Raw genomic sequence first — 230,686 nt, 5'->3', positions numbered from 1 at the left:
GATGATACGATTTTAGTAACAATTATGTATGGGAATAATGAAGTCGGTACGATTCAGCCTATTGCTGAAATTGGTGAGCTATTGCAAGGGCATCAAGCTACTTTCCATACAGATGCAGTTCAGGCATATGGTTTAGAACAAATTGATGTGGGTCAATTAAAGGTAGATTTATTGAGTGTATCAGCTCATAAAATTAATGGGCCTAAAGGAATTGGGTTCCTTTTCCAAAAGGCTGGAACACCTTTAGCTAATTATGCCTTAGGTGGTGCACAAGAGAAAAAACGTCGTGCAGGAACTGAAAATATACCAGCAATTATTGGCTTTGCGACAGCTGTGCAAGTTGCAAATCAGTTGCGTGAAGAAAAGCGTTCACTATACAATCACTTTAAGCAAATTATGCTTGATGTATTTTCACAGGAAAATTTAGCGTTCCATATTAATGGTGATGAAGAGCAGTCATTGCCACATGTTTTAAATATTAGCTTTGAGGGCATGGAAGTAGAATCATTTTTAGTAAATCTTGATATGGCAGGAATCTGTGTATCTAGTGGTTCTGCATGTACCGCTGGGTCGATTGATCCATCACATGTGTTAGTAGCCATGTTTGGACAAGGTACAGAGGAATTACGAAACTCTATACGATTTAGCTTTGGTCAGGATTTAACAGAAAAAGATATACGTGACGCAGCTGAAAAAACAGCACAAATAGTGAAAAGACTAGCAAAAAGATAATTTGTGAAGAACATGTTAGGTTTCTACAATTGATGAAGCATTAACTGTAAATAGATAAAAGAAAAGGTGACCACAATGAAAGAAACACGTGACCCCTCTCAAATTCGCGTTGTTGTCGGCATGTCTGGTGGGGTAGATTCGTCGGTGGCTGCGTACTTGTTAAAACAACAAGGTTACGAAGTAATCGGGATCTTTATGAAAAACTGGGATGATACTGACGAAAATGGTGTTTGTACAGCAACAGAAGATTATGATGATGTCATAAAAGTATGTAATCAAATCGGCATTCCCTATTATGCTGTAAATTTTGAGAAACAGTACTGGGATAAAGTTTTCACATATTTTTTAGAAGAATATAAAGCAGGACGTACACCAAATCCAGATGTCATGTGCAACAAAGAAATTAAATTTAAAGCATTTTTAGAGCATGCGATGAGCCTGGGCGCTGATTATTTAGCGACAGGTCACTATGCACGTATCGATCGTAGTGGTGACGGAGAAGTAAAAATGTTACGTGGTGTGGATAATAATAAAGATCAAACATACTTTTTAAATCAACTATCACAGGAGCAATTGGCCCATGTAATGTTCCCAATTGGCGATATTGAGAAAAAAGAAGTGCGTAAAATTGCTGAAGAAGCAGGATTGGCAACAGCGAAGAAAAAAGATTCAACGGGGATTTGTTTCATAGGAGAACGTAATTTTAAAGAATTTTTAAGTCAATTTTTACCAGCCCAACCTGGTAATATGGAGACGATGGATGGCGTTGTCATGGGAAAACATGACGGTTTAATGTATTATACACTTGGGCAACGACATGGTCTTGGTATTGGTGGAGACGGTGAACCTTGGTTTGTGTTAGGGAAAGATTTAGAGCGTAATGTTCTTCTTGTTGGACAGGGTTTTGACAATGAGCATCTATATTCTACTTCATTATCTGCTGTAAAAATGAACTATACTTCGACAAAAAAATTGCCTGGGAAATTTTCTTGTACAGCGAAATTCCGCTATCGTCAAACTGATACACCAGTAGAAGTTGAACTATTAGCAGATGGCCGTACTCATATTACATTTGCAGAGCCTGTTCGTGCTATCACTCCAGGACAAGCGGTGGTTCTTTATGATGGAGAAGAATGTATTGGCGGCGGAACAATTGATGAAGTCTTTAAAAGTAATGAAAAACTAACATATGTTGGATAACTTGCGCTAAGACTGCTTTTATTGCCATGTGGCTTCATGTAAGCAGTCTTTCGCTACATAGAGGTGGACAAATAATGAATTATAATGAACAGGGCATTCAAGCGTTTCAAGATAAACGTTATGAAGAGGCTGCACAACTATTTACAAAGGCGATAGAAGCGGAACCTGAAAATGCTATTGGTTATGTAAACTTTGGCAATTTATTAGCAGTCTTAGAGGATACAGAACGTGCAGAGCGTTTTTTCCAAAAGGCTATTACCGTGGATGAGACAGCGGCTACAGCTTATTATGGCTTAGCAAACCTCTATTATAATGCAGAACGCTATGCAGAGGCTGTAAAACTTTATGAACAAGCACTTAAGCATCATATTGAAGGCGCAGATGTGTATTATATGATGGGGAAATGCTTTGAGCGTATGGAAAATTCAAAATTAGCATTGCCTTATTTACAAAGAGCCGTGGAAATTGCTCCCGAAGACACACAGATTCGTTTAGCCTATGCAATCGTGCTATGCGCACTAGAAATGTTTGAGCAAGGGAAGAAGGAACTGGATCTTTTAATTGAACAGGACTGGAATAATGCAGATGCTCACTATAATTTAGGGGTATTGTATGCAGTGTCTACAGAGCAAACAGAAGATGCCATGTATCATTTAAAACAGGCCTTTACCTTACAGCCGGAATACGATCAAGCACGTTATATTTATGATATGATTGCTCAGCGATTTAACTAATAGATAAAAGCAGCAAGTGTGATTGGATGAACTTGCTGCTTTTTTATGTAGTTTATAGTGGGGTGTTGATAGAAAGAATGTGGATCAAATTCTTATGATTACTCAATATTTTTTGTAAAATGTATCCCATCCTCTTTTATTTTAAGGTTAAATTTGTTAGTGTATGTCATGCAGGAAAGGAATGGATGACACGATGAATAAAGTATTTATAGCACTATTACTTGTAACAGCGCTTGCGGCAATTGAAGGGACGATTGTTAGTACAGCTATTCCAAGTATAACGGCAGATTTATTAGGCGTAGACTTAATAAGCTGGATTTATTCCGCTTACTTATTAGCATCTGCTATCGCTGCGATTATTTTTGGTAAGCTAGCTGATTTATTTGGGCGCAAACGGATGATTATTACGGGAATCATTATATTTTTAATGGGTTCCATGTTATGTGGGTTAGCACAATCAATGGAACAATTAATTGTCTTTCGTGCAATCCAAGGGATAGGTGCAGGCTCAATTTTACCAATTACATTAACAATGGTTGGTGAGCTATTTACGACTGAAAAGGCACGTGCTAAAGGACAAAGCTATTTAAGCATGGTATGGGGCGTATCAGGCGTGGTTGGTCCACTATTTGGAGGTTTTATTGTTGACCAAGTATCATGGCACTTTATATTTTTCATTAATGTACCATTTGGGTTAGCTTCTATTTATCTAATTGTTAAACACTATAAAGAACAGCTAGAGGCAGTGAAGCGGAAAATTGATTATTTAGGTGCTGGCCTATTTACGATCGGAATGGTTTCGTTATTATATGTAATTATCGAAAATAGTAAAACACAAGCGTGGTTATCGAATCAATCGCTCATCATGTATGCTGTTGCAGCTATATTTTTAGGCGTGTTTGTATGGGTGGAGCTACGTGCAGAGGAGCCGATTATTCCGTTAACATTGTTTAAAAATGGTCGCCTTATGGTGATTAATTCACTAACGTTAAGTACTATGTCGATCGTTATTGGTGTGACAGTCTATATTCCGATATATGCGCAAAGTGTTCTTGGTAAAAATGCCACACAAGCTGGTCTTCTTCTAACACCCATGTCTATTTTTTGGACGATGAATTCTATTGCAGCAGGCTATTTAATCGGACGTTTAACAAATAAACGAATTATCCAAATGGGGACGATTTTATTAGTTATAGGAACCATTATGCTTGCTAGATTATCTTCAGGCTCTAGTGATATAAGTGTATATCTTGGCTCTTCATTAATCGGGCTTGGTATGGGCTTTATCATGCCGATGTTAATGATTTCTATTCAAAAGGTCGCTCATCCTAAGCAACTGGGTATTTCAATTGGCCTCAATTCCTTCACCAATACATTTAGTCAAGCGGTTGGTGCAGCCCTATTTGGGATGATCTTTAACCTTGCGACAAATGAGAAAATGGCCTCATTAGGTAAAGGGGAAATTCAGCTAAATGGTGAATTTGCAAAAGGTGGCTTTAGTTTAGAAGAAATAAGCTTTTTAAAGGGAACCATTGCTAATGGTGTAAGCTATGTATATATAACAACCTTAGTTTTTGCCATTTGTGCTCTTATTTTATCTTTCTTTATTGTGACGAAATTAAAAGACAAGGCTTAAAAATGAACGAAAATCCACTTCACTTTCAGGCAGACACGTTTGTAGTCTATGCTAGAAGATAGGTGGATTTTTTTGTTCAATAAAATCTGAATGTGTTTAATTATTATTAATATTATTAAGGTTGGGAAGTTGCGCAAAATATTTAGCTAGCTGCGATATAGGCGTACTATCTAATAAAGTGGGCTCGGCCTCATTTTCCTTTAATATATTGATCTCCTTATTTAACCGCTCCATTTTTCGATCTAGCTCTGCAGCTTGTAGTGCGGCTTCTTTTAATTCAATACGAATATGCTCTGGTACTTCTTTATTATATTTATAATAAATTTTATGTTCCAAACTGGCCCAGAAGTCCATCGCAATGGTCCTGATTTGTATTTCTGTATATACCTTCTCCATATGGTCTGACATGAAAATAGGGATTTTTATAATAAGGTGTAAGCTTTGATAGCCATTGTCTTTAGGACTAGCAATATAATCCTTCACCTCTACAACCTCAATGTCGTGCTGTGCCTGCAACATGGCACTGACTTTATAAATATCTTCGACAAATGAACAAGTAATACGAGCACCTGCAATATCACGAATGTTTTCGCGTACGTCTTCCATCGTTGGAGGAAGTTCCTTTTTTAACATCTTTGTTAAAATACTTTTCGGTGATTTTACTCGTGTGGAGATATGTTCGATGGGATTATATTCATGAATAAGCTTAAATTCTTCTTGCAAAATATTAATTTTCGTTTCCACTTCCTGTAAAGCAAATTTATAGGCTAAAAAGAAGCGTGTTAACTCAGTTTGAAATGATTTTAAAGAGCTTACTTCGAGTTCGGTTTTCATATTTTAATAATCCTTTCCTCTATGATGTGTCCACTTTTTTATGTTCTACTTCTTATTCTATGTAGAATTGTCATTCATCTCAATAAAATAGCAGCCAATTATTGGTGAGGTTTAAATGTTAGATAGTTTTTCATAAGGATAAAACATTTCTACCTCATATATAACTTACATAAGAGGTAAAAGGTTTCAAAAAGGCTAAAATGAATTGATAAAGGTGAAGGAAAGGTGAGGTGTTACAAACAAAGGGGAGAAAACTCTCCCTTTGTGTTAACTAATAATTTCAGCATTTAAGTTATACCGTTTATTAAACTCATCCACAAATATTTGTAGATCAATATATGTCCCTATATAAGGCTCTGTTTCTTGATCGCGTAGGAGACCACAAGTTGCCTTTAATGATTTTGAAAACTCAAGCAGCATTTGTTCATTATCTAGTTGAACATGGATAGCAAGAGAATGATCCTTTTTATTTACTTTGAAATATTTGCCATCAATGATACGTTCTAAATTTGTTTCTTGAAATGGAAAAATATAATCTTTATAAATGAGATTCACATGATCCCGCCCTTTTACAATATTTCACTACATCTGTATAGGGTAGCTCTCCTCCAAAAAGAGAGAGGGCACTCCCAATTGTGATATGAAGCTTTCCATTGGCTAATTGGTTAAATTTTTCTAAGTCTTTTATTGAACGAATGCCACCTGCATAAGTGGTTGGAATCGAGGTCCAGGCAGCAAGATCTCGTACTAATCTTTCCTGCATCCCCCCTTTTTTTCCTTCCACATCGACTGCGTGAATTAACAGTTCATCACAATAATTCTCGATAGCTTGAATAGTTTCAGCATTGACTTCGAAGTGACTAAATCTTGTCCATTTATCAGTTACGACATACCACTTACCATCTCGCATTTTGCAGCTGAGATCAATGACAAGATGCTCTTTACCGATTAATTTGTTTAAATGTTGTAAACGTTCTAAATCCAGCCTTCCATCATGGAAGATATAGGAAGTGACAATCACGTGTGAGGCACCAGCATCAATATATTTTTGGGCATTTGCAGCAGTAATGCCACCACCAACTTGTAACCCTTGTGGAAATGCAGCTAAAGCAGCTAGAGCAGCATCTTCATTTCCCTGACCAAGCATGATGACGTGTCCACCTGTTAAGTGATCCTGTGCAAACATTTGTGCATAGTAGCTAGAATCATAACTAGAAATAAAATTCTCAACGACTGTTTGATTGGTATAACCTAAAGTACTTCCAACAATTTGTTTTACTTTGCCTTCATGTAAATCGATGCAGGGTCTAAATTCCAAGAACTTCACGATCCTTCCGTGCCATTAATTCTTATTTATCATAGCATGGAAATATGGATAAAAGCAGAGAATTATCATTTGTCGAAATAATGTAAAAATAATGAATGGGAAATATTTTTATCAACGATATTTTGAGATGTCTATGGTAAAATAAAAAGATTGAAAACAATTAGAAAGGGCGGACCGAACATGACAGATCATCTCGATTTATTTGAACTCAATAAATTTTTTATTCTCGGACGTCCGATCGTCTCTATTTTTCATAACACCCAAAATATGTATTCCATTATTCGAGTGAAAATTCAAGAGACAAACTTACAATATGAAGATAAAGAAATTATTGTTGTTGGCTATTTTCCACCGTTACAAATGGATGAGCAATACCGCTTTACAGGTATATTAAAACAGCATCCTAAATATGGTGCACAATTTCAAATCGAGACATTTACAAAAGAGGTACCCGCTACTGAACAAGGAATTATTCATTATTTATCCAGTGACCTATTTGTGGGAATTGGGAGAAAAACAGCTGAAACCATTGTTGAAAAACTGGGTGCTAATGCATTACGCCTTATTTTAGAAGATCCGAGTGCACTGGATGTTGTTCCACGTTTATCATCTGAAAAAAAAGAAGTGATTCATCGGACGATTGAGCAAAACCTTGGTTTAGAACGGGTAATGATACAGTTGAATGAATGGGGCTTTGGTCCACAGCTGGGAATGAAGATCTATCAAACCTATCGAACGGAGGCTGTTGAATTACTAACAGAAAATCCATATCGCTTGATAGAAGATGTGGAAGGTGTTGGGTTCTTTCGAGCAGATGAGCTTGGTGCAAAGCTAGGGATTACCGGTAAACATCCTGATCGTGTCAAAGCAGCGATTTTACATATTTTAAATACGGCTGCATTATCTGACGGGCATGTATATTTAGACGCGGAGCATGTACTACCACTTGTAAAGGAAATGCTTGAACAAAGTCAACGTCAGGAAATTCCGTTTGAAGACATCTCAAAAGCATGTATTGAGCTACGGGAAGATGGAAAAGTTTGCGGAGAAGAAACAAGGTTATATTTGCCTTCACTTTATTTTTCTGAGGTAGGAATTGCCTCCAAAATATTGACGCTTGTTGAACGAAATAGCAAGACTGAACATTTTAGCAAAGATGAGATTCGTAAAGCGATTGGTGAAACTGAGGAACTACTCCAGGTGACATATGCTGAAACACAAGCAAATGCTATTGAACAGGCTTTAAATTCAGCTGTAATGATTTTAACAGGTGGACCTGGTACGGGTAAAACGACTGTTGTACGTGGGGTTGTTGAAGTGTATGCGAAGCTTCATGGTTTATCATTGAATCCAAAAGAATATGCTCAAAAAGAGGAGCCTTTTCCCATTATCCTTTGTGCACCCACTGGGCGAGCTGCCAAGCGCTTAGCTGAATCGACTGAACTACCAGCTATGACCATTCATCGTTTACTCGGCTTTACAGGTCAAGAAAAAGAAGAAGAGACTGAACGGGAGGTAACAGGTAAGCTTATTATTGTAGATGAAATGTCCATGGTGGATACTTGGCTTGCTCATCAGTTATTAAAAGCTTTACATGAGGATGTACAGGTTGTCTTTGTAGGGGACCAGGACCAATTACCGCCTGTAGGACCAGGACAGGTATTAAAGGATTTATTAGCATCCAAGCAACTCCCAACGGTGGAATTGACAGATGTTTACCGACAAGCAGAGGGTTCTACCATTATTGAATTAGCCCATCAAATAAAAAAAGGAACCATCCCGCAAGATTTAACATCGAAAACTACTGATCGCTCGTTTATTAAATCTTCCGTCGATCAGGTTGGAAATGTTGTGACACAGGTAGTAAAAAGTGCCGTTGCTAAAGGGCAAGAAATTCGTAATATTCAGGTGTTAGCACCGATGTATAAAGGTCCCGCTGGCATTGATAATTTAAATAAGATGATTCAAGAGCTTATTAATCCTAATGATACAGGGACACGAAAGGAACTTGTCTTTGGGGACGTAACGTATCGGATAAAGGATAAAGTTCTGCAGCTAGTCAATCAGCCTGAAAGTAATGTTTTTAATGGGGATATGGGAGAGGTCATTAGTATTATTAAGGCAAAGGAGACAGTAGAAAAACAAGATTTACTAATTGTATCCTTTGATGGCATTGAAGTGACCTATCAACGCAGTGACCTCAATCAATTGACACTTGCTTATTGCTGCTCCATTCATAAATCTCAAGGTTCAGAGTTTCAAACCGTCATTATGCCTGTTGTCAAAGGGTATTCGAAAATGCTGCGGCGGAATCTTTTATACACAGGTATTACAAGAGCGAAAAACTTTTTAATTTTATGTGGGGAACCAGACGTTCTAGCAGATGGCTTGCAGCGGACAGATGATTTACAGCGTTTTACTTCGTTGCGTGCTCGATTAAATCCAATGGATGTCGACGAAGTAATGGTTGAGGTTGAGGCAGTTCCAGTAAAACAAGAGGCTGTGCAAGAAATAGCTATCGAGGACCATAAATTAACAGTTGAAACAGCTCCTTATATTCATCCAATGATTGGGATGGATGATGTCTCCCCCTATGATTTTTTGGAGATGTAAAGATTGTACCCGATTAGATTCTCGCTAATCGGGTTTTTCTACTGTGCTGTCGTCACCTAATATTTGGACATTTCATATACTACATAAGTACAAAAACATAGGAAATGTTTAGGAGTGACAACATGCCAATAATGACAGGACAGCAGTATATTGAACGTATCGATGCTTTAAACACGTATATTTCAATTGATGGGGAAGTGGTGACGGGCAAGGTGTCAGAACATCCTGCCTTTAAGGGAATCATGCAAAGTCAGGCAAAGCTTTTTGATTTACAGCATCAAGAATCATACCTTGAAAAAATGACATATGAATCGCCAACTAGCAAACAGAGAGTCGGCATGTCTTTCCTTCAAGTATTGAGTCCCGAGGATCTCGTAAAAAGACGTATGGCCGCAAGAGAATGGGCTTTACAAACAAACGGTTTGATGGGAAGAAGTCCTGACTACATGAATACGACATTGATGGCTTTGGCATCAGCATCGAACTTTTTGAAAGATAAGCCAAATTGTTTTCCAGACCATTTGCAGAAGTTTTATGAATATGCCCGTGAGAATGATATTTCCATGACACATACGTTTATAGAGCCGCAAGTAAACCGTAAACGTTATTACTATGAGGATGAAGAAGTAACAATAGCTGCCAAAATTGTTGCAAAAACGGGCGAAGGCTTAGTCATTAAAGGAGCTAGGTTACTAGCCACTCAGGGAGGAATAACGGATGAACTTCTTGTTCTATCCACAAATGGCTTTGATGAAGGAAAAGGTTTTGGCTTTTCTATACCGAGTAACACAAAGGGCTTAAAGTTTTTATGTCGGCAATCTTTTGTCGGAGGAGATTCTAGGTTTGATCATCCTTTAAGTGCACGCTTTGAAGAAATGGATGCGATTGTTGTTTTTGATGATGTAGTGGTTCCGTGGGAGCGTGTATTTTATTATGAAAATGTTGAAGTAGCCAATCAATTTATGAATGTTAGTGGCTTCCAAGCGTATACATTGCATCATGTGCTGTCACGTCAAATTGCTAAGACCGAGTTCATCCTAGGGGTTGTACAAACGATTGTAGATACCATAAATATCGGGGATTATCAGCATGTCCATCAAAAAGTGGTAGATGTCATCGTAGCATTAGAAACGATGAAAGCACTGCAATTAAAATCAGAAATTGAGGCACAAAGGGATTCCTTTGGCTTTATAAGACCAGACCTATATACATTACAGGTTGCTATTCATGTTTTCCCGAAAGTATATCCTACCTTTACAGATATCATCCAGCTACTTGGAGCAAGTGGATTAATGTCCATCCCGAGTGCAAAAGCTTTTGCAACAGATGATGGAGATCTTGATCATTATCTGCAATCATTTCAAGATAAAGGGGAGGAACGAGTGAAAAAGTTCCGTTTAGCTTGGGATTTAACGATGAGCAGTTTTGGCACAAGGCAAACGCTGTATGAACGATTTTTCTTTGGCGATCCTGTTCGTCTGTCAAGCCTACTCTATCAATCGTATAAGCGCGATCATTTAGTACAAAGAGTAGAAGACTTTTTGAAAAATGATTGATTAAAAGTTTGACAGTTGTGAAACTATCCGTTATTATGTACAGGAATAAAAAAATAAGACTCCCTTCGTTAGGTGAGGCTCCTATGTGGAGATACGCTACTACCCAAAAATGTCGAGAGACGCCAATGGGTCAACAGAAATCATCGAAATAAGGTGTTTTTTAACGTAGCTGGATAATTTCCTATGCCGCATAGTGCTAAAACTCAACGTTTGAAGGTTACAAATAGGCAAAGTTTTTTTGCTATTTTTTGATATGTGTATTCAACACGCCTTCATTCGTAGAAGGCGTGTTTTTGTTATGAAAGGAAGGTGATGAGAAATGGATAGTAGTCCTGAACCGAGTAAGCATGAGGTAGGTAGTCAGCATTTATGGAGACAGCCGTCGTTTCTTATCGCCGGCACGGACAGAAGGTTTTAAACAATGACCTTTTGTTACTTTTTATAATAAAACACGAGGTGAAGTAACATGATTAAAATTCACTATTTCAATCACAATAGCAAAACAGTTCAACACGATTTCAATATGAATGATTTACGACTTCCCATTCATAGCGAGGATTTACTATGGGTAGATTTATATGCGTATAGTCATAATGAATTAAATAATATAGCAGATGTATTTGGTTTTCATCCACTAGCAGTGGAAGATTGCTTACATGAAGGCTCACGCCCAAAAATGGATAGTTATGGGGATTATAAATTTTTCGTTTTCCATGCACCTATCTATAATGAAAAAAGTAACAATGAAATTTCAACGGTCGAGTTGAATATTTTTATGGGACCAAATTATATTGTTACAGTCCATAAACAAAAATTACAATGGCTAGGCCAGATAGAAAAAGTTTGTTTAAATAGTCCTAAATATTTGGAAAAAGGCACTGACTTTTTATTGCATACCATCATTGATGGAATAACAGATGAGTATTTCCCTGTATTAGAACGAATTCGAGCACGGATTGATGAGCTAGAACAAGAGGTTTATGATTATCAACCGAAAGTAGTAACAGAGGAATTCCTTTCATTAAAACGAACAATTATTTTAATTCGTCAGGCCATCATGCCACAGCGAAGAATTTTTTCTACCATTAATGGTCAATGGAAATTTGATGTACAAGAGGAAAATATCCCCTTCTATAAGGATTTAAATGATCATCTTGAACGGATTGTCGACTCCACTGAAACGTATAGAGATTTAGTCAACAGCACGCTAGATACGTATTACTCCATTATTAGCGGCAAGTCTATTGAAAAGCTGAACCTGTTAACCGTTATTTCCACAATTATGCTACCGTTAACTGTTATTACTAGCTTCTTTGGCATGAATGTACCTTTACCTTATCAGGATTCACCTATTACAACAATTGCACTCAGTGCCTTTTTAGTGTTATTTACATGGGGAATGTGGGCATACTTCAGAAAAATGATTGCCTAGTTATAATTAGTCATACGAGTGCTAATTGACAGGTGAATATATTTTTCTTATAATTTTCGTTAGAAAAAGTAAACACGATGATGGAAAAAGTACGTAATTGCACGTGTAGTAGAAAGGGATTTCTAGGCTGGAAAAATCCTCACAGTGCAAATGCCGAAAGCTACTCCGGAGTGCAGTTAATCCCTGCCGTTCACTGACGTTACAAGTGCTAAAGAGGTAAGTAAGAGCTTTTACTTACAACTAGGGTGGTACCGCGAGACAGCTGATAAGTCCTCGTCCCTTTTTGGGATGAGGGCTTTTTTATTTTCATTTAGTAAAAGAAACCCATTTATAGTGGTTGATGCCAAATGTTGCTGGCAGGGAATAGATGGGTCGTCAAGGTTTGATTCATATCGTGATTTTACAATATAAACTAGGAGGAATTTATCCAATGAAAGCAGTAGATATTCGTCAAATGTATTTGGAATTTTTTAAAGAAAAGGGGCATCACCATGAACCTTCTGCACCTCTAGTGCCAATCAATGATCCATCCCTACTTTGGATTAATTCAGGTGTTGCTACACTTAAACCGTATTTTGACGGTCGTGTTATTCCTGACAACCCTCGAATTACAAATGCACAAAAATCAATTCGTACCAACGATATTGAAAACGTAGGGAAAACAGCGCGTCACCATACTTTTTTTGAAATGTTAGGGAACTTCTCTATTGGTGATTACTTTAAAAAAGAAGCTATTCACTATGCTTGGGAATTTTTAACGGATAAAAAGTGGATGGGCTTTGATCCTGAATTACTATCAATCACAATCCATCCTGAAGATCAGGAAGCATATGATGTTTGGCATCAAGAAATTGGTATTCCTGAAGAACGTTTAATTCGTTTAGAAGGGAACTTTTGGGATATTGGTGAAGGTCCATCTGGTCCAAACTCAGAGATTTTCTATGACCGGGGCGTAGAATACGGCTCAGACGAAAATGACCCAGAAATGTACCCAGGTGGGGAAAATGAGCGTTATTTAGAAATTTGGAACCTAGTGTTCTCTCAATTCAACCATAATCCTGATGGGACGTATACACCGCTACCAAAGCAAAATATTGATACTGGTATGGGGCTGGAGCGTATTGTCTCAGTTGTTCAAAATGTACCAACAAATTTTGATACGGATTTATTTATGCCTATCATTGAAAAAATTGAGGAATTTGCCAACCGTAAATACAAACGACCAAGTGAAGTGGATTTAAATGAAATTTTTGGCTCAGAAGAAGATATTAATACGCCATTTAAAGTTATTGCAGACCACATTCGTACTGTAGCGTTTGCTATTGGTGACGGCGCACTTCCTTCAAACGAAGGGCGTGGCTATGTATTACGTCGCTTACTTCGTCGTGCTGTACGTTATGCAAAACAAATTGGCATTGAGAAACCATTTATGTTTGAACTGGTCCCAACAGTGGGTAAAATTATGGAAGACTTCTATCCAGAGGTAACGGAAAAATGTGAATTTATCCAACGCGTGATTAAGAATGAAGAAATTCGTTTCCATGAAACATTAGATGGTGGTCTTGCAATCTTTAATGAAGTGGCAGAATCACAAAAAGCCGCTGGTCATGATTTTATCCCAGGAGCAGATGCTTTCCGTTTATATGATACTTACGGTTTCCCAATCGAGTTAACGGAAGAATATGCAGAAGAAGTAGGAATGAAAGTCGATCATGAAGGCTTCGAAACAGCAATGGAGGAACAACGTGAACGTGCGCGTGCGGCTCGTCAAGATGTTGACTCTATGCAAGTACAAAATGAAGTATTAGCAAACTTAACAGTTGCCAGCGAATTTGTTGGCTTTGATACATTAGTAGCCAATACTGAAATTGCTGCAATGATTGTGAATGGTCAAGTAGAAAAAGTAGCATCTGAAGGCCAAGAAGCTTTAGTTATTTTAGCTAAAACACCATTCTATGCTGAAATGGGTGGTCAAATTGCCGATAGCGGTATCATTTCTAATGATAGCTTCACTGCTGTGGTAAAGGATGTTCAAAAAGCACCAAATGGTCAACCGCTCCACACAGTAATTGTTGAATCTGGTGAAATGCATGTGGAAGATGCTGTCCAAGCAATCGTTCATCGTGATGATCGCAATCTAATTATTAAAAACCATACAGCGACACATATTATGCAGCGTGCGTTAAAAGATGTATTAGGTGATCATGTCAACCAAGCAGGATCATATGTAGGTCCTGATCGTTTACGCTTTGACTTCTCTCACTTTGGTCAAGTGACTAAAGAGGAATTACAGCAAATTGAACGTATTGTAAATGAAAAAGTGTGGGATGATATAGAGGTCGTTATTGAAGAAATGGCCATCGATCAAGCGAAAGCAAAGGGTGCTATGGCATTATTCGGCGAAAAATATGGCGACGTTGTCCGTGTTGTTTCAATCGGAGACTATTCCATCGAGCTATGTGGTGGTATCCATGTAAAACGCTCTTCTGAAATAGGTTTCTTTAAAATTGTTTCAGAAGGCGGAATTGGTGCGGGTACTCGTCGTATTGAAGCTGTTACAGGTAAAGTGGCTTATGAAGTCGTAAAAGAAGAAGAAGCACTTTTAAATGATGCAGCAGCATTGTTAAAAGCAAATCCTAAAGATATCGTAACAAAAGTACAAGCATTACAGGGTGACTACAAAGAATTACAACGTGACAATGAAGCATTATCTCAAAAAATTGCCAATGCTCAAGCTGGGGCAATTGTAGATGCAGCACAAACAATTGGAGATGTCACAGTTCTTTCTACAAAAGTAGAAGCAAAAGACAATAACCAACTGCGTCAGATGATGGATGATTTAAAGGCAAAAATGCCAAAGGCTGTCATCGTCCTAGGAGCCGTGGATGGTGATAAAGTGATGCTATGTGCAGGGGTATCAAAAGAATTAGTTGGTGGCAATTACCATGCTGGAAATATCGTGAAAATGGTGGCAGAAGCTTGTGGTGGTAAAGGTGGCGGTCGCCCAGATATGGCAATGGCAGGAGCAAAGGATGCTTCAAAACTTGATGAAGCACTACTTTCTGTGTATGATTATGTTAAATCCATTTAATTAATTCACCAAAACATGTTATAATAAAGAGAAATTGGAGATGAGCTTGTTCGCACATCTCCTTATTTCTGAAAGCGAGGTGCTGGTCATGAGTTCATTTGATCAAACGATGAAATTTAATTTTCCAGAAGAATCAATGGAACAGGAAGTCAAGCAGGTAATGTTGAAAGTTCATTCTTCGTTAGAGGAAAAGGGATATAACCCTATCAATCAGATTGTTGGTTACTTACTTTCTGGTGATCCGGCGTATATTCCTCGCCATCAGGATGCTCGTAATTTAATTCGCAAGCTTGAGCGTGACGAAATTCTAGAAGAGCTTGTTAAATTTTATATCAAAAAGAATAACGAGGACTAGAAATGAGAATTATGGGATTAGACGTTGGGTCGAAAACCGTTGGAGTGGCTGTCAGTGATGCACTCGGTTGGACTGCCCAAGGTATTGAAACCGTAAAAATTGATGAGGCTAACGGCGAGTTCGGCATTGACCGTATCGCTGAGCTAGTAAAGGAATATGCAATAACACAATTTGTTGTAGGATTTCCGAAAAACATGAATAATACGGTTGGACCGCGTGGAGAGGCTTCTGAAAACTATAAAAAGTTATTGGAAGAAACGTTCTCACTACCGGTTACATTATGGGATGAACGTTTAACAACGATGGCAGCAGAACGTATGCTAATCGAAGCAGATGTGAGTCGCAAAAAGCGCAAGCAAGTCATTGATAAAATGGCGGCTGTGATGATTTTACAAGGCTATTTGGATAGCAAAAATTAATTGATGAGGTGACTATACATGGCAAACGAGCATAACCATGAAGAAGAATTACACGTTCAACACATTACAGTGATTGATGAAAACGGAAATGAACAGCTTTGTGAAGTGATTCACGTACATGAATCTCCAGAGTTTGGAAAATCATACGTATTTTACTCAATGGTAGGCGCAGAAGAAGATGAAGATGGCTCAGTTGAAATTTTCGTTTCTTCATTCGTACCATCTGATAACGGTGAAGATGGGGAACTAACACCTATCGAAACTGAAGCAGAATGGGATATGGTAGAAGACGTATTAAACGCTTTAGAAGATGAATACGAAGACTAATCTTCTTTCTTAAAGCTTGGAACAAGGATCGCAGCTTGCAGTCCTTGTTCCTTTTTTATTGAAAGTATTTATAGAGGCAACAAATTTCTAGAAAAATGATTATACAGTGGTTAAAGGAACTTTTTGGTAAATAACAAAAAACTGTCAGAAGGAGCAATTCGAATGAATGAGGAAACGCAAGAATTTATGATGATCGATGAAAATGGGAAGGAACAACATTGTCATGTAGTCTTTACATTTGATGCAGCGGATAAATCCTATGTGCTATTCTCCATGCTAGATGCTAATGGTGAAGAAATTCCAGGTGATCTTTCAGCCATGACTTTCGATTATGACGATAACAATGGCGAGATGACAAATCTCCAGCCTGTTAAAACGGATGCAGAATGGGAAATGATTAATGAGGTGGTATTAACACTCCTAGATGAATTTGAAGAAGAACCACAGCTTATTACCGTGATAAATGAAGATGGAACGGATCAAGTTTGTGAGGTGATTCATACTTTTACATCTGAGCAATTTGGTAAATCGTATGTATTATATGTGCCTGCGACAGATGAACCAATGGATGAACGTGAAATTTTCGCATCTCAATACCTGGCTGGCAATGACGGTTCTATCGAAGAATTATTACCCATTGAAACAGATGAGGAATGGGTGTACGTTGAAGATATATTAAACGAACTGTAAGAACTCTGAGTGGTTAGGGGCCACTCGGAGTTTTTTTGTTTTAGATAGAGAAGGAACTATTACAGTCTGTTATTATTGCAAAATGTTTATATTTATGCGATCCAAAAGCCTATAAGATACTAGCGAATTAGAAACAAACGATAGGAAGATACTGAAGCGTAAAGATTTTTAGCGAGCCAATCAGCCAGCAAAAATAGCTGGTTGATTTTTTATATATGCAAATTCTCCTGAATTGTCGATTTCTGTTTGTCGTGATAGTTGATTTCTAGTATGATATTGGATAGTGATAGGGGGGAAACCCGTGAATAACGGTACTAAAAAACAAGAAATGTTTTCAAAAATGCAGGAAAAAAAATCAGAGGTAAAAATCGTGAGAAAAATCGTTGCTATTGTGGCAATTGTTTTTGTCCTCGTAATAGGGATTGTCGGTTTATTTGGGTACAATTATGTTAAAGGTGCTTTAAAACCATTGGATCCTGATGCGACAAAAACAATTGCAGTAGAAGTACCAATCGGCTCTAGCTTGAGTTCAATTTCAACATTATTAGAGAAAAAAGGTGTTATTAAAGATGCGCGTGTTTTTAAATACTATGCAAAATTTAAAAACGAATCTCAATTCCAAGCAGGTAATTACGATTTAACGCAAGCAATGACATTTGATGAACTCATCGAAAGCTTAAAAACAGGGAAGGTATACCGAAAACCTGTCTTTACGATGACGATCCCCGAAGGCTTAACCATTGAGCAAATTGGGAAAGTGATTGAAAAGAAAACGCCATATTCACAAAAAGAATTTATGGATTTAGTAACGAGTGACACATTTGTTCAACAAATGATGGCTAACTATCCTGAACTAGTAACAGATGCAGTGTTAGCTGAAAATATTCGCTATGATTTAGAAGGCTATTTATATCCAGCTACTTACTCGTACTATGAGGAAAAGCCATCTCTAGAAGCAATTGTTGAAGAGATGATCGCGGCTATGAACAAAGTGGTGAAAAATTATAGTGATGTTTTAGTGGAAAAACAAATGTCCGTTCACCAGCTGTTAACATTTGCCTCATTATTAGAAGAAGAAGCTACGGCTCAAACAGATCGAGAAACAATAGCAAGTGTCTTCTATAATCGTATTGATGAAGGGATGCCACTACAAACAGACCCAACTGTTTTATATGCACTTGGCGATCATAAAGATCGTGTGCTGTATGAAGACTTAGAAGTAGATAATGCCTATAATACTTACAAAAATAAAGGTTTACCACCAGGCCCAATTGCAGGTGCTGGAAAGACTTCTATTGAGGCGACATTGAACCCTAGTCAAACAGATTATTTCTATTTCTTAGCAGATAAAGAGGGTGTCAACCACTTCTCGAAAACATATGATGAACATTTACAGAAAATAGCGAAATATTTACAAAAAGAAGAATAGACGTATGTGAAGAGAAAATTGCATAGAACAAACATAGAAAGTAGAAGGAAAGAAAAATAGCTTTCCTTCTATTTTCATGCTATTATAAAGTGTGATTTTTGATCAATCCGTTATTCGGGACAAATATGCGTGGTGGCAATTGTTTTGAGCATGTAAAAAACAATTGCTCATTTTTGTATGGCAAAGTACCAAGACATCACGTTTGGTCTTTTTCTTTTTGTTGATAAATGATGAAGTACGGACAACGTCTACATGCACGTTGCCATTTAATTGAGGGTGGAACAATGGAATTATCAGATGCATATATACAATCATTTATACAGCCACGTAATGAATTGCTTTTAGAAATGGAAGCCTATGCGGAGGAGAATCATGTACCGATTATGCAGCTTGCAGGTATTGATGCATTAAATCAATTGTTGCGCATTCAAAATCCGCAAAAAATTTTAGAAATTGGCACGGCAATTGGATATTCTGCTATTCGGATGGCAGAAGCTTTACCAAATGTCCAGATCGTTACGATTGAACGCGATATAGAGCGTGTGACAAAAGCAAAGGCCTATATTGAACGGTCAACCGTATCTAATCGAATTAAGGTCATTGAAGGCGACGCTTTAGAGGTAGACGATAAGGCCATTGACACAGAGTTTGATGCAGTATTTATCGATGCCGCAAAGGGACAATATCAGCGCTTCTTTGAAAAGTACGCTCCCCTCGTGAAATCAGGTGGAGTCTTGTATATCGACAATATGTATATGCATGGCTTGTCAGATTTAGATTTGAAGGATGTTCCACGTCGTAAACGTACAATGATCCGCAATTTAAAAAACTTCACAGAATGGATAATGCAGCACCCGGATTATACCAGTGCTTTTTTACCAGTAGGTGACGGTTTATTACTATGTTTGAAGAGGTGACTACTATGAAAAAACCAGAATTGCTTGTGACACCACAATCATTAGAACATATTAAAGCACTTTTAGAAGCTGGAGCAGATGCTTTTGTTATTGGTGAACAACAATTTGGTCTACGTCTAGCAGGAGAATTCTCAGTAGATGAAGTGGAAGAGGCAACGAAGCTCATTCACGCAGCTGGTAAAAAAGTTTATGTTGCAGTGAATGCTCTTTTCCATAATGAAAAGCTGGAGGCACTTGCCGACTATTTAAAAGACATGCAACGTATTGGTGTGGATCGTTTAATTTATGGCGACCCAGCAGTATTAATTATTCGTCGTGAGCAAGGCGTAACGATTCCATTGCATTGGAATCCGGAGACGACTGCAACAAACTGGTTTACGGCTAATTACTGGGGAAAACGCGGTGCAACTCGTGCAGTGTTAGCACGTGAGCTTTCTCTTGATGAGGTATTAGAAATTAAAGAAAGTGCGGAATTAGAAATTGAAGTACAAGTACATGGTATGACATGTATGTTCCAATCAAAACGCCCGCTACTTGGCCATTATTTCTTATATCAAGATAAAGTGATGGAAATTGAAAATCGTAAAGATAATCGAAACATGTTCCTACATGATGATGAGCGCAATAATAAATATCCAATTTATGAAGATGTAAACGGTACGCATATTTTTAGTCCTAATGACATGTGTGTTATTGATGAGCTTGGCGAATTATTCGAAGGCGGCATCGATGCCCTAAAAATTGAGGGTGTGCTACAAACCCCAGAGTATGTCGTAACTGTGACGGAGGCCTATCGCAAGGCCATCGATGCATATTTTGACGAATCCGAAGAAGCATATGATGACATAAAAGATGAATTATTAGCAAAAATTGAAGATATTCAACCAGCCATTAGACCATTAGATACAGGCTTTATCTTCAAGGAAACGGTTTACTAAGAGGGGGGCAATAACATGGCATTAGCGTTAGAACAAAATGACAAAATCCGTGACATTGTCGACGGTAAACGTGTCATTACAAAAAAACCAGAGCTACTTGCCCCAGCGGGTAGCTTAGAAAAATTAAAAGTAGCTGTGCATTACGGTGCAGATGCTGTATTTATTGGTGGACAAGAGTTTGGTCTACGTTCCAATGCAGATAATTTCTCTATTGAAGAAATGCGTGAGGGTGTAGAGTTTGCTAATCGATATGGTGCGAAAATTTATGTAACAACAAATATATTTGCACATAATGAAAATATGGAAGGCTTGGAGCGATATTTAAAAGATATTGAGTCGGCAGGTGTTACAGGTATCATCGTAGCAGATCCACTAATTATTGAAACATGCCGCACAGCGGCTCCTAAGCTTGAAATTCACCTTTCTACACAGCAGTCATTGTCCAACTGGAAGGCAGTGCAGTACTGGAAGGAAGAAGGCTTACATCGTGTTGTGTTAGCACGTGAAGTAGGCGGAGAAGAAATGAAATTGATGAAGGAAAAAGTCGATATTGAAATCGAGGCCTTTGTTCATGGCGCTATGTGTATTGCTTATTCGGGCCGTTGCGTATTATCTAACCATATGACTGCTCGTGACTCTAACCGTGGTGGTTGTTGCCAATCTTGTCGTTGGGATTACGATTTATATGAATTAGAAGATGGGGAAGAAAAAGCACTGTTTGATGATACTCATGCACCTTTTGCTATGAGCCCAAAAGATTTGAAGTTAATTGAAGCGATTCCACATATGATCGAGCTCGGTATTGATTCTTTAAAAGTGGAAGGTCGTATGAAATCGATTCACTATGTAGCAACAGTTGTATCCGTATACCGCAAAGTTATCGATGCTTATTGCGCAGATCCAGATAATTTTAAAATTAAACGTGAATGGCTAGAGGAGCTAGATAAATGTGCAAACCGTGATACGGCTGAAGCATTCTTCCATGATGCACCTGGCTCAGAGGAGCAAATGTTTGGTATACATGGCCGAAAAACTACATTTGAATTTGCTGGTTTAATTTTAGAACATGATCCAGAAACAAAAATGGTCACTATGCAGCAACGAAATTATTTTAAACCTGGTGACGAAGTAGAGTTCTTTGGCCCAGAAATTGAGAATTTCCGTCTGACAATGGGAGAAATTTGGGATGAAGATGGCAATAGCCTAGATGCAGCACGTCATCCATTACAAATTGTTAAATTTAAATGTGACACACCATTAATGCCGCATAACATGATGCGAAAGGAGAATAACTAATGGAAGTGAAGCGTCCTGTTGTTATCGGTATAGCAGGTGGCTCATGCTCAGGAAAAACGAGTGTGACGCGCGCCATCTATGATGTTTTCCGAGAGCATTCAGTTGTTGTGATTGAACAAGACTTTTATTATAAAGATCAAAGTCATTTAACATTTGAAGAGCGATTAGGAACAAACTATGATCATCCGTTAGCATTCGATAATGATTTATTAATACAGCACATAAAAAAACTTTTAGTACGTCAACCAATCGAAAAACCGGTTTATGATTACGTGCAGCATACTAGAGCAGCAGAAGTAATCCATGTTGAACCGGTAGATGTTATTATTCTAGAAGGGATTCTCGTGCTAGAGGATGCTGATTTACGTGATTTAATGGATATTAAATTATTTGTAGATACCGATTCTGATTTACGAATCATTCGTCGTATCATGCGTGATATTAAAGAACGCGGACGTACTACAGATTCAGTCATTGATCAGTACTTATCAGCGGTTCGACCAATGCATAATTTATTCATTGAACCTACAAAACGTTATGCTGATATCATTATTCCTGAAGGTGGAGATAATGAGGTTGCCATCGATTTAATGGTAACGAAAATTAAAACTATTCTTGAAACCGACAACGTATTGTAATAAGATAGAGTGGTATTGACAATATTTACATGCATATTTTAAAAAGGCATGCATACTATTAGGTCAAAGCGTATTTGAAAAACGTTTAAAAATAATAAAATTCGATTAAATGCACCTTGCAAGCATTTAATCGAGTTTTATGTTTTTATATTGAAGAAACAAGGAGTGAAGGACTTTGGCAAATGAAAAACAGTACCCTATGACAGCTGAGGGAAAACGTAAATTAGAAGAAGAATTAGTGAAATTAGAAACAGAAACACGTAAAGAAATCGTGGAACGTATAAAAATAGCTCGTGATTTTGGTGATCTTTCTGAGAACGCTGAATACGATTCAGCAAAAGAAGAACAAGCCTTTTTAGAAGGGCGTATTTCAACTTTAAAATCAATGATCCGTAATGCAGTGATTATTTCTGAGGATGAAACTGATAACAGCGTTGTATCACTTGGGAAAACGGTTACATTTGTAGAAATTATTAATGGGAAACCATCAACTGAAGAAGAATCTTATACAATTGTAGGTTCGGCTGAAGCAGATCCAATGGAATTCCGTATTTCCAACGAATCACCAATTGCCAAGGGCTTACTTGGCCGTGCTGAAGGCGAAGAAGTAGCCGTTCAAACTCCTGGTGGTGAAATGAAAGTTAAGATTGTTTCAATTAAATAAAATGTAAGTGGACAAGCAGTTGGTCTTTCTAATTTAGAGAGGCTAGCTGCTTTTATTTTTCGAGCTGAAGTGCCACGAAGTAAATTAATGAGTATAATTATTTTGCAAGTACTGCCGAACTTGATAGAATATTTGCTAGAGAGGGGGAGGAAATATGAGTGAACGACAAACTCGTAGTAGTCGTCATTTGCAGCCATCTCGTAATAAAAAGCTAGATAAACTATTGAATGTTTTAATTGGTGTAGTGGTTGTACTAATTATTATCACAGCAACTTATGTGTTTAAATGGCAAGATGATGCAGAACAAACAGTGAAAGATGAACCAGCTCAAGAGGAAAAAGACGACAACAAAGAAGTAGATAAAGAGCCTGTGAAAGAGGATGAAAAGGATTTGGCTGTAGAGGAAGATAAAGCTTCAGAGGAAGAGGATGTATCAGAGCCTGAAGAAATGCAGCAGGATCAAGGTACACCAGAAGAATCCACTTCAGATAATCCAAACGTAGAGAAAGTTATAACAAATAAAAATTGGCAGCCAACAGCTACTACTCAAACAGGCCAACATGTGTCTTCCTACGATTCTTCATCAGTAGACTGGTCTGAAAAGGTAGCAACTGTTACTGGTGTAACGGGTATCGACCAAGACAATATGATTATTTGGCGTATGCAAAATAATGGTGGTCCTAATTCTTCAATAGCCACAGTGTCAACAAAAGATAAATCACAGATGTACCGTGTAAGTATGGAATGGGTGGACAATGAAGGATGGTTACCTGTAAAGCTTGAGCAGCTGAATACTTTAGAAGGTGCCTATTGACGAAAATCACACTTTTGATTATTTTTAATAGAGTTGATAAAGAAGGGAAGTAACATTACATGAAAATTGCAGTAATTGGGGCAATGGAAGAGGAAGTAGAATTACTACGAGCATCTTTAAACAATGCACAACGTACAACAATAGCAGGCAGTGAATATACAACAGGAACCTATGAAGGCAAAGAAGTTGTGTTATTAAAAAGTGGTATTGGTAAAGTCAATGCAGCTATGTCCACTACCATTCTTTTGCATGAGTTTAAGCCGGATGTTGTTATTAATACAGGCTCTGCTGGTGGTTATGATGAAGCCCTTGAGGTGGGAGCTGTAGTCATTTCCGATGAAGTTCGTCACCATGATGTGGATGTCACAATTTTTGGTTATGAAATTGGACAAATGGCTGGTATGCCAGCAGCTTATAAATCAGATGAACGATTAATGAAAGTAGCGGAGGAAGCTGTTAAGGCAGTTGGAGAGCATCAATATGGGATTGGTTTAATTTGCTCTGGGGATGCATTTATGAATGATCCTGAGCGTGTAGAAGCTGTTCGTCATCATTTCCCTCAAATGAAGGCGGTAGAAATGGAAGCGGCTGCGGTTGCACAAGTTTGTTATCAATTTGCCACACCTTTTGTAGTAATTCGTGCTTTATCAGATATAGCAGGAAAAGAGTCGAATATTAGCTTTGATGAGTTTTTACCAGTTGCTGCAAAACATTCGACACAAGTTGTCTTAAAAGCAATTGCCTCACTTTAATACACAAAACGGTCAAAATGTGTTATTGCTTATGTGAGAAAAATCACAGTGAATGAATGGTATAAATGCTACACTAGCTGTAATAAATCTCTTCATAATAGAATGGGAGGCATTCATGATGCTCGTATTAACAGTTGGTGTAGTGATTATCACTACTTTAATAGGTACATTGATTACGGCAGAACTTTCAGAATCAGCACATTCATAGAGTTTAAAAAGTTCCTTTGCGACATTAGCTATATCGCAAAGGAACTTTTTTATGCCATAGAATCGGCACATTCTCCGGCAAACATGCATTGAATTTTTCTAGTGAACATTTTACAATATATTACTCAATTGACTTTTGGTCTCGTTTGTATAATTGATAGAGTTTAATGAGTGCCCGTTTTTCAATCCGAGATACATAGCTTCGAGAAATATTTAGCCGAGCTGCAATTTCCTTTTGCGTAAGGGCATCTTGTTGATTTAATCCATAGCGAAGCGTCACAATTTCTAGTTCGCGTTCATCAAGCATATGCAAATAATGATATAGCTGTGCCACATGTTCTTTATGTTCGATTTTCTCGGTTGCACTTTCTTCATCACATTGGAGTAAATCTCGAATTTGAAGCGCATTGCCATCTTTATCTGTTCCGATCGGCTCAAATAAGGAAACGTCTTTCTGCACTTTTTTCTGTGTGCGTAGATGCATTAAAATTTCATTTTCAATACATCGAGCTGCATATGTGGCAAGTCTTGTTTTTTTGTCCGGGGTATAGCTTTCTACCGCCTTCATTAGCCCGATTGTCCCAATGGAAATATAATCATCAAGTTGTTCATGTTTTGGATGGAATTTTTTTACGACGTGCGCGACGAGCCTCATATTGCGTTCTATTAGGTCCAGGCGTGCTTGCTCATCGCCACCTAAAAATCGTTCAATACAAGCAGCTTCCTCTTCTTTTGAAAAGGGTTTATGGAATGTTTGCCCCTTTAAGTAGCCAAGTAACGCTGGGATCTCAAGCCATAACTGCAACATTGATGTAAAAATTCCGCTCATTGAATGATTTCATCCTTTCCCCATTTTTCGACAGTATATGTTTCAAAGCTGTGGGAAATGAAAAAAGTGCAACAGCAATTGTGCTGTTACACTTTTTTTAACGTAAATGTACTAATCATGAGTAAAGCTAAAATTGGGAAAAGGAAAAGATAAAAGGCCGGATGGAACGTAGTGGCTACAAAATACGTTAAAGTTAAGAACGTACCAGCAGCTGTAATAGGTAAACCTGTGAAATAGCCATTTGCTTCACTAATATTAAAGCGGGCTAATCGCATCGCACCACAAACGATAAACAGGACGGCCATCATCATGCCGGCAAAACCAAAATCAACTAGAACAACTTCGTACATTAATAATGCAGGCGCCACGCCAAATGATATAATATCACTCATAGAATCTAATTGTTTACCTAACTCAGACACTTGTCCGAGTGCTCTAGCTACCTTACCATCATAGCGATCAAGAAGAGCTGCAATAAAGATAAACAAGACACTATAGCTATAGTATTCATGTAAAGTGGCCATAATAGCCGCGCCTCCAAAGGACATATTACTAATTGTAATGAAGTTAGCTGCGTGCGATTTCATTTTCTTAACCGTGGTATCCACCAACTTGTGATAAAAAAACAAGGGGGATCACTCCTTTGCACTTAAGATATTGTACCATTATACTTCGAATGCGAAAAAATTGACAGTCTAAATTAATGGATAGGGGTTTTACTGATGAAAGAAAAACTATATCAACGCTTGATAGAACTAACGAATGGTAAGCAGTCCTCTCACCTTTTGCAAGCTATTGCGAAAGCCAAGTGGAGTAAACGTATAATTCCAAGCTACATGAAGTTATACGATATAAACCTTGAAGAAGTTTCAAAAAAACAACAACAATTTGCAAGTTTACACGATTTTTTTACAAGAGAGCTTTTACAAGATGCACGCCCGATTGAAAAAAATCCGATGGTGTATGTAAGTCCTGTAGATGCCAAGGTAGAATCCTTTGGAAGAATTGAATGGGATATGACATTTCTTGTAAAGGGTAAGCCCTATGCACTAGAAGATTTACTTGGTAATTCGGAGCGAGCTGCCAACTATGCAGACGGCCATTTTATTGTTTTTTATTTAAGCCCTGCTGATTATCATCGTATTCACAGTCCAATTGATGGAGAAGTACTAAGACAGTATACGCTTGGTCAGAAATCTTATCCTGTGAATCAAATAGGCCTTACATACGGTAAAAAGCCAATTTCCCACAATTACCGTTTAGTAACAGAGTTGAAAACAGCCCATAATCAGCAAGTGGCGTTTATAAAAGTGGGGGCGACCTTCGTAAATTCAATAGTGCTCACAAACAGGACAATAGACTGGTATAAAGGGCAGGAAGTTGGCTATTTCTCCTTTGGTTCGACAGTGGTAATGCTGTTTGAAAAGGATGCGATTGAGTTTACGGAAAATGTTGTACAGGGCAACCCAATTCGAATGGGTGAAGCCTTTGCAAATATGCTATAATGGTCGAATAATACGTTAAGATTAGGGGTCGCTATTTTGTATAATTTTTTATTACCAAACGAATTTGTGACGAATATTTTCGAAATTACACCTGAAAAACTTCAAGAATTAGGGATAAGAGGGATCATTACCGATCTAGATAATACCCTTGTGGAATGGGATCGTGAGGATGCAACAGAAGAACTAATCATTTGGCTGCGCATCATGAAGGAATCCGGTATTCGTGTTATTATTGCGTCGAATAACAAGGAGGCACGTGTTAAACGTTTCGCAGAGCCTTTAGGTATTCCATACATTCATAAGGCAAAAAAACCATTGCGAAATGCTTTTTATAATGCCCTTATTCAATTAGGCTTACGCCCTAATGAAGTAGTAATGGTAGGGGATCAGCTCCTTACAGATGTAATGGGTGCGAACCGCTTAGGCTTGCATACCGTGCTAGTCAAACCTGTCGCACAATCTGATGGGTTAGTAACAAAATTGAATCGATTCATTGAACGTCGAGTGTTTAATGATTTGAAACGAAAAGGAATTATAACTTGGGAGGAACAAGAATGATTGAAATGCCAAATTGTATTGGCTGTGGTACAACAATTCAAACAGAAGATAAAACAGCAGTTGGGTATGCACCCCCATCATCACTAGAAAAGGATGTGGTCATTTGCCAACGTTGCTTCCGTTTGAAAAATTACAATGAAATTCAACCAGTGTCATTAACAGATGACGACTTTTTACGTATTTTAAATGGCCTTGGTACACAGCAAGGCTTAATCGTGAAAATTGTTGATATTTTTGATTTTAATGGAAGCTGGCTACCTGGCCTACACCGTTTTGTAGGGAAGAATCCTGTGCTGTTGATAGCTAATAAAGCTGATTTATTACCGAAATCGGTGAAACCGAAAAAAGTTATTAATTGGTTAAAACGTGAAGCAAAAGCGTTGGGACTTCAGCCTGTTGATGTGTTGTTAGTAAGTGCACATAAAGGTAAGGGAATGGCTGAAGCAATGGAAGCCATTGATGAATATCGCCAAGGACAAAATGTCTATGTGGTAGGCTGTACCAATGTCGGAAAATCCACATTCATCAACCGCATTATTAAGCAGGCAACAGGGGAAGGTGAAGTTATTACTACATCCCATTTCCCAGGTACTACTTTAGATATGATTGAAATTCCTTTGGATGATGGAAGTGCATTATTTGATACGCCTGGTATTATTAATCATCACCAAATGGCCCATCATATTGATTCAAGTGAATTAAAATATATTATGCCAAAAAAAGAAATCAAGCCGAAGGTCTACCAACAAAATGCGGGACAAACCTTGTTTATTGGGGCATTGGCAAGATTTGATTTTATTCAAGGGGACCGTTCTGCCTTTACAATCCATGTGGCAAATGACTTACCAATTCACCGAACTAAGCTTGAGAAGGCAGATACGCTGTATACAGAACATAAGGGAGACCTTTTGGCACCGCCAACTGCGGAGTTTATTGACCAACTTCCGCCTTTAGTTCGTCATGAGTTCTCCATTAAAGAAGCTAAAACTGATGTTGTATTTTCTGGACTAGGCTGGATTACTGTACAGCATGCCAATGTCGTAGTAGCAGCATACGCGCCTAAAGGTGTACAAGTTTCGATACGTCCATCACTTATATAGAGGGTGAAGGATGGAGAAGAGAAGAGGGACTAGGAAATGAAGAAGTGGTTTGCAGTTATTGGTGATCCAATTGAACATTCAAAATCACCAGCCATGCACAATGCTTGGTTTGAGGAAATGTCCGTAGAGGCAACATATATTCCGCTACATGTGTCTTCTGAGCAATTGGGAGCAGCAGTTGCTGGCTTAAAAACTTTAGGGGCAAGTGGCTGGAATGTAACAATTCCTCATAAAACAGCAATCATTCCCTATTTAGATGAGCTAGATGAGTTGGCGCAAAAAATGGGAGCAGTGAACACAGTAGTACGAACTACAGAAGGAAAGCTGATAGGCTATAATACAGATGGTGTTGGCTTTGTGCGTTCACTAGAAGAAGCAGTAGGTTCGTCTCATAAAGACAAGCCTGTGTTACTTGTTGGCGCAGGTGGCGCTGCCCGAGGTATAGCCTTTGCCATGCAGCAGCAAGGCTACAGTGATTTGACCATGACCAATCGTACCGTAGCCAATGCCCAAGCAATTGTGGATGAAATGGGGATTGGCCGTGCAATTTCATTAAAGGAAGCGGAAGAAACATTAGCTCATTTCAGCATTATAGTGCAAATGACTTCGGCAGGCCTTGCTACAGGCAATTTTTCAATGCCATTTTCCTTAAATCGTCTTGCCAAAGGAGCAATTGTTGCGGATATTGTGTATAATCCATTAATGACGCCTTTTTTACAAGCGGCTGAAGAAAAAGGGGCAACAATTGTGACAGGCTTAGGGATGTTTGTGCATCAAGGAGCCATTGCTTTTGAGCACTGGTTAGGCGACTATCCAAATACAAATTCAATGATTGTGCAGCTAAATGCGCAATTAGGAGGAAACTAATTTTTATGTTAACAGGTAAACAAAAACGTTTTTTACGTGCTGAAGCACACCATTTATCACCAATATTCCAAGTGGGAAAAGGTGGCGTAAATGATGAAATGACTAAACAAATTCGTGAGGCATTAGAAGTACGTGAACTAATTAAAGTCCGTATTTTAGATAATTGTGAGGAGGACAAACATGAAGTGGCAGAGGCACTTGCAAAAGGTGCACATGCAGAGCTTGTCCAATTAATCGGCCTGACAGTTGTTTTATATAAAGAATCACGCAATCAAAAAAAGATTGTATTACCAAAAGCAACGAAATAAGGTGAGACGATGAAAAGGGTCGGTTTACTTGGAGGCACGTTTAATCCTCCTCATATGGGGCATTTATTAATGGCGAATGAGGTATTTCATGCATTGCAACTCGATGAAATACGCTTTATGCCGAATGCCATACCACCACATAAGCATGCACGATTTGATGCTAGTAATGTGGAACGACTTGAAATGGTGAAGCGTGCCATTCGCCCGTTCCCTTATTTTTCAGTGGAGTCGTATGAGGTAGACAAGGGTGGCGTATCCTATTCCTATGAGACACTTTCTGCATTATGTAGGAAGGAACCTACTGTCAAATTTTACTTTATCATCGGTGGCGATATGATTGATTCGCTACATACATGGCATTGTATAGATGACCTAGTAGAACTTGTCCAATTTGTTGGTGTGAAACGTCCAGGAACAGCAGCCATTACAGAGTACCCTATATGCATGGTGGAGGTGCCTCAAATCGATTTATCGTCCACACTGATTCGTGAACGCCTGGCGACTGGAGGAACGGTGACACTTTTACTACCAGAAGCGGTAGAGACGTTCATACGAGAGGAAGGTCTTTATGGAACGCGAACAGTATTTAGCGGCGATTAAGCCCAGAATGCCGGAAAAACGTTATATTCATACAATCGGTGTTATGGAAACGGCCATCAATCTAGCACGAAAGTACGGCGAGGATGAGAAAAAGGCTGAAATAGCTGCAATCCTTCATGATATAGCAAAATATGCAGATATAGAGTGGATGGAGAACATCGTCAGAACGGAAAAGTTAGATGCACGACTCATTGGCTGGGGCAGTGAACTACTTCATGGCCCAGTCGGTGCATATATTGCAGAAAGTGAATTCGGGATCAAAGATGATGAGCTTTTGAATGCTATTCGTTTTCATACAACAGGGCGACCTAATATGAGTCGTTTAGAAAAAATCATTTTTGTCGCAGATATGATTGAACCGAATCGTCAATTTGATGGTGTGGAACGTCTGCGCAAAAAAGCGCAAAAAAATTTGGATAAGGCCATGAGTGCATGTGTCCGTCATACATTGGCATTTTTAATCGACACAAAGCAGCCTATTTATCCGTTATCAATAGAATGTTATAACGATATGATGAACAGAGAGGATAGTGAAGGATGACTTCAACTTTATTACAAGCAGCTTACAAAGCGATTGACGACAAACATGGTGAGGATATTGTCGTTTTAAATATGCAAGGAATTTCCCTTTTAGCAGATTACTTTATCATTGCACATGGTAACTCAGATCGTCAGGTGCAAGCCATTGCACGCGAATTGCAGGATGTAGCTGAAAAAGATGGCTATGAAATTCGCCGTGTCGAAGGTTTTGATGGTGCTCGTTGGGTTCTAGTAGACTTAGGAGATGTAGTAGCACACGTATTCCATAAAGATGAGCGTGCTTATTATAATTTAGAGCGTCTATGGGGCGATGCACCACAATTAGACATGCCAGAGGCCTAAGTGAGTAGTTATGAACGCTTCGCCCATGTCTATGATGAGTTACAAACGGATATTCCTTACAATCTTTATGTAGATTGGATTGTACAGCATGCACCTAGCAACCAATACAAAAAACTATTAGATATTGGGTGTGGCACAGGTGTACTTAGCTTGTTATTTGCACAGGCTGGCTACAAAGTCAGCGGTGTTGATTTATCAGAAGAAATGCTTTCCATTGCGACTGAACGTTTTACTGGTGCAGGATACGAGGCTCCGTTTTATTGTATGTCCATGGACGAACTAGATGGCTTTGAGGCAGTAGATGTGGTCACAATTGCCATAGATTCTCTGAATTATGTTGTAGAGGAGCAAGCAGTCTTTACAACATTAGAACGGATTTATCATGCATTACGTGATGGAGGCCAACTTTTTTTTGATGTCCATTCACTATTTAAAATGACGGAAATCTTTTTGGATGGTCCATTTACGTATGACAATGGTGATATTAGTTATGTATGGCATACAGAGCCAGGAGAATTCGAGCATTCCATTATTCATCAAATGACCTTTTATGTGCGTGATACAAAGAGTGATTTATATGAACGGTTTGATGAGGAGCATATTCAACGTACGTATCCTATCGAACAATATATGAATTGGCTTCGCGCTATCGGCTTTAGTGATGTGGTAGTAACAGCAGATTTTACAAACGAAGCACCAGAATATGAAAGTGAACGCATTTTTATCCGTGCGGTAAAATAAATATGGCAAGCACCACACTGCTGATTGGCAGTGTGGATTTTTTTGAGGCCGCGGAATGGTGGATAAATAGTGCAGTCAAATTAACCGATTACTTGGGAGCTTTTCGTTCCCGCTTTCAGGTTTGCAATCTATGGATGTTAGTGTATGATGAATGTACCTCCATATGATGACCTTTTGCATTGAAAGGATGGTACTATGTTGCAATCTTTATGGCAAAAGTACAAAAAGAGTATGCTAATCCCCGGCGTACTAATAATCAGTGGACTATTTTTTTACTTCTCTTTATCGAGTTCTGACTCTTCACGACTCCAAGAAGAGCTCATCGAAACCATCCAACCTATTGAAGAAACGATTCCCATGGAATCTACTGCTGAGGAAGCGGTTCAACAGCAGGTATTTGTTGATATAAAGGGTGCTGTTATGTATCCGGGCGTTTATGAGCTTCAACCAGACAAGCGTATTTTCGATGCTATTCAGCTTGCAGGTGGTTATATTGAGAATGCGGATACGCAACTTGTTAATCATGCGCAAAAAGTTCAGGATGAAATGGTGATTTATATTCCCATCAAGGGAGAACAGCTTGAAGATATATCTAGTAATCTACTTATGTTACCTTTGGAAAGCCAGAATAAGAGTCAGAAGATTAATGTCAATACCGCTGATGCGGAGACTCTTGCAACATTACCAGGAATCGGCCCTTCAAAAGCTCATAGTATTCTTAGTTATCGGGAGGAAAAAGGACGCTTTCAAACCATAGATGATGTAAGAAATATTAATGGTATAGGTGATAAAACATTTGAAAAAATAAAGGATTCTATTACCGTTAAGTAAAGCTAATAGCTTATGAGATATTGACGCCGCTTTTCCAAAAGAGCTACACTATAGTAGAAAAGCAACAAGATCGAAAACTTGTAAGGCAAAATTTTGGAGGTAGTCATATGGAGCGAATTACTTGGGATCAATTTTTTATGGCACAAAGCCATTTACTCGCATTGCGTAGTACTTGTACAAGACTAGCAGTAGGAGCAACTGTTGTTCGTGATAAGAGGATCATAGCAGGGGGCTATAATGGGTCTATTACTGGTGATGAGCATTGTATCGAAAATGGCTGCTATGTGGTGGATAACCATTGTGTCCGTACAGTGCATGCTGAAATGAATGCTTTACTACAGTGTGCTAAATACGGTACACCAACAAAAGGTGCTGATTTATACGTGACACACTTCCCATGTCTCCCTTGTACCAAATCTATTATTCAAGCAGGCATTGAGCGAGTTTATTATGCAACTGACTATAAAAATAATCCATATGCTCAGGAATTATTTGAAAAAGCAGGCGTGACAGTCGTTCATGTACCATTTGATGAACGAAAAATCGATTTTCTACGAGATGAAAAGCTAGCCTTATATACAGAGATGCTTCATGAGCTTCGCGAGAACGGACTGCCATCCGAAAAATTGCTTCCGTATGAACAGAAGGTGAGTGCACTATTCGGTATAAAGCTTTAAGGCAAAAATGGATTTTTCTAGCGCTTGCTGTACTTGTCGCTTCCTTAGCAGCTCACAAGTCGGCTTGGCTACTCCTATTAGTACTTCTTTTAGCTCTGTGGCTCATCGTAAAGGGTGAGTCACGGTTCTTAGCAATGATAGTATTAACGATTGGCTTATTATCGTATATATTTTTTGCTACAATTCAACTGGTTCAACCTTCCCCACTACCATCCTCTTTCCCTTTAACTTGGTCAAACGATTATAAAATAAGCGGTCAAAAGCTCCGTGGTTTTGCTATAACTACAAACGGTCAAAAGTTATATGTAGTGTATACATTTTCCTCTGAACAAGAAAAAATTAATTATGAACATACATCTATGGCAGGAATGACGTATCTTGCGAAAGGTGAGCTTGTGAGCCCTTCTCCATCAGCCCATGATTACGCCTTTTCCATGTCCAATTATTTAACGAGTAAGGGAGCAACCGGTATTGTTGAAATCACTAGTTGGACCTTTATAGAGAAGCGTAATTCCCCCATCATATTTCTCGCTAAGCTAAGACAACAAATGAAAAAGCATATAGAAATGACATTTCCCCAACCATTAGTAGCGGAGGCTCAAGCCCTTCTCATTGGAGAGCAGGATCAAATGGATAATGAGCTACAACGAGCCTATCAAAAGCTAGGGATCACTCATTTATTTGCGATCTCTGGTCTACATGTAGCACTGGTGTCATGGTTATTTATTGAAGGTCTACTACGCATAGGTATTCGCAAAGAGATGGCTACTATTGCCTTGGTCATCTTACTCCCTATCTACGGAGTCATTGCAGGGGGGGCACCATCTGTATGGCGAGCCGTTTCAGTAGTGGAATTAATGATGTTGCTTCGTTATTTGAAATGGACGCTGTCAATCGATGATGCACTTGCTATTAGCTTTGCAGGCTTTGTTTTACTTGAACCGGGAGTAATCTTTCAAATTGGTTTCCAACTGTCTTATTTAGCAGCGGCTAGTCTTGTTTATTCTAGTTATATTTTTACACAGACGAGCAACTGGTTATCCCGTTCTTTTTTCGTCACATTCGTCTGTCAGCTACTTGTCTATCCTTTATTACTTCATCATTTCTATGAACTTTCCATTTCCTCGTTTTTTGTCAATATTATCTTCGTTCCTTTGTTTTCATTCGTTATTTTACCTTTTAATATTGTGGCCTTAGCTCTAACCTATATTTCCTTACCATTAGCCAACCTGTTATTTGCAGGCTACGAGCCTCTGCGAAATGGGCTAACGAATGTAATATATCTAATACAAGCTCTACCATTTCAATTATGGTCCCCAGGTAAACCATCCGTTTGGCTTTGTTGTTTAGCAATGCTAAGCGTTCTCACGTGTTTCTATTTCTTAGAAACAAAACGATTTAAGAATGCGATTTTGGTTTTACTCTTCCCGGCCATCTGTATTCATCTTTCCCCAATGCTTTATAGCGACACAAAGATAACGTTTTTAAATGTAGGACAGGGTGATTGCACTGTGATTGAATTGCCATTTAGGGAGGCTGTATACGTCATTGATGCGGGTGGACTGTTGCGCTTTGAACAAGAGCAATGGAAGAAGGCAAATAAAGACTATGAGGTGGGGAAACAAATTGTGGTTCCGTTTCTAAAAGGGAAGGGAATACGAACCATCGATATTTTTATTGTTACGCATGCGGACGCGGATCATGTAGAAGGCGCTGAGGAAATTTTACAGGAGATTGGGATGAAAGAAATTCACGTGACACCTGGATCGTTGAAACAGCCTATTATGAGGGACTTACTAAGGGAAGCCCAAAAACATAACGTCCCTATAAAAGAAAAGATGAAGGGCACTATATGGCAGAAGGGTGAGTCAAGCTTTTATTATTTATGGCCGCAGGATACCCATTATGAAGGCAATGATGACTCGCTTGTTTTATACATGCAACAGAAGGCATTTAAAGCGCTATTTACAGGTGATTTAGAGAAATATGGCGAACAACAGCTAATGATGTATTATGGACCTCTAATAGCTAATCTAACCCTTCTGAAGGCTGGTCATCATGGCAGTAAAACATCTAGTATCGAATCATTTGTAGAGCTCGTACGACCCCAATTCACCGTTTTTAGTGCTGGGCTTCAAAATCGTTATGGTCATCCACATGAAGAGGTAGTTGAGCGATTTGCCAATCGGAATTTAGCTACTTGGACAACAGGGGTGGATGGCACGATCGAAATACGTATTCAGGGCAATCGTTTGACAGTTAAAGCAAAAGAAAAAGACCTTGTCCAATGAGCAAGGTCTTTTTCCTTCGTATTTTAGTCTGATTACTGTGATACGAACTCTACTATTGTCGCGATAATAAACATTAGTGTGAAAACGCCAAATGATACACCGAAACCAACACCTGAATCGATTGCATCGTTACGTCGACATTGTATGTTTTTTCCTTCAAATGGATTCATTGTTATCCCTCCAATTCTGTTATTTATTATAAGACAACATGTACATAAAAGCTATATCCAAAAGGAGAATTCCCCGTCTGGCAAGGAATCGACACATTTCGGTCAAACTCACTACAGGACAACTAAAATGGCTTGGATATTGCTCGACAGAAATTAAATCTTGGATTGACCTACCAAATGAATGCCATATAAGCATGGCATCTATCGAGGTTGGAGCCTGCTCAATCCAGACAAAATCATGTATACTTATAGTATTGCTAGATGGAGGGAAAATTATGATTTCAACGGTTTGGAAAACAATAAAAAAAGGTGAGCTAGCACCAGTATATCTACTTGTTGGTGAAGAAAGCTATTTTATAGATGAAACCATTAAGCGTATAAAAGAAGCAATGGGGCCAGAAGAAGAGCTGGAAATGAACACATTTGATTTAGATGAAGTGCCTGTGGACGCTGTTATGGATGAAGCAGATACCATTCCCTTTTTCTCTGAACAAAAGCTTATTATTGCCAAAAATGCTTCGTTTTTAAAGGCAGCTGAGAAAGGAAAAGAAAAGATCGACCATGATGTGAAGCGACTTGAGGCATGGTTGTCCAATCCTTCTGATTTTTCCGTAACCGTTTTTATTGCTCCTTATGAAAAGCTAGATGAGCGTAAAAAAGTGACAAAAATGATGAAAGAGCATGCATTACTTATCGAAGCAGCAACACCTAAAGAGCAGGATTTAGCCGTTTGGATCCAAAGTATTGTTAAGGGACAGGGCAATAGCATCACACAGGATGCTATCGAACTTCTTGTGACGATGGTTGGGGCGAACATGCTTCAATTACAAATGGAAATAGACAAGCTTACCCTTTATCTTGGTGAAGGTGGAGAAATTACGGTATCGCTAGTGGAGGATTTAGTGGCAAAAACATTGGAGCAGGACGCCTTTAAAATGCTCAACGCCTATTTGGCCAATGATTCGGTCAGCGCTTTGTCCATTTATCATGATTTATTGCGACAAAAGCAAGAGCCTATTATGCTTGTTGGACTACTTGCATCCAATGTTCGTACGATGTCGAATGTTTTTTATTTGTTGAAGAAAGGGTACCATCCGCAGCAAATCGCCAAAAACTTAAAAATTCATCCGTATCGTGTCAAATTAATGACTGAGCAACGTAATCGTCCATCAGAAGAAAGCTTATTGAGAGCATTATATCAACTAGCAGAGGTGGATTTACAGTTGAAATCCACAGGTGGCAATCGAGAACGATATTTGGAGCTCTTTTTACTTCGTCAACTTTAACACAAAAGCTGTCCGTTATAGGACAGCTCAGACTGTAGACAAACTCAAAAAATTTGAGAGATTACCTACAGTCTTTTTTCTTTTACAATGAAATAAAGTAAAGTCGTTGATTTTCACTACGGGCGGACGCTTTCCGCGGGCGGGGTCGAGCTGCTTCCCTCGCCTCGCTCAGTCCAGGATCTCGACTTTCCCGCTTATCCCGCAGGAGTCGCCGCCCATCGTTCCTATCAACTTCTACATAAAGTACTTACTTTATCTACATAGAGTGTTGAAAAGTAAATTTTTGAGGTGATAAACGATGATGACGAAGAATCCATCCAATGAACGAGAACAATTAGAAATGTTAACGATTGATCAATTAGTTCCCAACAATCATTTAGTGCGAAAACTAGAGGCTGCTATTGATTTTTCATTTATCTATCCTTTAGTCGAACAGCTCTATTCACCTAATGGGCGTCCTAGTATTGATCCTGTTGTTCTCTTTAAAATGACGTTTATTCAGTACGTTTTTGGTATTCGGTCCATGCGTCAAACCATCAAAGAAATTGAAACGAATATGGCGTATCGGTGGTTTTTAGGATTTGGCTTCCATACAGAAGTCCCGCATTTCTCTACCTTCGGTAAAAATTATGTCCGTCGCTTTCAAGACACCGATATATTTGAGCAGATATTCTATCGTATTTTAAAAGAGATTATGCATCAAGGACTCCTCCATGCAGACCATTTATTTATCGATTCCACGCATGTTAAAGAAACTAGCTACTTGGACATGGCAGACAGCTTAAGAGAGCATCTATGCTCTAAGAGGATGTTGGATACAGCAATGATGTCCAAATAATGAATATGAAAGAGAAAGAAAAATGACAAAAGCCATCGAGAATGAACTTCTCGACAGCTTTTGTATTTCTATAAAAATTAAAAAGATCAGCTACTCTTAATAGAGCATCTGATCCTTTAAACAATTACGCTTTTTTAGCAAGGCGAGACTTTTTACGAGCCGCCGCGTTTTTGTGGATAAGTCCTTTTGAAGCTGCTTTATCTAAAGATTTGAAAGCTGCTTGTAAAAGTTCTTGTTTGTTTTCAGCATTTTCAGCAACAGCGTTTTCAGCTTTTTTCACTGTAGTACGCATAGCAGATTTCGCTTGAGAATTAGCAATGTTTGCTTTTTCGTTAACTTTTACGCGTTTAATCGCAGATTTAATGTTTGGCATATATTTCACCTCCTAAATTAGGTACGAGATGATATCTTCTCATTGATTTCTTGTGTTAATACAACAAAAATCATTTTAACAAACGCTAGGCTAAATTGCAATAGATAAATGCAAAGAATATTTACTTGACAGTTTGAACAAACTACTGCTTGAGGTGATTTGTATGCAAAATTTAAACTGGTATCGAACAGATTTAATCGATGAATCTGAAGAGGTAGTTGTCCATCAGACGAAAGAGCAAAAAGAAAAGCTTAAACAATCGAGTGGCGTTCAAATTGAAGATCGAACAGCCGGTCGCGTGAAAATTACGGATGTGCTAGTAGATAGAGAAGGTGAGAAACAAATTGGCAAAAAAGAAGGCCAATATATTACACTTTCTGTTCCGACACTGACATTAGAAGATCAGGACGGATTTGAACAGCTGGAGCAAGAATTGCTTGTGAATTTTAAAAAATTGCATGAATCGCTCTCCTGGCAAGAGAACGACAAAATTTTAATAATTGGGTTGGGCAATCGTACTATTACACCTGATGCGATTGGTCCGTATCTGATTGATCATTTGCATAGTTTAGATGTCATTGATGATAAGTTTGTTATGTATGCCCCAGGCGTTACTGGACAAACGGGCTATGAAACAGGAGAGTTTGTAGCTGCTATTGCAGAGCGACTCAAGCCAAAATTAGTCATTGTCGTGGATGCCCTTGCTACAAGAGCTAGTAATCGACTTTGTAAAACCATTCAATTAACGAATACAGGCATACATCCAGGGTCAGGTGTAGGGAATCAAAGGCAAGAAATTTCCTACGAAATGCTTGGTATCCCTGTAACAGCCATTGGTATACCGACAGTGGTAGATGCGCCTGTATTAATTGCTGATGCGGTAGAAGTCATGCTGCGATCAATAGCGGCTCGTGTAGCTGAACGTAGTAATCCTTCATCGAAGCTATCCTTATCCTCATGGCAGCCAAATATAGACAAGGAGCTTGACATGTCCTTAGTTGAACCAATTTTCGGTGAATGGGCGACATGGACAAGAGAAGAGCGTCAACAATTGTTTGAAGAAACCTTTGCAGCCTCACATAGACAATTGATGGTAACGCCTAAAGAAGCGGACTACTGGATAGATCGCTACGCCAATTTAGTTGCTTCAATGCTGATGAACTGGGCAAGCGATTTATAAAAAATAAGCTAGCTATATGCATAAATCGAGAAAAATTTTTACGTTCTAAATGACACCCCCCCTCCATACGATATGGGGAGGAGGGTGTGACTTTGCTAAAAAAACTACAATGGTCATTTGGTATATTATTGTTTTTTTTCGTATTACCTGTCATTGCTGGGCAACTTCCGTTCAACAAGCAAGCATCGACTCCGATTAAACAACCTGAAGATAAACAAGTCGTGTTTGCCGCTACTAATTTAGAAGAACAGAATGTACTTGAACAAACGAAAGAGCCCGAACCAGATTTAGATCCGTTTAAGGTGTTAGTATTATTTACGCATACCCATGAAGCATACGAACCGATGGTGAAAGCTGTGAGTGGTAAGGTAGCGACTTCTCATGAAACGGTTAACATTATGAGTTTGAAGGATAAGATTGTGAATCATTTTAATGTAAATGGTTTAAAGACTGATGTTCTTGATGTAGATACGATGAAGGAATTACAAGCACAGGGAAAGGGCTATCATCAATCCTATGATGTAATAAGACCTTTTCTTAGTAAACATTTAGAAACCAATAATTATGATTTAATACTAGATTTACATCGTGATTCCTTAAAACATGATCTTACAACGATCTCATATAATGGGGAAAACTATGCGAAAATTGCTATCGTTGTTGGGGCAGAGCATCCTAATTATCGCTGGAACACAGCCTATGCAGAAAGTTTATCATCGACATTGAATGCCATCGTTCCGAAAATATCAAAAGGTGTTATTTCCAAAAGTGGAGATGGTGTCGATGGAAGATATAATCAAGATTTAGCAAAACAAATGATGATTATTGAAATCGGTGGGATTGGCAATACAGAAGATGAGGTAAATAGAACGATTGCGGTAATCGGGAAAGCCATATCAAAGGCATTTGTTAATGATTCAAAAAAATAAACATATTATTCAAAAAGTGAGTCTCATATTGGCTCACTTTTTGATATTCTCTAATAATAAAAATTTCCAGAAAAAAATCTAATTATTGGGCTTTCCATTGCTCCATTCTTGCCTTATAATTTTCAAGTTGGCTCACGATTTTATAATGAATGAAGGCATATGGTAACAGGGCAAAATAGCTTTTGTAGTATTTGCCATTTATGGTAATGCCTTTTTAAAAATACATATGTAGAGAATGAATTTTATAAGAGACTAGAAAAGTAATGACACTCCCTATTTCTCTAAAACTTTTATCGTTTCTCAAACGTCAAACATATAAGTGAACAAACTAATCATTTGAGAGGGGATGGTTTTCAATCAAGGTTTCTTATTACTTGACAATAGGTTTTATAGATTATTGAAGGAAGGAATAGTATGTCAGGCAAGTCATTAAATCATCGTTACATTCCTGGACTAGACGGGATTCGAGCATTAGCCGTATTAGCAGTTATTGCTTATCATTTTAACTTCAGTTGGGCTAGAGGTGGCTTTTTAGGAGTTGATATCTTTTTTGTACTATCAGGCTATTTAATCACCTCAACCATTTTACCTTTAACGGGCAACCAATTAACAGTCAGTCTAAAGAAATTTTGGATTGGACGATTTAGACGGTTACTACCGGCTGCCTACGTTATGATTATTACATCATTTGTTTGGGCAATGCTCTTTCATAAAGAGCTCCTTCATACATTACGTGGAGATGCGCTGTCTTCTATTTTCTATTCAAGTAATTGGTGGTTCATCTTTCATAAACTCTCTTATTTTGATAGTTTCGGTTCTCCATCACCCATAAAAAATTTATGGTCATTAGCCATTGAAGAACAATTCTATGTGATTTGGCCATTGCTTTTAATGATAGGGCTGTATGTTGTAAAAAAGCAAAGTAAGTTAGCAAAGGTTGTTTTTATTGGGGCAATTTGCTCGGCCTTATTAATGGCGATACTTTACCAGCCAGGTGCCGATCCAAGTCGGGTTTACTATGGAACGGACACGCGCTGTTTTGAATTATTAATTGGCTGCTGGTTAGCGCTTGTTTGGCCAATGAAAAGACTATCATCACAAAAATTATCAACAAGCCATATGAACAAATTAAATGCTATTAGCTTTATTACGTTTACTATTTTTCTTGTCTGCATTATGTATGTGGATGAATTTCAAACATTCCTTTATAGAGGCGGAATGTTCCTGTTTTGCTTGAATGCAGCCGTATTAATTGCTTGTATTTGTCATCCCGTTAGTATCTTAGGAAGAATACTTGCGTGGAAACCCCTATGTTGGATTGGCTCCCGATCCTACGGAATTTATCTTTGGCATTACCCAGTCATGGTATTAGGCACACCTATACATGAGATTGGAAACCCCTCCTATTGGCGAATAGTGCTTCAGATAATACTGATTGTGATAATTGCAGAATGTTCCTATCGCTTCATTGAGATGCCAATCCGAAAAGATGGGTTCTGGGCATATTATCGGAACTATTTCGTATTCAATAAAAAGAAATGGGAAAGCCTCACATTTTTAAGAAAAGTTTCTACTGTCATCGTTCCACTTTTCCTTCTTGTATTTTTCACAGGGATTACAGGGGTCGTGGGAGAAGGCCAGCAAACTTCTAAGGATTTATATCCAACTGCCGTTAAAATTAATGGTGATGAACCTACTGCTAATCAAATAAAGCAACCAGACAAGACGGCTGACAATCCTTCGCCTAGTAAGGAAGAAGTAGTTGAAGTGCCAAATATAGAAACACCAAAGCCAGAAGAAAACGAAACAAATGCTGTGCCCAAGAAAGATGATACTTATCAAAACATACTAGCAATTGGTGATTCCGTTATGATCGATATAGCAACGAGCTTACATAAGGTTTTTCCAAACATCACAATTGATGGAAAGATAGGTCGTCAAGTTTCACAAGCTGTTAAACTAGCACCAAATTATGCGAGTTTTAACCAAACTAATAATGCGATAATTATCCAATTGGGGACAAATGGCTATTTTACCAATGACCAAATAGATACACTTCTCGCTGCATTTGCCAATGCTGATATTTATTTAGTGAATACACGTGTGCCTCGTCCATGGGAAGGGAAAGTGAATGCAGCTTTACTTGAAAAGGCAGAGGAACATGAAAATATTACACTAATTGACTGGCATGCGGAAGCGCTTAATCATCCAGAATACTTCGCTCCAGACGGTGTTCATTTAGAGAAAAAAGGTGTAGAAGTTTTAACAAATCTTATTCAGCAATCTATCAACAATTAAACTAATGAAAAAAGTCGGGACATACAGCTTCGGTCTGTGTAACTGACTTTTTTTATTTTGTAGAATAAAATAAATTTTTTCATCCATACTTTATGAGGCGTCCAATCCTACTGTATTTATATACTTAAAACTATGAAATTTAATAACAGGCGTAAACATTGAAAGTATTGATATTATAGGCTTTCTAGTCTAGTTGCTGTTGTACTTTGCATAGCGTTCATAGTATAATTCATTATAGTTTAATTAGGAGTGGAAAAGATGAACCGAGAAGCACGTTTAAAACGACAAGAGAATATACGAAATTTCTCTATTATTGCACATATTGACCACGGGAAATCAACGCTTGCTGACCGTATTTTAGAGCAAACAAAATCATTAACATCCCGTGAAATGAAAGCACAGCTCCTCGACTCAATGGATTTAGAGCGTGAGCGAGGCATTACGATTAAATTAAATGCAGTTCAATTAAAGTACGAAGCGAAAAACGGTGAAGTATATACATTTCATTTAATCGACACACCAGGACATGTCGATTTCACATATGAGGTTTCCCGTAGTTTAGCTGCTTGTGAGGGCGCCATTTTAGTTGTGGATGCTGCACAAGGTATTGAAGCGCAAACACTTGCAAATGTTTATTTAGCTCTTGATAATGATCTAGAAATTTTACCCGTTATTAATAAAATTGATTTACCAGCAGCAGATCCTGAACGCGTACGTCAAGAGGTTGAGGATGTAATCGGGTTAGATGCATCTGAAGCAGTATTAGCTTCTGCTAAAGCAGGAATTGGGATTGAGGATATTTTAGAGCAAATCGTTGAAAAGGTACCAGCACCAACTGGTGATCCAGATGCACCTCTACAAGCCTTAATCTTTGACTCAATTTATGATGCCTATAAAGGCGTTATCATCTCCATTCGTGTTATCAACGGGACTGTAAAGCCTGGAGATAAAATTCGCATGATGGCAACAGGAGCGGAATTCGAAGTGATAGAAGTTGGGGTACATACACCAAAAGTTGTGCCACAAACTGAATTAACAGTTGGGGATGTAGGCTATTTAACAGCATCTATTAAAAATGTAGGGGACACACGCGTAGGGGATACAGTAACCTTTGCAAATCGTCCTGCTACTGAGCCGCTAGCAGGTTACCGCCGCTTAAACCCAATGGTTTACTGTGGTTTATATCCAATTGATACAGCCAAATACAATGATTTACGTGAGGCTTTAGAAAAATTAGAGTTAAATGACTCGGCTCTCCAGTATGAGCCTGAGACATCTCAAGCACTTGGTTTTGGTTTCCGTTGTGGATTCTTAGGATTACTACATATGGAGATTATACAGGAGCGAATTGAGCGTGAATTCAATATTGACCTAATTACAACAGCGCCTTCGGTAATTTACGAAGTTCATATGACAGATGGTTCTTCCATCAAAGTAGATAATCCTTCCTTTATGCCAGATCCACAAAAAATTGATCGAGTAGAGGAGCCATATGTAAAAGCTACAATTATGGTACCAAATGATTATGTAGGAGCGGTCATGGAGCTTTGTCAAATGAAGCGTGGTAATTTCATGACAATGGATTATATTGATACTACTCGTGTAAGTATTATTTATGAAATGCCTTTATCAGAAATCGTATATGATTTCTTTGATTATTTGAAATCAAATACAAAAGGCTATGCATCATTTGACTATGAATTAATCGGTTACCAGCAATCAAAATTAGTGAAAATGGATATTTTACTAAATGGTGAGCAAGTCGATGCACTAAGCTTTATCGTACACCGTGACTTTGCCTATGATCGTGGTAAAATTATCGTTGAAAAATTAAAAGAATTAATCCCACGTCAACAATTTGAAGTTCCAATTCAAGCAGCAGTTGGACAAAAAATTGTGGCACGTTCAACTATTAAAGCTATCCGTAAAAACGTGTTAGCAAAATGTTACGGTGGGGATATCTCACGTAAACGAAAGCTTCTTGATAAACAAAAAGAAGGTAAAAAACGTATGAAACAAGTAGGGTCAGTCGAGGTCCCTCAAGAGGCATTCATGGCTGTACTGAAGATGGATGATACGAAGTAAGGTTGATGTAACAGCGTTTATAGGGGTTTAATTAAATAGTTTTGTATCAGTTTGGTGGAGATTGCCACCGAATTGCCAGTAATTTATAAATCCTCAGCGATGGAATCAAATATATCGGCAGCATCTCTTGCCATCTTCTGTGTTAAATGGACATAGCAGACCTCAGTAATTGCTGATCTGCTGTGTCCTAATCTTTTTTGAACAGTTTTTATTGGTTGTCCACTTTCAATTAACATCGTTGCATGGGTATGTCGTAAAGAATGATCATTGAAATCGATATTACCTAACTTTTTCTGATTAAAGCTCTTTTTTGATACTTTATAACAGCAGGGGTGTAATGTTCTCCGTTTTCTTTTTACAAACAAAATCATGATCAGGGTCTTGAAGATAAAATTCTCCATACTTTAATCGATTTTCAAATTGTTTCTTTTTGGCTTTCTTTAATATCTCCATTAAAATTCTGCCAACTGGAATAGTACTATATCCAGTTTTAGATTTTGGAGTAGCAACAACCCATTTAAAGTATTCAATTCCATTTTCATCTGTAATCTTTTTATTATGAATTGTTGTTCAATTGCTACTGTCATTTCATCGAAGTTTATATACTTCCATTCAAGTCCACATATTTCCCCGACTCGAACTCCACAATGAAATCCTATATGAAATTATAAATATAGAAATCAACTGGAAATTACGCCTTCAACATAAGCAATTTTGGATGTCATAAATCGCATTACTACTAGTGCTCGCTAATCAAACAGCGGGCATTTTTAATTATTAGAGTCTTAGCAATGAATTAGCTTTGCAAGCTGAAAAGAAAAAAGAGTACATGAATGAGTATTAGAGAATGCTATTTGATTTCATAAACTCACTACCATTAGCAGATAATTTAATAGATGAATTGCACAAGGTTGTATTAGGTACTCATGTTCAAAGTGCAAAGGAATTTGTAAAAGCTAAAAACGTGCTATTTAAAATTGCTATGGATATTAAAGAGGGTACTTTAACAGTAGCAAGTACATTAAGAGCGGAATTTGTGCGAGCTTATAGTAGGGCTGTAGAGCGATTAAGTAAAATGGTTATCTATAGAAGAAACTCCATCTAAAGAACGTCCTGTACCTTTCTGTTATTGGTTAGAGGAAAGGGGATTTGTGTTTAAACAATATTAATTGCTGCACTTGCTTTGCCAAGAATATCAGCAATTCCAAAAGTATCTGTTGCCGACGAAATATAAAATACCATTAATAAACGGTCATCTACAGTTACTGGTACCGGTGGAATATTAGCTGAAGCAAAAGCTATTTGTCCAAATGGAAAAGGATCTGTTATAGGTGGAGCTAAATCAACGCTAGCACTTGTGCCAGTAAAAATATTACTACCTTTAGGTGCAAGGAAAATTTGCGCTCGAATCGTAATAGAGCCTTCAAAAATAAACTCATCAAATGGAAAAAATGACGCTGAAATCGCTGTGATTTTACCATCACATGGAACTGGAAAGGCTTCATTGAAAAGGTTAGTTAAATCAATTGTATTATTTTTCATCAACATTAAGAGAGTTGCGGTCCCGAACCCTAACAAGCTTACCCCTCTATTCCCAAATTTATCGGTAATTCTAGATAGTGAGATTCCAGAGGAAAAAGGAATTATTGAGCTATCAGCAGGAATGGGAGGGTTTATACAGTTTACATCATTAGCTGTAAATGTTCCGAGCCTATTGCATTTAAATGTCGATGATTCATTATTACATCCACAGTTATTCATAGGATTATCTCCTTTTTGTCTTTATCCTATGTAGTAAATGGAAGGGGAACAAAGGCTAAACCACATTTACTGATATTAAACCTAAACATGGTAATCGAAATAATAACGGCTAATGAGCGTGATAGCCTCCCACAATCAATAGTGCAAGGTGAACCATCGTTAGAGAACTGGCTTGAATGGTAATTTATTCAGTACCCACGGAAAAGGGGGTACCTGAACACAATATGTAGGTACTTGTAAATTGCAGGTACCGTCATATTGATGGCATCTATATAACTAAGTCATCGTATTCCAACTATGGACAGATTGTCAGTGGTTGAAATTTAACTGACCTGAATTTTCAAGAACAAAAAGGAGATTGACTCATTTTGAATACATGGAGCGGCAGGAATAATTAACCATTTTGGAGTTTCTGAACAATACCTAACGTATATTTTAAGTGTTTCATTTGTAGGACTTTATTTGTAGTTAGGTTATTTTGATTAGGTAATTTTAGGTTAAAATGTAAATAATTATCCATATTCTGATTTAGTATGTTATGATAATAATTGGGAAATACAATTTCTAATATTTACAATAATAAGGAGCGATTTTATGAGTAAAATTTTCACTAAATTATCTTCACTAGCTTTAGCTACGGCTGTTGTAGGTAGCGGATTTAGCGTTAATGCAAGCGCTGCTGAATTAGAATCGCAGGCACTAGATTCTAATAAATTTAAGAATGAAGTAGTCTATGAAACACAAGAAAATGTAGGTGTAAATGATATAGGATCAGGCGTAGGTGAACCAAATCAAATTGTACCTTATGGTACTTCAAAGCCAACTTCTACTTGGAATCTTTCTAAAAAGGGTAGATACTCTTTTAACGGAAGCTCTAACAGTTCTACTTTATACACAGATTATTTATTAACTGGGAAAAGTTCAGTTAAAATTTATGTAAGAAATAATGATCATCAATATTCATTGAAATTTAAAGTAAAACGTAAGGACCTTGTTTTCGATAACACGGTAGAATCATACGAACTAGCATTAGGTAAAGATACTACTATTAATTTGACATTGGATAAGTCTTCTAACTATTACATTGAATTTACTGGACCAAATACGTTTTCTGGATATATTGAATAATTTCACCGATATGGTTGCAACTTCGTTGAAAGTGAATACAAATAATTTCTATGTTGATTGCTATTGAGCAATTTATAAAAAGCATTCTTGATAAGAAAAGGGGAAATCGATTGTATTCGATTTCTCTTTTTTTAGGAAAAATAGCTAATAATCGTTACCTCCTTATATACTTGATTGTTACTAGCAAGGTTAAAGGCGTAATTTATATTAATAAAAGACCACTCCGTGATGGGTGGTCTTGATGTTTTTTGCCACCTCCATGCCACCGTGTTCAGAGAGTAAACGTGACACATTAGGAGATAAAGAAAAATATAATATGGTATAAAGAAACCGACAAACCATTGAAAAATAAAGGTTTGTCGGATATGAAAAGATATAAAAAAACCTAAAGGCAATTTTATCATTTACAATATATTCTGTTACTTTTTATAAGGAGATATAGCTTCTTGAAAATCTGTGTTTTCTATTATAGCTGTAATAATCGCTTGCCCTTCAAACAATTTTCATTGACTAAACCTTTTGTCCTAGCCTCCTATATATTACTCTTGAATAGTAGTTAAAATTCCATCTTCAAAATACAAATATTTATAATCATAATAAATCCATTGCTCACTTACACCATATGTAGTAGTTGTTTTGTTAATATCTATTGGTCTGCCCCATCCTTCTGCCAAAACTTCTTCTTTTGTCATTCCAATATAAACTGCTTTAGGATACATAGTTCTCTCATTAATTTTAGATTTAAGATTAGACTCAGCTACACTTTTTTCATATTCTGCTTTGCTTATTGCTTTATTTTCTTCTATTTTCTCACTCCACTCTTCCTCTTTATCCTTTGCTACAATTTTTAATTCATTAACTTTTTCTTTAATCTCATCTGGTATATATTTTATCTCCTCAAGTCTCTCAACTACGTAAACGTATTTTAGTTGAGTCGCTGTTGTGAATACACTCGGTAGGTCTTCATCTATACCATTGAATTTTTCATATGCTAATGCAAGATTGTTATAGTCTTGTTGTACTTCGTTTGCTTTTTCTTCTGTTTTAGTAATTAAAGTATCGAAATCGTCATTCATTACTAATTGAATATATTCTTTTTCTTCTGATGTAATTTCACGACTATAGGCTCCTACTATTTCACTATCTTGTTTTTCTTCACCACATGCAGCTAAACCTAAACTTAAAACTAACACTGTACTAAATACTAGTTGTTTCATTAGTAAATAACCCCTCTCTATATTTCCATTTTAGGGAATTATGTACTAAAAGTACATACAAAAAAACAGACAACCTTTTTTAGTTATCTGTCCTGTAATCAGAGTTGGTTTGTTTGCCTGTTCAATGAGTTCCTCAAAAGCTGTTTTAATTTCTTCTATCGAATAACCGGCTCCTAACAAATCCTTGGTTGTTTGCTCTAATTTATTCATTTAGATTTCCTCTTTTTCGTCATCCATAATCTTAAATAATTCGTACATATCATTAATGTTGAAAACATTTACTAGTTGATCAATAAGAGTGTCGAAGACCACATGGCTAGTCACTATTACAACTTAACAGAATCAGAACGAGCTATCGTATTTAAACTTGCATCACACAGCTTAGAACACACAGGTGTATGCCACTTGAAAGCGAGTACTATAGCTACCTCATTGGAAATCAGCACAAAAGCTGTTTATCGAGGCGTTCTGACAGTTACTAGTACAGTACATTAAAAGCCGTATTTGTAGGGGCGTATAGAATGGATGTAGAGCTTTCTAATAGAAAGTTGAATAAATCGTCTTATATAGAAGAAACCCCATATAAAGAACGTCCAGTACCTTTCTATAACTGGTTAAAGGAACGTGATAGCCTCCCATAATCGATAAGCAGTAGACCAAGTAATTTAGGGAAATGGCTTGAAGGATAAATGGAAATATTTGTTCAAAATAATTTTTTATGAGGTATAATATTTGTAAAAATCATAGAGAGGAGAGTTTATTTTAAATGAGAAAAGTGTACCTGTTATTTGCGATTATTGGCACAGTATTTCCGTATTATTTTTTAGTGAAATTTTTGAACGAAAACGGATTTGATTTAGGGTTATTAATAGATTTATTATTTATAAACTCAATATCGACCTTCTTCGCTGTTGACTTTTTTATTTCATGCTTTGTTTTTATAATCTTTATGTTCAATGAGTCAAGAAAGTATAACATTAAAGAAAAGTGGATATGTCTATTAACTTTGTTTACAGTTGGTTTATCATTGGCATTACCGTTATTTTTGTTTTTCAGACATCCATACATAAAGAAATAAGTGTTGTTAAACTTCAATGAAAGAACGTAAAAATCTTACATATTATGTGGTGTAGTGTTGATTTTGCGTTACATGGATGGCAAGCAAACAAAGGCTTTAGTTGAATAAACCATAAAAGACCACTCCGTGATGGGTGGTCTTGATGTTTTTTGCCACCTCCATGCCACCGTGTTCAGAGAGTAAACGTGACACATTAGGAGATAAAGAAAAATATAATATGGTATAAAGAAACCGACAAACCCTTGAAAAATAAAGGTTTGTCGGATATGAAAAGATATAAAAAAACGTATTTTAATACTGCCATACTTCAAGAGGCATTCATGGATGTACTGAAGATGGATGATACGAAGTAATATTGGTATGACAGCCTTTATAGGGGTTTTAAACAATTGATTTTATATCAAATTGGTGGGGTTTCCCACCAAAGAGAGGGCGTTCTAACCATAGTGAACATGTAAAATCTGTGGTAAGTGCAATAGTGGCATTAGTGGATTGGAAATTTAATTTAAGATGATAATGCGAAAAGTTTCTCAGTTAAAAACACTAGGGGATTAGGATTTTATTAAGCTAAATTATTTAGCGTAAATATAACCTTTGTATACAGCATAATAGACATTAAATTCGCCCTCTTTAGCATAATTAAATAAACTTAAGTCTCCTCCATATAGGAAACTACCTCTCATCTCACTATGATAAATAGTTCCTGGCGGAAATGAACTAAACGTTTTATTAACTGTGACATAATAAGAACTTGGGTTAGAAGCAAATTGATCTATAGTTGGAATAGGGTTGTGAATTGTAAGTTCTGCAGCCGAAGCGTTACCTGATGGATAGATGAATAAAGCAAGAAGTAAAGCTGTTAGTAAACTAATACCAATATTACTTTTAATCTTTTTTAACATTATTTTTTCCTCCATTCTAGTAATATCCCCTAGTAGTTTTAGTTTTAACATAATTGGCATTTAATTTCAATAAATAGAAAATATTCCTATGTAAATTATTGGGTTGTTAATGGTGGTAAATTCATATCTGCCATGTAAATAAGAGAAATAAATAAAATTTCAGTAAAAAAGGTAGGTGCTGACTATGCATTACAAGTGGTTAGTAAACTATCAAAAATTAGAGGATGAAATTGCAGACATCAAATTTAATTTAGAACGTTGTAAAAAAATTGAAACGTTTGGTGGAGGGCGATTTAACAAAAGTAAAATTAACTTCAGAAAGCCATGGAGCTCAATTAGAAGAAATTATTGAGGCTGCTGAACGTGAGTGAGCACATAAAATAAATGACTTAAAATCTAATTAATACACGTTTGCTAGTACGTGTATGTCGGAAACAAGCAATTGAGACTACTAAATTGATAGTCTTTTTTTATGATAATCTATCCCTTTTAAACTATAATATAGGATATATTATTCGGAAATGAGGTATTGGATTATGAGCTTTGAAGAATTCAAATCAACAATAGTAAACTCTAGACCGCAGAATTGGCTCTATGATGATGAGTTCGGTAAATATATTTACTTAAATGACATCAGTATTTCCATTACAGCAGATAGACGTGAGGAAAGCTTTAACGAAGAGTTTTACGAATCGTGGGTGACTAATTACTCTGATAAAAAAGCAACAAAACAAATTTTCTTCTTAAACTACAATGGAGACATGATTGAACCATTCTTCACAGCTTCTGTAGATGGAGGGAGAAGCTACATTCCGTTTCCGGATAGAAAAGATATGACGATTACTAGTGAACAGTATTCCATTGGGAAAATCGTGAATATACTTTTAAATGAAATAGGCTTTAATTTTGATAGTTACCTATCGGAAGCTGGAATTACAGTTAAATAAAACTATATGTCACATCTAACAAGGTGTGGCTTTTTAATATTGGCTGTTTTCGAAAAGATTGTTGCTATGCAACTAATGGGGTAGTTTAGTTGAACAACGATATGGGTTTTTTAAATAATAGAAGATAAGTATATCTTCATCTTTCCGGGAAAGTGGAATGGGTTTAGTTAGGAGGTAGAGGTTTTGGCTATTTATGGTGTTTTGATTTTGGTAGTTGCAATATTTTTATTTTGGTCGGCTGGATTACCTAATATTAAAAGTGAAAAATTAACATTTGTTATGATTAGTTTGGGATTGAATATAATCGCAACCCCATTGGCTTTCTTTATAGGTGGAATGGCAACAGCTTCACCGACCAGTACTATGAATGATTTTTGGACAGGATTTCTTATCGTCCAGGGAATGCCACTTTTAATACTAATAATTGTAATCTTAAAATGGATTATCATTGATAGAAGAAAAAATAAATAAGCATATAAGTAGTAATAATTAATTAGGTTTTAAAAAGACAAGTTTGTGAAGAAACCTCAAATGATTCTAAATCACGCTTACAATGAATTCCAGAAATGGCAGTTCAATCATTGCGACGTAATTTCTCAGTAATTGAAAATTTGAAAATAAGTAAAGTTTATTTACCAATCCTTGATAAGTTATTAAATGCCATCAGGCAAGATTATTACAATTCAAAAATGCTTTTGGCAAAAGATCATATAGCTAGGTAGAAAAATTATTAATCAGTTACCAAAATAAACACCAGGCGCTCAATTGATAGTGAGTACCTGGTCATTATTTGTTTAATATTCTCTAATTTCAAATGAAGCAATTTTATCATGTATAATATATTCTGTTACTTTTTTATAAGGAGATATTGTTTTAGAAAATTTAAATGTTGAAGTTCCTTTTGCACTATCAAACCAATTTAAGTAGTTGTTTAAAACGGTATTTGTAACATCATATTCTTTTGTTATACCGTTTACTAATGTAATGCTTAAAATAGCATTTGAAAATTCATTGTTTGGTTTTTTAACAATCACTGTACTTGTGGCTGCAATATCAGTACCTTCAATTTTGGCAGTAATTATTGCTTGACCTTCGTGAAGGGCTGTGACATTACCATCCTGATCTACTGTAGCAATTGATTCATCACTTGATGACCAGATTACTTTTGCAGTATCAGATGTAGTTGTTGCTATTAGCTTATCTTGGCTACCTTCAAGTAATTCTAGATTATTTTTGTCTAAAGCTATGGAATCAATATTCGGAACATCATTTTCTGATATTAAAAATCCATCCACATCAATAGCATCTAGAGCAAAAGTATCGTTGTTTACATTATTTGTTATGTTTATCTCTACTTTGTGTTTACCATAAGGTAAATCTACTTTTTTATAGTATATAGACTGACTTTTTATACCATAACCTTTTGCCGAAGCTGCTTCAGAAACGCCGTCAATAGTCACTGTGAAATCCGCCCTATTATAAGCAATGTAATCTAATAACATAAATTTAGTTCCCACAAAATAGAAGGTTAAACTCATATCTTTATCATAACCTTGTACTCGACTTTTTTTGTACAAATCATCGTGCGCAAATCGATACATGTTTGTATAATTTATTAATGGGTTTGAATCATCATATCGCTTCCATCCTTTTTCAGGTTTAAGTAACTGATCTCCGATTACCGCACTATTTTCAGGTGTATTATTTAAATTAGTTACCCCTTCTTCATAATCTACAACTTCTGCTGCATATGCATTCTCAATACTTATACTAACCAGTGCTACTAATATAAATGCTAGATAAATAAAACCTTTTTTCAATAACTTACTCACTTATGTATCCTCCTTTATAATTATAAATAGGATTTTCTAAAAAAAACCTACGAAAACAACTTTAAACAATAAAAGACTTATTTACCATAATAAAAATCGTTTATTTTTGATAATAAAAAAGCCATTTGTTTGAGTGACTAATTTTTGAATTTTAAACTTCCCAAATTCGGCTCTTTCATATCGCCATTCATTTGTATTAAAAATAGCCCCTTTGCATGTGTGTGAACACGCGATTTTAGATGAAATCAATAATGGGATTAATAGATTTGCATTTAAAATTAAGAGGTGAATTTGAAGGTGCATATAGTCTAGTAATAAAGCTTTCAGTTGAATATTCATCCTACGATCTGTATTTTGCATTAATTTCTTATGCTGCCTCATTCCTTGCTTTCACATCTTTTTTGACATGGAGGATACAATCTATGAGTAGTTCACCAAGAAATTTAGAATATTGATGGGAATGCTAAATAGTCAATAATATCCATATGAATGTAAAAAGAGGTATAATAAAACTAAACAAAACAGATTAGAAGAAGAATGACTTGATAGGGGGAGTAGGAAACGTTTATTAATAGGTATAGCAGTAATTTGGTTGATTTTATGAGCTATGTGGTTTTTACTTTCAGGGTAACCAAGGTAGAGTGTTATCAGGTTATTAAACTAACAGAGCAGGATTTGTAAGGGGAGATTTGAAATGGCTGATTTATTTTTCTATTATTATTTTTTACCGTTGTTATTTTCTTTACTATGGTTTATCAATTTAGTTCAGTTAATGGAAAAACTAAAAAAAGATAGAGATATCAAAAATCAAAAAATACTAGGTTCGTTATGGAGTATCGGCTTTACATTTTCAGTTCTTTTATCGATATCTCTATTATTTTAGAGGATACATAAGAAAGGACGCTCCGATATGGGGGGTCTTTCTGTTTATATATTCCCACCATTTAATAAATAAAAATATCCATGAATAAATTAAAAGCACTCATATTAATTAAGTGCTTTTATATCTGTTAGGAACGTATATCACTAAAAAATTTTAGCCATTCTTTTATATCATATGGGAATATGTCAAAGGTATTTGTAACATTTTTAAGCATTTTATCAGTAAAATGGGCATAGTGATTCTGTTGCGGCAGCTTGCTATGCCTTATTCTTTGTTTTCAAAAGTGTATCAGTTGTTGGCTTCATTAATCTTTAGCATTAATGAATAGGTTCCTTTATCTGATTAGTAAAGCTCTATACGAATGTGAAAAAGACCACTTTGAATGAGCGGTCTGAATAGGTAAAACGTTAAATAGTCTTAGATTATAATGAAGTGGACTTTCCTTTTTTCTCATTAATAATAAGGTCTTCTTTATCCGGGTGAGGGGGCTCAGTATATCCTTTACCCCTAGTAGATTCTTTCATGTTGCCTGGTTCTGCACCAGTAGAAAATGTTTGTTTTGTTGGCTCATCTGTTGCGAATTCTGTATCTTTTTTATCTCTTTTCATTTTGTCACCTCCTCCAAATATTATTTAACGTATTCCAATTAAATATCCCTCGTTTATTTCAAATTTTTTCAACAGCTTTTTAAAACATATTTAGCAATTATTTGTTACACACTTAAAAACTTACTTCGAACATAGTGAGTATCATTAAAGGCTGTATCTTGATAGGCAGTTTGTCGTGAAGGATAAATACTTTTGGTTATAAAAATAGAAATTATTTGTAAAAAATATGATGGAGGCAGTTAGCATGGCCTAACTGTATGAGGAATATACTAGCTTTAATGAAAAGTAGAACAAAGGGGATGGGGAATATTGGATTATTAAATATTATCATGAGCGCTTTTGGGATTACTATGATTACTTTATTTATTTTTCTTTGGTCTCTTGATGAAGGGAAATGGAGTTTAATAGGTATTTCCTCTTACGCAATTCCTGTAGTTTTAGTTTATTTTGTTGTTTTTGTGTATGTGTAGAAGTTTAATAATTCTAGTAATATGAACTTCATATAGATCTGGTGGATGGCTTGCTCTATAACAAAACAAAAAAGGAATCACCATACAATGGGTGATTCCTTTTAGCATTTTTTTCGCGTGAAATATTTATTGAAACAATAGGAAAAATTTAGCCAATAAAAAGATAGGGACCCCTACAATTATTACGCCTGCCAAGAAATAACAAAATAGCATAAATACATCGAAAATCGCACCGGCTAAATCATCAATGAATTTTAACATTTCATTTCCCTCCAAACATAATAAGTATAGGCACTTACAAATTGCGAAAGAGAAAAGCCTCAACGTTACTGTTGAAGCTATTAAAATCTTACATATTTTTAACTATCTCACTATTTAAAACTAAATCTGTATAAACAATACTAACATTCATCTAGATGTATAACAAATATTTAGGACTGCTCACATAGATGGAAGGCAATGATTTAGAGCTTCACTCATCATCAAAGATTTAATCACGGCTTGCATCATCCATATCATATTGTAAAGTCTTTTTTAAATAATAATGCTTAAAGTCTCTTCCTACTTGATCGAGGGTCCCAAAAATTTCATAATCATGATTTTCATAAAATGTTAATGCTTGAAAGCTTAAGGTGTCAACCTTAATGAAATCGCATTTATTCTCTAATGCAATTTGCTCAATGGCTGCTAACAGTTTAGAACCATATCCTTGACCACGAAATTTTTCATCGACCATTAACGTGTGTATTTCTAACCAGTTCCAGCAAACTTCCCCTAATATACCACCAAAAATTTGATTGTCTTGGTCTGTTAGGAATAAATTAATTTCCTTATAGCGCCCTTGTAGGTCTTTTGGAAAGTGTTCTACATTATATTCATAAAGCATGTGATTAACATAAGATTTATTTTTTGCATCTAATTGTTGTGTAATTTGTAAGGACATCTTTTACTCCTTTAGTTGAAATGGTAAATTGCGTTTCCAAATCATATGGTGATTATTTGTTCCCCAAAAATGTTCAAGAACATAGTTTGGCTGTCCAAATTTTTTCTGCCAAACCAGTTGTGCTTGTTTATAGCCACTGTCTAAACAAAAGCTAGGGACGTTTTTCATTTCTAACGTTGTTAGCATTTTGTTTACTAGCATCGTTCCAATCCCACGACCTTGGTAGCTTGGATGAACATAAACAGTCCCAATTTCGGGACAATTCGACAGGTCTTCCTTTATCATTTTTTGAATGAATTCATTGGACTCCCCATACTCGATGGTGCCCACAATTTCTTTTGTATCTGCATCCTCAACCAGCCAGAAAAACCTTTTTTGGCCCTGACTGTCAAAGTCAGCAGCTAAGTATTGTTTTTTCGTCGCCCATTCATGTTGTTGATCGTCCACCAGCTCTGCAAGTCCTTCTTTAGCAAAAGTATCCTGAATAACATGTAAAAAGAATTGGTGTAACGCAGGAGTATCTGTTTGCTCAGGGCGTCTGATGAATATTTTTCTCAAAAAAGAATTCCCCTTTTTATGTTTTAATCAAAATCTAGTCTTATCAATCAGTGGCAAGTTATAGCCACTAAATGTAGTTACGGCTTGGATAAAAGTTTTAAGATTACAGACGAATTTATGAAATAATTATGGCTGTGCACTTTAAAATTATAACATGTTCTCCTGCATTGGGTAATGATAGGGTATGATAAAATGCAAAGCAGTAAGGAGGGAACTACAAATGAAAGAAGTACTTAGGGACATAGATGAAGTAATAGAGAACATGCGTAGTTTTATTGCAGAGATTCAAAAACAAGATCCTTCATTTTACGCTGTATACCCAATGGTTTTTCACGATCCAATAGAAGATGAGAGTAGTCGATTGTTGGAGAGCCATTGGCAATTACCTGAAGAATATATTTACTTTTTGAAACATTATGTGGTGGAAGGAATTACATGGAATACAGGTGACTATTTAAACCTACAAATTTTTGGGGCTACGGATTTAGTGCGAGGACAGGATGGGTACAATTATAATCCTGTCACAGAAGAAGTCATTTCAGATTGGCCCCAACATTATTTAGTCATTGCTACGGATGAGGGAGATCCATATTGTATAGATTTATCGAGAGGAGATACGGCTATTTTTACCGCCTATCATGGTGCAGGAAGGTGGGATTTTGAAATGGCCTATGATCATCTCGTAGCGTTTCTTCAGAGTGTTCTAGTACCATCGCATTTAGAGGAGGAGCAGCTGGAGGAGCATTCTTACAATTACTATGAAGTGTATATTACCGGCAATGGGAAGGATAAGCTTAAAACTTTATTACTACTTAAAAAAATAATGTCCTGTGATTATTCAATAGCCAGAAAGTCTTTAGAACAGACGCCGATATTAATTTATAGGGGTGTGGAAGCGGGGGTGCTTCAATTAGAAAAAGAACTACAAGCGATTAGCGCAGATTATCAAAAAAAGAAAATAAGCTTAGCAGAATTTTTAACATGAGAAATTCAGCAAATTCATTAAATTTCTTATGATATACCTGAAAGGATGAGTAACGATGAAAGTAAATAAAGCAATAGCTGAATTAATCGAAACAGGAAGGGATTGAAATTCCAGCGAATCAGCCACACCAGATACGAAATGATTCGCAGGAGAATGTAGAGTTTTTGTTTTTTTCTCAGCCTACTGGCAGAAGTGGTTTGTAAGTTATCTAGATAAAACTTCATTCTTTTGTACGAAGTAAACGCCTTGTCTGACTAGTATAGTAGGGTTAACTAAAACGCAAGGGGTGGATTTTATGAAAATTTCGAGGGTTAAACTAGTTGTTCATGATGTACAAAAAATGCAGCAATTTTATTGTGAGCAAATGGGATTTGCATTGGTCAAAGGTACAGAGGATTATTTTACAATAGCTGTTGGGGAGAGTGAGATGACTTTCGAGAAGGTCTCTTCTCAAATACAAAAACAATATCATTTTGCTTTAAACATTCCAAGTAATTTATTTCAACAAGCAAAGGATTGGGCGAATGAACGAGTCGGCCTACTTTTTTCGGAAGGTCAGGATGAAGTTTATTTTCAATTTTTAAAAGCCTATTCATGTTATTTTTATGATCCTGAGGGCAATATAGTGGAGTTTATTTCTAGACAGGAAGTGAATCCAAAGCTCAATACAACGACTTTTTCAATCGATCAAGTGTTACATATTGGTGAAATTAATTTAACAACAGATGATATTTTAGCAGTAGCAGGAGAGTTAAATGAATATGGTATAAAGCCTATTAATAACAAAAATATTCAACAAGATTCCCTGAATTTTCTAGGCAACTATGAAGATGGAGCCAATATTTTAGTAGGACCTAGTGCTCGTCTGTGGTATTTTTCAGATAAGATTGCGCAGGTCAGCCCCATATGTATAGAAATAAATGACACTCTCCAATTAATAATGGATGAAATAGGTCATCTAACTGTCGTCAAATTATAGTACCTTAAATTTTGATTAAATATGTATAAATTGTATGTTCATTCTGATAGCTAGGGCGGGTTATTATTTGTATGTGATCAGTGATGTGATGGTGCACTCGGATTTTCAGTTAAATCATTGTCAGCAGGAAAAGAATGTGACGAACGAGCCACTGGAATGACGCTGTTTAATAGATAATCCATAAAGGAGCTAGTAATAGTGAAAGTAAAATCTCTTAAAATATATGAATATGGAAATCCTAAAGAGGTAATACGAGTTGAAAATAAAACCATTACACTTCCTACTCAACAGGAAATTCTTGTGCGTATGCTAGCAAGGCCGATCAATCCTTCTGATCTAATACCAATATGGGGGAAATATGCTCATCGAATCACTTTACCAACTGTTCCTGGCTATGAGGGCGTTGGAATTGTAGAGGCTGTCGGACCGCTTGTTACACCCAAGCTTCTTGGTCAGCGAGTGCTGCCTTTACGTGGAGAGGGAACTTGGCAAGAAATGGTGAAAACACAAGCTGCGTTTGCTGTAGCTATTCCTACTGAGATGGATAATTTTACTGCGGCACAAATGTATATTAATCCCCTTACAGCACTTGTAACTTGTACAGAGGTTTTAAAATTACGATCAAGTGATGTTTTATTAGTGAACGCTTGTGGCTCTGCTATTGGACATCTTTATGCGCAATTCGCGAAAGTATTAGGTTTCCAATTAATTGCGGTTACAAGAACTGGTCTGCATACAAATGCCTTACAGCAACTTGGCGCCAACTATGTCATTGATACGTCTCATATGCCACTTTATGAGACCGTGATGGCATTAACGAATGGAAAAGGTGCGGATGCTGCCATCGATTCCATAGGAGGAGACGCTGGCAATCAACTTGCATTTTGTGTGAAACCTGGTGGGAATTTTTTAGCCATTGGTCTTTTATCAGGAGTACAGGTAAATTGGGCAACCATTGTGAATGAAGCAAAGGTTCAGGCTAGGATGTTTCATTTACGCCACTGGCAACATCAGTCGACCCCAGAGAAATGGCAACAATTCATGCAACGGCTGATAAACCTCGTACATAATGGGGTATTAGCAATGATGAGCGTAAATACCTGCTTTCCATTATTGGACATTCACAAGGCCATAGATGCTGTTGAATCTTCCCATACTAATAAAGGAAAGGTTTTTTTAACAACTTAATAAAAGAAGAACACATTAACAAACAGCAGCATGTTAAGCTAATTTTGTTAGTGTGTTTTTTATTGGTGAGGATTTATTATGCAAGAAAATGGCTCGATACAAAAATATCCTATTTAAAAATGAATGAATCAAGAATTGTTTTGAAGAAACACTTTTTGTTCCGTCATATAAAGTTAATAACCAGAAGTGCTGTATTTAGAAAAGGGGAACAAACTGAAAGAGGTTATAAATCGGTTGAGTGAAGCAGATGCAAAGTCCATGCTCTTTTTGTCTTTATTGTACGAATCTGCAAATCTTATTAGGGAAATTAAAAGGAATGCTCCATTAGTAAGTAAAGTTATTTGATTAAAGTGTTCAGGCTGGTTTTATGGTATAATTTTGTGGACTATAAAGGCTTAAAGGAGTGAGAACATTGTTAAAAACTGAGGTATTTGAACAATTAAAAACGGCAATGAAAGAAAAAGATATTTTAGCAAAGGGTGTATTATCTCTATTAAAATCAGCTTTAGATTTGGCTGAAAAAGAAAAAGGAGAGCCTTTAACTGCAGATGAAGAAATGGCCATTGTAAATCGAGAGGTCAAACAAACAAATCAGGCTTTAGAGGGTGCTCAAAAAGCTGAGCGAGCAGATTTAATCGAGAAAGAGGAAGCTAAATTAGTACTTTTGAAATCTTTCTTACCAAAGCAACTATCGGAAGAAGAGATTGCTGAAAAATTAGTAGCCGCTGGTGTTGAAAAAGGAATGAATATGGGAGAAGCTATGAAAATTGCTAAACCATTACTTTCTGGTCAAGCTGAGGGTGCAGTGATTTCAAAAGTTGTAAAAAGTATTATTGCTTAATCTTCTACCATCTTGGTAGGAGATTTTTTTGTCCTCTAAAAAAACCGCTATGCCTTTTTGAGCACAGCGGTTTTGTTTATTTATAATTTAAATTTCTGGATGATATGGCGAAGTTCCTGTGCCATTTCAGCTAGGTTATTTGAGGATGCAGTAATTTCTTCAATACTTGCAGATTGCTCCTCGGAAGCAGCTGCCACGTTTTGAATATTGCCTGATGATTGGACAGCTACGACTCCCACTTGTTCAACAGAAACAGCAATACTGCTAACTCCTTCGTTGATATTGGACATAATATTATTCACATGATCCATTTCCTTCGTCAGGTCTGTGATGTGGGCGTAAATATCAGCAAATGCTTCGCCTGAGGCATTGAAGGTTGTGGAGCTTTCCGCGAGATTGCTACTGCTAATCGCCATTGATTTCACGGCTTGCGCAGATTCCTCTTTAATCGTTTCAATGCGTGTACGAATACTATTTGTTGCATCTAATGATTGATCTGCTAGTTTACGTACTTCCTCTGCAACAACTGCAAAGCCCTTCCCATGTTCGCCTGCACGAGCTGCCTCAATCGAAGCATTTAAAGCAAGTAAATTGGTTTGATCCGTAATCTGTGTAATTAATGTTACAATATCTCCAATCTCATTTGTGTATGTGCTTAAGCGCTCCACAACTGTTGCGGATTCTTGAATAGCTTGAGAGGTAACGGCCATTTTTTCAGTGGCATCTTTAATGGTCGTATTGCCTTTTTCTGAAATCGCTGACGCATCAAATGCCTTTTCCGTCACATCCGTAACGCTTGTCACAACTTCAGACATTTTGCCCGAGATAGATGTAATATGACTCTCGACTTCCTCAATTGAATGGGTTTGTTTTTCTGAACCGGCTGCAACTTCTTGCATAGAAGAAGTAATTTGCTGTATGGATGCACTTGTTTGTTCAGAGCTTGCCGTTAATTCCTCAGACATGGCTGCCACTTGCTCAGCATTTTGAGCAATTTGCTGAATCAAAATGCGTAAATCCTCTGTCATATTTTCAATGCCTGATGAAAGTTGAGCAATTTCATTGGAACCCTTTATTTTAAGAGGTTCAACCGCTAATTCTCCCTGTGCGACTTGTCCTACATATTGCGTCATTTTTTTGATTGGCTTCGTAATGCCTACGCTAATAAAGTAAGCAACAATGATACCTAAAATCACAAAAATAACCGTCATAATAATACAAATCCAAAGTGTTTCTGCTTGAAGTTTAGAAATGAAGGAAGCGTCCATATCTAAACCAAAAATAATATCTGTATCTTTAAATGGAATAAATATGGATTTATGGATACCATACTCATCTTTATAAATATCACTAGTTTGGATCGTTCCTGTGTTTATAGCTTCACGCATTTCTTCACTAAATTCATAATCTTGTTGATGATTGTCAGTATCACTTAAAGCGACGATATGCTCTTTACCATTTGCATTAGAAAGCACATAGGCATTTTCAATATCGTATTTTTTAACTGTTGCGTTCAATTGATCTAATAATTTTTTATATTTATCAGGACTACCATTATCCGCAGCCTTTACATCATTTTTCTCGATATCTTCAAATATAGTGCTCGATGTTATTTCTAATGTCGATTCAAATTGTTTAATAACAAAATTGTCGATAATACGATACGAAACAGCAAACAATACAATACTAAATATTAATGAAATAATTGCTATCGGAATAGTAAAGCTAGCAATATATTTATAGAGTAAAGAACTCTTAAATTTATTGACGATACGCAATTTGAGACGCCTCCAATACTTGAAGCTTTTTCTGTAAGAACTGAATCATATTAGGGATATGCTCAATTTCTGTATAGGGTGAAATGGAGAAGAACTTTGCCGCAGCCACTGGGACATGTTGTGTTGTATCATTTGTACGTACTGTGCAAACTCGAGTTGTATCACCAAAAAATACTTCGTCTCGACCTTCTCCGATAATCTCAAATAAAGAAGCATTGATAGCATTAATACGTTCAATTTGATCTTGTGAATAGTGACCAGCTTGTTCTGCTTGCCAGCTCAAACCATCTGGGTATAAACGGAAGGCAGTGACTGGCCCAATATTCATTTCATTGACAACCTGTAGGCTTGGTATTTTTGCAGCTAACTGTGAACGGAATGCTAAATTCACGCGTACATAATTGGCTAGTATTTGTTGATAGCCTTCCTTCCCAAATGCCTGCAAAGCAGCCAAAATGGCAATAGAGCTACCCATGCGAGAACATTCTAACGTGTAACCTGTATGATAGGAGCCGTAGCCACGATTACCAACATATGGTGTATCAAAGTCCTCTATATCTAATAGCTGTAAGCTTTTACCGTCTTTAATTAAGAATAAGCTTGTTAAATAAGGTGTTTGTCCAAGCTTTTGGAAATCAAAGCATAGGCTATCGGCAATTGCTAGATGCTGCATACGTTCATGGATCTGTGACAGACCTTGTAAAACATCCTCTTCAAATTGTAGCGGGTTTTTCTTGAAATCATAATCATTGAAGAATGCATAAAAACCACCTAAAGCTGAGTCCGCGTGAATATGTACTGGTTGTAGATTGTACTTTTGCTCAAGGCTAGTTGTGACTTCTTTTACCGCCTTTACATCATCAATGCCAAATTGATCTGTTGCACCTGTTGTTGCTACGACATAGACAGGAATACCGCCTTTTTCAATGACCTCAGTCATACGTGCGCGTAAGTCTTCCACATCCATTGCGTGATCTTTGCCTGCTTTTACGCGTACTAAATGTTTACTACCAATACCTACTGCTTCAATAGATTTTAAAAGACTATAATGTGCGTTTTCTGAAGCAAAGCAATATAAATTATTAGGAATACCATCTTCTTTAGCGTGTGGGAATTGCTTTGCAATAGCTAGACGTAATCCGCTGAAAACAGCCCCTTGACCGCCCCATGTAGTATAGCCAAAGCTTTTCGTGTAATCATAGCCTACTAATTTAGACATCATGGCCACTACTTTTACTTCGCATTCAGCGGCAGCCGGTCCATAAACGTCCCATAAGTTATTGCCATTCAGAAGGGCATTTGTAAACTGGCCTAATACGCCAGGAATGCTGGCCATAGGTAAAACATTAGTGACAAAGTTACGCGTATGATAAGGATGCCCTTGCATTAATTGTGTTAATTCTTCTACCACTTGATCGAGCCCAACACCAGTAGTTGGCACTTGATGATCCTGCATCAGCTCTTGATAAAAATTAGCAGAGCGGTCTTTCATTGGACCTAGTGTAGTTTTATTTGGATCCTTTAACTTATCTAATGAAGAAACAATTTTCTCTAATAAGGATAAAAAATTCTCTCTTTGTTGAACATTTCCATCTTCGCTCTGGAATAATTGTTGGATATTTTGCATCATCATCATCCTTCGTAGTTCATATTTCCTCTATTTTCAATTAAGTGAAAATAGGTCCTTATACTAAAAGTATAATAGCATATTTTAGCAGAGATGGTGATTATATTTTACTGAAAAAATATATATTAACATTTCTGAAAAATCCAACATTGAGGAATTTTGTTGTTTAACTTTGTAATAAGGGAATATAGGCTGTGTAAAATTTGTGAAGGTGGAATGGTAGGAGAGTAAATAATATAAAATGCTATAATGTTAATATTATAGTAGATGTCCATAATATTGCTGCTTCATGGCTATTATTGACTAAGGAATCTGTCCTATAGTAGGCACAGATTCCTTAGTGTTTTTTTATTAATCGTTTTTGATGGTTAAAAGTTCATCAATTGTTACAAATGTATAACCCTCATCCTTCAATGTCTGTAAAATCTCCTTTATGGCCTGTAATTCATTATCTGTAGCATCATACATAGGATGCATTAAAATAATGGAACCCGGTTGGATGTTTTCCTTTACATACCTCACTTTTTCATCAGCCTGAGTGAAAAACGTATCAGGTTCTAAGTTCCATGTAATCGTCTCTCGCTGGTGTTTATTTAAGTAATAGGGAAGTCCAATTAGTTTTTTGCCGTATGGAGGTCTTACTAAGATTGATTTCGTATAGCCAATATCAGCAATTAAATCATCGGTTTTTTCGATTTCATGTTTGATAAAGGAAGGACTTTTCAATACCATACGTTTGTGTGAATACGTATGATTACCAATTTGATGACCTGCCTCAGCAATTTTTCTTGCCTCCTCAGGCTGATCCTCGATATCCTTTCCGATTAGAAAAAAAGTTGCTTTCACTTGATACTCGTCTAGTAACGATAAAATAGCATCCGAATTTTTTGTGGGCCCATCATCAAAAGTCAACGCAACAACTTTGTTGTTTGTTTCAACATGAGAGGTTAGGTTTCCAAATAATTGATAATTGCGGGCGTTCATTAGTTTATAGGAGGAAAATGCTAAAGTGAGTATTATTAAAGTGACAATTCCACAATAGACGAGCTTACGTTCCATGAAAAATATCTCCTTCTAATATGAATTTGTGTATCTGAAGTAAATGTATGTCATCACGTATTCTTTTTCAATGACATTTTTTGTTTGAATAACAAAAAAGTAACCATACTATATCGGAGGTGAAGATATGTATAAATTACTATCACATAACGATTTAGATGGTGTAGGTTGTGGGATTCTAGCTAAGCTAGCGTTTAGCGATCAGGTGAAAATACGGTATAACTCTGTTACGGCACTTGACCGCGAGATTGAGTTCTTTTTGGACCATGAACAGTCAAAAACTTTTTTATTTATTACAGATCTTTCTCCGAATGAGGGGAACGAAAAAAGAATTGATGATTACTTTCAGGCTACTGGGAACGTGCAGCTTTTAGACCATCATCAAACAGCCCTCCACCTCAATCAGTACGAGTGGGGTAAGGTTATAATGGAAGATGAGCATGGCCTTTTAACGTCTGCCACATCATTATTTTATCAATATCTTGTCATGCATGGACTGTTAGAAAAAACAGATGTTCTTACAGAGTTTGTAGAGTTAGTGAGACAATATGATACATGGGAATGGGAAAAGAATGGAAATTATCAGGCTCAACGATTGAATGCACTCTTTTTTTTAGTGTCTATAGAGGAATTCGAAGAAAAAATGCTGGATCGTTTAAAAAGTCAGTCTCATTTCGACTTTGATGAATTCGAAAAGAAAATTTTAAGCATGGAAGAGGAGAAAATAGAACGTTATATTCGCCGAAAAAAACGTGAGCTTATACAAACTAATTTAGGTGACTTCTATGGTGGAGTGGTTTATGCAGAATCCTATCATTCTGAGCTTGGCAATGAATTAGGAAAAGAAAATATACATCTTGATTATATTGCAATGATTAATATGGGAAGTAAAAGAGTTTCCTTCCGTACGATACATGATCATATTAATGTGGCTTCCATCGCAACCTTGTTTGGTGGAGGAGGGCATCAAAAAGCAGCAGGGTGCTCATTAACAGTGGAGGCATATAAGCAATTTGTGTTAGAAACATTCCACCTAGAGCCAATTCCTGAGGACGCAAAAAGAAATCGCTATAACCTTAAGGGCGCCACCTTTGGAACCCTCTATAAAAATCGCCATGATGAATTCTTTCTTCTTTATTCAAATAATGAAATGAATTGGATCATTGAAATAAATAAAAATCGACTTGAGCAAACCTATAGGAGCTTTGAGGATGCCGAATGGTATGTAAAGCGATTTTACCAGGCTTGGCTAGTAAGAGATGATCTATTCGTGGACTATTTAATGGAAGAAGTAAATAAGGTGCGTCAACTAAAAAAAGGGATTGAATGATTCCTTTTATACATATTGAATTTGTCCAACTATGCTTTCTATTCAGGTTATATAATGACTCTTTACTAACTACAATAAAACATAACTATTTAAAAAAAAGAGGTGTACTTGTTGTCCGATGATATCTTTCGAGTTGTAGATTTAAATAAGGAAAATCGAGGACGCAAAAAGTGGAGAATTGTTGTTGTATTCTTATTAGTCTTAGTAGTTAGTAGTTCCTCTTTGCTGTATTGGCTGCGGGATAGGGGGGTGGATTTTGAAGCTTATAAAACAGAGGTAGGGGAAACAGCTAACAATAGTTTAGGGCGTTTAACATTAAATGAAGTAATCATGGATGACAATCAAATTTTACTGAATGCAACCTTCAAACCAACCAAAGAGTTTAAGCCAGATCATCAGGTGTTTTTCTTTCCTCAAATACTTGTGAATGGTAAGGATTATATGGTTCGTAATGGAGGGCAGTCTATTGCCAAATCTGCAAATGTTTATACCATCTACAATAGCATCAAAATGGATGATTTCCCGACAGATGAACATGTGGAATTGGACATTCGTTATAAAGATTGGAATGTAGAAACACGCATTGAAAAGCCGTGGGAATTTCAAGTAGAGGCATCACAAGAGCAATTACAAGAAGATCGACACATTTTTTCAATCGAAAAAAAAGTAAAACATATTGATCAGCAGGAATTAATGATTGATCGTGTTGTTTCCACACCTATCTCAACTACAATTTATTTTTCTACGGAGAAGAGTATTGTCAACGATGCTTTACACTTTAAAATTCAATCTAAAGGAGGGCAATCATGGACTTTTGAAACACCCTATCCTTTAAATAAAGAAGGAACAAAATGGGGAAGCCGTGTGGATGGACTATACTTATCTGAGAAAAATTATACGTTAACCCCTGTCGATAAGGATGGCAGTAAACTTGATACCACCATTAAAATAAAAAAAGATTAGCAATGAATGAAAATTTACAAACTCTTAATCTGAAAAAATCTATTTTCCATGTATGATGGATAAAAAGCTATGGAAAGTAGTGGAGAGTTTGCGAACGCTATGGGAGATTTTTTATGTTTCATTAAAATTAGGCTGTACCTCGTTTGGGGGACCAACAGCTCATTTAGGTTATTTTCAACAAGAATATGTGCAAAAGCGTAAATGGCTATCAGCCCAGGATTATAGCCAGCTTGTCATATTGAGTCAATTTTTACCAGGACCTGCATCTAGTCAGGTAGGTATGGGAATTGGCTTATTAAGGGGTGGTTTATTAGGAAGTGTACTCTCCTTTTTGGGCTTTACGCTACCTTCTGTGTTGTTATTGATGGTATTTGCCTATTTTTCCATGTATACAGAAATAAAAATGGATTGGATTCATGGCTTGAAGTTAGTGGCTGTTGCGATTGTGGCAAATGCAATATTTGATATGAGCAAAAAATTACTGTCAACAAAATTACATTGGTTAATGGCTATAATGGCGCTCATCATCGTGCTAGTATGGATCCATCCGTTGGCACAAATAGCAGCGATAGTACTAGCTGCTTGTATCGGTTTTCAACAAATAAAAAAAAGTAAAGAAGATGCCCCTTTAGTGATTCAAGTACCTATTTCTAAATCCACGGGTATTGTTTTATTAAGCTTTTTTTTAATACTGCTCTTTGGCTTACCGATGATAAGTGCTTTATGGAATGATGAATGGGTAACAATGTTTGAGAAGTTTTATCTAGCAGGTGCATTGGTATTTGGTGGGGGCCATGTGGTCTTACCTTTATTAGAGACACAGTTTGTTCAAAGTGGACAAATGAGTACAGCAGACTTTTTAGCAGGCTACGGTATGACACAGGCAGTTCCAGGGCCTTTATTTACATTTGCAGCTTATATCGGCATGGCTATTGCAGGTGTACCAGGAGCAATGATAGCCACTTTGGCAATTTTTCTGCCGGCATTTTTGTTAGTAATAGGCGCCCTTCCTTTTTGGTTCAGCTTAAGTCGTCATACCCGACTGAAGGGGGCAATGGCAGGAGCCAATGCGGCAGTTGTTGGTATTTTGACCGCCGCCTTTATCCATCCGATTGTGACACAGACTATTCAAAACGGTTTAGATATTATCTTTGTCGCGGTCTTTTTATGGGGGTTAATTCGATGGAAAATGCAACCTTATTTATTGGTGCTTTTAGGCATAGTAGTCGGAATCGTTTGTTATTCATGAATTACATTTTTTCTAGTGCTCGATTCATGCTTTACTTAGGAAATTAGCTAATTTTTTTGCTTCTTTTTCGCATTTCTCCATTAAAGCAGCAATTGTTACTGTAGGTATTTTTATAACATCATAGAATCATTTGTTCACTAGTAGGCTAGAGGAATATCTTTGGCTACTAGTTTTTAGTTTGTAAAAAAATAATGGGGGAAAATATTTGTGTAAACCCACTAGATGGTTTCATAGCGTTCCTTCTATTGATTCGTTATAATGTAGAAATGGAAAAGACTTAACGAGAAAGAAGGGATAGCTATGGCACGAGGTGTTTACATTCATATTCCTTTCTGTCATCAAATCTGTAATTATTGTGATTTCAATAAATTTTACTTTAAAAATCAACCAGTGGATGAATATATAGAAGCTCTTGGAAAGGAAATGGCGCTTGCAACGCAAAAAAATCCCGAAGGCTTTCGTCATATCGAAACAATTTTCTTAGGTGGGGGAACACCCACAGCATTATCACCACAGCAATTGGACAAACTTCTAACATTAATTCATACGTATATTCCAATGAATAGTGTGACAGAATTTACATCAGAGGCTAATCCAGATGAATTGTCTGCGGAGAAATTGCAAGTTTTGTTTGATGGCGGTGTCAACCGACTAAGCATGGGCGTGCAATCCTTCAATCAAGAACTGTTACAAAAAATCGGACGCACACATAGTAATGAGCATGTGTATAAAACAACAGCTTTAGCTAAAAAAATCGGCTTCCAAAATATTAGTATTGATTTAATGTATGGATTGCCAGGACAAACGATGGCCCAATGGAAGGACTCATTAGAAAAAGCATTGGTCCTTGATTTGCCTCATTTTTCTGCGTATTCCCTTATTGTGGAGCCAAAAACGATTTTTTATAATCAGTACGCAAAAGGAAAGCTCCTTTTACCAACAGAAGATTTAGAAGCAGATATGTACGATGTTTTAATGCAGCAAATGGAATTGCATGGTCTCCAACAATACGAAATTAGTAATTTTGCGAAGCCTGGTTATCATTCAGAACATAACAAGATTTACTGGGATAATGACGAATATGCTGGCTTTGGTGCTGGTGCTCATGGATATCTAGCAGGTGTACGCTACTCCAATCATGGACCATTAAAAAAATATATGGAAACTGTTTTGGCGGGGGAGCTTCCAATTGTCCATGAGCATGAGGTATCGCAGGCTGAAAAAAGAGAAGAACAAATGTTTTTAGGACTGCGTAAAACAGATGGAGTTAAGCACAGAATATATGAAGAAAAGTTGAAAACACCAATCGTAGCTCATTATGATTCTGTTCTGAAAGAGCTAGTATCAAAAGGACTTTTAGAACATGATGATATAGGTGTTCGACTCACAAGAAAAGGACGTTTTGTGGGGAATGAAGTATTTCAACAATTTTTGCTAGAAGAATGAGCGATATCGTTGACATAAATTGTGGGATTTGATAATTTAATAATAGTATTAGCACTCCTCTTGGTTGAGTGCTAACAGAGGTGATAATCATGCTAACAAATCGGCAGTTACAGATTTTGCAAGTAATTATAGATGACTTTATTTTATCTGCACAGCCGGTAGGTTCTCGCCAAATCTCCAAAAAACAAGGGATTACATTTAGTCCAGCCACAATTCGAAATGAAATGGCGGATTTAGAGGAATTAGGCTATTTAGAAAAAACACACACTTCCTCTGGTCGAGTGCCTTCGGAAAAGGGTTACAGATTTTATGTAGATCATTTGTTGAGTCCTCAAGGTATTAATTCGAGAGACATTCAACAGATCCAATCGATTTTCAATGATCGACTTGTAGAAGTAGAGCATATTATCCGAAAGTCAGCCAATATTCTATCAGAGCTGACATCTTATACTTCCATACTATTAGGGCCTGATGTTCAAAGACATCGTGTCAAAAGATTTTCGATTGTACCACTGTCTAGTGATACAGCAGTAGCGATTATCGTGACGAATAATGGACATGTTGAAAATCGCTTATTTAATTTACCACCTGATTTTACCGCTTCGGATTTAGAAAAAATGGTCAATATCTTGAATGATCGCTTAATAGGTGTGTCATTAGAAGAGCTCCATAAAAGCCTTGAAGCTGAAGTGTTGGCAGTATTACAGCAACATGTACAATCAGCGGATGATTTTATCCACGCACTCGTAACAGCGACAATGCATAATTCAGAAAGTAAAATTTTCTATGGTGGTAAAACGAATATGTTTAACCAACCTGAGTTTCATGATTTAAATAAAGTCCGTATGATATTGGACTTAATGGAAACGACCAGCCAAGTGCAGTCACTATTCCATCCAAATGAATCAGGAATTCATATTCGAATAGGCTCAGAAAATAAACAGCTAGAAATGGAAAATTGCAGTGTCATTACCACTACTTATTCTATTGGTGATGATCAACAGGGGGCCATTGCTATTATTGGTCCAACACGCATGGATTATAAGCGTGTGGTGGCATTATTAGACGTAATACGCTTGGACTTAACACAAGCATTTACGAAGAATCGTAGTGAATGATAATGAGGAGGATTCAAGTGACGGAAACAACTGAAAACAAAGATTTAGTACAAGGGGATGTACAAGCAGAAACGGCAACAGAGGAAGTAGAACGTTCAGAGGTTCAAGAGGAAATTGAATTATCAGTGGAAGAGCAATATGAGGCGAAGCTTGCTGAATTACAAGCAAAGCTAGATGACGAGGAAAACCGACATTTACGCCTACGTGCAGATTTCGATAATATGCGTCGTCGTCAACAACTAGATCGTGAGGCTGCTGAAAAGTACCGAGCGCAAAGCTTATTATCTGATTTATTGCCAGTCCTTGATAATTTTGAGCGTGCATTACAGGTGGAGACAACTTCTGAAGAAACTGCATCTATTATTAAAGGAATTGAAATGGTGTATCGCTCATTGCTAGAAGCTACAGAAAAAGAAGGCCTGCAAGTGATAAAAGCAGAAGGCGAGCAATTTGATCCAAATATCCACCAAGCTGTTATGCAGGAACAGGATAGTGAAAAAGAAACGGGTGTAGTCTTACGCGAGCTACAAAAAGGATATATCTTAAAAGATCGTGTGTTACGCCCAACAATGGTATCTGTGAACGAATAGTCTTAGCACTATTTAGTCAATTAAAATTAGTGAAAAAACGCATCCCGTGCGTCGAATTAATAGGAGGAAATTTTAATGAGCAAAATTATTGGTATTGACTTAGGAACAACAAACTCTTGCGTTTCTGTACTTGAAGGTGGCGAACCAAAAGTAATTCCAAATCCAGAAGGTAATCGTACTACACCATCTGTTGTTGCATTTAAAAATGGCGAACGTCAAGTTGGTGAAGTAGCAAAACGTCAATCAGTAACAAACCCAAACACAATCATTTCTATTAAATCAAAAATGGGTACAGCTGAAAAAGTGACGGTGGAAGACAAAGATTACACTCCACAAGAAGTATCAGCTATGATTCTTCAATATTTAAAGGGTTATGCAGAAGATTACCTAGGTGAAAAAGTGACGAAAGCAGTAATTACAGTTCCTGCTTACTTTAACGATGCACAGCGCCAAGCAACAAAAGATGCTGGTAAAATCGCTGGTCTAGAAGTAGAGCGTATCATCAATGAACCAACGGCTGCAGCGCTAGCTTATGGCTTAGATAAACAAGATCAAGATCAAAAAGTGTTAGTATTTGACCTTGGTGGTGGTACGTTTGACGTATCGATCCTTGAGTTAGGTGATGGTGTCTTTGAAGTATTAGCAACAGCTGGTGATAACAAACTAGGTGGGGATGATTTCGATGACGCGATTATCGAATATCTAGTAGCAGAATTCAAAAAAGAAAATGGCATTGATTTATCAAAAGATAAAATGGCGATGCAACGTTTAAAAGATGCTGCTGAAAAAGCGAAAAAAGATTTATCTGGTGTAACATCCACTCAAATCTCTTTACCGTTCATTACTGCTGGTGAAGCAGGTCCTTTACACTTAGAAATCTCTTTAACTCGTGCAAAATTTGATGAAATTACATTACCATTAGTAAATCGTACAGTTGGTCCAGTACGACAAGCATTATCTGATGCAGGTCTTTCAACTTCTGAAATTGATCAAGTTATTTTAGTTGGTGGTTCTACTCGTATTCCTGCAGTACAAGAAGCAGTACGTAAAGAAACTAACAAAGAACCTCACCGTGGTGTAAACCCAGACGAGGTTGTAGCAATGGGTGCTGCAGTACAAGGTGGCGTATTAACAGGTGATGTGAAAGACGTTGTATTACTTGACGTAACACCACTTTCACTTGGTATTGAAACAATGGGTGGCGTGTTCACAAAATTAATTGACCGTAACACGACAATCCCAACTTCTAAATCACAAGTATTCTCTACAGCGGCTGACAACCAACCAGCAGTAGATATTCACGTACTTCAAGGTGAACGCTCAATGGCGGCAGACAACAAAACATTAGGTCGCTTCCAATTAGCTGATATTCCACCAGCACCACGTGGTGTACCTCAAATCGAAGTAACTTTCGATATTGATAAAAATGGTATCGTATCGGTAAAAGCGAAAGACCTAGGTACAAACAAAGAACAAACAATTGTAATTCAATCTGATTCAGGTTTATCAGAGGCAGAAATTGAACGTATGGTAAAAGACGCAGAGGCTAATGCTGATGCAGATGCTAAACGTAAAGAAGAGGCAGATCTTCGCAACGAAGCTGACCAATTAGTATTCCAAGTGGATAAAACAATTACTGACCTAGGTGAACAAATTACAGAAGACGAGAAAAAATCTGTAGAAGATGCTCGTGATGAATTGAAAAAGGCACTTGAAGCTGGCGAATTAGAAGGCATTAAAGCAGCTAAAGAAAAATTAGAAGGTGTTTTACAGCCATTAGTTATGAAAGTTTATGAACAAGCGGCAGCAGCTGCTCAAGCAGCACAAGGCGGAGAAGCAGACGCTGGTGCTGGTAAAAAAGATGATGGTGTTGTAGACGCTGATTTCGAAGAAGTAAAAGACGATAAATAAGAATTAAAAGCACAGTAAAGTGAAAAAGCCAAAGACCGCTTGCGGCTTTGGCTTTTGTCATGAAGTAAGGTTATGGAACTAGTAAAGGTACCAATTAAGGAATACTTGCATACGTTAACACTGCTAGGAAGTAGTAAAAACCTCAAATTTATAGAGCGATTACTCGAAAAAATAAGGCAGTTTTATCGACTGCATGTTACAATAGATTTTATGCAAACAGAGCGGAGTGTGAATCATGGAGAAACGCGATTATTACGAGGTGCTTGGCCTAACAAAATCGGCAACAAAAGATGAAATCAAAAAAGCATACCGTAAATTATCAAAGCAATATCACCCTGACCTTAATAAAGAGCCGGGTGCAGATGAAAAATTCAAAGAAATCGCTGAAGCATATGAAGTATTAAGTGATGATCAGAAAAAAGCACGCTACGACCAATTTGGTCATGAGGACCCAAATGCTGGCTTTGGTGGTGGCTTTGGAGGCGGCGGCTTTGGCGGCTTCGAGGATATTTTCAGTTCATTCTTTGGCGGAGGTGGACGTCGTCAGGACCCAAATGCGCCACGCAAAGGTGACGACCTGCAATATCGCATGAATATTAAATTTGAAGAAGCTATTTTTGGGAAAGAAACAGAAATTGAAATTCCTAAAGATGAAACTTGCGAGACTTGTCATGGCTCAGGAGCAAAGCCTGGTACGCAACCTGAAACATGTTCGACATGTAATGGCGCTGGCCAAATCAACCAAGCAGTGGATACACCATTTGGTCGTATGATGAACCGTCGTTCTTGTACAACTTGTCATGGTACAGGGAAGATCATTAAAGAAAAATGTTCAACTTGTCGTGGAGAAGGAAAAGTTCAAAAACGCAAAAAAATTAAAGTGTCAATTCCAGCTGGTGTCGATGATGGTCAACAAATTCGTGTATCTGGTCAAGGTGAGCCAGGTATAAACGGTGGACCAGCAGGGGATTTATATATTATGTTCCGTGTTCAAGGTCATAATGATTTCGAACGTGATGGGGATGATATTTATTTCGAGTTGAAATTGACATTCCCGCAAGCTGCACTTGGAGATGAAATTGAAGTACCAACTGTTCACGGTAAAGTAAAACTACGCATTCCAGCCGGAACACAGTCAGGAGCTCAATTCCGATTAAAAGACAAAGGTGTAAAAAATGTTCATGGCTATGGCATGGGCAACCAGTATGTTACCGTGAAGGTGATGACACCAGAGAAGTTAACGGAAAAACAAAAGCAATTATTACGAGAATTTGCAGAAATTAGTGGCGATATCCCTGAAGAGCAAGGAAGTTCACTATTCGATAAAATTAAGAAAAAATTCCAAGGTGAATAATTAGAGGAGCTGAAGAGCTACGTGAAGTGGTCAGAATTATCCATTCATACAAAAAATGAAGCGGTAGAAGCAATTTCGAATATTTTGCATGAAGCAGGAGCAAGTGGTGTTGTTATTGAAGATTCTGCAGAGTTTGCGAAGCCCCGTGAAGATCAATATGGTGAAATTTATGCACTAAATGAAGAGGATTTCCCGAAGGATGGCGTCATTGTTAAAGCTTATTTATCAGAGTCTAGTTTCTTAAATGAAACGGTCGAGGAGATTAAAGCAGCTATTACGAATCTAACGAACTTTAACATTGATATCGGTGAAAATGTAGTATCCATTGTTGAGGTCAACGAAGAGGATTGGGCAACTGCATGGAAGCAATACTACCATCCAGTTAAAATTTCTGAACGCTTTACCATTGTCCCTACATGGGAGCAATATACGCCTGTTTCTACAGATGAATTAATTATAGAATTAGATCCAGGGATGGCATTTGGTACAGGAACACACCCAACTACAGTCATGTGTCTACAAGGACTTGAAAAGGTCATTAAAGAAGGGGATACAGTTGTTGATATTGGAACAGGGTCTGGCGTATTGTCTATTGGAGCGGCATTACTTGGGGCTAAAAATGTGCATGCCCTTGATTTAGATGAGGTAGCAGTTCGCTCAGCACAAGAAAATGTTGCCTTAAATAAAGTAGAAGACAAAGTAGCTGTTTTCCATGGAAATTTATTAGACACTGTTAAAGAACCAGCAGATGTGGTTGTCGCAAATATTTTGGCAGAAATTATTATGTCCTTCACTGACGATGCATTTACCATTGTGAAACCAGGTGGATTATATGTCACTTCAGGCATTATCGGTGCCAAACGCGATGATGTTAAAGTAGCTCTTGAGGCTTCAGGCTTTATGATTGAAGAAGTATTATTAATGGAAGATTGGGTAGCGATCATTGCCCGTCGTCCACTATAACTTGACGGAGGAAGCGCCAAATCGTAAGCCATGTGCTGGTGATTTGGTGCTTTATTTCTTGCTAGAAAGGACTGTGGAGCATGCAACGTTATTTTATTGAAACAGCCATAGAGAATGCACGTATTAGCGGAGAAGATGCACGGCATATTGAACGAGTGATGCGCATGAAACAAGGCGATCAGATCATTGTTGTTGCACAAAATATTGCTCATATTTGTAAGATTACAGGCTTTGAAGGTGATGAGGTAGCGATTGACGCTACGGGCGAAACAATCCCTTCTTCTGAGCTACCTATTCAAATAACAGTAGCTTGTGGCTTACCAAAGGGTGATAAGCTAGAGCTGATTACACAAAAAGCGACAGAGCTTGGCATGTTTGCCTTACTGCCATTCGAAGCTGAACGCTCAATTGTGAAATGGGACAAGAAAAAAGGGGCTAAAAAGCAAGAAAGATTGCAAAAAATTGCAAAAGAGGCGGCTGAACAAGCCCATCGTACACATATTCCAGCGGTGTATGAACCTGTTACATTTAAACAATTGTTACAAGATATAGACCAATTTGATGCCGTTTTTATTGCAGACGAAGAGGATGCAAAGGCTGAGAAACGCACCAGATTTGCGGACAAGCTTAAACTTGTGCATGAGAAAAAATTAACATCAATCCTTATTATATTTGGTCCAGAGGGTGGCATTTCTCGTAAAGAGGCAGAGGCCTTGTTACAAGCAGGTGCTCAAACCATGTCTTTAGGACCAAGAATTTTACGAGCAGAAACAGCACCACTGTATGCGTTGTCTGCCATCTCATATGAATTTGAATAATACTGAGTCATATATAAATTCTTTCATGAGGAGCAATAAGAAGGCCACCTAATATTAATTTAGGTGGTTTTTTTATGGGTTTCCCACTACGGTAAAAGGAGTGGAATCAAATTCATAAAAAATTTAGGCGCAAAAATTCCAAATAAAATATGTAAGAGAACAAGTTCAATGTCCATATATAGTTTTTATTGCTACATATTCTAGCGATAGGAGAGCTCACTAAAACTATAAATTGAAAAGAGGTAATTTTTTTGAGTGAACAATTTGATAGTCAGATTCAACCTTGTCCAGTAACATCAACAGAACAAATTCCATTGACGAATGATTTTACGCCACTGGTTGCTACTCCAGTAACAGCGCCAACTATTAAAATTCCAGTTGTACTGGCAGAGCCAACTTTACAAATCGTTGTAGAGTCAGATATTACACTTACTCCGGCAGCAACTGAAATCAAAAGAGTCAAAAAACATGTCTTTCTAAATCAAGTGAAGCTAGTACCAGTTAGCTTTGCACGAATTGCTGGCACAGACTTCTTTAGAGTAACAAGAGCTAAATTATTTGTAGCAGGACATATTCGTAAAAATATCGAATATGCTGCAGCAGCATGTAATGGGGCACTTCGAGATAGAATTGCAGATGTTCCGTTTTCAGGATTTACAGATCTTACTTTCCCACAAACGATTGGAGGCTCAACACCCATTTTAGGAATTTCCGAGTTTGCGGAAGCGAACTTCCTGAATGAAGCTACTCAAATGGATGCTCGTCTAGATAAGGCTTTCTTCCAAAATCTTGTGAAATACAATGAACAACCATTTGGGGAATTAGTAGCAGCGAACTTCTTTGAGCTTGATTTTTCACCAATTATGGCAGCGCCAGAAGGTACTTTCAGCACATTACGTGAAAAAATCGTATTAGAATTAACTGTGAAAGTATTACAAGTTCAACAAATTCGTTTGGGAGCTGGAAGTAGCGTAGTAACGCCTGTTCTTCCAGGACTTACACCACCAGCTTCACCAATAGTTAATCCTACGCCTCCTTCAGAATTTTGTTAATCTCAAATATTGAATAGAGTCATAACAGGGCACTAATAAAAATTCATTATTTTAGCTGGCAGTTGAAAGTTCGGATGTACTCGAACTTTTAACTGCCTTTTACATCTAAAAAAGGAATAAAGCCATAAACATATGACCCCGAGGATACTGTGACAAAAGGGAAAATCAAGCATACTATAAATTGTAATGAGAATGGTAATCTTTACATTAATAACGTTGTTCATAGTGTTGTAAATGTACTTAATATTGTTTAGGAGTGAATAAATGAATACTCCATGGATTAACTTTAGAGAAATGAGAGAAGTATCCACTAAGCTAAATAAATACTCTGATTGGGCGTATCAAACAATAGATGATGAATCTCCAGCTAATCAAGAAGAAAGCAATACGCTGCTTAGGGATATAAAAGATGAGATTAGGCTTGGAGAGGAATCACCAGATCCTGTAGCCTCCAATCAGGACATACCTAGTTCCGTAGAAACGTTTGTTGAGGTAGATAACAAGCTCCAGCTTTGTAGCAATGAGAATCCTTTGGAGGACCATGTACTATCCGATCTAGACTTAGCAATACCTAAAGAGGAATTTCAAAATAGTGAACAGCACCTTGATAAGGAAATAGCTTTAACAGACCTATCAGATGCCAATGAAGACCTATCCATTTCAACCATTGAGGGAGAAATCGAACCCTCCCCAGACATGAAAGAGGGGACTGTAGAGGAATCGATTGTAACAGAGATTGTACCCGAACCTACAGAAACGACGGTTGAGGACATTGATGAATTTCCTTCTGACCGTGATGAATCCCAAGTGGAAAAACAAGATTTAGCAATTCACTCAGATGTTGAATCCACAGTTGAACATAAATGGCATTTTGAGAGGACAGGGAATTCGGAGAAAAACAATCCTACTTCTAAATCGTTGGATGGGGAGATATACTCCATCACCCAAAAATGCTTGTTTTCTACGTATGTAGAAATTCATGATTTTCTCCATGCTCCTATTTATGGCGAACATGTTCAAAATACTACATTTGAATTTCTAAACGTAAAAGATCCCTTAACTCCACAGCTTGAAACAAAGCTTATCCAAACGACAACAGATTACCCTGAACATCCTGAATGTCGTTTAGTTCGTTCAGACATCAATCAATTGATTTCAATCATGCAAACTGATAAGAATGATAAAAATAATGGGCAGCATCAATCCTTTCAATCAGTGGTCACTCCCTTACATCATTCACCATCAATTAAAAAAGGGGAAGCCACCTTAAACGAATCTGATTTAATACATATTCGAGTACCTGTTATAGTTGGGGAATATAAAATTGAAATATGTCTAGAAGAGATTATGGCATTTGAAAAAGGGATTGTAGGGGTGAAAGAGATCTCGAATGAAGTAGTACTCACCAATTGTAGATTTATACCTATTCGTTTATCCCAATCATTTGGAAATGGAACATGTACAGCGAAATATGGAAAATTATTGATAGAAGGCTATATACAGCAGAGTATTGAATATACAGCTTTAGATACACAAAATGCCTCAACAACTTATGCCAATCAATTATGTCAAAATATAGTATTAGATTTAACGATTCATATGATACAAGTACAAAAAATTCGGGTTCTATATGACAGTCTGTACTCTGGACAATAAAAGAATTTCATTCAGTATAAAAGTTCGTTTTCTAATATATACGTCCATGTATAGATTTAATTGCTACATATTCTAGCGATAGGAGAGCTCTCTAATACTAAAAATGAAAAGAGGAAATTTTTTTGAGTGAACAATTTGAAAATCAAAATCTACCTTGTCCTGTAGCATCAACGGAGCAAATACCATTAACAAATGAAATTACACCAGTCATTACTACACCGGTTTTGGCACCCACTATAAAAGTTCCAGTTGTGCTGGCAGAACCAACATTGCAAATCGTTGTAGAGTCAGATATTACACTTACTCCGGCAGCAACTGAAATCAAAAGAGTGAAAAAAAATGTATTCCTAAATCAAGTGAAGCTAGTACCAGTTAGCTTTGCGCGTATTGATGGTACAGACTTCTTTAGAGTAACAAGAGCTAAATTATTTGTAGCAGGACATATTCGTAAAAATATCGAATATGCTTCATCAGCATGTAATGGAGCACTTCGAGATAGAATTGCTGACGTCCCATTTTCTGGTTTTACAGATCTTACTTTCCCACAAATAATTGGAGGCTCAACACCCATTTTAGGAATTTCTGAGTTTGCAGAAGCGAATTTCCTGAATGAAGCTACTCAAATGGATGCTCGTCTAGATAAGGCTTTCTTCCAAAATCTTGTGAAATACAATGAACAACCATTTGGGGAATTAGTAGCAGCGAACTTCTTTGAGCTTGATTTTTCACCAATTATGGCTGCGCCAGAATGTACGTTTAGCACATTGCGTGAAAAAATTGTATTAGAATTAACTGTGAAAGTATTGCAAGTTCAACAAATCCGTTTAGGCGTAGGAAGTAGTGTTATAACACCAGTACTATTCGGACTCACACCTCCTACTAGCCCTTGATCATTGCTAGTTAAAAATGATAAAGACAAATAAACCAATAAAAGGGGTTGCCCATATTCCAGGCAACCCATTTATTGTTCATTATTTAACTGTCTCTAAAACACGTACAAATTGTCCTTGTGAATGTGGGTAGCCTGCTTGTGTAATTTTCACCTTTACAAGCTGTCCGATGAGACTTTCAGGACCCTCAAACACTACTTTTAAGTAATTATCTGTATAGCCCGTTAAAAGGCCTTCCTCTTCACTACCATCATGAACAAATTCTTCGGGAATAACTTCTAACACCTGATCTTCAAAGCGAGAAGCATACTCTTTAGCTAGCTGATCATTTAGTGAGATGAGTCGGTGTACACGCTCATTTTTAATGTCTTCATCAATTTGATCCTCCATACGTGCAGCAGGAGTTCCTGTACGTGGAGAGAATGGGAAAACATGTAATTCGGAGAATTTATGATCACGAATAAAGTTGTACGTATCCATAAATTCTTCTTCAGTCTCACCAGGGAAACCGACAATTACATCAGACGTGACAGCTAAATCAGGTAAAGCCTCATGTAATTTTGTTAAACGTTCGCCGAAAAATTCCATAGTATATTTACGACGCATACGTTTTAACACAGTATCCGATCCAGATTGAATAGGAATGTGTAAGTGATTTACGACAATTTTAGATTCACGTAATACGTCAATGACTTCATCAGTCAATTGGCTAGCTTCAATGGACGAAATACGGAGACGCTTTAATCCTGTAACATTGGCTTCTAAATCACGTAATAATTGGGCAAGGTTATAATCCTTTAAATCTTGTCCATAGCCACCAGTATGAATACCTGTCAGGACTATTTCAAGATAGCCTGCATCTACTAATTGCTGTGCTTGATGTAATACTTCTTGTGGATCGCGAGAACGCATTAAGCCGCGTGCCCACGGAATAATACAAAACGTACAGAAGTTATTACAGCCCTCTTGTATTTTTAAGGAAGCACGTGTGCGGTCTGTAAATGCAGGTACATCTAACTCCTCATACACACGATTTTTCATAATATTACGTACAGCATTTATTGGCTGACGCTCAGCACGATATTGGTCAATATAACCAAGTAATTTTGTACGGTCCTGCGTACCAACAACAATATCGACTCCAGGAATCGCCATAATTTCTGCTGGCGAAGTTTGTGCATAGCAGCCTGTTACACATATAACTGCATCTGGGTTTTGGCGGATTGCTCGACGAATCACCTGACGTGACTTCTTATCCCCAGTGTTAGTAACTGTACATGTATTAATGACATAAACATCCGCCTGCTGATCAAATTCAGTGCGATCATAGCCTTCATCTTTAAATAGTTGCCAAATGGCTTCTGTTTCGTAGTGGTTCACTTTACAACCTAACGTATATAGAGATACGGTTTTCGTAAGCTCGTAACTCATGATTTAATTCATCCTTTCAATTGCACTTTGTACCTGTGCTAAATAGCTTTTGAGTATATTCGATACTTGAATTATGATAACATAAACTGTTTAAAATCAATACATTAAAGAACCTTTAAACTCGTCCCGAAGATTAAAAAACAACAAAAAAGAAGGACAGAATTTATTATTCTGTCCTTCTCATTGCTATTTATATAATCAATCTAATTATTCTGTTTATCGTTATAATGATAACGTGTAGCTGTAGATTGTCCTGTCTTTACAATAATCTCACGTTCAATTAGTTCACTTAGTAAAGTGAAGATACCATCACGAGTTATGTTAGTAGCCTTTTGCAAATCCGAACGTGAAGCGGGTCCGTTTTCTTTGAGATATTCTATTACAGGACCTTCGTAATTTTTGTATTGTTTTTTAGTTGGTGCAGAAGATTTGCTTTGCAAAAGTGATTTATACGCAAATGTATGGGTAATACCATTTTTAAAAGTAATGGATTGGACACGTTTATCAATAACAACAATATTATCAATGATCGTTTGCATAAAATCTGATAAGGCTTCTCGACCTACTATTTTGGATAATTCGCGGTAATCAACTTGTCGGGCTTGCTGCATTTCTTTAGTTATTAAAAAGTGTTGAGCGTAGTCGATGAATACATCGCTGGTTTTATCATCGTTTTTTTGTTTCAATATATTGATTTCATCATCAAGTTCTTCTAATCGTTCTTGAAGATCACGTTTCTTAAAAATATATTCCTTTTGGCTAATAGCATCTTCTTCTTCACCGAAATAGTATAAATCCTCTAAGCGTTTGAGTGCTCTTACAAATTTAGTTTTTTCTCTTTGCAAACGTTCAATTTCAATATTAGGTATTTCAATCTCATCTTTAGTATTGAGCGAGTATTCTTGTCCAGACATATTTCCAGTTAGGGCGAAGTGGGTTTCTTTCAAAGATTCATTATCGACACCAACTACATCAATAAAAGAATTACCACGTAGTAGGGCTCTTTCCATGTCTCGTAAAGAGTGTTTAGGTGTTATGCGTTCTTGTAGTCTAATTAAGTTAGAGACATAGTTAAAAATAAATGGTCCAATAATTATGTCACTAACGTAATTGCTGCATCGTTTTGCACCGCCTGATGTAACGCATGTATAACGAGAGGGACGATAGCCATCTTTACGAGCTGCATCTAATCCAGCGGTAAGTAGTGAGTTACATTTTCCGCAATACAACATCTTAGAAAAAATATGTTTATGAATATCTGCACGTTGGACATCAGTTAATCCTCTATAATTGTCAGATAGCAATTTGTTTACGCGCTCGAATTGTTCCTTTTCAATAATGCCAGGGTGGTTATTTTCAACTACAACCCATTCTTCTTTGTTTTTAAGCCTTCTGCTACCTCCACTTTCCCGCATGTTATAGCGGTATGTACCGATATAGAAAGGGTTGCGTAAAATGTCGCGGACAGTCTTGGCTGTCCACTGACCATTACGTTTTGTAGCTATTTTTTCCTCGTGCAAACGGTATGCAACTTTTAATGTGGACCGTAATGATTCGTATGAATTATATATATATTGAATAATTTTTGATTCATCAGGATCAATAACTGGAAACTTTTCTTCCTCTGACCATACATATCCAAAGGGGACTGTTGCTCCATTCCACAGTCCTTTTTCGGCACGCGATAACATAATTGAAAATACGCGTTCAGCAGTCAGTTTCCTTTCTAATTCAGCAAAAACGAGGATGATTTTTAACATAGCTTCGCCCATTGCTGTTGATGTATCAAATTGTTCGTTTTTTGAAACGAAAGTAACTTTGCAATCTTTCAATTCCTCATACATTTCCGAAAAATCTTTGAGGTTCCGTGATATTCTATCAATCTTCCATACGAGTAAGTGTGTAAATTCTCCACTTCTTATACGCTTCATCATTTCTTGATATTTGGGACGATCAGTATTTTTTGCTGAATATCCTGCATCTTCGAAAATTACCACTTCTTCAATATTCAAAGCGTATTTAGCATAATTCTCTAACTCTTGTCGCTGGAAGGGTAAAGAGTCTTTATCAATTTGATGCAATGTACTTACCCGTACATATAATGCTGCCTTTTTCAATGACATAGCTCCTTTCATTTAAAGACAAGAGCAAGAAAACTAGTAAGCTCTTTCATATAGTATATTAATCATGGAATGAACAAGATTTCAATAGTATTGTGGTTAAATCCTTATTTATATTAAAAAATAGAAAATCTTTGAAAAAGAGGAAAAATGACAGTAATTACATTGTGTCAAAAAACTACAAAATACGACATGAATCAGTATATCTTAAACGGAGGAAATGTATATTGAGGAAAATATTTCTTCATATGTCGAAGGTAGTCGTACAAAAGGATTAGGAATTTTAGGTATTTGGATATAAAATATTATTAATCCAATAATGTCGAATATTGTCATTATTGAATGTTTTTAGATACATAATTTATGATTGGATAAGAACGTATGTTCTTGTATAATGAAGTAAAAGGTGGTTAAAAAGCATAGAGAGAAAATGACTGTTGTACATAAGTGGTAGGAATTAAGCAAAATAACAATAGAGGTGATTGTATGCCGGTAAAAGATGAGTTACGACAAAGATTTATAATAATGACAGAGAATTATCAGGGGAATAAAATGAAGGAACATTCTGACATCATCGAAAAGGTATTACAAATTGACAATGAAAAAGCATTAGGGCTATTAAATAATTTATCAGATAAGTTTGTAAAAAAAGCAACTCACGATTGAGTTGCTTTTATTTGTTTTTATTAATAGTTTTTAATAATTGGAGAATTAGTTCGGATTCATGATCTTCTAATTTTGAGATTTCTTTAAGTATATTCAATGTTTGTTCAGTACCAGTTACTAATAAATTTCCTAACGATTCATGTAACTCATCTTCATATGATTTTTGATAAAACATATCACCTTTTCCAGAACGAAGCCATTCTTCATTTACATTGAATTCGATGCAGATCAATTTATACATGGTTTCAGTAATACTATAAGTATTTAATTCCATTTTACTAACAGCGGTTTTAGTTATTCCTAACCTTTTACCAAATACCTCTTGGTTTAAATTAAGAGATGTCCTTAGTTCTCTAATTCTCTGATTCAATTAATTTTCTCCTAGATTTTAGCCTCAGTAATCTATAAAACTCTGCTATTTTTCTTCAACCATGGTTTCCAAAAATCTTAAAAAAGCTTGTAATTGGTTCTCGTTTAATTTATTTGCCATAATAATCAGTTCTTTAATTTTTTCATTTCCATTTAAGGTAGCTTCCGCAAGTATCTCTGCAAATTGGTCGTCAACTGTAGGTTCTAAAAACATAATCCCTTCACCTGAACGAAGCCACTCTTCATTTACATTAAATTCTCTACATAAATGCTTAATAAAAAGCTCTGTTGGTTCAACTCTAGCTAACTCGTAAGAAGCTATAACATTTCTGGTAACTGAGAGTCTACTACCGAAATCCTCTTGTGAAAGTTTGGTATACTTCCTTACTATTTTAATTCTTTCACTAATCATTTTAACACCCCTTTCATTCTAACCATTGAGACTAGTTTACCTTATTATGTTTGTGTCAACAAGCACACTTTTAAAATATTTTGTGTTTACAAACAAAAATATAGATGTTATATTGTGTTTATAGACACAGAAATGTTTGGTGAATCTTCTAAAATGATGAAGAAGATTAAGAAAGGAGAGATTTATATGAAAAAAATAAAAGATAGCAAAAAAGAAGAGGCAATGAAACGTGTGTTTCAACTAATGCTCCAACTGAATGAAAATCAGTTAACCATGACAGAAGGTGTCATGACAGGAATGATGCTAGAACATAGTTTAAAAAAACCAGATAAAGTTTCGTAGTTTCCTAGAGGGCAATCTATTGAAAAAATGTACAAAAGCAAAAGGCATTTGCGAGTACATAACTCGCTCATGTCAAACAGCTTGTAAAAGAAAGCTTAATTAGTAGTCTTTATCATTTTTTACAAGCTGCTTGATGTGATTCATCATACATAAAAATTAATGCGCTGTTATACCGAGCCAATGACGGTGTAAATAAATAGAATTTATAGCTTATAAGACGGTAGCAACGTCAAATCATTTTCAGGAGGTAAAAAATGAAAGTTATAGAGAACACTCGACTAGAAAAAATCAAAAAGGCATTAGAAAAATACGGAATTTACAGTGAGGAACAGTTGAAAGAAGCGATTAAAAATATGAAACCTTTAAATATAGGATGTATGGTTTCACCTGTTCCGCCAAAGAAAGTATTGGAGGGACAAGAATGTTAGAACAATTACAACATGCTTATGGACATGCATTGAAAAATCTAGTGTTTGTGGATTTTGTGAATAAGAAAATAATAGGTGGATTTGAAGTTCTGGAGCTGGAGTTAGCAAAAGAAAATGCTTGCTGTAAGGACTTGATGACAGCTATTAATTACCATTTTCACAAAGGCCACTTTGATTTAGCAAAGGAACGGATCAATGCTCTGACAAAAAGAGTTGAGTATATCCAACGGTTAGAAATGCAGGTTATAACACATCGAAGAAATAAAATGTTTGAGATTGCTAGTCATTTACGCAAACAAGGTAAATCGGCAGATGTGGTGAGCTATGATGCAAAACCTAATTAAAGGCATAAAAAAACTGCTTAATCGTTGGAGCGATTAAACAGCATGTAAAACCTGTAAATTAACTGATTTCAATTACTAACTACTGGACATAGTTAGTAAACTTAAAACCTTTGCCGTACTTATGAAGGGTACGGCTTTATTTGACTATTGCCAAACACCTTACTGCTAGTATAGCAACTTTCATGGCAAACAGTCAATTAGCGTCCTTGTAATGGATATTAGATTTATGACGAAATCCAAAAAATAACAAGGATACTAGATTACTAATACATCGGGAGAGAGTAGCCATGAAGAATAAACAGCATAAGGTCAAACATGTTTTAGCAGCATATGAAGATGCATTTGTTGAGACAGAATTAACAAAAATGCATGAAGATAGCTTACTAGATAGGGCTATTGCGGGATACCGTGTGAAAAGTATTTGGTGTGGATCAGTTTTAGAGGTGGAGGCATACCCGTATTGGGAGATACCTCAAAAGAAACGTGTAAAAACGGATAAAAACAGTAGTAAGGCACAAGAAAAGTTAAATGAAAAAAACAGACAAAAACATGTAGTGAGATTACTGAATACAAATTTTCGGCCATTTCACGATTTATACATGACATACACGTATTCGGACAAGCATGTACCTAAAGACTATGAGCAAGCCAAAAAAGATATGTCAAATCTAATAAAGCGTATGAAGTATTGGCTGAAGAAACAGGAGAAGTATGCAGATTTTGAATTGAAATATTTATACACAACAGAACATACACGAAACGGCCAAAAAGTCCGAGCGCATCATCATATGGTCACAAACTTTCCAGATAGAGAAGTAGCCGAAGAACTATGGAATAGTGGGCGAGCTAGATCAGAACGTTTAGTAGATGATGATTTAGGTTTTAAAAAGCTAGGGGAGTACCTAGTTAAAGAAAAGGGAGAAAAGACAAGAAAAGGATATACACCTTCGCGCAATTTAGATAAGCATACTAAAGTGACGGTATCAGACACGAAATTAACTCGTAGACGCGCTGCTAAAATTGCAACAGAAGAAATTGGAGCGCAAGAAATCTTTGAAAAAATGTATAAAAATTATCAATTCAAACAAATGAATGTGTCATTTTCTGATTACGTAAGTGGTGCATATTTATATGTGCAAATGAAGCGGATTGATAGGTCTGTCAAAAGAAAAGTAAATAGCGGAGGAGATAAGGATGGAGAAGAAGGATCATCACATTGAAATGATTCAGGAAGGGCAAATGAATATTTTTGAAGCGGATTACCAGAAGAAGGAACAGGAGGAGTTAAAAATGGTTGAACAAGCGATGGCGAAATTAAGTGCAGAACTTAGAGTGGAAAGAGTGAATCCATACGTAGCGGCAGTGGGGAATTTTCTAATGGATTTTTTGGAGGACAATCCATCTTCTGCTGAAAAGTTTTTGGCTGAAGGTAAAACAATTATTGGCAGTATGAAGGAAGTGCGTAATGAAGCTCAAAAGGTGCAAGTGAATAATTGTGGAGTATTAACAAGTGAGCAAGGTTTTCACATTGTACTTAAATACTTTGGTATTAAACCAACAGGTAGCGTGGCAACTGATAAAAGTACTTCAAATCATACACCAAAAGAATCAGTTGCTACTTCAAGACCTGCACAGCGGTTTGAAGCATCACTGGATGAATTTTTATAAGGGGTGACATCCATGGAAAACAATGAAGAATTTATTAAATCATTACTTGCGCATTTTCCGGCCGAAGTACCTGAACATGTGCAGTTTGAAGCAGATGAAAAGGCGTTGTTATTAAGCAGGTATATTTTTGTTAGTAGCGGAAAGAACCGGACAGGCTACTGTACACATTGTCGAAATACTTTCCCTATTGAGAATCCAATCAAACAAAACGGCAAGGGGGAATGCCCTGCATGTTTTTCGAAATGTAGGTACAAAAAAGCTTGGCTTGGGAGAAAGGCTTTAATCGACACAGCTTGTATATTACATTGCCAAAAATCTGTATTAAATCCATCTGTAGTAACAGTGGAATGGCTATATGCTTCCAGGGATTATAGAGAGAGTTTCGAAAATGTGAGTACAGAGTATGCAGCTGTTGCGCGGTATGTGTTCGACTATGACCGCAAAGTGTGCCAAAAAATTGAGGGTGGTTCCGGTTGTCGATGGTGGACGGAAAGCGGATTTAGTACACCAAGTTTCTTACAAAATAGATCGTTTATGTCCAGAAATATCATGCATGGAACCTTTGAGGATGGTATATCCGGAACGCCATTCCAATACAGCGGATGGCAAAGATACGATTATGAAGATGTATTAAAATACCTGCCACTTGTAGCTAAATATCCGAGTGTGGAAATTCTAACTAAAGCTGGTTTAGATAGTTTCGTAAAAGCAAAAATATACGGTTATAAAACTTATAGCGCAGTAAATTGGTCGAAATCAAAACTGCATCACATTTTCAAGATGTCAAAGCAAGATCTCCAAATGTTAAGAGAGAAAAACTTTGTAAGTTCAGTGTATTACGTAGGAGATTTTCTTTTTAATGCCTGGGTAGTTCAGCAATGGCGTAAAGAAAAATCGAAAATGAATATAGATGAACTTCAAAAAAATATGCAAATCTTCAGTGTAAAAGATGACTTGAAAACATTTAAGTTTATTAGACGGTTCACTTCTCTTCACCGACTGTTTAATTACGCAAATAAGCAATTTGAAAAGGATGAGAAACATTTCATTAGGCGCCATCAAGTATTGATTACCTGGAGTGACTATTTAAATGATTGCCAAAAGTTAAAGATTCATATAGATGAGGCAATCATTTTCCCAAAAAACTTACGTAAGGCCCATGAAGAAACAATCAAACGTGTGAAACACTATGAAGATGAGCTAATGCGTAAAAAGGCGAAAGAAAGATATGAAAAAATTAAACATTACGAGTTTGAACTTGGTCAGTTGAAAATAGTAGTTCCGTATACACCTAAAGAAATTATCGATGAGGGCAATAAATTATCACATTGTGTTGGAGGATATGCGGAACGACACGCAGATGGCCAGACAACAATATTGTTCGTTCGCAATATCAAAGAACCTGATGAATCGTTTTACACAGTAGAAGTTAAAAATGAGAAAGTATTGCAGGTGCGTGGAATCAAGAATAAACCTGCAACAGAAGATGTACAAACATTTATTGACGAATTTAAAAAGCAAAAGCTCACTAAGAAAGCGAGGAAAGCAGTATGACACAATTAATTACAGAACGATCCACTGATGTTATTGCAGCTGAGATAAATGCGATTAAATTTCAAACACAAACAATGATGTTACAGGCATCGGCTGAAATAGGAAAGAGACTGATTGAGGCAAAAGAGCAATTACCTCATGGCGAGTGGGGCAATTGGTTAAAAGAGAACGTAGAGTACAGTCAATCAACAGCAAATAACTTAATGCAAATTCATATGGAGTATAGTTCAAATTCCCAAGCGTTTGGGAATTTGAGTTATTCAAAAGCGGTGGCTTTATTAGGTATTGATTCTGAAGATCGAGAAGCATTTTTACAAGAAAATGATGTTGACGAAATGTCTACAAGAGAGCTTCAAAAAATTATTAAGGAGAAACAGAAACTTGAAAAGGAAATGGCCAAGCGTGAAGTGGATGCCACAAAAGCAAAGAGTTTATTAGAAAAGGATATTCAGGACCTTAAAAAACAGTTAGAAAATGCTCGAGAACAATCTGTTGAGAATGATGTTTCCGAAAAAGAGATTAATAGGTTAACGCAAGAGTTGGCTGTTGCTGAATCGAGGGCGAAAAAACTAGAAGAACACCTAAAAACAAGACCTATTGAAGCGGCAACTGTGGAGGTAATTCCTGAATCAGTACAAAAAGAGCTAGACCAACTTCGTAGCAAAATGAATGAGTCAATGGATCCTGCAGAGATAAAATTCAAAATGCGTTTTGAGTCATTAGTGAACGAATTTGATTTAACGTTGCGTTCACTTGATGGGATTGGAGATAGCGAAACTAAGACCAAGTATACCAACGCTGTTCATAAATTGATGGATAAGATGCGGGCTACTTTAGAAGGAGAGGTGTCATAATGACAGGTCTTTACTGGAGTTCTACACATGGCGGATATATCAAGTGTCCTGTTGAGGGTTGTAACCATATTGGTAACGTAATTACTGCAGCCCACTGTCGAATTGAACATGGTTTAACACGCGAGGAAGTAATGAAGAAATATGGCGAACCTAAAAATATTCCGAAGCCTAAAGATATGGGAAGGGGCATTGATGATGGGTATTGAAAAAGTGAAAATTTATCTTTGTAAAGAAAATGAAGAACTTTTTTCAGAGAAAGATACCTGGCATGAAAAGGAGTGTAATTGTAAAACGGTACATTATGCTACAGCAGAAGTCGGGAAGGAATTGAAATGGTCGAATGGGGCTGAATGGGGCAAAATCCATCACCCCCATTTAGGGGAAGTAATGACTTACTGGAACCCTGAAAGACCTTGTTATGACACATGGACTGCTCCTGTAATCAATGAAGATGGAGAAATCATTTGTTATAGATTTGACCAAGACGAGGGACATTGGGCTTTAGATGAAGGTTGTGAGAACTTAGGTTTGTATAACGGAATTGATACTTGTAAATTCAGCTAATTGCAACGGTGTCCGAAGCGGATAGTAATTAGTTTCATGAAAGATTTTGTTTAGAATCGAAAGGGGTTGAGCATGTGAAAGAATCCGATTTATTTGAACCGTTAAAGATGTTCTTGCGCCAAGAAATGGGATGTCAGCAAGTATATGCTGAGGTCAACGATATAGATGCCGTAGGTAAACATGGAAATGTTTTTATTGGAGTAGAAATGAAAACTTCGCTAAATTTCAAAGTGATAGAACAGGCAATAAGTCGCAAATGTCTAGTCGATTATGTATTTATTCTTGTACCAGAGCCTAAAAGTCAACATCGAAAATTTGTATTGGATTGGATAAAAGGATTAGGTATCGGGTTAATGTATTATAATGCAAATCCAAGAACCATAACAGAAACTAACGGTGTGAAAATAGTTCATTGGGGAAAGAGACAGCGACGTTCAAAGTATTTCCACATTGCTGATCGTATCAATGATGAAATTCATTTAGTGAATATCGGTGGTTCTAAGGGTGGGGAAACAATAACGGAATATAAGCTCACAATTGAAAAAATAAAAGAGTGCTTATATTTTCACCGTACAGGGGTGACTATTGATGAGCTGTTGGATAAAGTACAAACTCATTACGCTAACCCTAAACCGTCAACAATGGCAACGTTAAGAGCCAAATGGAATGAAGATTGGTTAGAAATTTTCACAGAGGATAAAAAACTGAAATATCGTATGAAGGAATCTTATCGCGAAGAATACTGGGGAGTTCATAAAGTGCGACGTGCAGAGATGCGAGCAAAGAATCGTTAGCTTACTACCCAATATGAGGAATTAGGGTAGCTTTTAGAAAGCATAAAAAAGAGTAGCAGTCACCTACTACTCAACCAAACTATACTTTTTAAGTATATCATATCTATCAGCATAATTGAGGTGATCTTTTGGGAGCATTTATTTCAAAACAACCAAACGGCTTGTTTTGTCGGTTTTCTTCAATTCTATTGTCCTACGCATTGGAATATGACAGAAGATGAATATATAAATAATGTTACTGGAACAGTTAGAAATAAAGAAGAAGCTTTTAATATATTGGTGAATCATCTAAAACCGTTTTCGGAAGTTATTGATAGATTTGTACCCAACAATATGACAGAAAATGAATTTAGAGAAGTTGTAAGAGAAATGGGGAGTATTTATGAATGAAAAAATGGAAGATGGCGTCTATATTGTACAAGAAGGTGAAATAACTAAACTTGAACCGAAAACACATGGTCAAGACGTGATTTATTGGAAAAATGAACAAGTGCTAGATGTAGAAAGAACACAGCGTATACGGATTAAAAGAACTAAATAATGGTCCTTACGGAAGAACCGACGGGCAACAAACAACAGTGCAAAATTTGGCATTGTGTTTGTTGCTTTTTTAATTGAGGGGAGAGGGATAAACAATGATTGAATTAGACAAAGGCATGAAGGATACAGCAATTGTTTTTGGACAAGAAACAGCAATGCATGCTGAAAGAGTAGCAGCTGCATTAATGCAAATTGCTGAAGCTTGGGGTGCAAGTGTAGAACAGTTACAGGAAGCTATGATGATGTTTGCAGGAAATGTAGGGATTTTTACCTCTATGACAGCTGAAGAAGTAGCTACAGCCCTAGAAAGTATAGAGCCACGCAGACAAGTAATGAAACAAATTCATAAATTGTGTTTGAAGCGTCCACGTATTGTTCACCAGGTATTCAATCGAAAGCCAAGAAATCGAGTAAACAAAATCATTCGATAGCATAAATGAAAGGGTGGCCACAACCTATGAAAGATCTTTTACAAAACATTGACGGACAAGCAACTCAACAAGCAATAGAAGCCACGCTCAGACAGTACCGAACATTCTCGTTAACAACACCGGACGAATTTATGCCAGCGATTACCGCTAAATACACGCTTGAAATGCCAACATTCTCGAACATCAAACAATCCAGTGTCGAAACAGCAGCCATTATAAGTGTTGATCACTTCCGAGAGTGTGAACGCTTTTTCACCTGGTTTAATTGTGGGTTAAGCAAACTAACGGTGATGGAACGGAAACTCATCACATTAGCGTATTTAGATATAGAGCCTATGTACAATTATGAAATATGCTTGGAGTTAAGTGTATCAGAACGCAAGTTTTACCGTGTGCGAACACAGGCCCTGTATAAACTGGCGCTAGCATTGGGGAAAATAGTGTATCAAGCGCATGAGGTGGTGGGGCCATGAATTTTGTACAACCGATACGCGACATAGATAAAGTAGTAGACGTGCAAGAATATCTGGCCAGTAAGAATAAACGAGATGAATTATTATTTTGTTTTGGTATTTATACAGGGCTACGGATTAGCGACATACTACGCGTGAAGAAGAATGATGTATACAATAAAGATGTCTTTTATATCACCGAAATGAAAACCAAAAAGACTAGGAAGAAAAATAAAAAAGTAATGAGTAAAACGCGAATTGTTCTTGTACCTGAACTGAAAAAAATGATCAGTGCCTATGGCCAAGAATTAAAGGATGATGAGTATCTATTCAAATCAAGGCAAGGGAAGAATAAACCGATCACACGGGTAAGAGCATATGACATTCTAAGAGAGGCAGCCTTTGCTTGTGGATTAAGTGAAATCGGTACGCATACTTTACGAAAGACATTCGGCTATCATATTTACATGGATTCCAAAGATGTAGCGTTATTACAAGATATATTCGGACATAGTTCTGAATACATAACATTACGCTACATAGGGGTTAACCAGGAGGCCAAGGATAATGCGCGTAGAAAATTACGCTACAAACGATGAGAGCAATCTATGAAAAATGGATTGCTTTTTATTTTGCCCAATAACGGAAAGATGAAAAGATTTGTCACTATTCAATACATTAGAAGACGAAAGACATTGCTTCAATATAACCATGTAAAGCTCATAAAAGGAAGTTGCGATGAAGCCATGCTGTGATTGCGTTTAAAGGGGCTACAGGAGCTTAACAGAATATATGTTATGTTAATGTGAGGAATATAAGAAAAAGGCTGTAAATGGCTTGTATTGCCTTTAGGAAAGAATGTTGGATGTCACAAACATGGCAGGATTTTGGCAGACTATTGGCAGAGATTCTAATTTTAGCTGTGCTAGTATGTTAGTATGCAGTACATGGATAAGGACAGTAACAATACAAATATAAGGGGGAATACTCACGTTGGAACAAAGTAAAGTAGATAAAATGAACGAGGCTGTTGCAGACCTCATCACTAGAAGAGTTAAGGTATTAGATCCAGTGATGGCAACACATGATGAGCTATCAACACTTGCGAGATTAGTAAAAGCTGTGAATGGTGCACCTTCGTTTTTATCAATGATTAGTGAACCAATTAAACCGTACAAACAAGAGTGATGCAGACACGTTCTGTATCGCTTTTTTATTTTTTTAGGTTCTCCTGGCGATATATAGAAAGCCTGCGGGTCTCGCGAGCCCCAAAAACAGTCTAGATATATGGGGGAAATAAGCGTTCCTTCCATCCTTTCAGAAAAGGAGGTGAGAATTTGAGTGAAACAGCAAAAACGAAGCTGGATGAAAAAACAGTCGTAAATACCAAGTCGATTGCCAAAATGTTCAATATGACAGAACGTAATGTTCGTTACTTGGTTGAGGAAGGTGTCATTTCTCGTGTTACGCATGGTCGTTATGATCTTATAGACACAGTGAGCCGATATATTACTTTTCTTAAAATGTCCTTTGATGGGATAGATGAAAGTAAGGTAATGGAATCACTAGACTATGAGAAATGGCTACATGAAAAGGCGAAACGAGAAAAGGCAGAGATTGAACTAGCTCATATAAAAAAAGAAATGCACAAAGCTGATGAGGTGGAGAAGGTTCAGAATCATATGGTGATGGCATTTCGTTCGAAGATGTTGTCTCTCCCATCCAAGGTAGCATTACAGTTGGTCAATAAAAATGATCCTAAATTGATTGAAGCCATTTTGGAAAGGGATATACATGAAGCTTTGTCAGAGTTGGCTAAGTATAATCCAACGCAATATTTCATTGAGGATGATGTAGAAGTAGAAATGGTAGGTGATGATGATGGTTCGGAAACAAACGATGAACCTGTTCAATAAGATAGCAAGCTTGGTAGCACCACCACCTAAATTAACCGTATCACAATGGGCAGATAAACATAGGGTGTTGTCTAAAGAAGCCTCTGCAGAACATGGTCGATGGAATACAGATCGTGCACCTTATCAACGTGAAATAATGGATGCTGTAAATGATCCTGATGTGGATCAAATTGTTGTAATGTCCTCTGCCCAGGTTGGAAAGTCGGAAATCATTAATAATATTATTGGCTATCATATTGATTATGATCCAGCACCAATGCTATTAATGCAGCCGACACTTGAAATGGCCGAAGCTTATTCAAAAGATCGTATAGCATCGATGATACGTGATACGCCAGCTTTGTCTAAGAAAGTTAACAGTCCTAAAGCAAAAGATGGTAACAATACACTTCTTCAAAAGAAGTTTGCAGGTGGTCATTTAACGCTTGTAGGAGCAAATTCGCCTGCAAGTTTAGCTTCACGTCCAGTTCGAATAGTACTGGCTGATGAGGTAGATAGATTTCCACCGTCTGCAGGAGCAGAGGGAGATCCGTTAGCACTTGCGCAAAAGAGAACTAAAACGTTCTGGAACAACAAGTGGGTGTCAGTGTCAACGCCAACTATCAAAGGAGCGTCCAGAATTGAAGCGGAATACGAAGAAAGCACGAAAGAACAATGGTGTGTTGCGTGCCCAAGTTGTGGATATTTTCAACCGTATAGCTGGCCACAAATTAGGTTTGAAACAGTTACGATGGAGTGTGTAGAATGTAAAACAGAACACACGGAAGTTGAATGGAAATCACGCCCTGGTCGATGGATTGCTAGGAACCCTGAAGCTTTAAAACGAGGTTTTCATCTGAATGCACTTGCTTCGCCTTGGGAAAAGTGGTCCAAGATTATTGCAGAGTTTAAGGAAGCTAAAAGAAAAGGTATGGAAACGCTGAAAACTTGGAAAAACACAACTTTAGGGGAATCGTGGGAAGAGCATAGTAGCGAACAGGATCACGCGAGGTTAGTGGCGAGACGAAAACCTTATAATTGTGATATTCCGGAGGGCGTTTTGGTCTTAACTGCAGGAGTCGATGTCCAAGATGATCGTTTGGAGGTTGAAATAGTAGGTTGGGGAATCAGCGAAACTAGTTGGGGTATATCTTATAAGATATTTTATGGTGATCCAGGACAGAAAACGGTTTGGGACCAACTGGATACGTTCTTGTTAAACGAATGGGTTTGTAATGATGGTGCTAGGTTATCGATTTCAGCTACATGTGTGGACAGCGGAGGGCATTATACAAGTGAAGTATATGATTTCTGTAAGGAAAGAGAGCATAGACGTGTATTTGCAATAAAGGGCCGAGGCGGAAGCGGTGTTCCATTTATCAATAAACCTTCTAAGGTTGGTCGCCAAAACGTGCATCTATTTTCAATTGGTGTTGATGAAGGAAAAGATTTAATTACATCGCGTTTGAAAATTGAATTTGAAGATAAACCAGGTTATTGTCATTTCCCTACAGAAGCTGAAAAGGGATATGATGAGGCCTTTTTTGTTGGTCTTACATCAGAGTATAAGAAAACACTTTGGGTTGGTGGTGTTCCCAAACAAAAATGGGTAAAACGAACATCCGGAATAAGGAATGAACCATTAGATTTGAGGAACTATGCCACTGCAGCATTAAGAATTTTGAACCCTGATTTGCAGTATTTAAAGGACCATAAACTAAATGGTAGTGTGTATACCCAAACGGTAAGGCGTAAAAAAAAAGAAGAACTATTTCGAAAGGTTTGTAGCATATGGCATTTTCTGTTCAAGAGATAAATAAACGACTACAAATGTGGCTAGATGCAGAAGAAGCAATTGCAAATGGCCAAAGTTATTCAATAGATAACAGGCGATTAGAGCGTGCTAACTTGGCACAAGTTCGAGAACAAATAAAGTTTTGGAAAAAAGAACTATTTCAAGCAGAGGAAAAATTAAGTGGTCGTAGTAAAAGACGCGTCATGAGAGTAGTGCCGCGTGATTTGTAAGGAGGTGTAACATTCATGAATCTTGTAGACAAGGCTATAGCGATGGTATCTCCTGAAAGAGCCCTAAAACGTGTTGGGGCACGGAAAAGATTAAATATTATGAATACAGGTTACTCAAACAGTGGTGCCAGTAGGCGAAAGAAATCAATGCTTGGTTGGCTGTTTAAAGGCGGTAGTACAAAAGAGGATATTGATGAAAATTTAGATACTCTTCGCCAACGTTCTAGGGATTTGTACATGAATACACCTTTAGCAACTGGGGCATTAAAAAATATACGTACTAATGTTGTTGGTGGTGGATTGGTGTTAAATGCCCGAATAGACCATGAATTTTTAGGTTTGACAGAGGAAGAAGCCGATGTATGGGAGACAACTGTAGAACGAGAATTTGCTTTATGGTCTGAATCAATATTATGTGATGCTCTACAAATGCATGATTTTTATGAATTACAACAGTTGTCCTTCTTATCTTTTTTAATGTCAGGTGAAGTATTTGTATTATTGCCATACCGACACCATGGGCATCATTTATATAGTTTGAGAGTACAGCTTATTGAAGCGGATCGCACTTCTTCTCCACCTGGTAACAATCCAAACATTATAAATGGTGTAGAGCTTGGTAAATACGGTGAAGTAGTTGCTTATCATATTTCTAAGCATCATCCGTTAACAACTTCTACAGGTAAAAAAGAGTGGCAGAGAGTTGAGAAGTTTGGAAAAAAATCGAACAGACAAAACATATTGCATTTAATGGAATCAGAGCGTCCAGAACAACGAAGAGGTGTTCCTATTTTAGCACCTGTTATTGAATCACTGAAACAATTGGATCGGTATACTGAAGCGGAATTAACAGCAGCGTTAGTATCATCTTTGTTCACAGTTTTTATTGAAACGAAAGGTGATGAAGGTAACACTGGTCCCGTTTTTGGTGAAGCCATTGACGAATCAGAACAAGTAGATAAGGACGATGAGTTGAGTTATGAGTTAGGAGCAGGTGCAATTATTGCTTTAGAGGAAGGTGAAAAGGCGAGTACATCCAATCCAGCGCGAAATAATGCATCTTTTGATCCCTTTGTTGTGGCTGTTTGTCGTCAGATGGGTTCAGCATTAGAACTACCATACGAAGTGTTACTTAAACATTTTACAAGTTCATATTCTGCCTCACGAGCAGCACTTATTGAAGCGTGGAAAATGTTTAGAATGAGACGGAAATTCGTTGCAACTAAGTTTTGTCAGCCTGTATATGAAGAGTTTTTAACTGAGGCTGTTTTACTTGGTCGTATACATGCTCCTGGTTTTTTGAATGATCCACTTGTTAGAAAAGCTTATTGTGGCGCTGAGTGGAATGGTCCAAGTCAAGGGCAACTTGATCCGCTGAAAGAAGTTAATGCTGCTGTAATTAGAGTGGAGAACGGATTTAGTACACGAGAAAAAGAAACAGCCGAACTTACAGGCACAAACTATTGGAACAATCATTCACAGCGTATTCGAGAGGAAAAAGCACGTAGAGATGCAGGTTTAGATGCCACCTATATAGAGCTTATGAAAAGTGCTCTTCAACAAAAGGAGGTGAAAGAAGATGGCGAGGATTGATATTCGAGGTGCTATTGTACCCGATGGTGAACAATGGATTTATGATTGGTATGGAATACCAGCAGTAAGTCCAAAGCGTATTATGCAACAAATTGACAGGGCTATAAATAATCAGGAAAAAGAGCTAGTTGTCAATATTAATAGTCCTGGTGGTTCGGTGTATGCAGCATCTGAAATTTGGACGCATATAAAAAAATACCCTGGTAACTCTGTATCAGAAATATCAGGTGTTTGTGCAAGTGCTGCATCGATAATTGCATTGGCAAGTAAAAAGGTTGTAATAGCTCCTGTGGGTGCGCTAATGATACACAATGCATCAGTAATAGCAGAAGGTGATTATCGTGAAATGGAATCGATGAAACAACTTCTCATTCAAACAAATGATGCAATTATGCAGACATATAAAGAAAAAACAAAAAAATCAGATGAAGAATTGAAACAAATGATGGATGCCGAAACGTGGATGAATGCTCAACAAGCTGTGGAAAATGGTTTTGTTGATGAAATTATGTTTGCAGAAGAAATGAAAATTGTTGCATCAGCTCAAACAGACGTGGGTGCAAATGGGTTATTACCTAAAGCGGTAATTGACAAGATGTTTAATTTACGTGCAACAGATCCAAATATTGTAGTAAAAAACAGTGTTTCGACAGGCAGTCCAGTAACACAGCCGGAAGCAGAAGGAGACGATCAAAAAATGGACTTACAAGAATTACAAAACAAGCATCCTGAATTAGTAGAACAAATTCGTAATACAGCCAAAAAAGAAGCTGTTGTTGAAGAGCGTAAACGTATTCAGGATATTGAAAACTTTGCTCAACCAGGTATGGAGAATATCGTTAATAAGGCGAAATTCGAAACTGGTATTTCAGCAGCTGAAACAGCAGTGGAAATTTTGAATGCTCAAAAAGAACAAAACAAAGTGCAAATGAAAAACCGTATTGAAGATGCAGTTGAATTAAATAATATTGCAGCTGAAGAAGCTCCAAAAAACAATAATGAAAATGAACTTGAAGCATTAGTTAATAAAGTAATGGGAACAGGAGTGAAATAAATGCCAATTTTAGAATTTGAAAACTTACTTGCGGGATTCCAGTCGAATGTAGTGACAGAACCTATCATTGTAGCACCAGATCAAGAGCTTTCAGTAGGCCAAATATTTGCACTTAATACAAGTGGACAAGCAGTTGCTATGAAAATAGATAGTGTTGCAACAGACGTTTATGGCATTATGGCTGATGCAGTAGCTACGGCTAGTGATGAAACAAAGGCAGCGGTAGGCTATAAACGTGGAGAATTTAATGCACGTAAAATCATTTTTCCGGATGGTATTGATAATGTAGCCTACAAAAAAGCTTTGAGTAATATTGGAATCACTTTACGAAATACAGTACCTGCAGATCCACAAGGGGAGGAATAATCAATGGCAGTAAATTTATTTGAAACTCGTTCAATGTTGAAATTCGTGGAGCGTATGCCTCCAGTTCAAACGTTTTTAAAAGATACATTATTTAAAGACGATGAGCTATTTCCTACAAAAAAAGTAGATATAGATATTAAAAAAGGTCGTGCTAAGATTGCGCCATATGTAAGTGAAAAAATAGGTGGAAAAGTTGTTGAAAATAGCGGCTACCGTACAGAGACATTTGAACCTCCTTTAGTTGCTCCAACAACAATTACAACTGCAGCAGATATTCAAAATCGTTCAATGGGTGAGAATTTATATTCTGGTCGAACTCCAGATGAACGAGCAGCTGAGAAGTTAGTGAAAGATTTAAAAGAGTTAGACGTTATGATTACACGACGTGAAGAAGTTATGTGTGCCCAAGCTATTTTTGATGGTGAAATTACTGTAAAAGGTGAGGGTGTTGATCATGTCATTTCATTTAACCATACAAATCGTGAAACTTTGTCAGGTGCTAATTTATGGAGTGTTTCAACTTCAGATAAGTATGCAGATTTGAAACGTTGGGTTCGAAAAGTACAAGCTACTGGTTTTGTTAACACCGATGTTGTCATTATAGCCCCAGACGTAACAGATGTACTTTTAAAGGATCAGCAAATTTTAAAGCTGTTGGATATTAGAAATGTTAACATTGGAGAGTTCAAACCTGAAAATCTTCCTAATGGAGCAACCTATATTGGAAGTATTGCAGGTGTAGGGAAAATCTACGAGTATTCAGCAACTTATTACGATGATTTAGATGATAAAGTTAAACCGATGGTACCAGGAGGCACGATTGCGCTAGCATCTTCTGAAGTTGACTTTTCAATGGCATATGCTGCTGTTACTATTGCAAAAGATGAGGATTTGGTAACCTATGAAGCGAAGCGAGTTCCTGATACTTGGACAGAGAAACGTCCAGCAAGTAAAATCCTACAATTAAGTGCCAAACCTTTACCGATTCCAAAAGAAGTAAATAGCTGGTTTGTAGCTAAAGTTCTATAAGGGGGATATTTATGTTAAGAGCAAAACATACTATTCGACATAATAATGTTGAATACAAAAAAGGTGCTATTCTCGATGGCTTAAAGGAATCGGAGGCGGAACGCTTAGTACGGTTAAAGTCTGCTGAATACGTCATTTCTCCTGAGGAAGAAATGAAGAAGCAACGAGTGGCCGAAGATGTAAAAATAATTCCACCGGATGAATTTGAAGAATTACGTTCTGCATTGGATGAATTATACAACGCAGAAGAACTAAAACGTGTTGCTAAGGAAGTAGGCGTGGATTTAACAGGATTGACAAAGAAAGAGCCTATTATTGAGGCGATTATAAAACAAGGTAAAGCCGATTTGCTATTAGAGGATGATTCTAATGAATAAAACGTTTAAAGACTTCATTACGGAGGATTTGGACGTTTTTTTTAATGTCGATGAGATGGCTGATAAACATGAGTTAGAGGGACAGGAGTTAGATTTAATCGTTGTAGACAGTAGTTTAGAAGATTTAAAAGGCTTTGGACGTGATCAATTAAATGTAGCCCAAGAAGTGTTTAAGATTTTCAAAACTGTTTACGTGAAAAGTAGTGACTTCTATATCCCTAAAGTCGATAGTGAATTGGTTTTAGATGGCGAAAGCTATTATGTGGAAGAAGCAAAAGATCAAAACGGGGTTATTAAAATTGTTCTGTCAGCCAACGAAAGTTAGGGGGTAGATTTAATGATCCAAATTCGACTTGAAAATATCGAAAGAATCGAACAGCTATTTGAAAACACCCCACGAGAAGCGAAAACGGTATTGTGGCGTGCTATTAATCGTTCTGCTACAGCTGTGAAAACACGTACTAGTGTAACAATTCGTAAGCATTACATTGTCAAAGCTGAGGATGTCAAGAAACGAATTAAAATTCGAAAAGCATCGCTCAATAATCTATCAGCTCAAATAAGAGCAAGTGGACCAGTAACACCCATCATGAAATTCGATGTAAGACCTACTTCACCAAAAAGTAGTCAAGTTACAGCGCGTGTTTTAAAACGAGGTTCTCGAAAAAAAATAGACAGTGGATTCATTGCCAGGACAGGAAATGGACATGTAAATGTATTTACCCGTGTGGGAAGTAGTCGTTTTCCTATTCAAGGGAGATATGGTCCTTCTATTGCACAAATGATGGGTAAAGATGTACTGATAGAAGATATTACTGAACGTGGTCAAACTGTTCTAAATGAACGATTAAACCACGACTTAAATCGATTATTACAAGGTGGGGTTTGATGTTAAATACAACTCTAATTGATGATCTTGTTAGCTTTATAAACGAGACATTAAAAGAAATGAGATTACCTACCAAAGATGAAGATGTTGAAAGAGCTCCAACTGCATATGATGGGTATTTGCCACCCAAAAAGAACCCTTCTAAAAGAAGAGATGATTCAGATACAGAACAAGAAGATTTTCCATATGTGATTGTGCGGTACTTAGGGGAAGAAGATACTCAATATAAAGAAAATGTAGTTACGCTTAGAGTAGTGATTGGCACCTTCAGCAAAGATGAACAGCATGGTTGGCGTGACACGTTGAATGTCATGAATAGGATAAAAATTGCATTAGGAAAAAAACAAACAATAGGAGCAGCCTCTTTAACAGGAACAATAAGCATGGCATTGTTTGAGGATCACCCAAAACCTATGTGGCATGGTGTTATGGAAGTGCAGTTCAATTTACCACAAGTTGTTTGGGAAAGGAGTGTGTTAGATGACTATTAAAGTATCTGAAAATGCATCACCAGAGAAGGTAGGAGATGCTATTAAAAAGACAAAAGAACAGCAAGAACAATTAATTTACGTTGGCCCACCAGTGAAAGGGGTACAACGTTTTTCTGTTTTTAAAGGGGGCTACCCTAAGAATTTAGAGGAACATTTAGAAAAATGTACGGCATTTAAACAATTGTTTGTGCCTATTCAAGAATTGACTACGGTTCAAATGCGTTTAAATGATTCGAGTACAGTAGAATCAATGTTTTATAACAAAGTAATCGAATATTTTAAGGGAGTGAAGTAATATGCCACATGGCTCACGCGTGTATGAGATGCCGACAAGCCCCGGTACACCAACTGTAGTATCAAGTATTGTGCCTGTTGTGTTCGGTACAGCACCTATAAATTTAACAGAGGGCATAGATAATGTGAATAGACCTATCAAATGTACCTCTTTAATTGATTTTAAAAAGAATCTTGGCTACTCAAAAAACTGGGAAAACTATGATTTATGCGAAGTAGCAGACGCAGCATTTGTGGAATATGGCTTGGGGCCTTTCGTCTTTATAAACGTATTGGATCCTGCAGTCCACAAAAAGAGCATTACACAAGAAACTGTAACGATTGAAAATCAAAAGGGTACGTTGAAAAATGAAGGGATCCTAAAAAAATCGTTAAAGTTGATTGCGGATAGTACCACTTTAAAAGAAGATGAAGATTATATTGCTACTTTTAATGAAGATGGACTATTAATGATTGCATTTTTAACAGCTCAAACATCTGTGATAGCTGAATATGATATGTTAGATCCTTCACTTGTTACGAAAGAGTATTTAATTGGTGGGTATGATGTTGCAACAGGTAAAGCATCTGGCTTGGAATGTGTTAATAAAGTATTTCCACGTTTACGTTCAGTACCTAGTCTATTACTTGCACCTAAATTTTCATCAGATCCAGATGTTGCTGCAGTTATGAGAGCAAAAGCAACTTCGATAAATACGTACTTCAAATCAGTAGCCCTAACAGATGTTGATACAACGCAAACTGCAGTGTTCACAGATGTATTCGAATGGAAAAATGACAATGGCTACACAGGTAAAAACGAAGCAGTTTGTTGGCCACTGGGTATGAGAAAGGACAAGGTGTATCACCTATCAACTTTATTTGCTTGTAACGTCTTAAAAGTTTGCTTGATAAATAACAACTATCCCTATGAATCTGCATCAAATAAACCTATTCCAATTGATAAAATTGTTATCAAAAAAGGCAATAAATATGAAGAGGTTGAACTAGAACCAAATCAGGCAGAGATTTTAAATGATCAAGGGATTGTAACAGCATTAAATTTCGTGAATGGATTTGTAACCTGGGGAAATTACACAGCGGCTTACCCAGATGTAACTGACGTGAAAGACAAATTCCACGCAACACGTATAATGCATAATTTCATTGGTAACTCGATTGTGTTGAAAACTTGGGAGAAAGTAGATGGCCCAATCCGCAGACGCTTGATTGATGAGATTGTAGACGAAATGAACATGTGGATGAATGGTTTACAAGGTGATGGAGCAATTATTGGTGGAAGAGTAGAAGCCCGCGCAGAAGATAATCCAAATGACCAATTACTAAATGGTAAAGTGGTTTTCCGATATTTTGTTGCTGAGCCAACACCAGCGCAAGAAATCGAAAATATTTTACAAGTGGATACGTCATACTATGAAACTATTTTTAACTAAGAAAGGGGCATAATTTAATGTCAAAAATCCCTGAGAAATTAAATGATTTTAGAGCATACGCGAATGGCAGCCCTGAATTAAAGGGAGTAGCTGATTTACAATTACCATCATTTAACCCAAAAACAGAAACTGTAAGTGGAGGCGGAGTAATGGGGGAATATGATTCTCCCAACTTTAGCCACTTGGAATCGATGAAAGCCACTATAAACTGGCGAATGATTAATAATGAATTATTAGAATTCCTAAAACCGAAGGCGATTAAGCTGGATTTCCGATTAGCGAACCAAGAATATGATGGAGCTAAAGGTGAGCATGAATTCAGTGTTAACCGTATTGTTATGCGTGGGTTGCCAATAAATAACGATCTAGGAAAAGCAGCAAAGGGTTCTCCATATGAGGGATCATCAGAAATTGAGATTTTATATATAAAAATGGAGTACAACGGAAAAACGTTGGTTGAGATTGATAAATTAAATTACATCTACCGTGTGGGAGAAGTTGACTACATGGAAAAATTACGTGCAGCATTAGGAATGTAAAAAAGATATTGATAGGGGAGATTAATAATGAAAATCGAAAAGCAAAATGCTGAAGAACAAACACTTAATCAAAATCAGGAAAAAGAAATTGTAAACGAGGTACTTGTTCAAGTTGGAGAAAATGAAACTGAAAACAAGAATCCAGAAATTATCATTGTGCCTATTAAGCGTCCTATCGATTTCGATGGGACGTTTTTAAATGAGGTGAAACTTGATTTCACCCAAATGACAGGTACACAAATTTTAAAAATTGATGCTGAATTACGAGCTATGGGCACAGGCTTTGATGACTTATGGAATCAAACTGTTATTTTGAAATTGATGTCTAGAGCATCAGGGCTCCTAGAGGAGGATTTAAAAAGATTACATGGTGCTGATTACTTAGAGGTGGCCTTCCGAACAAGAAATTTTTTCATTCAGTGGTAGGCAGCAATGTCGCTAAGGAATATAGAAAACTCTTTATACAATTAGGTAGAAGTGTTCCTGGCAGCATGGAGTATTGGGAGAAACAAAGTGTAGGTGATTTGAATGCTTGGTTAGAAGCATTTGAAGAATTGGAAGGAGCTGATAAGTAGTGTCGAGAACATTTGAAACAACTGTTCAAATAAACGGTGCTATCGGCAGCTCTTTGACTTCATCTTTCAGGGGTGCTACTTCAAGATTAAACGATTTAAGTAGTAGAGCGAGAGCTATACAACAAGAAATGAATCGTTTAGGTCGTGATTTTAGGCAAGGTACTATTCACCAATCACAGTATGCTGAGAGTACAGCTAGGTTGTCTCGCGAATTAAGGCAACTCGAAAATAGCCAAAGACGAATCACTGCTTTAAAGAGCACGTTTAACAATGGGATGAATACAACAAAAACAGTGGCAAGTGTAGCGGCAGTTGGAGTAGCAGCAACTGCTACAGGTATAGCAATGTCGTCACTTAATACAGCGGGGAATTTCCAACAGCAAATGTCTAAAGTTTCTGCTATATCTGGTGCAACAGGTACTGATTTGACAAGACTCGATGACACGGCACAAAACCTTGGTAAATCAACAGTATTTTCTGCTACTCAAGCTGCAGAGGGTATGGAATATCTAGCATTAGCTGGTTGGAAAACAGATGCAATCATTTCGGCAATGCCTGGTATGCTAAATCTTGCGGCAGCAGGTGCTATGGACTTAGGTCGAGCAGCAGATATAACGAGTGATACGATGCAAGCGTTTAGTATGGGCGCGGATAAAGCAGGACATGCTGCAGACGTATTTGCATATGCTCAAGCTAACGCTAATACAAATGTTGAGATGATTGGCGAAGCTATGAAATATGCAGCTCCTACCGCAAATCAATTTAAATGGTCCCTTGAAGAAACTTCTGCAGCAATGATGGCACTTGCTAACCAAGGTTTGAAGGGTTCAGTTGCAGGTCAAGCATTTGCTAGCTCAATGGGTCGATTAGCCGAGGACAAAGGTAAAATAGCGGAAAAAACAAAAAAATTAGGCATGGAGTTTTTTGATGCTCAAGGAAAAATGAAGTCACTTCCTTCTCTGATAAAAGAGATAGAAAAAGGTACAGCAGGGATGAGTGATAAGCAGCGAGTTAGTACGCTACAAACACTCTTCGGTGCAGAAGCATTTAAACATTGGGCTATTCTACTTTCAACTGGGTCAGATGAACTTCAAAAAATGACAACGGCATTAGAGAAGTCAGATGGAACTGCAGCAAAAATGTCTGCAACTATGGTAGATAACTATGCGGGTTCCCTTCAACTTTTAAAAAGTAGTATCGAGGGTGCCCAAATCAAATTTATGAAACCAGTCTTGCCGGTATTTCAAAAGTTTTTCGATGGAATAACGGGAAATCTTGATCAGAACATGGGCAGTATTGAAAAAGCAGGTAAAGCTACAGCAAAGATTCTAAGTGATATTACTGCACCATTTAGTACATCAAAACCAATTAAACCCAAAATAGAACCAAACATGGACCCACAAGATGCTCAAAAGGCGATTAACCAATATAATAAAGAGCTTCAAAAGTATGAATTATTTAGCAATATGGATGTGGGCGAAAAAGTAGAATACATGTTAAATACAGCCATTAAAAAAGTAGAAACTTGGTTATCTGGTTCAGGTGGCGAAGCAATGGGACGGATTTTTACGCAATTGGGAACAATCGCGGGTAAGGCGTGGATTGCGGGGCTAACTGGAGCAGCAAGTGGGGCAGTTTCCAGTGCTCTTGATGGTAATTTTAGCGGAGCACTAGGGCTAGGTGCGGCAGCTTGGATGATGGGTGGAGGCACACTAGTTAAGGGAGCTATTGGGGCAGGTAGATGGGGCAAAGATTTGTATAAATCTAGACGTTCAGCAAATCAAACGCCTCCTACAACTACAGCGACATCTAGTCCGGCACCTTCCAATTCAGGAAGTAACGGTGGCAGTATGGGTCCAAGTCAAACGGGCACAATTACGTCCTATGGCGGTGGAAACAGACCAACCACGGCAACAGCGAGTCCAGCACCATCTAATAATAGTAGTATGGGTCCGAGTCAAACAGGTACAGTTACACCATATGGCGGTGGAAATAGACAAACTACGGCAACAACAAGTCCAGCACCGTCCCGAACAGGCTCAGTGACACCACCTAGATCAACACCTACTACGCCAGCACCTGTTGCAACTACTCCCCCTCGGACAGGTGGCATGTGGAGTAAGATAAGTAAGGCAGGTGGTAGAGCCATGTTGCCACTGAGCCTTGCTATGGATGCATATAGCATTTATAAATCAAATGACAAAGTGAAGGCGACAGGGGAAACGGCTGGTGGTCTGGCTGGCGGTTTAGGTGGTGCGAAATTAGGTGCTGCCATTGGTACAGCCATCGCACCAGGTATTGGCACTGCTGTTGGCGGACTGTTAGGCGGAGCAGTTGGATATGTAGGCGGTAGATGGTTTGGAGGAAAAGCCGTAGATACAGTGAGAGGTAGTAGTGAACCTAAAACTGCAGCTGTAAGTAAATCTGAACCTACACCTAGTAAGGCACCAAGTACAAGTGCTGATGCTAAAAAAGGTCTTGATACCACGGCTTTAAATACATCTGCTACTAAATTAGCGACTACCTTTGAAACTACAAGTACAGCCATAACAGCCATGTCTACCAATGCAAAACTAGTCGACACAAATATGATGCAGTTAGCAACAGGGGTAGGACTAGCTAGCACAACGGTAGGTACTTCTTTTATGTCTATACAAAATAGTGCAAGTATTACAGCTGCTAATATGGGTAATTTGACAATGTATACTGGCCAAGTCAGTACTTCGTTTGTGACATCATTTTATTCATTGAAAATGGCTACTGATCAATCCACGTCGAATATGTCCACATTAGCTGCAGTCATTGCAAATGCGACTAGCCTGTTTAATAGTATGCAAGGTATTCAAACTGCTACGCAAAATGTGATTGCTGAGTTAAATAATTTAGCATCGCGCGTTAAAAATGCATCAGTACCTGGTGGCACACCATCTAGGAGGACGCAATATGAATAGTTACCGAACTACCCAAGGCGAAACGTGGGACTTAATAGCATACAAATTGTGGGGAAGCGAATACTTGCTTCCTCTTTTATTTGACGCAAATCCTCAATGCAAAGACACTTTAATCTTTAGTGGTGGGGTTATATTAAATGTTCCAGATATTTTGCTTGAAGATGTGACAGAACGCCCTGAGTGGTTAGGGGAGGATGAAGAACTATGAGTACAACAAAGATTGCAAAAAGTACACGGCTCAATATTCTGTACAACCATCAAAATATAAATGAAACGTTAAGTAAACATTTAATTTCTTGGACATATACAGATCACTTATCTGGGGAAATTGATGATTTGAATATTGAGTTAGAGGATTCAGAAGCCTTATGGTTGGGGGCATGGTTTCCGTCTAAAGGATCTCTTATACAAGCAGATATTGAGAAATTGAACTGGGAAGGTGATTCTTTCAAACAAAAGATAGGGAAATTTGAAGTGGATACAATCAGTGGGAATGAATCAACCATAACCATTATGGCCCTGGCAACATCCGAGAAGTCGAGTTTGCGTGGGGAACATAAGAGTAAAGCTTGGGAAAAAGTAAAGTTAAAAAGTGTGTTTAGTGAAATTGCAAAGAGGAACGGCATGAAACTTGTATGGCAATCGTCAGAAAACCCTACAAAAGATCGAATTGAACAAGACAACGAAACTGATTTAGCTTTTATTTATCGTCTATGTAAAGATGAAGGGCTTTGCTTAAAAATCGCTAATAACAGCATTGTGGTCCTAAATGAAGAAGATTATGAAAAACAAGAAGCTAAGTATTACATCAGACGTAAAAGCAAAGAAACGGATGTAATAAAAGTAATCGAACGAAGCTTTACAAATACATTACACGACACATACAAGGCTTGCAAAGTGACACATACGTTAAAAAAGAAAACCATTTCGGCTACTTTCACGCCTAAAAATCCACCTAAAACAGGTCGAGTTTTAAATGTGAAACAACAGGTGTCATCACAAGCAGAAGCATTACGAATAGCCAAGAAAAAACTTAGAGAAAAAAACAGAGAGGCTACTACTGTCACTTTAAAAGTATATTCATTGGTGCCTTTATACGCAGGAATGACATTCAATTTAGTAGAGTTTGGGAAACTAAATGGAAAGTACATTGCTTCACAGGTGATTCAAAATGATTCCTCCACTACCCTATATTTACGAAGATGCCTGGAGGGATATTGATGTTAGAGGAATGCCAAGTTGTAAATGTTGATGCTGCAGCAAGAACTATTCGTGTGAAACGCTTAGAAAGTAATGATATGGTTTCAGGAGAAATACAAGTTTTTAAAGGTACGACGTTACCAGAAATAGATGCGACTGTTGTCTGCTCTTTCTCTAATGGCAAAAGCTATATGTTAGGGGAATTAGAATAGAGGTGATTTTATGGGCATAATCGGAACCTTTGGGGATTTGGTATTTGAAGTTTCGCGAGATAAAATCCATACATTCGATAATTTAAATCGGACTACAGAAGCCAGGTACACTAAACATGCAATTAAACATCAAAAACCGATCATGGAGTTTGATGGACCAGAAGTTGATCCAATTACATTTGATATGGTCTTACGTGCAGATTTGGGCGTAAACCCCATTAAAGAGTTGGATAAATGGCGTGACTATGTACGAAAAGGAAAAAGGGCTGTACTGATTATAGGGAATCGTCCTTTTTCTAATAACGCATTTGTGATAACCAAAATTAACGAAACGTATAAAAACATTGATAACCGAGGGAATGTCCTTAGTATCGAAGTGACAGTGGACATGATGGAATACCCCATCACCATTAAAACAACTAAAAAGACGACTCAAAATACTGCTAAAAAGGCAACAGCAAGTAACAGTAGCAACACATCGAAGAAAAAGAGTGGAACCATTACCATAACTGTTCAGTCGGTTAATATTCGAAATGGACCAGGTACAAGTTATAAAATCCTTGGCATTGCATCAAAGAACAATACATTAACAGTGTATGAGAAAAAGGGTGATTGGTATCATCTTGGCAGTGGAAAGTATATAACAGCCAGTACAAAATATTCAACGTTCAAGGGAGTGAGTTAATTGTATGAAGTAGAAGCCATGAAAGAAATAGATTACGGAGCGACAGGCGTACAAGAGGTACTGCAGAATGTCGCTTTTATTATGTCTACTGTTGCAATGGACTGCCCTTTGGACCGTGGGTTTGGCATAGAATTAGTTGTTGATAGACCCCTCCCAATCCTTAAAGCCATGTATAGTGCAAGGGTAGTGGGGGCTGTTAACCAATTTGAGCCAAGAGCTGTTATAGAAGCAATTGAAATTACAGGGGATGCCGAACAAGGTATTTTCAAGGCGAAAGTGCAGGTGTCTGTGAATGGCGAATAGATTTAATTTACCTGATATATCGTTTTTCGAGAAGTCTCCTGAATCCATTGTCAGTGAAATGTTGCAGCATATAAACGATAAGACAGGACAAGAGTTTCAGCGTGCTGATCCAAGGCGAAAGCTTGTTGAATCGTTGGCCGTCTTTGTAACATTTGAACGAAATCGAGCTGAACATGCATTGAAGCAAATGCTGTTGGCGTATGCATCAGACGATATGCTTGATTTAAAAGGTGACGAATTAGACACACCAAGACTAGAAGAAAGAGCAGCTACTACCGTAATAGGATTCAATTTAGAGACTGCTAGGGGTGTGGCTTTGCCAATACCACAAGGAACAAGGGTAAAAATTGCAGATGTTTATTTCCAGACTACCAGAATTGCGGTAGTACCTATTGATACTAATTACATTGAACTGCCAGTAACTTGCACAGAAGTAGGTGAAATCGGCAACGATTATTTACCTGGTGAGACAGTTACACTAGTTGATCCTTTACCCTATGTTAAATCGGTTGTTAACACGGTTGTATCGAGTGGTGGGGCAGAAATAGAAGAAGATGATCCATATGCAGAACGTATTCGCTTGGCTCCTGAGAAGTTTTCAGTAGCTGGTCCTGATTTAGCTTATAAATATTATGCATTAACATCTAGTCAAGACATTGTGGATGTAGAGGTAGACAGTCCTTCACCAGGTGTAACGCGCATTGTGGCCTTACTTAAAAATGGTGAGATTCCTACACAACAACATCTAGATAAAATCTTGGCCATTTGTTCTGCAGAGAACATTAGACCACTCACTGACAATGTCATAGCAACTATTCCTGACGTACAAAATTTTGATTTAGAAGTACAGTATTGGCTACCAAACAGCAAAGCAACGGTAGCAGATGAGCTCATGCAGAAAATCGACACTGAGTATCAAACATATTTGGTTTGGCAACGGTCCAAGCTTGGTCGTGATGTCAATCCAAGTGAAGTGGTGAAAAGGTTGAAAAGTACAAAATCTGAAAAATTGGCAGAGCGTGTGGAGGTAATCGGGGTGAACTATACAGAAATTGAAAAGACAAAAATTGCTGTTGCGAACGAACCAAAATTAACGTTTATGGGGTTCATTGATGACTGATTTAACAAAGCTGTTACCCTATTCATTACAAAACGATCCCTTCACAGTTGCTTTAACAGAAGCTTTTGAAATTCAAATTACACAGTTGTATGACGAGTTCCGAGCTATTTCAAATCTATATTTATTAAAAGATGCACCAAGTCTGTTAGTCGATTTTTTAGCTTTTGAGAAACATGTGGATTTTTACGAAGGACTTACACTAGAAGAAAAGAAAAACGTTGTAAGAAATGCTTTACATGTGCATCGAAAGAAAGGGACAAAATTTGCGTTGTTACGTGTATTTGAATTACTGAATTTGGATGGAAAAATAGAAGAGTGGTACGAATACGATGGAGATCCTTATTATTTCAAGGCAAGTATAGATGTATCTGATAGAGGTGTTGACAATGCTACAATCCAACTTCTGGAGCGTTTAATTAAAACATACAAAAACAATCGGTCATGGCTTGAAGTACTCGATATTAATTTAACTTCAAGGCAAAACAATATTTATGTAGGTTCTGCAACACTTACTGCAGAAGAAATTGTGGTGTATCCATATATAGCTACAGACTTGTCATCGAACTCAAAAATTAAAATAGCAGCTGCTAATACAGTAAGCTCTGAAAATCTAACCGTATATCCGAGAGGGGGAAATTGAATTGAGCGAAAAATTTGACACAATACTTACAAACGCTGGCTTAGCAGCTGTGGCAAATGCCACAATTACTCAAAAACAAGTAAATTTCGCGAAATTAGGTGTAGGTGATAGTAATGGTGCCTATTACACACCAACAAAAGAAGCTACAGCGCTACGCAATCAAAAGTGGATTGGTAATGCATCATCTGTTACAACCGATCCGGACAATCCTAATTGGATTGTTGTTAAAGCCGTCATACCAGGAACGGTTGGAGGTTTTGAAATTCGAGAACTTGGTATTTTTGATGAGAATAATGTTTTGTTAGCAATTGGTAAATTACCACAGACATACAAGCCTACTTTTTCAGAAGGTAGTATCAAAGAGCTCACTGTTAAAACTGTCTTTGAAGTGACTAATACAAGCGCTGTCACATTGAAAATCGATCCTTCTGTTATTTATGCAAGTGAAAAATATGTAGATGATAAAGTTGCCACTGTTGTTTCAGGACTTGAAAATTTACAACAACAGCTTAATCAACATATTACAGATCCATCAAACATTAAATGGATAGAAAAAGTAGAGGGTACAGCAAACACTTTAACCGCAACACATGAAGCTATACCAAGCTATAAAAACGGTTTGGGTGTGTCGTTTCCTGTTAAATTAAACAGCACTGCAGCAATGTCATTAAACATAAATGGATTAGGTGCTATCCCTATCAAGAAAGCGAATGGTACACCGTTTAGTAATGGTATTGTTAACGGTGTTTATACTGTTCGCTACCGTGACGGGGCTTTTATCTTACAGGGTGAAAGCGAGGTGGAAATAGGAAAGCAGATTATTATACCAGGAACCACGAATAAAGCGATATTAAAAGGTGTCCATGATGGAACTGGATATGTTGAGGGGAGCCCACACTTATTAGCTTCTAACATCAAAAAAGGAGTAAATATATTTGGAGTAGTTGGGACAGCACCGTCAGAATACGATATTTCAATAGTTACTCACAACTTTACAGATTGGCGTGATAGACAACCGACTTATACGGTAACGTGGAATTTCCCGGCCGGTTTTAAACCTGTTGGATGGGCGGCCGGATTGACATGGGATCAATATGTAAATACGGCGGCTTCACGAAAGGCGGCGCACGGTAACGGAGCAGCAAACGCTACTTCTGGTAGCTTTACTACCTATGGTTCTAATAGATATATAATCATGAATATAGATACAACTTACGATTCTGCTGCAAAAGTATATGTAGCAAGATATACCATAAGAGGCGGCCCGACTGATTATTTAGATATGAACGATGGAAACATATATTGTCAAATTTATTGGACATGCGTAATCATTTAAAAATGGAGGGGTAATATTATGTTAGGTCATAAACTTTATTACGAAAAATTAACCGGGAACGTAGTTTTAACTATTCCCGAAAATCCAAACGCTAACGCAGTACCAACAACCAAAGAACAGGACTTTGCAATGTATTCAGTATTGCAAGCAAGGAATCCAGAAATTATTGACTTTATCCAACTAGATTTCGGACAGTTTCAGTCAGATTTTCAAACAGCTAGGTCATGGCAAATGGACGTGAAAACTCGTCAAGTTCTTTTTGAGTATCCGAGTTTCAGCACGCCATTATCAACAATGGTTGAGCGGTTACTGCAAGAAAAAGAAGAACTAAAAGTTGAAAATAATGAATTGAAATTAGCGTTAGCTGAATCAGCAGAGGCACAGCAACAAGACAAAATAGAAAATCAAGTAGCTATTGCAGAATTGGCGGAATTAATAACAACTAAGGAGGTTTTATAATGGCAAAACTATATTGGGATTTAATTAAAATGAATTTACGAACAGTTGACCAAGTGCCGTTGTTATGGCGAGAAGCTGTACAAGCATTACTCGAAAACGAAACCAAGTAGACGCAGCATAAGCTAGCGTTATTTTTTATGCCTAAAATCCCAAACGCTTGGGAATTTGAATATTAAATAACGTAAAAAAGAGGCTCACATATAGGAGCCTCTCATCACAGAATAAGAACAAGTGTTCCTATCCGATATTCATTATTACATATCGGAGGGGAAAAAGCTATGCAATTTTTAGATTTTTTTGCAGGTATTGGCGGTTTCAGGCTAGGCATGGAACAAGCTGGACATACCTGTGCAGGTTATGTCGAGTGGGATAAATTTGCACGCAAGTCATATGAAGCTATACACAACACAGAAGGAGAGTGGACTGCACATGACATTACAACAGTTTCAGACGAAGAATTCAGCAAATTTAGAGGGACAGTCGATATTATCTGCGGAGGATTTCCATGCCAAGCATTCAGCGTTGCTGGAAAGCGACAAGGATTTGAAGATACTAGAGGAACATTGTTCTTTGAAGTTGCACGGGCAGCTAAACAAATCCAACCACGGTATTTATTCCTTGAAAACGTTAAAGGGCTATTATCTCACGACAAAGGGAAAACGTTCGGAATTATCCTCGATACGCTGGATGAGCTTGGGTATGACGTTGAATGGCAAGTGCTTAACACTAAAGACTTCTCAACTAAAGAACGTCCAACACCACAAAATCGAGAACGAATTTTCATTGTCGGACATCTTAGAGGAACAAGTACCAGAGAAGTATTTCCTATCGGACGAGAAAGTGAAGGCTCTAATAGCAAATCAAAAATAAAAATCTTTGGTAGCACTCAAAAGAACATTAATACAACACTTAGTCAAAGGGAGTTAGTTTACGACTCTGATGGCGTTGTAGGATCATTGATGGCTACAGATGCTAAAAACCCTAAGCAAGTTGTTATTCGAACTGTAGGGAAGTTACCTGGTAAACACGAACAAACAAATCGTGTGTATCATGTCAAAGGTCTTAGCCCTACATTAACTCAACCACCTGTGCCTAAAATTTGTTTACCAGTTCTTACACCTGACCGTATAGAAAAAAGACAAAATGGTAGACGTATCAAAGGACCAGATGAACCTATGTTTACAATTACAGCACAGAATCGTCATGGTGTGGCTATTAAAGAGGCTACTACAAAAGGCTACGATGTGGCTTATCCAGGTGACAGTGTGAACTTTAGCGTCCCTAACTCAACAACTCGTAGAGGACGTGTAGGAAAAGGGATTGCTAACACTTTGGACACTGGATGCCAACAAGGTGTGTTAACAGATGAATTTCGTATTAGACGACTTACGCCTTTAGAATGTTGGAGGCTACAAGGTTTTCCAGACGAAGCATTTAAAAAGGCTACAGACGTAAATTCAGATTCACAATTGTATAAACAAGCTGGCAATTCTGTGAGTGTGCCAGTGATATATGAAATAGCGAAACGACTTTAAGCACCCCTGAAATGAGGGTGCTTTTTAATTTGACGAAAAAGGATGGAATTATATGGACATTACACAAATTATTCAACACCCTATTTTAGTATTAGTACCAAAGCCAATTTACTACATGTTTGCTGCTTACTTTTTATTTAAGATGCTCGACTTTACAACAGGGTTGCTAAAAACTTGGAAAGGAGTAGTGAATTATAAATCAGCAATAATGCGTGATGGTATTATTCGCTGGATAAGTGAGTTAGTAGCAATTGTCTTTGTATTTGCTTTAGATATGATGTTTGGACTTGAGTTTTATTTAACAGGCTTCACGCTTGCACTGTTCTTATATAAAGAAGGTGGAAGTATTGCGGAAAATCTGCAAATGTTAGGTGTAGATATGCCAGGGATAGTTGATGAAACAATCGAAAAGTTTAATAAAAAAGAAGGTGATCGCAAATGACATATAAAATCGAGAAACGTCTAATGACTGGACTACCTAACTATAATTTAACTGCTATTAAGTATGTTATTGCTCATGAATCAGGAAATTCAAAGAATTGTGGTCCTAATGCTTTAGAAAATGAAATTGCTTATATGAACCGTAATAAAGCTAATGCGTTTACGTCTCACTGGGTAGGGGGCGGAGGTAAAATTGTACAAGTTGCGCCAGTTGGCAAGTTACAGTATGGTTGTGGTTCAAAAGGAAATCCACTTAGTTACGCACAAGTAGAGCTTGCTCGTACAAATGACAAAGGTCAATTTAAAAAGGATTACGCAGCTTATATTTGGCTGTTAAGAGAGCTTGCAAAAGAGGCTTGCATACCTGTTGTGTTAGATGGGACAGGCAACGGTATTAAGTCACACCGTTGGATTACGGACAATTTAAAAGGCACGACACACAGAGATCCTTATTCATATTTAGCGAGCATGGGGATTACAGAGGAACAATTCAAATTAGACATTAAGAATGGTTTAGAAGAAGTAAAAGAGGTACAGGAAGCTAAAGTCATGCTTAATGATGCTAAGACAATCCCTGCTGTGATTATTGATGGTAGGACACACGTTCAAGTTCGTGATTTAGCTGAGCTATTAGGATTGAAACTTGTTTATAATAATGAGAGTAAAATAACAAAATTGTATGAAGTAAAATAATATAAGTGCATATGCAACTCAAAGGCCTGTTACCTTTATTGGTAATGGGCCGTTTTTTATTTCCAAAATTTTCACTTGATAAAACACAAACATTTGTTCTAAAATAATACAAACGAACGTTCTCAATGAGAGGTGTGAAATGATGAAAGAACAACTAATTAAATCAATGCAACGTGACCAATTATTAAATATGATGTACATGGCCAAAGATGGGACAGTGTCAAAAAGACGTATCAAGATTATTAAAATTGTTGGTAATTCGTTTCAAGCATATTGTTTTACAAGGCAAGCAAAACGAACATTTATGATTGATAGTGTGTTGGCGGTTGTTCCGGTCATTCACAAGGATCGTTCTGTTGTATGTTGAAACCTGAACAACGGAAACTTTTTCATAAATTTTTAATTCTAGAAATGGCAGTACAATCATTGCAACGCGACTTCCCTGTAATTGAAAATTTGAAAATGAGTAAAGTTTATTTATCAATCCTTGATAAGCTATTAAAAGACATAACACAGGATTACTACAATTCAAAAAGGTTGTTAGCAAAAGACAAAATAAGATTAGTAAAGGTAGAAAAGATAGATGAGTATTTTAGCGATGTGCATATAGCTACAGCTGGTAATGATGTTGTACTGCGCTACGCTAATATGGCTTTGAAAACTCAGGTAGAAAAATTATTAATTAGTCAGTTAGAGTGACCAGGTATGAGTATGAGTATCTGGTCTATAGTTTATAAAGTATTGGTACATTAAGTAAATTAAAGTATACTTTATAAATAAATACATATTAGGAGCGATGAAGCGATGGTTAAAGCCCTAAACTGCCCAAACTGTGCTGCAACTTTTAATCCTAAAGACTCTATATGTGAGTACTGTGGCAGTTACATCATCACATCAGAAGCAAAACAGTTAACATATGATTTAAATGAATTTAAACCAACCTATAAAAAAATCTTTTTCCATGAAATTGAGATGTGTGCAAATGAGTTGCCAATACGGTCAGGTATGGCGAATTTCTATTATAGTGCAACAAAATCAGATGGTGGCCGTTTGCTGTTAACAAATCAACGTCTTATTTTTTGTGCACATGCACTAAACATTAACCCTAATTTATATAGGGAAATTAGTTTGAAGGATGTAGATCGAGCTGAACTTGGCTTAAATCTTTTTATTTCGCAAAGAATTAAGGTTTTTGATGTGAAAGGTAATGAAACAACGTTTGTTGTTTATGGCGGGAAAACGTGGCTAGAAGAAATAGGACGTTGTTTAAATTAAAAGAGATGACCAGGTTCTCAATATCATTTGAGCACCTGGTCTTTTTTTGTACTTGCAAATTTATTCCCACAACATACAAAAAAACAGACAACCTTATTTAGTTATCTGCTACTTAATCTCAAACATTTCGTTCATATCTTTAATTTCAAGGGCTTGTAAAACTTTGGTGATGTGTTCACGATTTATTGAAGTTCTTCTATTAGTTGCAAGTTCGCTGATTACTGTACGTGTTAATCCTGTCTTTTCTGCTAACTCCACTTGTGACATTCCTCGTTCATTTAACACTTCTTTTAATTTAACTTTTAGTTCCATGATTTCACCTCTTTAATTATATTCTCCTTAAATCCCATTATACACAAATCCATAAATTTAATAAATAATTTTTATTAAATACTTGAATTATTAAATTTAATAATCTATACTCAAATCAATAAATAATGAAATTTAATAATTTTATTTATGCATGGAAATGAGGTGAAATACAATTGGCATTCGAATACCTAGCACAATACATAACATTCGATTCAGTAGCAAATATGGATAAGAGTGTGGAGGACCATATTGCGGTTCACTATTACAACTTAACAGAGTCAGAGCGAGCAATCGTATTTAAACTTGCATCACACAGCTTAGAATACACAGGTGTATGCCACTTAAAAGCGAGTACCATTGCTTCATCATTGGAAATCAGCACAAAGACAGTTTATCGATCAATGAAGAAATTAGCAGAGTTAGGCATCATTGAAAAAGTGCCAAGCACTAAATTAAACGGCATTAAAGGGGCTAGTATTTATCGCATTTTACCTTATGTCCCATCGAGCATGTCCCAACGAGAGACAGTCGGTGAAACTAGTAATGACGTGGTTTGTCCTCCACAATTTGAAAATCAAGCATCTAAATCTTTTAATCTTTTAAGTTCTAAACAAGCAAATAATATTATGAGTCTTGGCAATGAATTGGCTATGCAAGCTGAAAAGAAAAAGGAATACATGAATGAATATCAGATGATGCTATTTGATTTCATGAATAGCGTGCCTCTAGCAGATAACTTGAAAGATGAATTGCACAAAGTTGTATTAGCTGCACAGGTTCAAAATGCACCTGACTTTATAAAAGCTAAGAACGTGCTATTTAAAATTGCTATGGACATTAAAGAAGGTACTTTAACTGTAGCAAGTACATTAAGAGCCGTATTTGTAGGAGCGTATAACAAGGCTGTAGGACGTTCGAAAGTGAAGCCTGAAAATTCTTCATCTATAGAAGAAACACCTGTTAAAGAACGTCCAGTACCTTTCTACAATTGGTTAGAAGAACGTAGCAACTACCCACAAAATGTGGGTAGTTCACCAAGTAATTTAGAAAACTGGCTTGAATGGTGATTGTTTTGCACCCATGGAAAGAGGGGTACCTGAACAAATCGTGTAGGTACTTGTAAATTGCAGGTACCTTATATTTAACGACACATATATAACAAAGTCATAAAGTTTCAACTAGGGACAAATTGTCCTTCATCTAAATTTAGTCGCAATGAATTTTTAGAACCTATAGAGCCTCGTATGAGAGTGTATATTGTGAGTTGATTTTTATGCCCACTTGTATACCCGATATTGTGCCTGATTGAATGCCATGCGAGTATTGAAGTGGGCATAGATGAAATGTTGTTGTATCAATGGTTTGCACTTCATTTTAGACTGCTCATTACATGCGATTCTTACTATGTAAGAGAACCGTGACGCTGATTAAAAAAGAAAGGGTGAAAGTGTGCTGTTTGAAATATTAACAACTGGATTGATGGGTGGAATTGCATTAAAAGCTTTCTCAAAGAGTAGGGGTATGTCCTCTAATGATAGTGGGAAAATCCAGAGGATAATGTCACTCGCTGGATTAAACGTTCGTGATGGCAAGGATACATTAACTACGCAGCTTGTTAAGAAGAAACAGTTTGAATGGGGATGGGAATACAAATTCAGGATCCCCCTTGGACGTTCGTTCACTGATTATGAAGCCAAGCAACATGTCTTTGAGGATGGACTAAACAATCGCAGAAAAAATATTACCTTTAATGATTTACGACAACTGGATTTAAACAAAGACATTCTACTGCAACTTCAACAATTGTGGAAGGCAAAGCTGACGGAGCAAAAGGAAATTGAATTGACTTATGATGGTCTATTAATCGTGCGAGTGTACGATAAGCCATTAGAAAAAACAGTCCGATTCGCACCAGGTAATGGATGGAGAGTACCTGTAGGCGTTACTAGGGCTTTGAATGAGTTTAAGTATCATGACTTTGAAATGGTGCCACATGTAGTGTTAGGCGGTGCCACACGTTATGGGAAGAGTAACTTCATCAATTCAACTATCTGCAGTCTAGTGCAGTGTGAACCAGAGCACACAAACCTTTTTCTAATTGATTTAAAAGGTGGAGTGGAACTGTGCGACTATGAAAATATTAAACAAACGATTTCGATTGCTTACGAGCCTTACGAGGCCCTCCACACTTTACAAATGGCCTATGAAAAGATGAGAGATATACAACGAGAATTAAAGCACAGAGGAAAGAAGAATGTACAAGAGGCAGGCATAAAGGAACGTTACTTTGTAGTCATTGATGAGGTAGGCGAATTGAATGCAACAGAAGCAGTGAGGAAAGAAGAGAAACGTTTAAAGCTAGAATGCCAGACGATTATGAGCCAAATTGCAAGGCTAGGTGCCGGCTTAGGTTTTAGACTGGTTGTGGCCACTCAATATCCAACAACTGACGTCATCCCTAGACAGGTTAAACAAAATGCTGATGCAAAGTTATGCTTCAGAGTGCAATCAGGAGTTGCTTCAAGGGTTGTACTGGATGCAGAGGGAGCAGAGGCATTACCAATGATTAAGGGTAGAGCTATTTACCAAACAGCAGATAAACGAGAAATACTTCAAACACCACTCATCACACCACAAATTATCCACGATACTATCCAACCTCATATTGTTACGAAAGGGGAGCGCGTTGAAGAAACAGCTATCCAACCGAGACGAACAGATACTGTTACTTTTGAAGAAGTTTGATTTTATGACGCGCGATCAACTTAGTCGATATTTTAACCTTGGAAAAAAGCGTAATACAAATAGGGTCCTCCACAATTTATCTATTTACTTATCAGCTATTCGTGCTAGTTACGAAACAATTTATTACCTTAACAATTTAGGGCGACTGTATGTTGACTGTGACAAGATTCGCAGGAAAAACGCTCATGTCCAACATACAATCATGCGAAACGAATTCTGGCTATTTTATAAATGTCCACATGACTGGAAGAATGAAGTCAAAATATCGGATACCACTACTAGTATCGTTGTGGATAGCATGTTCTCACGAAATGGATTTCAACATTTTTTAGAGGTTGATAATATTCAAACGATGAAGGAAAATCGCGAGAAGATTAAGTGCTATAAGGAGCTCATGCCAAGCGTTGTAAAACAATTAGGTTATTACCCAACACTTGTATGGCTAACGACAACAGAATTGCGTAGACAGCAACTAGAAGCATCCTGTAGAGGGCTAAAGTGCAAGGTATACACAATCAATGAAATAAGAGGAGGAATATAGATGTTTAAAAAGCGTATTAGAACTGAGGTTGTACCTGCTAATGAATATACAGATTATAGTGATCGTTTCGAAGGTGATGAAAAGTATGCAACTTTAAGAGATGTAGCTTTGGCTGCATCAGTTCCTACATTAACAGCCATTGGCACAGGATTATTCATGTTCAACAAATTCAATAACACTTATTCCTCCACAGCTATACCTGTAAGTGCACCAGTACAACAAACAGTAGAACCAATTACTGCACAAATACCATCCACACTATCCACAATCCCTGTTAATACAATACCTCAACATACTGGAATCATTGCTGATAAGTCGTTAGAAATACTGGCAACTGCTTTAGATCCTGTTGTTCAAATATTAGTAGCGATTAGTTTTCCTATAGCATCGGTGATCATGGTAGGTGCATGTTTCTTCTTCATGCTTGGAAATTCTGAAAAAGCGTGGTCAATGATTATGAATGCTGGTTTAGGTTATGTATTGATAAACCTAAGTCCATTGTTTTTAGAAATCTTAAAGACAATAGGAGAGGCGATTTAACATAAAAAGTAGTGAATTAGAGGGAAAAATCCAAGGGGGTGAGACGTTGATATTAATAGGTTCCTACGCAATCATATTATTGTTTACTACTCCACAACCTAGAGTATGGAAACTCACGATTTTTGATCGCTCGTTACTCATAATGTATATCATCCTTTCAACTTCACATTACCTTGTGTTTCTTCTCATTTTAAATTATTTTGTAGTGTACTTATTTTAGATACGTGATTTATGATAACATAAACCTTTTAAAATCAATACTTTAAAGATTTTTTTATGCTTGTTTTTGTCCTCTTTTTTTAAAGGACTAATTGTTTCACTAGGGGGTAAACTATACTTATGTAAAAGTTGTTCAAGGATTCTATTACTTGAATGGACACTCATTATAGCTAATAATTAAGAGCTACATTCACAAGGACAACACCAACAATCTTTTTAAATAGAAAGAAATTAGACGACAACGTGAAAAAATGGTATGATTCGAAGAGGTACGTACATCTTGATTGAAGAAGGAGCGTTAAAAAATGGAACAAAATTTTGCGCGTATGATCGATCATACATTATTAAAGGCTGAGGCAACAAAAGAACAAATTGAAAAACTATGTGCAGAAGCGAAGCAATTTAATTTTGCCTCTGTATGTGTAAATCCGACTTGGGTGAAACACAGTAGCGAATTATTACAAGGATCAGACGTGTTAGTTTGTACGGTAATTGGATTCCCTCTTGGTGCCAATACACCAGCTGTGAAAGCATTTGAAGTAAAAGATGCAATTGCGAACGGTGCAAATGAGGTAGATATGGTCATTAATATTGGCGCATTGAAAGATAAAAATTATGACCTTGTACAAGCTGACATCGCTGCAGTTGTGCAAGCAGCTAAAGGCAGCGCACTTGTAAAAGTCATCATTGAATCATGTTTATTAACAGATGAAGAAAAAGTAAAAGCATGTGAGCTTGCTGTGGCAGCTGGTGCTGATTATGTAAAAACATCTACTGGTTTTTCAACTGGTGGCGCAACAGCAGCAGATATTGCCCTAATGCGTAAAACAGTAGGTCCTGAACTTGGTGTTAAAGCCTCAGGCGGTGTTCGTAGCTTAGAGGATATGAAAAGCATGGTGGAAGCAGGAGCAACTCGTATTGGTGCAAGCTCTGGCGTAGCCATCATGAATGGTTTAATAGCAGATTCTAATTATTAATAATTTCTTTATGGATATTAAGCTACTAGCTCTGTAAGAAGCTAGTGGCTTTTTTGCATGTAGAATAATGCCTACTACCATCACATATACTCCACTGATGATTTTGAATATAGAAAGGAGGATGTCATGTTTACGCAGTATAAGTATTGGAAGCCCTATATTAGTCCCTTTGATCCCTGCAAGCCCATCGAAGTAAAGTATTATGCTACGCCACCACAATTATATATGGGCTTTCAACCACCTGGACTCCCCCAATTCCAAACCCCGAGAGAGACACTTAGGGCGGGAACACTATGGCCACAATTATTTAGCCCCTATCCATTTCTGATGAAAAGGAGGGAGAAAGCATGACTAAAAAGATGTCGCCCGAATTTTATACCTTACTTGAAGAAATACAGGCAATTGATTTCGTCATCGTTGAGTTAAATCTCTATTTAGATACACATCCACATGACTATACTGCTATTCAACAATTTAATGAAAACACCGAAAAAAGTATGAAGCTCAAAGTAAATTTTGAACAAAAGTTTGGTCCATTAATGAATTTTGGACGAAGTTATTCAGATTATCCTTTTAATTGGGTTGATACCCCATGGCCGTGGCAAGTATAACAAATCATTAGGAGGAATTTATTCTTGTGGTATTATGAAAAAAAACTTCAATACCCGGTAAAGGTTAGTACTTGTAACCCTATGCTTGCTAAGTTTTTAATTGAGCAATATGGAGGAGCTGACGGGGAATTAGCAGCAGCCCTTCGTTATATGAATCAACGCTATACGATTCCTGATAAAGTGGTTGGATTATTAACAGATATAGCGACTGAAGAGTTTTCCCATTTAGAAATGATTGCTACGATGATTTACAAGCTTACAAAAGATGCTACGCCAGAAATGCTAAAAGAAGCGGGATTAGGGGACCATTATGTAAATCATGACAGAGCTTTATTCTATCAAAATGCTTCTGGTGTGCCATTTACAGCAACTTATATTCAGGCAAAGGGGGACCCAATAGCAGATTTATATGAAGATATTGCGGCTGAGGAAAAGGCGCGTGCCACCTATCAATGGATTATTGATTTATCTGATGATACCGATTTAAATGACAGTTTGAAGTTTTTACGTGAACGTGAAATTGTCCATTCTCAACGTTTTAGAGAGGCAGTAGAAATTTTAAAAGATGATAGGGATCAACAGAAGATTTTCTAAGAAAAAGTGGCTGGCTGTATCAAGGGGTCTTGAAACAGCCTTTTTTGTTATTGTATGTTTGAAAAAAAAGCGAGATCTTTTCGATGACCAATCATCACTAAAATATCTTCCTGTTCCAAGTTTTGCTCAGGGGAAGGGGAAATAATGATGTCTCCTACTCGAACAATGGCAATAACACTAACGTTATATTTCGCACGCAAATCTAAATCTCGCAGATTTTGCCCAGCCATTTTTGAAGGGATCATAATTTCTTCTATACTATATTCCTTAGACAATTCGATATAATTCAGCATATTCGGAGACAATAGCTGATTTGCCACGCGCTCTCCCATATCTCGCTCGGGATAAATAATCCAATCAGCACCTACTTTATCCAAAACCTGCCCATGTCTTTTACCAAGGGCCTTAGCAATAATTTTTTTTATCCCTAGTTCTTTTAATAGAGATACCGTTAAAATACTTGACTGCATATCGTTACCTATAGCCACTATAACGCAATCAAAATTTCCTATACCAATAGAGGTTAAAGCTTTTTCTTCAGTTGTATCAGCTACTACAGCGTGGGTAACATAGGGTTCTGCATCCTCCACTCTTTCTTCGTTAATATCAATTCCTAAAATTTCCTGTCCAGCTTCGTGGAGCCTGCGGGCAACGCTTGTTCCGAATCTTCCTAGGCCAATAACTGCATATTGTTTAATAGCCATAGCTATAGCACACTCCTCTAATTTTGTTATCCAATCATAATATTACCTTTAGGATGTCGAAAGGCTTCTGTTTTTCGTCGTTTTGTAATAGCGAAAGCAATGGTTAATGGACCTAGTCTTCCAGCAAACATCGTTAAAATAATGAGAATTCTACCAGTAGGGGATAACTCAGGTGTCAACCCCATCGAAAGACCGACAGTACCAAATGCAGAGGTTGCTTCAAATAAATACATCATGAAACTATGACGTTGTTCAGTAATGCTAAGAATGATTGTCACCACAACAACGATAAGTACGCCACACATTGTGACAGTCAAAGCCTTTAAGATAGTCTCAGTGACAATTCTACGTTTAAATAAAACAACATCTTCTTTTCCACGGATTTGTGACCACATTGTAGCAACTAATACTGCGAAAGTTGTTATTTTTATACCACCTGCAGTGGAACCAGATCCAGCTCCAATAAACATTAAGAGAATTATTAAAAATAATGTAGAATGTGTTAAGTCACCGATAGCCAGTGTATTGGAACCTGCTGTTCTTGGTGTAACAGCTTGGTAAAAAGAACCTAATACTTTGCCCCATTCAGTTAAAGGACCAAGTGTTTTATCATTTCCAAATTCAAACAAAAATATCAAAATTGTAGCGCTTACCGTTAAAATAATTGTAGACGCTAAAACAATTTTTGTATGAACGGAAAGTCTTTTAGTAACTCGATATTCATATAGTTCATTCATGACAATAAACCCCAAGCCTCCAATTGTAATGAGCACGCAAATTGTTAAAACGACGAATGGGTCATCTACATAAGCTGTCATTCCATTAAATCCGCCCATTAAATCAAAACCTGCATTATTGAAATTAGAAATTGCATGAAAAAAGCCAAAATACACAGCTTTTCCTATAGGCATATCAAAAGAAAAACGAATCGATAAAATAAGACCACCAATTATTTCAATCAATGCTGTAAAGAGCAGTATTCTCTTTACTAATTTAACAAGGCCAGCAATGGAAATATTATTAAATGCTTCCTTAAGCAAAAGTCTTTCTTTTAAAGATATTTTTTTCCCGAGTAGTAAAAATAACAATGTTGCAAATGTCATGAATCCTAAACCACCAATTTGGATTAGGCATAAAATGACTACTTCTCCGAAAACTGAAAAAGTATCACCTGTATCGACAACAATTAATCCCGTTACACAAGTTGCTGATGTAGCGGTGAATAATGCATCTAAAAACGAAAGTCCTTTTCCATCTTCTGTAGAAAGAGGCATCGTTAAAAGAAAAGTCCCGATGATAATAATAAGTGCAAAGCCAAGTACAAGAATTTTGGGAGGATTTAATGTGTTTCTAAAAGTGTTCATCTTGTTCTCCTCTATAGATGTTAAATTACTTGATTTTAAATATGCATAAAAAAAGACCAACTAAAAAAGCATGTAAAGAATAGGAGAAAACATGCTAATAGGTGGTCGAATAGGACCTCCTTCGCTTTAGCCGACGAAGTTAGCTGACGGGTAGGATGGCGAAAGAGTTTCTCATCCTTTCTGCATGTGCAGAATTAACCCCAATATATTGGGTCCTCCGTTCTCAATGTTTGAGATTTGGCCAGTATTAAATTGAATGTGATTATTCTACGCCCATATTCTATTTTTTGTAAACCCCTATATGAATAGAAAAATACAATTATTTTTTTATTGGGAGCCAAATTTGCTCTTCGAATTCCAATTAGAAATAAAACCAAAAATTCACTTGATATTTTCGCACACTTTCTATTGACCATTATTAGACAATACGATATAATTTTTTAGTACACAACAGAAGGTGATTTGCCTAAATTGTGTATTGACGTGTGTTCGGAGGGAGGGAAAGAGAGATGTCAAAAACTGTCGTTCGCAAAAACGAATCGCTTGAAGATGCTCTTCGCCGCTTCAAACGTACTGTATCAAAAAGTGGTACAATTCAAGAAGTTAGAAAGCGCGAGTTCTACGAAAAACCTAGCGTAAAACGTAAAAAGAAATCAGAAGCTGCACGTAAACGTAAGTGGTAATTTAATTTCCCATTAAAAATCCCTACGTTCATAACACGCAATCGTATGATTCACTGAGCAGACAAAGATATACCTGGAATTAATTACAGATGTAATTAATTTCAGGTATTTTACATTGCTCGATTTACGTACATATGAAAAAGCCGGATGGATATCAACTAGATTCATTCGGCTTTTTTGTGTAATACTAAGTTGTAAGCAACATGTACAAATAGTCGAAATAATTTTTCAGATATGTGAAACTTTTTACATGTTTGACCGTATATACAGAGGAGAAGCATGTTAGAAGGGAGGGAAAAAGGTGCGAAAACGGAGAATCCTTAGCTATTTACTAGTAATATGGATGACTTTTTTGTTAGCGTTTCCATTAACTTCGGCGTTTGCAAGCAGTAAGGTCTACCACGTTCCTATTCATAATGAAGTAGAGCGAGGGCTTCACGCATTTTTAGAACGAGCTTTTAATGAGGCTAAAGAAAACAATGCGAAAGCGATTATCTTAGATATACATACGCCTGGCGGATTTGTAAATGCAGCAAGTGATATCGCCATGCTTATGGATGCAACGGATATATGGACAATTGCTTTTATTAATAAGGATGCCCATTCAGCAGGAGCTTTTTTAGCCTTACATGCGGATGAAATCTACATGGTGCCCAATGGAACAATCGGTGCTGCAGCGGTTATCGATTCAGCGGGTAATACAGCTGATTTGAAAGCAAATAGTGCGTGGCTTGCTCAAATGTCAGCAGCAGCAGAGACATCTGGTCGAGATCCAAAGTATGCTTTAGCAATGGCTGATTCCAATTATGAATTGCCAGAGTATCGTGCGGAGGGAAAAAATTTATTAACGCTTTCAGCATCGGAGGCATTAAAGGTCAAATACTCAGAGGGTACCGTGAAAAATTTTCAGGAACTTTTAGAGAAAAAAGACTTACAAGATCGTGATGTCGTTTCAATCGAACCAACATTCTCTGAGAAATTAGCTCGGTTTATTACAAATCCAATTATTGTTCCAATTTTATTATCCATTGCAAGTCTAGGTCTTGTCATGGAGCTCTATTCGCCAGGATTTGGCGTTCCGGGTATAATGGGATTATCAGCGCTTGGTTTATTTTTCTTTGGACATATGGTTGCGGGCTTTGCTGGCTATGAATCCTTATTGTTATTGATTATTGGTTTAGCACTTGTAGTGGCAGAGTTTTTTGTTCCTGGTGGAATTGTCGGTATTTTAGGTGGTGTGCTCATAATACTAAGTTTATTACTGGCAGGTGCAAATATTATGCAAATGATAATAGCAATTCTCATTGCGCTTGTAATAGCGATTATAGGAATGGTGATTCTGATGAAATTTTTCGGGAAAAAACTGCATGTCTTAAACAGGCTGGTGTTAATGGATGCAACTACGACAGAAGAGGGCTATGTCTCCAACGTCAATCGCACAGAATTGTTAGGAAAAGTAGGGACTACACTTACTCCTTTACGTCCAGCGGGTACAATGGTTCTTGACAGTGAACGCATTGATGTTGTATCAGAGGGTGGCTATGTCGATGCAAATAAACATGTAGAAATTATTAAAGTTGAAGGCTCACGTATTGTCGTGAGACAAACAAAAAAAGAGATGGAGGAATAGGAAATGGGTTTTGATTTAGCATTAATTGGTCCTATAGCTGGACTGGTTATTTTATTTATTGTACTAGCGGTATTCTTTACCTTTGTACCAGTAGCACTATGGATTTCTGCACTGGCTGCAGGCGTCCGTGTTAGTATTTTCACATTAATTGGGATGCGCTTACGTCGTGTAATTCCGTCTCGAATTGTAAATCCGTTGATTAAAGCACATAAAGCAGGTTTACCTGTAACGATAAACCAGCTTGAAAGCCACTATTTAGCTGGTGGTAATGTAGACCGAGTTGTCAATGCATTAATTGCTGCACACCGTGCGAATATTGAATTATCCTTTGAGCGCTGTGCTGCAATTGATTTAGCTGGGCGAGATGTACTTGAAGCAGTTCAAATGTCTGTAAACCCAAAAGTGATTGAAACACCATTTATTTCAGGTGTAGCAATGAACGGGATTGAGGTAAAGGCTAAAGCGCGTATTACCGTACGTGCCAACATTGAGCGTTTAGTTGGTGGTGCTGGTGAAGAAACTGTTATTGCCCGTGTAGGGGAAGGGATTGTTTCTACAATTGGTTCAGCAACTAGCCATACGGAAGTATTAGAAAATCCGGATATGATTTCACAAACCGTTTTATCAAAAGGTTTGGATTCTGGAACAGCCTTTGAAATCTTATCCATTGATATTGCTGATGTAGATATCGGTAAAAACATTGGGGCAGAATTACAAATTGAACAAGCGCAAGCAGATAAAAACATTGCTCAAGCAAAGGCTGAGGAACGTCGTGCAATGGCTGTAGCTAATGAGCAAGAGATGATTGCCCGCGTCCAAGAGATGAAAGCGAAAGTAGTAGAAGCAGAAGCAGAAGTACCTCAAGCGATGGCAGAAGCATTACGCTCAGGTAATCTTGGCATAATGGATTATATGAACTATCGTAATATTCAAGCTGATACGGCTATGCGTGATTCCATTTCAAAAGTAAGTAACGATAAACCAGAAACAAACGAACCAAATGTTTAAAAACGGAAAGGAGCAGAACTAACATATGGAACAATTAATTATTTTTGCAATAATTGCCATAGTCAGCTCTATTTTCGGAAAATCAAAAAATAAAAAACCACAAAAATCAATGCCTCCTTTTAATAATAAGGACACACGTGTAGAGTCACCTGTGCTTGAAGAAACTCCACAGCATCATCAAAAACCACAAAGTTTTGAAGATTTTGCTCGAGAATTTATAGGGGATTGGATTCCGGAAAATGAAAAGGTTCAAGAGACTAAGAAATTGGTTGAGGAACAAGTGACGAAGGAAGTCCCAAGCTATGTTGCGCCACCTGTCATTCCAGCGGATGTGCCAAAGCGCTCGTTTATCCGAGAGCAAAAAGGACGATTAGCAGCTGGGAAAGAAGAAGTGAAAGTAACTGGGACACATTCTCCTTTTCAAGTCCCGCAATCTAAAAATGCTCTCATGCAGGCTGTGGTAATGGCTGAAATATTAGGCCCTCCAAAAGCAAAAAGAAAATAACTAGCATGTCCTCCTTTTTCGATGCATATATTGCCGAAGAAGGAGGCATTTTTTTATGAAAAAATTATTTCAATTAACGCCACTACTTGAATTGTCAGAATATGAATCATTAAAAATTATTGGACCTTACCGTTTTATTCATGCAGATGCAACGACCTGTTCGTTTGCTTATGCAGATTATCATATTACTGTTACGGCTGATTTGGTGAAAATTCATGCACTAAAAGAAGAAATGCTTCATCTCTCTGTTGAAAACTTACAAGAGATTCATATGAAAATGACAAAGAATATGGGTGTGAGTTAAAATGTGGAATAATCGGCCAATCATTATACGTATAAAGCGCCATGAAAATGTTCATCCTTTTATTCAAGCATTGCACGCACAACATGTTCCTTTAAAGCGTGTCGTCTTTAGAGAACAAGAGGTTTCGTTTGAAACAACGATGCATCATTTACCTAAAATTCGTCGTATACGAAGAGGCTTTCGCTTGAAAATGGCTGTATTTTACGCCGATGAGCAGCAAGTTTTTCGAGCTCAGGTTTGGACTTTGCTTGGTCTGGCTTTAATGATTGCCATTCCAATACTTGGTGCGCAGGTGATTTGGAAGGTAGACATTGAAGCAGCAACACCAGAACTGGAGCAGCGCCTAGGTAAAACGTTTCATGATACCTTTCAAATAGAAACACCGCTTTCTAAAAAAAATTTACCGTCTAATACGGTTATTCGCCAAAAGCTGTTAGAACAGCATCGAGAGCTCTCGTGGGTGCATATTGAAAAAAATGGAGGGCGAGTTGTACTAAGGCCACAGGAATCTCCTAAACAAACGAAGCAGGCAAATGAAAAATTAGCGTCGCAATTAGTAGCAACCAAAAGTGGTATTATTACTCACTTTGATATCCAAAATGGCGAGCGGAAAATTTCAGTGAATGATACAGCCTATGAGGGGGATGTTCTTGTTAGTGGCGTGATTGAAAGTGGAGCGGATTATGTTTTTGTCGGCGCAAAGGGCGAGGTTTTTGCAGATTATTGGCTTGAATGTACCTTTAAAATTCCTACAAAAATTACAATGGAAACATTGCAACAAAAGCAATGGCGCGTTTTGGTGAAAGGTATTCATCAAGAAAAGGTTGATTATGTGCAAAAAAAGGATTTACCGAATTGGCTAGACCCTTATGTTTCAATTGTAGAGGAGCAGCAAACGAAAACGATGCAGGTGGAGCTTGATGAATCGAAAATCGAGTCTTTACTTATCCCGCTTCTTCATGAAAAAGTAATACGTTCGTTACCTGCCAAATCAATCATCAAAAAAGAAAACCTTTTACAGGCAAAGTGGGGTAATGGTACAGTTGAAGGGAAAGTTCTATTTTTAGTCAATGAAAACATTGCAAGTCCAATACATGGCCTACAAGGAGAATGATTATGTCAGAACAGTTAACTGTATTACAAGTGGATAATCCAAACGAAGCGGTTATGCTACTCGGAATTTCCGATGCAAATATGAAGCTAGTTGAGGAAGCACTTAATGTTCATATCATTACCCGTGGTGAACAAATTCAACTTGCGGGTGAAGAAAGTGCTAAGGAACAGGCAACATTTCTGCTGCATGCATTATTGAAGGTCATTCGCAAAGGAATTAATATTGATCAACGTGATGTAACGACAGCTATTGAAATGACTCAAAAAGGTACCATTGAATATTTCGCAGAGCTTTATGATGAAGAAATAGCACGCACGACCAAAGGTAAACCCATTCGTGCAAAAACAATTGGTCAACGAGAATACATACAAGCAATCCGTCATAAAGACGTTGTTTTTGGTATTGGTCCAGCCGGTACTGGGAAAACGTATTTAGCGGTAGTCATGGCAACGCAGGCACTTAAAAATGGGCATGTCAAGCGTATTATTTTAACTCGTCCTGCTGTTGAAGCAGGAGAGTCTCTAGGGTTCCTGCCAGGTGATTTAAAGGAAAAGGTAGATCCTTATTTAAGACCTCTCTATGATGCCTTAAATGATATCTACGGGGCTGAACAGACGCAACGATTAATTGAGCGCGGGACCATTGAAATTGCACCATTGGCTTACATGCGTGGCCGTACACTAGATGATGCTTTTGTTATATTAGATGAAGCACAAAATACAACTCATCAACAAATGAAAATGTTCTTAACACGACTAGGCTTTGGTTCGAAAATGGTCATCACAGGTGATAAAACACAAATCGATTTGCCTAAAAATACGGAGTCTGGCTTAATCGTGGCAGAACGCACATTAAAATATGTAAAATCGATTCATTTCCAAGTGTTAGAACAAGGTGATGTCGTCCGCCACCCAATAGTAGCCAAAATCATCCAAGCCTACGAAGAACAGCAACTTTAGAATGGCAAAGCCATTCTAAAGTCTGCCCCGAAAGCGAAGCGACAGGGGCACCGTGTTTAAAAAAAGTCTGCCCCATGACTGTGATTTAAGAAAATGATCAAAATATGGAAAAAAATGTGACAGCTATACGAATTTGTATAGCTGTTTTTTGCTTTCTTATACATTTTTCGAGAAAAATGTATGTTGAATTGGTATGATAGTAGGTAGATAGAGGAGGTGCCAGATGGAGAAACAACTTCGAAAATTTACTGAGCTTATCGGTTTTCGCTATTTTATTATCATCATTCTCATTTTAACAGGATGCCTACAATTTGGCTTGATGTATGGCAATGTTAAAGGAGTTACATATGATTTCAAACCTTTACAGCTAGCGCCTGAAACCGTACGATCTACTAAAACAATAGAAGATACCTACAAGACACAACAAGAGCGGGAAAAAGCCGCAAATGCAGTAGGCCCGGTCTATCAATTTTCGGAGGATGTCGCCAAGCAGCGAGCAGCGATTGTCACATCGTTATTTGATTATGTACTAGAGGTAAAAAAGGATGTGGCCAATAGCAAGGAACCAATTGCAATTGCCGATCAAGTAGGGCAGCTTCGCAAAAAATTTGAATCGCTCGATGAAGATCAAATGCCACTCATCTTTACGGATTCACAGCTAGAAGGACTATTAGTGCAAAGCGATGAGGATTTAAATAGAACAAGTATCCAATTATCCAAAACAGTAGAGGAATACTTACAAAAATCCATTCGACCTGAAAATGTCTTTGTCGCTCAAAATGACTTTGAGACGAAGATTAGAGGACAAAGAGGGTATCCCGATAAAATATTCAATACGGTTGTTTTAATTGGTCGTACAAGTATCATTGAAAATGAAACCGTTAACGAAGAGCAAACAAAAATAAGAAGAGAGCAAGCGAAGGAAAGCGTTGAGCCTACAAGAATTTTACAAGGTCAGATTATTGTGCAGGAAGGCCAGATTATTGATAAAGAGGCATTTCGACAATTAGAGCTTTTAGGGATGATTAGTAATCAAGCTTCCTTAAAACCGATTGCAGGACTCATAATTTTAACACTGCTCCAAATGGTGTTTATGTATATTTTATTCGAGCGCTGGGAGGCTAACGAACGGAAAAAACGTAATGCATTGTTGGTAACAGTGATTGTTTATAGTTTGTCCATCGTGCTAATGAAATTCATTAGTTTAGTTTCTGGCGGGTTTGATGTGACCATTGCCTTTCTTTTCCCAACAGCATTGGCTACAATGCTTGTGCGCCTGCTGGCAGATGATAAAGCCGCAGTGCTTGTTACAGTCATGACTGCTGCTTCAGCTGGCGTTATTTTTCAAGAAGGCTATTCATCCGTTATGCAAATGGAAATTACGCTTTATATCATTTTTGGAGGGTTTGCAAGTTTATTCTTTTTACGTAGTGTTGAAAAGCGCTCACATATTTTACAGGCAGTTGCGGTTATCTCCCTTGTGAATATGGCGTTTATCGCCTTTTATTTATTAATGACACAATCATCCTATGGTTTACCAGAATTAGTGTTTTACTTTGTTGCAGCCATGTTATCTGCATTGCTTTCTGGAGCGTTGACAATGGGGCTCTTACCATTCTTTGAGTCAGCATTTAGTTTATTATCGTCATTACGTTTAATTGAGCTATCGAATCCGAATCATCCATTACTAAAAAAATTACTAATGGAAGCACCAGGAACATATCATCATAGTGTAATGGTCGCAAACTTAGCTGAAGCTGCCTGCGAAGAAATAGGAGCAGATGGTTTACTAGCACGTGTAGGGTGTTACTATCATGATATCGGAAAAACGAAGAGACCCGCTTTTTTCATTGAAAATCAGATGTCAGGTATTAATCCGCACGATTCATTGCCTCCTGAAACAAGTGCAGAAATTATCATTGCCCATACAACTGACGGTGCTGACATGTTAAGACGCTATAAAATGCCTCAGGAAATTATTGATATTGCGCTGCAGCATCATGGGACAAGTCTGTTAAAGTTTTTCTTGTTTAAAGCGAAAGAACAAGGGAAATCCATTGAAGAAGCTACTTTCAGATATCCTGGTCCTAAACCGCAAACAAAGGAAGCGGCCGTAATAAGTGTGGCAGATAGTGTAGAGGCAGCAGTGCGTTCAATGAAAGAGCCAAATTCTGAGAAAATTCATAAGCTAGTAAGAGCTATCATTGACGATCGAGTACAAGATAACCAGTTTGATGAATGCGATATTTCAATAAAAGAGTTAAAATGTATAGAGAGAGTACTTTGCGAAACATTGAACGGAATTTTCCATTCACGTATTGAGTATCCTAAGGCAGATAAGTAGGAGGATCTATGATTTTAACAATTGATTTTACTGATGAAACAAATGAAGTTGCAGCACAGCATACAGAGCTTGTAGAAAAGCTTTTGCAACATGCAGCGAGTGTAGAAAGCATTGAACCAGAAACAGAGGTTTCTGTAACGTTTGTCACAAATGACACGATTCAAGATATAAACCGCGAGTATCGTGGGAAAGATCAACCAACCGATGTCATTTCCTTTGCATTGGAGGAACTAGGTGAAGGTGAAATGGCAGTAACTTTTGAAGGAATGCCCCGTGTACTAGGCGATATTATTATTTCTACAGATCGTGCAAAAGAGCAGGCCGAGGAATACAATCACTCCTTTGAAAGAGAGTTAGGTTTTTTAGCGGTCCATGGCTTCTTACATTTACTCGGTTATGACCATATGGAGCCTGAAGAGGAAAAAGTAATGTTTACAAAACAAGATGAAATATTACAAACTTTTGGTTTAGGACGAGATTAAATGAATTTGCGTAAATACTTGCGATCATTTGGCTATGCGTTTGAAGGCATTATAACTGCAAGTACAGAACAAAATTTTAAATCACATATTGTGAGTGCAGTCATTGTCATACTGGCTGGTTATTTTACAGGTTTGTCTCGAACGGAATGGTATATTGTGCTACTATTAATAGCACTTATGTTTGCATTGGAAATGATCAATACAGCTATTGAGAGGGTTGTGGATTTGGCTTCGCCGAACTTCCATCCACTCGCCAAGCAGGCAAAAGATATCGCAGCAGGTGCTGTGCTTGTATTTGCGCTATTCAGTGCTATAATCGGATTACTTATCTTCCTACCCAAATGGTTGTAATCGAAGTGAGTATCTGATATGAAAAAAGAACTGTATTATACTAACGTGAGGGAGAAATATGATAGATGACAATTGATATGCATGCATTACTAGAGGAATCTAAAAAAGCGCGTGAAAAAGCATATGTTCCATACTCAAAATTTAAAGTAGGAGCAGCTCTTTTAACGAAGGCCGGAGAAGTTATTCACGGTTGTAATATTGAAAATGCAGGCTATAGTATGACGAATTGTGCTGAACGTACAGCATTTTTTAAGGCTGTGTCAGAAGGTACTTATGAATTCGAGGCTATTGCCATTGTTGCAGATACAGAAGGCCCATGCGCACCTTGTGGAGCATGTCGTCAGGTGATGATGGAATTTTGCGCACCGACGATGCCTGTTTATTTAACGAATTTAAAAGGTGATGTTACGGTAACGTCAGTGGGCGAATTATTACCGTTTGCATTTACAACGGAGGATTTAGAGAATGCTGGAAACTAGAAGTGGCTATAAGTCAGGCTTTATCTCTATTATTGGTCGCCCGAATGTTGGCAAATCGACATTTTTGAATCGTGTCATTGGCCAGAAAATTGCGATCATGAGTGATAAACCACAAACAACACGAAATAAAGTACAAGGTGTACTGACAACAACTGATAGCCAAATGATTTTTATTGATACACCAGGTATCCATAAGCCCAAACATAAACTTGGCGATTTTATGTTGAAAGTTGCCAAAAATACATTGCGTGAAGTGGACGTGATTATGTTCATGGTTAATGCTGAGCAGAAGCTTGGCAAAGGCGATGAATTTATTCTTGAAATGTTGGCGGGAAATTCGACGCCGGTATTCCTTGTTATTAATAAAATCGATCAGATTCATCCAGATGAATTACTTGGAATTATAGAGAGCTATAAGGAACGCTATGAATTTGCTGAAATTATTCCTATTTCAGCGTTACAAGGCAATAACGTAGAAAGCTTATTGGACACATTGCCGAAGTATTTACCAGAGGGGCCTCAATATTACCCTGCAGATCAAGTGACGGACCATCCAGAGCGTTTCATCATTTCTGAGCTTATTCGTGAAAAAGTGTTACATTTAACACGCGAAGAAATTCCACATTCTATTGCGGTTGTTATTGATAAAATCCGTCGAGATGAGGAGAACAATGATAAAATTCATGTAGCAGCCACGATAATGGTTGAACGTGATTCACAAAAAGGTATTGTCATTGGTAAGCGTGGAGCCCTATTAAAAGAAGTAGGGACACGTGCACGAAAGGATATCGAAATGCTTTTAGGTTCTAAAGTCTATTTAGAACTATGGGTCAAGGTCCAAAAAGATTGGCGTAATAAATCAACACATTTACGTGATTTCGGCTTCCGAGATGATGAGTATTAACAGGCTTTGCTGACATAGGTAGGGAAACACCGTCAAAAAATAAGCTTATGGCATTGGCGGTGTGAATACCCTCCCAAATGGTGAGAGATTTCTCTATACCTAGACAAAATTGATAGTTTTTACTTTGAGCTGTCCAAAACATTTTGGAGAGCTCTATTTTCATGGACAGTTTACGGGAAAGGAGGGGGACTATGCTTCATAAATGGGAAGGAATTGTGTTAAAAGTACGCGCTTATGGTGAGTCCAATAAAATCGTTACGTTGCTCACACGAGAGGCAGGAAAGGTAGCTACTATGGCGAGAGGTGCTAAAAAGCCTTCTAGTAGATTAGCTTCGGTCACACAACCATTTACATATGGCATGTTTATGGTACAACACCATACTGGTATGGGCACATTACAGCAAGGGGAGCATTTGAATTCAATGCGCCATATTCGAGAGGATATTATGGCTACTGCCTATGCTAGCTATATTATGGAACTTGTGGAGCGAGTCGTAGAAGAAGGAAAACCAGAGCCTTTCGCCTTTGATGTTCTGCTGCAAGCACTACAAGCGATAGAGGATGGCTATGACCCTGAATCCATCACACTCTTTGCAGAATGGAAGATGCTACCCTATACAGGAGTCCAACCTATATTACATGCCTGTGCTGCATGCGGTGCTGTAGATGGGGAATTTGCTTTTTCCTTTGCACAAGGAGGTTTTTTATGTCATCGCTGTTATCAGCATGATCCCTATATTATTCGTTTAACGCCAACGCAGCTTAAGCTTATCCGTATGTTTTATACCGTTCCCATCGATCAAATTGGGAAAATAGAATTAAAAAAGGAAACGAAATATTTTATCAAAAAAATTATAACAACTATCTATGAGGAACAAACCGGAATTCGTTTTAAAACGAGAAAATTCATCGAGCAACTGGAAAGAACCCCTGAATTACAAATACGCCCTACAAACGAAGAAATGCCAGAGGAACCTTAACATTCCTCTGGCATTTTATGTGATTTAAAATTCTCCATCTGACATTAGGTTATATAGTAATGCCCATTGACCTGCGAATTTTTTAGTTTCAATATAAAGGTACTCCGTTTCTCCATTTTTACCTGTTAAATGGAGAACAGCTGAGCCTTCCGCTTTAGGTGTAATAAGAAGTTGTCCTTTAACAATTGTAGCTTTTACAGAGGCGGGTTCAAAACCTAAATCCTCTAGAGCCACACTAGCTGGTTCAAAAGACAATGCTTGTGTCGTCAAAGTTAATTCATCTGTAAAATGGTACAAATCAATATAGCGAACTAAATCAAGCGAGTATACATCAGCAGCCATCTTTTGTTGATGCTCACCATCTGAAAAGGTAACAATGAACTCTCCATTTTGCAAAATAGACAAAGTTTGATCAGTTGTATTGAAATTATATAAATTAGAAGCAAGTGCCTGCCCATTCGCATTTTGCACAGTGACCTGTGTTGGGACAAATGATAGTTTGCTCTCAGATAAATCCAGTGGTAAATTTTCTGTATAATCCCCTTCTTGTACTTGTTCAAGAGTTACCTTCAATTTGCCATTTACATTTTTAACATGTACTAAATAAAAGATATCTATAAAATCCTCTGAATCATCGGAAAATCCAGTTATCACTAATTTTCCTGTACCTTCTTTTAGAGGCTTCATCGTAATAGCTTCCGACATATCCTCATTTTCATCCCATGTGAAAATAGCCTCTGCAGGTTCGATACCACCATATACAGCCATGATATATTCTTGGTTAAATTGGCTAGCATAAACAGTTGCATTTCCAAGCATCTTTTCAGCACGAACTACAAAAGCGGCTAACTGGGAACGCTTCACATTGCTTTTTGGTCCGTAGGTTGTTGGTGATGTTCCTTTTGTTATGCCATTGTCAAACAAAGCTTGAATATAAGGCTCAAATTCAGTTCCCCTCTTTACATCCGTAAAGGGTAGCTTTGCGCTAGTTGAACTTGTCAGGCCAAAACCTTTTGCAATCATTTTTGACATTTGTTCACGTGTAATATTTTGATTTGGGTAGAAATAACCATTTGCACCATTAATAATACCCGCATTTGCCAAGGCCGCAATGGCTCCGTAGTTTTCCGATCCCGGCTTAATATCCTTGAATTGAGGGTTTTTGACATGAATCGTATCTAGCTTCAATATACCTGCTAAAATTTTAGCCGCTTGTGTTCGTGTGATTGGATTAGCTGGCTTAAATGTACCATCCATATAGCCAGAAATAATGCCACGTCCGGCTAATTCCATAATAGCCTTTCCTTCTTCTGTTGCTGGATTGACATCAGGGAAAAATGTTGCTGCATGTGCTGTTGGTGTAATGACAATCGCACTTGTTGCAAGTGCTGATGCCATCGCTAGTTGAAATAAACGCTGAGACTTCAAAAGTATTCCTCCAAATGGTAATATTAAAAATTTTATAGTATGAATGTTGCGGACCTTCCTATGTATCAGTTCAGACTTCCGGACGAATGAATGTGGAAAGGGTGGTATAGTTTTAGCTTGTTAATTATTCAATATTTAACAGCTAAAACTAACTATAATACCTTATTTATACCAAAATTTTGGAGCGGCGAATAGAGGAAATTATATCCTTTGTATTATGTAATTGGTCATGAATCGTCAAAATCCTAAACCAACAGTTCCTATTAAGCTATGTTATAAATGAATAAAATTTCAATTTTTACAAAATAAAATTTTTACATAATTTTAGTTTTTTTTATTAAATAATAAATTTACATATTTATTTTGTGAGTCTAAATATCGTGTTATTCCATTTTATTCTTTATCTAAGAATATAATATTGTGAAAATAGTCATGTGTTTTTATGCGGTTTTCAATATATAAATAGTAGAAACTAATCACTCAAGTCCCATATACTAGTTGAAAAGGTATTTTAACCTATGATATTGTAATTGGTATAGATATTCTTATTTATATTTTTTTAAAATAACTTAGTCGTTTAATCCCCTGTCGAAATAAATGTACTTAATATAGATCTGACATGCCTATGAAATAGAAAACAAGCCTCTATCAGCAAAGCGTATTTTTATACGTTTATCAGAATAACGCAGTCCTATGGAAGAAGGAGGGAGTCACATAGTGCTTAGTACATTGCGTATGTGGCAGAAAATATGCTACGAAAAGTAACCTTAAGTATTCGTGAAGTTGAAGCGAATGATATTTTAGCGGAAGATATTTTTTCGGATTATCGTTTATTGGCTAAAAAGGATTTAGTGTTAACGGAGCGAATTATTGCTTTACTTAAACTTCGAAAAGTGGATGAATTATCTGTCTATCTACCATCGGATTCGATTCGAATTGTTCATGATTTAAGTGCTCAGCGAACGAGAGAATACGAAGATTTATTTTCACCACTAATGGAGGAAAAAGACCCAATCGATGACTATAAAGAAACTGTCCATCAACTTTTTATGACAACCCTAGAAAATGTTGTCCATGAATTGCGTTATGGTCAAATACTAAAAAGCATACAAGACACTGCTTATGTTCGCGGGGTTTTTGAAAAGATTTTAGAAGAGAAACATCGCTATGAGTTACTTATGCGTTTAAAGGAATGGGATGAATATTCTTTTGTCCATTCATTTGATGTATTTGTATTAGGAACCATTTTTGCTCGTTATTTAGGTTTGACAGATATCGAAACATTAGCAAGAGGTTATTTGTTCCATGATATTGGAAAGGTCTTTATCCCCCAAGAAATTTTAAATTTAAAACGAAAACTCTCAGAAGATGAGTTTGAAATTGTTAAAACACATACAACTAAGGGCTATGAGTTACTTTTAGAAAATAACGAGGAAGAAATCGCCTATTTAGCACGAGATCATCATGAACGCTTTGCTGGGAAAGGCTATCCTAATCAGCTCTGTGCAGATGATATGAGTGAAGGGGTACAGTTGCTACAAATCATTGATGTGTATTCAGCGATGACGTCTAAGCGAGTCTATCACGATGGTTATGGAGCAACGGATGCGCTAGCTGTTTTATACAAGGACCGACATTTGTATAACGAAAAATTTATGCATAAATTTGTAGAATGTTTAGGCATCTACCCTGTCAACTCCGTTGTAATGCTTTCAGATAATCGTAGTGCACAAGTCGAGCTTGTTTATGATTTATTTCCTACCTTGCCCAAAGTGAAATTATTGGATGAGCAAAAATCCATGAACCTGCCCTTGAATTATAGTGTTAGAATCGCAAAAATGATTGATTATCGTGCAAATAGCTTTGAAGAGATTTTCAACCTATTCGTGGAACAATTAATCAGGTGTGACGAGCCTAATTTAAGAATGCATTTTAGTAAATTAATTGATCATTTACACCCGAAAGAAATTGTCCTAAAAATTTTCTTACCAGCTTTTCGCATATTACGTCTGTTAACAAGAGAAATACAAACGGATATGACGAAATATAGAAATTCTATTTCTATTTTAAAGAAACTATTAGAAGAGCAATTAAACGTTTTGTATATGGACTATCAGCATGAAAAAACGACCATTCTAGTTGTGGAAACAACCCTTCGTGAAAATTTCTTCATTAAGCTTGTGCAAAGTATTCTGTATATTGATAAAATTGTACCTTTCTTCATAAATCCAGGTGATGATCAACGTATTACTCAGCTAATGGGGCATTGTGATGTTAATGTTGCTTATTTTATTGAGGATGAACAAACTGTTGAAAAGCGAGTTCGTCCGATGCGAGAAGGAGCCTTTCTATATTATTCATTAGCGGATATAGAGGAATTACTTGTTAGCTTGATTGGTATGAGCGTGAAAAAGTTTTCGTTTGAGGAAAAAATGCAAGAGCGTTTATTTTCAACCTATAAAGCATAAGAAGAGGGAGTTGCCTACAATGGCGACCCCCTCCTTATTATTTAAAACGATTAGAATTGAAGATGTTTTTCAATATATGCTTTCACTTCTGAAATTGGCATACGTTCTTGTGTCATAGAATCGCGGTGACGTACTGTTACTTGACCATCTTCTTTTGAGTCAAAATCATATGTGATACAGAATGGTGTACCGATCTCATCTTGGCGACGGTAACGTTTACCGATTGATTGTGATTCATCAAAATCAACTGGGAAGGCTTTGCGAAGTTCAGCCCAAACGTCTGTAGCTTCATCAGATAATTTTTTAGAAAGAGGTAGGACAGCAGCTTTAAATGGTGCAATTGCTGGGTGGAAACGTAAAACAGTACGTTTATCGTCACCCTCCAACTCCTCTTCATCATATGCATCGCATAGGAATGCCAATGTCACACGGTCAGCCCCTAAAGATGGTTCGATACAATATGGAATATAACGGTCATTTGAAACAGGATCAATATAAGTGAAATCTTCACCTGAATGCTCCATATGTTGTTTCAAATCATAATCTGTACGGTCAGCGATACCCCACAGCTCTCCCCAACCGAATGGGAATTTAAATTCGATATCTGTTGTCGCGTTAGAGTAGTGAGACAGTTCATCGTCCTCGTGGTCACGAAGACGCATAGAATCTTCTTTCATGCCTAGATTTAATAACCAATTTTTACAGAATTCTTTCCAATAAGAGTGCCATTCAAGATCTTCGCCTGGTTTGCAGAAGAATTCAAGTTCCATTTGTTCGAATTCACGTGTACGGAAAGTAAAATTACCTGGTGTGATTTCATTTCGGAAGGATTTACCAATTTGTGCAATACCAAATGGAGTGCGTTTACGCATAGAACGTTGAACATTTTTAAAGTTTACGAAAATGCCTTGTGCTGTTTCTGGACGTAAGAAAATTTCGTTTGTAGAAGACTCCGTTACACCTTGGAATGTTTTAAACATTAGGTTGAATTGACGAATATCTGTGAAATCCGCTTTTCCGCAATCAGGGCATACTACATCGTATTTAATCATTGTTTCTTTCATTTGATCGAATGTCATACCATCAACAATGATTTCATCGCCTTTTGCTAACGCTGCGTCTTCAATGATTTTATCAGCGCGATGACGTGCCTTACATGATTTACAGTCGATCATCGGGTCATTAAAGTTTCCAACGTGACCAGAAGCCACCCAAGCTTTTGGGTTCATTAGGATGGCAGCATCGATACCAACATTGTGCTCTGATTCCTGAACGAATTTTTGCCACCAAGCTTTTTTAATATTGTTTTTTAATTCAACACCAAGTGGACCATAATCCCAAGTGTTTGCTAGACCACCGTAGATTTCTGAGCCTGGAAAGACAAAGCCTCGGTGTTTTGCTAATGATACAATTGTTTCCATTGATTTGTTAGCCATAAAATAGCCTCCTTTAAAATTTTGTTAGCGGTAAAACGCTAAAGATATTCATTCAGTGTAGACTAAATGAAAATAGCACCCGTCTCCGGGCACAATGTATGCCCAGGGACGAGTGCTAATACCCGCGGTTCCACCCTGATTGTTTTAAACAAAACGTTTAAAACCTCTTTTCAAAAAGTTAGCTCAGGGAGTGCCTTTTCTCTGTTACTATGTAGACTTTCACCATCTTCTACTCGCTCTTGAATGGAACAGATACTTTTTTCCCATCATCGCCTGTATAACGCAATTTGCTCGAATATAAAGATAGAGCAAGCGTATGTGTCAACATTGTAGCATGTAGTTCTTTGATTCGCAATCATTATTAAAAACCAGTATTTTTATTATCATGGTCGAAGATGTTGGTTTTTAACCGACTAGGACAGCAGCCTTCATAGCAAAAATCAAATAAAAAAAATGAAAGGAATTAGCCTTAATCTAAAATCCTGTACACATATCAGCTATAATTCACCACAGATTACTGCTATTTTATACAGACTGTTGTATAATTGAACTATTGCTTTAATCATACAAAGCATTATTATAACACCTTTTATATAGAATTAGTGTAATACTTTGCATACCTATCATTCTATAGTATATAATAATTGAGCATAAGTATAACACTATTAGATTTGAGGCGGTGAGTCCAATCGAACTCAATAAACGTCAGGAAAACATTTTACAAATTGTGAAAGAAAACGGTCCTATCACTGGGGAACATATTGCAGAACGTCTCAATCTGACTAGAGCGACTTTAAGACCAGATTTAGCGATCCTTACGATGGCGGGATTTTTAGATGCAAGACCACGAGTTGGTTATTTCTATTCAGGGAAAAAGGCATCCGTTACATTGATGGATAGTATTCACAATTTAAAAGTAAAGGATTTTCATTCAGGCCCTGTAGTTGTCCCAGAAACAATGACGGTTTATGATGCAATTTGCTTTATGTTTTCAGAAGATGTTGGTACACTCTTTGTCGTAGATAAGAATGAGTTTTTGACAGGCGTCCTATCTCGCAAAGATTTACTGCGTACAAGTATTGGCACGCAGGATTTAAATAAAATTCCTGTACATATAATTATGACACGTATGCCTAATATTTCGTACTGTGAAAGATCAGATTCTTTGGTTGTTGCCGCGAACAAGCTCATTGAACGAGAAGTTGATTCGCTACCAGTAGTCGAACCACAAGAGGGTGGTTTGACGATTATAGGCCGTCTTACAAAAACAACGATTACACGAGCTTTCTTATCTCTTGCGCAAAATGACTAAATTTGAAGGAGAGCTGCATGAAAAGACTACGCGTATTTGTTGTATCTGACTCTGTTGGTGAAACTGGCGACCAAGTTGCGAAGGCAGTGATTAGCCAGTTTCGGCCCGGTCTAGAGAATACTGTTATCCGACGATTTCCACATATTCAATCGGAGGAGCTTATTCGTAAGATTGTTTTCCTTGCAGCACAACAACAAGCATTTATTGTTTACACACTTGTTCGTCAAGAAATGCGAAAGCTATTACGTGATTTATGTGAACAGGAAAAGATACATGCTGTCGATATAATAGGTCCTGCATTACAATCAATGGCAACCTTTATGGAAGAAAATCCATTGGAGACACCTGGGATTGTTCATATGCTTGACGATGATTATTTTAAAAAAATTGAAGCAATAGAATTTGCAGTTAAATACGATGATGGTCGAGATCCCCGTGGATTATTACAGGCCGATATCGTGTTGGTAGGCGTATCCCGAACATCTAAAACGCCCCTCTCACAATATTTAGCACATAAAAAATATAAGGTGGCGAATGTCCCTTTAGTTCCTGAAGTAGAACCACCCGAAGAGCTATTACAGTTGGACCCTAAAAAATGTTTCGGATTAATCATTTCTCCTGAGAAGTTAAATTCTATAAGGAAAGAAAGATTAATGTCTCTTGGATTAAATGATGATGCCATCTATGCACAACATAATCGCATTTTAGAAGAGATTCAACATTTTGAAAAAATTGTCGGCAAGATAGGCTGTCGAGTAATTGATGTGACTAATAAAGCTGTGGAAGAGACTGCCAATACCATCATTGAACATATTTTGACTTGTAAATAAATTGTACGAAAATAAACCACCTCGGTTCGTAGAGGCGGTTTTTTTGAGTGGATTTTGAAATTAGTATAGATAAAAACTAATTTTTGTTTTATAATAATAAAATTGTGGTAAAAATATTTATAAGAGAAAAATCCTAATTTTTTGTCGAGAAATAAAGGAATTTTAAAACGAATAGCGAATTGTGTTTCTAGAACGTAATTATTAAAGATGGTGATGGATTTGGCAGGGAAGATTCCAGAGGAAGTAATTGAACAGATTCGTACACAATCGGATATCGTTGATGTTATTAGTGAATACATGCAGCTGACCAAGCGTGGGCGAAATTGGTTTGGCCTCTGTCCATTCCATGGAGAACAAACACCGTCTTTTTCTGTATCATCGGACAAGCAAATTTTTCATTGCTTTGGTTGTGGTGCAGGGGGTAATGCCATTACTTTTGTAATGGACATTGAAGGCATATCTTTTCCTGATGCAGTTGTGAAACTTGGAGAACGAGCTGGCATACATTTAGATGTTGAGCCAACTTTTCCTGGAGGAACAAAAAAGATTTCTAAAGCGGAAGAAAGGATGAAAGAAGCACACGCTTTTACAGCAGATTTTTTCCATCATCTACTGTTAAATACAGAGGATGGCGAAGAACCTTTAAATTATTTGCTAGAAAGAGGATTTACAAGGGAGCTTATAGAATCTAATAACATTGGTTGGTCTCTCCCCAGCTTTGACGCATTAACAATATTGCTTGAAAGAAAAGGTTATAACTTACAAGAAATGGCGGAAAGTGGGTTAATTATTAAGCGAGAGGGAGAAGAACGTTATTTTGATCGTTTTAGAGGAAGGATCATGTTCCCGATTCGAGATGAGAATGGTAAAATTATTGCCTTCTCAGGACGAATACTTTCATCAACGGGTGAGGAAGCGAAATATTTAAATAGCCCAGAATCACCAATATTTCAAAAAAGTGAAGTGCTCTATAACCTAGATAAAGCACGAACTTCTATCAGAAAAAATCGTCAAGTAGTATTGATGGAAGGTTTTATGGATGTATTAGCAGCTAACTCTGTAGGTGTTATGAATGCCGTAGCAACAATGGGTACTTCCCTAACAAATCAGCATATCACAAAGCTAAAGCGCTTAGTTGAGCAAGTTACGATTTGCTATGATGGTGATAATGCTGGATTTGATGCAGCGAAAAGAGCGGCACAGCTTTTGCATACGGAGCGCATGAAAGTAGATATTGCTGTGTTACCAGAAAAGTTGGACCCTGATGAATATATTCGCACGTTAGGCGGACAAGCATTTAAGGAACAAATTTTGGAAAACCCTCATGCGTATATTGCTTTTATGATGATGCATGCTAGACGAAATAAGAACTTTCAATTTGAAAATGATACGCTTCAATATATACAAGAAGTCCTTGAACAGCTCACAGGTAGATCTTCGCCAGTTGAACGAGATTTGTATATACGACAGCTATCAAATGAAACAAATATCTCGGAAGAAGCCATTTATGCCCAATTCCGAAAGCTGGAGGCTAATCAGGTACGTTCTGCAAAACCAGAAATGCCGACACAAATGCCTTCAATGCCAGTCACGCAACAACAAAAGCCTATGGATGCAGCTGAACGTGCCGAACGTTTATTACTGGCCCATATGCTTCATAATATAGATGTAGTGGACAGGGTATTACGGAGTGAGCAAAAAGAGCCATTTGTACGAGATGCTTATATGGCTGTTTTTGTTCGCTTAGTAGGATTTTATGAGGAATATGGTCATCCTGATTATCAACGCTTTATGGAGATTTTGGATGACGCTGAATTACGGAAGATTGTTATGGAAGCGGCTTTAGTCGAGCGAGATCCTGATCAAGCAGAGGCAGAGGTTGTGGACTCAATCCGTCAGCTTCAAAAATATAGAATTGAGCAAGAAATTTATCAAAAGATGCATGAGTCAAAGGAAGCGGAGAAGATGCATGAGTATGCACGTGCACTTGAAATCGCCCAACAGATTATTCATTTAAGAAAATCGTTATCGGCGATTTAACCCGATTCGGTTGTTTAGAAGGAGGAAGGTTTATGGCGGACAAGTCAGAACGTTCAAAAGAGATAGAAGTAGAAATTACATTAGATGATGCAAAAAAATTCCTACAAGAAAAGGCAAAAACAGAGGGTGAAATTTCTATGAAAGAAATTTCAGAGAAACTAACACCTTATGAATTGGAAAACGAAGAAATTTTCCATTTTGCTGAGGATCTTGAAAAGCATAAAGACATTCAAATTATTGGAAAAGAAGAATTTGAAGAAGAAAGTCTAATGAAAGAAGAAGCAAACGAAGAGACTTTCGACTTAAATGATTTGAGTGTACCACCGGGTGTTAAAATCAATGACCCTGTACGGATGTATTTAAAAGAAATCGGTCGAGTTGATTTACTATCTGCAGAGCAAGAAATCAAACTTGCTGAGCGTATTGAACAAGGTGATGAAGAAGCACGTAAACGTCTTGCAGAAGCAAACTTACGTCTGGTAGTATCTATCGCTAAACGTTATGTAGGTCGTGGAATGCTATTCCTTGATTTAATTCAAGAAGGGAATATGGGGCTGATTAAGGCCGTTGAAAAATTTGATTACCGCAAAGGTTTTAAATTCTCTACTTACGCTACATGGTGGATTCGTCAGGCTATTACGCGTGCGATTGCAGACCAAGCACGTACCATTCGTATTCCGGTTCATATGGTCGAAACCATTAATAAATTAATCCGTGTACAACGTCAACTTTTACAAGATCTTGGCCGTGAACCTTCGCCAGAAGAAATTGGTGAAGAAATGGATCTAACACCAGAAAAAGTACGCGAAATTTTAAAAATTGCTCAAGAACCAGTATCTCTTGAAACACCGATAGGAGAAGAAGATGATTCTCATTTAGGAGACTTTATTGAGGATTCTGAAGCACAATCTCCATCTGACCATGCAGCATATGAATTGTTAAAAGAACAGCTAGAAGATGTCCTAGATACTTTAACAGACCGTGAAGAAAACGTACTTCGTTTACGTTTTGGTTTAGATGATGGTCGTACACGAACTTTAGAAGAGGTAGGTAAGGTTTTTGGCGTAACACGTGAACGTATTCGTCAAATTGAAGCGAAAGCTTTAAGAAAATTACGCCACCCTTCTCGTAGTAAACGTCTAAAAGACTTCTTAGAATAATTTAAATAGATGGAGCTATCCAACTAGTGTAAAAATACCTAGTTGGATAGCTCCTTTTTTATACCATTGAAAAGGTAATTAGCCTCGATATTCCGCAAACTTGTTTTCGCTAATAATAGATAATTAGAATGAAGGAAATGAGAGATTTGCTACTTTATACAGATGTATTTCCCAAAAGTGTGAGATAAAATTGTAATACAACCATTATTAAGCAATGTTTGGAGCTAACATTATGACGAATCCCCGGAAAAAAATTATTCTCAATGAAATTCTGTTTTGGAAGCAAAATAAACTATTACCAGAGCACTATTGTGACTTCTTAGCAGCTCTTTATACAGAGGGGGCTGATATAGAGGAGTTAGAACCTGTGCAAGATCCTAAACAAGCGATTTTACCATCTGAAAAAAGAAAAATGATACTTCTGATAGCAAGTCTATGTATCGCCATAATAGCTGTTTTGGCAATCTATTTTACAATAAAATCATTCACATTGATTTTAACCGTTGTCATAGGTATTAGTGCATGTATATTATTTATCGTTGCGTTTCAAATGGCGCAAAAGAAACATCTACTAGCTCCTATATATCATTTACTTGCCGCTATCCTATTATTTAGTATGTCTATACGTTTGTGTACTACATATTTTAGTGGAGATAATATCGTTTTATTTTGCTTGATTGCCGCCAACTGTCTTATTTGGCTTTGGTCAGGTATTAAAATGAAGCTCCTTTATTTCACGGTCTCCGGTGTTTTAGGATTACTAGCACTGATTGGCTACTATATCATAAATTTATAGTAATTTTTTGCACTTATAAATGATTGACATTTGCACACTACTTCCATGGTGTGCAGATTTTTTTATTTTTTTAGTATATGAATGTATGCAACGGGTATGATAACAGTATGAAAAAAAAGCTATGAAATTGACCAAAATTTGGTGTTTGCAAGACATATTTTATCCAATAGATACAGAAATGTCGAATTTGTTACAAACAAAGGAAAACTTAGCGAATAGGGCTTTTCGTTTCTTTGTTAATGAAGTACAATATTAGATGTTGACTGATTCTATATTATAATAGAAGTAGACTTAAAATGAGGAGGGGAAACTTATGAAAAACAATCCAGTCGTTCCTTACATCTTAATTCTGGCATTTGGTATTGGTCTTATTTTCTTCATGTCTTTACAAGGTGCAGATAACAAGAAAGAAATTGCTGCTGAACAAGAGGGCGGTGGCGAAACTACTGAAACTACAGACGCAAATGCTGACGGTGCAGCACTAGTACAATCTTGTATCGGTTGTCACGGTGGTGATTTAACTGGTAGTATGGGTCCAAACCTACATGGCTTAGATGAAGCCCGTATCGTTGAGGTTTTAACAAAGGGTATCGAAGGTACTCCGATGCAACCAAACATGAAAACTGAAGCAGAAGCAAAAGCTATTGCTGAATACATTTCTACTTTAGAATAGTATGACTGACAAGTAGCTGTACTGAAATAGTACAGCTACTTTTTAAATGCAAAAAATCATGAAATGGGGTTGTCCACATGAGTATTGTGAGACAACTCCATTTGTTTTTTTTCACGACATCCTCCATACTAGTAATGGACTCTATTTAAGGTAGGCGGTATAAAATGAACGCACAAAAACTTTCGAAACGATTAGAAACTGTAGCAAAATTTGTTCCCACAGGAGCGGTAGTAGCGGATATAGGTAGTGACCATGCCTATCTACCCTGCTATTTAATTCATCAAGGAGTAGCTTCTTCAGCGATAGCTGGGGAGGTAGTAGCTGGGCCCTATGAATCCGCAGTGGGACAAGTACAAAAAGAAGGATTACACCATGAAATTACGGTACGTCTCGCAGATGGATTAGCCGCAATAGAATTAACTGACCATGTGGATACAGTAACGATTGCAGGAATGGGCGGTCCCTTAATTGTCTCTATTTTAGAGAAGCATCCTGAAAAGCTGCAAGGTGTTACACGTCTTATTTTACAACCCAATATTCATGCCAAGGTGATCCGTGAATGGGCTTTAGCACATAATTGGGCTATTCTCGATGAAGAGATTTTAGAGGAAGATGATAAAATCTATGAAATTCTTGTGTTGCAAAGGGCACAAATGGAGCTTTCGACAGCAGAGATTTTATTTGGTCCAAAACTAAGCACACGTAAAGCACCAGCGTTTGTAAAAAAATGGACGCGTGAAAAAGAAAATTGGCAACGTGTATTACTATCCATAAAAGATGCAGAACAAACACCTGAAATTGAAGAAAAACGTGCAGAGTTATTGGCTCTTATTCAATTAGTAGAAGGAGTTTTGTAAATGAAGACGGTAAACGGTCAAGAAATTATTCAAGTGTTCGAATCATGGTCACCTAAAAAACTGGCTTGCATGGAGAATGATCCTATTGGTTTAGCGATTGGTACACTCAATAAACCTGTTAGCAAAGTATTAGTCACTTTAGATGTCAATGAAGCTGTTGCGAATGAGGCCATTGAAAAAGGATGTGAGCTAATCATTGCTCATCATCCTCCTATTTTTAGACGTCTCGCAAATATTCGTACAGACCATCCAGCAGGGCGATTATATGAAAAGCTTATAAAACATGATATCGCTGTTTATGCGGCGCATACAAATTTAGATGTAGCTGAAGGTGGAGTCAATGATTTACTTGCAGATGCCCTTCAGCTACAGGACCGTACGATACTAGAAGAAACTTACTCAGAACATCTTTTAAAGCTTGCTGTTTTTATCCCGTCTGCAAATGCTGAGGATTTACGCGAGACGCTAGCAAAGGCTGGAGCAGGGCGCATTGGAGAATATGAAGCATGTAGTTATACAACTGCCGGAGAAGGACGTTTCCGGGCGTTAGAAGGTGCAAATCCATTCGTTGGCACTATTGGTGAATTACATGTTGAAGAGGAAGTTAAGGTAGAAGTCGTATTTCCTGAATCCATCAAAAACCGCGTTTTAAAGGCCATGCTTATTAGCCATCCTTATGAAGAGCCAGCCTATGATGTAATTCGTCTTGATCAGCAAACGAATAGTATGGGATTAGGGCGTGTAGGTTACTTATCTAAGGAAATGACCTTACAACAATTCGCAGAGTACGTGAAGCAGCAGCTACAGGTTCCAGCGGTTCGTGTCGTAGGTGATTTACAGTCAAAGATTAAGAAGATTGCACTTGTTGGTGGAGATGGTAATAAATATATTTATGCAGCAAAACGTGCAGGGGCAGATGTTTTTTTAACGGGAGATATGTACTTCCATACAGCACAGGATGCCCAAGCAATAGATCTGCAAATTGTCGATCCAGGTCATCATGTCGAAAAAGTGATGATTGCAGGAGTAGCGGAAAAAATGACGAAGCTATGTGCGGATAAAAAATATGAGGTTGAATTTGTACAATCAACAATCAATACAGAACCATTTTTATTTGTGTAAGCGAGGGGAATAGATGTGACTAATGAAAGACCTGCTGGCAATAAGGCTGGTAAACTGTGGATTATAATCGGTTTATTTATCGCTGTTTTTGGTATAGGCATGACGATTATGACGAATATGATGAATGAAAAGAAAATGGATGCCATGACCGAACAATGTGAAGATGATGGCGGTCAAGCCATTATATCAAAGGAAAAAAACTTCCTTTCCACGAGTTATTCATTTGAATGTAAACAATAATAAAAGGTTGAACATTACTAGGGACTGAACCTCATAAGTAAGACAGTCTCAAAAAAGCATCACCCAACCAGTTTCCGATCATTAATTGGAGACTGGTTGTTTAATTTCAATTGAATTTGAGTATTGTTATAATCTCTTACGGTTTGAACTACAATGCGTTGTAGTTCGAGTTAATCTGTCGAGATAAAACGTTTCTGCTTTGAGTGTCGCATGAAACGATTCAATGGGGGTATTATCAGCGGGCGTTCCTTTACAGGACATGCTCATGGTAATGCCCTTTGCTTGGATTGCTTGTTGGTACGCTGCTGAAGTATAAACCGACCCCTGATAGCTGTGTAAAGATAACCTTGCTAACCCGAAGGGGGTCAGTTCACTAGGTAGTGTTCAGCCTTTTTGTATGCAAAGAATAGATAGAAAATGATAAGATGAGCATGAAATCAATTAGTAGAAATGGAGAGATAGGCCTTGTTTATTCGTTTATCTAAAGAGCAGCAAGAAATGATTCTAGCTGATATTCAGCGATTTTTCTATACTCATCGTGATGAAGATATTACTGAATTTGAAGCAGAACGTGTGTTAGATTTTATCAAGGAAAATATCGCCCCATATATTTATAACGCAGCAGTATCTGACGCAAAATATGTAGTGGAAAGACAATTTACCTCCATGGAAGAAGAATTAGAGGCACTGGAGCAGCCCATTAAATTAAAGTAAGCTAGTAAAAAAATCCTCAAATTTTAATAATTGACAGAAAATAAAGAAATATGGTAATTTAATTTTGAATTAAAGATTATTTAATTCGAAATATTACTAACGACTACAACATAAAGGTCATGAATAATACTGTATGTACCTGACCAAAATGGTTACGAGTGTTGTTTGGCGTACAGGGAATGACGATGATTCACACAAAATGAATGGGAAAACGAGGAGGATCATATGTTAAAAATCGGTATTATTTTAGGAAGTACGCGAGAAGGTCGTGTTAGCCCACAAGTTGGAGCGTGGGTAAAGGAAGTTGCTGAAAAACGTCGTGATGCGGAATATGAAATAATTGATATCGCTGATTTTAAATTACCGTTTCTTGGTGAGCCGGGAGGAGATACTTCTGGAGTAGCTATATGGTCAGAGAAAGTAGCCGCATGTGACGGCTTTGTCTTTATTGTGGCTGAGTATAACCATTCAATCACAGGTGCACTAAAAAATGCATTAGACTTTTTACGAGTAGAATGGAACAATAAAGCCGCAGGTATCGTTTCCTATGGTTCAGTTGGAGGAGCACGTGCTGCGGAGCATTTACGAGGAATTCTAGGAGAATTACTAGTTGCCGATGTGCGAGTTCATCCTGCTTTATCTTTATTTACTGATTTTGAAAACGGCTCGGTCTTTAAGCCAAAAGAGGTGCAGGCAGATTCCGTCCATCAAATGTTAGATCAGCTAATTCCTTGGTCAACAGCTTTAAAAACAATTCGTTCTTAATTTTAAGGCAATAGGTATCTTAAACGTATACATTCGTTTTATTTAAAACAATCATATAGACAGCCGCTTTCAGCTATATTCACAGCATGGAAGCGGTTGTTTTTGTTTGGATCATTCCTATTAATGTTCGATTTCTTCGATAACCTTTTCTTTCAAATCTGCATCCATAGAGGATAGCTTGACCGTATTTGAGAGACGTTCCTTTAATTCCTTATCCGTCATAATGCCACGTTCTTTTAAAATTTGTACGAGTAGATTCAAGGTCATAATATTTTTAATTTCCGCTGCTTTTGCATCCATATAAAACCCTCCAAAAATATAGAATTACTACCCCTTTAGTGTACTCCTATTTTAGAATCATGACACAGAAAGGACAAAACATAGCAAATTTATTTCGTGTTCCGGAATATGTGAGAGAAATTTAGCAATACCAGAAATGGTCCATAGCATAGTAACTATAAAACAGTGATAGAAAACGGTGAATATTGTATTTGCAGAGTTCATACCTTCCTAACAGGGGGGATTTCATGTGAAACGGATTGGAGTCGTTACAGGATTAATGCTGGTCATTATCGCGATCATCATCCTGTTTAATAAATATGTAGATGGCAAGCCTGTGGAAGCGAATATCGAGAAAGGTCCAATTATTACGAAAGAAGAGCTGAGTTTATCACTATTGAAAGATAAGCTCCTTGAAAAATACGTTGGTATTGATGTTAAAACAACTGCGGACAAGGAATTGGTCATCCAAATTGTAGGAGGAGAAGAGTATGTACAGTCGGTTAAAAAAGACATGGAGGCTATTGCTAAAAGCGCTTTAAAAACTTCGGCATTAAAGGATTATTCCATTGTTTTTGAAAGATGGGAATTTACTACTTTGCTCGATGGTAATAAAACGATAGGCAATGATATTAATCTATTAATCGAAGATTTAATTAAAGGGTTACAGGCATTTGATGTATATGAATACTTAATACTAGAGAATCGTACAACCATTACGATTCAAACAACTATAAATGGTGACAATGAGGAGGCACTTCAATTAGCGACTAAGATGGAAGGAGCAGTAAAAAAGATTGTCCAAACAAATGTGAATCAAAGTGATTCCTATATCATTCATATACTAAATGAGGAACGAGAAAAAATTAATTGAAAAGCATCGAGACTATAATCTAGATGCCTTCCTTTTTGCTAGGTAATTTATTTATGGGAATCCACATTAATTATTCATGGCAAATAGAGCTTGATAGAGTGTTGCCAGTAGTGCAACAAAGTGCATGTCGTCAGCTTGGAAAAGTTTAAACATAAGTCCCGTCCGTATGAGCTCAGTCTCTATTGGGCTTGCACTCGCAATTTTCACATCATTACAATATAAATAGGCGGTAGAAGTAAAATCCTTCTCAAAACGAAATGCCAAGTTGTCCATTGTAAAGGTGTAAGAGGATTCTAATAATTGAACTGTTTTTCGGACAATCGGTATGATGCTACCATCAGGCATAACGAGCTGATGACTAACCCCTTTTGTTAATAGAGTAGATTGTACTTGAAAAAGCGGGGCACCTAGAGTTGTACGTGTTTCATAACGATAGGGTAAAGTTTGCTGTGTCGCGACTAATAATACGGCGTTTAAAACTTTTCCAGTAGAAGAACGTTCTACTTTTTGAAGCATACACACTGTTTCGTTGTGTTCATTCATAATTGGAATAGCGGAAAAGCTTTTAAAGCCCTTTGGATAGGTAAGTGTAAATGTTGCCATAAAGAACCTCCATTCATTATATATACGAGTAGGTCATCCAGGAGGTTTCACAAAATGACAGAAGGGGAAGTTTTGAACTATCGATTTCAAACAATTACACAAGAACAAGCGAAGATATTGCCTATAACTGGCATTATAATGGCAACTATTCTTTCTATGATATGAAGGCTGATCAGGAGGATTTACAAGCATTTCTCAATACGAATATAAGAGGGAATTCTATTTTTGCTGTCACAACAAAACACGAATTAGTTGCTTATTTTAGCATGATGACCATACCTATATGCAAGGAAATGGTGGTGTCTATGAATTTCTAAAAATGGACTATATAAAAGGCTACTAAAGAGAGACAAGTATCTCGCTTTCAGTAGCCTTTTTAACTATTTAAGATTGCGCGATTTGACCTGAGAGAGCCCGCTTTTCCTGCTCTGTGTCAAATTCCTTTTCCATTTTTGAAACGACCACTGTCGCCACACCATTACCAATTAGATTGGTAACAGCTCGGGCTTCGGACATGAATCGGTCAACCCCGATTAATAATGCAATCCCTTCTACGGGAATCATCGGGAATGCCGCTAATGTAGCAGCAAGTGTGATAAACCCAGAGCCGGTTACGCCAGCAGCCCCTTTAGATGTAAGCATTAGAATGGCTAGTAATGTGATTTGATGCCAAATATCTAAATCAACCCCGTAAGCTTGGGCAATAAATATAGCTGCCATCGATAAGTATATGGATGTTCCATCTAAGTTAAACGAATAACCTGTTGGTATAACTAGTCCCACAACTTGTTTAGAACAGCCGTAGTTTTCTAATTTACGCATCATGGAAGGCAATGCTGATTCAGAAGAAGATGTACCAATCACGATGAAAATTTCATCTTTAATGTATTTAATAAATTTAAAAATACTAAATCCAAAGTAGCGTGTAATGGCCCCTATAATAACAACGATAAAAATAAACATTGTGATATAGACGGATAGCATTAAAAATCCTAAGTTGCCAAGAGATTTAAGTCCAAAGTTTCCGATTGTATAACTCATGGCACCAAATGCGCCAATAGGAGAAACTTTCATGACCATATTAACGATTTTAAAGAAGATATCCGCAACTTGCTCAAAAAATTTAATAACTGGTTTAGCTGGTTCTCCAATCGCTGCTGCTGCTAAACCAAATAATACGGCTGAGAATAAGACAGGTAATAATTCACCATTTGCGAGAGCACCCACAACATTATCAGGGATAATTTGCATAATAAATGCACCCAGACCGTGCTCTGCCGCCGCCGCGTCTGTATATTGAGAGACATCTGCTCCATTGGCAGCTTCCGTATTAAAACCTTTACCTGGTTTTACAATATTGACAACTATAAGTCCAATCGCTAAGGCAAATGTGGAAACAATTTCAAAATAGATTAAGGCTTTTCCCCCAATTTTCCCTACCTTTTTGACATCTCCCATACTACCAATTCCAATTACAACTGTTAAGAAGATAATTGGTGCTATTAACATTTTAATAAGTTTAATAAATATATCCGCTAATATTTTTAGCTTTGCTCCAAATTCTGGGAACGTAGCACCTACTATAATTCCTAGTACAATAGCAATCAATACTTGTACTGTTAAGTTTTTGAAATTTATACGCATATAATTCTCCCCCTACAACATCTATGAAGATTGTGTGAACGCTTTCATGTCGTTATCATAGCTGAAATTTTCCGACAATAGTTTTTATGACCGTAATGTTTCTATTGTTCATTTTGTTCATTTTTCAATGATAGGGATGGTAAATGCAGTAATAGCAATGGTTTTAAGCTGTTTTATAGTAGTTTTGATTTTTCGGAATCTATTATAATACAAAAGAAAAGATCCCTACGAAAAGTAAGGATCTATCATTAATGAACAAAAGTATTAGGGTGCAACAATTTTTTCAATCTCCGTCAAAATGGAATCATTTTGTAGTTGAGCCCTATAAAAATCATAGACAGGGGCGAGTTGCTCCTTAAAGCGCTGTCTTTCCTTGAGACTCATTGTAGAAACATCAAAATCATCTTGCTGTTTGAGCTTTAACATATCTTGTTCATTCATACGGGCAGCCTGTTCAAACTGCCAATCTGTTGTTTCCTTCATAGCCTCCACTAATTGATGTTGAATTTTCACGGGTAGGGAATCCCAAAAGTTTTCATTCATTAATACCGCATATCCTAAAATACCATGCTGTGTGATGGTCATATGTTTTTGAACCTTGTAGAAGCCTTTTGAATAAATATTTGACGCTGTATTTTCCTGTGCATCAATGGCATGTTTCTCTAGGTCTGTATAAACCTCACTAAAGGAAATCGGGATAGGTGTTGCTTTCAATACTTCAAATTGCTTTTCCAATGTTTTGCTAGGCATTGTGCGGATGCGTAAACCCTGTAAATCTTCAAATGTATGAATGGGGTGATCAACAGAGGTTAGATGTTTAAAGCCGTTGTACCAAAAGCCGAGTCCTTTAATATGAATAGCTTCTAGCTCGTTTAATAATTGATCACCTATCGTTCCTGTCAGAACTTCTTGTACTTCTTCATTTGTATTAAACAGGTAGGGTAAGTCAAGAACTTGCCAATTCGGTACATACGTGGTCATTTTAGAAAAGGTAGGGATAATCATTTCGACTTCTCCCTTTTGCAAAGCTTGAAACTCATTTTCATCATTAAATAAAGAGGAATTGGAGTAAACATGTACTTTGACCTTCCCTTTTGTCTTTTCTTCTACTAATTCAGCAAATTTATTGGCAGCCTGTCCTTTTGGCGTATTTTCAGCTACTACATGACTTAAATGGATGGTAATCTGTGTGTCTAATCCCTTCTGCTCATCATCGTAGGGAAGCGGCTTAGCAAAAAGTAAACCTTGTTGAACACTAATAGTGATCACTAAAATTAAGACAGTTACAATCGTTCCAATAATAAATTTTTTCATTGAATACACCCAATTAATTCGTATTTTCTATTGTTTTTGTTATTCTAACATATGGAGTAAGCTAAAATATAGTAGGGGGGAGGCGAGCATCTTGAAATTTCAGAAGTTATCGATGCAAAGAAAAATTATGTCGCTAACTTTTTTTATTCTTATGCTTTCCTTTAGTATTGGTGGTACTTTTTTGTTGGGATATGTAATGAATGAGCAAAAGAGCAAGCTTAGTGACCAAGCGTTACTAGTCGCTAAAACAGTCTCGCAGCTTCCCGAAATCAAAACCTATATTGCCCATGAAAACATGGAAATGGCCATACAACATATTAACCCTGTAGTTGAAGAAATCCGAGATATAAATGGTGCTCAATATATTGTTGTTTTGGATACGAAAAGACGGAAATATTCTCACCCTAACAGGGAGGAACTTGGAAGCATTTCGCAATCGGCTGATTTAAATGCCGCTTTTTCTGAACATTATTATACATCAATCGCGCATGGGGAGCATGGTAACATGGTTCGCGCGTTTGTACCAATCATGAACAATCAAGGACAACAAATAGGTGTTACGGTCGTTGGATATAGTGTTTTGACGGTGGCGGAATTACTGCAATCGATGCAGACCGAGCTTATCATTACGTTACTATTATCACTAATCTTTAGCGTATGGGGTGCGCGAACATTAGGGCTTCATATGAAAAAGCAAATGTTTGGATTAGAGCCCCATGAAATTGCCAAAATGTATGTTGAACGAACGGAAACCTTTAATGCGATGCATGAAGGTATTATTGCCATCGATAATGATTTGACCATTACCATTTTTAACGAGAAAGCCTGTGTAATACTCGGGGTTCACGAAAAGCCATCCAAATTAATTGGTCAGAAAATATTTCACGTCCTACCGGATACAAGGCTACCTGAAATTTTAGAGCTTGATCAGCCACTATTTAACCGTGAGCTATATATAAATGATCATAGTATTATGAGTAATCGTATCCCCATACAGGTAAATGGAGAAACTGTGGGAGCAGTGGCTATGTTTAAAGATCGTACAGAAGTGAAAAGGCTTGCTGAAGAACTGACAGGAGTACGAGCATTTGTCCAAGCGCTTCGTGTTCAAACTCATGAACATAAAAATAAATTGCATACGATAGCTGGGCTTTTACAACTTGGACATCATGATCAGGCATTATCCTACTTGACACAGGTAAAGGAAGAACATGATGAAATTACTAACTTTTTAAATGAACGCATTAAAAATGAAAATATTTCAGGGCTATTGCTTAGTAAAATTTCCTATGCCAAAGAACAAGGGATTCGATTGGAAATTGACCGTGAAAGTCGCTTAACATCCTTTCCACCTAATTTAGATCATCATGATTTCGTCATTCTATTTGGGAATTTAATAGAAAATGCCTTTGATGCATTAAGGGATACTCAGGTGGAGGAGAAGGTCATTCATGTTTCTGTCGATGAGGATGAGGATGTATTAGCCATTCTTGTGACGGATAATGGTGTTGGCATGACAGATGAGATCAAGAGTCATATTTTTGACAATGGCTATTCAACAAAAGAGAAAAATTACCGAGGCATAGGGCTATTTTTAATAAAAGAGATTGTTGAAAAAGGACAAGGTGATATCGAAGTCATCAGTGAACCAAATAAAGGGACTAGTTTTTTAATAATGTTTTACTATGCGTAAGCATTAATTTGGAATGGAGGGCTGATAGTGGTAAAAATTAAGGTATTATTAATTGAGGATGATCCAATGGTGCGTGAGGTAAATCGACAATTTATTGAAAAGGTAGATCAATTTCAAGTGATTGGACAAGCATCAAATGGCTTAGATGGGGTTACGCAAATTCGTCAACATCAGCCTGACTTGGTATTTATGGATATATTTATGCCGGAGCAAGATGGCATCACTAGTTTACGTAAAATACGCGAGCTGGACTTACCAGTAGATGTCATCACTGTAACGGCTGCGAATGATATGGACACGGTGAAACAAGTACTACACCTAGGTGTCTTTGATTATATTATGAAACCCTTTTCGTTTGAACGTGTCAAAGGGACCCTAGAAAATTATTTACACTTTAAAAAACAAACGCAAACGGAACGCGAGCTAACACAAGGCGAATTGGATCAATTATTCCATTATCGCGATGGGCAAAAACCTTTGGAACAGACTATCTTGTTACAAACAGAAAAAAACCTTCCGAAAGGCTTTAATCGTACAACCCTTGATAAGGTGGTGCACTTTTTGCAATCGGTAGATGGCGCATCAGCAGAAGATGTAGCGAGTGGGGTCGGGATTGCCCGAGTTACAGCTAGAAGATATTTAGATTATTTAGAGAAACAGGAAAAAATTACGATGGATGTCCATTATGGTGGAATTGGTCGTCCGATAAACTATTATTTTAGTAAATAAAGAAAAAAATCCTGATTGTCATAATAGCAATCAGGATTTTTTTATCGTCATTTATGGGGCATAATCTTATCGACTGGTTTAGGTGTTTTAATCTTCGGTAGAATTTTATCTAATGTCACCGTACGTTTGATAACATGTGTGGATGGATCATTTTCATCAAATTGGTCCAAGAATGAAATGACCTCTTTGACAATAGGTGTTGGTGTTGAAGCTCCTGCTGTAACCGCAACTTTATTAATTCCTTTTAACCAATCTATTTTAAGCTCTGAAACGTCCGCAATACGATAGGAAGGTGTTCCAGCGATTTCAACAGAAACTTGCGTTAAACGATTGGAGTTATTCGATTTAGGGTCGCCTACAACAATCAATAGATCCGCTTCTCCTGCCTGCTGAGCGACAGCTTCTTGACGGACTTGAGTAGCTAAACAAATCTCTTTGTGTACCTCAATATGTGGGAACTTTTCTTTTAAACTATCCATTAAATGGGCAACATCCCATTGGCTCATTGTCGTTTGATTTGTGACAAGCAACTTATCATTCGTTAAATTTAACGAATCAATATCATTGGAAGATTGAACTAAATGGACATGATCAGGTGCAACGCCAATGGCACCCTCAGGTTCCGGATGTCCTTTTTTCCCAATATAAATAATATCATAGCCTTCTGCAGATTTTTCACGAATTAAATCGTGGGTAACTGTTACATCAGGACATGTAGCATCAATGGACACTAGGCCTTTACGCTTCGCAATGTCACGAATTTCAGGTGAAACACCATGTGCTGTGAAAATCACAGTACCAGATTCAACTTGTTCGATAATTTCTAAGCGATTATCGCCGTCTAAAGTGATGATACCATCTTCTTCGAACGCGTCTGTGACATGTTTATTATGGACAATCATTCCTAAAATGTAGATAGGTCTTGGTAATGTTTTATCGAGTGCGGCGTTTCGTGCGATGACCATCGCATCAACAACACCGTAGCAATAGCCACGTGGATTAATTTTTAATACTTGCATGGTTGTGACTCCTTTCAAGCTTTACCTATCTACATTATAACGGACAGGGGCGGCGAATACAAAGAAACGTTCATTTACATGGGTGGCTGGAAAATACGTGGTTTAGATGGAATTGGTTCAGGAGGCGAAAATGATGCTGATGTATTTTGCCTCGCTGATCGTTTATTTCCAGCAGCAGCCTTGCTTTCACTGCCTCCACGATCAGCGCCAGCCGCTCCGCCTCCCGTCGAAGGTAGTCCTTGGAATCCTTTATATAGTTTTAATAAGGACGGTATATTTTTAACCATTGGCATCGCTTGTTGGATATATGGTGTATAAGTTTTAGCGGAATTAAATAGACTGTTTGCTTGTTGTAAGAATGAACCGATTTTAGATGGTTCTTGCACAGGTGGCATCGGCATTTGTCCTCCAAAGGAACCTATTCCATTTGCCATTGGAAAGCCGCCTGGAATTCGTGGTTGAGCAGGGAAGCCTCCAGGCGGGAAAAAGGACTGCGGTGACATCTGTGGTGGTGTTGGCATGGGCATTCTCATGCCACCGGGATACATAGGGTATGGATAAGGTGGTCGAAATACCATAATGATCTCCTTTCTACTTGTTTTTCATTGATGACATACCTGATTATAGCTATGATATGCAGAGGCTAATGGGAGGGTGCGATAATTTATAAGACGAATTCATCCATGAAAGAGCAGAAGGGCGAATAAGCCTTCTGCTACAATTCTCCTATCTTATTCATCTTCATGATAGCGAAGCATTCGATAGCCGACTCGCACATGTGTCTGTATTAGTTTAGGCTGTGCTGGGTCATCTTCTATCTTTTTTCGAAGTGTCGCCATAAACACTCGTAAACTTGGAATATCTGATTGCAGAGCGTTGTGCCAGATTTCCTTTAAAATAAAATTATGGGTTAAAACTTTCCCAACATGCTTGGATAAAACAACTAAAAGTTTATATTCAATAGGTGTGACATGTATTTCCTTTCCATTCACTAATACCGTTTGATCTACGTAATTAATTTGAAGATAGCCATTGGTAAAAGTTGCATTTTCCTGTTCAGGTGGATATTCATACGCTGCTCTTCTTAAGGCAACACGAATTCTTGCTAATAATTCTTCCACACTGAATGGCTTTGTGACATAATCATCTGCACCTGCATCCAGAGCGTTAATTTTGTCATATTCTTCTCCGCGCGCACTGACGACAATAATGGGCGTTTGCGTCCAACTTCTAATTTTTGTAATAAGCTCTACACCATCTATGTCCGGTAGTCCTAAATCTAAAATATAAACATCTGGTTTCATGGTAATAGCCTTTTGAAGTGCGCTGTTCCCATCTTGGGCAATGTCGAATTCATAATGCTGGGTAGCTAATGTCATTTTAATTAAATTGGCAATGGCCACATCATCTTCTACTACAAGAATTCGTTTATTCATCAAATTTCTTACTCCTTTTTCAGTGAAAAGTTAAAAATGGTTCCTTGAGGTTTATTATCAGAAACAGTTATCTGACTACCATGTAATTTTAAAATGGTTTGACACAGTGCTAAGCCTAAACCGAGCCCTCGTCTACTATCACTGCGTTGTACCTTGCCAGTTGTAAACGGCTCAAACAAGCTACTTTTTAAGGAATCATCAATTCCTGGTCCATTATCTGAAATACTGAAGTTTACTAAACCATCACATTCCTTCACCAAAATAGTTATATCACTGCCTGGAGGGGTGTAAGTCAATGCATTATCGATGATATTGATGAAAACCTGTATCATCAATCTAGCATCCATTAGGCTTAGCAAAAATTCTGGTTCTATTTGATAAGATATTTTATGTGAACTGTTTTGGTGAACAACATGGGAAAGAGCCTCCTGAATGATATCTTCTACTAATTCCAACTGAATTTCTAAAGCAAATTGTCCATCCTCTAGCCTAGAAACAGCTAATAAGTTTTCTACCATTTGTACAAGCCATTTCGAATTATTAAAAATATCCTCATACAATTTGTTTTTTTCAATATCGGGTATTAATGGTGCGTTGTTCAGTAAGATATCCGCATTTCCAGAAATAGCAGTGAGTGGTGTTCGAAGGTCATGGGATATTGCCCGTAAAAGGTTAGCACGCATCTGTTCCATTTCAGCTTCTCGCGCTACTTCTTCATGGAGCTTCTGTAAATACCATTTATCCATCGCGAATGAAAAATCATTAATGATAGCGTGTAAAATATTGCGTTCAAATGCAGGTAATGGTAGTAGTTTAGACAGTGCAATACCAATCACCCCTCTAACATTTCCATTAGAAATAACGGGTATATAGTAAGCATGTACTTCAGGAAATATATCCGTAGATACACCCGCTACATGCTTATTATTCGTCACCCAGTTCACAACGCCATGCTCGTTTGGGTTATTGAAAAGCGTAGCTATTTTTTGATTTTCAATCGTAGATATTTTGTCGTTACGAAAAAAAGTAGATTTCCCAATTACCCGATTGTCTATTTCAAAAAATTGCACAGGTTTTTCTACTAATTTGACAATTTGAGACATACCTTCCGTAATAATTTCCTCAATTGACTTCGCATGTTGGAGTCTACGATTTGTTTCAAGGAGTACTTCCATTCGATAAGATTTCCGTATAGCTATAATCGTTTGCTCCTTGATCTTCTTCGTTAAGCTACTTGTAATTACTCCAGAAAGAAACATGATAAAAAAAGTCATAGGATAGTCACGATGATACGCATCAAATGAAAACCGTGGTTCAGTAAAAAAATAATTAAAAAGTAAGACAGCAACGATGGAACTAATGATGCTCATGAGCCAACCTGATGACCAAATAGCAAGAATGAGAACACCTAGAATATAAATGGTTATAATATTTGGCTCACTAATACCAATTGAATATAAATATAAGCCAACTATGGATATTACGCTAAATACAATAAACATTTTAAAAAGATCCAGCCATTCAAATGCCAGTTTATTTTTTATACGAGGAAAGTAAAATTGTTCATTTTCTTGATCAGGTACTATGTGTATAGATAAGTTGGGCACATATTCATTCAGACGGTCACTAATTTTCGCGTTAGGCTGCCACCATTTTTTTCTCATACTTGATCGACCGATGACAAGTTTAGTAACACCACTAATTTGAGCATAGTTGGCAAGGGCTGCAGCTATGTCATCCTCTTGAACAATGACAACATGACCGCCAAGCTGTTCTACTAGCTTGATATACTGTTGTAGGCGTTCAGAATCAGCATGATTTCTTTCATGCGCCTGCATGTTTTGAACATAAAGAGCGGTAAATTTGCCATGTAATGCTTGAGCAAGTCTTGCAGTAGTCCGAATCACTTTTGCATTTGTAGGAGAACTACTTATACCTACAAGTAAGTGTTCTTCGATTTGTACATAGTTTCTGACAGATTCATTACTGTTTAATTGTTGATAGTTGATGGTATCGGCTGTTCGCCGTAATGCGATTTCCCGTAGCGATACTAAATTTTGCTTACGGAAAAATGAATCTAAAGCTTTCTCTGCCTGTTGTTTGACATATACCTTCCCATCTTGCAGACGTTGAATTAATTCGTCTGGTTCAATGTCGACAACCTTTATTTGCGCGGCTTGATCGATTAAATAATCAGGAATACGCTCCCGCACTTTAATCTCAGTGATTTCTTCCACTAAATCATGAAGACTTTCAATATGTTGAATATTTACAGTTGTAAAAACATGAATTCCTTTAGCAAGTAGTTCTTCAACATCTCCAAAACGCTTCTTGTGTCGCATTGATGGAACATTAGAATGAGCCAATTCATCAATCAGGACAATTTCTGGTTTGCGCTGCAATACCGCATCTATATCTAATTCCTGAAAAATTTTCCCCTTATAGGTTATTTTCTTTGTAGGGATTTGCTCAAGTCCTTCTAGTAATGCTAACGTTTCTGGACGAGGGTGCGGTTCCACATAGCCAACCACTACATCTTTACCGAGTTTTTTCGCCTGATGTGCCGCATCCAACATAGCGTAAGTTTTACCTACCCCAGCAGCATAGCCGAGAAAGATTTTTAATTTCCCTATAGAATGTTCCTCCTGTTGAAGCCTCGCAAGAAACATCTCTGGAGTTGGACGTGTATTTTCCATCCTCTTTCACCTCATTTGTATTATAGCCTTAACTTTCATAAAGAAAGTGTAAAGATTTTACTTCTTTATCCTTTCTTAATAGAAAAGAAGATTTCCTAACACTACATTAATTTGAAAGTCAGTATGATGAGAGCATCCTTAAGGAGAAGGGGTGTTACGATTGATGGATTTTTTTATGATGGGCTTATTGATTATAAGCTTCGCTTGCGTTTTAGCGTTAACAGTATGGTGCTACAAACTAGTAGAAGAGTCATGAGGAGGATAGCAAATGTGGATTTTTATGGGAGTTGTACTCGTATTTCTGTTTGGTTATTTAGGGCATGCATTACTTTATCCAGAAGATTATTAAAGGCAGGGGGGACACAATATGTGGCAAATAGCCATCGTATTCATAATTTATTTACCGCTCGTTATCTTAACGGGTCATTATTTATATCGGGTAACGTTGCAACAAAAAACATGGCTCGATCCTCTATTAGATAAAGTCGATGCAGCAATTTATAAAGTTTGCGGCATTAAACGCGTTAATATGACGGGCAAAGAATATGTACTTTCATTAATTATTTCAAATGCCATGATGGTGTTTGTAGGGTATATCATTCTACGCATTCAAGCATTACTAGTTTTAAATCCAAATAACATTAACAACATGGAAGCTACCCTTTCATTTAACACGATTATTTCCTTTATAACGAATACAAATCTTCAACATTATAGTGGTGAATCTGGACTCAGTTATTTATCACAGATGCTAGTCATTACTTTTATGATGTTTACATCAGCAGCTACTGGTTATGCAGCTTGTATGGCTTTCTGTCGTAGATTGGTTGCTAAAACAGATACGATAGGTAATTTTTTTGTCGATTTTGTTCGTGTTATTACTCGCATTTTAATGCCTTTTTCCATTGTTGTGGCTCTTATTTTAGTATCACAAGGATCACCACAAACCATTGAGGGCAATCAAACAGTACAAACAATAGAGGGCAAGTTACAAGATATTGCACTTGGACCTATTGCTTCTCTTGAATCTATTAAGCATATAGGGACAAATGGTGGCGGTTTTAACGGAGCAAATTCAACCACACCTTTTGAAAATCCAACTGTTCTATCAAATATAGTAGAGATATTATCTATGATGTTATTACCAGGGGCATGTGTCGTTGCTTTTAGTCTGATGGTCGCCTACAGAAAAAAGAAAACTATTTTTGGAAAACAGGGGCTAGCTATTTTTACTGCGATGAGTATATTGTTCCTCGTGGGATTAGTGACTGTGTACATAGCAGAGAAGGCAGGTAATCCATTCATTAGTGAACTCGGCATTACGCAGGAGCTTGGGAGTATGGAAGGCAAAGAAATGCGCTTTGGAGTAGCGCAATCAGCATTATTTACGACCGTTACGACCGCATTTACTACAGGGTCAATTAACAACATGCATGATACATTAACGCCACTTGGTGGTCTAGTGCCTATGTTTAATATGATGCTCAATGTTGTGTTCGGTGGTAAAGGAGTTGGCCTGATGAACATGATGATGTATGTTTTACTTACCATTTTCATTGCCTGTTTAATGATTGGTCGATCTCCACAGTTTTTAGGTAAAAAAATTGAAGAAAAAGAAATGAAGTTAATTGCTCTTTGTATTCTAATTCATCCTGCTATTATCTTGCTATTTTCAGCACTTGCGGTTGCGACACCATCTGGAATAGTTGGAATAACGAATCCAGGGGCACATGGATTATCACAAGTACTATATGAATTCGCCTCCGCCTCAGCCAACAACGGCTCTGGCTTCGAAGGGTTAGCGGATAATTCAACATTTTGGAATGTAACTACAGGGCTGGCTATGTTCTTTGGTCGTTATTTAACCATCATTATTCAATTAGCTATAGCCTCTTTACTTGCTAATAAAGTAAGGCATAGTGATTCAGTAGGAACATTAAAAACGGATACGACTACCTTTACTTTTTTACTAGTTGCTATTGTTTTGATGATTGGTGCGCTGACCTTTTTACCAGCTTTAGCACTTGGTCCAATTACCGAGCATTTACAACTTTATTCTTAATGAGGAGAGACACATATGGAAACAGTAAGAAAAAGTTTTATGACTGGCATCATACTAAAAAGAGCATTAATAGAAGCTTTTAAAAAATTTAGCCCCCTATATATGAAGAAAAATCCTGTTATGTTTGTCGTAGAGGTAGGGTTTTTGTTTGTGTTACTGTTAGTTCTTTTTCCAAATTTGTTTGGTGATGAGGGGGGAGAACATGCACGATTATATAATGGGATTGTAGCTATTATCCTTTTTGTTACGATTCTATTTGCAAATTTAGCAGAGTCGATTGCAGAAGGGAGAGGGAAAGCACAGGTTCAAACATTAAAAAAAACAAAGACAGTGACACAGGCACGTGTTTTGCTTCATGATGGTTCTGAAATTTTTAAATTGGCCCATGAATTAAAAAAAGGAGATATTGTATTAGTTCAAGCTGGAGAGATCATTCCTAATGATGGTGAAGTCATTGATGGAATTGCTACTGTAGATGAATCCGCAATTACTGGTGAATCAGCTCCTGTAGTGAAAGAACGGGGAGGAGATTTCTCGTCAGTGACGGGGGGGACGACGGTAACAAGTGATTGGCTGATGATTGAAATCACTTCCATGCCTGGTGAATCATTTTTAGATAAAATGATAACGCTTATTGAAGGAGCCAGTCGAAAGAAAACGCCAAATGAAATAGCACTCAATACACTTCTAGTAAGTTTAACAATTATCTTCCTTTTGGTTGTGGTGTCACTATATCCTATGACAACTTATTTAAATGTACCGATTTCTATCGCTACGCTAATTGCCCTGACCGTTTGTTTAATACCGACAACGATTGGTGGATTATTATCGGCGATTGGTATTGCAGGAATGGACCGCGTAACACAATTTAATGTTATAGCGATGTCTGGCAGAGCGGTAGAGGCATGTGGAGATGTGGATACGTTAATCTTAGATAAAACAGGAACGATCACTTATGGAAATCGTATGGCGGCTGAGTTTCTACCCGTTAAAGGAGTGGAAAGTCAGGATTTAATTCAAGCTGCATGGCTTAGTTCACTAACAGACGATACACCAGAGGGGAAATCTATTTTATCACTGGCCTGCGAATTAGGGGTCAATTCAGACGGTGAAGAAATGATTATTAAGTCAAGTAAGCATGTTCCATTTACAGCACAGACACGCATGAGTGGTTTAGATAAAGTCGATGGCACAAAAGTTCGAAAAGGAGCCTCTGATACGATCAAAAAAGAAAGTATGAAAGCTGGGCATAGCATTCCTAGCAATTTAGATCAATTGGTTCAACAAGTCTCTTCTGTTGGGGGGACACCACTGTTAGTAGCGTTAAATGATAAAATTCTAGGCGTAATTTACTTAAAGGATGTCGTCAAGGCTGGACTGAAGGAGCGATTTGACCAGCTTCGTGCAATGGGGATTAAAACGGTTATGTGTACGGGAGATAATCCACTTACTGCTGCAGCTATTGCAAAGGAAGCAGGAGTAGATAGCTTTATTGCAGAAAGTAAGCCTGAGGATAAAATTCAAGTGATTAAAGATGAGCAGGCACAGGGTAAGGTTGTAGCTATGACTGGTGATGGGACGAATGATGCGCCTGCACTGGCACAGGCGAATGTAGGGCTTGCTATGAATTCAGGAACAAATGCAGCAAAGGAAGCTGCGAATATGGTAGATTTAGATTCAAATCCAACTAAAATTATTGAAGTTGTAGAAATTGGCAAGCAATTGCTAATGACTCGCGGTGCCTTAACCACATTTAGTATTGCAAATGATATCGCAAAATATTTTGCCATTATTCCAGCTATGCTAATGGTCGCTGTGCCTGAGATGAAGGCACTAAATATTATGAATCTCAATTCACCTACAAGTGCCATTATTTCTGCCTTGATTTTTAATGCAATCATTATTCCATTGCTTATTCCAATTGCCATGAGAGGGGTAAAGTATAAGCCAATGAGTGCTGCAAAATTATTAAATAAAAATTTACTTGTGTATGGTATGGGTGGAATAATAGCCCCCTTTATTGGCATTAAGATCATTGATCTACTAGTAGGACCACTATTTCGTATAGTTGGATTATAGGGAGGAAGCTGTATGCGAAAAATTATTGAGAACTCCAAGCAGGCATTATTTGTGACAATAACCATGTTCATTATATGTGGTTTAATATATCCGTTTGCCGTGACAGCCTTAGCTCAAGGGGTGTTTCCTCACAAAGCAAATGGCAGTTTAATAGAAATGGACGATCAAGCGGTTGGTTCTGTATTAATTGGTCAAAGTTTTACCGCTCCAGAATATTTCTGGGGGCGTGTCTCATCCGTTAACTATAATGTTTATACGACAGAGGATACGCTACCTGATGACAATGACCAGGTGAACTATAGTGGTGTAAGCTCAGGTACATTTAACTATGCACCAACCAATCCAGAATTGAAGAAACGAATAGAGGGGGATATCGAGAGGTTTTTACTTGCAAATCCAACCGTACAACGGCAAGATATACCATCGGATCTAATGACTGCCTCAGGTTCAGGGTTGGACCCCCATATTAGTGTGAAGGCAGCACAAATACAGGTGGATCGAATTGCCCAAGCAAGTGGGCTTTCTAAGGAAGACATTAATAAAATTATAGAGGCAAATATAGAAAAACGTACATTTGGAGTATTGGGAGAACATAAGGTGAACTTCCTTATGGCGAATATAGATATTATGAAAAAAATGGAGAGTACTAAGGATTAAAAAAATGAAAGACAGGTAGAGAAAGCTTCTCCACCTGTCTTTCTATATATTAAGCTTGTGAATTAACAAGGATTTTTATATGGTTTCGCTCTTTCATTAATGCCTCAAAGCCCTCTGTTACGACCTCTTCAAGAGCTATACGTTTTGTTACAAGTTTATCAGCAGGGAAGTAACCTTGCTTCATTAATTCCATCACTGCTGGGAAAATATCGCGATAAGCAATAATACCTTTAACAGAACGCTCAGTTAGTACGATATTGTTTGGCAGAATAGATGCGTCAGTTTCCCAAATAGAAACAATAATGGTTTCACCTTCAAAAGTTGTGGAATCTATAGCTTGCTGTAATACTACTGGAACACCTGTTACTTCAAATGCTACATCAACGCCACCATTTGTTAATTCATGTAGACGAGCTACCGCGTCCTCCTCTTTAGGATTAATCACTGCTGTAGCACCTAGTTCTAATGCTTTAGCGGCACGCTCTGCTGAAAGCTCTACGGCATATATCTCTGACGCGCCTGCAGCACGTAACGCTTCAATGACAAGAAGCCCGATTGGACCTGTTCCAAAGACAGCTGCTTTATCGCCTGCTTTTAATTTACTTTGGCGTACTGCGTGTAGGGCTACCGCTGCAGGTTCGACCAATGCGCCTTGCTCGTAGGAAAGTCCTTCGGGCATTTTGTGAACCAATTTTTCGTCTACCATTGTAAATTCAGAGAATCCACCACCACCGCCTGAAAGACCGTGGAAGCCTAAATGCTTACAAATATTATATTTACCTTTTTTACAGGCAGCACATTCGCCACAGGAAAGAATCGGTTCAACTACGACAGGATCTCCCACTTTTACGGATGTTACACCATCACCAATTTCAACTACTTCGCCTGAGAATTCATGTCCCATTACAATTGGCGCGATATCTTTACTTACATAGTGAGGTTGCTCCACAGGAATAAAGATTGGACCAGCTGCGTATTCATGTAAATCACTACCACAAATTCCTGTCCAATGTACTTTAATTTTTACTTTTCCAGGTGCAATGACTGGTTCATCAATATTTTCTACACGGATGTCTTTTGCTTTATACCATCTTGCTGCTTTCATCATCTATCAACCTCCTATAATATCTTACAGCTCTATCATAACATGTGGGAATAATGCTAATCATTAGCTCCCTATAAATTGACATAAAATTTACATATACCCAGCTTTTTCGAGTATTGATACAGCGCTTTTTTGATTGCATATTCTCCGTATTTCAAGTACCTTTGATAAGGGCTTTGTTACAGTGATCATAAAACGATAAAATTATGTTTATGCTTGTAAGAATAGGATGTAAATATACCTTAAAGTTCGAATCATGGTACAATGAAAAAAGATGTTAGGAGGAACGAATGATGTCAAAATATACTGATTATAATTTTCAGCCATTTTTGCAGGACGCCATTGCAGAACTTGGCTTTACAGAACCGACACCAATTCAAAAAGAAATTATTCCATTAATATTAAAAGGGAAGAGTGCCATTGGACAGGCACATACAGGAACAGGGAAAACACATAGTTTTTTAATTCCGATTGTTCAACGTATTGATGTAGAGAAACAGGAAGTACAGGCCGTTATTACTTCTCCTACACGTGAGCTGGCACAGCAAATTTATGATGCATTGAATCAATTAATAGAAGGAACAGCTATACAGGCAAAACTTTTTATTGGGGGTACGGACAAACAACGCTCTATTGATAAGTTAAAAACGCAACCTCAAATTGTTGTTGGAACACCTGGACGTATTCGTGACCTTGTTTCAGCACAAGCGTTATTTGTGCATACGGCACCAATTCTAGTTGTTGATGAAGCAGATTTAGCTTTCGATATGGGCTTTATTGAGGAAATTGATGGATTTGCATCTCAAATGCCAGAGAAACTTGAAATGTTCGTATTTTCAGCAACAATCCCAGAAAAGCTACAGCCTTTCTTAAAAAAATATATGGACGCACCTGTCCATGTACACATGAACGATAAACGACCTGTGGCAGAGGGCATTGATTTTATGCTTGTACCTGTTCGTTCTAAATCACGTAATAAACGTTTATTAGAAGTCATTGAAGGCATCAATCCATTTTTGGCTGTTATTTTTACAAATACACGTAAATCGGCTGAGCATGTTGCTGGTTATTTAAATGAGCATGGTATCCGTTGTGGACAAATCCATGGTGATTTAAGCCCACGTGATCGTAAGAAAATGATGAAGCAAATTCGTGATCTCGAATATCAATATATTGTTGCAACAGATTTGGCGGCACGTGGAATTGATATTCAAGGAATTTCTCATGTCATTAACTATGAAATCCCTGAGGATTTAGAATTCTTTATTCACCGTGTAGGACGTACTGCTCGTGCAGGTAATAAAGGAACAGCCATTACATTATTTGAGCCATCTGAAGAGGATGCAGTAGTACGTGTGGAAAAAATGGGTATTCCATTTGTGCAAATGGACGTTAAAAATGGAGAATGGTCTGAGTTAAAAGAGCGTCATGCCCGTAAAAATCGTGTTAAACAAGAGAATGAAATAGATGTGAAAGCGAAGGCGTTGGTGCGTAAACCTAAAAAGGTGAAACCAGGCTATAAGCGTAATATGAAATGGGAAATGGAAAAAATTAAAAAACGCGAACGCCGCTTAAAAGCGAGAGGAAAAAAATAAGGGGGCTTTTACATGCTACTTGGCTCACATGTTTCGATGAGTGGGAAAGAAATGTTACTTGGCTCTAGTAAAGAGGCATTATCGTACGGAGCTAATACATTTATGATCTATACAGGAGCGCCACAAAACACACGTCGGAAAGCGATTGCCGATCTGAACATTATGAATGGTCGCCTTCATATGAAAGAGCATGGCATGACTAATATTGTTGTTCATGCTCCTTATATCATCAATATTGGCAATACGGAAAAACCAGAAACTTTTCGACTCGGTGTAGATTTTTTACAGTCGGAAATTGAACGTACAGCAGCATTAGAGGCAACACAAATTGTCTTGCATCCTGGTGCACATGTGGGTGCTGGGGCAGATGCAGGGATTGCCAAAATTATTGAAGGCTTAAATGAAGTATTGTCGCAAGATTATCCCGTCCAAATTGCATTAGAAACAATGGCAGGGAAAGGAACAGAATGTGGCCGTTCCTTTGAAGAGTTAGCTAAAATCATAGACGGTGTCACTCATAACGAACGTCTTTCTGTATGCTTTGATACTTGTCATACACACGATGCTGGCTATAACATTGTCGAGGATTTCGATGGTGTTCTCAACGAATTTGATAAATTAATAGGTGTTGATCGCATCAAAGTTCTGCACATTAATGATTCAAAAAATGTGCGAGGCGCTGCTAAAGACCGTCACGAAAATATCGGCTTTGGTCACATTGGTTTTGATGCCTTGAACTATGTTGTGCACCATCCACAATTAATGGCGATTCCTAAAATTTTAGAAACACCATTCGTTCCACTTGCTAGTGATGCCAAATCAAAATCAGCTCCATACAAAGCTGAAATTGAGATGCTGCGCAGCAGTACATTTAAGCCTGAGCTTATCGAGGCTTTAAAAGGCTAACAAAGAAGCCCAACATCCAGCCACAGTGCTGATGTTGGGCCTTATTACGTTATTTTGTAAAAAGTGCGATTAGCTGACGAGAGCGCTTTCTTCCTAAAACAGCCTCCACTTCAACTAAAATATCTTTAGGAATGCCTAAAAAAAGCCAGGAAAATGAGAATTGCTCCAAATAAGGCCGAAGTTTTTTTACTTCAGAAGTTGTAATGTCAAAGCCCTCTTCACGAGCAATCGCGACAATTTCCTTATCCGTGCTTTGTGCCAATTGCTGTAAAAATTGAATACTCAAAGTCAATCCTCCTTTATGATATGGTTAATCAAATGCTTTAAACGGTCGCCATTTCCTCATTCAAAAAGAATAGACATCTTCTTTTCTTTACAAAAACTGCACTTTCCTATATACTTACAACTTGTAAATCGTAATGATTTTGAATTAGAAAGAAGCGATCATGCATGAAAACAACATTAATTGACATTGAAAATGTGTCATTTCAATATGACTATACACAAGTTTTAAAAAATATTTCCTTTCGTGTAGAAGAGGGCGATTTTTTAGCGCTACTCGGCCCAAACGGTTCGGGGAAATCAACGTTATTAAAAATCCTTTTAGGTTTATTGAAGCCTCTTTCGGGAGAAATAAAGCTTTTTGGTGAACCAAGTGCAACGTTTAAACATCGAGAATGGATCGGTTATGTTTCACAAAAATCCAATGCCTTTAATTCAGGATTCCCAGCAACCGTGCAAGAGGTCGTGAAAAGTGGATTAACGAAAAAATTAGGGCTATTTAAAAGACCTGGACGAGAAGCTAAAGGAAAAGTTCAAGAAGCGTTAAAGGCAGTTGGTATGGATGCATTTGAACATCGTAATATTGGTGAATTATCAGGTGGACAACAGCAACGAGTGTTTATTGCGAGAGCTTTAGTCAGTGATCCCAAATTACTTATTTTAGATGAACCGACTGTTGGTATTGATCACGAGAACGTGCAGTCATTTTATGATATGCTGGCGAAATTAAATCGGGAACAGGGAATTACAATGATTCTTGTCACACATGATGTCGATACCGTATCTAATCGCATTAGCCATGTGGCTTGTTTAAATCAAACGATTCACTTCCATGGCTACAAAAATGAATTTGATAATATTTCCCAGGGTGCGCTAGATGCTTGGTATGGCCATTCTGTGAGAAAGATTCATTAGAAGGAGAAGGCACAATGATTGAAGCAATTTTACATTATGAATTTTTACAAAACGCCTTTTTCTCTGGATTATTAATTGGCATACTTGCCCCACTATTAGGCGTTTTTATTGTAGTACGAAGGCTATCGCTTATTGCCGATGCTTTGTCACATGTCACACTTGCTGGAATAGCAGGGAGCTTATATATTAGCCAATCTGTGACCGCCTTAGCGTTGCTCAACCCTATTTATCTAGGGATTTTAGCGTCTGTTAGTGGTTCTATTTTAATTGAGCGTCTAAGACGTTTATATAAGCACTATGAGGAGTTAGCTATACCCATCATTATGTCAGGCGGTATAGGTATAAGCGCTATCTTTATATCGCTTGCCAGCGGCTTTAGCACAGATTTAATGAGTTATCTGTTTGGCTCAGTATCAGCTGTATCCCGCCAAGATCTTTGGGTAGTGATTGGAATTGCTGCTGTCGTCATCCTCTTTTTGTTTTTATTTTTTAAAGAATTATTTGTTTTATCCTTTGATGAAGAGTATGCAAAAGCAAGCGGCCTTCCAGCACGATGGGTGCATCTATTGTTTATGATTGTGACTGCCCTTGTCATTGCTGCAAGTATGCGCATTGTAGGTATTTTACTTGTATCATCATTAATGACGTTACCGGTTGCAGCAGCTATGCGATTAGCAAAAGGCTTTAAGCAAACTATCTTTTATGCTATTGTTTTTGGTGAAACGGCTGTATTAATCGGTCTGATTAGTGCGTTTTATTTGGATTTAGCGCCGGGAGGTACAATTGTTGTCACTTCGATTTTGATATTGCTACTTGTGATTCTTGGAAAGAAAGTAGCATTTAAAATGGCTGCGAAGCAAGGGGAGGTAGCACAATGAATGTTTCAAGAGCGTGGGAAATTTTAAAAGAAAATGGTTTTAAAAAAACAGATAAGCGGGAGTTAATATTAGATATGTTTGCAGCAACAGATAAATATCTAACCGCCCGTGATTTATTGGATGTTTTAAAGAAGGATTTTCCGGGAATGAGTTTTGATACCATTTACCGCAACCTTGCTACATTTGTGAAGCTAGGGATTTTAGAGGAAACAGAGCTATCTGGAGAACGTAATTTCCGAATGCACTGTGAATCCGCACATCATCACCATCATTTTATTTGTATGGATTGTGGAAATGTAAAAGAGCTCAATCTTTGTCCGATGGAAATGTTAGGAGAAAAACTACCTGACTATGAAATTGAAAATCATAAGTTTGAAATATATGGGAAATGCCCGGACTGTAAGCAAGAAACTCTGTCACCTTAAAAAATGGACAGAGTTTTTTTATGTAAAAGAGAGGGTTGTTCCTTATAGGAATGTACCCTCTCTAATTTTATTAAGCTACTGCTACTCTACGAATCGCAACAATTTTATTACAGTCTACAATTAAAGGTGAAGCAGCAGCCGCACCAGGCTCAAGGAAGTAAGCACAGCAATTTCTTGGATCGAAAGAAATGAAAGTCACACCTAAGAAGCTAATACCTCCAGATAAGAAGATGTCTAGTGTAGTAGCTAGCTCTAATTTTCTTAATTGCTGACAAATACAGCCTCTACAATTGCTGCTCATTTTCGGTGTACATTTTTCTTCTTTTTGACAAGGGCATTTTTCTTCTTTTCGTGGACAACATTTCTCTTCCTTTTTTGGACATTTACAACCTTGCCAGTTCATCTGTGTTGTATATCGTCTATCCTCCATCGTTCAGACCTCCCTTCCTCTATGTTCGTAAGAGTATCCTTACAGTAATAATCTATGTTTAGTAAATAGATAGAGGCTGGTAATCTGTCCGATAGTCCGCATAAAAATCTATATTTTTCTCTAAAACTTTGGCATTGTGCAAAGTCCTAAAAGTAAATTTTGCTATAAAAATCTAATAATGATATTTGTATGGGGATAGATTATCATTGGAAACAAAAAAAAGACGAGTCATTACAGAAACGTAACTCATCGTCATTTTTCATAACATTATTGATGTTTTTGTTGGAAATCGACCATAAAGTCTCTTAAAGCTTCACAAGCCTCTAATGGCACAGCATTATAAGTTGACGCACGACAGCCACCTACAGAACGATGGCCATTTAGCCCTACAAAGCCAGCTGCTTTTGCTTCCGCTAGGAATTGTTTTTCAAGCTCCTCATCGGCTACACGGAATGTAATATTCATAAGTGAACGGCTCTCTGGAGTGGCATGGCCTTTATAGAAGCCGTTGCTATTGTCAATCGCATCATAAATAACTTTAGCCTTTAATTCATTGCGCTTCTCAACTGCAGTGACTCCACCATTAGATTCTACCCATTTCAACACTTCGCCTAGCATATAGATACCAAATGTAGGTGGTGTATTATATAAAGAATTACTATCAGCATGTGTTGTATATTTAAGCATTGTTGGAATACTTTTATTTGCTTTTTCAAGAAGATCTTTGCGTATAATAACAACTGTAACACCTGAAGGACCTAGGTTTTTTTGAGCACCTGCATAAATAAGTCCAAATTTCTGAATATCAATTGGTTTAGAAAGAATATCACTAGACATATCGGCAACTAATGGTACATTTCCCGTATCTGGATAATCTCTCCACTGTGTACCGTAAATAGTATTATTAGAAGTGATGTGCACATAGGCATCATCTTCATCGAACTGAATGTCTGCTAGGGCAGGAATATTGCGGTATTGGTTGTCTTTCGTGCTAGCAGCCTCCACAGGTGTACCGAAAAATTTAGCCTCCTTGAATGCCTTCTCAGACCAAGAGCCTGATAATACATAACTTGCTTTTTGGTCAGTAGATAGGAAGTTCATTGGCACCATTGTAAATTGGAGGCTAGCCCCCCCTTGTAAAAATAGCACCTCGTAATTTTCAGGTATTGCATATAGCTTTTTCAATAAGGCGATAGCTTCGTTATGTACTTCATCGAAAATGGCACTACGATGGCTCATTTCCATAATCGACATACCTGAGTCACGGAAGTCTACTAATTGTTGTTGAGCTTTTTCTAATACTTCTTGGGGCAGAGCAGATGGACCTGCGTTGAAATTGTATGCACGTTGTGTCAAAGTGGGTACACTCCTTGTTTGGTTAATATGTGAAATTTTATCCAGTGGCTATGAACTGCTGAATATACACTGTACTGATCGGGCTTTAATCGTCTAAGAACAATTATTAGCAAATAGGACCATTAAAGCGGGATAACAGAACTTTACTGGATTATAACTTAATTTTCAAGAGAAAAAATAAAATTCTTAATATTTGAGCAGAATAGCGACAGCCTCGCAACAAAATGTACACAATTAACAGACGTTTTTAATTCAAATACGAACAAAAAGTATAATTTCATAGGTGATAAAGTTAGAATTTTCGTAATTAAAATAAATTCAGTCGATTGCGAACGGTTTAATGTTCGGATTTTGTATCTGTAGAAAAAGTCATTCTTGTTGGAGTTATAGAAAAGGATAGACTAGAAAATAAAACGATTATTTATGAAGACGATGCATGAAAATGTATGAAATTAACCCATTACCTAGTAAGTTTTTGTATAATAGATTGAGAATAGTAAAGGGGTGTTCATAATGTTTACAGTAGAAAATGCTTGTTTAGTAGTCGTAGATGTGCAGGGAAAGCTAGCAACGATTGTTGATGAAAGTGAAGCAACGATTGCCAATATTGCTAAGCTGATACAAGCAATGGAAGCACTGAAAGTCCCTGTTTTATGGCTAGAACAAAACCCAAGTCGTTTAGGCGGTACGGCACTCGATATAGCACAACATTTACAAGGACAAGCTATTGCTAAGATGGCTTTTAGTGCATGGGAAGAAGACGAATTTGTGAAAGCAATAAAGGAAAGTGGACGTTCTCAATTTATTGTTACGGGCATTGAAACGCATATTTGCGTATACCAAACAGCTAGACAACTGAAAGAACAAGGATTTGAAGTTGAAGTAGTGGTAGATGCTGTTTCTTCACGAACAAAGGCCAATAAGGAAGTCGGATTAGCTAAAATGAGTGCCCTAGGTATTTATCCAACGAGTATGGAAATGATTTTATATGAACTTTTGCAACGAGCAGACCATGAACATTTTAAAACAATCTTACAGCTTGTGAAGTGATACCAATAAGTTGTACCCATTGGTCTGTATCAAAAATAATAGGAATGACAATTTACAATCTTGCTTTAAAAAGGAAATTAAAAAAATATAGTTTTTATAGAATAATTGTGTAATGCCTGATGGGTCTATAGACCTCGTTTGGGCATTTTTTTTTAGAGTATATTTAAAGTATGATTCTACTCATATAAAATCTTAGCCATTCTAATTGTAGTATACTACATGATAAAATCTGGTTTCATTATAGAAAAATAACTCTTAATGAGGAAGATGACAATGATAAAAATTTTAAAATGGTTTTTTTTAATAACTAGTGTTGTTTTTCTTTTAATAAGCTGTAATGGAAATGAGGTAGCATTACAAAAAGAACCCGCAATTTCGCAGACGGAACAATTTGTCATTGAAGATTTAATGAATGAAAAAGGATTGTTACGCACAGATTTAGCTAACCAAAAGGATGTATTTTTATCTGAATCGGTTGGGCTATGGCTTGCTTATCTAGTAGAAAAAGGTGATCATGCACGTTTTGATGAACAGGTTGATGTATTGAAATTGTATTTTTTGTCAAATGACTTTATTGTATGGCGATTAGAAGATACTAAAAAAGCTTCTGTGAATGCACTAATCGATGATCTACGTATTATTCGAGTGTTACTAGATGCAAGTGAGAAGTGGCATGATTCAGATTATGAACAATTGGGTAAAAAAATTGGAGAAAATTTGGTTCAGTATGGGATGAATCAAGAGCTGTTTGTCGATTTTGTGGATGTCAGCAGTCATGATAAAGCAACTACTTTAACCATAAGCTATATTATGCCTTCTGCTTTTCAGAAGATGGAACAGCATGACCTATTATCTCCACAACAAGTTCAATATCAGTTAGATATTTTACAAAATGCTCCTATAGCTGAGGCAGGATTTTTCCCAAAATATTTTGACCTTTCCTCCAAAAGTTATGTGTTCGACGAGGAATTGCATATGATTGATCAATTATATACAGCCTATCATCTTGCTTCGATGGATGGGGACACAATTCCATTTAAAAACTGGCTGTTAAAGCTTTTGAAAAGAGATGGCAGACTCTATGGTCGTTATAGTGCTCAAACAAATCAACCGACCGTTACCTTTGAATCGCCCGCTGTTTATGCCATGGCAGCAAGATATATGCTGGCGTTAAATGAAAAGCAATTAGCTCAGCAGTTCATGGAGAAGATGATAGCACTAAAAGATCCTTCATCAGGTTATGTCGATAAAAATACAAAGTTAACGCATAGTTTTGATAATTTGCTACCACTATTAGCAGAAAGGGAGGTAAAAAATGCGTACCACAATGAATAGAAATAGAGCTATTTTGCTTTATGGAACGATACTCATTTTATTGTTACAAATACCAGCTTATTTTTTACTCCGTCAGGATGCTGAAGGCATATTATTATATATTTTTTTAATGATTCTCATTGTACTTACCCTTTGGAGGGGGACTGTATTTGGGCTTGTTAGTAGCCTTATCTTTATTTTTATAACGGGCTCTACATTACTATATACAGGAATAGCAGGAGCCGTCATTTTTCTAAACACTACTTTTTCCATGCAAATGTTTTTCGCTTATGGGATTCTGCTATTGATCCTCATTCTTTGTGCTGGTAAGGTGCATGAATTAATGAGAGAACAGAGAAACTATTTAAAAAAACTGCAAGACGATGTTAGAAATTATGTAGCCATTGATGTGGAAACAGGATTTGATAATGAAACGAGAATGCGTATAAGTGTCAATGAAGAAATGCGTAGGTCAGACCGACATAAACATACGTTTGTCTTTATGATTTTAAAGCTTGAAAATTATGATAAATTCCAAAAGCTGTATGGTGCGAAAGAGGTACAGCATTTATGGCAACAGCTTTCACAACGAATTCAACAAACGGTCAGACAAACTGATAAAAAGTTTCGTTTTCGTGAAAACCATATAGGTTTGCTATTAATCGATACAACAGAACAGCATATGGAAGTTATTTATGACAAACTAGATCAAGCATTAAAAAACCATCAATTGGTCAATGGCAAATGGGTAACACTTAATTATAAAACAAGCTTTATTACCTATCGTCCATTGATGGAAGCAACATTTGATGATTTTTTAACAGAATTAGAAAGAGAGATGAAAACAGGTGCGCTCTAAATACAACTTATGGTTCGCCATTGGAATGCTTTGTTTTTATACTTTCATATCAAGTGAGACTGTATTTGCTGTCCAAGATGACAAAGATATAGCATTAATCTTTGTTACAAGTACTCAACAACCAAATCTTGATGTAATGGCATTGCAAGAAATGCTTCAAGTATATACGTCCGTGGATGTTTTAGCGATTGAAGAAATAGATGAACAGATGCTACAACGATATAAACGCCTGGTTATTTTAAATGCTTATCCAACAGCTATTCCTGGAAAGGCTCTAGCAGCGGTGAATCGTTTTCAGGGTTCTGCGATTCTAATTGGTGAGAATGCTCTTCAATTCAGTCCCTTTGCTAAATGGCAGCAAGGTCAAATAGTGGAGCTACGAACAATTGGGGGAGAGAGTTTAGACAATCCTGTGAAATGGAAAAGTGTCCTACCATCTGCTGATTTCGAAGTCATGAATAGGGCTTCTTCCATGAATGAATCGTATCCTTTCATCGTTAAAAAGAACAATTGGGCTTATATCGGAGATTTTGTCAATAGAGGGACTTTACAATATCAATGGCCTAGTGTTATGGGTGACTTGCTGCAATTACCCAAGCCTCAGTCACATCCTGCTTTTATTGTACTATCAGATATTAATATGAAAACAGATGTGAAAAAGTTAGAAAAGGTAGTAAAGGAATTCACTAGAAATAGTGTGCCTATTGCTCTTGAGGTAACACCTATATTATTGGATAAATTTGAAAAAAATATATATTATTTACATGATAATAAAAAATTATTAAGTTATTTACAAAAGCTACAAATTGAAGGTTATCCTTTTATCCTTTCTTCCTCTACATCACCTGAAAAAAGTCTTGAATATTTAGCACTCCGGAAAATTTATCCGGCGATAAGCCGTGAAGAGAGTAGCCTATTTAAAGGAAGTATCGAGGAAGAAGGTCAATCCTTCTATATTAAACAAATGGACAACCGGACCATTTATCCAATGACGGTGGGAACCATTTCTGATACAGACATCAATCCTTTGTATACTGTGAAACAAAAAATAGATTATTTATTACAGGTTCCCAGTTCAATAATTGGCATTCAATACCCTGCTTATGTAAATGCATCCTATGTTCAAGAACTCGTTGATGTGCTAAAAGGGCATCCTCAGCTAGAACTCATGAATTTCCGACAAACAAACCAACAAGTAAAGTCAGAGAATGTTACAATCGTCCAACATAAAGATGGTGAACAGACCATTGACCTAACTTTTTCTAAAACAGAGCTTTTAAAAATTGTATTCGATGAACGGCCATTCGAATTAATTTTATGGGTACTTGTCCTTATTGTTTCTTTGTTTGTTACATTATTTTTTATAAGCACCTTACGTTTACGAATCACATTGCGTAAGAGATTATTTGAGGAGAGGAAGACAACTGGCTAATCTTTTATTTTTTATTTCACTTTTCCTCATTTGGATTATGCTGCTCTACCATATGTTTTTAATGGAGGGAGGCTATTTACATTTTCGTTTATTTGAAAAACCGATCGATGAATGGTCTAAAAAAATGACCGATGTACCCTCTGTCAGTGTTTTTATTCCTGCTCATAATGAAGCACTCGTAATTGAGCAAACTTTACGGGCTATGTCTCGTTTGTATTATCCAAAAGATAAATTAGAGGTGATTGTTATTAATGATAATTCCTCTGATGAAACTGGAAATATTGCCTTGCAGTATGCTGAAAAGTTTCCATTTATGCGAGTCATTGAAACCGTGGAGCCGAACAAAGGGAAGGGTAAATCCTCGGCATTAAATTCTGCGTTAGCGGATTCGACAGGAGACATTGTAGTGGTCTATGATGCCGATAATACACCTGAACGCATGGCAGTTTGGTATTTAGTAATGGGTCTCATGAATGACCCTAAAGCTGCTGCAACTGTAGGGAAGTTTCGTGTCATCAATGCGGCTGAAACATGGTTGACAAGGTTTATTAATATAGAGACGATTTGCTTCCAGTGGATGGCTCAGGGAGGTCGTTGGAAGTGGTTTAAAGTAGCGACCATTCCTGGTACTAATTTTGCAATCCGCCGTACAGTTTTAGAGCAGTTAGGTGGATGGGATGTCAAAGCATTAGCAGAGGACACTGAGCTGACCATCCGTGTCTATAATTTAGGCTATCATATTCGATTTTTCCCAAAAGCTATTACTTGGGAGCAGGAGCCAGAGACATTAAAAGTTTGGTGGAAACAACGAACAAGGTGGGCAAGGGGCAATCAATATGTGGTTCTGAAGTTTTTAAGCCAATTTTTCACCTTAAAAAGAAAAAGTATTATATTTGATTTATTTTACTTCTTCTTCACATATTTCTTATTTTTCTTTGGCGTTATTTTATCCAATGCTTTATTTGTTATTAATTTATTTTATGACATTGGTTTAACCGTAGGTGATATTGCTCTTGTTTTATGGGTACTAGCCTTTTTACTATTTCTAGGAGAAGTAATGATTACTTTAAGTATTGAAAAAACTGAAATGAATAAAAAGAATTTTTTATATGTCATTCTTATGTATTTTACTTATTCTCAAATGTGGATCGTATTAGTCGTATGGTCATTATTTTTAGAAATAAAGCGCATGTTTACCGGACAAGAAGTGCAATGGTATAAAACTGAACGATTTTCAAAGCAAACAGATAAAGGAGCGGAATAATGAGAGCCAAATTTTTCTATATACTTACTTTTATAGGCTTTTTATGTTTTACAAACGACGCTGTTGCGGCTACCATTACCGTAGATGATAATACAATGGCAATAGAAGGTAATCAGAAGCAAAACAAGCCATTATTATCACAGCCCATTGAATTACAGGGACCTTCTTCGTCGAGAGATTTTTATTATAATCTAGTAGATGATGTGAAACAAAATGGCCAGCAGGTAACCTTTCAAATTCAACATTCAGAGCTACTTATAGCACCATCCTCCTTTACCGTAAAAGTGGATGATGTAGCGATTATATCGGTGCCATTAAAAGCCGATTCGCTCAAGCAAAACATTGTGGTAAATCTTCCGAAAGAGGCTTTATTAAAAGGGACTCACAAGATTACTGCAAGTTTTTATGGGATTTTAAAAGAAGGTATTTGTGTGCCACCTGGTAATGCAGGTAATTGGTTACGTATCGATATCCTATCTTCCATTTCCGCCTTTAGCGAGGAGAACCCTGCATGGACCTTAGCTAATTATCCAACTGCATTTTTGGGCTATGAGGGATATGAAACAACAGTTATTTTACCAAAGAAAGCTTCTGGAGCGACTTTAAATAGTGGATACCAGCTCGCTGCTTATTTATCGGAGCATGGTGATACGAATGTACAGATACAACGGGAAGATGCGGTCAATCAAGTGTCTGGTCCTATTGTTATCGTAGGCTCACAACAGGAATTTAGTACAAGCTTAATTAAAAATGTATTAGCTAAAATCAATGTTAGTGACGACACCATGACATTATCTATACAGGAATTACTAAATACAGATTCCAATCGCCGGCTCCCTATTTTGGCTGTGACTTCTAATAGTGCTAAAGCGATTGAGGAACGATTATCCTTTTTAACAGAGTCTAGATTATCCGAGCAATTAATCGGAAATACATTAGCTATTAAAGATTTACCGAAAATAGACAGCACTTCAGATACAACGATTTCCTTTAAGCAGTTTGGCTTTGAAAGCCAAACATTGTCTAGTCAATTAACGATGACCCCGCGTTATTATGTTTCCTTGCCACAATTAGAGGCTAATAAAGAAGCGGTCATGCGATTAATATTAAAGAAATCAGCCAGTATACCGGACCATTATGAAGATGACGATCGGAAACTTGAATTGATTGCTTATATTAATAATGTCCCACACTCGGTAGATGTACGAAAGATAAAGCAAACTACTACAGATATGTATGAAGCTTTACTACCTATTCAAACCAATGTTCTTAATCAACAATCCATGACAGATATTCAGTTCGAAGTAACAGGCTTTCAATTAGAGGATCCATGTGAAACGACGAATGAACGTTATTGGTTATATATAGATAGTGATAGTACTTTATCTATTACTAAAGATGTAGCTGAACCGACCTTTACTCTACGTGATTTTCCGAATTCCTTTCATGATCATACATTAATGGTGGTTCCTGATAATGAAAGCATGGATGATGTCACGATGGTATCAATGTATAAAGCATTAATGATGAATGGTAAAATGGCTAACATCACGCTTATGAATGACAAAGACGTCACAGAAGAAGATTTACAAAAGCATGCGGTCATTTTCATGGGGGACATGAAGCAGCTCAAATGGCTTTCCAAAAATGGTACCCATATTCCACATTCATCGGAGCAGTTAATCCAACAAGGCTTTTTACCTGAGGCAATTGGACAATATGCTTATATGACTAGGAACTTCTGGCAGAAAAAGCGGCCGTTATTGTGGATTCAAACGTTAGAGAATGCTTCTGTAAAAGGGGACTTTTTTGCACACCTGAAAGAGACTGATTCGCAAGCAGGTGCAGCGATTGAAACAAAAGAAGGACAGTTTGTCGTAGCAGTAAATCAAAACGTTAATAAAAATGATGTAAAAACGGATAAAAAAGGAGAAATTTCATTTATCCTAATTGCAGAATTTGTAGGATTAATAATGATCATTGCAGTGATTTTATATGTCAGCCTTCGGAAAAGAAAGAAAAATCAAGTGAAACAATAAAAGCGAGGTTAAGCGACTTTGCGTCAGACTATAGTCAAACTCATTGAATTTTGAGTTTGCCTACAGTCTTTTTTTAAAAAATGAAGTAAAGCCGTTGATTTCCACTACCGCTTTGCTTTTGCACAGAAAACATCCGCTCAGTCCAGGTTTTAGACTTTCCAGCAGGAGTCGCCGCCCTTCGTTCCAATCACCCATAATGACGAATAATCCAATCAATGAATGTGAACAATTAGAACTGTTAACGGTGGATCAAAGAGTTCCCAAAGATTATTTAGTGCGAAAACTCGAAGCTGCTATAGATTTTTCATTTATCTTCCTTACAAATTGTCCATGCAGGCGATGGATGCTTACTTTTGCTGCCATGAATTGAAAGAAAATATGGCAAATAGCTTAAGAAGAGCAACTATGCTCGAAGCGTATATTGAAATCGACAGTGATTTACCGAATATCGGAAATAAAAAAGAAAGAAAAAATGACAAAATCCATCGAGAGTGAATTTCTCGATGGACGTTGCTTTTTTATGCTGGCATATCAGTTGGTGTTGGTTTTGCATAGCCTTCTTTATAAGTCTCATCAATAAACTGGCGAATTTCTTTTAGACTCTTGCCATCCTGATGCATTTTAGCTGACTGTACAGCAATTTCTAAACAGACTAAACAACGAGTGCCATGATCATCCCAGACGATGGATCCATCCTCACGTTTTTCCTGAATAAAGCAGTTTAAATTACTTTTGTGGCCAGAAGATTCACCACATCCACAATAACATGGCATCCATTCAAGAATTTCTGTAGATTGTCCAGCGACTTGATACACTAAGCGAATATTTTCTTGTTTATCCTCTAAAAACGATGGAAGAACGTTTGCTGAAGCTGTTTCTTCCTGAATATCACCTGAAGCATGACTATCCCCTTCGTGGGACGCTTCCCCCTCTGTAGCTACATGTTCATTTTCAACATTTTTCGTATTTTCTCCACAAGCACTTAATAACATTAACGCCAAAACAATAAAAATAGAAACCCTTTTCTTCAACGATAGCGCCTCCTACATGTTTACAATACTTCCATTATAACATCGTTCTCATAAACATTTACATGAAGCCTAGTTGAAGCTCAATGAAATATATCTAGCCCGCGTGTTTTGTTCATAAAATGTTCTATTTTTTCGCTCAGTAACTTTTTTAAGAAAAAGCCGAATAGGATAAAGACAATCCAGAAACCAACTAAGAAAAGGAGATCTATCCATACCGTTGACCAAATAATGCCTCCCACAGCCTCACGCATCATTTCAATTGCATACGTAAAAGGTAAAAATGGGTTAATAATTTGGAAGAACCTTGGCAGTAATTCAACAGGATATGTTCCACCAGAGCCCGCAATTTGTAAAACAAGCATGACAATCGCTAAAGCCTTTCCAACATTTCCAAAGACTGAGACTAATGTATACACAACTGTTACAAATACTACGCTAATCAAAAGTCCAAACAAGATAAAATAAGTGGGTGCCTGAATAGAGCCGTCAACTAAAAAAGTATCACCAATTGTAATAATAAGGGTCTGAATAATAGAAAAAGTTGCAAATGTTAGTAAGCGACCAAAATAAATTTCACGAATACTATAAGGTGAGTTCTCATGAAGATTTACGGATAATAGTGAAATTAATAATAAACAACCGACCCAGATGGACAGCACTGTGTAAAATGGTGTCATCGCTGTTCCGTAGTTTGCAATAGGGAATATTCGATGTTCCTTTAGTTTAATGGGCTCTTCAAAGAAATCACGCTCGGCATTGACATCATTCTTTAATAATTGCACAATCTCAGAAATATCAGCTTCATTTTCTAAAGTTCGAAGTTTAGTGGCTAAGTCTTTGATTTTTGTACTCAGCGTAGGGAACTCTCCTTGAATTTTTTGTAGCGCATTATTAGCCGTTCCTAACGTATTTTTTGCTTGTGTCAATTTATCAGTTGCCTGGGGTATGAATTGTTTTACATCCGTCAACATGGAAGATGCGCTTGATAATGTACTTTTAGCACTAGACAATGTTGAGCGGATTTGTGGCTCCAGATGATCGTTATAGTAGACCAAAAACTTTTGCAAATTAGCCGTGGCATTTTGTGCCATCTTCTGAATCGCTATAATGTCTTGTTGAATAACTTCTTTATCAATTGGCTGTAATTGTTCAATTTTTGTAAGGATATCTGCATGTAAAGTGTTTAGTTGTTGCAGATCTTTTAAGGCGTTTAAAGTTGAATCGGTAAAGCTCGGATTATTTTGCAAGGCATCACGGATGCCAGTAAGTTGCTTTATAATTTGCTGATTATCTTGGGCATTACTTTGCTGTAAGGATGTGATGATATTGTCTAAGGAATCCTGTAACTGATTTCGGGTTAAAGTATCTGCTTGAATCAACTTCTGCAGTGCCTCAAGTGTTTGGATACTATGTGCTATATTTTCTTTGGACGTCGACAATTGATTTTTTAGTGCTTCTTTTGTTTGGGCGATAGAGCTTGAATCAAGATCAATACTATTGAGCTTGTTTATCATATCTGTGAAGTGCTGTGCAATATTTTGAACAGTTTGTACATCCTTTTTGATAAGAGGAGATAGTTCATTAAACAGAGCATCTGCTTCGTTCACAAGATTTAGACCTTTTTGAATGGTAGTTAAACCATTCGTTGTTAATTGTTCCACTTGTGGAATTTGTGTAAGCGCACGATTGAGTAATTGATCGGCCTCCTTCCCTTCAAGGGAAGCCTGACCTAAAAATGAATTGATATCAGGTAAATGCTGCTCTATGGTAAAGACATAGTTTTCAAATTTTCGAAAGTCAGGAATGTCACGTTCCATTTCGAGACCAATGGTATTAAAAATGGAGAATAACGTACCATTCACCGTCGATACAAATTCACTAGATACCTGCTGGGTGAGGACACTTGCTCCTTTACTTGTAATTTTGGGAGCAATTGGATTCTTTTTTTCATTTACATAATAATCAATATGAGCTTTTGTCGGTTGATCTGTTAGAATGGAGGTGAGCTTTTGTGAAAAGTCACTAGGAATAACAATCATGGCAAAATAATCTCCATTTTTCAAATGCTCCATAGCTTGCTTTTCGTTATCAAGCTCCCAAGTAAAGCTTTCATTGGTTTTTAAATTCTCGATGACTTCATTGCCAACATTAATCGCTTCATTTCGAACGGTGGTTCCTGTATCCTCGTTAACAATCGCGATTTTCATATTGGATGTGTGGGCATATGGGTCCATAGAGGCATAGATATTTAGCCAGGCATAGAGTGAAGGAAGAAAAATCAATCCGCCTACAATGACAGCTACGACCCAGTTTGTGACAATATTCCGGATATCCTTCGTGTAAATTTGAAATACATGCTGAAACGAATTTTTCATATAATCACCCCACATTCAAATTTTGCATGAGCTCTCAATATGTATGTTCCCAAATATACTTAAAATTATGTTATAAATGTGAAATTTCTTTTTTTAAAGGCGAATTAGTTTACTAGGTTTTCAAAACACTTTATAATCAATCCGGATACACTAAAATTAGGATTTTAGTGTAAAAAAGGAGGTCACTATTCTAGTGAAAAAATTATTAATTATTGGTTCTGTTATTGTTGTATTATTTGCAGCAATCATTGTACTTACCAATGTCTCAAACAAAAGTAAACTAGAAAGCGCAAACAACCCTTATGGCGATAAAAAGCTTAAACAAGAAACAATTGATCAATTAGATGACAAAAACTATCAAAACATTATGTTACCAGACGAATTAGAGGCAAAAATTAAAGCAGGTGAACCTGTCAATGCCTATTTCTTCAGCCCGATTTGTGTACACTGTCAAGCATTTACTCCTGAGTTAATGCCAATTGCAGATGAACTGGGTGTCGACATTGCTCAATTGAACGTCTATGAATATGAAGATCTATGGGATAAATATCATATTGAAGCAACACCAACGTTTATCCGTTTTGAAGATGGAAAAGAAGTGAACCGTTTTGTAGGGGCACTTAAAGAAGAGGACTTACGCAACTTCTTAAACACGGTAGTGTTAAAAAAATAGCACTAAAAGAGACTGTATCAAAATTTTGATCAGTCTCTTTTTATGTTGTAGTGTATACTAAAAATACTGAATAGTTATACACTGGAGGGGATTTTTAATGTCAATGGATGATTATTTTTACAATGGCGAACTAATGAAATGTTATGAGGCGGCAAAAATGGTGACAAATGAAAAGGAAAAAGCATACGCGCAGAAATATATAGCTTTATTAGAAGAGTATGATTTCGCTCATTATCCAAAGCCAACTCTTTATGAAGAAATTCAGCATGTAGAACGTGCGGACGAAAGCTATCCAGAATCCGATAAGGTTGTAGAAATACGATCAATCAAAGTTGAAGAAGCATTTGCAGACAATATTAAGCAATTAGAAGAAGTGGCAAAGACAGGAACAGCTAATGAAAAAGCTCAATCCTTCTTTACGCAAGGAGAGTTGTTTTTATTTGCTCATCAATACAATGAAAGTGTACATTGCTTTCAACAAGCCGTTAAAGAAAATCCAAATAAGGCCGTATATTGGGGGATAACTGGCCAGACGATGCACCGCTTTGGATGGATGCCTTTTGATGCACTTGGTTATTTGGAACAGGCGATCAATTTAGATCCAACAAACCCTCGTTGGAAATGGAATAAGGCATTAGTTCTTATTCAATTGGCCAAGGATTTGCAAATGGCACCGTTTATGGCGAATGCTGCAATCGCTTTGGAGGAGGCATTGGCTTCCTGTGGTGAACATCAACAATCATTGAAAGCTGCCATTCAAAACACTATGAATACTATGGATAGCTATGTTTTCTCGTAGTTCATTGAGGATGTCTTCCTATACAAATGGAGACATCCTTTTGTGAAAATGACTATAGAGAGGGCTTCGTTGCCATATTTCACAATCATGGTATGATAAGATAGGAAAAAATGATTTGTAGTATAAAGGACGGATTTTTTATGGCGCAAGAAGTGGCAAATAAGTTTATTGAAAACGTATGTAATCATTTAGTTCGACATATGAATATTACAAAGGTAGAAGAACACTTTAAAGAAACTATTGCAATGCAACGAAATTCAGCAGCTACGGCCGTTGATTTTTGGGACATGCTAATGATCAATATGCTCTACTTTACTGAGAATGAACAGGCATGGGAGCAAGAATTTCTGAACATGCTAGAGGCTAAAAAGTGGTTGAAGCCCTCAACTTTAGAAGAGGAATTATTGATGCATCAGATGCGTATCCGACAACAAGTTGCAGAGCAAATGGATACTGTAAAGGAATTGTTCCATCAACAATATGAGACAGAGGGCCTGACAGAGGAAGCAATTATCTACGACTATGCATATAGCTCTGCTGGTCATTCTATGCGTATGGATTTATTAACGGTTCTTGTGTCCACACCTGAGCAATCCCAAATACTTTTTGACGCAAATCCACTAGAGACCATTCGTGTTGTCAATGGATATATTGCCTACCATACAGATGGATTAATCAATAAAACAAAATTACTGTAGCTTCATTGTTACAAAGATTTACTGTGAAGGGAATTTGAAGATATGAATACACCATTTACTTTTAAGCATACACCACCTACAAATATGGATACTACAAAAAAATACCCAGCTATTTTTTTATTGCATGGGATGGGCAGTAATGAAGAGGACTTACCACAATTAGTACAGGACTTTCAAGAACAATGTCATATATTTAGTTTGCGTGGACCCATTACACAAAAACCAGGGTATGCTTTTTTCACTATTCAAGAGGTAGGACAACCAGATCGTGCCATCTTTGATAAAGTATTAGTGGCATTGCAACGATTTATATTAGAGGCAATTGATGAATATCAAGTGGATCCTCATAAAGTATTTTTATTAGGCTTTAGTCAGGGGGCTGTGCTAGCACAATCATTAGCCTTTGTGATGGGAAATTTAGTGACAGGCATTGTCGCATTAAGTGGCTATACACCTAAATTTGTAACAGAGGAATATTCTATTCGCTCCGTTGAACATTTACAAGCCTTTATTTCCCATGGCGATTATGATTATGTTATTCCGTCACAATGGGGAATGGAAAGTAAAGAGGTTTTCGAACAATTTGGTGCAACTGTGACATTTAAGCAATATCCAGATGGGCATGGAGTAACACCTGATAATATGCGTGATCTAGTGGCGTTTTTGGCCCAGCAACTTCAAGGAGATCTTCAATAATAGAAACCGGGGCAAAATTCTGCCTCGGCTTTTTTCTTTTCCTGAATAGTAATGATAAGAATCGAGCAAGAAGGTTCAAATTCATGCCAGTCGGTGGTATCATAGAAGATGTTGTGAATGAGCGTGCTTTACTAGATAAAAACATGTACTTTATGTGAACTTAGAGACAGAACAGATCTAAAAGGGGTAAAATAATAATTTGATGTGCTAGATGCAAATTTTGTCGCTTTCTATCGATTGTGGCGTGTCGAAATTATGGAGAAAAGGAATTAAGATAAATGGAACAAAATCTGAACTCGGAGCAGAAACCGCAATCCTCCGCAAAACCACGAGGGAAATCGTCCCGCTCTACTATTTTAGCGCAAACAGTCAAAACAGGAATTATCAAATCCAATTTAATACCAATGTGGGCTGGTTTAACGCTAGGGATGTACAAAAATAAAATGACGTTCATAGACAATATACCAGAAATGATTTTTTCGACAGTTGGTTCTGCCCTTGTCATTGGAGCAGCAGGGGCCTTTAATAATGTGTATGACCGTGATATCGATGCAATCATGCCTCGTACGCAAAGCAGACCGACCGTCACTGGGGAAATGTCAGCAAAATCGACTCTATCATTAGCGATAGTTATGTTAATCATCGGCTTAGCTGTATTGGCGCTTGCGTCACCATTAGCAGCGGCATTTGGTTTGCTCGGAGTATTTTTATATGTAGTCCCTTATACAATGTGGACAAAACGTCGTACGATTTATAATACAGAAATTGGTAGTATAAGTGGTGCTGTCCCGCCATTAATTGGCTGGTCTGCCGTATCGACAGATATTACACACCCTGCAATACTAGGTTTATTTTTTGTTATGGTGATTTGGCAAATGCCGCATTTTTATGCCATTGCAATTCGCAAACGTGTAGATTATGAAGCAGCAAGCGTGCCGATGCTTCCTGTTGTTAAAGGTATGCGCCGTACGTATTATCAAACAAATTTCTATCTAATTTTATTAATTCTATCAAGCTTTTTATTTGGTTCCCTAAGTGTGGGAATTATGCTCGTTGCATTACTATTAAGTATTGCATGGCTAGTAATGAGTATATATGGCTATCATAGTAATAAAGATCAAGTGAAGTGGGCAACCAAAATGTTTGTTTTCTCACTGTTCCATATGACCATATTATTCACAACAGTTATTGTGTACTCTTTAGTAGGTGTTATCTTCAAGTTATATTAATGGAAAAACCAACAAGTTAATCGTCACTTGTTGGTTTTTTATGTTCGACCGATATTATTTGACGACTGGGCCATTCAAATGCGTGTAATTGGCCACCAAATACAGCACCACCATCAATACCGATAATATTGTTTTCACCAAAGTAGACACTGTAATCTGTTGGATTTTGGTGAAGCCTATACGTAGGTGTATGTCCAAAGATAACGGTTTTATCTCCTTCATAGCCTGCATGAAATTCTTCTCGAATCCACAGTAATTGCATGGGGTCTGTTTCTGCCATCGCAACGCCTGGTACAACTCCGCCATGTACAAATATAGCATCCTCTAATTCAATGTATGTTTCGAAGTTTTCAATTAATTGTAAATGTTCCTCTAGCTTTGGCAGCGTTTTGATAAAGCTAGGCAATGTTTGGGTAGCAATGGCATCCTCAAAATCGCTTAGCTGGTAACCATAGCTTGCCAATGTTGCATCTCCACCACAAAGTCCTACCCAATGGTTCCATGGTTTAGCAAGACCTGAACGACATGCATTAAGCATGATCGCCTCGTGGTTGCCAAGGAGAACTCGTGCTCCTTTTTCTTGTAATTCACTCACTAAATTTAACACGCCGCTAGAAGCAGGGCCTCTGTCGATGTAATCACCCAGTAAAAAAAGTTGATCTTCTTCTGGATTATAGCTTGCTTTTAATAATAATTCTTCAAAAAGCGCTAATTCTCCGTGTATATCACTTATTGCTAGAATTCTATTCATGTATGCCATCCTTTCAATATCACAGCTGTTACTATTAAGTATAGGAAATATTTCTGCAAATTTCGACCTTCCTAGCTTCAACTATCTATCCTTCATAGAAATTTCACAGAATTCATTCTCTCTATCATATGGCAAGTCATTTCTTTGCTTTATATATTTGTCTATAGTGTATGGGTGTGAGAGGGGGAGGAGGGCAAACAAACAACTAACAGCAGAAGCAAGAATGCTGCTTCTACTGTTATGCTAGAGTCTAGTAGATGGCGGTAGAGTTACATCTGTAGCTTTTCCCATGCTTGTTTTGCTACTTGTTCATCAAATGTTGAGATTAAACGAAAATTATTGTTGTCTAAAATGCGGAAATGAAGGCTAATGATATTTTGTTGTAGTCGAAACCCTCCTTGCTCATGTATATTTTTCCACCATATGTATCCACCCATTGTTTTATCTTTAGGCTGTAATGTTCCATTATTCGCGATTAAATCCACTACCTCTAATGGATCTCCACCGAGTTCATGCTGCAAAATCGTACTGTCACGAAACAAAGTACATACGGCAACAGTAGTTGTCCATCCAGCCTGTATACGCCCCTTTTCAATTTGGACAAGTGTTTTTTTGGATAGTCCAAGTAAGTCACTCATTTGATCCTGAGTAAAAGCTCTTTCAGTACGGATTAATTTCAGTTTTTCTGAAATGAGTGTGATTAATTGTTCACGATTCATTCTAAACACCCCTTTTTTCAGATTGTTATGTCCCATTATACATGAAAGTCAAGAAGCGTGTTTTTGTTTCCACTAGAAAGGAACGGGAAAAGAAAACAGACTGTCCAAAATAAACAGTCTGTGAGAGGTTAAATTTCATATTTTTTCGTATCAGAAATGACACGAAAATGGATGCCTTTTATTTGTGCACTTACTTTATGGCGGAGTGTGTCAATATCAACTAGCTCGTCTTTACTTTGGACGCACTCAGCGATTTGTTGTAATAGCTTTGTAAAGGCTTCTTTAAATAAAGCGCGCATATTATCGAAATCTAGGCTACGGAAACTGCCATCAATATCAAATGCTTCTACAGAATTTAACTGCTTAGAGGCACCTGCAAAACGATCGTCGTACACTGTGTAGTTTTCATCTGTTACGACGATAATATATAATACTTCACCTGTAATTGTTTTTAATTCAATATTTGTTTTATGTTTTTTTACGTCTGTAATAATGTGTATACCATCTGAATGATATAGTTTAAACAATGTCATGTGTATAGCCCCCTGAAACTAGAATCATATTCCTATATTCATTATAGCTTGAAATGGCTAATAATGGAATGGAGAAAATATGGTTTTAAGATAATAGGGCTATAGCTGTGCCTTTGTAATGACAGGTGTCGGTGCACTAATTCGTAGAGGTCGAACCTCGATATAATGTATCTGATGTCCTTGTTGTTCATAGATACTGAAGATATAAGAGGCAAGCTCAATATTAGTGGATGCTTTTATGCCATTATTCACAGATAAGAACCAGCCACCTAAAGTTTCAACTTCCTCAGATTCTAATGTTATATTTAGTAGATTTTCAACATCTTCAACAAGCATTTTAGCATTTAATATATAATGGTTTTCTGTGATTTTTCGAATATCTGCAATTTCATCATCGTCAAATTCATCTCGAATTTCACCAACAATCTCTTCTAATATATCTTCAACAGTTACCAGACCAGATGTCCCACCATATTCATCCATTAAAATAGCCATATGAATACGTTCTTTTTGCATTCGTACAAGTAATTCTTGAATAGGGATTGTTTCAATCACTCGAATAACTGGATTAATAAAATCTTCGATGACTAATGTCTCATCTGTAAGCTGTTCAAGTAAACCGTGCGTAAACAATTCCTTGGCATTGATAAACCCTAAAATATTGTCACGGTCGCCCTCATAAATAGGGTAACGTGTATATTTTTCAGCGGCAAAATGATGGATGATAGTTGTAAACGAGTCATTTCGTTCAATCCCAACAATTTCTGTTCGAGGAACCATGATTTCACGAGCAATACGTTCGTCAAACTCAAAGACGTTATTTACATATTTAAGCTCTGTTTTATTGATTTCACCACTTTTAAAGCTTTCAGACAGTAATAGTCGTAGTTCTTCCTCCGTATGGGAAAGCTCATGCTCACTTGCAGGCTTCATACCGAATAAACCAATCAAAACGCGTGCAGAGCCGTTCAAGAACCAAATGAATGGGTACATGATTTTGTAGAAAAACATGATTGGCTTTGCGAAAAGAAGGGTAATTGTTTCTGCTTTTTGAATAGCTGCTGTTTTCGGGGCTAATTCACCGACAACGACATGTAAAAATGTAGCGATTGCAAAGGCTGTACCAATGGTAAAGATGGTCATATATTTATCTGAAATACCGATCATTTCGAAAAGAGGGTGCAGCATAAATTCAAACGTTTTTTCACCAACCATACCGATACCAAGAGCTGTTACTGTAATCCCTAATTGACAGGCAGATAAATATTCATCTAAATGATTGACCACTTGCTTGGCAGCAATGGCTTTTTTATGGCCCTCTGCAATAAGCTGATCAAGTCTTGAGGAACGAACCTTTACAATGGCAAATTCTGTTGCCACGAAAAAACCTGTTAAAGCTATTAAAATGGTAAAAATCGATAAGTTTATTATGGTATCCAAATAGTCGTTCTGTAAAAACAGAACGTCACCTCCTAATTATGAATAAGTAAAAGTAAGGATTGCATTAATGCAATGCTTTCAGGCGAAACATTTTTTTTTATGGTTTCAATTTTTTTATCATCTTGCTTGTTCATTTGTTCTAGCAGAGAAGCTACATCATGCTCTAAATCTTGCATTTTCAAACGAAGCATTTGTACATCGATTTCTTCATAGGGTGTGATGTTTAATTCCTGTTGGATTTCCACGAGTGAAAGCCCTTGTTGTTTGCGCTGTTCAATGAATTGAAGTCGTTCAATCATGACGGGATCATAGTATCGATAATTTGTTGCAGAGCGTTCTGCAACCAATAAGCCTATGTTTGTATAATAATCGATTGTTCGTTTTGTAATGCCAGTTTTTTCAGCAAGCTCGCCAATTTTTAATTTTTCTGTCCCAATGCAAACACCTCCAAACCATCACGTTGTACTTTGATTATAACGTGATGGTTTTATTTTATTCAAATGAAAGCACCTAATATTTCAAAATTGTAAGACTTATTATAAAAAAAGCTTCTGCCAGTCTTCTTGGCAGAAACGTTTTTAGTGTGTTGAAATTAAATAGGTATCATATAGGTGATGAAGTGCTTCTTCTCCATTTTTTTGTAGGAGATTTTCATTATTAAAAATAACTGTGATTGTAGTTTGAGAGCTATCAATTTTATCATCAATAATTTTACATGTAACGTATACAATGCCTGACTCAGCAAGTTTTTCTTTCAACTCATCATTCCATTGTTGATCAGAAAATAGTGGGGGTTGCCAAGTGCCTCTCACATGAAGCTCATTTTTTTCAGGGTCATAATCCCAGCGTATGTCACGTAAAATAGTTTTAAATAGGTCATTAACCGTAAAAGTTGTTTCTTTATAGTTAATGTCTATAGCGCGTATGGCATGAACATCTCGACTAACTGCACTAGCCGCGGAGTTTGCCGCTGTATTGATGCCAGAAGCTGCATCTTTGATTTCTGATAATCGACCACCACAGCCTGTCAGTAGTGCGCAGATGCAAGTCATACAAGCTAATTTTGTCATCCATTTCACAAGTAGTCCCTCCAGTCTAGCAAGTTGTTACTACTATCTTATCGAAAAGAAAAATACGAAGAAAGGGCATGAAAGCGGTAGATTGTGACGGTTTTGCAACGATGCGACCTCCACTCGATTGTTCGTCATTTGGGAAGTATAGAAGTATGGAAATTTGGTAAAAACCAAGGAGAAAGGGAGCGGTTTGTGATGAAAATTAATGATGAAATGCTTGATCGTTTAGGAACTTATTTTGTTTATCATGCCGTCTACGATAATTATGGGATTACCTTTGAAAACTTTGTGGAGCGTTGGATACGGGGAATTTTGGAAGTATAGAGTAAAATAAGCAGACCTACCGTCAAACAAGCTTGTTTGAACGGCGGTTGCTCAAAACTATGCCAATCGTAGGAGGCACATAAAAGAGTCGTGTTCTTTATTTGAACACGACTCTCCTTTATTTTATTTGAAATAATTTGTGATGAATTGATTGGCTTCTTGCCAGTTATACACCCTTACTACATTGTCAGGAACAGCAAGACGGTTATAGGGCGTATCAAACAACACGACAGGTATTTTTAGCTCCTCTGCCAGCATCACTGCATTATCATGCTTATCCTCAAAGAAAGCATCTACATGATGCTTTTTAGCAACCGCTAACTTATCATGGCTGCCTAAAAGTTCGATATGGTCATAAGGAATCGCCTGATTTTCAAACCAATTTACCGTAATGTCTGCTACATTTTCGCCTCGTGCCGATATATAATAGAGCTCAAACGTATTTTGCCAGGCAGTTAGAATATTTTTTGCATCTTTTGCTACTTCTGACACTTCGTACATATAAGGCTCATTTTCTTTAAACCATGTATTAAAGGCACTTCGATCTACAGGGTGAGGAAAGGCCGATAAAAAATCATACTCACAAACATCATCAAGCGTAATATTTACGTTATATTGTTTATTAATATGTGGTATGAGTGTACTTGGACATGTTACAGTCCCATCAATATCAATACCAAAGCGGGGCTTTTTCATGCTAGTACCTCCTTAGGCATTCGCTTTTTGTACTTCTTCTGCTGCGCGCTTTTCTTCCATCTCTGCCGCTAATTTATCAATTTCTTTTTTCAACTCTTCAACCATTGTTTCTTCAGGAACTTTACGAACAGTTTTCCCTTTCATGAATAACAAGCCTTCACCACGCGCACCCGCAATACCGATATCCGCTTCACGTGCTTCACCAGGACCGTTTACCGCACAGCCTAACACCGCTACTTTTAAAGGTACATTCAATTTAGAAATATATTCTTCTACTTCATTAGCAATGGAAATTAAATCAATCTCAATGCGCCCACATGTTGGACAAGAGATTAGTGTTGCCATATTAGAAGCTAGACCAAAAGATTTTAATAGTTCACGTGCTACTTTGATTTCCTCAACAGGGTCTGCTGAAAGTGAAATACGTAACGTGTTACCAATTCCTTTTGATAGGATGGCACCAAGTCCAGCCGCTGATTTTACAGTACCAGCAAATAGTGTTCCTGATTCTGTAATACCTAAATGTAGCGGATAATTAAAGGCCTTAGCAGCTTTTTCATAGGCTTCAATGGCAAGATTTACGTCAGATGCCTTCATCGATACAATAATATCGTGGAAGTCCAAGTCTTCTAAAATTTTAATATGGTGAAGTGCAGATTCAACCATACCATCAGCAGTAGGATAGCCGTATTTTTCTAAAATATGACGCTCTAATGAACCAGCATTTACCCCAATACGAATGGGGATACCTTTTGCTTTAGCTGCATTCACGACAGCCTCCACTTTCTCTTTACGACCAATATTACCAGGGTTAATACGTACTTTATCGATACCATTTTCAATGGCTTTTAATGCTAATCTATAGTCAAAATGAATATCAGCTACTAATGGAATATGGATACGTTTTTTGATTTCGGCAATTGCATCTGCAGCACGCTCATCTGGAACTGCAACACGAACTATTTGACAGCCTGCTTCTTCAAGTCGAAGAATTTCTGCCACTGTTGCTTCTACATCATGTGTTTTTGTTGTACACATACTTTGAATGAATAATTCATTACTACCACCAATTGTTAAGTTACCGACACGTACAGGACGTGTATTTGAACGGTGACAAATTTCACTCATTTAACTTTCTCTCCTTTTCGGGCCACTATTTTCAGCCGTCACTGTCATTTATTTTAGCAGTGTAAGAAAATAAGGACAAGGAAGAAACGTTAACTTTTCATTTTCCACATTTGTTTTCGAATTCAAACGTAAGAGGAAGCTTAATATTTCCACCAGGAATTAATTCCTGTAATTGTAAGTGTGGGTTTAAGTTGTAAAATAATTGTAAGCGTTCTGGGAATGTCATGGGAACTTTTGCAGGGTGTAAGGCAAATAAACTATGAATAGTATCTCCTTCAATAGTTTGTACGGTGATATAATTTGGCTCACGTTGCTGTACACATTGGCTATTAGTACTTTTTGTTTGTAAAGCTGCAAGTGGGATCGATCCCTCAGTTAAATCTACCTTCACGACAAAAGCAATGACAATAATGATAGCTGTTAAGATGAATGCCCGCAAAAAAACCCCTCCTTTTCTACACTATATTTAGAAGAGGGGGGATTCATGCACATTATTTTGATATTGGTTGTTTAGGATATTTTGTAAAGGCCACAATTAATAGAACAATAGTCAGTAATAAAGAAAAAACAGAGATAATTGTACTGTTAATCGGTAAATATTCTGCTAGCATCGACAATAATGTTGCCCACGTGATGGCAAAAGTTGTTGTGCGCCAAATATGACGGTATTCACCACGACGTTTCATGACTTTTAAAATAAATAAACCGGCTAAAGCATAGAGAGCAATTTGGGCAAAAATCAGCATGGTTGTAAAGACAAAAAGCATTAAGAATGTGAATGGATATAAGAGCCATTTAATGCCATCTATGTATTCAGTTAAACCATTTAAACTATTCATATCAATCGTATCAACAGACATACCTGCTGCAAATCTACCTAAAGAGAATACGGTTACAAGGGTAATGAGCAGAAAAGTATATTGAATAACTTTTCCGATAGGTAGTAAACGATAGGCTGCTAGTTTTTTAGGATGAATAAGACTATCGATAAATAGCTGTGAGTGTTTCATACTATATCTCCTCCAATCAATATATTAACATGTTCAAAGAGCATAGGGTATGAAAGAAGCATGAATGAAGGGACACTTAATGATAAAATGTTAACATTATGTAAAGAAGTTAAAGGATTTCTTTACTTTTTGTTTGTAATCAATTAAAGATTAGAATTAGAGTAGTAGAGACGTAGGAATTGGAGCGAAAATAATTGACAATAGATTGGCAAAGCATACTCTTTCAGTTTTTAGGTGGGTTAGGAGTCTTTTTATTTTCCATTAAATTTATGGGTGATGGGCTTCAGAAATCAGCGGATGATCGATTACGTGAATGGTTAAATCGCTTTACAACTAACCCGATCATGGGAGTCTTAGTAGGCATATTTGTAACCATTTGCATTCAGTCAAGTTCTGCAACGACAGTCATCACTGTAGGGTTAGTGAGTGCCGGATTTTTAACGTTACGTCAAGCAATCGGCGTAATTATGGGAGCAAATATTGGTACAACCATTACAGCATTTATTATTGGCATTGATATCGGTATCTATTTTTATCCCTTGTTAGCAATCGGGGCAGGCTTTTTATTTTTCCTCAAAAGGGCAACATACCAACATATTGGTCAAATTTTGTTTGGCTTTGGTGGCTTATTTTTAGGGCTAGAGCTAATGAGTGCAAGTATGCAGTCACTACATCAACTGGCAGATTTTGCATCGCTCACGCTTCATTTAAGTAATCAACCCATTTTAGGTATATTTTTAGGTACCGTTTTTACCTTGCTTGTACAAAGCTCTACGGCCACAGTCGGTGTGCTTCAAGGCTTATATGCTGAGCATTTGATTGGTTTGAACAATGCCTTACCGATTTTATTTGGAGAAAACATCGGAACGACGATTACGGCGGTATTAGCGTCACTGGGCGCTTCTATTTATGCGAAACGGGCAGCCGCAGCACATGTACTCTTCAATGTGATCGGTACGATTATTTTCATGATTTTTTTTACCCCATTTATGCATTATGTTCAATGGGTCAGCGAATTATTTCATTTAGAGCCTCGTATGCAAATTGCAATTGCCCATGGCTCATTCAATGTACTTAATATGATGATTCAACTTCCATTTATTGCAGGATTGGCAGCATTAGTAACGAAATTGATACCAGGACATGATGGTCATATCAATGTCACAACAAAGCATTTAGATCCATCTTTTATTGATTCCTCCCCAGCAATTGCACTTGGTCAAGCTAAAGAGGAAGTATTACGAATGGGTGAACATGCTTTACGAGGCTTAGAAGAAACATTTCTCTATATGAAATCAGGGGAAGCCGAACATATTCCTACAGTTTTACAATTAGAGGCTGGCCTTAATCATTTAGATAATGAAATTACCGATTATTTAGTGATGGTGTCTAAGCAGCCCCTTTCTCGTGCAGACTCAGTAAGACATCATACACTATTAACAAATGTACGAGATTTCGAACGAATTGGTGATCACTTTGAAAATATCTTAGAGCTTTTACAATACAAGGACCATCATGAAGTGACCCTAAGTAAATCGGCACGACAAGATTTAATTGGCATGTTTAGTTTAGCCATTGAGGCTGTCCGTAAAAGTATAGAGGCCTTGGATACAGCTAGCTTAAGTTTAGCTCAAGAGGTGACGGAGCTAGAAAGCTTGATTGACGATATGGAGGATAAACTTCGTCAGAAACATATTGCACGTCTGAATACGAATGAATGCAGTGGGGCGGCTGGGATTGTCTATATGGACATTGTAAGTAACCTGGAACGTATTGGTGACCATGCGGTCAATATTGCAGACTCTATTTTGGGTATACGCCATTAACAAAGTGAAACTTTTCACTTTGTTTGTCCGTATGAAAGACAACGTACGATAAAAGGAGAGAAATTTTATGGAAGTTGTTGGCTGGATTTTAGTAGTAGCCTGCTTTATTATTTCATTTGTTGGTTTAGTCTATCCGATCATTCCAGGTGTCTTATTTTTAGTCGGAGGATTCCTACTATATGGCTTATTTTTCTCCTTCGCAGAGTTAAGCTGGTGGTTCTGGATTATTGAAATATTATTTGTAGTGCTGTTATTTGGCGCAGATACGTTGGCAAATGCATTTGGCATTAAAAAGTTTGGTGGCTCTAGCGCAGGAATGTGGGGAAGCACCATTGGATTATTATTTGGCCCATTCGTCATTCCTGTGGCTGGAATATTAATTGGCCCATTTTTAGGGGCTGTCATAGCCGAATTAATTGTGGAGAAACGAACATTTAGTGAGGCTGTGAAAAGTGGTGTTGGTTCGTTAGTAGGCTTTTTAACTTCTACTATTGCAAAGGCTGTCATTCAAATTGTGATGATTATTGTATTTTTCTTCGCGATTTAATGTCTACGAGTGGGGTTTAATGAATCAAGCTAATGGGTAAGATAGTTAACGTATTGGTTTTTCAGTCAAAAGGCTGAAATCTTCTAAATGAAGTATTTTTCATTGAATGGTTTGACCAATTTTGATAATCTATTGATGTACTAAATATTTCTTATTTTAGGGAGGAACTTAACAATGGCTTACGAATTACCACAATTAACTTACGCTTACGACGCATTAGAGCCACATATCGATGCAAAAACTATGGAAATTCACCATTCTAAACACCACAATACTTATGTAACTAACTTAAACGCAGCAGTAGAAGGTACTGAATTTGCAGAAAAAGACATTAACGACTTAATCGCAAACCTTGACGCTCTTCCAGCTGACAAACAAACTGCTGTACGCAACAACGGTGGCGGACATGCTAACCATACACTATTCTGGGAAGTAATCGCTCCAGGCGGTTCTAATACTCCAGTTGGCGAAGTTGCAAAAGCAATTGATGCGAAATTCGGTTCTTTCGATGCTTTCAAAGAAGAATTTGCAAAAGCTGCTACAACTCGCTTCGGTTCAGGTTGGGCATGGTTAATCGTGGATGGTGACTCAGTTGCTGTTACGTCAACTCCAAACCAAGACTCTCCAGTAATGGAAGGTAAAAAACCAATTCTAGGCCTTGATGTTTGGGAGCATGCATACTACTTAAACTACCAAAACCGTCGTCCAGATTATATTGGTGCTTTCTGGAACGTAGTAAACTGGGATGTAGTAGAAGCTAAATTCCAAGCTGCTAAATAATGATTGAATAGTAAATGGCTATGCTAAGGTGAGAAATCACTAAGGTATAGCCTTTTTTTGTTGGATAAAAATGAAAAAGAAATGGATAGAACAAATAGGGCAACCTTTCCACTTTTGATACCGTCAAATAAATGATGTTTTCCGTAATAATTGTCAAGTGCATGCTTTCCTGTCAAACCTACGAATGGTATACTAAGTATCGTGTATTGAAATGAAAAAAGATAAGGAGGGGAATACATATGCGCAAAGCACCAGGGAAAAATCGCGCAGCGAGTGTTAAAGCAAAACATCACTCTAATTTAACATTTCGTATGAATATCCTTTTCTTTGCAATATTTATCGTATTTTCAATGTTGATTTTTAGACTGGGGTATATGCAAATCGTGAAAGGGGAAGAGTATGTACGACTTTTAGAGAGTACAGAAGAAGTTCCTGTCAATACGAGTGTGCCTCGGGGTAGAATGTATGATCGTTACGGTCGTATTTTAGTAGATAATCACCCAGAAAATGCGATTACGTATACGAAAATGCAAACGACTACAACAGATGAAATGCTAAATATAGCTGAAAAGCTGGCACAATTAATTGAACAACCAACAAATCGTGTCACATTGCGTGATAAACAAGATTTTTGGATTATCAAAAATCATGACGCGGCCTACGAAAAAGTGACAAAGGCAGAAGAAGCTAAAATTCGAGCGAAAGAAAATATTACGACAAGTCAAATCAATGCAGAGGTTGATAAACTAGTACGTGAACGCATTACCAATGAAGAGCTATTGCAATTGTCAGAGAAAGATTTAGAAGTATTAGCAATCTTTAGGGAGATGACATCTGGTTATAATTTATCACCTCAAATTATAAAAAGTGAAAATGTTTCGGCAGATGAATTTGCACGTGTCTCCGAGCGTTTAACGGAACTACCAGGAGTTAACACAACAACAGATTGGAAACGCGTAAAACTATCTTCTCTATCGATTCTTGGTCGTACAACTGTCCCAACAAAAGGGATACCAAAAGAAAAGCTGAATTATTATTTAGCCCGAGATTATTCACGAAATGATCGAGTAGGGGAAAGTTATATTGAGGCGCAGTATGAAGAACTACTCCAAGGTCAAAAAACAGTTGTCAAAAATATTACCAATAAAAAAGGGCAGGTAGTCGATACTATTACAACTTATGAAGGTGAGCCAGGTAAAGATTTAGTTTTATCACTGGATAGTGAGCTACAGGCTGAAACTGAGAAGATTGTAGAAGAAGAACTGCTTAATTTAAAAGCTCTTCCTGGATCGTATTTATTAGATCGTGCCTTTTTAATTATGATGGACCCTCATACAGGGGATGTCTTATCTATGGTTGGTAAGAAAATAGAAAAAAACCCTGAGACGGGGAAAAGTGAAATTGTTGATTATGGATACGGAACATTTACGACAGCTTATGAGGCAGGTTCATCTATTAAGGGAGCAACAGTTCTTACGGGGTACAATCAAGACGTTATCTCAATGGGCACCTCTATGGGGGATGAACCGATTAAATTGGCAGGTACGGATTTTAAAAGCTCCATTTTTAACAGGAGCGGCTATGTGCCAATGAACGATTTAATGGCCCTGGAACGTTCTTCTAACTCCTATATGTTTAAAATTGCACTATTGATTAATAAAACACCTTACAGCTATGGTATGCCATTACGTTTAAAGGATGATACATTCCCCAAAATGCGCAATAATTTTGCACAATTTGGGCTAGGTGTGAAAACAGGCATTGATTTACCAAATGAATTTAGTGGCGTGCGTGGTCCATCAGGTCCAACAATGGGTGGTAAAACATTAGACTTAGCGATTGGTCAGTATGACACGTATACACCTTTACAATTAGCACAATATATTTCAACGATTGCTAACGGTGGTTATCGTATTCAGCCACATGTTGTGAAAGAGGTACGTGATCCATCACAGGATGGCAAGGAGTTAGGGCAATTAGTGACTGAAATAGGACCAACTATCCTCAATCAAATAGATAATCCTAAAGAAGAGATTGACTATGTAAAACAAGGGCTTCGTCGTGTATATACTGGATCATATGGTACGGCTACAAGACAATTTGGTGATGCACCTTATACCGCAGCAGGGAAAACAGGTACTGCAGAGGTAGTTTACTATGGTCCATTACGAGAACATTTTGGTACCAATACGATTACATTAACACATGTTGGCTTTGCGCCGTACGAAAATCCTGAAATTGCTTATGCAGTTGTTATTCCATGGGCAACAACTAATATGAATCAACATTTAGTCAATAACAATGTTATTGCTAGACGTTCTTTAGACAAATACTTTGAATTAAAAGCAAAATATGAAGCTGAAAAAGTAACAGAAAATAATGTGAAACAACCGATTTTACCAGCTATTACAGAGGAAAAAATTGGTGAGGATGAGCAAGAATAAGAAAACCGCTAGGCACTGGGATGCCTAGCGGTTATTTTTTTGGAAGAAGGTAAGCATCACGCAGATAACTGTCGGATGGCTAATTCAAATTGTTCTCTTGGTTTTTCGCCATACAGTTCTAAATTATGATAGAAATACGAAGCTAGCATAAAATCAATCGCTTCTTGTAGTGTTAATTCGCGATGGTCCATAAGCAAAGTTAGATAGGTTTTAAAATAATCGGCATTTTGTACGTTTGCATGTTTCATGACAAAGGTAAAACTCCTCATCCATTACGCCTTATCCATATAATGTCCATATTTTCTCGTTGAAAATCTGTGACATCCTCTGAAGGCTTTATCTTTCCCTTTTCTAAAAATAGGGACTGTACCTAGCTTAGAGGTTGGTACAAAAATATTTACTGAATCAAGATAAAGTATTTCCTGACACAATTGATTATTATAGCATCTTTCCAATCGGAAGCAAATTTTAACTTCTTTCATTTAGAAGTATGCGCTCCTCCAAATATAGAAGAGTGAAATATATAGAGGATTTGCCCTTTCGATGGGTATCCAGTCACTCAGTGTATGTGGAGAAATCCTTCGGGGAACGTCGCGGATTTTGAATGAAAAGAGTAGATGAATTTAAAATCTGGGCACAGCCATGGCAAGGTGAAAATGAATTGTAAATGTATCTTTACAATCGTTTACAAAGCATTACATTCCTTTACATCTCTTTTACGAACCGTTTATACGACTTCAACATTCAGTCATTATAGTAAAGATTGTAAGACAAATAACTATAAAACAGTTCATGACGGAGGCAAATGAGATGAAAAAGTGGAAGTACTTAACGATGACAGCAGTAATGGGTTCTGCATTAATGCTAGGTGCATGTGGTAGCGATTCTGCACAAAATGGAAACAATACTGAAACGAACGCACCTGCTAGTTCAGGACAAGAAGCTGCTGATGAAAAGCTACAAGGCTCTGTAGCTGGAGATGGCTCATCAACAGTTGCACCAATTATTGAGGCAGTTGTTGAAGAGTATGCAGGCGCACAACCAGATGTCAAAGTATCAGTAGGGGTTTCTGGTACAGGTGGTGGTTTTGAAAAATTCATCGCAGGTGAAACAGACTTTTCAAATGCATCTCGTAATATAAAAGATGAAGAGAAAGCGAAATTAGGAGAAGCTGGTATTGATTATACAGAGCTAGCTCTAGCATATGATGGTTTATCAGTAGTCGTGAATCCAGAAAATGATTGGGCGAAAGATTTAACTGTAGAACAATTACAAAAGATATGGATTGAAGATGGAAAAGAGAAGAAATGGTCGGACATTGATCCATCTTGGCCAGATGAGAAAATCGTTTACTATTCACCAGGTACTGATTCAGGCACATACGATTACTTTGATGAAATCATTTTAGATGGAGCTGATCTAGTAAGCTCAGCAACATTATCAGAGGATGATAATATGCTAGTTCAAGGTGTATCAGGTGACAAAAACGCGATCGGATTCTTCGGTTATGCTTACTATCTAGAAAATAAAGATAAATTAAATATCGTTAAAGTAAATGGTGTAGAGCCAAATAATGAAACAATTGAAGCTGGTGAATATACACCACTTTCACGCCCACTTTTCACATATGTGAAAAATAGCGCTATGAAAGATAACGAAGCAGCATATGATTTCATTAAATTTACATTAGAAAACGCAGGTGATATGGCTGAGGCTGTTGGCTATGTTCGTTTACCTGAAGAAAAATATACTGAAGGCTTAAAAACTTTAGAAGGCTTAAAATAAGTAGACATGCATAGAGGGAAAGAGATGTATGCTCTTTCCCTCCCTTATTTGAAAGGAGCTCCCAATGGTTTCTCAAAAGGAAAATAAGACCTCATCTGTGCAGCAATTAATTGCAAATTCGCGCAATCATAAAACTAAGAAAATAGTGGAAAAAGCAATGCCAGCTCTATTATTTTCTGCAGCAATTATCTCTATTTTAACGACATTTGGCATTGTTTTCACCCTTATTTTTGAAACGTTTGAATTCTTCAAACGTGTGTCGATAACGGATTTCCTTTTTGGGACGAAGTGGTTACCGTTTTCGGGGAATGAACCGTTATTTGGAATTTTGCCGTTAATCGCTGGTACATTAAAAGTGACACTTATTGCAGTTGTAGTAGCCGTGCCATTTGGAATTGCTTCAGCTATCTATTTAAGTGAATATGCAAGTGAAAAAACAAGACGTATTGTGAAACCTATTTTAGAGGTTTTAGCAGGTGTACCGACTATCGTTTACGGATTCTTTGCTTTAACGTTTGTCACACCTTTATTACAAGAAATTGTACCTGGACTTAAATTATTTAATGCACTTAGCCCAGGGATTGTTGTAGGGATTATGATTTTACCAATGATTACATCTCTATCTGAGGATGCCATGTCTTCAGTACCAAATAGTATGCGCGAAGGGGCTTTAGCTCTAGGTGCAACAAAATTTGAGGTAGCCATTAAAGTAGTTCTGCCTGCTGCCCTATCCGGCATTATCGCCTCTATAGTATTAGCTATTTCCCGGGCAATTGGAGAAACGATGATTGTGTCGCTTGCAGGTGGCTCAACACCGAAATTTGATCTCAATGTGACGGATTCTATCCAAACAATGACAGCATACATCGTACAAGTTTCAACTGGTGATGCAGGTTATGGAACTACTATTTACTACTCCATCTATTCTGTTGGATTTACACTATTTATCTTTACGCTAGTAATGAATTTACTGGCTCACTATATTTCGAAACGCTTCAGGGAGGTTTACTAGATGCGCTATATGGATGACACAGCCGTCATGAAACGAATGACAAAGCGTATTACATTCAATAAAGTTTGGAAAACCTTATTTTTCTTAGCTACTACGTTTGCGCTTGTTACCTTAGCTATTTTGCTTTACCGCATAGTGACACAAGGAATTGACTATTTAAATATTGATTTCTTAACGAATTTTGCATCACGTTTTGCAGATAAAGCAGGTGTCAAAGCTGCCCTAATTGGTTCACTTTGGTTAATGGCAGTTGTAGCGCCAGTATCCATTATTTTAGGTGTAGGTACGGCAATATATTTAGAGGAGTACGCAAAGAAAAATAGAATCAACGACTTTATTCGTATGAATATCTCAAATCTAGCGGGTGTACCTTCCATCGTTTTTGGATTACTAGGTTTAACTATTTTTGTACGCATGATGGGTTTAGGAAAAAGCGTTTTAGCTGCTGGCTTAACAATGAGTTTATTAATTCTACCTGTCATTATTGTAGCGGCACAAGAGGCCATTCGTGCTGTACCCAACGAGCAACGAGAAGCTTCATATGGGATGGGCGCAACAAAATGGCAAACGATTTTACGAGTGGTACTTCCAGCCGCTATTCCCGGTATTTTGACAGGAAGTATTTTGGCTATGTCCCGTGCCATTGGGGAGACAGCGCCACTTGTTGTCATTGGAATTCCAGTCATTCTACAATTTTTGCCGAATGGTTTACTAAGCCAATTCACAGCCCTACCGATGCAAATCTATGATTGGGCAAAACGTCCGCAAGAAGCATTTCAGTATGTGGCCGCAGCTGGTATTTTAGTGCTTATGACTGTTCTTCTATTGATGAACTCTATTGCCATCTTTATTCGAAATAAATTCCAAAAACGTTATTAATGAGGTGACCTTATGGTACTAGATTTAAAAGAGGAAAAAACAATTGTCAAATTGAATCAAGCGACGACGAAATCTTCCGCTGATATAGCGAAAAATATTGTTTATGATACACGTAACTTGAATTTATGGTACGGTGATCATCAAGGCCTAAAGGATATTAATTTAAGTATTTATGAAAATGAAGTAACGGCGATTATCGGTCCTTCTGGCTGTGGTAAATCTACGTATTTAAAAACATTAAACAGAATGGTAGAGCTTGTTCCTAGCGTTCGTACATCTGGTGAAATTTTATACCGTGAGCGTAATATTTTAAATAAAAACTATACGGTAGAGGAATTAAGAACACGCGTAGGAATGGTGTTCCAAAAGCCAAACCCGTTCCCAAAATCTATTTATGATAATATCGCGTATGGACCAAGAATTCATGGCATTAAAAATAAAAAGATTTTAGATGAAATCGTTGAGAAGTCTCTAAGAGGAGCAGCTATTTGGGATGAGGTCAAAGATCGTTTAAATCAAAATGCCTATGGATTATCTGGTGGTCAGCAGCAGCGTATTTGTATTGCAAGATGCCTAGCGATTGAACCGGATGTCATTTTAATGGATGAGCCAACATCTGCATTAGACCCAATTTCTACATTAAAAGTGGAAGAGCTTGTGCAAGAGTTGAAAAAAGACTATTCCATTATCATTGTGACGCATAATATGCAGCAAGCTGCACGTATCTCTGATCGAACAGCGTTCTTCCTGAGTGGAGAAGTGGTAGAATACGATAAAACAGATATCATCTTCCAAACACCATCCGATCAACGTACGGAAGATTATATCTCAGGACGTTTCGGCTAAGGAGGAGCAATCGATGGTAGTACGTGAGCGTTTTGAACAGGAGTTAAAAGAAGTTCAGGGGCAATTTATTGCACTTGCCAATAGCAGCATTTTTGCATTAAAAACAGCTTTTGAGGCATTAGTCGAACAGGATTTAGAAAAAGCATTGAAAATACTTGAGGACGATTTAATCATAAATCGGCTAGAAGAAGAAATAAATGATCATGTGATTCTTATGATTGCTAAGCAACAACCTGTAGCTACTGATTTACGTCGTCTCATGGTCCTTGTGAAAGCAGCAGCAGATATGGAAAGAGTGGGCGATTATGCTGTGAATATCGCTAAAGAAGCAATTCGAATTGGAAAAGAACCGATTGTGTTCCCTATGACAAATCTACAAACAATGTGCAATAAAACTGTAGAAATGCTAGAGAGCATTATGAAGGCCTTTACAGAGGAAGATACCGTTCGTGCTAAAGAAATCGCTGAATTAGATGATTATGTGGATGATTTATACGGAGCTACGGTTACACTTTTGCTGCGTGCAGGCGTGGAAGACCCCGCACATATTTCTCAAATTACCCATCTAACATTTATTTGCCGATATTTAGAGCGCTCTGCAGATCATGCTACTAATATTGCGGAGCATCTTTTTTACTTAGTGAAAGGCAAGCATTATGAATTAAATAATTAAAGAAGAAGAGCTATTTGCTAGCTCTTCTTTTCATTTGAAAAAAATAATGAGAAGCAGCAACATTGTGTTTTTATGTGGCGTCTATATAGCGAGCGTTTTGTATTGTCAAAAAAATTTTTTGGTTATACTATAGACAATATCCAAAAAAACGTGGTGCTTAGGAGGTGCTGCTTCGTGAAAGACGCGATAGAATCACTCATAGAAAAGTTTAATCAAGATATGTCACTAGAACAACGTAATTATTTACGTTTTCTCTATGAAAACTTACATCTTGAGGAATTAAGCAGCAGGGAACAACATTATTTTATTGACTATTTTTTAAAGAGTGAACCATTACGAAAAATGGCAGCATTTGCATTAGAATTAGCAGACATTCTGCATGAGGTTCGTGAAAATATTCCCGCTATCGAAAAGGCTGAGAGACTGGCTAATGGCAAGGAGCAGCGTTTGTATTACGAACGGAAATGGTCAGAGCTAAGACGTCAAAAGCTCAAACAGCAAACAACAAAAAATGGCAATGTGTTTTATATACCCTTTCACGACTACAAACAGGATCCTGGGCCCATAATTATTTGTTTAGAGCAGACGACAGGGATGGAAGCTTATTCAGAGCTATGTAAAAGCATGATTTTACCGTTATTTATGAATGCCCATCGCGAAAATCGCGATTTATATATCATCCCATATGACCGGCAAATCAATGTTCACTATCGCTTTGAAAATGGTCATTTAAATTTAGCTGATTTTAAGAGCTTTATTGAATATAAAGCTAAAGGAGAAGCTGAGCTTTTGCCTGTTCTACAGTTTGTCAGATCAATATTGCATGAAAATCAACTAGTCACCGAAGCAGAAGTCATTATATTTACAGAGGGCACTCCTATAGATGGACAGCATCTCGTCAGTAAGCAAGCCAAAGTGATGCTGGAGGAAATGAAACGAAAATACCTTGCTGAATTTTCGGTCATTGCAATGCATGAAGATAATTTTAATGAACAACAATTTTGGTTTGCCAATAAGGCTTTCTTTGCGGATGATGCCATACAATAACAGAAAGGGGCTAACCTTTACGGAAGGTCAGCTCCTTTTTATTGGAGATACATAGGTACTAAAAGGAGATATACATGGATTCATTACATTGGATTATACCTAAATTTACAGTCCCAACTTGGATGGATGTCTTAGTAGCGATTATTATTTGTATAGTTGGTTGGCTGATTCAACGATTTATCATAAAAAAGATCATTAATCGCCTGGTCATCTTTTTAAGAAATCGCCACCGAAATTTCCAAGCCAATGTGCTTGCACAATTTAGTAAAGCCATTGGCTATGCATTTATGACAGCAGTCATTGTGCTTAGCTTATCTTATTTAATAGAAGTTCCTTTATTTACGCATAAATCAACGAAAAATTTTGTATTGTCTATTATGGTGTTTTTTGCTTTTAAGGGCGTATATGACGTTTTAAATTTCTATACAAAGCAGCCACTTCAATTAACTAGCGAAGAGGACCAAAATGTACTATTACCTTTTTTCCTACGAATTGGTAAAGTACTCATTATGATTTTTGCCATGTTTACCATCGCATCATTTTGGAACTTTAATCTGAATGGCTTTTTAACAGGGATTGGTTTAACGGGAGTAGCGATTGCTTTTGGAATTCGAGATACGTTAGCCCATGTGTTTGGTGGTATGTCCGTGGCACTTGATAATCCATTTCAAATTGGCGATTGGATTGCGACCGAAGATCAAAAAATCGAAGGGACGATTGAAGATATTAATCTTCGCAGTACCTTAATTCAAACAGGAGACAAAGGCCTTGTCTATGTGCCAAACTCTTATTTGGTTAATCGTCCCATTTACAACTTATCGAGACGAGAGAAGCGTAAATGTGAGCAATATTTATATGTAGCTGCTACAAATGAAGAAGACACAATACGCAGTGCCTTAACAGCTATTCATAAGGAAATTTATTTACATGCTAACACAGAGAAAGACATGATCCATGTTTATATTGATGAATTTCATTATGACAGGTATCGTGTGCTTATTCGCTTCTTCGTTGCTACGAACGATACAGCAGTCATGCTAGAGGTACGCCAGGAAATTTTCTTTGCCATTCGCCAAATTGTGGAGGAGCTATCAATTACTTTAGCAGCCCCAGAGGACGATGAAGGACCGAGAAAGAAAAAATAAATTGAATTGTAAGATAGTTTGCATTACAATATAACCTAGTAATCAGCGTTGATGAAGAGTAGTAGCTATTAGTATTTGTCATAGAGAGCTAGTGGTTGGTGGAAACTAGTACAAATAAATAGTGAATGGACTTCGGAGCTCTAATTCTGAACTACTAGTATGGATTAGCGTATGCCTACGTTATAAGGCTTAGAGAGGGTCTTTTTATTGACCAATGAAGGTGGCACCACGGCTTTTCCGTCCTTTTGTGATGGAAAGGCCTTTTTATATGGATTTTGGTGTAGAAGAGCAGAGCTTAGAGAAGGAGAGAAGAGAATGACAGTTGAGATGAGAAAGTATGCCATGAAAGTATTACAGGGTGATATGATGACCCCTATCTCTGTCTATCAATCATTGAAGGGGCAGCATAAAATGCTGTTCGAATCGTCAGCCAAGCATGAGGAAAGTGGACGCTACTCCTTTATTGCAGTTGATCCAGTGGCTGAATTAAAAGGAAATAATGAGGGGTATACCTTTATTAAAGGACTGGAAAAGGAAAAATCGAATGGGAATGTACTCGATTATTTAAAGCGAGTGATGCCGTTCCATGAAGAAACGTATCCATTCCATTTTTTTGGAGGCGCCATCGGTTTCTTTGGATATGAAACAGCTTTTTATACAGAAAAAATCGGTGAATATTTACAGGATGAATTAGCCATGCCTGATGTCCATGTTTTTTTCTATGACACATTTATTGTATTTGATCATATGACACAGAAAATTACATTGGCTTCAATAGATTTATTTAGAGAAGGGCGTTCCTTCGAAGAGATGAAAGCATCTATTTCAAAGATGGAGCAGCAGCTATACAAGGGGACAGCTTTTGCTGCCCTCAAAGTAGATAGTCTTGATTTTAAGCCAATGATTTCGAAGGAGCAATTTGTCGCTTTAGTGGAGCGTGCGAAGCAACATATTTTGAAAGGGGATATTTTCCAAATAGTGCTATCCCAACGGTTCTCAGCCTCGTTTACAGGCTCACCTTTTGCGCTATACCGACAATTACGGACCTCCAATCCCTCTCCATATATGTTCTACATGGATTATGGGTCCTATATTATTTTAGGAACATCTCCAGAAAGCCTTGTAAAAGTTAAAAATCGGCAGGTGACGACAAATCCAATCGCTGGTACCAAGCCGCGTGGTGTGACAAAGGAGCAGGATGAAGCCATTGCCAATGCGCTATTGGAGGATGAAAAAGAAGTGGCAGAACATCGTATGCTCGTGGATTTAGGTCGCAATGATCTTGGTCGCATTGCAAAGGTGGGGTCTGTAAGGCTGATGAAATTCATGCATATTGAACGCTATAAATATGTCATGCATATTGTATCTGAGGTATTAGCAGACCTACGTGACGACCTCCAAGTTTTGGATGTCCTTCGTGCTTGTTTACCTGCGGGCACAGTGTCAGGAGCACCAAAGATTCGTGCGATGCAGCTTATAAATGAATTAGAGCCTGTAAAGCGTGGCGTCTATGCAGGAGCTGTTGGGTATATATCTACGACAGGTGATATGGATTTAGCCCTTGCTATTCGTACCATGATTATTAAAGATGGGAAAGCTCATGTACAGGCAGGTGCAGGTATTGTTCACGACTCTGTTCCATTATCTGAATATGAGGAAACGCTGAATAAAGCTCGAGCACTATTGGAGGTAAAAAAATGATTTTATTAATTGATAATTATGATTCCTTTACCTACAATCTATTTCAACAAATAAGCATGCTTGGGAAAAACGTTAAAGTTGTGAGGAATGATGCTATTACAATAGAAGAAATTCAAAAAATGTCACCGGAAGCTATTGTTTTATCTCCCGGACCAGGAACACCAGCGGAAGCAGGTATTACAGTTAATGTTATTAAGGAGCTATATCGAAAATTTCCTATATTAGGGATTTGTCTTGGACATCAATCCATTGGGTACGCATTTGGAGCAAACATCGTGCAGGCTCAAACCATCATGCATGGCAAGCTGTCACATCTACAATATGAACAAACGGGTTTGTTTGCACAATTAGATGGAGATATTCAAGTAATGCGCTACCACTCTCTCGTTATTGAAGAACCTTCATTACACAGTGATTTTCACATTATCGCAACAGCAGGTGATGACGAGGAGATTATGGCTATACAACACAAAAAATATCCTCTTTACGGTTTGCAATTTCATCCTGAATCTATCGGTACAAAAGAGGGAAGTAGAATGATGCAAGCCTTCTTTGAAAGTATTGCTTAAATAAAAAAAGCTGTCGCCTCCTAATTTGGATCTAGCGACAGCTTTTCTTTATTGTTTTTTACCTGTAATTAATTTCGCAATTTCCTCTAAAGACATGGAGGAATTTACTTCATAGGATCCAATTTGTAAGCTTCGTGCATATTTTGCGTTTGCGAGTAGTAACTCCATTTCAACGCTATTAGAAATAATACCACCGTCTTCAAGCTTTTGGGCGACAATATATGGTGTAATTCCACTATATATTTGCAATGTCATTGTTGTACCATCCGCATTTGTATCTTCTTTAACAGATGGTTCTGAAGAAACAGCAGTAGTAGTTTCTTCAGTAGTATGTACTTGTTTGACTTGTTTTTTCAGCGTAGCAATTTCTTGATTGGCCTGATGAAGCTTATTTTGTAGCTCTTCAACTTGCTGTTGGTTGGAAGAATCTTTTTCAGGTAGTCCAATGTTCACATCAAATCGACTTGCAAGAGCAAGTAAGGCACCGACTAGAAAAATGGCTAGGCCAAATGAGCGAATGGAAGACGTATTCATACATTAACGCCCCCCATTTGCAATCACTTGACGAACTTGTTCTTCTGTTAAATTTGAGCGGATACTAATATCGCCTACTGAAAGTCCTTGTTTATTCAATTCGAGCACCTGACTTACAATTATTTGATGAATCGGCTTTACTTGTGATGGATTAGGCGCAACTTTTGAAGCTTGTGCCGCTTGTTGGACGGCTTGCATGACTTGTTGTACTTTAGGACTTTGGACGCTAGGATTAGGTTTAGGTGTTGAGTTTGATTTTACTTGAAACTCTGGCTCTAATAGTAGCTCTTCCTCTACAATTTTTAAACGGCGCTTTAAATTATTCGTTTCTTGGAAAATGGAGATAGATAATTCTTCGACATCTTTCTCGACTTTTTTCGAGCTATTTTTGAAAAAGAACGATACTATCATCAAAAGAATCCCAAAAATCATTAGTATGATGGATAAATCCAATAGTTTCACCTCGTTGTAGTATGTAATTATAAGATATTTTACCATATGCAAACTTAATATGAAATGAAGGTAGATTTTTTTTCAGTTTGTGTTATAATAGGTTAGTCGTATAAATCATGCTCAAATTTAAATTCTTGATATAGAGTGGGAGGGTTAATGATGCGCGTAAACATTACTTTAGCTTGCACAGATTGCGGCGAACGTAACTACATTTCTAAAAAGAACAAGCGTAACAATCCAGAGCGTCTTGAACTTAAAAAATATTGCTCTCGCGAGAAGAAATACACTCTTCACCGTGAAACTAAGTAATTGCTCATTAAGCCAAAACCACAAGTGGTTTTGGCTTTCTACATTTTATGAATGATTGAGGTTTTACTATATAGGAGGTAGCCCGCATGGATAAAACAACATTACGAAACAAGGTACGAGAAACACTTGCGATGATAAATGAAGAAGTTTATCGCAGACAATCTAAAGCTGTAGTGCAAAGGGTGCTACAGGAACCATATATAATAGAAGCAAATACGATCGGCATTACCATTTCAAATCAGCCAGAAGTCGACACAATTCTTTTAATTGAAGAACTTTGGCAGCTTGGGAAAAAGGTCGCTGTGCCAAAGTGCCACCCCAAAACAAGAGAAATGACATTTTACGCCATTGAATCGTTTGCTCAGCTTGAAACAGTATATATGCATTTGCGTGAGCCTATTCCCGAACGATGTGAGTTAGTTGACGCAAATGAGATGGATATTATCTTGGTACCAGGAGTTGTTTTTGATCGATTAGGCTATCGAATAGGATATGGCGGTGGTTATTATGATCGCTATGTATTAAACTATAAAAAGGGTAAATTGATGTCATTACTTTTTGACGAGCAGATCGTTAATCGTGTTCCTATGGAAGAACATGATTGCCCTGTAGACATCATAGTGACACCGACAGAACGCATTGACTGTCTAGCACATCGAGGAGCGAGCGAAAATGGATAAAATGTTAGATATTTATGAACTCTTGAAAACCTATGGTACTTATATTTATACAAGGGACCCTATTGGCGATTTGATGTTAATGGAGGATGAAATAAAAGAGCTCTATAAAGCGAATGTACTAGACATAAAAGATTACCAAATGGCATTATTACTAATTCGACAAGAAACGACAAGACTTCGTATGGAAGAGAATAAAAAGTAACGTTTGAAATATAATGTAATGGGGTATTGTAAAATTAATGTAACATGTATGTAATATTCTTAAAAACAGTGGGTTTCCGCTGTTTTTATGTTTTTACGAAACTTTTTACAATGTAAAACGTATATATAGATATCTGGTGCATATACGAGCAAGGAGAGTAAAATTTCTAAAAGATATGTGTTGATTATCTGTAAAAAAAGGATTAAGATATATTTTGTTTCAGTAACAAAATGTAAAAAATTATTATTTTTTTGTAAGGAAGTAGGGAGGATGTTAGGAATGAGATCAATAAAGTGGCCTAAACATTCATTTATGATACTAGCAATTATAGCAACTTGGATCAAAACGGTCATTGTTTACCACACGAGCTTTGAGATGAAAATTGAAAATGCAATGCAACAATTTATTTTGTTTATTAACCCATTAAGTTTCTTGCTATTTACGTATGGTTTAGCACTTTTCTTTAAATCAGCAAAAGCTAGAAATCGTTATTTAATTACAGTCAGCATTATTTTATCAATAGTCCTTTACGGAAATGTAGCGTTCTATCGTTTTTATAATGATTTTATAACACTACCGGTATTATTCCAAACAAGTAACTTTAGTGACTTAGGAACTTCAGTAGCAGCCATTGTAGAGCCTTGGGATGTATTGTATTTTGTTGATGTACTTATTTTAATCTTAGCAAATAAATTTATACCAAAAATGAAAAATTCGTTTAAAGTAAATGTGGAATTCCGTCGTGCATTTTTTGTGCTGGCAATCGCTATGTCATTCTTAAACTTAGGTTTAGCTGAAACAGAGCGTCCACAATTATTAACACGTAGTTTTGACCGCGAATTACTTGTAAAAAATATTGGTACGTACAATTACCATCTGTATGATATTTATATTCAAACAAAATCATCTGCCCAACGTGCGCTAGCGGACGGTAGTGAATTAGTTGAAGTAAACAACTATGTTCGCTCTAATCAGGCAGCAGTTAACCCAGAAATGTTTGGGAAGTATAAAGGTCGCAACTTAATTGTTGTGTCTATGGAGTCTTTACAAAACTTTGTTATTAACAATGATATGAATGGACATGAAGTTACGCCATTCTTAAACTCTTTAACAAAAGATAAAGATACGTATTATTTCAGTAACTTCTACCACCAAACAGGTCTAGGAAAAACATCTGACTCTGAGTTTATTGTAGAAAATTCATTGTTTGGTTTAGGACGTGGAGCAGTATTCTTCACACACGGTGGAAATACGTATAACTCAATGGCAGAGCGCCTTGGGGAAAATGGTTACTTTACTAATGTCATGCACCCTAATAATAAATCATTCTGGAATCGTGACATCATGTATCAATCTTTAAAAATCAATAAGTTCTACGATATAGATTCTTATACGGTAGAAGAAGGGCAAGCTGTGAACTGGGGAATGAAGGATACGCCATTCTTAGAGCAATCTGCAGCGTTAATGAAAGATATGCCGCAACCATTCTACTCAAGACTTATTACGTTAACGAACCACTATCCATTTACATTGGATCCGGAAGATATTATGATTCCTGAGTATGATTCGAACTCAGGGACATTAAATCGCTACTTCCAAACAGTACGCTATATGGATGAAGCTTTAAAAGATTTCTTCCAACAATTGAAAGATCAAGGTGTTTATGATAATTCAATTATTGTCATGTATGGTGACCACTACGGTATTTCAGAAAACCATAATAAAGCAATGGCACAATATTTAGGAAAAGATCAAATTACACCATTTGATAATGCATTACTACAGGAAGTACCTTTATTCATCCATATCCCAGGATCTGACGATGGGAAAGAAATGACTGAAATAGCTGGGCAAATGGATTTACGTCCAACGATTTTACACCTACTAGGCATTGAAACGTCAAAAGATATGCAAATGGGTGCAGATTTATTCTCTCCAGAGCATGAAAACTTCGTAGTGTTCCGTGATGGACGCTTTATCACAGATAAATATGTGTATGCGGGAGAAGCTTGCTATGATAAATCAACTGGCGAAGAAATAGAAGTTGAGCCATGTCAGCCATACGCTGATCGTGCAACAATGGAGCTAGAAAATTCCGACGCCATTATCAATGGAGACCTTCTTCGATTCTATGATGAGAAGACAGGTAATTTAAAACAAGAATCCGTTAAGTAAACAAAGGGAGATCTCGTTATGAGATCTCTCTTTTTACTTTATACAATTGACAAATTTGTTGAAGTGATTATAATTAGTGTAAATATCTGCATAACGAAGATTTGTTTTTCACATTTCGGAGTATAAGAGTCAAAGGCATGGAAAAGAACAAGTAACTTTAATAGAACTGACAGAGAGTAGCCAGTAGCTGAGAGGCGCAAGGGATATTAAAGTGAATACATCTTGGAGCTGCGTACCGAAATTCTAGTAGGCTACGACGGGTTTGCATCCGTAATCATTGCAATAGTATCGCCGCGGCTGTACTAATGGAGGAGTGCTATTTGAGTAGCTCTCGAAAAAAGGTGGTACCACGTTCATTAACGTCCTTAGGATTTAATCCTAAGGGCGTTTTTTGCATCTGGACGTCCTATTACGACATTAGGGCGACAGCAGTCCTTTTAGAAACTCTTATAGATCTTGCAATATTAATTTTTAATATTACAAGGAGATGTTTTGTATGTTTTTAACACCAAAGGAGCAGTTAGCTATTATTAAAAAAGGTGCTAACAAAATTGTTGATGAACTCGAGCTACTACAAAAATTAGAGCGCTCATTTCAAGAGAAAAAACCCTTAACAATTAAGTTAGGGCTCGATCCATCCGCACCAGATATTCATTTGGGCCACGCAGTTGTGTTACGAAAAATAAAACAGCTGCAAGATTTAGGGCATCATGCTGTCATTGTCATTGGCGATTTTACCGGCCGTATTGGTGATCCTACAGGAAAATCTAAGGGACGTGTGGCATTAAGTGATGAATTGGTGGGGGAAAATGCCAAAACATATTGTGAGCAAATTTTTAAAGTGTTAGATGAAGAAAAAACGACTATCCGATTCAATAGTGAATGGTTAGCAAAATTAAATTTTGAAGAAGTTATCCAGCTGGCAGCCACTACCTCTGTTGCCCGTATTTTAGAGCGTGAAGACTTCCAAAAGCGTTACCATCAGCAAATACCAATTGGTATGCATGAATTTTTTTACCCCCTCATGCAGGCGTATGATTCTGTAGAATTAAAAGCTGACATTGAATTAGGGGGAACCGATCAAACGTTCAATATTCTCATGGGACGCACCTTGCAAAGGCATCGTGGGCTAGAAAAACAAATTGCTATTTTTATGCCATTACTTGAAGGGTTAGATGGTGTGGAAAAAATGAGTAAAAGCTTGGGGAATTATATTGGTATCCATGAAGCACCCGAAGTTATGTTTAAAAAAATAATGGAAATACCAGATTCGCTCATTATCAAATATTTTGAATTAGCAACAGATGAGCATCCACTTCAAGTGCAGGCCATTCAAGAAAGACTTCGAATGGGGGAGAACCCTCGTGACTTAAAACTACACTTAGCAGAAATAGTGACAGCCTTGTATCACGGTCACGCTGCTACGATGGATGCAAAATCCTATTTTGAAGCTGCTTTTCAAAAGAAGGTTATTCCAACTAACATTCCTACATTGCTACTTGAAATTGATAAAGAACGAATAGAGGATATCATTCCGCAATTAATTTCTATCCATTTTATTCAGAGCAAAAGTGATTTTTTAAGGCTCATTAAGCAAAATGGGGTTTCCTTGAATGGAGAAAAAATGGCTGCGGACGATCTATCTCGCGTATTAATGAATGAGGATGTCCTACAAATTGGTAAGAAGAGATTTCTAAAATTAAATAAGTAAAATCAGATAATATTCAAGAAAAAAAGAGCAATCTCAAATCGAGACTGCTCTTTTTTCTGTCTAAATTTTAGTGTAATTTTGGTGGGTAACCGCTATGAACGATTGTCATGATGACAAACCATCCAAACACGACAGCACTTAATAAGTTGAAAACAACGCTTAAAAGGTTCTTTTCTTTAATTGCTTGGAATGTACCAACTACAGCTAAAATCGCTACTAGACCAAAAATAACCATTAATAAGTTCATTAAAATAGACACTCCTTTCGACATCAGAAAATGAATGTCGTAAACAATATTCCTCCTTAATTGTAAACGTTCTACCTGTTTTTGTCGAGAACTAATATAGCGCAAACTATGAACATTTATCGTCAAATTGTGGCAAAGCCTGTATAATAGAAAAATGAGGTGATATCTATGATGAACGTACGAAGTTTTTCTCTTGGTCCAGTCCAAACGAATTGCTATATCGTATCGAATAAAGACAAAGAATGTATCGTTTTTGATCCAGGTGAAGAAGCGGAGCGTCTTCTTAAAACAATCCGTAGCAATGGCCTAAAGCCGCTAGCCATTTTCTTAACACATGCACATTTTGACCATATTGGTGCGGTGGATGCGGTTCGGGAAGCATTTAATATACCTGTATGGATTCATGAAAAAGAGGTCAGCTGGCTAGGAGATCCAGAAAAGAACGGCTCTAGTAAATATGCTGCATTACCAGATTATAGGGTAGCTGCACCTGCTCAAGACACTATCATTAAAAAAGAGCAACAATTCGAAATAAGCAATTTTGTTTTTCAAGCAGTATTTACACCAGGACATTCACCTGGTAGCATTTCTTATGTATTTGAAAAAGACGGCTTTGCGATTGTGGGAGACACATTATTTGAACAGGGCGTAGGACGGACGGATTTAATTGGTGGGTCCACCAAAATATTATTAGCATCTATTCATGACAAATTATTAACACTACCTGAGGATACAATCATTTATCCTGGTCATGGGAATTATACAACTGTCAGTGCAGAAATGGAAACTAATCCGTTTTTAAATGGGTTTTAAAATACCAATGCCCATAAAAAAAGCGTATCTCGTAAATGAGATACGCTTTTTTAGTTGTATTAATGACCGCCACCAGGTACGTGAATGAATGTTGTATAGTACGTGAAGCCAGCGAAGAATACAGTTAAATATGCTCCGAAAATGTACATGTACATACGTTCTGAAAGGTTTAAGAAGCCTAATAATAAGAATAAACCTGTATTACCTAAGAATAATAGCGATACCTCGTTCATACCACCAAGGTAGAACATAACGGCAAAAATACCTGTCCAGAATGCCATAACTTTATACATATTATCCATGAAATTTCCCCTCCTTTTGCCCACGACACAATAATCTCTTACTCATTATAAATGATATGAAAGGTGTCTGTAAACTGGAACTTATGCGTCTTTGTGACAAACAAATGGATTTTTTAACTAGCTTTCGATTTCTGTCACGTTTATTTCATATTTACATAAATCACAATTATGTATCATACTCTCAATTTGTACAAATTCATTGTTTGAAAATAACGCATCTAACTGCCCTTTTAAATAGGATTCATGTAAGGAGCAGACTATCTCCGAATAAGTTGTAAGTTGCTCTTGGAATGGACAATTGAAAATGGAGAATATCACCTTTTTGCCATGTTCTGTTTGTTGAATTTGTGGAACATAGCCAATTAATGCGGCATTGTCAGTTAATAGTTGAAGCTTCTCGTCGAAGGAAAGGGAATTATTGATGGTCAATTCAGCGTTCATATTTTGTTTCATTTGCTGATAACCATCTTGATAGCTAATTTCCTGACATTTTTCTAAGACAGATGGTCCAAGCTCTTCCACTAATTGAATCGTCCATTTCAGTAAACGGTCTTCATCACGTCTAGGAAATGATAATGATACACCTTTCTCTGAAGCTTTATACACACGGCCAGGTCTTCCACCCTTACCTGTTTTCACATAGTCTGCGGAAATAATATTAATTTCTGAAAGCTTTGTTAAATGAAGTCGAGCGACATTTGGATGGATGCTAAACTGATCAGCAATATGTTGGACGGTCACTGTTTTTTTCTCTTGCAATATGTACTCATAAATAGAGTATCTTGTTTCATCAGCTAAAGTGCTGGTAATTTTCAATGGATGGATCATATGCTTCACCTCATTAGTTTTTTTATAAAATTATGTTCGTCTACCAAGTGTTAGGAAAATAATCATGTTCATTCTATTATATTCCATTATTGAAAAAGATACAGTTCATTTCGACATAAATATTAATTTTTTCATGTATGTATCTTCTTTTTTAGTGGGAAATTGCACTTTATCCACATTTCTATAGCAAAAAAACATGAATGATGGGAAATTTTATAACAAATTTTTATTTTCAGAAAAGGGCTTTTCTCGTAGGAAGATCCTATTTATACTAGGAAATAACGAATAGTGCGGTCATATTCGAATGAACTAGAAAAGGGGTGCATATATGCAGAATTTTGAAATAGTGGTTGAACAAAAATGTGAGCAACTTTTACTAAAAGCCTATCATTTTGGGGCAACCGATTTATTATTGGTGCCAGGCAACGTGAATTATCAGGTCTATTTTCGTAAATATGATAAGCTGCTTCACGCAGGTGAACTTCCCAACGATCTTACGGAACGGATGATATCCTATTATAAGTTTCTTGCACAATTAGATATAAGTGAGCGTCGTAAGCCCCAAAGCGGCTCCTTCCAAAAGGCGATGGAACAACAGCCATATGCTTTTCGAGTATCTACACTGCCTTCCGTATTTTTAAAAGAAAGTCTCATTATCCGCTTGCTTCTCCAAAATCATTCTTTTCCACTAACTTCCTTATCTTTTTTTAAAAGCTCAGCTTACAAATTAATGGAACTTGTGCAAAATCGACAAGGCCTTTTGTTTTTTACAGGGGCGACAGGCTCTGGTAAGTCCACTTCTCTCTATTCCTTAATACATTACTGTTCTACAGAATTAAATAGGCATGCAATTTCCTTGGAAGACCCAGTAGAAAATAACCAAGCAAATTTACTTCAAATTCAAGTGAATGAACGAGCAGGCGTTACATACGCTTCGGGATTAAAAGCTATATTAAGGCATTCACCTGATGTAATCATGATTGGAGAAATTCGTGATAAAGAAACAGCAAAAGTTGCAATCGAGGCAAGCTTGACAGGGCATTTAGTCGTTTCAACCATTCATGCGAAGGATTCTCTTAGCTGTCTTTACCGTTTAATGGACTTAGGGGTATCAATAGATGAGATTAGGCAAACTGTCATCGGTATTGTTGCCCAAGTTCTTTTTCAGTCTTCAGATTTACAGGACGAACGTCGTGCGTTGTACGAGATTTTATCGGATGTTCATCTCAATCAGGCCATAACCGCTATTCAAAATAAGGGGAATTTTCGACTACCCCACGAATTAACATTAAAGGGACAAAAAGAATTAGTGGAGAGCCATTATGCTGCTACAAACATATATCGGTAAATTCCAATTATATTACAACAGAGCTACCAAGTGGCGTGTAAAGGAGCAAGCAAGATTTATTCAACGTTTATCTGTATTAATGCAGGAGGGCTATTTATTTCCACAGGCTATGTCGATGCTATTACCTCATCATATAGAAGATCATGAAATTATTCAGCAACAAATTAATGAAAAACTAAGACAAGGGGAGGGGGTAACAAGCATATTGGAAACATTACACCTTGCTAAACATCATCTAGTAGCGATTAAAGTGGCAGAAAACAACGGGCGTATGCTTGATGTATTAAAAGGTGTGGCAAAGCAAATGATTGTCAGTGAGCAGACAAAGAAAAAGCTAATCAAATTGCTTATCTATCCTGTCATGCTAATTTCATTTTTATTGATACTATTTTTTATATTCCGAACAATTTTCTTGCCTAATATTGAAAAAATGGTGTCAAGCCGTTCGATTGAAGGTGAGAAGTCAAGCTTGGCTCTATCTAAAATATTACTGCATGTCCCCGATTACGTGATGCTAACATCTTCGATTGTGATAGTCAGCTTATTAATAGTACATTTCTTTCTTAAGCGCCAACCCATTCCTCTACAACTATCAATACGATTAAAAATCCCGCTTTATCAATTCTATATTCGATTGTCGTGGACAAGACAATTTGCTGCTTATTTAGGGAGTTTACTACAGAGTGGTTTTTCATTGCAGGCTAGTCTTCAAATTCTAGAGGAACAATCCTTTCAGCCTTTTCTACAGTATTTGTCGCGGCAAATTAAAGAAAGGGTAATCTTTGGAGAATCATTGACGCAAGCAGTACAGATTGTGTCTATTTTTCACAGGGATTTTGCTACTTTTGTAGAGCATGGAGAACAAAGTGGTTATTTAGGGAAGGAACTTACTTTGTATAGCGAATTACTAATGGAAAAGCAGGAGCTTCTATTGCATAAGTTACTAGCCTTCATTCAACCAAGCTTTTTTATTGTTATTGCTATATGTATTCTAGCCGCTTATGTTAGTTTACTATTACCAATTTATCAGATGATTGATTTAGTTTAGGAGGAGCAAGATGAAACAAATCAAACAACAAAATGGCTTTACTTTAATCGAAATGCTGATTGTTTTGTTAATTATATCAATCCTTATTTTAATTACAATTCCAAATGTTACGAAGCACTTTGCTACGATTGATGAGAAGGGCTGTGCGGCCTATATTAATATGGTGCAGGGGCAAGTAGAGGCCTATAGAGTGGATTTTATGACATTTCCGACCCTTGAGGATTTAGTGAAGGAGGGCTATTTGAAAGAAAATGAAACAACTTGCCCTAATAAAGAAGAAATAGTCATTACGATTAAAGGAGAGGTACGCTTAGCAAATGCTGATGCAGGTACTCAAGGATAATGAGGGAGCGACAAAATGAGTTGGGCTTTACGATTCTCGAAATGCTAATTGTTTTATTCCTTGTTATGAGTCTAACAGCCATTGTGAGCAAATTTTCTATAAAATTAGCGGAGTCAAAGGAATTAGACCGTTTTTTTACACAAATTCAACTAGATATTCAGTATATTCAAACCTATAGCATGAACCAGCGACAATATATCGCGATGAAATTTGAAAGCTCTACAAGGCGCTACGTTATTCAAAAAGATGCTTTTTCCAATCTATATGTCCGACCCTTTCCAAAAGGAGTTGAATTTTCCCCCGATGAGAGCTCTATTTATACGATTGTTTATAATGTAAATGGCAATGTCAGGTCCGCGGGCACTATTGCCTTTCACACACCACAGGGAAAGAAAAAGGTCATCATTACATTAGGACGAGGGAGAGCAAGAATTGAATGAATCAGGCTATTCTTTTGTTGAATCGATTTTGGCTATGGGTATCTTAATGTTACTTTGCGGCTCCTTATTGCCCATTAGCTACACGATGAAAACGAATCTTATGAATAAAAAAATGGAAATGATTGCAGCTGAAACAGCTTACGAGGGCATGAAGCTATTTCAAGCTGTACAACAAACTGAGGGTACAAGAATCATTGAAGAAGTTGAGTATCAATGGGTGTTTAATGGTGAAGAGATTTGTGTTCG

At 37.2% G+C, this 230,686-nt stretch carries 250 protein-coding genes, 2 pseudogenes, 2 riboswitches and 3 other annotated features (2 of these 257 running past the window's edge); of the genes and pseudogenes, 192 read left to right on the top strand and 60 right to left on the bottom strand.

The genetic code is table 11. From position 1 onward, the window contains the following. From A2J09_RS11860 to A2J09_RS11845, 4 genes are all read left to right on the top strand, one after another. Positions 1 to 732, top strand: partial view of a cysteine desulfurase family protein gene (locus tag A2J09_RS11860; RefSeq protein WP_036162225.1) — the 3' portion only. The gene continues 417 nt to the left of window position 1, outside the view; 732 of the gene's 1,149 nt are visible here — the last part of the coding sequence; its start codon lies off the left edge, out of view; it ends in the stop codon at positions 730 to 732. A gap of 75 nt (positions 733 to 807) precedes the next feature. Further along, entirely contained in the window at positions 808 to 1,932 is a 1,125-nt protein-coding gene (gene mnmA / locus A2J09_RS11855; RefSeq protein ID WP_012295404.1) for a tRNA 2-thiouridine(34) synthase MnmA, read from the top strand. A gap of 74 nt (positions 1,933 to 2,006) precedes the next feature. Continuing rightward, positions 2,007 to 2,666, top strand: coding sequence for a tetratricopeptide repeat protein (locus tag A2J09_RS11850; RefSeq protein WP_012295403.1), 660 nt, complete (start codon positions 2,007 to 2,009; stop codon positions 2,664 to 2,666). A gap of 193 nt (positions 2,667 to 2,859) precedes the next feature. After that, a complete protein-coding gene (locus tag A2J09_RS11845; protein WP_031419250.1) occupies positions 2,860 to 4,302 on the top strand; it encodes an MDR family MFS transporter in 1,443 nt (480 codons plus the stop codon). Between the two features lie 96 nt (positions 4,303 to 4,398). Here A2J09_RS11845 and A2J09_RS11840 read toward each other — a convergent pair whose 3' ends face one another. From A2J09_RS11840 to hisA, 3 genes are all read right to left on the bottom strand, one after another. Further along, positions 4,399 to 5,136: a GTP pyrophosphokinase gene (locus tag A2J09_RS11840; protein ID WP_012295401.1), complete on the bottom strand. Its 738-nt coding sequence runs from the start codon at positions 5,134 to 5,136 to the stop codon at positions 4,399 to 4,401. Between the two features lie 267 nt (positions 5,137 to 5,403). Then, positions 5,404 to 5,691 carry a hypothetical protein gene (locus A2J09_RS11835; protein WP_012295400.1) on the bottom strand — a complete coding sequence of 96 codons (288 nt, stop codon included), beginning with the start codon at positions 5,689 to 5,691 and terminating at the stop codon, positions 5,404 to 5,406. After that, on the bottom strand, positions 5,675 to 6,454 hold the full coding sequence (gene hisA, locus A2J09_RS11830) for a phosphoribosylformimino-5-aminoimidazole carboxamide ribotide isomerase (protein ID WP_012295399.1): 780 nt from the start codon (positions 6,452 to 6,454) through the stop codon (positions 5,675 to 5,677). Before hisA ends, A2J09_RS11835 begins: the two co-directional genes overlap by 17 nt. A 189-nt stretch (positions 6,455 to 6,643) precedes the next feature. Between hisA and A2J09_RS11825 the strand changes: the two genes are divergently transcribed. The 16 genes from A2J09_RS11825 (at position 6,644) to mtnN (ending at position 24,394) form a co-directional block, all read left to right on the top strand. Further along, complete coding sequence (locus A2J09_RS11825; protein WP_036162221.1) at positions 6,644 to 9,076, top strand: SF1B family DNA helicase RecD2; 2,433 nt, start codon at positions 6,644 to 6,646, stop codon at positions 9,074 to 9,076. 122 nt (positions 9,077 to 9,198) lie between these two features. After that, positions 9,199 to 10,632: a 4-hydroxyphenylacetate 3-monooxygenase, oxygenase component gene (gene hpaB / locus A2J09_RS11820; RefSeq protein WP_036162219.1), complete on the top strand. Its 1,434-nt coding sequence runs from the start codon at positions 9,199 to 9,201 to the stop codon at positions 10,630 to 10,632. A 57-nt stretch (positions 10,633 to 10,689) separates the two neighbouring features. Beyond that, a riboswitch (M-box (ykoK) riboswitch) is annotated at positions 10,690 to 10,854 on the top strand. Between the two features lie 244 nt (positions 10,855 to 11,098). Then, positions 11,099 to 12,064, top strand: a complete 966-nt coding sequence (gene corA, locus A2J09_RS11815; RefSeq protein WP_012295396.1) for a magnesium/cobalt transporter CorA — start codon at positions 11,099 to 11,101, stop codon at positions 12,062 to 12,064. A 68-nt stretch (positions 12,065 to 12,132) separates the two neighbouring features. After that, positions 12,133 to 12,348: a binding site (T-box leader), on the top strand. A gap of 146 nt (positions 12,349 to 12,494) precedes the next feature. Next, positions 12,495 to 15,155 carry an alanine--tRNA ligase gene (gene alaS, locus A2J09_RS11810; RefSeq protein WP_031419244.1) on the top strand — a complete coding sequence of 887 codons (2,661 nt, stop codon included), beginning with the start codon at positions 12,495 to 12,497 and terminating at the stop codon, positions 15,153 to 15,155. An 88-nt stretch (positions 15,156 to 15,243) separates the two neighbouring features. Beyond that, a complete protein-coding gene (locus A2J09_RS11805) occupies positions 15,244 to 15,510 on the top strand; it encodes an IreB family regulatory phosphoprotein (RefSeq protein ID WP_004226839.1) in 267 nt (88 codons plus the stop codon). A gap of 2 nt (positions 15,511 to 15,512) precedes the next feature. Continuing rightward, positions 15,513 to 15,929, top strand: a complete 417-nt coding sequence (gene ruvX / locus A2J09_RS11800) for a Holliday junction resolvase RuvX (RefSeq protein WP_031419242.1) — start codon at positions 15,513 to 15,515, stop codon at positions 15,927 to 15,929. Between the two features lie 18 nt (positions 15,930 to 15,947). Continuing rightward, complete coding sequence (locus tag A2J09_RS11795; protein ID WP_012295391.1) at positions 15,948 to 16,256, top strand: DUF1292 domain-containing protein; 309 nt, start codon at positions 15,948 to 15,950, stop codon at positions 16,254 to 16,256. A gap of 162 nt (positions 16,257 to 16,418) precedes the next feature. Further along, a complete protein-coding gene (locus A2J09_RS11790) occupies positions 16,419 to 16,946 on the top strand; it encodes a DUF1292 domain-containing protein (RefSeq protein WP_031419240.1) in 528 nt (175 codons plus the stop codon). 301 nt (positions 16,947 to 17,247) lie between these two features. Then, positions 17,248 to 18,375 (top strand): endolytic transglycosylase MltG, encoded by a 1,128-nt coding sequence (gene mltG, locus A2J09_RS11785; RefSeq protein ID WP_031419239.1) that lies wholly within the window; start codon positions 17,248 to 17,250, stop codon positions 18,373 to 18,375. Positions 18,376 to 18,659: 284 nt separating this feature from the next. After that, positions 18,660 to 19,292 carry an O-methyltransferase gene (locus A2J09_RS11780; RefSeq protein WP_036162217.1) on the top strand — a complete coding sequence of 211 codons (633 nt, stop codon included), beginning with the start codon at positions 18,660 to 18,662 and terminating at the stop codon, positions 19,290 to 19,292. A gap of 5 nt (positions 19,293 to 19,297) precedes the next feature. Continuing rightward, positions 19,298 to 20,230, top strand: a complete 933-nt coding sequence (locus A2J09_RS11775; RefSeq protein ID WP_036162215.1) for a peptidase U32 family protein — start codon at positions 19,298 to 19,300, stop codon at positions 20,228 to 20,230. A gap of 15 nt (positions 20,231 to 20,245) precedes the next feature. After that, entirely contained in the window at positions 20,246 to 21,526 is a 1,281-nt protein-coding gene (locus A2J09_RS11770; RefSeq protein ID WP_012295386.1) for a peptidase U32 family protein, read from the top strand. Beyond that, the gene (gene udk / locus A2J09_RS11765; protein ID WP_008180943.1) at positions 21,526 to 22,164 is read left to right on the top strand and encodes a uridine kinase; all 639 of its coding nucleotides are present in this window, start codon (positions 21,526 to 21,528) and stop codon (positions 22,162 to 22,164) included. Before A2J09_RS11770 ends, udk begins: the two co-directional genes overlap by 1 nt. Positions 22,165 to 22,339: 175 nt before the next feature. Continuing rightward, positions 22,340 to 22,828: a transcription elongation factor GreA gene (gene greA / locus A2J09_RS11760; RefSeq protein WP_031419233.1), complete on the top strand. Its 489-nt coding sequence runs from the start codon at positions 22,340 to 22,342 to the stop codon at positions 22,826 to 22,828. Between the two features lie 154 nt (positions 22,829 to 22,982). Next, positions 22,983 to 23,642 carry a YrrS family protein gene (locus A2J09_RS11755; protein ID WP_012295383.1) on the top strand — a complete coding sequence of 220 codons (660 nt, stop codon included), beginning with the start codon at positions 22,983 to 22,985 and terminating at the stop codon, positions 23,640 to 23,642. Positions 23,643 to 23,701: 59 nt separating this feature from the next. Beyond that, positions 23,702 to 24,394, top strand: coding sequence for a 5'-methylthioadenosine/S-adenosylhomocysteine nucleosidase (gene mtnN, locus A2J09_RS11750; RefSeq protein WP_012295382.1), 693 nt, complete (start codon positions 23,702 to 23,704; stop codon positions 24,392 to 24,394). A 328-nt stretch (positions 24,395 to 24,722) separates the two neighbouring features. Here the strand turns inward: mtnN and sigK are convergent, their stop codons facing one another. Continuing rightward, positions 24,723 to 25,430, bottom strand: coding sequence for an RNA polymerase sporulation sigma factor SigK (gene sigK, locus A2J09_RS11740; RefSeq protein WP_008180932.1), 708 nt, complete (start codon positions 25,428 to 25,430; stop codon positions 24,723 to 24,725). An 86-nt stretch (positions 25,431 to 25,516) separates the two neighbouring features. After that, on the bottom strand, positions 25,517 to 26,017 hold the full coding sequence (pssA, locus tag A2J09_RS11735) for a CDP-diacylglycerol--serine O-phosphatidyltransferase (protein ID WP_051563351.1): 501 nt from the start codon (positions 26,015 to 26,017) through the stop codon (positions 25,517 to 25,519). A gap of 135 nt (positions 26,018 to 26,152) precedes the next feature. On the opposite strand from pssA, the gene A2J09_RS11730 reads away from it, so the two are divergent. From A2J09_RS11730 to A2J09_RS11675, 12 genes are all read left to right on the top strand, one after another. Beyond that, entirely contained in the window at positions 26,153 to 26,935 is a 783-nt protein-coding gene (locus tag A2J09_RS11730) for a phosphatidylserine decarboxylase (protein ID WP_012295378.1), read from the top strand. Positions 26,936 to 26,971: 36 nt separating this feature from the next. Beyond that, entirely contained in the window at positions 26,972 to 27,493 is a 522-nt protein-coding gene (locus tag A2J09_RS11725) for a YqeG family HAD IIIA-type phosphatase (protein WP_008180927.1), read from the top strand. Continuing rightward, positions 27,490 to 28,593, top strand: coding sequence for a ribosome biogenesis GTPase YqeH (gene yqeH / locus A2J09_RS11720; RefSeq protein ID WP_012295377.1), 1,104 nt, complete (start codon positions 27,490 to 27,492; stop codon positions 28,591 to 28,593). Before A2J09_RS11725 ends, yqeH begins: the two co-directional genes overlap by 4 nt. A 36-nt stretch (positions 28,594 to 28,629) precedes the next feature. Beyond that, on the top strand, positions 28,630 to 29,460 hold the full coding sequence (gene aroE, locus A2J09_RS11715) for a shikimate dehydrogenase (protein ID WP_012295376.1): 831 nt from the start codon (positions 28,630 to 28,632) through the stop codon (positions 29,458 to 29,460). 5 nt (positions 29,461 to 29,465) lie between these two features. Then, the gene (yhbY, locus tag A2J09_RS11710; protein WP_008180921.1) at positions 29,466 to 29,768 is read left to right on the top strand and encodes a ribosome assembly RNA-binding protein YhbY; all 303 of its coding nucleotides are present in this window, start codon (positions 29,466 to 29,468) and stop codon (positions 29,766 to 29,768) included. Positions 29,769 to 29,777: 9 nt separating this feature from the next. Beyond that, complete coding sequence (locus tag A2J09_RS11705) at positions 29,778 to 30,368, top strand: nicotinate-nucleotide adenylyltransferase (protein ID WP_012295375.1); 591 nt, start codon at positions 29,778 to 29,780, stop codon at positions 30,366 to 30,368. Next, positions 30,337 to 30,909 carry a bis(5'-nucleosyl)-tetraphosphatase (symmetrical) YqeK gene (gene yqeK, locus A2J09_RS11700; RefSeq protein ID WP_031419226.1) on the top strand — a complete coding sequence of 191 codons (573 nt, stop codon included), beginning with the start codon at positions 30,337 to 30,339 and terminating at the stop codon, positions 30,907 to 30,909. Before A2J09_RS11705 ends, yqeK begins: the two co-directional genes overlap by 32 nt. Continuing rightward, positions 30,906 to 31,250 (top strand): ribosome silencing factor, encoded by a 345-nt coding sequence (rsfS, locus tag A2J09_RS11695; protein WP_008180916.1) that lies wholly within the window; start codon positions 30,906 to 30,908, stop codon positions 31,248 to 31,250. Before yqeK ends, rsfS begins: the two co-directional genes overlap by 4 nt. Then, complete coding sequence (locus A2J09_RS11690) at positions 31,251 to 31,991, top strand: class I SAM-dependent DNA methyltransferase (RefSeq protein ID WP_031419225.1); 741 nt, start codon at positions 31,251 to 31,253, stop codon at positions 31,989 to 31,991. A gap of 195 nt (positions 31,992 to 32,186) precedes the next feature. Then, the gene (locus tag A2J09_RS11685; protein WP_012295371.1) at positions 32,187 to 32,822 is read left to right on the top strand and encodes a helix-hairpin-helix domain-containing protein; all 636 of its coding nucleotides are present in this window, start codon (positions 32,187 to 32,189) and stop codon (positions 32,820 to 32,822) included. 107 nt (positions 32,823 to 32,929) lie between these two features. Next, a complete protein-coding gene (locus A2J09_RS11680; RefSeq protein WP_012295370.1) occupies positions 32,930 to 33,499 on the top strand; it encodes a ComE operon protein 2 in 570 nt (189 codons plus the stop codon). A 134-nt stretch (positions 33,500 to 33,633) separates the two neighbouring features. Beyond that, positions 33,634 to 35,790, top strand: coding sequence for a DNA internalization-related competence protein ComEC/Rec2 (locus tag A2J09_RS11675; protein WP_012295369.1), 2,157 nt, complete (start codon positions 33,634 to 33,636; stop codon positions 35,788 to 35,790). 32 nt (positions 35,791 to 35,822) lie between these two features. On the opposite strand, the gene A2J09_RS23050 is transcribed toward A2J09_RS11675, so the two are convergent. Continuing rightward, positions 35,823 to 35,960: a YqzM family protein gene (locus tag A2J09_RS23050; RefSeq protein WP_004226902.1), complete on the bottom strand. Its 138-nt coding sequence runs from the start codon at positions 35,958 to 35,960 to the stop codon at positions 35,823 to 35,825. Between the two features lie 275 nt (positions 35,961 to 36,235). On the opposite strand from A2J09_RS23050, the gene holA reads away from it, so the two are divergent. Both holA and A2J09_RS23045 read left to right on the top strand, forming a co-directional pair. Beyond that, the gene (holA, locus tag A2J09_RS11670) at positions 36,236 to 37,246 is read left to right on the top strand and encodes a DNA polymerase III subunit delta (RefSeq protein ID WP_031419221.1); all 1,011 of its coding nucleotides are present in this window, start codon (positions 36,236 to 36,238) and stop codon (positions 37,244 to 37,246) included. Between the two features lie 298 nt (positions 37,247 to 37,544). Next, positions 37,545 to 38,006 (top strand): annotated as a pseudogene (locus tag A2J09_RS23045) (transposase); the annotation flags it as partial. A gap of 202 nt (positions 38,007 to 38,208) precedes the next feature. Here A2J09_RS23045 and rpsT read toward each other — a convergent pair. After that, on the bottom strand, positions 38,209 to 38,457 hold the full coding sequence (rpsT, locus tag A2J09_RS11660; RefSeq protein ID WP_012295365.1) for a 30S ribosomal protein S20: 249 nt from the start codon (positions 38,455 to 38,457) through the stop codon (positions 38,209 to 38,211). A gap of 163 nt (positions 38,458 to 38,620) precedes the next feature. On the opposite strand from rpsT, the gene gpr reads away from it, so the two are divergent. The 4 genes from gpr (at position 38,621) to lepA (ending at position 44,949) form a co-directional block, all read left to right on the top strand. Continuing rightward, positions 38,621 to 39,637 (top strand): GPR endopeptidase, encoded by a 1,017-nt coding sequence (gpr, locus tag A2J09_RS11655; protein WP_012295364.1) that lies wholly within the window; start codon positions 38,621 to 38,623, stop codon positions 39,635 to 39,637. 86 nt (positions 39,638 to 39,723) lie between these two features. Beyond that, entirely contained in the window at positions 39,724 to 40,566 is an 843-nt protein-coding gene (gene spoIIP / locus A2J09_RS11650; protein WP_012295363.1) for a stage II sporulation protein P, read from the top strand. A 414-nt stretch (positions 40,567 to 40,980) separates the two neighbouring features. Continuing rightward, positions 40,981 to 42,864 carry an acyltransferase family protein gene (locus tag A2J09_RS11645; protein WP_012295362.1) on the top strand — a complete coding sequence of 628 codons (1,884 nt, stop codon included), beginning with the start codon at positions 40,981 to 40,983 and terminating at the stop codon, positions 42,862 to 42,864. Between the two features lie 258 nt (positions 42,865 to 43,122). Beyond that, positions 43,123 to 44,949 (top strand): translation elongation factor 4, encoded by a 1,827-nt coding sequence (gene lepA / locus A2J09_RS11640; protein ID WP_031419709.1) that lies wholly within the window; start codon positions 43,123 to 43,125, stop codon positions 44,947 to 44,949. 83 nt (positions 44,950 to 45,032) lie between these two features. On the opposite strand, the gene A2J09_RS24675 is transcribed toward lepA, so the two are convergent. Then, the gene (locus A2J09_RS24675) at positions 45,033 to 45,320 is read right to left on the bottom strand and encodes a tyrosine-type recombinase/integrase (RefSeq protein ID WP_036162209.1); all 288 of its coding nucleotides are present in this window, start codon (positions 45,318 to 45,320) and stop codon (positions 45,033 to 45,035) included. Positions 45,321 to 45,796: 476 nt separating this feature from the next. Here A2J09_RS24675 and A2J09_RS11630 point away from each other — a divergent pair, with 476 nt between their 5' ends. After that, complete coding sequence (locus A2J09_RS11630; RefSeq protein WP_012295358.1) at positions 45,797 to 46,054, top strand: hypothetical protein; 258 nt, start codon at positions 45,797 to 45,799, stop codon at positions 46,052 to 46,054. A gap of 50 nt (positions 46,055 to 46,104) precedes the next feature. Here the strand turns inward: A2J09_RS11630 and A2J09_RS11625 are convergent, their stop codons facing one another. Continuing rightward, a complete protein-coding gene (locus A2J09_RS11625) occupies positions 46,105 to 46,710 on the bottom strand; it encodes a hypothetical protein (protein WP_036162207.1) in 606 nt (201 codons plus the stop codon). Positions 46,711 to 47,304: 594 nt separating this feature from the next. Between A2J09_RS11625 and A2J09_RS11620 the strand changes: the two genes are divergently transcribed. After that, positions 47,305 to 47,838, top strand: a complete 534-nt coding sequence (locus A2J09_RS11620) for a hypothetical protein (RefSeq protein ID WP_012295355.1) — start codon at positions 47,305 to 47,307, stop codon at positions 47,836 to 47,838. A gap of 539 nt (positions 47,839 to 48,377) precedes the next feature. Here A2J09_RS11620 and A2J09_RS11615 read toward each other — a convergent pair. After that, complete coding sequence (locus tag A2J09_RS11615; RefSeq protein WP_012295354.1) at positions 48,378 to 49,055, bottom strand: hypothetical protein; 678 nt, start codon at positions 49,053 to 49,055, stop codon at positions 48,378 to 48,380. A 45-nt stretch (positions 49,056 to 49,100) separates the two neighbouring features. Continuing rightward, positions 49,101 to 49,265: a hypothetical protein gene (locus A2J09_RS23755; RefSeq protein ID WP_012295353.1), complete on the bottom strand. Its 165-nt coding sequence runs from the start codon at positions 49,263 to 49,265 to the stop codon at positions 49,101 to 49,103. A 102-nt stretch (positions 49,266 to 49,367) separates the two neighbouring features. Here A2J09_RS23755 and A2J09_RS24540 point away from each other — a divergent pair, with 102 nt between their 5' ends. After that, the gene (locus A2J09_RS24540; protein ID WP_324611252.1) at positions 49,368 to 49,550 is read left to right on the top strand and encodes a helix-turn-helix domain-containing protein; all 183 of its coding nucleotides are present in this window, start codon (positions 49,368 to 49,370) and stop codon (positions 49,548 to 49,550) included. 271 nt (positions 49,551 to 49,821) lie between these two features. Beyond that, positions 49,822 to 50,133, top strand: coding sequence for a DUF2834 domain-containing protein (locus A2J09_RS11610; protein ID WP_031417073.1), 312 nt, complete (start codon positions 49,822 to 49,824; stop codon positions 50,131 to 50,133). A 572-nt stretch (positions 50,134 to 50,705) separates the two neighbouring features. Here A2J09_RS11610 and A2J09_RS11605 read toward each other — a convergent pair. After that, complete coding sequence (locus A2J09_RS11605) at positions 50,706 to 51,035, bottom strand: hypothetical protein (protein WP_031417072.1); 330 nt, start codon at positions 51,033 to 51,035, stop codon at positions 50,706 to 50,708. A 536-nt stretch (positions 51,036 to 51,571) separates the two neighbouring features. Between A2J09_RS11605 and A2J09_RS11600 the strand changes: the two genes are divergently transcribed. Beyond that, positions 51,572 to 51,982 carry a hypothetical protein gene (locus A2J09_RS11600; protein WP_012295349.1) on the top strand — a complete coding sequence of 137 codons (411 nt, stop codon included), beginning with the start codon at positions 51,572 to 51,574 and terminating at the stop codon, positions 51,980 to 51,982. Positions 51,983 to 52,165: 183 nt separating this feature from the next. After that, a complete protein-coding gene (locus tag A2J09_RS11595) occupies positions 52,166 to 52,453 on the top strand; it encodes a hypothetical protein (protein ID WP_036162205.1) in 288 nt (95 codons plus the stop codon). 323 nt (positions 52,454 to 52,776) lie between these two features. Here the strand turns inward: A2J09_RS11595 and A2J09_RS11590 are convergent, their stop codons facing one another. Then, the gene (locus A2J09_RS11590) at positions 52,777 to 53,814 is read right to left on the bottom strand and encodes an Ig-like domain-containing protein (protein WP_012295347.1); all 1,038 of its coding nucleotides are present in this window, start codon (positions 53,812 to 53,814) and stop codon (positions 52,777 to 52,779) included. A 694-nt stretch (positions 53,815 to 54,508) separates the two neighbouring features. On the opposite strand from A2J09_RS11590, the gene A2J09_RS11580 reads away from it, so the two are divergent. After that, complete coding sequence (locus A2J09_RS11580) at positions 54,509 to 54,697, top strand: hypothetical protein (protein WP_012295345.1); 189 nt, start codon at positions 54,509 to 54,511, stop codon at positions 54,695 to 54,697. A 422-nt stretch (positions 54,698 to 55,119) separates the two neighbouring features. On the opposite strand, the gene A2J09_RS11575 is transcribed toward A2J09_RS11580, so the two are convergent. After that, positions 55,120 to 55,305, bottom strand: coding sequence for a hypothetical protein (locus tag A2J09_RS11575; RefSeq protein ID WP_012295344.1), 186 nt, complete (start codon positions 55,303 to 55,305; stop codon positions 55,120 to 55,122). Positions 55,306 to 55,583: 278 nt separating this feature from the next. Here A2J09_RS11575 and A2J09_RS11570 point away from each other — a divergent pair, with 278 nt between their 5' ends. Next, positions 55,584 to 55,775, top strand: a complete 192-nt coding sequence (locus A2J09_RS11570; protein WP_012295343.1) for a hypothetical protein — start codon at positions 55,584 to 55,586, stop codon at positions 55,773 to 55,775. Positions 55,776 to 55,901: 126 nt separating this feature from the next. Here the strand turns inward: A2J09_RS11570 and A2J09_RS24450 are convergent, their stop codons facing one another. From A2J09_RS24450 to A2J09_RS11560, 3 genes are all read right to left on the bottom strand, one after another. Then, positions 55,902 to 56,036 carry a hypothetical protein gene (locus A2J09_RS24450; RefSeq protein WP_255250367.1) on the bottom strand — a complete coding sequence of 45 codons (135 nt, stop codon included), beginning with the start codon at positions 56,034 to 56,036 and terminating at the stop codon, positions 55,902 to 55,904. 229 nt (positions 56,037 to 56,265) lie between these two features. After that, complete coding sequence (locus tag A2J09_RS11565) at positions 56,266 to 56,718, bottom strand: GNAT family N-acetyltransferase (protein WP_012295342.1); 453 nt, start codon at positions 56,716 to 56,718, stop codon at positions 56,266 to 56,268. A gap of 3 nt (positions 56,719 to 56,721) precedes the next feature. Next, on the bottom strand, positions 56,722 to 57,276 hold the full coding sequence (locus A2J09_RS11560; protein ID WP_012295341.1) for a GNAT family N-acetyltransferase: 555 nt from the start codon (positions 57,274 to 57,276) through the stop codon (positions 56,722 to 56,724). Positions 57,277 to 57,496: 220 nt separating this feature from the next. Between A2J09_RS11560 and A2J09_RS11555 the strand changes: the two genes are divergently transcribed. From A2J09_RS11555 to A2J09_RS11540, 4 genes are all read left to right on the top strand, one after another. After that, positions 57,497 to 58,261: an SMI1/KNR4 family protein gene (locus tag A2J09_RS11555; RefSeq protein ID WP_012295340.1), complete on the top strand. Its 765-nt coding sequence runs from the start codon at positions 57,497 to 57,499 to the stop codon at positions 58,259 to 58,261. 295 nt (positions 58,262 to 58,556) lie between these two features. Continuing rightward, positions 58,557 to 59,240 carry a VOC family protein gene (locus tag A2J09_RS11550; RefSeq protein ID WP_031417064.1) on the top strand — a complete coding sequence of 228 codons (684 nt, stop codon included), beginning with the start codon at positions 58,557 to 58,559 and terminating at the stop codon, positions 59,238 to 59,240. Positions 59,241 to 59,438: 198 nt separating this feature from the next. Then, positions 59,439 to 60,428, top strand: coding sequence for a zinc-dependent alcohol dehydrogenase family protein (locus A2J09_RS11545; RefSeq protein WP_012295338.1), 990 nt, complete (start codon positions 59,439 to 59,441; stop codon positions 60,426 to 60,428). Between the two features lie 412 nt (positions 60,429 to 60,840). Continuing rightward, a complete protein-coding gene (locus A2J09_RS11540; protein WP_031417061.1) occupies positions 60,841 to 61,269 on the top strand; it encodes a GatB/YqeY domain-containing protein in 429 nt (142 codons plus the stop codon). An 80-nt stretch (positions 61,270 to 61,349) separates the two neighbouring features. Here the strand turns inward: A2J09_RS11540 and A2J09_RS11535 are convergent, their stop codons facing one another. From A2J09_RS11535 to A2J09_RS11525, 3 genes are all read right to left on the bottom strand, one after another. Beyond that, positions 61,350 to 63,047 carry a methyl-accepting chemotaxis protein gene (locus tag A2J09_RS11535; RefSeq protein WP_012295336.1) on the bottom strand — a complete coding sequence of 566 codons (1,698 nt, stop codon included), beginning with the start codon at positions 63,045 to 63,047 and terminating at the stop codon, positions 61,350 to 61,352. Then, positions 63,031 to 64,674, bottom strand: a complete 1,644-nt coding sequence (locus A2J09_RS11530; RefSeq protein WP_031417059.1) for a pyridoxal phosphate-dependent decarboxylase family protein — start codon at positions 64,672 to 64,674, stop codon at positions 63,031 to 63,033. The genes A2J09_RS11535 and A2J09_RS11530 overlap by 17 nt, the downstream gene beginning before the upstream one ends. A 351-nt stretch (positions 64,675 to 65,025) precedes the next feature. Further along, on the bottom strand, positions 65,026 to 65,733 hold the full coding sequence (locus tag A2J09_RS11525) for a polysaccharide deacetylase family protein (protein ID WP_012295334.1): 708 nt from the start codon (positions 65,731 to 65,733) through the stop codon (positions 65,026 to 65,028). 127 nt (positions 65,734 to 65,860) lie between these two features. Between A2J09_RS11525 and A2J09_RS11520 the strand changes: the two genes are divergently transcribed. The 13 genes from A2J09_RS11520 to A2J09_RS11460 all read left to right on the top strand — a co-directional run bounded on the left by A2J09_RS11520 (position 65,861) and on the right by A2J09_RS11460 (position 81,073). Next, on the top strand, positions 65,861 to 67,063 hold the full coding sequence (locus tag A2J09_RS11520) for a DHH family phosphoesterase (RefSeq protein WP_012295333.1): 1,203 nt from the start codon (positions 65,861 to 65,863) through the stop codon (positions 67,061 to 67,063). 102 nt (positions 67,064 to 67,165) lie between these two features. Beyond that, positions 67,166 to 68,026: a DUF4179 domain-containing protein gene (locus tag A2J09_RS11515; protein ID WP_231112962.1), complete on the top strand. Its 861-nt coding sequence runs from the start codon at positions 67,166 to 67,168 to the stop codon at positions 68,024 to 68,026. Positions 68,027 to 68,078: 52 nt separating this feature from the next. Next, positions 68,079 to 69,275, top strand: a complete 1,197-nt coding sequence (chrA, locus tag A2J09_RS11510; protein WP_012295331.1) for a chromate efflux transporter — start codon at positions 68,079 to 68,081, stop codon at positions 69,273 to 69,275. A 300-nt stretch (positions 69,276 to 69,575) separates the two neighbouring features. Further along, positions 69,576 to 70,721, top strand: coding sequence for a radical SAM family heme chaperone HemW (gene hemW, locus A2J09_RS11505; protein WP_012295330.1), 1,146 nt, complete (start codon positions 69,576 to 69,578; stop codon positions 70,719 to 70,721). An 89-nt stretch (positions 70,722 to 70,810) separates the two neighbouring features. After that, a complete protein-coding gene (hrcA, locus tag A2J09_RS11500) occupies positions 70,811 to 71,839 on the top strand; it encodes a heat-inducible transcriptional repressor HrcA (protein WP_031417050.1) in 1,029 nt (342 codons plus the stop codon). Positions 71,840 to 71,856: 17 nt separating this feature from the next. Further along, complete coding sequence (grpE, locus tag A2J09_RS11495) at positions 71,857 to 72,429, top strand: nucleotide exchange factor GrpE (protein ID WP_036162196.1); 573 nt, start codon at positions 71,857 to 71,859, stop codon at positions 72,427 to 72,429. 75 nt (positions 72,430 to 72,504) lie between these two features. Further along, complete coding sequence (gene dnaK, locus A2J09_RS11490) at positions 72,505 to 74,340, top strand: molecular chaperone DnaK (RefSeq protein WP_012295327.1); 1,836 nt, start codon at positions 72,505 to 72,507, stop codon at positions 74,338 to 74,340. Between the two features lie 235 nt (positions 74,341 to 74,575). After that, entirely contained in the window at positions 74,576 to 75,694 is a 1,119-nt protein-coding gene (dnaJ, locus tag A2J09_RS11485; RefSeq protein WP_012295326.1) for a molecular chaperone DnaJ, read from the top strand. Between the two features lie 21 nt (positions 75,695 to 75,715). Further along, a complete protein-coding gene (gene prmA, locus A2J09_RS11480) occupies positions 75,716 to 76,657 on the top strand; it encodes a 50S ribosomal protein L11 methyltransferase (RefSeq protein WP_031417048.1) in 942 nt (313 codons plus the stop codon). A gap of 80 nt (positions 76,658 to 76,737) precedes the next feature. After that, the gene (locus tag A2J09_RS11475) at positions 76,738 to 77,475 is read left to right on the top strand and encodes a 16S rRNA (uracil(1498)-N(3))-methyltransferase (RefSeq protein ID WP_012295325.1); all 738 of its coding nucleotides are present in this window, start codon (positions 76,738 to 76,740) and stop codon (positions 77,473 to 77,475) included. 251 nt (positions 77,476 to 77,726) lie between these two features. Beyond that, positions 77,727 to 78,527: a CsxC family protein gene (locus A2J09_RS11470; protein WP_012295324.1), complete on the top strand. Its 801-nt coding sequence runs from the start codon at positions 77,727 to 77,729 to the stop codon at positions 78,525 to 78,527. A gap of 264 nt (positions 78,528 to 78,791) precedes the next feature. Continuing rightward, complete coding sequence (locus tag A2J09_RS11465; protein ID WP_012295323.1) at positions 78,792 to 80,183, top strand: BC_2427 family protein; 1,392 nt, start codon at positions 78,792 to 78,794, stop codon at positions 80,181 to 80,183. Between the two features lie 122 nt (positions 80,184 to 80,305). Continuing rightward, positions 80,306 to 81,073 carry a CsxC family protein gene (locus A2J09_RS11460; RefSeq protein ID WP_012295322.1) on the top strand — a complete coding sequence of 256 codons (768 nt, stop codon included), beginning with the start codon at positions 80,306 to 80,308 and terminating at the stop codon, positions 81,071 to 81,073. An 81-nt stretch (positions 81,074 to 81,154) separates the two neighbouring features. Here the strand turns inward: A2J09_RS11460 and mtaB are convergent, their stop codons facing one another. Together mtaB and A2J09_RS11450 are read right to left on the bottom strand one after the other, a co-directional pair. Continuing rightward, entirely contained in the window at positions 81,155 to 82,504 is a 1,350-nt protein-coding gene (mtaB, locus tag A2J09_RS11455) for a tRNA (N(6)-L-threonylcarbamoyladenosine(37)-C(2))-methylthiotransferase MtaB (protein ID WP_036162193.1), read from the bottom strand. 203 nt (positions 82,505 to 82,707) lie between these two features. Beyond that, positions 82,708 to 84,627, bottom strand: coding sequence for a recombinase family protein (locus tag A2J09_RS11450; protein ID WP_375142649.1), 1,920 nt, complete (start codon positions 84,625 to 84,627; stop codon positions 82,708 to 82,710). A 483-nt stretch (positions 84,628 to 85,110) separates the two neighbouring features. Between A2J09_RS11450 and A2J09_RS11445 the strand changes: the two genes are divergently transcribed. After that, complete coding sequence (locus tag A2J09_RS11445) at positions 85,111 to 85,290, top strand: hypothetical protein (RefSeq protein ID WP_036162191.1); 180 nt, start codon at positions 85,111 to 85,113, stop codon at positions 85,288 to 85,290. 7 nt (positions 85,291 to 85,297) lie between these two features. On the opposite strand, the gene A2J09_RS11440 is transcribed toward A2J09_RS11445, so the two are convergent. Then, a complete protein-coding gene (locus A2J09_RS11440) occupies positions 85,298 to 85,660 on the bottom strand; it encodes a helix-turn-helix domain-containing protein (protein ID WP_036162189.1) in 363 nt (120 codons plus the stop codon). Positions 85,661 to 85,705: 45 nt separating this feature from the next. Further along, on the bottom strand, positions 85,706 to 86,071 hold the full coding sequence (locus A2J09_RS11435; RefSeq protein ID WP_051563287.1) for a helix-turn-helix domain-containing protein: 366 nt from the start codon (positions 86,069 to 86,071) through the stop codon (positions 85,706 to 85,708). A 186-nt stretch (positions 86,072 to 86,257) separates the two neighbouring features. Here A2J09_RS11435 and A2J09_RS23750 point away from each other — a divergent pair, with 186 nt between their 5' ends. The 48 genes from A2J09_RS23750 (at position 86,258) to A2J09_RS11215 (ending at position 119,452) form a co-directional block, all read left to right on the top strand. Further along, positions 86,258 to 86,413 (top strand): hypothetical protein, encoded by a 156-nt coding sequence (locus A2J09_RS23750; protein WP_155726286.1) that lies wholly within the window; start codon positions 86,258 to 86,260, stop codon positions 86,411 to 86,413. 254 nt (positions 86,414 to 86,667) lie between these two features. Then, positions 86,668 to 86,841, top strand: a complete 174-nt coding sequence (locus tag A2J09_RS23745) for a hypothetical protein (RefSeq protein WP_012295315.1) — start codon at positions 86,668 to 86,670, stop codon at positions 86,839 to 86,841. Then, positions 86,835 to 87,185 (top strand): hypothetical protein, encoded by a 351-nt coding sequence (locus A2J09_RS11430; RefSeq protein ID WP_012295314.1) that lies wholly within the window; start codon positions 86,835 to 86,837, stop codon positions 87,183 to 87,185. The genes A2J09_RS23745 and A2J09_RS11430 overlap by 7 nt, the downstream gene beginning before the upstream one ends. 287 nt (positions 87,186 to 87,472) lie before the next feature. Next, positions 87,473 to 88,405, top strand: coding sequence for a rolling circle replication-associated protein (locus tag A2J09_RS11425; RefSeq protein ID WP_012295313.1), 933 nt, complete (start codon positions 87,473 to 87,475; stop codon positions 88,403 to 88,405). Further along, positions 88,380 to 88,853: a hypothetical protein gene (locus A2J09_RS11420; protein WP_051563285.1), complete on the top strand. Its 474-nt coding sequence runs from the start codon at positions 88,380 to 88,382 to the stop codon at positions 88,851 to 88,853. The genes A2J09_RS11425 and A2J09_RS11420 overlap by 26 nt, the downstream gene beginning before the upstream one ends. A 12-nt stretch (positions 88,854 to 88,865) precedes the next feature. Next, positions 88,866 to 90,407 carry a PcfJ domain-containing protein gene (locus A2J09_RS11415; RefSeq protein ID WP_012295310.1) on the top strand — a complete coding sequence of 514 codons (1,542 nt, stop codon included), beginning with the start codon at positions 88,866 to 88,868 and terminating at the stop codon, positions 90,405 to 90,407. Continuing rightward, positions 90,404 to 91,261 (top strand): DUF3102 domain-containing protein, encoded by an 858-nt coding sequence (locus A2J09_RS11410; protein WP_012295309.1) that lies wholly within the window; start codon positions 90,404 to 90,406, stop codon positions 91,259 to 91,261. Before A2J09_RS11415 ends, A2J09_RS11410 begins: the two co-directional genes overlap by 4 nt. Further along, positions 91,261 to 91,467: a hypothetical protein gene (locus tag A2J09_RS11405; protein ID WP_012295308.1), complete on the top strand. Its 207-nt coding sequence runs from the start codon at positions 91,261 to 91,263 to the stop codon at positions 91,465 to 91,467. Before A2J09_RS11410 ends, A2J09_RS11405 begins: the two co-directional genes overlap by 1 nt. After that, positions 91,457 to 91,825, top strand: a complete 369-nt coding sequence (locus A2J09_RS23455) for a hypothetical protein (protein WP_012295307.1) — start codon at positions 91,457 to 91,459, stop codon at positions 91,823 to 91,825. The genes A2J09_RS11405 and A2J09_RS23455 overlap by 11 nt, the downstream gene beginning before the upstream one ends. Before the next feature lie 74 nt (positions 91,826 to 91,899). Then, positions 91,900 to 92,619 (top strand): hypothetical protein, encoded by a 720-nt coding sequence (locus A2J09_RS11395; RefSeq protein ID WP_012295306.1) that lies wholly within the window; start codon positions 91,900 to 91,902, stop codon positions 92,617 to 92,619. Between the two features lie 207 nt (positions 92,620 to 92,826). Next, on the top strand, positions 92,827 to 93,009 hold the full coding sequence (locus A2J09_RS11390) for a hypothetical protein (RefSeq protein WP_012295305.1): 183 nt from the start codon (positions 92,827 to 92,829) through the stop codon (positions 93,007 to 93,009). Beyond that, on the top strand, positions 93,002 to 93,160 hold the full coding sequence (locus tag A2J09_RS23740; RefSeq protein WP_012295304.1) for a hypothetical protein: 159 nt from the start codon (positions 93,002 to 93,004) through the stop codon (positions 93,158 to 93,160). Before A2J09_RS11390 ends, A2J09_RS23740 begins: the two co-directional genes overlap by 8 nt. Positions 93,161 to 93,254: 94 nt before the next feature. Next, on the top strand, positions 93,255 to 93,590 hold the full coding sequence (locus tag A2J09_RS11385) for a hypothetical protein (protein ID WP_012295303.1): 336 nt from the start codon (positions 93,255 to 93,257) through the stop codon (positions 93,588 to 93,590). 26 nt (positions 93,591 to 93,616) lie between these two features. Next, on the top strand, positions 93,617 to 94,063 hold the full coding sequence (locus tag A2J09_RS11380) for an ArpU family phage packaging/lysis transcriptional regulator (RefSeq protein WP_051563284.1): 447 nt from the start codon (positions 93,617 to 93,619) through the stop codon (positions 94,061 to 94,063). Continuing rightward, positions 94,060 to 94,641 (top strand): tyrosine-type recombinase/integrase, encoded by a 582-nt coding sequence (locus tag A2J09_RS11375; protein ID WP_012295301.1) that lies wholly within the window; start codon positions 94,060 to 94,062, stop codon positions 94,639 to 94,641. The genes A2J09_RS11380 and A2J09_RS11375 overlap by 4 nt, the downstream gene beginning before the upstream one ends. A gap of 394 nt (positions 94,642 to 95,035) precedes the next feature. Next, a complete protein-coding gene (locus A2J09_RS11370) occupies positions 95,036 to 95,230 on the top strand; it encodes a hypothetical protein (RefSeq protein ID WP_012295299.1) in 195 nt (64 codons plus the stop codon). Positions 95,231 to 95,379: 149 nt separating this feature from the next. Continuing rightward, positions 95,380 to 95,958 carry a hypothetical protein gene (locus A2J09_RS11365; protein ID WP_012295298.1) on the top strand — a complete coding sequence of 193 codons (579 nt, stop codon included), beginning with the start codon at positions 95,380 to 95,382 and terminating at the stop codon, positions 95,956 to 95,958. Beyond that, the gene (locus tag A2J09_RS11360; protein ID WP_196764890.1) at positions 95,924 to 97,753 is read left to right on the top strand and encodes a phage terminase large subunit family protein; all 1,830 of its coding nucleotides are present in this window, start codon (positions 95,924 to 95,926) and stop codon (positions 97,751 to 97,753) included. Before A2J09_RS11365 ends, A2J09_RS11360 begins: the two co-directional genes overlap by 35 nt. Continuing rightward, the gene (locus tag A2J09_RS11355) at positions 97,729 to 97,962 is read left to right on the top strand and encodes a DUF6148 family protein (RefSeq protein ID WP_036162184.1); all 234 of its coding nucleotides are present in this window, start codon (positions 97,729 to 97,731) and stop codon (positions 97,960 to 97,962) included. The genes A2J09_RS11360 and A2J09_RS11355 overlap by 25 nt, the downstream gene beginning before the upstream one ends. A 15-nt stretch (positions 97,963 to 97,977) precedes the next feature. Further along, positions 97,978 to 99,555, top strand: a complete 1,578-nt coding sequence (locus A2J09_RS11350) for a phage portal protein (RefSeq protein ID WP_012295296.1) — start codon at positions 97,978 to 97,980, stop codon at positions 99,553 to 99,555. Further along, a complete protein-coding gene (locus A2J09_RS11345; RefSeq protein ID WP_012295295.1) occupies positions 99,542 to 100,609 on the top strand; it encodes a head maturation protease, ClpP-related in 1,068 nt (355 codons plus the stop codon). The genes A2J09_RS11350 and A2J09_RS11345 overlap by 14 nt, the downstream gene beginning before the upstream one ends. Then, complete coding sequence (locus A2J09_RS11340) at positions 100,610 to 100,975, top strand: head decoration protein (RefSeq protein ID WP_012295294.1); 366 nt, start codon at positions 100,610 to 100,612, stop codon at positions 100,973 to 100,975. Positions 100,976 to 100,978: 3 nt separating this feature from the next. Beyond that, positions 100,979 to 102,004: a major capsid protein gene (locus A2J09_RS11335; RefSeq protein WP_012295293.1), complete on the top strand. Its 1,026-nt coding sequence runs from the start codon at positions 100,979 to 100,981 to the stop codon at positions 102,002 to 102,004. A gap of 11 nt (positions 102,005 to 102,015) precedes the next feature. Beyond that, positions 102,016 to 102,381 (top strand): DUF7210 family protein, encoded by a 366-nt coding sequence (locus A2J09_RS11330; protein ID WP_012295292.1) that lies wholly within the window; start codon positions 102,016 to 102,018, stop codon positions 102,379 to 102,381. Then, positions 102,374 to 102,706, top strand: coding sequence for a hypothetical protein (locus A2J09_RS11325; RefSeq protein WP_012295291.1), 333 nt, complete (start codon positions 102,374 to 102,376; stop codon positions 102,704 to 102,706). The genes A2J09_RS11330 and A2J09_RS11325 overlap by 8 nt, the downstream gene beginning before the upstream one ends. Positions 102,707 to 102,718: 12 nt before the next feature. Next, positions 102,719 to 103,270 (top strand): phage tail protein, encoded by a 552-nt coding sequence (locus A2J09_RS11320; protein ID WP_012295290.1) that lies wholly within the window; start codon positions 102,719 to 102,721, stop codon positions 103,268 to 103,270. After that, on the top strand, positions 103,270 to 103,761 hold the full coding sequence (locus tag A2J09_RS11315) for a hypothetical protein (protein ID WP_012295289.1): 492 nt from the start codon (positions 103,270 to 103,272) through the stop codon (positions 103,759 to 103,761). Before A2J09_RS11320 ends, A2J09_RS11315 begins: the two co-directional genes overlap by 1 nt. Further along, the gene (locus A2J09_RS11310) at positions 103,751 to 104,056 is read left to right on the top strand and encodes a hypothetical protein (protein ID WP_012295288.1); all 306 of its coding nucleotides are present in this window, start codon (positions 103,751 to 103,753) and stop codon (positions 104,054 to 104,056) included. Before A2J09_RS11315 ends, A2J09_RS11310 begins: the two co-directional genes overlap by 11 nt. A 1-nt stretch (position 104,057) precedes the next feature. Then, complete coding sequence (locus A2J09_RS11305) at positions 104,058 to 105,488, top strand: phage tail sheath family protein (protein ID WP_036162181.1); 1,431 nt, start codon at positions 104,058 to 104,060, stop codon at positions 105,486 to 105,488. A gap of 17 nt (positions 105,489 to 105,505) precedes the next feature. Continuing rightward, a complete protein-coding gene (locus tag A2J09_RS11300) occupies positions 105,506 to 106,027 on the top strand; it encodes a phage major tail tube protein (protein WP_012295287.1) in 522 nt (173 codons plus the stop codon). A gap of 27 nt (positions 106,028 to 106,054) precedes the next feature. Beyond that, on the top strand, positions 106,055 to 106,453 hold the full coding sequence (locus A2J09_RS11295; RefSeq protein WP_012295286.1) for a phage tail assembly protein: 399 nt from the start codon (positions 106,055 to 106,057) through the stop codon (positions 106,451 to 106,453). Between the two features lie 148 nt (positions 106,454 to 106,601). Continuing rightward, the gene (locus A2J09_RS11290) at positions 106,602 to 109,553 is read left to right on the top strand and encodes a phage tail tape measure protein (protein WP_051563282.1); all 2,952 of its coding nucleotides are present in this window, start codon (positions 106,602 to 106,604) and stop codon (positions 109,551 to 109,553) included. Further along, positions 109,546 to 109,761 carry a tail protein X gene (locus A2J09_RS11285; RefSeq protein ID WP_036162178.1) on the top strand — a complete coding sequence of 72 codons (216 nt, stop codon included), beginning with the start codon at positions 109,546 to 109,548 and terminating at the stop codon, positions 109,759 to 109,761. The genes A2J09_RS11290 and A2J09_RS11285 overlap by 8 nt, the downstream gene beginning before the upstream one ends. Further along, complete coding sequence (locus tag A2J09_RS11280; RefSeq protein ID WP_012295282.1) at positions 109,758 to 110,774, top strand: phage late control D family protein; 1,017 nt, start codon at positions 109,758 to 109,760, stop codon at positions 110,772 to 110,774. Before A2J09_RS11285 ends, A2J09_RS11280 begins: the two co-directional genes overlap by 4 nt. Then, positions 110,774 to 110,965 carry a hypothetical protein gene (locus A2J09_RS11275; protein WP_012295281.1) on the top strand — a complete coding sequence of 64 codons (192 nt, stop codon included), beginning with the start codon at positions 110,774 to 110,776 and terminating at the stop codon, positions 110,963 to 110,965. Before A2J09_RS11280 ends, A2J09_RS11275 begins: the two co-directional genes overlap by 1 nt. Before the next feature lie 10 nt (positions 110,966 to 110,975). Further along, positions 110,976 to 111,650, top strand: coding sequence for a phage tail protein (locus A2J09_RS11270; RefSeq protein WP_051563280.1), 675 nt, complete (start codon positions 110,976 to 110,978; stop codon positions 111,648 to 111,650). Further along, positions 111,651 to 111,953 (top strand): hypothetical protein, encoded by a 303-nt coding sequence (locus A2J09_RS11265; protein ID WP_012295279.1) that lies wholly within the window; start codon positions 111,651 to 111,653, stop codon positions 111,951 to 111,953. It abuts the gene before it with no gap. Next, entirely contained in the window at positions 111,943 to 113,073 is a 1,131-nt protein-coding gene (locus A2J09_RS11260; protein ID WP_012295278.1) for a baseplate J/gp47 family protein, read from the top strand. Before A2J09_RS11265 ends, A2J09_RS11260 begins: the two co-directional genes overlap by 11 nt. Beyond that, positions 113,066 to 113,713, top strand: coding sequence for a phage tail protein I (locus A2J09_RS11255; protein WP_012295277.1), 648 nt, complete (start codon positions 113,066 to 113,068; stop codon positions 113,711 to 113,713). The genes A2J09_RS11260 and A2J09_RS11255 overlap by 8 nt, the downstream gene beginning before the upstream one ends. A gap of 1 nt (position 113,714) precedes the next feature. Continuing rightward, positions 113,715 to 115,049 (top strand): phage tail protein, encoded by a 1,335-nt coding sequence (locus A2J09_RS11250; RefSeq protein ID WP_012295276.1) that lies wholly within the window; start codon positions 113,715 to 113,717, stop codon positions 115,047 to 115,049. 18 nt (positions 115,050 to 115,067) lie between these two features. After that, complete coding sequence (locus A2J09_RS11245; RefSeq protein ID WP_012295275.1) at positions 115,068 to 115,508, top strand: hypothetical protein; 441 nt, start codon at positions 115,068 to 115,070, stop codon at positions 115,506 to 115,508. Beyond that, a complete protein-coding gene (locus A2J09_RS24445; RefSeq protein WP_252898060.1) occupies positions 115,508 to 115,618 on the top strand; it encodes a CD1375 family protein in 111 nt (36 codons plus the stop codon). The genes A2J09_RS11245 and A2J09_RS24445 overlap by 1 nt, the downstream gene beginning before the upstream one ends. Positions 115,619 to 115,786: 168 nt before the next feature. Then, complete coding sequence (gene dcm, locus A2J09_RS11240; protein WP_012295274.1) at positions 115,787 to 117,043, top strand: DNA (cytosine-5-)-methyltransferase; 1,257 nt, start codon at positions 115,787 to 115,789, stop codon at positions 117,041 to 117,043. 52 nt (positions 117,044 to 117,095) lie between these two features. Continuing rightward, positions 117,096 to 117,485, top strand: coding sequence for a phage holin family protein (locus A2J09_RS11235; protein WP_012295273.1), 390 nt, complete (start codon positions 117,096 to 117,098; stop codon positions 117,483 to 117,485). Then, the gene (locus A2J09_RS11230; RefSeq protein ID WP_080695220.1) at positions 117,482 to 118,177 is read left to right on the top strand and encodes an N-acetylmuramoyl-L-alanine amidase; all 696 of its coding nucleotides are present in this window, start codon (positions 117,482 to 117,484) and stop codon (positions 118,175 to 118,177) included. The genes A2J09_RS11235 and A2J09_RS11230 overlap by 4 nt, the downstream gene beginning before the upstream one ends. Positions 118,178 to 118,319: 142 nt before the next feature. Next, positions 118,320 to 118,544, top strand: coding sequence for a transcriptional regulator (locus tag A2J09_RS11225; protein WP_036162852.1), 225 nt, complete (start codon positions 118,320 to 118,322; stop codon positions 118,542 to 118,544). Continuing rightward, the gene (locus A2J09_RS11220) at positions 118,538 to 118,876 is read left to right on the top strand and encodes a YhjD family protein (RefSeq protein ID WP_036162175.1); all 339 of its coding nucleotides are present in this window, start codon (positions 118,538 to 118,540) and stop codon (positions 118,874 to 118,876) included. The genes A2J09_RS11225 and A2J09_RS11220 overlap by 7 nt, the downstream gene beginning before the upstream one ends. A gap of 105 nt (positions 118,877 to 118,981) precedes the next feature. Next, entirely contained in the window at positions 118,982 to 119,452 is a 471-nt protein-coding gene (locus A2J09_RS11215; RefSeq protein WP_012295269.1) for a hypothetical protein, read from the top strand. Positions 119,453 to 119,560: 108 nt separating this feature from the next. Here A2J09_RS11215 and A2J09_RS11210 read toward each other — a convergent pair whose 3' ends face one another. Further along, positions 119,561 to 119,764 (bottom strand): helix-turn-helix domain-containing protein, encoded by a 204-nt coding sequence (locus tag A2J09_RS11210; protein ID WP_012295268.1) that lies wholly within the window; start codon positions 119,762 to 119,764, stop codon positions 119,561 to 119,563. Between the two features lie 173 nt (positions 119,765 to 119,937). On the opposite strand from A2J09_RS11210, the gene A2J09_RS11205 reads away from it, so the two are divergent. The 8 genes from A2J09_RS11205 to A2J09_RS11170 all read left to right on the top strand — a co-directional run bounded on the left by A2J09_RS11205 (position 119,938) and on the right by A2J09_RS11170 (position 125,991). After that, entirely contained in the window at positions 119,938 to 120,831 is an 894-nt protein-coding gene (locus tag A2J09_RS11205; RefSeq protein ID WP_036162170.1) for a helix-turn-helix domain-containing protein, read from the top strand. Between the two features lie 382 nt (positions 120,832 to 121,213). After that, on the top strand, positions 121,214 to 122,509 hold the full coding sequence (locus A2J09_RS11200) for an FtsK/SpoIIIE domain-containing protein (protein ID WP_036162167.1): 1,296 nt from the start codon (positions 121,214 to 121,216) through the stop codon (positions 122,507 to 122,509). A gap of 4 nt (positions 122,510 to 122,513) precedes the next feature. Beyond that, positions 122,514 to 123,050 (top strand): replication-relaxation family protein, encoded by a 537-nt coding sequence (locus A2J09_RS11195; RefSeq protein ID WP_012295265.1) that lies wholly within the window; start codon positions 122,514 to 122,516, stop codon positions 123,048 to 123,050. After that, on the top strand, positions 123,051 to 123,590 hold the full coding sequence (locus A2J09_RS11190) for a hypothetical protein (protein WP_012295264.1): 540 nt from the start codon (positions 123,051 to 123,053) through the stop codon (positions 123,588 to 123,590). It abuts the gene before it with no gap. 524 nt (positions 123,591 to 124,114) lie between these two features. Further along, positions 124,115 to 124,786 (top strand): deoxyribose-phosphate aldolase, encoded by a 672-nt coding sequence (deoC, locus tag A2J09_RS11185; protein ID WP_012295263.1) that lies wholly within the window; start codon positions 124,115 to 124,117, stop codon positions 124,784 to 124,786. A gap of 126 nt (positions 124,787 to 124,912) precedes the next feature. Then, complete coding sequence (locus tag A2J09_RS11180) at positions 124,913 to 125,137, top strand: spore coat associated protein CotJA (RefSeq protein ID WP_036162165.1); 225 nt, start codon at positions 124,913 to 124,915, stop codon at positions 125,135 to 125,137. Continuing rightward, positions 125,134 to 125,397, top strand: coding sequence for a spore coat protein CotJB (locus A2J09_RS11175; protein ID WP_012295262.1), 264 nt, complete (start codon positions 125,134 to 125,136; stop codon positions 125,395 to 125,397). Before A2J09_RS11180 ends, A2J09_RS11175 begins: the two co-directional genes overlap by 4 nt. 24 nt (positions 125,398 to 125,421) lie before the next feature. After that, positions 125,422 to 125,991: a manganese catalase family protein gene (locus A2J09_RS11170; protein ID WP_031417041.1), complete on the top strand. Its 570-nt coding sequence runs from the start codon at positions 125,422 to 125,424 to the stop codon at positions 125,989 to 125,991. Positions 125,992 to 126,038: 47 nt separating this feature from the next. Here A2J09_RS11170 and A2J09_RS11165 read toward each other — a convergent pair whose 3' ends face one another. Together A2J09_RS11165 and A2J09_RS11160 are read right to left on the bottom strand one after the other, a co-directional pair. Then, positions 126,039 to 126,695, bottom strand: coding sequence for a potassium channel family protein (locus A2J09_RS11165; protein ID WP_012295261.1), 657 nt, complete (start codon positions 126,693 to 126,695; stop codon positions 126,039 to 126,041). 26 nt (positions 126,696 to 126,721) lie between these two features. Continuing rightward, the gene (locus tag A2J09_RS11160) at positions 126,722 to 128,059 is read right to left on the bottom strand and encodes a TrkH family potassium uptake protein (RefSeq protein ID WP_036162163.1); all 1,338 of its coding nucleotides are present in this window, start codon (positions 128,057 to 128,059) and stop codon (positions 126,722 to 126,724) included. A 113-nt stretch (positions 128,060 to 128,172) separates the two neighbouring features. Beyond that, a riboswitch (cyclic di-AMP (ydaO/yuaA leader) is annotated at positions 128,173 to 128,312 on the bottom strand. 256 nt (positions 128,313 to 128,568) lie between these two features. On the opposite strand from A2J09_RS11160, the gene rpsU reads away from it, so the two are divergent. The 13 genes from rpsU to recO all read left to right on the top strand — a co-directional run bounded on the left by rpsU (position 128,569) and on the right by recO (position 139,802). Beyond that, on the top strand, positions 128,569 to 128,742 hold the full coding sequence (gene rpsU, locus A2J09_RS11155; protein WP_004227078.1) for a 30S ribosomal protein S21: 174 nt from the start codon (positions 128,569 to 128,571) through the stop codon (positions 128,740 to 128,742). Between the two features lie 301 nt (positions 128,743 to 129,043). Continuing rightward, entirely contained in the window at positions 129,044 to 130,372 is a 1,329-nt protein-coding gene (locus A2J09_RS11150) for an NfeD family protein (protein ID WP_031417037.1), read from the top strand. 3 nt (positions 130,373 to 130,375) lie between these two features. Next, a complete protein-coding gene (gene floA, locus A2J09_RS11145) occupies positions 130,376 to 131,380 on the top strand; it encodes a flotillin-like protein FloA (RefSeq protein ID WP_008179446.1) in 1,005 nt (334 codons plus the stop codon). A gap of 25 nt (positions 131,381 to 131,405) precedes the next feature. Beyond that, the gene (locus tag A2J09_RS11140; protein ID WP_012295257.1) at positions 131,406 to 131,885 is read left to right on the top strand and encodes a YqfB family membrane protein; all 480 of its coding nucleotides are present in this window, start codon (positions 131,406 to 131,408) and stop codon (positions 131,883 to 131,885) included. A gap of 55 nt (positions 131,886 to 131,940) precedes the next feature. Further along, a complete protein-coding gene (locus tag A2J09_RS11135; RefSeq protein WP_012295256.1) occupies positions 131,941 to 132,189 on the top strand; it encodes a hypothetical protein in 249 nt (82 codons plus the stop codon). Between the two features lies 1 nt (position 132,190). Further along, positions 132,191 to 133,303: a sporulation protein YqfD gene (locus tag A2J09_RS11130; RefSeq protein ID WP_012295255.1), complete on the top strand. Its 1,113-nt coding sequence runs from the start codon at positions 132,191 to 132,193 to the stop codon at positions 133,301 to 133,303. 2 nt (positions 133,304 to 133,305) lie between these two features. Then, positions 133,306 to 134,262 (top strand): PhoH family protein, encoded by a 957-nt coding sequence (locus A2J09_RS11125; RefSeq protein ID WP_031417032.1) that lies wholly within the window; start codon positions 133,306 to 133,308, stop codon positions 134,260 to 134,262. Between the two features lie 223 nt (positions 134,263 to 134,485). Next, positions 134,486 to 136,606, top strand: coding sequence for an HD family phosphohydrolase (locus tag A2J09_RS11120; RefSeq protein ID WP_012295253.1), 2,121 nt, complete (start codon positions 134,486 to 134,488; stop codon positions 136,604 to 136,606). A gap of 8 nt (positions 136,607 to 136,614) precedes the next feature. Continuing rightward, positions 136,615 to 137,088 carry an rRNA maturation RNase YbeY gene (gene ybeY, locus A2J09_RS11115; RefSeq protein ID WP_012295252.1) on the top strand — a complete coding sequence of 158 codons (474 nt, stop codon included), beginning with the start codon at positions 136,615 to 136,617 and terminating at the stop codon, positions 137,086 to 137,088. Beyond that, positions 137,089 to 137,439, top strand: a complete 351-nt coding sequence (locus A2J09_RS11110) for a diacylglycerol kinase family protein (RefSeq protein WP_012295251.1) — start codon at positions 137,089 to 137,091, stop codon at positions 137,437 to 137,439. 65 nt (positions 137,440 to 137,504) lie between these two features. Next, on the top strand, positions 137,505 to 137,918 hold the full coding sequence (locus A2J09_RS11105; protein ID WP_008179431.1) for a cytidine deaminase: 414 nt from the start codon (positions 137,505 to 137,507) through the stop codon (positions 137,916 to 137,918). Continuing rightward, on the top strand, positions 137,905 to 138,822 hold the full coding sequence (gene era, locus A2J09_RS11100) for a GTPase Era (RefSeq protein WP_036162160.1): 918 nt from the start codon (positions 137,905 to 137,907) through the stop codon (positions 138,820 to 138,822). Before A2J09_RS11105 ends, era begins: the two co-directional genes overlap by 14 nt. 191 nt (positions 138,823 to 139,013) lie before the next feature. After that, the gene (gene recO / locus A2J09_RS11095) at positions 139,014 to 139,802 is read left to right on the top strand and encodes a DNA repair protein RecO (protein WP_036162158.1); all 789 of its coding nucleotides are present in this window, start codon (positions 139,014 to 139,016) and stop codon (positions 139,800 to 139,802) included. 24 nt (positions 139,803 to 139,826) lie between these two features. Here recO and A2J09_RS11090 read toward each other — a convergent pair whose 3' ends face one another. After that, positions 139,827 to 141,230 (bottom strand): S-layer homology domain-containing protein, encoded by a 1,404-nt coding sequence (locus tag A2J09_RS11090; protein ID WP_036162156.1) that lies wholly within the window; start codon positions 141,228 to 141,230, stop codon positions 139,827 to 139,829. Between the two features lie 749 nt (positions 141,231 to 141,979). Between A2J09_RS11090 and A2J09_RS11085 the strand changes: the two genes are divergently transcribed. Then, on the top strand, positions 141,980 to 143,698 hold the full coding sequence (locus tag A2J09_RS11085; RefSeq protein WP_031417025.1) for an HD-GYP domain-containing protein: 1,719 nt from the start codon (positions 141,980 to 141,982) through the stop codon (positions 143,696 to 143,698). A gap of 50 nt (positions 143,699 to 143,748) precedes the next feature. Here the strand turns inward: A2J09_RS11085 and A2J09_RS11080 are convergent, their stop codons facing one another. After that, complete coding sequence (locus tag A2J09_RS11080) at positions 143,749 to 145,134, bottom strand: glycine--tRNA ligase (RefSeq protein ID WP_012295244.1); 1,386 nt, start codon at positions 145,132 to 145,134, stop codon at positions 143,749 to 143,751. Between the two features lie 679 nt (positions 145,135 to 145,813). Here A2J09_RS11080 and A2J09_RS11075 point away from each other — a divergent pair. The 9 genes from A2J09_RS11075 (at position 145,814) to A2J09_RS11035 (ending at position 154,164) form a co-directional block, all read left to right on the top strand. Further along, positions 145,814 to 146,446, top strand: coding sequence for a transcriptional regulator CcpN (locus tag A2J09_RS11075; protein ID WP_008178461.1), 633 nt, complete (start codon positions 145,814 to 145,816; stop codon positions 146,444 to 146,446). Positions 146,447 to 146,463: 17 nt separating this feature from the next. Then, positions 146,464 to 147,276: a pyruvate, water dikinase regulatory protein gene (locus tag A2J09_RS11070; protein WP_008178459.1), complete on the top strand. Its 813-nt coding sequence runs from the start codon at positions 146,464 to 146,466 to the stop codon at positions 147,274 to 147,276. A 207-nt stretch (positions 147,277 to 147,483) separates the two neighbouring features. After that, positions 147,484 to 149,316 carry a DNA primase gene (dnaG, locus tag A2J09_RS11065; protein ID WP_012295243.1) on the top strand — a complete coding sequence of 611 codons (1,833 nt, stop codon included), beginning with the start codon at positions 147,484 to 147,486 and terminating at the stop codon, positions 149,314 to 149,316. A 32-nt stretch (positions 149,317 to 149,348) separates the two neighbouring features. Next, positions 149,349 to 150,476, top strand: coding sequence for an RNA polymerase sigma factor RpoD (gene rpoD, locus A2J09_RS11060; RefSeq protein WP_012295242.1), 1,128 nt, complete (start codon positions 149,349 to 149,351; stop codon positions 150,474 to 150,476). Between the two features lie 232 nt (positions 150,477 to 150,708). After that, positions 150,709 to 151,272 (top strand): hypothetical protein, encoded by a 564-nt coding sequence (locus A2J09_RS11055; RefSeq protein ID WP_036162150.1) that lies wholly within the window; start codon positions 150,709 to 150,711, stop codon positions 151,270 to 151,272. A gap of 313 nt (positions 151,273 to 151,585) precedes the next feature. After that, positions 151,586 to 151,945: a cytochrome c550 gene (gene cccA, locus A2J09_RS11050; RefSeq protein ID WP_012295240.1), complete on the top strand. Its 360-nt coding sequence runs from the start codon at positions 151,586 to 151,588 to the stop codon at positions 151,943 to 151,945. 164 nt (positions 151,946 to 152,109) lie between these two features. Further along, positions 152,110 to 152,802, top strand: coding sequence for a tRNA (adenine(22)-N(1))-methyltransferase (locus A2J09_RS11045; protein ID WP_031417022.1), 693 nt, complete (start codon positions 152,110 to 152,112; stop codon positions 152,800 to 152,802). Further along, positions 152,803 to 153,924 (top strand): Nif3-like dinuclear metal center hexameric protein, encoded by a 1,122-nt coding sequence (locus tag A2J09_RS11040; protein WP_012295237.1) that lies wholly within the window; start codon positions 152,803 to 152,805, stop codon positions 153,922 to 153,924. Between the two features lie 15 nt (positions 153,925 to 153,939). Next, positions 153,940 to 154,164, top strand: a complete 225-nt coding sequence (locus tag A2J09_RS11035; RefSeq protein ID WP_012295236.1) for a hypothetical protein — start codon at positions 153,940 to 153,942, stop codon at positions 154,162 to 154,164. 59 nt (positions 154,165 to 154,223) lie between these two features. On the opposite strand, the pseudogene A2J09_RS23035 reads toward A2J09_RS11035, so the two are convergent. Continuing rightward, positions 154,224 to 154,503 (bottom strand): annotated as a pseudogene (locus tag A2J09_RS23035) (IS3 family transposase); the annotation flags it as partial. Positions 154,504 to 154,629: 126 nt separating this feature from the next. On the opposite strand from A2J09_RS23035, the gene A2J09_RS11030 reads away from it, so the two are divergent. After that, a complete protein-coding gene (locus A2J09_RS11030) occupies positions 154,630 to 154,878 on the top strand; it encodes a DUF2164 domain-containing protein (protein ID WP_012295235.1) in 249 nt (82 codons plus the stop codon). Between the two features lie 225 nt (positions 154,879 to 155,103). Further along, positions 155,104 to 155,643 (top strand): NADPH-dependent FMN reductase, encoded by a 540-nt coding sequence (locus A2J09_RS11025; protein ID WP_012295234.1) that lies wholly within the window; start codon positions 155,104 to 155,106, stop codon positions 155,641 to 155,643. A 120-nt stretch (positions 155,644 to 155,763) separates the two neighbouring features. Here the strand turns inward: A2J09_RS11025 and A2J09_RS11020 are convergent, their stop codons facing one another. Next, a complete protein-coding gene (locus tag A2J09_RS11020; protein ID WP_012295233.1) occupies positions 155,764 to 155,943 on the bottom strand; it encodes a hypothetical protein in 180 nt (59 codons plus the stop codon). A gap of 229 nt (positions 155,944 to 156,172) precedes the next feature. Here A2J09_RS11020 and A2J09_RS11015 point away from each other — a divergent pair, with 229 nt between their 5' ends. Next, a complete protein-coding gene (locus A2J09_RS11015; protein WP_012295232.1) occupies positions 156,173 to 156,796 on the top strand; it encodes a hypothetical protein in 624 nt (207 codons plus the stop codon). Positions 156,797 to 156,862: 66 nt separating this feature from the next. Here the strand turns inward: A2J09_RS11015 and A2J09_RS11010 are convergent, their stop codons facing one another. From A2J09_RS11010 to A2J09_RS11000, 3 genes are all read right to left on the bottom strand, one after another. Then, positions 156,863 to 157,399: a tubby C-terminal domain-like protein gene (locus tag A2J09_RS11010; protein WP_012295231.1), complete on the bottom strand. Its 537-nt coding sequence runs from the start codon at positions 157,397 to 157,399 to the stop codon at positions 156,863 to 156,865. 384 nt (positions 157,400 to 157,783) lie between these two features. After that, complete coding sequence (locus tag A2J09_RS11005; protein WP_012295229.1) at positions 157,784 to 159,043, bottom strand: dicarboxylate/amino acid:cation symporter; 1,260 nt, start codon at positions 159,041 to 159,043, stop codon at positions 157,784 to 157,786. A gap of 264 nt (positions 159,044 to 159,307) precedes the next feature. Then, on the bottom strand, positions 159,308 to 160,357 hold the full coding sequence (locus A2J09_RS11000) for a TRAP transporter substrate-binding protein (RefSeq protein WP_012295228.1): 1,050 nt from the start codon (positions 160,355 to 160,357) through the stop codon (positions 159,308 to 159,310). A 151-nt stretch (positions 160,358 to 160,508) separates the two neighbouring features. Between A2J09_RS11000 and A2J09_RS10995 the strand changes: the two genes are divergently transcribed. Both A2J09_RS10995 and A2J09_RS10990 read left to right on the top strand, forming a co-directional pair. Then, a complete protein-coding gene (locus tag A2J09_RS10995) occupies positions 160,509 to 162,050 on the top strand; it encodes an ATP-binding protein (protein WP_012295227.1) in 1,542 nt (513 codons plus the stop codon). Between the two features lie 27 nt (positions 162,051 to 162,077). Then, positions 162,078 to 162,779: a response regulator gene (locus tag A2J09_RS10990; RefSeq protein ID WP_012295226.1), complete on the top strand. Its 702-nt coding sequence runs from the start codon at positions 162,078 to 162,080 to the stop codon at positions 162,777 to 162,779. 47 nt (positions 162,780 to 162,826) lie between these two features. Here A2J09_RS10990 and A2J09_RS10985 read toward each other — a convergent pair whose 3' ends face one another. From A2J09_RS10985 to A2J09_RS10970, 4 genes are all read right to left on the bottom strand, one after another. Continuing rightward, positions 162,827 to 163,798: a 4-hydroxy-3-methylbut-2-enyl diphosphate reductase gene (locus A2J09_RS10985; protein ID WP_012295225.1), complete on the bottom strand. Its 972-nt coding sequence runs from the start codon at positions 163,796 to 163,798 to the stop codon at positions 162,827 to 162,829. A gap of 74 nt (positions 163,799 to 163,872) precedes the next feature. Continuing rightward, positions 163,873 to 164,376 (bottom strand): VrrA/YqfQ family protein, encoded by a 504-nt coding sequence (gene vrrA, locus A2J09_RS10980; protein ID WP_036162144.1) that lies wholly within the window; start codon positions 164,374 to 164,376, stop codon positions 163,873 to 163,875. Between the two features lie 153 nt (positions 164,377 to 164,529). Then, complete coding sequence (locus A2J09_RS10975) at positions 164,530 to 165,234, bottom strand: response regulator (RefSeq protein WP_012295223.1); 705 nt, start codon at positions 165,232 to 165,234, stop codon at positions 164,530 to 164,532. Between the two features lie 8 nt (positions 165,235 to 165,242). After that, positions 165,243 to 167,930: a sensor histidine kinase gene (locus tag A2J09_RS10970; RefSeq protein ID WP_012295222.1), complete on the bottom strand. Its 2,688-nt coding sequence runs from the start codon at positions 167,928 to 167,930 to the stop codon at positions 165,243 to 165,245. Between the two features lie 367 nt (positions 167,931 to 168,297). Between A2J09_RS10970 and kdpA the strand changes: the two genes are divergently transcribed. From kdpA to kdpC, 3 genes are read left to right on the top strand one after another with little or no spacing between them, the layout of a single operon-like run. Next, positions 168,298 to 169,992, top strand: coding sequence for a potassium-transporting ATPase subunit KdpA (gene kdpA / locus A2J09_RS10965; RefSeq protein WP_036162141.1), 1,695 nt, complete (start codon positions 168,298 to 168,300; stop codon positions 169,990 to 169,992). Positions 169,993 to 170,007: 15 nt separating this feature from the next. Further along, positions 170,008 to 172,071 (top strand): potassium-transporting ATPase subunit KdpB, encoded by a 2,064-nt coding sequence (kdpB, locus tag A2J09_RS10960; protein WP_012295220.1) that lies wholly within the window; start codon positions 170,008 to 170,010, stop codon positions 172,069 to 172,071. Positions 172,072 to 172,083: 12 nt separating this feature from the next. Continuing rightward, positions 172,084 to 172,728: a potassium-transporting ATPase subunit KdpC gene (gene kdpC / locus A2J09_RS10955; protein ID WP_031417011.1), complete on the top strand. Its 645-nt coding sequence runs from the start codon at positions 172,084 to 172,086 to the stop codon at positions 172,726 to 172,728. Between the two features lie 49 nt (positions 172,729 to 172,777). Here kdpC and A2J09_RS10950 read toward each other — a convergent pair whose 3' ends face one another. Next, entirely contained in the window at positions 172,778 to 173,833 is a 1,056-nt protein-coding gene (locus tag A2J09_RS10950; RefSeq protein ID WP_031417010.1) for a 2,3-butanediol dehydrogenase, read from the bottom strand. A gap of 293 nt (positions 173,834 to 174,126) precedes the next feature. Here A2J09_RS10950 and A2J09_RS10945 point away from each other — a divergent pair, with 293 nt between their 5' ends. Next, complete coding sequence (locus A2J09_RS10945; RefSeq protein ID WP_031417008.1) at positions 174,127 to 175,428, top strand: DEAD/DEAH box helicase; 1,302 nt, start codon at positions 174,127 to 174,129, stop codon at positions 175,426 to 175,428. Positions 175,429 to 175,440: 12 nt separating this feature from the next. Further along, positions 175,441 to 176,334: a deoxyribonuclease IV gene (locus A2J09_RS10940; RefSeq protein ID WP_012295216.1), complete on the top strand. Its 894-nt coding sequence runs from the start codon at positions 175,441 to 175,443 to the stop codon at positions 176,332 to 176,334. A gap of 49 nt (positions 176,335 to 176,383) precedes the next feature. Here A2J09_RS10940 and A2J09_RS10935 read toward each other — a convergent pair whose 3' ends face one another. After that, on the bottom strand, positions 176,384 to 176,620 hold the full coding sequence (locus A2J09_RS10935; RefSeq protein ID WP_012295215.1) for a Nif11 family protein: 237 nt from the start codon (positions 176,618 to 176,620) through the stop codon (positions 176,384 to 176,386). 164 nt (positions 176,621 to 176,784) lie between these two features. Here A2J09_RS10935 and A2J09_RS10930 point away from each other — a divergent pair, with 164 nt between their 5' ends. Genes A2J09_RS10930 through A2J09_RS10920 form a run of 3 tightly spaced genes read left to right on the top strand, consistent with a single transcriptional unit; the run spans position 176,785 to position 178,834 of the window. Continuing rightward, positions 176,785 to 177,531 (top strand): metal ABC transporter ATP-binding protein, encoded by a 747-nt coding sequence (locus tag A2J09_RS10930; RefSeq protein WP_012295214.1) that lies wholly within the window; start codon positions 176,785 to 176,787, stop codon positions 177,529 to 177,531. 14 nt (positions 177,532 to 177,545) lie between these two features. After that, positions 177,546 to 178,409: a metal ABC transporter permease gene (locus A2J09_RS10925; protein ID WP_031417001.1), complete on the top strand. Its 864-nt coding sequence runs from the start codon at positions 177,546 to 177,548 to the stop codon at positions 178,407 to 178,409. Then, entirely contained in the window at positions 178,406 to 178,834 is a 429-nt protein-coding gene (locus tag A2J09_RS10920) for a Fur family transcriptional regulator (RefSeq protein WP_012295212.1), read from the top strand. The genes A2J09_RS10925 and A2J09_RS10920 overlap by 4 nt, the downstream gene beginning before the upstream one ends. 70 nt (positions 178,835 to 178,904) lie before the next feature. Here the strand turns inward: A2J09_RS10920 and A2J09_RS10915 are convergent, their stop codons facing one another. Then, positions 178,905 to 179,264 (bottom strand): hypothetical protein, encoded by a 360-nt coding sequence (locus A2J09_RS10915; protein WP_031417000.1) that lies wholly within the window; start codon positions 179,262 to 179,264, stop codon positions 178,905 to 178,907. A 267-nt stretch (positions 179,265 to 179,531) separates the two neighbouring features. Beyond that, positions 179,532 to 180,620 (bottom strand): 3-phosphoserine/phosphohydroxythreonine transaminase, encoded by a 1,089-nt coding sequence (gene serC / locus A2J09_RS10910; protein WP_012295210.1) that lies wholly within the window; start codon positions 180,618 to 180,620, stop codon positions 179,532 to 179,534. A 513-nt stretch (positions 180,621 to 181,133) separates the two neighbouring features. On the opposite strand from serC, the gene A2J09_RS10905 reads away from it, so the two are divergent. From A2J09_RS10905 to A2J09_RS10880, 6 genes are all read left to right on the top strand, one after another. After that, positions 181,134 to 181,670 (top strand): hydrolase, encoded by a 537-nt coding sequence (locus tag A2J09_RS10905; protein ID WP_012295209.1) that lies wholly within the window; start codon positions 181,134 to 181,136, stop codon positions 181,668 to 181,670. Between the two features lie 273 nt (positions 181,671 to 181,943). Continuing rightward, the gene (locus A2J09_RS10900; protein ID WP_227256824.1) at positions 181,944 to 183,005 is read left to right on the top strand and encodes a hypothetical protein; all 1,062 of its coding nucleotides are present in this window, start codon (positions 181,944 to 181,946) and stop codon (positions 183,003 to 183,005) included. Further along, complete coding sequence (locus A2J09_RS10895) at positions 182,986 to 183,843, top strand: diguanylate cyclase domain-containing protein (protein ID WP_036162138.1); 858 nt, start codon at positions 182,986 to 182,988, stop codon at positions 183,841 to 183,843. The genes A2J09_RS10900 and A2J09_RS10895 overlap by 20 nt, the downstream gene beginning before the upstream one ends. After that, on the top strand, positions 183,833 to 185,275 hold the full coding sequence (locus A2J09_RS10890; RefSeq protein ID WP_012295206.1) for a polysaccharide deacetylase family protein: 1,443 nt from the start codon (positions 183,833 to 183,835) through the stop codon (positions 185,273 to 185,275). Before A2J09_RS10895 ends, A2J09_RS10890 begins: the two co-directional genes overlap by 11 nt. Next, entirely contained in the window at positions 185,268 to 186,539 is a 1,272-nt protein-coding gene (locus A2J09_RS10885) for a glycosyltransferase family 2 protein (RefSeq protein ID WP_036162843.1), read from the top strand. Before A2J09_RS10890 ends, A2J09_RS10885 begins: the two co-directional genes overlap by 8 nt. Then, positions 186,539 to 188,578, top strand: coding sequence for a cellulose biosynthesis cyclic di-GMP-binding regulatory protein BcsB (locus tag A2J09_RS10880; protein WP_012295204.1), 2,040 nt, complete (start codon positions 186,539 to 186,541; stop codon positions 188,576 to 188,578). Before A2J09_RS10885 ends, A2J09_RS10880 begins: the two co-directional genes overlap by 1 nt. A 518-nt stretch (positions 188,579 to 189,096) precedes the next feature. Here the strand turns inward: A2J09_RS10880 and A2J09_RS10870 are convergent. Further along, a complete protein-coding gene (locus A2J09_RS10870) occupies positions 189,097 to 189,609 on the bottom strand; it encodes a PCYCGC motif-containing (lipo)protein (protein WP_012295202.1) in 513 nt (170 codons plus the stop codon). An 80-nt stretch (positions 189,610 to 189,689) separates the two neighbouring features. Further along, the gene (locus tag A2J09_RS10865) at positions 189,690 to 191,984 is read right to left on the bottom strand and encodes a YhgE/Pip domain-containing protein (RefSeq protein WP_036162136.1); all 2,295 of its coding nucleotides are present in this window, start codon (positions 191,982 to 191,984) and stop codon (positions 189,690 to 189,692) included. A gap of 193 nt (positions 191,985 to 192,177) precedes the next feature. Here A2J09_RS10865 and A2J09_RS10860 point away from each other — a divergent pair, with 193 nt between their 5' ends. The 5 genes from A2J09_RS10860 to cyoE all read left to right on the top strand — a co-directional run bounded on the left by A2J09_RS10860 (position 192,178) and on the right by cyoE (position 196,079). Next, positions 192,178 to 192,657: a thioredoxin family protein gene (locus tag A2J09_RS10860; protein ID WP_012295200.1), complete on the top strand. Its 480-nt coding sequence runs from the start codon at positions 192,178 to 192,180 to the stop codon at positions 192,655 to 192,657. A 97-nt stretch (positions 192,658 to 192,754) separates the two neighbouring features. Beyond that, positions 192,755 to 193,456 (top strand): tetratricopeptide repeat protein, encoded by a 702-nt coding sequence (locus tag A2J09_RS10855; protein WP_012295199.1) that lies wholly within the window; start codon positions 192,755 to 192,757, stop codon positions 193,454 to 193,456. Positions 193,457 to 193,596: 140 nt separating this feature from the next. Beyond that, positions 193,597 to 194,154 (top strand): hypothetical protein, encoded by a 558-nt coding sequence (locus tag A2J09_RS10850; protein WP_012295198.1) that lies wholly within the window; start codon positions 193,597 to 193,599, stop codon positions 194,152 to 194,154. Positions 194,155 to 194,196: 42 nt separating this feature from the next. Then, entirely contained in the window at positions 194,197 to 194,850 is a 654-nt protein-coding gene (locus A2J09_RS10845) for an alpha/beta hydrolase (protein WP_012295197.1), read from the top strand. A 278-nt stretch (positions 194,851 to 195,128) separates the two neighbouring features. Then, positions 195,129 to 196,079, top strand: a complete 951-nt coding sequence (gene cyoE / locus A2J09_RS10840) for a heme o synthase (protein ID WP_036162134.1) — start codon at positions 195,129 to 195,131, stop codon at positions 196,077 to 196,079. Between the two features lie 16 nt (positions 196,080 to 196,095). On the opposite strand, the gene A2J09_RS10835 is transcribed toward cyoE, so the two are convergent. From A2J09_RS10835 to A2J09_RS10810, 6 genes are all read right to left on the bottom strand, one after another. After that, positions 196,096 to 196,830: a metallophosphoesterase gene (locus tag A2J09_RS10835; RefSeq protein WP_012295195.1), complete on the bottom strand. Its 735-nt coding sequence runs from the start codon at positions 196,828 to 196,830 to the stop codon at positions 196,096 to 196,098. Between the two features lie 269 nt (positions 196,831 to 197,099). Next, positions 197,100 to 197,549 carry a helix-turn-helix transcriptional regulator gene (locus A2J09_RS10830; RefSeq protein WP_031416980.1) on the bottom strand — a complete coding sequence of 150 codons (450 nt, stop codon included), beginning with the start codon at positions 197,547 to 197,549 and terminating at the stop codon, positions 197,100 to 197,102. A 128-nt stretch (positions 197,550 to 197,677) separates the two neighbouring features. Next, positions 197,678 to 198,082 (bottom strand): hypothetical protein, encoded by a 405-nt coding sequence (locus A2J09_RS10825; RefSeq protein ID WP_008178358.1) that lies wholly within the window; start codon positions 198,080 to 198,082, stop codon positions 197,678 to 197,680. A gap of 99 nt (positions 198,083 to 198,181) precedes the next feature. Next, on the bottom strand, positions 198,182 to 199,522 hold the full coding sequence (locus tag A2J09_RS10820) for a hemolysin family protein (protein ID WP_036162133.1): 1,341 nt from the start codon (positions 199,520 to 199,522) through the stop codon (positions 198,182 to 198,184). A gap of 32 nt (positions 199,523 to 199,554) precedes the next feature. Next, positions 199,555 to 199,938: a MerR family transcriptional regulator gene (locus A2J09_RS10815; protein WP_080695217.1), complete on the bottom strand. Its 384-nt coding sequence runs from the start codon at positions 199,936 to 199,938 to the stop codon at positions 199,555 to 199,557. Positions 199,939 to 200,100: 162 nt separating this feature from the next. Next, positions 200,101 to 200,592, bottom strand: coding sequence for a hypothetical protein (locus A2J09_RS10810; RefSeq protein WP_206700956.1), 492 nt, complete (start codon positions 200,590 to 200,592; stop codon positions 200,101 to 200,103). Positions 200,593 to 200,790: 198 nt separating this feature from the next. Between A2J09_RS10810 and A2J09_RS24440 the strand changes: the two genes are divergently transcribed. Continuing rightward, positions 200,791 to 200,919, top strand: coding sequence for a hypothetical protein (locus tag A2J09_RS24440; RefSeq protein ID WP_012295191.1), 129 nt, complete (start codon positions 200,791 to 200,793; stop codon positions 200,917 to 200,919). A gap of 123 nt (positions 200,920 to 201,042) precedes the next feature. Here A2J09_RS24440 and A2J09_RS10805 read toward each other — a convergent pair whose 3' ends face one another. The 4 genes from A2J09_RS10805 to A2J09_RS10790 form a co-directional block, all read right to left on the bottom strand. Next, entirely contained in the window at positions 201,043 to 201,615 is a 573-nt protein-coding gene (locus A2J09_RS10805; protein ID WP_012295190.1) for a 5' nucleotidase, NT5C type, read from the bottom strand. Positions 201,616 to 201,627: 12 nt separating this feature from the next. After that, the gene (gene ispG / locus A2J09_RS10800) at positions 201,628 to 202,743 is read right to left on the bottom strand and encodes a flavodoxin-dependent (E)-4-hydroxy-3-methylbut-2-enyl-diphosphate synthase (protein WP_012295189.1); all 1,116 of its coding nucleotides are present in this window, start codon (positions 202,741 to 202,743) and stop codon (positions 201,628 to 201,630) included. Between the two features lie 97 nt (positions 202,744 to 202,840). After that, complete coding sequence (locus tag A2J09_RS10795) at positions 202,841 to 203,182, bottom strand: hypothetical protein (protein WP_012295188.1); 342 nt, start codon at positions 203,180 to 203,182, stop codon at positions 202,841 to 202,843. Between the two features lie 52 nt (positions 203,183 to 203,234). Next, positions 203,235 to 203,753 (bottom strand): DUF1189 family protein, encoded by a 519-nt coding sequence (locus A2J09_RS10790; protein WP_008178344.1) that lies wholly within the window; start codon positions 203,751 to 203,753, stop codon positions 203,235 to 203,237. Positions 203,754 to 203,947: 194 nt separating this feature from the next. On the opposite strand from A2J09_RS10790, the gene A2J09_RS10785 reads away from it, so the two are divergent. The 4 genes from A2J09_RS10785 (at position 203,948) to A2J09_RS10770 (ending at position 209,350) form a co-directional block, all read left to right on the top strand. After that, entirely contained in the window at positions 203,948 to 205,579 is a 1,632-nt protein-coding gene (locus tag A2J09_RS10785; RefSeq protein WP_031416973.1) for a Na/Pi cotransporter family protein, read from the top strand. A 67-nt stretch (positions 205,580 to 205,646) separates the two neighbouring features. After that, complete coding sequence (locus A2J09_RS10780) at positions 205,647 to 206,126, top strand: DUF456 domain-containing protein (protein ID WP_012295185.1); 480 nt, start codon at positions 205,647 to 205,649, stop codon at positions 206,124 to 206,126. Between the two features lie 174 nt (positions 206,127 to 206,300). After that, the gene (locus A2J09_RS10775) at positions 206,301 to 206,906 is read left to right on the top strand and encodes a superoxide dismutase (RefSeq protein ID WP_012295184.1); all 606 of its coding nucleotides are present in this window, start codon (positions 206,301 to 206,303) and stop codon (positions 206,904 to 206,906) included. Positions 206,907 to 207,145: 239 nt separating this feature from the next. Next, on the top strand, positions 207,146 to 209,350 hold the full coding sequence (locus tag A2J09_RS10770; protein ID WP_036162131.1) for a peptidoglycan D,D-transpeptidase FtsI family protein: 2,205 nt from the start codon (positions 207,146 to 207,148) through the stop codon (positions 209,348 to 209,350). A gap of 56 nt (positions 209,351 to 209,406) precedes the next feature. Here the strand turns inward: A2J09_RS10770 and A2J09_RS10765 are convergent, their stop codons facing one another. Continuing rightward, positions 209,407 to 209,598, bottom strand: a complete 192-nt coding sequence (locus A2J09_RS10765; RefSeq protein ID WP_012295181.1) for a hypothetical protein — start codon at positions 209,596 to 209,598, stop codon at positions 209,407 to 209,409. A gap of 562 nt (positions 209,599 to 210,160) precedes the next feature. On the opposite strand from A2J09_RS10765, the gene A2J09_RS10755 reads away from it, so the two are divergent. The 9 genes from A2J09_RS10755 (at position 210,161) to A2J09_RS10715 (ending at position 219,007) form a co-directional block, all read left to right on the top strand. Continuing rightward, positions 210,161 to 211,135 (top strand): PstS family phosphate ABC transporter substrate-binding protein, encoded by a 975-nt coding sequence (locus A2J09_RS10755; RefSeq protein WP_031416968.1) that lies wholly within the window; start codon positions 210,161 to 210,163, stop codon positions 211,133 to 211,135. 64 nt (positions 211,136 to 211,199) lie between these two features. Further along, complete coding sequence (pstC, locus tag A2J09_RS10750) at positions 211,200 to 212,147, top strand: phosphate ABC transporter permease subunit PstC (protein WP_025116033.1); 948 nt, start codon at positions 211,200 to 211,202, stop codon at positions 212,145 to 212,147. Then, complete coding sequence (gene pstA, locus A2J09_RS10745; protein ID WP_012295178.1) at positions 212,148 to 213,026, top strand: phosphate ABC transporter permease PstA; 879 nt, start codon at positions 212,148 to 212,150, stop codon at positions 213,024 to 213,026. 12 nt (positions 213,027 to 213,038) lie between these two features. Continuing rightward, a complete protein-coding gene (gene pstB, locus A2J09_RS10740) occupies positions 213,039 to 213,872 on the top strand; it encodes a phosphate ABC transporter ATP-binding protein PstB (RefSeq protein ID WP_012295177.1) in 834 nt (277 codons plus the stop codon). A 13-nt stretch (positions 213,873 to 213,885) separates the two neighbouring features. Next, entirely contained in the window at positions 213,886 to 214,545 is a 660-nt protein-coding gene (gene phoU, locus A2J09_RS10735) for a phosphate signaling complex protein PhoU (protein ID WP_012295176.1), read from the top strand. Positions 214,546 to 214,719: 174 nt separating this feature from the next. Then, positions 214,720 to 215,592: a vWA domain-containing protein gene (locus tag A2J09_RS10730; RefSeq protein WP_031416967.1), complete on the top strand. Its 873-nt coding sequence runs from the start codon at positions 214,720 to 214,722 to the stop codon at positions 215,590 to 215,592. A 74-nt stretch (positions 215,593 to 215,666) separates the two neighbouring features. Continuing rightward, positions 215,667 to 216,737, top strand: a complete 1,071-nt coding sequence (locus A2J09_RS10725) for a mechanosensitive ion channel family protein (protein WP_031416966.1) — start codon at positions 215,667 to 215,669, stop codon at positions 216,735 to 216,737. 39 nt (positions 216,738 to 216,776) lie between these two features. Next, positions 216,777 to 216,985: a binding site (T-box leader), on the top strand. 67 nt (positions 216,986 to 217,052) lie between these two features. Further along, positions 217,053 to 218,438, top strand: a complete 1,386-nt coding sequence (trpE, locus tag A2J09_RS10720; protein WP_031416965.1) for an anthranilate synthase component I — start codon at positions 217,053 to 217,055, stop codon at positions 218,436 to 218,438. Further along, a complete protein-coding gene (locus tag A2J09_RS10715) occupies positions 218,435 to 219,007 on the top strand; it encodes an anthranilate synthase component II (RefSeq protein ID WP_012295171.1) in 573 nt (190 codons plus the stop codon). The genes trpE and A2J09_RS10715 overlap by 4 nt, the downstream gene beginning before the upstream one ends. Before the next feature lie 48 nt (positions 219,008 to 219,055). On the opposite strand, the gene A2J09_RS10710 is transcribed toward A2J09_RS10715, so the two are convergent. Both A2J09_RS10710 and A2J09_RS10705 read right to left on the bottom strand, forming a co-directional pair. Then, positions 219,056 to 219,541 (bottom strand): hypothetical protein, encoded by a 486-nt coding sequence (locus A2J09_RS10710; RefSeq protein ID WP_036162126.1) that lies wholly within the window; start codon positions 219,539 to 219,541, stop codon positions 219,056 to 219,058. A gap of 3 nt (positions 219,542 to 219,544) precedes the next feature. Beyond that, complete coding sequence (locus A2J09_RS10705) at positions 219,545 to 220,003, bottom strand: hypothetical protein (RefSeq protein WP_012295169.1); 459 nt, start codon at positions 220,001 to 220,003, stop codon at positions 219,545 to 219,547. Positions 220,004 to 220,153: 150 nt separating this feature from the next. Here A2J09_RS10705 and rpmG point away from each other — a divergent pair, with 150 nt between their 5' ends. The 5 genes from rpmG to tyrS all read left to right on the top strand — a co-directional run bounded on the left by rpmG (position 220,154) and on the right by tyrS (position 225,071). Next, complete coding sequence (gene rpmG, locus A2J09_RS23025) at positions 220,154 to 220,303, top strand: 50S ribosomal protein L33 (RefSeq protein WP_008408521.1); 150 nt, start codon at positions 220,154 to 220,156, stop codon at positions 220,301 to 220,303. An 86-nt stretch (positions 220,304 to 220,389) separates the two neighbouring features. Further along, positions 220,390 to 220,983, top strand: a complete 594-nt coding sequence (locus tag A2J09_RS10700) for a 5-formyltetrahydrofolate cyclo-ligase (RefSeq protein WP_012295168.1) — start codon at positions 220,390 to 220,392, stop codon at positions 220,981 to 220,983. Beyond that, positions 220,976 to 221,185 (top strand): YqgQ family protein, encoded by a 210-nt coding sequence (locus A2J09_RS10695; protein WP_036162123.1) that lies wholly within the window; start codon positions 220,976 to 220,978, stop codon positions 221,183 to 221,185. The genes A2J09_RS10700 and A2J09_RS10695 overlap by 8 nt, the downstream gene beginning before the upstream one ends. Before the next feature lie 279 nt (positions 221,186 to 221,464). Beyond that, positions 221,465 to 223,360 (top strand): LTA synthase family protein, encoded by a 1,896-nt coding sequence (locus A2J09_RS10690; protein WP_036162118.1) that lies wholly within the window; start codon positions 221,465 to 221,467, stop codon positions 223,358 to 223,360. 129 nt (positions 223,361 to 223,489) lie between these two features. Beyond that, positions 223,490 to 223,730 (top strand) — a binding site (T-box leader). A 126-nt stretch (positions 223,731 to 223,856) separates the two neighbouring features. Continuing rightward, positions 223,857 to 225,071 carry a tyrosine--tRNA ligase gene (gene tyrS, locus A2J09_RS10685; RefSeq protein WP_012295165.1) on the top strand — a complete coding sequence of 405 codons (1,215 nt, stop codon included), beginning with the start codon at positions 223,857 to 223,859 and terminating at the stop codon, positions 225,069 to 225,071. Positions 225,072 to 225,138: 67 nt separating this feature from the next. Here the strand turns inward: tyrS and A2J09_RS10680 are convergent, their stop codons facing one another. Continuing rightward, positions 225,139 to 225,318, bottom strand: coding sequence for a DUF2759 domain-containing protein (locus A2J09_RS10680; RefSeq protein ID WP_031416957.1), 180 nt, complete (start codon positions 225,316 to 225,318; stop codon positions 225,139 to 225,141). A gap of 168 nt (positions 225,319 to 225,486) precedes the next feature. On the opposite strand from A2J09_RS10680, the gene A2J09_RS10675 reads away from it, so the two are divergent. Continuing rightward, complete coding sequence (locus tag A2J09_RS10675) at positions 225,487 to 226,131, top strand: MBL fold metallo-hydrolase (RefSeq protein WP_012295163.1); 645 nt, start codon at positions 225,487 to 225,489, stop codon at positions 226,129 to 226,131. A 59-nt stretch (positions 226,132 to 226,190) separates the two neighbouring features. On the opposite strand, the gene A2J09_RS10670 is transcribed toward A2J09_RS10675, so the two are convergent. Further along, positions 226,191 to 226,433 (bottom strand): DUF2626 family protein, encoded by a 243-nt coding sequence (locus A2J09_RS10670; RefSeq protein WP_004231035.1) that lies wholly within the window; start codon positions 226,431 to 226,433, stop codon positions 226,191 to 226,193. A 117-nt stretch (positions 226,434 to 226,550) separates the two neighbouring features. Beyond that, positions 226,551 to 227,261, bottom strand: coding sequence for a helix-turn-helix transcriptional regulator (locus tag A2J09_RS10665; RefSeq protein WP_012295162.1), 711 nt, complete (start codon positions 227,259 to 227,261; stop codon positions 226,551 to 226,553). Positions 227,262 to 227,589: 328 nt separating this feature from the next. Here A2J09_RS10665 and comGA point away from each other — a divergent pair, with 328 nt between their 5' ends. The 5 genes in view from comGA to A2J09_RS10640 are tightly spaced (at most 10 nt apart) and all read left to right on the top strand, a layout consistent with a single transcriptional unit that may run on beyond the window. Next, positions 227,590 to 228,609, top strand: a complete 1,020-nt coding sequence (gene comGA / locus A2J09_RS10660) for a competence type IV pilus ATPase ComGA (protein ID WP_012295161.1) — start codon at positions 227,590 to 227,592, stop codon at positions 228,607 to 228,609. Next, positions 228,584 to 229,657, top strand: a complete 1,074-nt coding sequence (gene comGB, locus A2J09_RS10655; protein ID WP_012295160.1) for a competence type IV pilus assembly protein ComGB — start codon at positions 228,584 to 228,586, stop codon at positions 229,655 to 229,657. The genes comGA and comGB overlap by 26 nt, the downstream gene beginning before the upstream one ends. A gap of 10 nt (positions 229,658 to 229,667) precedes the next feature. Beyond that, positions 229,668 to 230,000 carry a competence type IV pilus major pilin ComGC gene (comGC, locus tag A2J09_RS10650; RefSeq protein ID WP_012295159.1) on the top strand — a complete coding sequence of 111 codons (333 nt, stop codon included), beginning with the start codon at positions 229,668 to 229,670 and terminating at the stop codon, positions 229,998 to 230,000. Next, the gene (gene comGD, locus A2J09_RS10645; protein WP_012295158.1) at positions 230,000 to 230,440 is read left to right on the top strand and encodes a competence type IV pilus minor pilin ComGD; all 441 of its coding nucleotides are present in this window, start codon (positions 230,000 to 230,002) and stop codon (positions 230,438 to 230,440) included. Before comGC ends, comGD begins: the two co-directional genes overlap by 1 nt. Continuing rightward, on the top strand, positions 230,433 to 230,686 hold the 5' portion of the coding sequence (locus A2J09_RS10640) for a hypothetical protein (protein ID WP_012295157.1). The gene runs 64 nt beyond the window's last position; only the first 254 of its 318 coding nucleotides appear in the window; it begins with the start codon at positions 230,433 to 230,435; the stop codon falls past the right edge of the window. The genes comGD and A2J09_RS10640 overlap by 8 nt, the downstream gene beginning before the upstream one ends.

The sequence above is a fragment of the Lysinibacillus sphaericus genome, from assembly GCF_001629735.1.
GTDB classification, from domain to species: domain Bacteria; phylum Bacillota; class Bacilli; order Bacillales_A; family Planococcaceae; genus Lysinibacillus; species Lysinibacillus pinottii.
The sequence above is the reverse complement of the archived record's forward strand: the minus strand, read 5'-3'. Positions and strand labels throughout refer to the sequence as shown.

Excerpts from the sequence above, each read along its gene's own strand:
- mnmA (WP_012295404.1), top strand. The coding sequence starts at position 808 with ATGAAAGAAACACGTGACCCCTCTCAAATTCGCGTTGTTGTCGGCATG.
- A2J09_RS11850 (WP_012295403.1), top strand. The coding sequence starts at position 2,007 with ATGAATTATAATGAACAGGGCATTCAAGCGTTTCAAGATAAACGTTAT.
- A2J09_RS11845 (WP_031419250.1), top strand. The coding sequence starts at position 2,860 with ATGAATAAAGTATTTATAGCACTATTACTTGTAACAGCGCTTGCGGCA.
- A2J09_RS11840 (WP_012295401.1), bottom strand. The coding sequence starts at position 5,136 with ATGAAAACCGAACTCGAAGTAAGCTCTTTAAAATCATTTCAAACTGAG.
- A2J09_RS11825 (WP_036162221.1), top strand. The coding sequence starts at position 6,644 with ATGACAGATCATCTCGATTTATTTGAACTCAATAAATTTTTTATTCTC.
- hpaB (WP_036162219.1), top strand. The coding sequence starts at position 9,199 with ATGCCAATAATGACAGGACAGCAGTATATTGAACGTATCGATGCTTTA.
- corA (WP_012295396.1), top strand. The coding sequence starts at position 11,099 with ATGATTAAAATTCACTATTTCAATCACAATAGCAAAACAGTTCAACAC.
- alaS (WP_031419244.1), top strand. The coding sequence starts at position 12,495 with ATGAAAGCAGTAGATATTCGTCAAATGTATTTGGAATTTTTTAAAGAA.
- A2J09_RS11805 (WP_004226839.1), top strand. The coding sequence starts at position 15,244 with ATGAGTTCATTTGATCAAACGATGAAATTTAATTTTCCAGAAGAATCA.
- ruvX (WP_031419242.1), top strand. The coding sequence starts at position 15,513 with ATGAGAATTATGGGATTAGACGTTGGGTCGAAAACCGTTGGAGTGGCT.
- A2J09_RS11795 (WP_012295391.1), top strand. The coding sequence starts at position 15,948 with ATGGCAAACGAGCATAACCATGAAGAAGAATTACACGTTCAACACATT.
- A2J09_RS11790 (WP_031419240.1), top strand. The coding sequence starts at position 16,419 with ATGAATGAGGAAACGCAAGAATTTATGATGATCGATGAAAATGGGAAG.
- A2J09_RS11780 (WP_036162217.1), top strand. The coding sequence starts at position 18,660 with ATGGAATTATCAGATGCATATATACAATCATTTATACAGCCACGTAAT.
- A2J09_RS11775 (WP_036162215.1), top strand. The coding sequence starts at position 19,298 with ATGAAAAAACCAGAATTGCTTGTGACACCACAATCATTAGAACATATT.
- A2J09_RS11770 (WP_012295386.1), top strand. The coding sequence starts at position 20,246 with ATGGCATTAGCGTTAGAACAAAATGACAAAATCCGTGACATTGTCGAC.
- udk (WP_008180943.1), top strand. The coding sequence starts at position 21,526 with ATGGAAGTGAAGCGTCCTGTTGTTATCGGTATAGCAGGTGGCTCATGC.
- A2J09_RS11755 (WP_012295383.1), top strand. The coding sequence starts at position 22,983 with ATGAGTGAACGACAAACTCGTAGTAGTCGTCATTTGCAGCCATCTCGT.
- mtnN (WP_012295382.1), top strand. The coding sequence starts at position 23,702 with ATGAAAATTGCAGTAATTGGGGCAATGGAAGAGGAAGTAGAATTACTA.
- sigK (WP_008180932.1), bottom strand. The coding sequence starts at position 25,430 with ATGAGCGGAATTTTTACATCAATGTTGCAGTTATGGCTTGAGATCCCA.
- pssA (WP_051563351.1), bottom strand. The coding sequence starts at position 26,017 with ATGAAATCGCACGCAGCTAACTTCATTACAATTAGTAATATGTCCTTT.
- A2J09_RS11730 (WP_012295378.1), top strand. The coding sequence starts at position 26,153 with ATGAAAGAAAAACTATATCAACGCTTGATAGAACTAACGAATGGTAAG.
- yqeH (WP_012295377.1), top strand. The coding sequence starts at position 27,490 with ATGATTGAAATGCCAAATTGTATTGGCTGTGGTACAACAATTCAAACA.
- aroE (WP_012295376.1), top strand. The coding sequence starts at position 28,630 with ATGAAGAAGTGGTTTGCAGTTATTGGTGATCCAATTGAACATTCAAAA.
- yhbY (WP_008180921.1), top strand. The coding sequence starts at position 29,466 with ATGTTAACAGGTAAACAAAAACGTTTTTTACGTGCTGAAGCACACCAT.
- A2J09_RS11705 (WP_012295375.1), top strand. The coding sequence starts at position 29,778 with ATGAAAAGGGTCGGTTTACTTGGAGGCACGTTTAATCCTCCTCATATG.
- yqeK (WP_031419226.1), top strand. The coding sequence starts at position 30,337 with ATGGAACGCGAACAGTATTTAGCGGCGATTAAGCCCAGAATGCCGGAA.
- rsfS (WP_008180916.1), top strand. The coding sequence starts at position 30,906 with ATGACTTCAACTTTATTACAAGCAGCTTACAAAGCGATTGACGACAAA.
- A2J09_RS11685 (WP_012295371.1), top strand. The coding sequence starts at position 32,187 with ATGTTGCAATCTTTATGGCAAAAGTACAAAAAGAGTATGCTAATCCCC.
- A2J09_RS11680 (WP_012295370.1), top strand. The coding sequence starts at position 32,930 with ATGGAGCGAATTACTTGGGATCAATTTTTTATGGCACAAAGCCATTTA.
- A2J09_RS11675 (WP_012295369.1), top strand. The coding sequence starts at position 33,634 with ATGATAGTATTAACGATTGGCTTATTATCGTATATATTTTTTGCTACA.
- A2J09_RS23050 (WP_004226902.1), bottom strand. The coding sequence starts at position 35,960 with ATGAATCCATTTGAAGGAAAAAACATACAATGTCGACGTAACGATGCA.
- holA (WP_031419221.1), top strand. The coding sequence starts at position 36,236 with ATGATTTCAACGGTTTGGAAAACAATAAAAAAAGGTGAGCTAGCACCA.
- rpsT (WP_012295365.1), bottom strand. The coding sequence starts at position 38,457 with ATGCCAAACATTAAATCTGCGATTAAACGCGTAAAAGTTAACGAAAAA.
- gpr (WP_012295364.1), top strand. The coding sequence starts at position 38,621 with ATGCAAAATTTAAACTGGTATCGAACAGATTTAATCGATGAATCTGAA.
- A2J09_RS11645 (WP_012295362.1), top strand. The coding sequence starts at position 40,981 with ATGTCAGGCAAGTCATTAAATCATCGTTACATTCCTGGACTAGACGGG.
- lepA (WP_031419709.1), top strand. The coding sequence starts at position 43,123 with ATGAACCGAGAAGCACGTTTAAAACGACAAGAGAATATACGAAATTTC.
- A2J09_RS24675 (WP_036162209.1), bottom strand. The coding sequence starts at position 45,320 with ATGATTTTGTTTGTAAAAAGAAAACGGAGAACATTACACCCCTGCTGT.
- A2J09_RS11630 (WP_012295358.1), top strand. The coding sequence starts at position 45,797 with ATGCTATTTGATTTCATAAACTCACTACCATTAGCAGATAATTTAATA.
- A2J09_RS11625 (WP_036162207.1), bottom strand. The coding sequence starts at position 46,710 with ATGAATAACTGTGGATGTAATAATGAATCATCGACATTTAAATGCAAT.
- A2J09_RS11620 (WP_012295355.1), top strand. The coding sequence starts at position 47,305 with ATGAGTAAAATTTTCACTAAATTATCTTCACTAGCTTTAGCTACGGCT.
- A2J09_RS11615 (WP_012295354.1), bottom strand. The coding sequence starts at position 49,055 with ATGAAACAACTAGTATTTAGTACAGTGTTAGTTTTAAGTTTAGGTTTA.
- A2J09_RS23755 (WP_012295353.1), bottom strand. The coding sequence starts at position 49,265 with ATGAATAAATTAGAGCAAACAACCAAGGATTTGTTAGGAGCCGGTTAT.
- A2J09_RS24540 (WP_324611252.1), top strand. The coding sequence starts at position 49,368 with ATGGCTAGTCACTATTACAACTTAACAGAATCAGAACGAGCTATCGTA.
- A2J09_RS11610 (WP_031417073.1), top strand. The coding sequence starts at position 49,822 with ATGAGAAAAGTGTACCTGTTATTTGCGATTATTGGCACAGTATTTCCG.
- A2J09_RS11605 (WP_031417072.1), bottom strand. The coding sequence starts at position 51,035 with ATGTTAAAAAAGATTAAAAGTAATATTGGTATTAGTTTACTAACAGCT.
- A2J09_RS11600 (WP_012295349.1), top strand. The coding sequence starts at position 51,572 with ATGAGCTTTGAAGAATTCAAATCAACAATAGTAAACTCTAGACCGCAG.
- A2J09_RS11580 (WP_012295345.1), top strand. The coding sequence starts at position 54,509 with ATGGCTGATTTATTTTTCTATTATTATTTTTTACCGTTGTTATTTTCT.
- A2J09_RS11575 (WP_012295344.1), bottom strand. The coding sequence starts at position 55,305 with ATGAAAAGAGATAAAAAAGATACAGAATTCGCAACAGATGAGCCAACA.
- A2J09_RS11570 (WP_012295343.1), top strand. The coding sequence starts at position 55,584 with ATGAAAAGTAGAACAAAGGGGATGGGGAATATTGGATTATTAAATATT.
- A2J09_RS24450 (WP_255250367.1), bottom strand. The coding sequence starts at position 56,036 with ATGTTAAAATTCATTGATGATTTAGCCGGTGCGATTTTCGATGTATTT.
- A2J09_RS11565 (WP_012295342.1), bottom strand. The coding sequence starts at position 56,718 with ATGTCCTTACAAATTACACAACAATTAGATGCAAAAAATAAATCTTAT.
- A2J09_RS11555 (WP_012295340.1), top strand. The coding sequence starts at position 57,497 with ATGAAAGAAGTACTTAGGGACATAGATGAAGTAATAGAGAACATGCGT.
- A2J09_RS11550 (WP_031417064.1), top strand. The coding sequence starts at position 58,557 with ATGAAAATTTCGAGGGTTAAACTAGTTGTTCATGATGTACAAAAAATG.
- A2J09_RS11530 (WP_031417059.1), bottom strand. The coding sequence starts at position 64,674 with ATGCAAAATATCCAACAATTATTCCAGAGCGAAGATGGAAATGTTCAA.
- A2J09_RS11525 (WP_012295334.1), bottom strand. The coding sequence starts at position 65,733 with ATGGAACGTAAGCTCGTCTATTGTGGAATTGTCACTTTAATAATACTC.
- A2J09_RS11520 (WP_012295333.1), top strand. The coding sequence starts at position 65,861 with ATGTATAAATTACTATCACATAACGATTTAGATGGTGTAGGTTGTGGG.
- chrA (WP_012295331.1), top strand. The coding sequence starts at position 68,079 with ATGATGGATAAAAAGCTATGGAAAGTAGTGGAGAGTTTGCGAACGCTA.
- hemW (WP_012295330.1), top strand. The coding sequence starts at position 69,576 with ATGGCACGAGGTGTTTACATTCATATTCCTTTCTGTCATCAAATCTGT.
- hrcA (WP_031417050.1), top strand. The coding sequence starts at position 70,811 with ATGCTAACAAATCGGCAGTTACAGATTTTGCAAGTAATTATAGATGAC.
- dnaK (WP_012295327.1), top strand. The coding sequence starts at position 72,505 with ATGAGCAAAATTATTGGTATTGACTTAGGAACAACAAACTCTTGCGTT.
- dnaJ (WP_012295326.1), top strand. The coding sequence starts at position 74,576 with ATGGAGAAACGCGATTATTACGAGGTGCTTGGCCTAACAAAATCGGCA.
- A2J09_RS11475 (WP_012295325.1), top strand. The coding sequence starts at position 76,738 with ATGCAACGTTATTTTATTGAAACAGCCATAGAGAATGCACGTATTAGC.
- A2J09_RS11465 (WP_012295323.1), top strand. The coding sequence starts at position 78,792 with ATGAATACTCCATGGATTAACTTTAGAGAAATGAGAGAAGTATCCACT.
- mtaB (WP_036162193.1), bottom strand. The coding sequence starts at position 82,504 with ATGAGTTACGAGCTTACGAAAACCGTATCTCTATATACGTTAGGTTGT.
- A2J09_RS11450 (WP_375142649.1), bottom strand. The coding sequence starts at position 84,627 with ATGTCATTGAAAAAGGCAGCATTATATGTACGGGTAAGTACATTGCAT.
- A2J09_RS11445 (WP_036162191.1), top strand. The coding sequence starts at position 85,111 with ATGCCGGTAAAAGATGAGTTACGACAAAGATTTATAATAATGACAGAG.
- A2J09_RS11435 (WP_051563287.1), bottom strand. The coding sequence starts at position 86,071 with ATGATTAGTGAAAGAATTAAAATAGTAAGGAAGTATACCAAACTTTCA.
- A2J09_RS23750 (WP_155726286.1), top strand. The coding sequence starts at position 86,258 with ATGAAAAAAATAAAAGATAGCAAAAAAGAAGAGGCAATGAAACGTGTG.
- A2J09_RS23745 (WP_012295315.1), top strand. The coding sequence starts at position 86,668 with ATGAAAGTTATAGAGAACACTCGACTAGAAAAAATCAAAAAGGCATTA.
- A2J09_RS11430 (WP_012295314.1), top strand. The coding sequence starts at position 86,835 with ATGTTAGAACAATTACAACATGCTTATGGACATGCATTGAAAAATCTA.
- A2J09_RS11425 (WP_012295313.1), top strand. The coding sequence starts at position 87,473 with ATGAAGAATAAACAGCATAAGGTCAAACATGTTTTAGCAGCATATGAA.
- A2J09_RS11420 (WP_051563285.1), top strand. The coding sequence starts at position 88,380 with ATGGAGAAGAAGGATCATCACATTGAAATGATTCAGGAAGGGCAAATG.
- A2J09_RS11415 (WP_012295310.1), top strand. The coding sequence starts at position 88,866 with ATGGAAAACAATGAAGAATTTATTAAATCATTACTTGCGCATTTTCCG.
- A2J09_RS11410 (WP_012295309.1), top strand. The coding sequence starts at position 90,404 with ATGACACAATTAATTACAGAACGATCCACTGATGTTATTGCAGCTGAG.
- A2J09_RS11405 (WP_012295308.1), top strand. The coding sequence starts at position 91,261 with ATGACAGGTCTTTACTGGAGTTCTACACATGGCGGATATATCAAGTGT.
- A2J09_RS23455 (WP_012295307.1), top strand. The coding sequence starts at position 91,457 with ATGGGTATTGAAAAAGTGAAAATTTATCTTTGTAAAGAAAATGAAGAA.
- A2J09_RS11390 (WP_012295305.1), top strand. The coding sequence starts at position 92,827 with ATGACAGAAGATGAATATATAAATAATGTTACTGGAACAGTTAGAAAT.
- A2J09_RS23740 (WP_012295304.1), top strand. The coding sequence starts at position 93,002 with ATGAATGAAAAAATGGAAGATGGCGTCTATATTGTACAAGAAGGTGAA.
- A2J09_RS11385 (WP_012295303.1), top strand. The coding sequence starts at position 93,255 with ATGATTGAATTAGACAAAGGCATGAAGGATACAGCAATTGTTTTTGGA.
- A2J09_RS11380 (WP_051563284.1), top strand. The coding sequence starts at position 93,617 with ATGAAAGATCTTTTACAAAACATTGACGGACAAGCAACTCAACAAGCA.
- A2J09_RS11375 (WP_012295301.1), top strand. The coding sequence starts at position 94,060 with ATGAATTTTGTACAACCGATACGCGACATAGATAAAGTAGTAGACGTG.
- A2J09_RS11360 (WP_196764890.1), top strand. The coding sequence starts at position 95,924 with ATGGTTCGGAAACAAACGATGAACCTGTTCAATAAGATAGCAAGCTTG.
- A2J09_RS11355 (WP_036162184.1), top strand. The coding sequence starts at position 97,729 with ATGGCATTTTCTGTTCAAGAGATAAATAAACGACTACAAATGTGGCTA.
- A2J09_RS11350 (WP_012295296.1), top strand. The coding sequence starts at position 97,978 with ATGAATCTTGTAGACAAGGCTATAGCGATGGTATCTCCTGAAAGAGCC.
- A2J09_RS11345 (WP_012295295.1), top strand. The coding sequence starts at position 99,542 with ATGGCGAGGATTGATATTCGAGGTGCTATTGTACCCGATGGTGAACAA.
- A2J09_RS11340 (WP_012295294.1), top strand. The coding sequence starts at position 100,610 with ATGCCAATTTTAGAATTTGAAAACTTACTTGCGGGATTCCAGTCGAAT.
- A2J09_RS11335 (WP_012295293.1), top strand. The coding sequence starts at position 100,979 with ATGGCAGTAAATTTATTTGAAACTCGTTCAATGTTGAAATTCGTGGAG.
- A2J09_RS11330 (WP_012295292.1), top strand. The coding sequence starts at position 102,016 with ATGTTAAGAGCAAAACATACTATTCGACATAATAATGTTGAATACAAA.
- A2J09_RS11325 (WP_012295291.1), top strand. The coding sequence starts at position 102,374 with ATGAATAAAACGTTTAAAGACTTCATTACGGAGGATTTGGACGTTTTT.
- A2J09_RS11320 (WP_012295290.1), top strand. The coding sequence starts at position 102,719 with ATGATCCAAATTCGACTTGAAAATATCGAAAGAATCGAACAGCTATTT.
- A2J09_RS11315 (WP_012295289.1), top strand. The coding sequence starts at position 103,270 with ATGTTAAATACAACTCTAATTGATGATCTTGTTAGCTTTATAAACGAG.
- A2J09_RS11310 (WP_012295288.1), top strand. The coding sequence starts at position 103,751 with ATGACTATTAAAGTATCTGAAAATGCATCACCAGAGAAGGTAGGAGAT.
- A2J09_RS11305 (WP_036162181.1), top strand. The coding sequence starts at position 104,058 with ATGCCACATGGCTCACGCGTGTATGAGATGCCGACAAGCCCCGGTACA.
- A2J09_RS11300 (WP_012295287.1), top strand. The coding sequence starts at position 105,506 with ATGTCAAAAATCCCTGAGAAATTAAATGATTTTAGAGCATACGCGAAT.
- A2J09_RS11295 (WP_012295286.1), top strand. The coding sequence starts at position 106,055 with ATGAAAATCGAAAAGCAAAATGCTGAAGAACAAACACTTAATCAAAAT.
- A2J09_RS11285 (WP_036162178.1), top strand. The coding sequence starts at position 109,546 with ATGAATAGTTACCGAACTACCCAAGGCGAAACGTGGGACTTAATAGCA.
- A2J09_RS11280 (WP_012295282.1), top strand. The coding sequence starts at position 109,758 with ATGAGTACAACAAAGATTGCAAAAAGTACACGGCTCAATATTCTGTAC.
- A2J09_RS11275 (WP_012295281.1), top strand. The coding sequence starts at position 110,774 with ATGTTAGAGGAATGCCAAGTTGTAAATGTTGATGCTGCAGCAAGAACT.
- A2J09_RS11270 (WP_051563280.1), top strand. The coding sequence starts at position 110,976 with ATGGGCATAATCGGAACCTTTGGGGATTTGGTATTTGAAGTTTCGCGA.
- A2J09_RS11260 (WP_012295278.1), top strand. The coding sequence starts at position 111,943 with ATGGCGAATAGATTTAATTTACCTGATATATCGTTTTTCGAGAAGTCT.
- A2J09_RS11255 (WP_012295277.1), top strand. The coding sequence starts at position 113,066 with ATGACTGATTTAACAAAGCTGTTACCCTATTCATTACAAAACGATCCC.
- A2J09_RS11245 (WP_012295275.1), top strand. The coding sequence starts at position 115,068 with ATGTTAGGTCATAAACTTTATTACGAAAAATTAACCGGGAACGTAGTT.
- A2J09_RS24445 (WP_252898060.1), top strand. The coding sequence starts at position 115,508 with ATGGCAAAACTATATTGGGATTTAATTAAAATGAATTTACGAACAGTT.
- dcm (WP_012295274.1), top strand. The coding sequence starts at position 115,787 with ATGCAATTTTTAGATTTTTTTGCAGGTATTGGCGGTTTCAGGCTAGGC.
- A2J09_RS11235 (WP_012295273.1), top strand. The coding sequence starts at position 117,096 with ATGGACATTACACAAATTATTCAACACCCTATTTTAGTATTAGTACCA.
- A2J09_RS11230 (WP_080695220.1), top strand. The coding sequence starts at position 117,482 with ATGACATATAAAATCGAGAAACGTCTAATGACTGGACTACCTAACTAT.
- A2J09_RS11225 (WP_036162852.1), top strand. The coding sequence starts at position 118,320 with ATGAAAGAACAACTAATTAAATCAATGCAACGTGACCAATTATTAAAT.
- A2J09_RS11220 (WP_036162175.1), top strand. The coding sequence starts at position 118,538 with ATGTTGAAACCTGAACAACGGAAACTTTTTCATAAATTTTTAATTCTA.
- A2J09_RS11215 (WP_012295269.1), top strand. The coding sequence starts at position 118,982 with ATGGTTAAAGCCCTAAACTGCCCAAACTGTGCTGCAACTTTTAATCCT.
- A2J09_RS11210 (WP_012295268.1), bottom strand. The coding sequence starts at position 119,764 with ATGGAACTAAAAGTTAAATTAAAAGAAGTGTTAAATGAACGAGGAATG.
- A2J09_RS11195 (WP_012295265.1), top strand. The coding sequence starts at position 122,514 with ATGACGCGCGATCAACTTAGTCGATATTTTAACCTTGGAAAAAAGCGT.
- A2J09_RS11190 (WP_012295264.1), top strand. The coding sequence starts at position 123,051 with ATGTTTAAAAAGCGTATTAGAACTGAGGTTGTACCTGCTAATGAATAT.
- deoC (WP_012295263.1), top strand. The coding sequence starts at position 124,115 with ATGGAACAAAATTTTGCGCGTATGATCGATCATACATTATTAAAGGCT.
- A2J09_RS11180 (WP_036162165.1), top strand. The coding sequence starts at position 124,913 with ATGTTTACGCAGTATAAGTATTGGAAGCCCTATATTAGTCCCTTTGAT.
- A2J09_RS11175 (WP_012295262.1), top strand. The coding sequence starts at position 125,134 with ATGACTAAAAAGATGTCGCCCGAATTTTATACCTTACTTGAAGAAATA.
- A2J09_RS11165 (WP_012295261.1), bottom strand. The coding sequence starts at position 126,695 with ATGGCTATTAAACAATATGCAGTTATTGGCCTAGGAAGATTCGGAACA.
- A2J09_RS11160 (WP_036162163.1), bottom strand. The coding sequence starts at position 128,059 with ATGAACACTTTTAGAAACACATTAAATCCTCCCAAAATTCTTGTACTT.
- rpsU (WP_004227078.1), top strand. The coding sequence starts at position 128,569 with ATGTCAAAAACTGTCGTTCGCAAAAACGAATCGCTTGAAGATGCTCTT.
- floA (WP_008179446.1), top strand. The coding sequence starts at position 130,376 with ATGGGTTTTGATTTAGCATTAATTGGTCCTATAGCTGGACTGGTTATT.
- A2J09_RS11140 (WP_012295257.1), top strand. The coding sequence starts at position 131,406 with ATGGAACAATTAATTATTTTTGCAATAATTGCCATAGTCAGCTCTATT.
- A2J09_RS11135 (WP_012295256.1), top strand. The coding sequence starts at position 131,941 with ATGAAAAAATTATTTCAATTAACGCCACTACTTGAATTGTCAGAATAT.
- A2J09_RS11130 (WP_012295255.1), top strand. The coding sequence starts at position 132,191 with ATGTGGAATAATCGGCCAATCATTATACGTATAAAGCGCCATGAAAAT.
- A2J09_RS11125 (WP_031417032.1), top strand. The coding sequence starts at position 133,306 with ATGTCAGAACAGTTAACTGTATTACAAGTGGATAATCCAAACGAAGCG.
- A2J09_RS11120 (WP_012295253.1), top strand. The coding sequence starts at position 134,486 with ATGGAGAAACAACTTCGAAAATTTACTGAGCTTATCGGTTTTCGCTAT.
- ybeY (WP_012295252.1), top strand. The coding sequence starts at position 136,615 with ATGATTTTAACAATTGATTTTACTGATGAAACAAATGAAGTTGCAGCA.
- A2J09_RS11110 (WP_012295251.1), top strand. The coding sequence starts at position 137,089 with ATGAATTTGCGTAAATACTTGCGATCATTTGGCTATGCGTTTGAAGGC.
- A2J09_RS11105 (WP_008179431.1), top strand. The coding sequence starts at position 137,505 with ATGACAATTGATATGCATGCATTACTAGAGGAATCTAAAAAAGCGCGT.
- era (WP_036162160.1), top strand. The coding sequence starts at position 137,905 with ATGCTGGAAACTAGAAGTGGCTATAAGTCAGGCTTTATCTCTATTATT.
- recO (WP_036162158.1), top strand. The coding sequence starts at position 139,014 with ATGCTTCATAAATGGGAAGGAATTGTGTTAAAAGTACGCGCTTATGGT.
- A2J09_RS11085 (WP_031417025.1), top strand. The coding sequence starts at position 141,980 with ATGCTACGAAAAGTAACCTTAAGTATTCGTGAAGTTGAAGCGAATGAT.
- A2J09_RS11080 (WP_012295244.1), bottom strand. The coding sequence starts at position 145,134 with ATGGCTAACAAATCAATGGAAACAATTGTATCATTAGCAAAACACCGA.
- A2J09_RS11070 (WP_008178459.1), top strand. The coding sequence starts at position 146,464 with ATGAAAAGACTACGCGTATTTGTTGTATCTGACTCTGTTGGTGAAACT.
- dnaG (WP_012295243.1), top strand. The coding sequence starts at position 147,484 with ATGGTGATGGATTTGGCAGGGAAGATTCCAGAGGAAGTAATTGAACAG.
- rpoD (WP_012295242.1), top strand. The coding sequence starts at position 149,349 with ATGGCGGACAAGTCAGAACGTTCAAAAGAGATAGAAGTAGAAATTACA.
- A2J09_RS11055 (WP_036162150.1), top strand. The coding sequence starts at position 150,709 with ATGACGAATCCCCGGAAAAAAATTATTCTCAATGAAATTCTGTTTTGG.
- cccA (WP_012295240.1), top strand. The coding sequence starts at position 151,586 with ATGAAAAACAATCCAGTCGTTCCTTACATCTTAATTCTGGCATTTGGT.
- A2J09_RS11045 (WP_031417022.1), top strand. The coding sequence starts at position 152,110 with ATGAACGCACAAAAACTTTCGAAACGATTAGAAACTGTAGCAAAATTT.
- A2J09_RS11040 (WP_012295237.1), top strand. The coding sequence starts at position 152,803 with ATGAAGACGGTAAACGGTCAAGAAATTATTCAAGTGTTCGAATCATGG.
- A2J09_RS11025 (WP_012295234.1), top strand. The coding sequence starts at position 155,104 with ATGTTAAAAATCGGTATTATTTTAGGAAGTACGCGAGAAGGTCGTGTT.
- A2J09_RS11020 (WP_012295233.1), bottom strand. The coding sequence starts at position 155,943 with ATGGATGCAAAAGCAGCGGAAATTAAAAATATTATGACCTTGAATCTA.
- A2J09_RS11010 (WP_012295231.1), bottom strand. The coding sequence starts at position 157,399 with ATGGCAACATTTACACTTACCTATCCAAAGGGCTTTAAAAGCTTTTCC.
- A2J09_RS11005 (WP_012295229.1), bottom strand. The coding sequence starts at position 159,043 with ATGCGTATAAATTTCAAAAACTTAACAGTACAAGTATTGATTGCTATT.
- A2J09_RS11000 (WP_012295228.1), bottom strand. The coding sequence starts at position 160,357 with ATGAAAAAATTTATTATTGGAACGATTGTAACTGTCTTAATTTTAGTG.
- A2J09_RS10995 (WP_012295227.1), top strand. The coding sequence starts at position 160,509 with ATGCTTTCCTTTAGTATTGGTGGTACTTTTTTGTTGGGATATGTAATG.
- A2J09_RS10985 (WP_012295225.1), bottom strand. The coding sequence starts at position 163,798 with ATGCAAGTATTAAAAATTAATCCACGTGGCTATTGCTACGGTGTTGTT.
- vrrA (WP_036162144.1), bottom strand. The coding sequence starts at position 164,376 with ATGGTATTTCGACCACCTTATCCATACCCTATGTATCCCGGTGGCATG.
- A2J09_RS10975 (WP_012295223.1), bottom strand. The coding sequence starts at position 165,234 with ATGAATAAACGAATTCTTGTAGTAGAAGATGATGTGGCCATTGCCAAT.
- A2J09_RS10970 (WP_012295222.1), bottom strand. The coding sequence starts at position 167,930 with ATGGAAAATACACGTCCAACTCCAGAGATGTTTCTTGCGAGGCTTCAA.
- kdpA (WP_036162141.1), top strand. The coding sequence starts at position 168,298 with ATGTGGCAAATAGCCATCGTATTCATAATTTATTTACCGCTCGTTATC.
- kdpB (WP_012295220.1), top strand. The coding sequence starts at position 170,008 with ATGGAAACAGTAAGAAAAAGTTTTATGACTGGCATCATACTAAAAAGA.
- kdpC (WP_031417011.1), top strand. The coding sequence starts at position 172,084 with ATGCGAAAAATTATTGAGAACTCCAAGCAGGCATTATTTGTGACAATA.
- A2J09_RS10950 (WP_031417010.1), bottom strand. The coding sequence starts at position 173,833 with ATGAAAGCAGCAAGATGGTATAAAGCAAAAGACATCCGTGTAGAAAAT.
- A2J09_RS10945 (WP_031417008.1), top strand. The coding sequence starts at position 174,127 with ATGTCAAAATATACTGATTATAATTTTCAGCCATTTTTGCAGGACGCC.
- A2J09_RS10940 (WP_012295216.1), top strand. The coding sequence starts at position 175,441 with ATGCTACTTGGCTCACATGTTTCGATGAGTGGGAAAGAAATGTTACTT.
- A2J09_RS10930 (WP_012295214.1), top strand. The coding sequence starts at position 176,785 with ATGAAAACAACATTAATTGACATTGAAAATGTGTCATTTCAATATGAC.
- A2J09_RS10925 (WP_031417001.1), top strand. The coding sequence starts at position 177,546 with ATGATTGAAGCAATTTTACATTATGAATTTTTACAAAACGCCTTTTTC.
- A2J09_RS10920 (WP_012295212.1), top strand. The coding sequence starts at position 178,406 with ATGAATGTTTCAAGAGCGTGGGAAATTTTAAAAGAAAATGGTTTTAAA.
- A2J09_RS10915 (WP_031417000.1), bottom strand. The coding sequence starts at position 179,264 with ATGGAGGATAGACGATATACAACACAGATGAACTGGCAAGGTTGTAAA.
- A2J09_RS10905 (WP_012295209.1), top strand. The coding sequence starts at position 181,134 with ATGTTTACAGTAGAAAATGCTTGTTTAGTAGTCGTAGATGTGCAGGGA.
- A2J09_RS10900 (WP_227256824.1), top strand. The coding sequence starts at position 181,944 with ATGATAAAAATTTTAAAATGGTTTTTTTTAATAACTAGTGTTGTTTTT.
- A2J09_RS10895 (WP_036162138.1), top strand. The coding sequence starts at position 182,986 with ATGCGTACCACAATGAATAGAAATAGAGCTATTTTGCTTTATGGAACG.
- A2J09_RS10880 (WP_012295204.1), top strand. The coding sequence starts at position 186,539 with ATGAGAGCCAAATTTTTCTATATACTTACTTTTATAGGCTTTTTATGT.
- A2J09_RS10865 (WP_036162136.1), bottom strand. The coding sequence starts at position 191,984 with ATGAAAAATTCGTTTCAGCATGTATTTCAAATTTACACGAAGGATATC.
- A2J09_RS10855 (WP_012295199.1), top strand. The coding sequence starts at position 192,755 with ATGTCAATGGATGATTATTTTTACAATGGCGAACTAATGAAATGTTAT.
- A2J09_RS10850 (WP_012295198.1), top strand. The coding sequence starts at position 193,597 with ATGGCGCAAGAAGTGGCAAATAAGTTTATTGAAAACGTATGTAATCAT.
- A2J09_RS10845 (WP_012295197.1), top strand. The coding sequence starts at position 194,197 with ATGAATACACCATTTACTTTTAAGCATACACCACCTACAAATATGGAT.
- cyoE (WP_036162134.1), top strand. The coding sequence starts at position 195,129 with ATGGAACAAAATCTGAACTCGGAGCAGAAACCGCAATCCTCCGCAAAA.
- A2J09_RS10835 (WP_012295195.1), bottom strand. The coding sequence starts at position 196,830 with ATGAATAGAATTCTAGCAATAAGTGATATACACGGAGAATTAGCGCTT.
- A2J09_RS10830 (WP_031416980.1), bottom strand. The coding sequence starts at position 197,549 with ATGAATCGTGAACAATTAATCACACTCATTTCAGAAAAACTGAAATTA.
- A2J09_RS10825 (WP_008178358.1), bottom strand. The coding sequence starts at position 198,082 with ATGACATTGTTTAAACTATATCATTCAGATGGTATACACATTATTACA.
- A2J09_RS10810 (WP_206700956.1), bottom strand. The coding sequence starts at position 200,592 with ATGACAAAATTAGCTTGTATGACTTGCATCTGCGCACTACTGACAGGC.
- A2J09_RS24440 (WP_012295191.1), top strand. The coding sequence starts at position 200,791 with ATGAAAATTAATGATGAAATGCTTGATCGTTTAGGAACTTATTTTGTT.
- A2J09_RS10805 (WP_012295190.1), bottom strand. The coding sequence starts at position 201,615 with ATGAAAAAGCCCCGCTTTGGTATTGATATTGATGGGACTGTAACATGT.
- ispG (WP_012295189.1), bottom strand. The coding sequence starts at position 202,743 with ATGAGTGAAATTTGTCACCGTTCAAATACACGTCCTGTACGTGTCGGT.
- A2J09_RS10790 (WP_008178344.1), bottom strand. The coding sequence starts at position 203,753 with ATGAAACACTCACAGCTATTTATCGATAGTCTTATTCATCCTAAAAAA.
- A2J09_RS10780 (WP_012295185.1), top strand. The coding sequence starts at position 205,647 with ATGGAAGTTGTTGGCTGGATTTTAGTAGTAGCCTGCTTTATTATTTCA.
- A2J09_RS10775 (WP_012295184.1), top strand. The coding sequence starts at position 206,301 with ATGGCTTACGAATTACCACAATTAACTTACGCTTACGACGCATTAGAG.
- A2J09_RS10770 (WP_036162131.1), top strand. The coding sequence starts at position 207,146 with ATGCGCAAAGCACCAGGGAAAAATCGCGCAGCGAGTGTTAAAGCAAAA.
- A2J09_RS10765 (WP_012295181.1), bottom strand. The coding sequence starts at position 209,598 with ATGAAACATGCAAACGTACAAAATGCCGATTATTTTAAAACCTATCTA.
- A2J09_RS10755 (WP_031416968.1), top strand. The coding sequence starts at position 210,161 with ATGAAAAAGTGGAAGTACTTAACGATGACAGCAGTAATGGGTTCTGCA.
- pstC (WP_025116033.1), top strand. The coding sequence starts at position 211,200 with ATGGTTTCTCAAAAGGAAAATAAGACCTCATCTGTGCAGCAATTAATT.
- pstA (WP_012295178.1), top strand. The coding sequence starts at position 212,148 with ATGCGCTATATGGATGACACAGCCGTCATGAAACGAATGACAAAGCGT.
- pstB (WP_012295177.1), top strand. The coding sequence starts at position 213,039 with ATGGTACTAGATTTAAAAGAGGAAAAAACAATTGTCAAATTGAATCAA.
- phoU (WP_012295176.1), top strand. The coding sequence starts at position 213,886 with ATGGTAGTACGTGAGCGTTTTGAACAGGAGTTAAAAGAAGTTCAGGGG.
- A2J09_RS10725 (WP_031416966.1), top strand. The coding sequence starts at position 215,667 with ATGGATTCATTACATTGGATTATACCTAAATTTACAGTCCCAACTTGG.
- trpE (WP_031416965.1), top strand. The coding sequence starts at position 217,053 with ATGACAGTTGAGATGAGAAAGTATGCCATGAAAGTATTACAGGGTGAT.
- A2J09_RS10715 (WP_012295171.1), top strand. The coding sequence starts at position 218,435 with ATGATTTTATTAATTGATAATTATGATTCCTTTACCTACAATCTATTT.
- A2J09_RS10710 (WP_036162126.1), bottom strand. The coding sequence starts at position 219,541 with ATGAATACGTCTTCCATTCGCTCATTTGGCCTAGCCATTTTTCTAGTC.
- rpmG (WP_008408521.1), top strand. The coding sequence starts at position 220,154 with ATGCGCGTAAACATTACTTTAGCTTGCACAGATTGCGGCGAACGTAAC.
- A2J09_RS10700 (WP_012295168.1), top strand. The coding sequence starts at position 220,390 with ATGGATAAAACAACATTACGAAACAAGGTACGAGAAACACTTGCGATG.
- A2J09_RS10695 (WP_036162123.1), top strand. The coding sequence starts at position 220,976 with ATGGATAAAATGTTAGATATTTATGAACTCTTGAAAACCTATGGTACT.
- A2J09_RS10690 (WP_036162118.1), top strand. The coding sequence starts at position 221,465 with ATGAGATCAATAAAGTGGCCTAAACATTCATTTATGATACTAGCAATT.
- tyrS (WP_012295165.1), top strand. The coding sequence starts at position 223,857 with ATGTTTTTAACACCAAAGGAGCAGTTAGCTATTATTAAAAAAGGTGCT.
- A2J09_RS10680 (WP_031416957.1), bottom strand. The coding sequence starts at position 225,318 with ATGAACTTATTAATGGTTATTTTTGGTCTAGTAGCGATTTTAGCTGTA.
- A2J09_RS10675 (WP_012295163.1), top strand. The coding sequence starts at position 225,487 with ATGATGAACGTACGAAGTTTTTCTCTTGGTCCAGTCCAAACGAATTGC.
- A2J09_RS10670 (WP_004231035.1), bottom strand. The coding sequence starts at position 226,433 with ATGGATAATATGTATAAAGTTATGGCATTCTGGACAGGTATTTTTGCC.
- A2J09_RS10665 (WP_012295162.1), bottom strand. The coding sequence starts at position 227,261 with ATGATCCATCCATTGAAAATTACCAGCACTTTAGCTGATGAAACAAGA.
- comGA (WP_012295161.1), top strand. The coding sequence starts at position 227,590 with ATGCAGAATTTTGAAATAGTGGTTGAACAAAAATGTGAGCAACTTTTA.
- comGB (WP_012295160.1), top strand. The coding sequence starts at position 228,584 with ATGCTGCTACAAACATATATCGGTAAATTCCAATTATATTACAACAGA.
- comGC (WP_012295159.1), top strand. The coding sequence starts at position 229,668 with ATGAAACAAATCAAACAACAAAATGGCTTTACTTTAATCGAAATGCTG.
- comGD (WP_012295158.1), top strand. The coding sequence starts at position 230,000 with ATGAGGGAGCGACAAAATGAGTTGGGCTTTACGATTCTCGAAATGCTA.